General features: G+C 65.0%; 215 protein-coding genes and 2 pseudogenes (2 of these 217 running past the window's edge). 101 read left to right on the forward strand and 116 right to left on the reverse strand.

All coding sequences use genetic code 11. The annotated features are described in order from the left end of the window. The 4 genes from ACVMDN_RS14650 to ACVMDN_RS14665 all read right to left on the reverse strand — a co-directional run. Window positions 1–273 carry the 5' portion of an exodeoxyribonuclease III gene (locus ACVMDN_RS14650; protein ID WP_456835871.1) on the reverse strand. It extends 498 nt beyond the left edge of the window, so the window shows 273 of its 771 coding nt (coding positions 1–273); it begins with the start codon at window positions 271–273; the stop codon falls past the left edge of the window. A 30-nt stretch (window positions 274–303) separates the two neighbouring features. Next, on the reverse strand, window positions 304–1608 hold the full coding sequence (gene alr, locus ACVMDN_RS14655; protein ID WP_456835120.1) for an alanine racemase: 1305 nt from the start codon (window positions 1606–1608) through the stop codon (window positions 304–306). Window positions 1609–1656: 48 nt separating this feature from the next. Next, a complete protein-coding gene (locus tag ACVMDN_RS14660) occupies window positions 1657–3159 on the reverse strand; it encodes a replicative DNA helicase (RefSeq protein WP_057019871.1) in 1503 nt (500 codons plus the stop codon). A 292-nt stretch (window positions 3160–3451) separates the two neighbouring features. Next, window positions 3452–3574 carry a hypothetical protein gene (locus tag ACVMDN_RS14665; RefSeq protein WP_256520498.1) on the reverse strand — a complete coding sequence of 41 codons (123 nt, stop codon included), beginning with the start codon at window positions 3572–3574 and terminating at the stop codon, window positions 3452–3454. 184 nt (window positions 3575–3758) lie between these two features. Here ACVMDN_RS14665 and ACVMDN_RS14670 point away from each other — a divergent pair, with 184 nt between their 5' ends. Then, window positions 3759–3929, forward strand: coding sequence for a hypothetical protein (locus tag ACVMDN_RS14670; RefSeq protein WP_194295401.1), 171 nt, complete (start codon window positions 3759–3761; stop codon window positions 3927–3929). A 20-nt stretch (window positions 3930–3949) separates the two neighbouring features. Here the strand turns inward: ACVMDN_RS14670 and ACVMDN_RS14675 are convergent, their stop codons facing one another. Then, the gene (locus ACVMDN_RS14675; protein ID WP_141343105.1) at window positions 3950–5203 is read right to left on the reverse strand and encodes an SAM-dependent methyltransferase; all 1254 of its coding nucleotides are present in this window, start codon (window positions 5201–5203) and stop codon (window positions 3950–3952) included. 258 nt (window positions 5204–5461) lie between these two features. Here ACVMDN_RS14675 and ACVMDN_RS14680 point away from each other — a divergent pair, with 258 nt between their 5' ends. From ACVMDN_RS14680 to ACVMDN_RS14690, 3 genes are all read left to right on the forward strand, one after another. Beyond that, complete coding sequence (locus tag ACVMDN_RS14680) at window positions 5462–6421, forward strand: hypothetical protein (protein WP_310884764.1); 960 nt, start codon at window positions 5462–5464, stop codon at window positions 6419–6421. Window positions 6422–6510: 89 nt separating this feature from the next. Then, window positions 6511–7116, forward strand: a complete 606-nt coding sequence (locus ACVMDN_RS14685) for a TetR/AcrR family transcriptional regulator (protein WP_141343064.1) — start codon at window positions 6511–6513, stop codon at window positions 7114–7116. After that, on the forward strand, window positions 7113–7574 hold the full coding sequence (locus ACVMDN_RS14690; RefSeq protein WP_028344793.1) for a PaaI family thioesterase: 462 nt from the start codon (window positions 7113–7115) through the stop codon (window positions 7572–7574). The genes ACVMDN_RS14685 and ACVMDN_RS14690 overlap by 4 nt, the downstream gene beginning before the upstream one ends. Before the next feature lie 49 nt (window positions 7575–7623). On the opposite strand, the gene rplI is transcribed toward ACVMDN_RS14690, so the two are convergent. The 4 genes from rplI to rpsF form a co-directional block, all read right to left on the reverse strand. Beyond that, window positions 7624–8226, reverse strand: a complete 603-nt coding sequence (rplI, locus tag ACVMDN_RS14695) for a 50S ribosomal protein L9 (RefSeq protein WP_141343066.1) — start codon at window positions 8224–8226, stop codon at window positions 7624–7626. Window positions 8227–8277: 51 nt separating this feature from the next. Then, complete coding sequence (locus ACVMDN_RS14700; protein WP_141343067.1) at window positions 8278–9246, reverse strand: hypothetical protein; 969 nt, start codon at window positions 9244–9246, stop codon at window positions 8278–8280. A gap of 126 nt (window positions 9247–9372) precedes the next feature. After that, on the reverse strand, window positions 9373–9612 hold the full coding sequence (rpsR, locus tag ACVMDN_RS14705; protein ID WP_016844287.1) for a 30S ribosomal protein S18: 240 nt from the start codon (window positions 9610–9612) through the stop codon (window positions 9373–9375). A 6-nt stretch (window positions 9613–9618) separates the two neighbouring features. Beyond that, window positions 9619–10086 (reverse strand): 30S ribosomal protein S6, encoded by a 468-nt coding sequence (gene rpsF, locus ACVMDN_RS14710; protein WP_026192679.1) that lies wholly within the window; start codon window positions 10084–10086, stop codon window positions 9619–9621. Between the two features lie 338 nt (window positions 10087–10424). Between rpsF and ACVMDN_RS14715 the strand changes: the two genes are divergently transcribed. From ACVMDN_RS14715 to gmk, 9 genes are all read left to right on the forward strand, one after another. Further along, complete coding sequence (locus ACVMDN_RS14715; protein WP_141343068.1) at window positions 10425–11141, forward strand: TetR/AcrR family transcriptional regulator C-terminal domain-containing protein; 717 nt, start codon at window positions 10425–10427, stop codon at window positions 11139–11141. Then, a complete protein-coding gene (locus tag ACVMDN_RS14720; protein ID WP_076831952.1) occupies window positions 11138–12163 on the forward strand; it encodes a fatty acid desaturase family protein in 1026 nt (341 codons plus the stop codon). The genes ACVMDN_RS14715 and ACVMDN_RS14720 overlap by 4 nt, the downstream gene beginning before the upstream one ends. 441 nt (window positions 12164–12604) lie before the next feature. Then, window positions 12605–13558 carry an ACP S-malonyltransferase gene (gene fabD, locus ACVMDN_RS14725; protein WP_456835118.1) on the forward strand — a complete coding sequence of 318 codons (954 nt, stop codon included), beginning with the start codon at window positions 12605–12607 and terminating at the stop codon, window positions 13556–13558. A gap of 21 nt (window positions 13559–13579) precedes the next feature. Beyond that, window positions 13580–14317, forward strand: coding sequence for a 3-oxoacyl-[acyl-carrier-protein] reductase (gene fabG, locus ACVMDN_RS14730; protein ID WP_076831958.1), 738 nt, complete (start codon window positions 13580–13582; stop codon window positions 14315–14317). 289 nt (window positions 14318–14606) lie between these two features. After that, window positions 14607–14846: an acyl carrier protein gene (locus tag ACVMDN_RS14735; protein ID WP_002716125.1), complete on the forward strand. Its 240-nt coding sequence runs from the start codon at window positions 14607–14609 to the stop codon at window positions 14844–14846. Window positions 14847–14942: 96 nt separating this feature from the next. Further along, the gene (gene fabF / locus ACVMDN_RS14740) at window positions 14943–16208 is read left to right on the forward strand and encodes a beta-ketoacyl-ACP synthase II (protein ID WP_092088244.1); all 1266 of its coding nucleotides are present in this window, start codon (window positions 14943–14945) and stop codon (window positions 16206–16208) included. Window positions 16209–16434: 226 nt separating this feature from the next. Then, complete coding sequence (mltG, locus tag ACVMDN_RS14745; protein ID WP_076831963.1) at window positions 16435–17685, forward strand: endolytic transglycosylase MltG; 1251 nt, start codon at window positions 16435–16437, stop codon at window positions 17683–17685. 212 nt (window positions 17686–17897) lie between these two features. Next, window positions 17898–18785 carry a YicC/YloC family endoribonuclease gene (locus tag ACVMDN_RS14750; protein ID WP_141343071.1) on the forward strand — a complete coding sequence of 296 codons (888 nt, stop codon included), beginning with the start codon at window positions 17898–17900 and terminating at the stop codon, window positions 18783–18785. A 3-nt stretch (window positions 18786–18788) separates the two neighbouring features. After that, on the forward strand, window positions 18789–19442 hold the full coding sequence (gmk, locus tag ACVMDN_RS14755; protein WP_076832200.1) for a guanylate kinase: 654 nt from the start codon (window positions 18789–18791) through the stop codon (window positions 19440–19442). Window positions 19443–19501: 59 nt separating this feature from the next. On the opposite strand, the gene ACVMDN_RS14760 is transcribed toward gmk, so the two are convergent. The 8 genes from ACVMDN_RS14760 to lptF form a co-directional block, all read right to left on the reverse strand. Next, window positions 19502–20608 carry a hypothetical protein gene (locus ACVMDN_RS14760; protein ID WP_456835117.1) on the reverse strand — a complete coding sequence of 369 codons (1107 nt, stop codon included), beginning with the start codon at window positions 20606–20608 and terminating at the stop codon, window positions 19502–19504. A 291-nt stretch (window positions 20609–20899) separates the two neighbouring features. Next, a complete protein-coding gene (locus ACVMDN_RS14765; RefSeq protein ID WP_028344804.1) occupies window positions 20900–21958 on the reverse strand; it encodes an alcohol dehydrogenase in 1059 nt (352 codons plus the stop codon). Window positions 21959–21977: 19 nt separating this feature from the next. Further along, complete coding sequence (rsmA, locus tag ACVMDN_RS14770) at window positions 21978–22832, reverse strand: 16S rRNA (adenine(1518)-N(6)/adenine(1519)-N(6))-dimethyltransferase RsmA (protein WP_057019884.1); 855 nt, start codon at window positions 22830–22832, stop codon at window positions 21978–21980. Continuing rightward, window positions 22833–23834 (reverse strand): 4-hydroxythreonine-4-phosphate dehydrogenase PdxA, encoded by a 1002-nt coding sequence (pdxA, locus tag ACVMDN_RS14775; RefSeq protein ID WP_456827498.1) that lies wholly within the window; start codon window positions 23832–23834, stop codon window positions 22833–22835. A 17-nt stretch (window positions 23835–23851) separates the two neighbouring features. Next, on the reverse strand, window positions 23852–24799 hold the full coding sequence (locus ACVMDN_RS14780; protein WP_456827499.1) for a SurA N-terminal domain-containing protein: 948 nt from the start codon (window positions 24797–24799) through the stop codon (window positions 23852–23854). An 86-nt stretch (window positions 24800–24885) separates the two neighbouring features. Continuing rightward, a complete protein-coding gene (locus ACVMDN_RS14785) occupies window positions 24886–27309 on the reverse strand; it encodes an LPS-assembly protein LptD (protein ID WP_456827500.1) in 2424 nt (807 codons plus the stop codon). 77 nt (window positions 27310–27386) lie between these two features. Beyond that, window positions 27387–28484, reverse strand: coding sequence for an LPS export ABC transporter permease LptG (gene lptG, locus ACVMDN_RS14790; protein ID WP_028335173.1), 1098 nt, complete (start codon window positions 28482–28484; stop codon window positions 27387–27389). Further along, complete coding sequence (gene lptF / locus ACVMDN_RS14795) at window positions 28481–29647, reverse strand: LPS export ABC transporter permease LptF (RefSeq protein ID WP_028335174.1); 1167 nt, start codon at window positions 29645–29647, stop codon at window positions 28481–28483. Before lptF ends, lptG begins: the two co-directional genes overlap by 4 nt. A 370-nt stretch (window positions 29648–30017) precedes the next feature. On the opposite strand from lptF, the gene ACVMDN_RS14800 reads away from it, so the two are divergent. From ACVMDN_RS14800 to ACVMDN_RS14810, 3 genes are all read left to right on the forward strand, one after another. Beyond that, a complete protein-coding gene (locus tag ACVMDN_RS14800; RefSeq protein ID WP_310884763.1) occupies window positions 30018–31520 on the forward strand; it encodes a leucyl aminopeptidase in 1503 nt (500 codons plus the stop codon). Window positions 31521–31535: 15 nt separating this feature from the next. Beyond that, window positions 31536–31988 carry a DNA polymerase III subunit chi gene (locus ACVMDN_RS14805; RefSeq protein WP_456827501.1) on the forward strand — a complete coding sequence of 151 codons (453 nt, stop codon included), beginning with the start codon at window positions 31536–31538 and terminating at the stop codon, window positions 31986–31988. Window positions 31989–32088: 100 nt separating this feature from the next. Then, window positions 32089–32643, forward strand: coding sequence for a hypothetical protein (locus ACVMDN_RS14810; protein WP_083715152.1), 555 nt, complete (start codon window positions 32089–32091; stop codon window positions 32641–32643). A gap of 269 nt (window positions 32644–32912) precedes the next feature. Here the strand turns inward: ACVMDN_RS14810 and ACVMDN_RS14815 are convergent, their stop codons facing one another. The 3 genes from ACVMDN_RS14815 to ACVMDN_RS14825 form a co-directional block, all read right to left on the reverse strand. Then, window positions 32913–34775, reverse strand: coding sequence for an ABC-F family ATP-binding cassette domain-containing protein (locus tag ACVMDN_RS14815; protein WP_456827502.1), 1863 nt, complete (start codon window positions 34773–34775; stop codon window positions 32913–32915). A 107-nt stretch (window positions 34776–34882) separates the two neighbouring features. Further along, window positions 34883–35053, reverse strand: a complete 171-nt coding sequence (locus tag ACVMDN_RS14820) for a hypothetical protein (RefSeq protein WP_167350433.1) — start codon at window positions 35051–35053, stop codon at window positions 34883–34885. Between the two features lie 222 nt (window positions 35054–35275). After that, window positions 35276–35539: a hypothetical protein gene (locus ACVMDN_RS14825; RefSeq protein WP_018271306.1), complete on the reverse strand. Its 264-nt coding sequence runs from the start codon at window positions 35537–35539 to the stop codon at window positions 35276–35278. Window positions 35540–35885: 346 nt separating this feature from the next. Here ACVMDN_RS14825 and ndk point away from each other — a divergent pair, with 346 nt between their 5' ends. Beyond that, on the forward strand, window positions 35886–36308 hold the full coding sequence (gene ndk / locus ACVMDN_RS14830) for a nucleoside-diphosphate kinase (RefSeq protein ID WP_016847423.1): 423 nt from the start codon (window positions 35886–35888) through the stop codon (window positions 36306–36308). A gap of 112 nt (window positions 36309–36420) precedes the next feature. Beyond that, window positions 36421–37260 (forward strand): TerC family protein, encoded by an 840-nt coding sequence (locus tag ACVMDN_RS14835; RefSeq protein ID WP_076831988.1) that lies wholly within the window; start codon window positions 36421–36423, stop codon window positions 37258–37260. 3 nt (window positions 37261–37263) lie between these two features. Here the strand turns inward: ACVMDN_RS14835 and ppx are convergent, their stop codons facing one another. The 4 genes and pseudogenes from ppx to ACVMDN_RS14855 all read right to left on the reverse strand — a co-directional run bounded on the left by ppx (window position 37264) and on the right by ACVMDN_RS14855 (window position 42424). Beyond that, a complete protein-coding gene (gene ppx, locus ACVMDN_RS14840) occupies window positions 37264–38766 on the reverse strand; it encodes an exopolyphosphatase (protein ID WP_310884761.1) in 1503 nt (500 codons plus the stop codon). A gap of 12 nt (window positions 38767–38778) precedes the next feature. Further along, window positions 38779–40984 (reverse strand): annotated as a pseudogene (locus ACVMDN_RS14845) (RNA degradosome polyphosphate kinase). Between the two features lie 131 nt (window positions 40985–41115). After that, window positions 41116–41793, reverse strand: coding sequence for a P-loop NTPase family protein (locus ACVMDN_RS14850; RefSeq protein ID WP_168856980.1), 678 nt, complete (start codon window positions 41791–41793; stop codon window positions 41116–41118). A gap of 88 nt (window positions 41794–41881) precedes the next feature. Next, window positions 41882–42424, reverse strand: coding sequence for a CDP-alcohol phosphatidyltransferase family protein (locus ACVMDN_RS14855; RefSeq protein ID WP_028332358.1), 543 nt, complete (start codon window positions 42422–42424; stop codon window positions 41882–41884). A 160-nt stretch (window positions 42425–42584) separates the two neighbouring features. Here ACVMDN_RS14855 and purM point away from each other — a divergent pair, with 160 nt between their 5' ends. Together purM and purN are read left to right on the forward strand one after the other, a co-directional pair. Then, entirely contained in the window at window positions 42585–43658 is a 1074-nt protein-coding gene (gene purM / locus ACVMDN_RS14860) for a phosphoribosylformylglycinamidine cyclo-ligase (RefSeq protein ID WP_141340454.1), read from the forward strand. Further along, window positions 43655–44305, forward strand: coding sequence for a phosphoribosylglycinamide formyltransferase (purN, locus tag ACVMDN_RS14865; protein WP_229190833.1), 651 nt, complete (start codon window positions 43655–43657; stop codon window positions 44303–44305). Before purM ends, purN begins: the two co-directional genes overlap by 4 nt. A gap of 78 nt (window positions 44306–44383) precedes the next feature. On the opposite strand, the gene ACVMDN_RS14870 is transcribed toward purN, so the two are convergent. Next, on the reverse strand, window positions 44384–44587 hold the full coding sequence (locus ACVMDN_RS14870) for a cold-shock protein (RefSeq protein WP_016847412.1): 204 nt from the start codon (window positions 44585–44587) through the stop codon (window positions 44384–44386). A gap of 356 nt (window positions 44588–44943) precedes the next feature. Beyond that, window positions 44944–46092, reverse strand: a complete 1149-nt coding sequence (rnd, locus tag ACVMDN_RS14875; RefSeq protein WP_057019895.1) for a ribonuclease D — start codon at window positions 46090–46092, stop codon at window positions 44944–44946. Between the two features lie 745 nt (window positions 46093–46837). On the opposite strand from rnd, the gene ACVMDN_RS14880 reads away from it, so the two are divergent. Further along, window positions 46838–47560 (forward strand): hypothetical protein, encoded by a 723-nt coding sequence (locus ACVMDN_RS14880; RefSeq protein WP_456827504.1) that lies wholly within the window; start codon window positions 46838–46840, stop codon window positions 47558–47560. A 383-nt stretch (window positions 47561–47943) separates the two neighbouring features. Beyond that, complete coding sequence (locus ACVMDN_RS14885; protein WP_456827505.1) at window positions 47944–51411, forward strand: ATP-binding protein; 3468 nt, start codon at window positions 47944–47946, stop codon at window positions 51409–51411. 151 nt (window positions 51412–51562) lie between these two features. Here the strand turns inward: ACVMDN_RS14885 and ACVMDN_RS14890 are convergent, their stop codons facing one another. The 6 genes from ACVMDN_RS14890 to ACVMDN_RS14915 all read right to left on the reverse strand — a co-directional run bounded on the left by ACVMDN_RS14890 (window position 51563) and on the right by ACVMDN_RS14915 (window position 56904). Then, window positions 51563–52714, reverse strand: coding sequence for an acyltransferase family protein (locus tag ACVMDN_RS14890; RefSeq protein WP_456827506.1), 1152 nt, complete (start codon window positions 52712–52714; stop codon window positions 51563–51565). Window positions 52715–52784: 70 nt separating this feature from the next. After that, window positions 52785–54008, reverse strand: coding sequence for a chromate efflux transporter (gene chrA, locus ACVMDN_RS14895; RefSeq protein ID WP_456827507.1), 1224 nt, complete (start codon window positions 54006–54008; stop codon window positions 52785–52787). A 335-nt stretch (window positions 54009–54343) separates the two neighbouring features. Continuing rightward, window positions 54344–54865, reverse strand: coding sequence for an OsmC family protein (locus tag ACVMDN_RS14900; RefSeq protein WP_456827508.1), 522 nt, complete (start codon window positions 54863–54865; stop codon window positions 54344–54346). Window positions 54866–55146: 281 nt separating this feature from the next. Beyond that, a complete protein-coding gene (locus ACVMDN_RS14905; protein ID WP_028344824.1) occupies window positions 55147–55641 on the reverse strand; it encodes a YciE/YciF ferroxidase family protein in 495 nt (164 codons plus the stop codon). A 42-nt stretch (window positions 55642–55683) separates the two neighbouring features. Beyond that, window positions 55684–55887 (reverse strand): hypothetical protein, encoded by a 204-nt coding sequence (locus tag ACVMDN_RS14910; RefSeq protein WP_253590428.1) that lies wholly within the window; start codon window positions 55885–55887, stop codon window positions 55684–55686. Window positions 55888–56004: 117 nt separating this feature from the next. After that, window positions 56005–56904, reverse strand: coding sequence for a LysR family transcriptional regulator (locus ACVMDN_RS14915; protein ID WP_310884757.1), 900 nt, complete (start codon window positions 56902–56904; stop codon window positions 56005–56007). Window positions 56905–57005: 101 nt separating this feature from the next. Here ACVMDN_RS14915 and ACVMDN_RS14920 point away from each other — a divergent pair, with 101 nt between their 5' ends. Next, window positions 57006–57995 carry a zinc-dependent alcohol dehydrogenase family protein gene (locus ACVMDN_RS14920; protein WP_456835116.1) on the forward strand — a complete coding sequence of 330 codons (990 nt, stop codon included), beginning with the start codon at window positions 57006–57008 and terminating at the stop codon, window positions 57993–57995. 109 nt (window positions 57996–58104) lie between these two features. Here ACVMDN_RS14920 and ACVMDN_RS14925 read toward each other — a convergent pair whose 3' ends face one another. Continuing rightward, entirely contained in the window at window positions 58105–59577 is a 1473-nt protein-coding gene (locus tag ACVMDN_RS14925; RefSeq protein WP_456835115.1) for a protein adenylyltransferase SelO, read from the reverse strand. Window positions 59578–59777: 200 nt separating this feature from the next. Between ACVMDN_RS14925 and aspS the strand changes: the two genes are divergently transcribed. Next, window positions 59778–61553, forward strand: coding sequence for an aspartate--tRNA ligase (gene aspS / locus ACVMDN_RS14930; protein ID WP_456827511.1), 1776 nt, complete (start codon window positions 59778–59780; stop codon window positions 61551–61553). Window positions 61554–61730: 177 nt separating this feature from the next. On the opposite strand, the gene ACVMDN_RS14935 is transcribed toward aspS, so the two are convergent. Continuing rightward, complete coding sequence (locus tag ACVMDN_RS14935) at window positions 61731–63722, reverse strand: hypothetical protein (RefSeq protein WP_456827512.1); 1992 nt, start codon at window positions 63720–63722, stop codon at window positions 61731–61733. A 232-nt stretch (window positions 63723–63954) separates the two neighbouring features. Here ACVMDN_RS14935 and ACVMDN_RS14940 point away from each other — a divergent pair, with 232 nt between their 5' ends. Next, window positions 63955–66264, forward strand: coding sequence for an NADP-dependent malic enzyme (locus ACVMDN_RS14940; RefSeq protein WP_456827513.1), 2310 nt, complete (start codon window positions 63955–63957; stop codon window positions 66262–66264). A 156-nt stretch (window positions 66265–66420) separates the two neighbouring features. Continuing rightward, entirely contained in the window at window positions 66421–66873 is a 453-nt protein-coding gene (locus ACVMDN_RS14945) for a DoxX family protein (protein WP_057019907.1), read from the forward strand. 109 nt (window positions 66874–66982) lie between these two features. Here the strand turns inward: ACVMDN_RS14945 and ACVMDN_RS14950 are convergent, their stop codons facing one another. The 5 genes from ACVMDN_RS14950 to ACVMDN_RS14970 form a co-directional block, all read right to left on the reverse strand. Beyond that, on the reverse strand, window positions 66983–67411 hold the full coding sequence (locus tag ACVMDN_RS14950) for a hypothetical protein (RefSeq protein WP_456835114.1): 429 nt from the start codon (window positions 67409–67411) through the stop codon (window positions 66983–66985). 17 nt (window positions 67412–67428) lie between these two features. After that, window positions 67429–67986, reverse strand: coding sequence for a dihydrofolate reductase (locus ACVMDN_RS14955; RefSeq protein WP_456827514.1), 558 nt, complete (start codon window positions 67984–67986; stop codon window positions 67429–67431). A 17-nt stretch (window positions 67987–68003) separates the two neighbouring features. After that, a complete protein-coding gene (locus ACVMDN_RS14960; protein WP_076832034.1) occupies window positions 68004–69011 on the reverse strand; it encodes a polysaccharide deacetylase family protein in 1008 nt (335 codons plus the stop codon). Window positions 69012–69182: 171 nt separating this feature from the next. Continuing rightward, entirely contained in the window at window positions 69183–69752 is a 570-nt protein-coding gene (locus ACVMDN_RS14965) for a glutathione peroxidase (RefSeq protein ID WP_057019911.1), read from the reverse strand. 102 nt (window positions 69753–69854) lie between these two features. After that, entirely contained in the window at window positions 69855–71585 is a 1731-nt protein-coding gene (locus ACVMDN_RS14970; protein WP_456827515.1) for a L,D-transpeptidase family protein, read from the reverse strand. A gap of 223 nt (window positions 71586–71808) precedes the next feature. Here ACVMDN_RS14970 and ACVMDN_RS14975 point away from each other — a divergent pair, with 223 nt between their 5' ends. Next, window positions 71809–72366, forward strand: coding sequence for a CreA family protein (locus tag ACVMDN_RS14975; protein ID WP_028332339.1), 558 nt, complete (start codon window positions 71809–71811; stop codon window positions 72364–72366). A 43-nt stretch (window positions 72367–72409) separates the two neighbouring features. Here ACVMDN_RS14975 and ACVMDN_RS14980 read toward each other — a convergent pair whose 3' ends face one another. Further along, window positions 72410–72634, reverse strand: a complete 225-nt coding sequence (locus ACVMDN_RS14980) for a hypothetical protein (protein ID WP_456827516.1) — start codon at window positions 72632–72634, stop codon at window positions 72410–72412. Window positions 72635–73074: 440 nt separating this feature from the next. Between ACVMDN_RS14980 and ACVMDN_RS14985 the strand changes: the two genes are divergently transcribed. Beyond that, window positions 73075–73224, forward strand: a complete 150-nt coding sequence (locus tag ACVMDN_RS14985) for a hypothetical protein (protein ID WP_456827517.1) — start codon at window positions 73075–73077, stop codon at window positions 73222–73224. Window positions 73225–73263: 39 nt separating this feature from the next. Further along, window positions 73264–73671, forward strand: a complete 408-nt coding sequence (locus ACVMDN_RS14990) for a hypothetical protein (protein WP_057019915.1) — start codon at window positions 73264–73266, stop codon at window positions 73669–73671. A 51-nt stretch (window positions 73672–73722) separates the two neighbouring features. On the opposite strand, the gene ACVMDN_RS14995 is transcribed toward ACVMDN_RS14990, so the two are convergent. The 3 genes from ACVMDN_RS14995 to pdxR are packed head-to-tail and all read right to left on the reverse strand — an operon-like array spanning window position 73723 to window position 75690. Further along, on the reverse strand, window positions 73723–73968 hold the full coding sequence (locus ACVMDN_RS14995; protein ID WP_210262764.1) for a DUF6719 family protein: 246 nt from the start codon (window positions 73966–73968) through the stop codon (window positions 73723–73725). 11 nt (window positions 73969–73979) lie between these two features. Further along, on the reverse strand, window positions 73980–74129 hold the full coding sequence (locus tag ACVMDN_RS15000; RefSeq protein WP_167350431.1) for a hypothetical protein: 150 nt from the start codon (window positions 74127–74129) through the stop codon (window positions 73980–73982). A 46-nt stretch (window positions 74130–74175) separates the two neighbouring features. Next, window positions 74176–75690, reverse strand: a complete 1515-nt coding sequence (gene pdxR, locus ACVMDN_RS15005) for a MocR-like pyridoxine biosynthesis transcription factor PdxR (protein ID WP_456827518.1) — start codon at window positions 75688–75690, stop codon at window positions 74176–74178. A gap of 105 nt (window positions 75691–75795) precedes the next feature. Here pdxR and ACVMDN_RS15010 point away from each other — a divergent pair, with 105 nt between their 5' ends. Continuing rightward, a complete protein-coding gene (locus tag ACVMDN_RS15010; protein WP_430641972.1) occupies window positions 75796–76488 on the forward strand; it encodes a pyridoxamine 5'-phosphate oxidase family protein in 693 nt (230 codons plus the stop codon). 54 nt (window positions 76489–76542) lie between these two features. Next, complete coding sequence (locus ACVMDN_RS15015) at window positions 76543–77820, forward strand: ArgE/DapE family deacylase (protein WP_141340473.1); 1278 nt, start codon at window positions 76543–76545, stop codon at window positions 77818–77820. 193 nt (window positions 77821–78013) lie between these two features. On the opposite strand, the gene ACVMDN_RS15020 is transcribed toward ACVMDN_RS15015, so the two are convergent. Continuing rightward, window positions 78014–78799: a cobalamin-binding protein gene (locus tag ACVMDN_RS15020; protein ID WP_057019918.1), complete on the reverse strand. Its 786-nt coding sequence runs from the start codon at window positions 78797–78799 to the stop codon at window positions 78014–78016. Between the two features lie 149 nt (window positions 78800–78948). On the opposite strand from ACVMDN_RS15020, the gene ACVMDN_RS15025 reads away from it, so the two are divergent. Continuing rightward, window positions 78949–79347, forward strand: coding sequence for a PaaI family thioesterase (locus ACVMDN_RS15025; RefSeq protein ID WP_057019919.1), 399 nt, complete (start codon window positions 78949–78951; stop codon window positions 79345–79347). 140 nt (window positions 79348–79487) lie between these two features. Further along, a complete protein-coding gene (locus ACVMDN_RS15030) occupies window positions 79488–80111 on the forward strand; it encodes a GNAT family N-acetyltransferase (RefSeq protein ID WP_168856993.1) in 624 nt (207 codons plus the stop codon). 136 nt (window positions 80112–80247) lie between these two features. On the opposite strand, the gene ACVMDN_RS15035 is transcribed toward ACVMDN_RS15030, so the two are convergent. The 3 genes from ACVMDN_RS15035 to ACVMDN_RS15045 all read right to left on the reverse strand — a co-directional run bounded on the left by ACVMDN_RS15035 (window position 80248) and on the right by ACVMDN_RS15045 (window position 81736). Then, window positions 80248–80556 carry a hypothetical protein gene (locus ACVMDN_RS15035; protein ID WP_016843036.1) on the reverse strand — a complete coding sequence of 103 codons (309 nt, stop codon included), beginning with the start codon at window positions 80554–80556 and terminating at the stop codon, window positions 80248–80250. A gap of 89 nt (window positions 80557–80645) precedes the next feature. Then, on the reverse strand, window positions 80646–80945 hold the full coding sequence (locus ACVMDN_RS15040; RefSeq protein WP_076832055.1) for a putative quinol monooxygenase: 300 nt from the start codon (window positions 80943–80945) through the stop codon (window positions 80646–80648). 107 nt (window positions 80946–81052) lie between these two features. Then, complete coding sequence (locus tag ACVMDN_RS15045) at window positions 81053–81736, reverse strand: DUF2161 domain-containing phosphodiesterase (protein ID WP_057020059.1); 684 nt, start codon at window positions 81734–81736, stop codon at window positions 81053–81055. A gap of 133 nt (window positions 81737–81869) precedes the next feature. Here ACVMDN_RS15045 and ACVMDN_RS15050 point away from each other — a divergent pair, with 133 nt between their 5' ends. Then, a complete protein-coding gene (locus ACVMDN_RS15050; RefSeq protein WP_309143779.1) occupies window positions 81870–82328 on the forward strand; it encodes a GrlR family regulatory protein in 459 nt (152 codons plus the stop codon). 163 nt (window positions 82329–82491) lie between these two features. Here the strand turns inward: ACVMDN_RS15050 and ACVMDN_RS15055 are convergent, their stop codons facing one another. Next, window positions 82492–82701: a hypothetical protein gene (locus ACVMDN_RS15055; protein WP_371852171.1), complete on the reverse strand. Its 210-nt coding sequence runs from the start codon at window positions 82699–82701 to the stop codon at window positions 82492–82494. Between the two features lie 49 nt (window positions 82702–82750). Further along, on the reverse strand, window positions 82751–83431 hold the full coding sequence (fabG, locus tag ACVMDN_RS15060) for a 3-oxoacyl-ACP reductase FabG (RefSeq protein ID WP_057020061.1): 681 nt from the start codon (window positions 83429–83431) through the stop codon (window positions 82751–82753). 125 nt (window positions 83432–83556) lie between these two features. On the opposite strand from fabG (ACVMDN_RS15060), the gene ACVMDN_RS15065 reads away from it, so the two are divergent. Further along, window positions 83557–84246 carry an SGNH/GDSL hydrolase family protein gene (locus ACVMDN_RS15065; protein WP_057019924.1) on the forward strand — a complete coding sequence of 230 codons (690 nt, stop codon included), beginning with the start codon at window positions 83557–83559 and terminating at the stop codon, window positions 84244–84246. A 134-nt stretch (window positions 84247–84380) separates the two neighbouring features. Next, window positions 84381–84587: a hypothetical protein gene (locus tag ACVMDN_RS15070; RefSeq protein ID WP_035634033.1), complete on the forward strand. Its 207-nt coding sequence runs from the start codon at window positions 84381–84383 to the stop codon at window positions 84585–84587. 72 nt (window positions 84588–84659) lie between these two features. Here ACVMDN_RS15070 and ACVMDN_RS15075 read toward each other — a convergent pair whose 3' ends face one another. Next, entirely contained in the window at window positions 84660–85403 is a 744-nt protein-coding gene (locus tag ACVMDN_RS15075; RefSeq protein ID WP_076832061.1) for a tyrosine-protein phosphatase, read from the reverse strand. Between the two features lie 85 nt (window positions 85404–85488). Here ACVMDN_RS15075 and ACVMDN_RS15080 point away from each other — a divergent pair, with 85 nt between their 5' ends. After that, complete coding sequence (locus tag ACVMDN_RS15080) at window positions 85489–85800, forward strand: MliC family protein (protein ID WP_057019926.1); 312 nt, start codon at window positions 85489–85491, stop codon at window positions 85798–85800. 90 nt (window positions 85801–85890) lie between these two features. On the opposite strand, the gene ACVMDN_RS15085 is transcribed toward ACVMDN_RS15080, so the two are convergent. Then, window positions 85891–86103 carry a DUF2735 domain-containing protein gene (locus tag ACVMDN_RS15085; protein WP_050386610.1) on the reverse strand — a complete coding sequence of 71 codons (213 nt, stop codon included), beginning with the start codon at window positions 86101–86103 and terminating at the stop codon, window positions 85891–85893. 539 nt (window positions 86104–86642) lie between these two features. On the opposite strand from ACVMDN_RS15085, the gene ACVMDN_RS15090 reads away from it, so the two are divergent. The 5 genes from ACVMDN_RS15090 to ACVMDN_RS15110 all read left to right on the forward strand — a co-directional run bounded on the left by ACVMDN_RS15090 (window position 86643) and on the right by ACVMDN_RS15110 (window position 90339). Next, window positions 86643–87677 carry a glutamine synthetase beta-grasp domain-containing protein gene (locus ACVMDN_RS15090; RefSeq protein ID WP_024581543.1) on the forward strand — a complete coding sequence of 345 codons (1035 nt, stop codon included), beginning with the start codon at window positions 86643–86645 and terminating at the stop codon, window positions 87675–87677. A gap of 198 nt (window positions 87678–87875) precedes the next feature. Further along, on the forward strand, window positions 87876–88580 hold the full coding sequence (locus ACVMDN_RS15095) for a hypothetical protein (protein ID WP_057020062.1): 705 nt from the start codon (window positions 87876–87878) through the stop codon (window positions 88578–88580). Between the two features lie 5 nt (window positions 88581–88585). Continuing rightward, window positions 88586–89272: a substrate-binding domain-containing protein gene (locus tag ACVMDN_RS15100; RefSeq protein WP_456814337.1), complete on the forward strand. Its 687-nt coding sequence runs from the start codon at window positions 88586–88588 to the stop codon at window positions 89270–89272. Window positions 89273–89304: 32 nt separating this feature from the next. Further along, window positions 89305–90126, forward strand: coding sequence for a tetratricopeptide repeat protein (locus ACVMDN_RS15105; RefSeq protein WP_076832067.1), 822 nt, complete (start codon window positions 89305–89307; stop codon window positions 90124–90126). 63 nt (window positions 90127–90189) lie between these two features. Then, window positions 90190–90339, forward strand: coding sequence for an SPOR domain-containing protein (locus ACVMDN_RS15110; RefSeq protein ID WP_225163025.1), 150 nt, complete (start codon window positions 90190–90192; stop codon window positions 90337–90339). Between the two features lie 16 nt (window positions 90340–90355). Here ACVMDN_RS15110 and ACVMDN_RS15115 read toward each other — a convergent pair whose 3' ends face one another. The 4 genes from ACVMDN_RS15115 to ACVMDN_RS15130 all read right to left on the reverse strand — a co-directional run bounded on the left by ACVMDN_RS15115 (window position 90356) and on the right by ACVMDN_RS15130 (window position 95517). Beyond that, window positions 90356–90973 carry an Isoquinoline 1-oxidoreductase subunit gene (locus ACVMDN_RS15115; RefSeq protein ID WP_456814338.1) on the reverse strand — a complete coding sequence of 206 codons (618 nt, stop codon included), beginning with the start codon at window positions 90971–90973 and terminating at the stop codon, window positions 90356–90358. 11 nt (window positions 90974–90984) lie between these two features. Further along, window positions 90985–91509: a (2Fe-2S)-binding protein gene (locus ACVMDN_RS15120; RefSeq protein WP_057019931.1), complete on the reverse strand. Its 525-nt coding sequence runs from the start codon at window positions 91507–91509 to the stop codon at window positions 90985–90987. Beyond that, window positions 91506–94280: a xanthine dehydrogenase family protein molybdopterin-binding subunit gene (locus tag ACVMDN_RS15125; protein ID WP_076832216.1), complete on the reverse strand. Its 2775-nt coding sequence runs from the start codon at window positions 94278–94280 to the stop codon at window positions 91506–91508. The genes ACVMDN_RS15120 and ACVMDN_RS15125 overlap by 4 nt, the downstream gene beginning before the upstream one ends. 145 nt (window positions 94281–94425) lie before the next feature. Further along, entirely contained in the window at window positions 94426–95517 is a 1092-nt protein-coding gene (locus ACVMDN_RS15130) for a hypothetical protein (protein WP_456814339.1), read from the reverse strand. Window positions 95518–95802: 285 nt separating this feature from the next. On the opposite strand from ACVMDN_RS15130, the gene ACVMDN_RS15135 reads away from it, so the two are divergent. Then, window positions 95803–96507, forward strand: a complete 705-nt coding sequence (locus ACVMDN_RS15135; RefSeq protein WP_057019933.1) for a GrlR family regulatory protein — start codon at window positions 95803–95805, stop codon at window positions 96505–96507. A 10-nt stretch (window positions 96508–96517) separates the two neighbouring features. On the opposite strand, the gene ACVMDN_RS15140 is transcribed toward ACVMDN_RS15135, so the two are convergent. Then, the gene (locus ACVMDN_RS15140) at window positions 96518–96961 is read right to left on the reverse strand and encodes a DMT family transporter (RefSeq protein ID WP_016843015.1); all 444 of its coding nucleotides are present in this window, start codon (window positions 96959–96961) and stop codon (window positions 96518–96520) included. Window positions 96962–97120: 159 nt separating this feature from the next. On the opposite strand from ACVMDN_RS15140, the gene ACVMDN_RS15145 reads away from it, so the two are divergent. Next, the gene (locus ACVMDN_RS15145; RefSeq protein ID WP_057019934.1) at window positions 97121–98743 is read left to right on the forward strand and encodes an ABC-F family ATP-binding cassette domain-containing protein; all 1623 of its coding nucleotides are present in this window, start codon (window positions 97121–97123) and stop codon (window positions 98741–98743) included. Window position 98744: 1 nt separating this feature from the next. Here ACVMDN_RS15145 and ACVMDN_RS15150 read toward each other — a convergent pair whose 3' ends face one another. The 3 genes from ACVMDN_RS15150 to ACVMDN_RS15160 form a co-directional block, all read right to left on the reverse strand. Further along, window positions 98745–99377 carry a DapH/DapD/GlmU-related protein gene (locus ACVMDN_RS15150; protein WP_057019935.1) on the reverse strand — a complete coding sequence of 211 codons (633 nt, stop codon included), beginning with the start codon at window positions 99375–99377 and terminating at the stop codon, window positions 98745–98747. 76 nt (window positions 99378–99453) lie between these two features. Continuing rightward, a complete protein-coding gene (locus tag ACVMDN_RS15155) occupies window positions 99454–100428 on the reverse strand; it encodes a glycerophosphodiester phosphodiesterase family protein (RefSeq protein ID WP_168857004.1) in 975 nt (324 codons plus the stop codon). Between the two features lie 65 nt (window positions 100429–100493). Continuing rightward, window positions 100494–101405, reverse strand: a complete 912-nt coding sequence (locus ACVMDN_RS15160) for a dienelactone hydrolase family protein (RefSeq protein WP_082653994.1) — start codon at window positions 101403–101405, stop codon at window positions 100494–100496. Window positions 101406–101515: 110 nt separating this feature from the next. Here ACVMDN_RS15160 and ACVMDN_RS15165 point away from each other — a divergent pair, with 110 nt between their 5' ends. Further along, on the forward strand, window positions 101516–102391 hold the full coding sequence (locus ACVMDN_RS15165) for an MBL fold metallo-hydrolase (RefSeq protein ID WP_057019936.1): 876 nt from the start codon (window positions 101516–101518) through the stop codon (window positions 102389–102391). A 25-nt stretch (window positions 102392–102416) separates the two neighbouring features. On the opposite strand, the gene ACVMDN_RS15170 is transcribed toward ACVMDN_RS15165, so the two are convergent. From ACVMDN_RS15170 to ACVMDN_RS15180, 3 genes are read right to left on the reverse strand one after another with little or no spacing between them, the layout of a single operon-like run. Next, entirely contained in the window at window positions 102417–102608 is a 192-nt protein-coding gene (locus tag ACVMDN_RS15170; protein ID WP_057019937.1) for a hypothetical protein, read from the reverse strand. Window positions 102609–102658: 50 nt separating this feature from the next. Beyond that, complete coding sequence (locus ACVMDN_RS15175) at window positions 102659–102961, reverse strand: PilZ domain-containing protein (protein WP_057019938.1); 303 nt, start codon at window positions 102959–102961, stop codon at window positions 102659–102661. A 4-nt stretch (window positions 102962–102965) separates the two neighbouring features. Beyond that, a complete protein-coding gene (locus ACVMDN_RS15180) occupies window positions 102966–103679 on the reverse strand; it encodes a DUF2336 domain-containing protein (protein ID WP_159109438.1) in 714 nt (237 codons plus the stop codon). A 675-nt stretch (window positions 103680–104354) separates the two neighbouring features. Here ACVMDN_RS15180 and ACVMDN_RS15185 point away from each other — a divergent pair. Continuing rightward, complete coding sequence (locus ACVMDN_RS15185; protein ID WP_349629106.1) at window positions 104355–105041, forward strand: AraC family transcriptional regulator; 687 nt, start codon at window positions 104355–104357, stop codon at window positions 105039–105041. Between the two features lie 71 nt (window positions 105042–105112). After that, window positions 105113–105358, forward strand: coding sequence for a hypothetical protein (locus tag ACVMDN_RS15190; RefSeq protein ID WP_076832093.1), 246 nt, complete (start codon window positions 105113–105115; stop codon window positions 105356–105358). A 125-nt stretch (window positions 105359–105483) separates the two neighbouring features. Here ACVMDN_RS15190 and ACVMDN_RS15195 read toward each other — a convergent pair whose 3' ends face one another. After that, window positions 105484–105732: a hypothetical protein gene (locus tag ACVMDN_RS15195; RefSeq protein ID WP_021079659.1), complete on the reverse strand. Its 249-nt coding sequence runs from the start codon at window positions 105730–105732 to the stop codon at window positions 105484–105486. A 150-nt stretch (window positions 105733–105882) separates the two neighbouring features. On the opposite strand from ACVMDN_RS15195, the gene ACVMDN_RS15200 reads away from it, so the two are divergent. Both ACVMDN_RS15200 and ACVMDN_RS15205 read left to right on the forward strand, forming a co-directional pair. Then, entirely contained in the window at window positions 105883–106560 is a 678-nt protein-coding gene (locus tag ACVMDN_RS15200) for a nitroreductase (RefSeq protein WP_141340487.1), read from the forward strand. Between the two features lie 236 nt (window positions 106561–106796). Further along, window positions 106797–107960 (forward strand): acyl-CoA dehydrogenase family protein, encoded by a 1164-nt coding sequence (locus tag ACVMDN_RS15205; protein WP_016843936.1) that lies wholly within the window; start codon window positions 106797–106799, stop codon window positions 107958–107960. A 149-nt stretch (window positions 107961–108109) separates the two neighbouring features. Here the strand turns inward: ACVMDN_RS15205 and ACVMDN_RS15210 are convergent, their stop codons facing one another. Further along, window positions 108110–110191, reverse strand: coding sequence for a methyl-accepting chemotaxis protein (locus ACVMDN_RS15210; RefSeq protein WP_456816148.1), 2082 nt, complete (start codon window positions 110189–110191; stop codon window positions 108110–108112). Window positions 110192–110355: 164 nt separating this feature from the next. Beyond that, a complete protein-coding gene (locus tag ACVMDN_RS15215) occupies window positions 110356–110607 on the reverse strand; it encodes a hypothetical protein (protein ID WP_057019943.1) in 252 nt (83 codons plus the stop codon). A gap of 192 nt (window positions 110608–110799) precedes the next feature. Between ACVMDN_RS15215 and ACVMDN_RS15220 the strand changes: the two genes are divergently transcribed. Both ACVMDN_RS15220 and ACVMDN_RS15225 read left to right on the forward strand, forming a co-directional pair. After that, window positions 110800–111390 (forward strand): NADPH-dependent FMN reductase, encoded by a 591-nt coding sequence (locus ACVMDN_RS15220; RefSeq protein WP_057019944.1) that lies wholly within the window; start codon window positions 110800–110802, stop codon window positions 111388–111390. A 34-nt stretch (window positions 111391–111424) separates the two neighbouring features. Continuing rightward, on the forward strand, window positions 111425–112207 hold the full coding sequence (locus ACVMDN_RS15225) for an SDR family NAD(P)-dependent oxidoreductase (RefSeq protein WP_141340489.1): 783 nt from the start codon (window positions 111425–111427) through the stop codon (window positions 112205–112207). An 85-nt stretch (window positions 112208–112292) separates the two neighbouring features. On the opposite strand, the gene ACVMDN_RS15230 is transcribed toward ACVMDN_RS15225, so the two are convergent. Beyond that, window positions 112293–112676: a hypothetical protein gene (locus tag ACVMDN_RS15230; RefSeq protein WP_016843931.1), complete on the reverse strand. Its 384-nt coding sequence runs from the start codon at window positions 112674–112676 to the stop codon at window positions 112293–112295. A gap of 175 nt (window positions 112677–112851) precedes the next feature. Between ACVMDN_RS15230 and ACVMDN_RS15235 the strand changes: the two genes are divergently transcribed. Next, the gene (locus ACVMDN_RS15235) at window positions 112852–113481 is read left to right on the forward strand and encodes a L,D-transpeptidase (RefSeq protein WP_016843930.1); all 630 of its coding nucleotides are present in this window, start codon (window positions 112852–112854) and stop codon (window positions 113479–113481) included. A gap of 75 nt (window positions 113482–113556) precedes the next feature. Here the strand turns inward: ACVMDN_RS15235 and ACVMDN_RS15240 are convergent, their stop codons facing one another. Next, window positions 113557–114633 (reverse strand): hypothetical protein, encoded by a 1077-nt coding sequence (locus ACVMDN_RS15240; protein WP_310884733.1) that lies wholly within the window; start codon window positions 114631–114633, stop codon window positions 113557–113559. 381 nt (window positions 114634–115014) lie between these two features. On the opposite strand from ACVMDN_RS15240, the gene ACVMDN_RS15245 reads away from it, so the two are divergent. The 3 genes from ACVMDN_RS15245 (at window position 115015) to ACVMDN_RS15255 (ending at window position 116523) form a co-directional block, all read left to right on the forward strand. Further along, complete coding sequence (locus ACVMDN_RS15245; RefSeq protein WP_141343298.1) at window positions 115015–115596, forward strand: septal ring lytic transglycosylase RlpA family protein; 582 nt, start codon at window positions 115015–115017, stop codon at window positions 115594–115596. Between the two features lie 433 nt (window positions 115597–116029). Continuing rightward, a complete protein-coding gene (locus ACVMDN_RS15250; protein WP_141343297.1) occupies window positions 116030–116212 on the forward strand; it encodes a hypothetical protein in 183 nt (60 codons plus the stop codon). A gap of 104 nt (window positions 116213–116316) precedes the next feature. Next, entirely contained in the window at window positions 116317–116523 is a 207-nt protein-coding gene (locus ACVMDN_RS15255; protein WP_057019948.1) for a hypothetical protein, read from the forward strand. 104 nt (window positions 116524–116627) lie between these two features. Here ACVMDN_RS15255 and ACVMDN_RS15260 read toward each other — a convergent pair whose 3' ends face one another. Then, window positions 116628–117356: a class I SAM-dependent methyltransferase gene (locus ACVMDN_RS15260; protein ID WP_141343296.1), complete on the reverse strand. Its 729-nt coding sequence runs from the start codon at window positions 117354–117356 to the stop codon at window positions 116628–116630. 128 nt (window positions 117357–117484) lie between these two features. Between ACVMDN_RS15260 and ACVMDN_RS15265 the strand changes: the two genes are divergently transcribed. Next, the gene (locus ACVMDN_RS15265) at window positions 117485–117670 is read left to right on the forward strand and encodes a hypothetical protein (protein ID WP_016840754.1); all 186 of its coding nucleotides are present in this window, start codon (window positions 117485–117487) and stop codon (window positions 117668–117670) included. 89 nt (window positions 117671–117759) lie between these two features. On the opposite strand, the gene ACVMDN_RS15270 is transcribed toward ACVMDN_RS15265, so the two are convergent. From ACVMDN_RS15270 to ACVMDN_RS15300, 7 genes are all read right to left on the reverse strand, one after another. Next, entirely contained in the window at window positions 117760–117996 is a 237-nt protein-coding gene (locus ACVMDN_RS15270; RefSeq protein ID WP_016840755.1) for a hypothetical protein, read from the reverse strand. A 323-nt stretch (window positions 117997–118319) separates the two neighbouring features. Next, a complete protein-coding gene (locus tag ACVMDN_RS15275; RefSeq protein ID WP_168857013.1) occupies window positions 118320–118493 on the reverse strand; it encodes a hypothetical protein in 174 nt (57 codons plus the stop codon). A 9-nt stretch (window positions 118494–118502) separates the two neighbouring features. Then, window positions 118503–118733, reverse strand: coding sequence for a DUF6894 family protein (locus ACVMDN_RS15280; protein WP_141343295.1), 231 nt, complete (start codon window positions 118731–118733; stop codon window positions 118503–118505). Window positions 118734–118872: 139 nt separating this feature from the next. After that, window positions 118873–119217 (reverse strand): tRNA-binding protein, encoded by a 345-nt coding sequence (locus ACVMDN_RS15285; RefSeq protein WP_141343294.1) that lies wholly within the window; start codon window positions 119215–119217, stop codon window positions 118873–118875. Further along, window positions 119217–119843, reverse strand: a complete 627-nt coding sequence (locus tag ACVMDN_RS15290) for a LysE family translocator (protein WP_141343293.1) — start codon at window positions 119841–119843, stop codon at window positions 119217–119219. The genes ACVMDN_RS15285 and ACVMDN_RS15290 overlap by 1 nt, the downstream gene beginning before the upstream one ends. 18 nt (window positions 119844–119861) lie before the next feature. Beyond that, entirely contained in the window at window positions 119862–120734 is an 873-nt protein-coding gene (gene pdxY, locus ACVMDN_RS15295) for a pyridoxal kinase PdxY (RefSeq protein WP_456835113.1), read from the reverse strand. 10 nt (window positions 120735–120744) lie between these two features. Next, a complete protein-coding gene (locus tag ACVMDN_RS15300) occupies window positions 120745–120918 on the reverse strand; it encodes a hypothetical protein (RefSeq protein ID WP_016840760.1) in 174 nt (57 codons plus the stop codon). 588 nt (window positions 120919–121506) lie between these two features. Here ACVMDN_RS15300 and ACVMDN_RS15305 point away from each other — a divergent pair. Together ACVMDN_RS15305 and ACVMDN_RS15310 are read left to right on the forward strand one after the other, a co-directional pair. Then, window positions 121507–121749: a hypothetical protein gene (locus ACVMDN_RS15305; RefSeq protein WP_057019953.1), complete on the forward strand. Its 243-nt coding sequence runs from the start codon at window positions 121507–121509 to the stop codon at window positions 121747–121749. Window positions 121750–121835: 86 nt separating this feature from the next. Beyond that, the gene (locus tag ACVMDN_RS15310; protein WP_141343291.1) at window positions 121836–122504 is read left to right on the forward strand and encodes an FMN-binding negative transcriptional regulator; all 669 of its coding nucleotides are present in this window, start codon (window positions 121836–121838) and stop codon (window positions 122502–122504) included. 519 nt (window positions 122505–123023) lie between these two features. On the opposite strand, the gene ACVMDN_RS15315 is transcribed toward ACVMDN_RS15310, so the two are convergent. Further along, the gene (locus ACVMDN_RS15315; RefSeq protein WP_057016162.1) at window positions 123024–124052 is read right to left on the reverse strand and encodes an IS110 family RNA-guided transposase; all 1029 of its coding nucleotides are present in this window, start codon (window positions 124050–124052) and stop codon (window positions 123024–123026) included. A 158-nt stretch (window positions 124053–124210) separates the two neighbouring features. Beyond that, complete coding sequence (locus ACVMDN_RS15320) at window positions 124211–125014, reverse strand: alpha/beta fold hydrolase (protein ID WP_141342624.1); 804 nt, start codon at window positions 125012–125014, stop codon at window positions 124211–124213. Window positions 125015–125130: 116 nt separating this feature from the next. Between ACVMDN_RS15320 and ACVMDN_RS15325 the strand changes: the two genes are divergently transcribed. Then, a complete protein-coding gene (locus ACVMDN_RS15325; RefSeq protein ID WP_141342625.1) occupies window positions 125131–126069 on the forward strand; it encodes a LysR family transcriptional regulator in 939 nt (312 codons plus the stop codon). A 1095-nt stretch (window positions 126070–127164) separates the two neighbouring features. Here the strand turns inward: ACVMDN_RS15325 and ACVMDN_RS15330 are convergent. Further along, the gene (locus tag ACVMDN_RS15330; protein ID WP_200844517.1) at window positions 127165–127350 is read right to left on the reverse strand and encodes a hypothetical protein; all 186 of its coding nucleotides are present in this window, start codon (window positions 127348–127350) and stop codon (window positions 127165–127167) included. A 5-nt stretch (window positions 127351–127355) separates the two neighbouring features. Between ACVMDN_RS15330 and ACVMDN_RS15335 the strand changes: the two genes are divergently transcribed. From ACVMDN_RS15335 to panD, 7 genes are all read left to right on the forward strand, one after another. Continuing rightward, window positions 127356–129068 (forward strand): autotransporter domain-containing protein, encoded by a 1713-nt coding sequence (locus ACVMDN_RS15335; RefSeq protein WP_057019958.1) that lies wholly within the window; start codon window positions 127356–127358, stop codon window positions 129066–129068. 9 nt (window positions 129069–129077) lie between these two features. Next, window positions 129078–129815, forward strand: coding sequence for a DUF6065 family protein (locus ACVMDN_RS15340; RefSeq protein ID WP_141342626.1), 738 nt, complete (start codon window positions 129078–129080; stop codon window positions 129813–129815). A gap of 227 nt (window positions 129816–130042) precedes the next feature. Next, a complete protein-coding gene (locus ACVMDN_RS15345) occupies window positions 130043–130780 on the forward strand; it encodes an ROK family protein (protein ID WP_200844518.1) in 738 nt (245 codons plus the stop codon). A gap of 128 nt (window positions 130781–130908) precedes the next feature. Further along, window positions 130909–131169 carry a PepSY domain-containing protein gene (locus ACVMDN_RS15350; RefSeq protein WP_057019961.1) on the forward strand — a complete coding sequence of 87 codons (261 nt, stop codon included), beginning with the start codon at window positions 130909–130911 and terminating at the stop codon, window positions 131167–131169. A gap of 181 nt (window positions 131170–131350) precedes the next feature. Continuing rightward, on the forward strand, window positions 131351–132634 hold the full coding sequence (locus tag ACVMDN_RS15355; protein WP_141342627.1) for a cystathionine gamma-synthase family protein: 1284 nt from the start codon (window positions 131351–131353) through the stop codon (window positions 132632–132634). A 70-nt stretch (window positions 132635–132704) separates the two neighbouring features. Beyond that, on the forward strand, window positions 132705–133007 hold the full coding sequence (locus tag ACVMDN_RS15360) for a putative quinol monooxygenase (RefSeq protein ID WP_057019963.1): 303 nt from the start codon (window positions 132705–132707) through the stop codon (window positions 133005–133007). 242 nt (window positions 133008–133249) lie between these two features. After that, window positions 133250–133639 (forward strand): aspartate 1-decarboxylase, encoded by a 390-nt coding sequence (panD, locus tag ACVMDN_RS15365; protein ID WP_141342628.1) that lies wholly within the window; start codon window positions 133250–133252, stop codon window positions 133637–133639. Between the two features lie 11 nt (window positions 133640–133650). Here panD and ACVMDN_RS15370 read toward each other — a convergent pair whose 3' ends face one another. Then, on the reverse strand, window positions 133651–134001 hold the full coding sequence (locus ACVMDN_RS15370; protein ID WP_141342629.1) for a zinc ribbon domain-containing protein YjdM: 351 nt from the start codon (window positions 133999–134001) through the stop codon (window positions 133651–133653). 274 nt (window positions 134002–134275) lie between these two features. Between ACVMDN_RS15370 and ACVMDN_RS15375 the strand changes: the two genes are divergently transcribed. Then, the gene (locus ACVMDN_RS15375) at window positions 134276–135493 is read left to right on the forward strand and encodes a S1C family serine protease (RefSeq protein ID WP_141342630.1); all 1218 of its coding nucleotides are present in this window, start codon (window positions 134276–134278) and stop codon (window positions 135491–135493) included. A 38-nt stretch (window positions 135494–135531) separates the two neighbouring features. Here the strand turns inward: ACVMDN_RS15375 and ACVMDN_RS15380 are convergent, their stop codons facing one another. Next, window positions 135532–136527 (reverse strand): LLM class flavin-dependent oxidoreductase, encoded by a 996-nt coding sequence (locus ACVMDN_RS15380; RefSeq protein ID WP_141342631.1) that lies wholly within the window; start codon window positions 136525–136527, stop codon window positions 135532–135534. Window positions 136528–136612: 85 nt separating this feature from the next. Here ACVMDN_RS15380 and ACVMDN_RS15385 point away from each other — a divergent pair, with 85 nt between their 5' ends. Next, entirely contained in the window at window positions 136613–136753 is a 141-nt protein-coding gene (locus ACVMDN_RS15385) for a hypothetical protein (protein WP_159109477.1), read from the forward strand. A 13-nt stretch (window positions 136754–136766) separates the two neighbouring features. Here ACVMDN_RS15385 and ACVMDN_RS15390 read toward each other — a convergent pair whose 3' ends face one another. Continuing rightward, window positions 136767–137615 (reverse strand): alkaline phytoceramidase, encoded by an 849-nt coding sequence (locus ACVMDN_RS15390; RefSeq protein ID WP_141342632.1) that lies wholly within the window; start codon window positions 137613–137615, stop codon window positions 136767–136769. A gap of 441 nt (window positions 137616–138056) precedes the next feature. Between ACVMDN_RS15390 and ACVMDN_RS15395 the strand changes: the two genes are divergently transcribed. Continuing rightward, window positions 138057–139181: a metallophosphoesterase gene (locus ACVMDN_RS15395; RefSeq protein ID WP_141342633.1), complete on the forward strand. Its 1125-nt coding sequence runs from the start codon at window positions 138057–138059 to the stop codon at window positions 139179–139181. A 206-nt stretch (window positions 139182–139387) separates the two neighbouring features. Here ACVMDN_RS15395 and ACVMDN_RS15400 read toward each other — a convergent pair whose 3' ends face one another. Next, window positions 139388–139642: a hypothetical protein gene (locus tag ACVMDN_RS15400; protein WP_063790162.1), complete on the reverse strand. Its 255-nt coding sequence runs from the start codon at window positions 139640–139642 to the stop codon at window positions 139388–139390. A 282-nt stretch (window positions 139643–139924) separates the two neighbouring features. Then, window positions 139925–140620 carry a hypothetical protein gene (locus ACVMDN_RS15405; protein ID WP_141342634.1) on the reverse strand — a complete coding sequence of 232 codons (696 nt, stop codon included), beginning with the start codon at window positions 140618–140620 and terminating at the stop codon, window positions 139925–139927. 352 nt (window positions 140621–140972) lie between these two features. On the opposite strand from ACVMDN_RS15405, the gene ACVMDN_RS15410 reads away from it, so the two are divergent. Both ACVMDN_RS15410 and ACVMDN_RS15415 read left to right on the forward strand, forming a co-directional pair. Continuing rightward, entirely contained in the window at window positions 140973–141680 is a 708-nt protein-coding gene (locus ACVMDN_RS15410) for a L,D-transpeptidase (protein ID WP_141342643.1), read from the forward strand. A gap of 88 nt (window positions 141681–141768) precedes the next feature. Next, entirely contained in the window at window positions 141769–142164 is a 396-nt protein-coding gene (locus ACVMDN_RS15415; RefSeq protein ID WP_456816552.1) for a lysozyme inhibitor LprI family protein, read from the forward strand. 133 nt (window positions 142165–142297) lie between these two features. Here the strand turns inward: ACVMDN_RS15415 and ACVMDN_RS15420 are convergent, their stop codons facing one another. The 4 genes from ACVMDN_RS15420 to ACVMDN_RS15435 all read right to left on the reverse strand — a co-directional run bounded on the left by ACVMDN_RS15420 (window position 142298) and on the right by ACVMDN_RS15435 (window position 148413). Then, window positions 142298–143146 (reverse strand): SDR family NAD(P)-dependent oxidoreductase, encoded by an 849-nt coding sequence (locus ACVMDN_RS15420; RefSeq protein WP_141342635.1) that lies wholly within the window; start codon window positions 143144–143146, stop codon window positions 142298–142300. A gap of 201 nt (window positions 143147–143347) precedes the next feature. Next, complete coding sequence (locus ACVMDN_RS15425) at window positions 143348–143809, reverse strand: hypothetical protein (RefSeq protein WP_141342636.1); 462 nt, start codon at window positions 143807–143809, stop codon at window positions 143348–143350. Next, window positions 143806–144513: a hypothetical protein gene (locus ACVMDN_RS15430; protein WP_141342637.1), complete on the reverse strand. Its 708-nt coding sequence runs from the start codon at window positions 144511–144513 to the stop codon at window positions 143806–143808. Before ACVMDN_RS15430 ends, ACVMDN_RS15425 begins: the two co-directional genes overlap by 4 nt. A gap of 126 nt (window positions 144514–144639) precedes the next feature. Further along, entirely contained in the window at window positions 144640–148413 is a 3774-nt protein-coding gene (locus ACVMDN_RS15435) for a vitamin B12-dependent ribonucleotide reductase (protein ID WP_141342638.1), read from the reverse strand. An 819-nt stretch (window positions 148414–149232) separates the two neighbouring features. Between ACVMDN_RS15435 and ACVMDN_RS15440 the strand changes: the two genes are divergently transcribed. Next, window positions 149233–150126 (forward strand): DMT family transporter, encoded by an 894-nt coding sequence (locus ACVMDN_RS15440; RefSeq protein ID WP_141342639.1) that lies wholly within the window; start codon window positions 149233–149235, stop codon window positions 150124–150126. Between the two features lie 6 nt (window positions 150127–150132). Here the strand turns inward: ACVMDN_RS15440 and ACVMDN_RS15445 are convergent, their stop codons facing one another. Continuing rightward, window positions 150133–152370, reverse strand: coding sequence for a CHASE3 domain-containing protein (locus tag ACVMDN_RS15445; RefSeq protein WP_141342640.1), 2238 nt, complete (start codon window positions 152368–152370; stop codon window positions 150133–150135). 19 nt (window positions 152371–152389) lie between these two features. Next, entirely contained in the window at window positions 152390–152794 is a 405-nt protein-coding gene (locus ACVMDN_RS15450; protein WP_028332273.1) for a response regulator, read from the reverse strand. A gap of 240 nt (window positions 152795–153034) precedes the next feature. Between ACVMDN_RS15450 and ACVMDN_RS15455 the strand changes: the two genes are divergently transcribed. Then, window positions 153035–153871 (forward strand): DMT family transporter, encoded by an 837-nt coding sequence (locus ACVMDN_RS15455; protein WP_246786724.1) that lies wholly within the window; start codon window positions 153035–153037, stop codon window positions 153869–153871. Window positions 153872–153938: 67 nt separating this feature from the next. On the opposite strand, the gene ACVMDN_RS15460 is transcribed toward ACVMDN_RS15455, so the two are convergent. Beyond that, window positions 153939–154493: a BA14K family protein gene (locus ACVMDN_RS15460; protein ID WP_253590373.1), complete on the reverse strand. Its 555-nt coding sequence runs from the start codon at window positions 154491–154493 to the stop codon at window positions 153939–153941. 269 nt (window positions 154494–154762) lie between these two features. Between ACVMDN_RS15460 and ACVMDN_RS15465 the strand changes: the two genes are divergently transcribed. Next, complete coding sequence (locus ACVMDN_RS15465; protein ID WP_057019975.1) at window positions 154763–155173, forward strand: NADH:ubiquinone oxidoreductase subunit NDUFA12; 411 nt, start codon at window positions 154763–154765, stop codon at window positions 155171–155173. Window positions 155174–155483: 310 nt separating this feature from the next. Here ACVMDN_RS15465 and ACVMDN_RS15470 read toward each other — a convergent pair whose 3' ends face one another. Further along, window positions 155484–156233, reverse strand: a complete 750-nt coding sequence (locus ACVMDN_RS15470) for a DJ-1/PfpI family protein (RefSeq protein ID WP_456835111.1) — start codon at window positions 156231–156233, stop codon at window positions 155484–155486. Window positions 156234–156373: 140 nt separating this feature from the next. Between ACVMDN_RS15470 and ACVMDN_RS15475 the strand changes: the two genes are divergently transcribed. After that, window positions 156374–157312: a GlxA family transcriptional regulator gene (locus ACVMDN_RS15475; protein ID WP_057019977.1), complete on the forward strand. Its 939-nt coding sequence runs from the start codon at window positions 156374–156376 to the stop codon at window positions 157310–157312. A gap of 121 nt (window positions 157313–157433) precedes the next feature. Then, the gene (locus ACVMDN_RS15480; RefSeq protein ID WP_141343333.1) at window positions 157434–157652 is read left to right on the forward strand and encodes a hypothetical protein; all 219 of its coding nucleotides are present in this window, start codon (window positions 157434–157436) and stop codon (window positions 157650–157652) included. Between the two features lie 247 nt (window positions 157653–157899). Here ACVMDN_RS15480 and ACVMDN_RS15485 read toward each other — a convergent pair whose 3' ends face one another. The 4 genes from ACVMDN_RS15485 to ACVMDN_RS15500 form a co-directional block, all read right to left on the reverse strand. After that, window positions 157900–158334, reverse strand: coding sequence for a hypothetical protein (locus ACVMDN_RS15485; protein ID WP_229193149.1), 435 nt, complete (start codon window positions 158332–158334; stop codon window positions 157900–157902). A 114-nt stretch (window positions 158335–158448) separates the two neighbouring features. After that, window positions 158449–159672 carry an SLC13 family permease gene (locus tag ACVMDN_RS15490; protein ID WP_028332265.1) on the reverse strand — a complete coding sequence of 408 codons (1224 nt, stop codon included), beginning with the start codon at window positions 159670–159672 and terminating at the stop codon, window positions 158449–158451. 176 nt (window positions 159673–159848) lie between these two features. Next, window positions 159849–160790 carry an alpha/beta hydrolase gene (locus ACVMDN_RS15495; RefSeq protein ID WP_141343332.1) on the reverse strand — a complete coding sequence of 314 codons (942 nt, stop codon included), beginning with the start codon at window positions 160788–160790 and terminating at the stop codon, window positions 159849–159851. 111 nt (window positions 160791–160901) lie between these two features. Continuing rightward, complete coding sequence (locus ACVMDN_RS15500) at window positions 160902–161681, reverse strand: SDR family NAD(P)-dependent oxidoreductase (protein WP_141343331.1); 780 nt, start codon at window positions 161679–161681, stop codon at window positions 160902–160904. 246 nt (window positions 161682–161927) lie between these two features. Between ACVMDN_RS15500 and ACVMDN_RS15505 the strand changes: the two genes are divergently transcribed. Next, complete coding sequence (locus tag ACVMDN_RS15505; protein ID WP_168857922.1) at window positions 161928–162929, forward strand: DUF2155 domain-containing protein; 1002 nt, start codon at window positions 161928–161930, stop codon at window positions 162927–162929. A gap of 107 nt (window positions 162930–163036) precedes the next feature. On the opposite strand, the gene aat is transcribed toward ACVMDN_RS15505, so the two are convergent. After that, a complete protein-coding gene (gene aat / locus ACVMDN_RS15510; protein ID WP_076832236.1) occupies window positions 163037–163717 on the reverse strand; it encodes a leucyl/phenylalanyl-tRNA--protein transferase in 681 nt (226 codons plus the stop codon). 223 nt (window positions 163718–163940) lie between these two features. On the opposite strand from aat, the gene ACVMDN_RS15515 reads away from it, so the two are divergent. From ACVMDN_RS15515 to ACVMDN_RS15545, 7 genes and pseudogenes are all read left to right on the forward strand, one after another. After that, window positions 163941–165386, forward strand: coding sequence for a DASS family sodium-coupled anion symporter (locus tag ACVMDN_RS15515; RefSeq protein WP_018271403.1), 1446 nt, complete (start codon window positions 163941–163943; stop codon window positions 165384–165386). Between the two features lie 177 nt (window positions 165387–165563). Beyond that, window positions 165564–166883: an MdtA/MuxA family multidrug efflux RND transporter periplasmic adaptor subunit gene (locus ACVMDN_RS15520; RefSeq protein WP_206601537.1), complete on the forward strand. Its 1320-nt coding sequence runs from the start codon at window positions 165564–165566 to the stop codon at window positions 166881–166883. After that, window positions 166880–169987, forward strand: coding sequence for an MdtB/MuxB family multidrug efflux RND transporter permease subunit (locus ACVMDN_RS15525; protein ID WP_057019984.1), 3108 nt, complete (start codon window positions 166880–166882; stop codon window positions 169985–169987). The genes ACVMDN_RS15520 and ACVMDN_RS15525 overlap by 4 nt, the downstream gene beginning before the upstream one ends. A gap of 3 nt (window positions 169988–169990) precedes the next feature. Beyond that, window positions 169991–173276 (forward strand): annotated as a pseudogene (locus ACVMDN_RS15530) (efflux RND transporter permease subunit). Further along, window positions 173277–174749, forward strand: coding sequence for an efflux transporter outer membrane subunit (locus tag ACVMDN_RS15535; protein ID WP_076832244.1), 1473 nt, complete (start codon window positions 173277–173279; stop codon window positions 174747–174749). It begins immediately after the preceding pseudogene. An 8-nt stretch (window positions 174750–174757) separates the two neighbouring features. Beyond that, window positions 174758–175066, forward strand: coding sequence for a hypothetical protein (locus tag ACVMDN_RS15540; protein WP_141342709.1), 309 nt, complete (start codon window positions 174758–174760; stop codon window positions 175064–175066). Window positions 175067–175077: 11 nt separating this feature from the next. Next, entirely contained in the window at window positions 175078–175404 is a 327-nt protein-coding gene (locus tag ACVMDN_RS15545) for a BA14K family protein (RefSeq protein ID WP_229191252.1), read from the forward strand. 25 nt (window positions 175405–175429) lie between these two features. Here the strand turns inward: ACVMDN_RS15545 and ACVMDN_RS15550 are convergent, their stop codons facing one another. The 10 genes from ACVMDN_RS15550 to ACVMDN_RS15595 form a co-directional block, all read right to left on the reverse strand. Further along, window positions 175430–176122, reverse strand: a complete 693-nt coding sequence (locus ACVMDN_RS15550) for a hypothetical protein (RefSeq protein WP_456835110.1) — start codon at window positions 176120–176122, stop codon at window positions 175430–175432. Between the two features lie 158 nt (window positions 176123–176280). Further along, complete coding sequence (locus ACVMDN_RS15555; RefSeq protein WP_076832255.1) at window positions 176281–177372, reverse strand: sensor histidine kinase; 1092 nt, start codon at window positions 177370–177372, stop codon at window positions 176281–176283. Next, entirely contained in the window at window positions 177369–177809 is a 441-nt protein-coding gene (locus tag ACVMDN_RS15560; protein ID WP_057019991.1) for a response regulator, read from the reverse strand. The genes ACVMDN_RS15555 and ACVMDN_RS15560 overlap by 4 nt, the downstream gene beginning before the upstream one ends. Further along, the gene (locus tag ACVMDN_RS15565; RefSeq protein ID WP_246786695.1) at window positions 177806–179335 is read right to left on the reverse strand and encodes a sensor histidine kinase; all 1530 of its coding nucleotides are present in this window, start codon (window positions 179333–179335) and stop codon (window positions 177806–177808) included. The genes ACVMDN_RS15560 and ACVMDN_RS15565 overlap by 4 nt, the downstream gene beginning before the upstream one ends. Window positions 179336–179434: 99 nt before the next feature. Next, complete coding sequence (gene accC, locus ACVMDN_RS15570) at window positions 179435–180793, reverse strand: acetyl-CoA carboxylase biotin carboxylase subunit (protein ID WP_028344933.1); 1359 nt, start codon at window positions 180791–180793, stop codon at window positions 179435–179437. A gap of 24 nt (window positions 180794–180817) precedes the next feature. After that, on the reverse strand, window positions 180818–181315 hold the full coding sequence (gene accB, locus ACVMDN_RS15575; RefSeq protein ID WP_141342713.1) for an acetyl-CoA carboxylase biotin carboxyl carrier protein: 498 nt from the start codon (window positions 181313–181315) through the stop codon (window positions 180818–180820). 52 nt (window positions 181316–181367) lie between these two features. After that, window positions 181368–181841 (reverse strand): type II 3-dehydroquinate dehydratase, encoded by a 474-nt coding sequence (aroQ, locus tag ACVMDN_RS15580; protein ID WP_057019994.1) that lies wholly within the window; start codon window positions 181839–181841, stop codon window positions 181368–181370. 337 nt (window positions 181842–182178) lie between these two features. Next, window positions 182179–182997: a DUF1236 domain-containing protein gene (locus ACVMDN_RS15585; protein WP_057019995.1), complete on the reverse strand. Its 819-nt coding sequence runs from the start codon at window positions 182995–182997 to the stop codon at window positions 182179–182181. A gap of 391 nt (window positions 182998–183388) precedes the next feature. Beyond that, complete coding sequence (locus ACVMDN_RS15590; protein ID WP_057019997.1) at window positions 183389–184156, reverse strand: DsbA family protein; 768 nt, start codon at window positions 184154–184156, stop codon at window positions 183389–183391. An 87-nt stretch (window positions 184157–184243) separates the two neighbouring features. Continuing rightward, window positions 184244–185650: a M48 family metalloprotease gene (locus ACVMDN_RS15595; RefSeq protein WP_057019998.1), complete on the reverse strand. Its 1407-nt coding sequence runs from the start codon at window positions 185648–185650 to the stop codon at window positions 184244–184246. A gap of 227 nt (window positions 185651–185877) precedes the next feature. Between ACVMDN_RS15595 and ACVMDN_RS15600 the strand changes: the two genes are divergently transcribed. Together ACVMDN_RS15600 and ACVMDN_RS15605 are read left to right on the forward strand one after the other, a co-directional pair. Further along, the gene (locus ACVMDN_RS15600) at window positions 185878–187065 is read left to right on the forward strand and encodes a pyridoxal phosphate-dependent aminotransferase (RefSeq protein WP_057019999.1); all 1188 of its coding nucleotides are present in this window, start codon (window positions 185878–185880) and stop codon (window positions 187063–187065) included. A gap of 219 nt (window positions 187066–187284) precedes the next feature. Beyond that, window positions 187285–188619: a dicarboxylate/amino acid:cation symporter gene (locus ACVMDN_RS15605; RefSeq protein WP_057020000.1), complete on the forward strand. Its 1335-nt coding sequence runs from the start codon at window positions 187285–187287 to the stop codon at window positions 188617–188619. A 10-nt stretch (window positions 188620–188629) separates the two neighbouring features. Here the strand turns inward: ACVMDN_RS15605 and ACVMDN_RS15610 are convergent, their stop codons facing one another. Both ACVMDN_RS15610 and ACVMDN_RS15615 read right to left on the reverse strand, forming a co-directional pair. Then, window positions 188630–189862, reverse strand: a complete 1233-nt coding sequence (locus ACVMDN_RS15610) for an NAD(P)/FAD-dependent oxidoreductase (RefSeq protein WP_141342716.1) — start codon at window positions 189860–189862, stop codon at window positions 188630–188632. A gap of 106 nt (window positions 189863–189968) precedes the next feature. Beyond that, window positions 189969–192485: an Rne/Rng family ribonuclease gene (locus ACVMDN_RS15615; RefSeq protein ID WP_456816150.1), complete on the reverse strand. Its 2517-nt coding sequence runs from the start codon at window positions 192483–192485 to the stop codon at window positions 189969–189971. Between the two features lie 21 nt (window positions 192486–192506). Between ACVMDN_RS15615 and ACVMDN_RS15620 the strand changes: the two genes are divergently transcribed. The 6 genes from ACVMDN_RS15620 to ACVMDN_RS15645 all read left to right on the forward strand — a co-directional run bounded on the left by ACVMDN_RS15620 (window position 192507) and on the right by ACVMDN_RS15645 (window position 201033). Further along, window positions 192507–193238 carry a hypothetical protein gene (locus ACVMDN_RS15620; protein WP_283812361.1) on the forward strand — a complete coding sequence of 244 codons (732 nt, stop codon included), beginning with the start codon at window positions 192507–192509 and terminating at the stop codon, window positions 193236–193238. 615 nt (window positions 193239–193853) lie between these two features. Beyond that, the gene (locus ACVMDN_RS15625) at window positions 193854–195164 is read left to right on the forward strand and encodes an N-acetylmuramoyl-L-alanine amidase (RefSeq protein ID WP_057020002.1); all 1311 of its coding nucleotides are present in this window, start codon (window positions 193854–193856) and stop codon (window positions 195162–195164) included. 237 nt (window positions 195165–195401) lie between these two features. Continuing rightward, the gene (locus ACVMDN_RS15630) at window positions 195402–197903 is read left to right on the forward strand and encodes a penicillin-binding protein 1A (RefSeq protein WP_028332239.1); all 2502 of its coding nucleotides are present in this window, start codon (window positions 195402–195404) and stop codon (window positions 197901–197903) included. A gap of 106 nt (window positions 197904–198009) precedes the next feature. Continuing rightward, window positions 198010–199141, forward strand: a protein-coding gene (gene prfB / locus ACVMDN_RS15635) for a peptide chain release factor 2 (protein WP_141342568.1) whose coding sequence is annotated in 2 segments (ribosomal slippage) — window positions 198010–198078 and window positions 198080–199141 — 1131 coding nt in all. Because the reading frame shifts where the segments join, the coding sequence is not laid out codon by codon here. A gap of 3 nt (window positions 199142–199144) precedes the next feature. After that, complete coding sequence (locus ACVMDN_RS15640) at window positions 199145–200014, forward strand: NAD(P)-dependent oxidoreductase (protein ID WP_057020005.1); 870 nt, start codon at window positions 199145–199147, stop codon at window positions 200012–200014. An 83-nt stretch (window positions 200015–200097) separates the two neighbouring features. Then, on the forward strand, window positions 200098–201033 hold the full coding sequence (locus tag ACVMDN_RS15645; protein WP_076832278.1) for a DMT family transporter: 936 nt from the start codon (window positions 200098–200100) through the stop codon (window positions 201031–201033). Here ACVMDN_RS15645 and ACVMDN_RS15650 read toward each other — a convergent pair. Next, entirely contained in the window at window positions 200993–203146 is a 2154-nt protein-coding gene (locus tag ACVMDN_RS15650; RefSeq protein ID WP_456816151.1) for a carbamoyltransferase C-terminal domain-containing protein, read from the reverse strand. The two genes, ACVMDN_RS15645 and ACVMDN_RS15650, sit on opposite strands and share 41 nt — an antisense overlap. A gap of 160 nt (window positions 203147–203306) precedes the next feature. Between ACVMDN_RS15650 and ACVMDN_RS15655 the strand changes: the two genes are divergently transcribed. After that, window positions 203307–204542 carry an ABC transporter substrate-binding protein gene (locus ACVMDN_RS15655; RefSeq protein ID WP_057020008.1) on the forward strand — a complete coding sequence of 412 codons (1236 nt, stop codon included), beginning with the start codon at window positions 203307–203309 and terminating at the stop codon, window positions 204540–204542. A 221-nt stretch (window positions 204543–204763) separates the two neighbouring features. Here the strand turns inward: ACVMDN_RS15655 and ACVMDN_RS15660 are convergent, their stop codons facing one another. Both ACVMDN_RS15660 and ACVMDN_RS15665 read right to left on the reverse strand, forming a co-directional pair. Beyond that, window positions 204764–206083 carry an O-antigen ligase family protein gene (locus ACVMDN_RS15660; protein WP_141342566.1) on the reverse strand — a complete coding sequence of 440 codons (1320 nt, stop codon included), beginning with the start codon at window positions 206081–206083 and terminating at the stop codon, window positions 204764–204766. Between the two features lie 6 nt (window positions 206084–206089). Continuing rightward, window positions 206090–207463 (reverse strand): glycosyltransferase family 4 protein, encoded by a 1374-nt coding sequence (locus ACVMDN_RS15665; RefSeq protein ID WP_244558944.1) that lies wholly within the window; start codon window positions 207461–207463, stop codon window positions 206090–206092. A gap of 162 nt (window positions 207464–207625) precedes the next feature. Between ACVMDN_RS15665 and ACVMDN_RS15670 the strand changes: the two genes are divergently transcribed. Together ACVMDN_RS15670 and ACVMDN_RS15675 are read left to right on the forward strand one after the other, a co-directional pair. Continuing rightward, window positions 207626–208501, forward strand: a complete 876-nt coding sequence (locus ACVMDN_RS15670; RefSeq protein ID WP_076832283.1) for a DUF6502 family protein — start codon at window positions 207626–207628, stop codon at window positions 208499–208501. Beyond that, complete coding sequence (locus ACVMDN_RS15675; RefSeq protein ID WP_076832286.1) at window positions 208498–208701, forward strand: hypothetical protein; 204 nt, start codon at window positions 208498–208500, stop codon at window positions 208699–208701. Before ACVMDN_RS15670 ends, ACVMDN_RS15675 begins: the two co-directional genes overlap by 4 nt. 70 nt (window positions 208702–208771) lie before the next feature. On the opposite strand, the gene ACVMDN_RS15680 is transcribed toward ACVMDN_RS15675, so the two are convergent. Together ACVMDN_RS15680 and ACVMDN_RS15685 are read right to left on the reverse strand one after the other, a co-directional pair. Then, window positions 208772–210127 (reverse strand): M23 family metallopeptidase, encoded by a 1356-nt coding sequence (locus ACVMDN_RS15680; protein WP_076832288.1) that lies wholly within the window; start codon window positions 210125–210127, stop codon window positions 208772–208774. A gap of 100 nt (window positions 210128–210227) precedes the next feature. Then, window positions 210228–210953 (reverse strand): peroxiredoxin, encoded by a 726-nt coding sequence (locus tag ACVMDN_RS15685; RefSeq protein WP_200844516.1) that lies wholly within the window; start codon window positions 210951–210953, stop codon window positions 210228–210230. Between the two features lie 227 nt (window positions 210954–211180). On the opposite strand from ACVMDN_RS15685, the gene ACVMDN_RS15690 reads away from it, so the two are divergent. Beyond that, window positions 211181–214885, forward strand: coding sequence for a YhdP family protein (locus ACVMDN_RS15690; RefSeq protein WP_141342565.1), 3705 nt, complete (start codon window positions 211181–211183; stop codon window positions 214883–214885). Window positions 214886–215560: 675 nt separating this feature from the next. Here the strand turns inward: ACVMDN_RS15690 and ACVMDN_RS15695 are convergent. Together ACVMDN_RS15695 and tyrS are read right to left on the reverse strand one after the other, a co-directional pair. Continuing rightward, window positions 215561–216808 carry an MFS transporter gene (locus ACVMDN_RS15695; protein WP_076832296.1) on the reverse strand — a complete coding sequence of 416 codons (1248 nt, stop codon included), beginning with the start codon at window positions 216806–216808 and terminating at the stop codon, window positions 215561–215563. A gap of 56 nt (window positions 216809–216864) precedes the next feature. After that, window positions 216865–218118, reverse strand: coding sequence for a tyrosine--tRNA ligase (tyrS, locus tag ACVMDN_RS15700; protein ID WP_057020016.1), 1254 nt, complete (start codon window positions 218116–218118; stop codon window positions 216865–216867). Window positions 218119–218270: 152 nt separating this feature from the next. Here tyrS and ACVMDN_RS15705 point away from each other — a divergent pair, with 152 nt between their 5' ends. From ACVMDN_RS15705 to ACVMDN_RS15715, 3 genes are all read left to right on the forward strand, one after another. Beyond that, entirely contained in the window at window positions 218271–219374 is a 1104-nt protein-coding gene (locus ACVMDN_RS15705; RefSeq protein ID WP_057020017.1) for an anhydro-N-acetylmuramic acid kinase, read from the forward strand. 82 nt (window positions 219375–219456) lie between these two features. Further along, window positions 219457–220134 carry a glutathione S-transferase family protein gene (locus ACVMDN_RS15710; RefSeq protein ID WP_141342564.1) on the forward strand — a complete coding sequence of 226 codons (678 nt, stop codon included), beginning with the start codon at window positions 219457–219459 and terminating at the stop codon, window positions 220132–220134. Between the two features lie 3 nt (window positions 220135–220137). Continuing rightward, complete coding sequence (locus tag ACVMDN_RS15715; protein ID WP_028332217.1) at window positions 220138–220467, forward strand: DMT family transporter; 330 nt, start codon at window positions 220138–220140, stop codon at window positions 220465–220467. 98 nt (window positions 220468–220565) lie between these two features. Here the strand turns inward: ACVMDN_RS15715 and ACVMDN_RS15720 are convergent, their stop codons facing one another. After that, complete coding sequence (locus ACVMDN_RS15720; protein ID WP_016843213.1) at window positions 220566–221213, reverse strand: alpha/beta hydrolase; 648 nt, start codon at window positions 221211–221213, stop codon at window positions 220566–220568. Between the two features lie 462 nt (window positions 221214–221675). On the opposite strand from ACVMDN_RS15720, the gene ACVMDN_RS15725 reads away from it, so the two are divergent. Both ACVMDN_RS15725 and sufB read left to right on the forward strand, forming a co-directional pair. Beyond that, window positions 221676–222833: a cysteine desulfurase family protein gene (locus tag ACVMDN_RS15725; protein ID WP_253590347.1), complete on the forward strand. Its 1158-nt coding sequence runs from the start codon at window positions 221676–221678 to the stop codon at window positions 222831–222833. A gap of 94 nt (window positions 222834–222927) precedes the next feature. Further along, window positions 222928–224061 carry the 5' portion of a Fe-S cluster assembly protein SufB gene (gene sufB, locus ACVMDN_RS15730; protein WP_038380064.1) on the forward strand. 363 nt of this gene lie beyond the right edge of the window, so only the first 1134 of its 1497 coding nucleotides appear in the window; it begins with the start codon at window positions 222928–222930; its stop codon lies beyond the right edge, outside the window.

Genomic DNA, 224061 nt, shown 5'->3' on the forward strand with positions numbered 1-224061 from the left:
GCGCGCTTCGTGATCGCCGGCATCGCCGGGCAGGGCGGTGCGGATCAGCGCCGGCGCGGCCTTGCGCGCGAGGATGGCGACGCCGTTCCAGGTCTTCTGTCCCTGCCACACCGCGCCGTAGCCGGCCTGCTCGATCGCGGCCGCGGGAAACTCGGCGTCGCTGGCCTTCAGCTCCTGCAGACTGACGATGTCGGGCCTGGCCGATTGCAGCCAGCGCAACAGGTTGGGCAGGCGGCGGTTGACGTTGTTGATGTTGAAGGTCGCGATCTTCATGCGCACCGGCAATCGCGAACCTTGATCATGTCAGGTGGACGTCGCTGTTGGCTCGGCGGCCGGCAGTGGCGGCGGCGCAGCGGGCGCTGCTGTTGGCAAGGCTGGCGGTGCTGCGGGCGTGGCAGCCGGCTCGCTCGTCTCGGCGACCGCGTCGCTTCTCGCGGCGACGGCATCGCCGCCCTTGTAGATGCGCACGAAGCGGCGGCCGAGACTGGTCAACACCTCATAGCCGATGGTGCCGAAATGATGCGCGACCTCGTCGACTGTGATGCCTTCGCCGATCAGCGTCACCATGTGGCCGCGCCGCACGGCATTCTTGTCGAGGTCGGTGACATCGACCGCGATCAGGTCCATCGAGACGCGGCCGGCGATCGGGCAGCGCTTGCCGGCGACCACGACCTCGGCGCCGCGGGTGCCGTCATTGGCGCTGGCGGCGCGGAAATAGCCGTCGGCATAGCCGGCGGCGACGATCGCAAGCCGGGTCGGCCGGCGCGCGGTCCAGGTGCCGCCATAGCCGACGGTCTCGCCGCGGTCGATGTTGCGGATCTGCACGATGCGCGCCTTGAGATCGACCACCTGCTGCATCGGGTTGTCGGCCTCCGGCGTCGGATTGACGCCATAGAGCGCGCAGCCCGGCCGCACCATCTCGAACTGGAATTGCGCGCCGAGAAACACGCCGGAAGAATTCGCCAGCGAGGCCGGCACGCCGGTGAACAGGCTCGCGATCTCGCGGAAGCTCGTAAGCTGCTTGGCGTTGGCGGGATTGTTGAGCAATTCGGCGGAGGCGAGGTGGCTCATGACCAGCGTGATGCCGTGGTCGCCGGCATTGATCCGCGGGATGATGCCCTGCGCCTCGCTGACCGTGAGCCCCAGCCGGTTCATGCCGGTGTCGATATGGATGCCGGCGCCGCCGGACCAGCCGGAGCGGCGGCAGAACACGTCCCATTCGGCGAGCTCGTTGAGATCGCCGATCACCGGCTTGCAATCGATCCTGGCGTAGGCATCGCCGGTGTTCTGGAAGAACCCGCCGAGCGAATACACCGTCGCCTCGGGAGCGGCCGCGCGCACCGCGGCGGCCTCCTCGACGCTGGCGACGAAGAAGGTCTTGCAGCCGGCCTTGGCCAGCGCCCGCGCAACCTGCTCGGCGCCACAGCCATAGGCGTTGGCCTTGACCACGGCGGCGCATTCGGCCGGCACCGCGGTCTTCTCGAGCTTGCGCCAGTTGGCGATGATGGCGTCGAGGTCGATGGTGAGGATACCGCTGGCGGTCGGGTGGGCCGCCAGCAAACTGGCCTCGGATGTCAGCTGCGATTTCGCGTCAGTCACGATGTTCATGGCTCAGTTGTACGCGGGTGCCCTGCGTCGTTCAACCGAGTCCGGATCTCAGTGGCCGTGATCCGGAACCTGACCGTCGGGTGCGAGGTCGCCGAAGCGCGTGACGCTGGCCTCGAAGTGCAGATCGACCGTGCCGGTCGGGCCGTGTCGCTGCTTGCCGATGATGACTTCGGCCTTGCCGTGGGCAAGGTCCATGTCCATCTGCCACTTCTCATATTCCGGCGTGCCCGCGCGCGGCTCCTTGTTGGCGAGGTAGTATTCCTCGCGATAGACGAAGATCACGACGTCGGCGTCCTGCTCGATCGAGCCGGATTCACGCAGGTCGGACAGCTGCGGCCGCTTGTCGTCGCGGTTTTCGACCTGACGCGACAGCTGCGAGAGCGCGATGATCGGAACGTTCAGTTCCTTGGCAAGTGCCTTCAGGTTGGTGGTGATCTCGGTGATTTCCTGCACGCGGTTGTCGTTGCCGCGTTTGCCCGAGCCCTGCAGCAGCTGGATATAGTCGATCACGATCAGGTCGAGGCCCTTCTGGCGCTTGAGCCGTCGCGCCCGCGCGGTGAGCTGCGAGATCGAGAGACCGCCGGTTTCGTCGACGTAGAACGGTAGCGATTGCAGCTCGATCGAACAGTCGCGGATCTTCTCGAAATCGAGCTCGGAGATGCCGCCGCGACGGATCGAGCTCGAGGGGATGCCGGTGCGCTCGGCGAGAATACGGGTGGCGAGCTGTTCGCCGCTCATTTCGCAGGAGAAGAAGCCGACACAGCCGCCATTGACTGCCTTGGTGGTGCCGTCCGCCTGGACTTCCGGCACATAGGCTTTGGCGATGTTGTAGGCGATGTTGGTGGCGAGCGATGTCTTGCCCATGCCGGGACGGCCGGCGAGGATGATGAGGTCGGACGGCTGCAGGCCGCCCATCTTGGCGTCGAGGTCGCGCAGACCGGTCGAAATGCCCGACAGCTTGCCGTCGCGCTGGAACGCCTTCGCCGCCATGTCGACGGCGATCGTCAGTGCCTGCGCGAAGCGCTGGAAGCCGCCGTCATAGCGGCCGGTTTCAGCAAGGCCGTAGAGCTGCCGCTCGGCATCCTCGATCTGGGCGCGCGGCGCGAAGTCGACCGGCGCGTCATAGGCGACGTTGACGATGTCCTCGCCGATCTGGATCAGGTTGCGGCGCAGGCTGAGATCGTAAACGGTGCGTCCGTAGTCCTGCGCGTTGATGATGGTGGTCGCTTCGGCGGCAAGCCGGGCGAGGTACTGGCCGACCGTCATGCCGCCGATGTCGAGCTCGGCCGGCAGGAACGTCTTCAGGGTCACGGGGTTCGCGACCTTGCCCATCCGGATCAGGCTTCCGGCGGTCTCATAGATTTGCTGATGGATGGTTTCGAAGAAGTGCTTCGGCTCCAGGAAATCGGAGACCCGGTAGAAGGCGTCGTTATTGACCAGGATCGCGCCCAGCAGGCCCTGTTCCGCTTCGATGTTGTGCGGCGCACTTCGGTAGGCCGGGGATGCGGCGTCGGGCGCGAGCTTGTGGACGTTCGAATCAATCAAGGCCATGGACGAGCTTATTCTTCTGATTTCGTCGTTACTGAGATTTTCGGCTGTGGGGCGGCGATGAAGCGCCAGCCCGGCACGAAGCGAAAGGACGGATGTTTCTTATGCACGATTCACACAACGCGAGGTGTGAATCCGAAACAGCCGGATGCATTCCGCTTGACTGGGGTTTTGTCCGAAACCGGTCGGGAGCCGGCCGATCAGCACGGTCGTTGGCAAAAATTGGACGCCGCCTGAACCTTTTGCCAGGCGAGCGGACCCATGGAGAGGCGAGGCGGCTGTTGGCGTCGATTTCTCAGACCAGGATGAGGAAGGCCAGCGCGATCAAGGCGGCCACCACACCAGTGGCGATCAGGGCGTAGTCAGTCGCGATATCGCGCTGCGGGTCCAACATCGTCTGGTGTGTTTCTCGGGTCATTCCGGACCACTACGACAGTCCGGGACAGACCTCTGTGAAGCAGATCACATGCGCCGCACTTTTTTTGCGGCAGGTTCGCGGGAACGACCCGGCGGATTCCAGGTTGTCTACGCTCAGGCAAGATACGGCGGCGATGGCTCGAGAGTTTCAGACAGCGCGATCAAGGCTTGGCCGGGCAGATGGCATGGATCGCCGCTGGCTGGCGGCGCTTGTCGATGCCATGGAGCAGGCGGCGCGTCCCGAGGTTCGCAATGTTCCCTGCGATGCCAGCTTGATTTCGGCCGCCGCGGCCCATCTGGCGCGTCCGGCGCCGACCTTTGGCCATTGCGGGTCGGCCTACAGCCTGCGCAACTAGCAGGACCCGTTCCTTCAGACCTATTCGCCGGCGAGTTGCAGCCGGGGCTTGGCCGCGCCGGCCTCCTTCAGCCGCAGGCGGGCTTCTTCGCCGCCGATATAGTCGCGGGTTATCGGGACGATGCCCTGGCGCTTGGTGAGCTGGAGCTGGAAGTTCATCATGTTCTGCACGCGGAACGACATCTCCGACGCAGCCAGGTAGAATTCCCACATCCGGGCAAAGGTCTCGTCGTAGAGCCGCACGGCCTCCTCGCGCCGCGCCATGAAGCGCTCGCGCCATGCCTTCAGCGTCTCGGCATAGTGCAGGCGGAGGATCTCCATGTCGCAGATCAGCAATCCGGCCTTCTCGATCGCCGGCATGACCTCGGACAGCGCCGGAATGTAGCCGCCGGGGAAGATGTATTTCCGGATCCAGGGGCTGGTGACGTCGGGGCCGGTCGAGCGGCCGATCGAGTGCAGCACCATGACACCGTCGTCGCTCAGCAGTTCGGCGCAGCGCGCGAAGAAGGTTTCATAGTAGGCGACCCCGACATGCTCGAACATGCCGACCGAGACGATGCGGTCGAACGGCCCGGGGATGTCGCGATAGTCCTGCAGCAGGAAGCGCGCCGATTGCGCCAGGTTCCGCTCCGCCGCCCGGGCGTTGGAAATTTGCAGCTGCTCGGTCGACAGCGTGACGCCGGTGACGTCGGCGCCGCTCATCTCGGCGAGATAGAGCCCAAGGCCGCCCCAGCCGGAACCGATATCGAGGATGCGGTGCCCGGGCTTGATCAGGAGTTTTGCGGCGAGGTGACGCTTCTTGGCGAGCTGGGCATCGTCCAGCGTCGCGTCCGGCGTCTCGAAATAGGCGCAGCTGTATTGCTTGTCCGCGTCGAGGAAGAGGGAATAGAGGCGGCCGTCGAGATCGTAATGACGGGCGACATTGCTTCTGGATCGGCCGCGCACATTGATCTGCTGGGCGCGGCGTCCGAGGAAGCGTACCCAGGCCTGCAGCCTGGCAAAGTTCGGCAGCATGGCTGCCTGACCCATCAGGACCGCCAGCACGTCGGCGACGGTGCCTTGCTCCACCACGAACGTGCCGTCCATGAAGGCTTCGCCGAGATAAAGTTCGGGATCGACTAGGATGCGTAGTTCCGCCCCTCGCGTCATGAAGCGCACGGCGACCGGTACACCCGTGCCATCACCGCAGATGAACTGAGCGCCGCTCGCGGTCGTGAACGTGATCGAACCGCGGCGGATGAAGCGCCCCAAGAAGTATCGCAACAATCGGTCCATCGAAACACCAACGGAACGGCAAGCTGCACACCGACACCACCGGAGTTGATCACTCCAATGTGTCCCCAACCTCAAGATAGGCAGGGAATTAGATCGCGCTATAGCGTTGTGGTCAAAGCCGATATTCCAAAATGTGACAATTGCGTGGATGCGTCATGGGCGCGCTTCCATTCGCGCGATAATCGGCTAAAAGGTGACCGCCGCGGCCGATCCATCAGGCGCTGGCGGCGATTTTTCCGGAATCTGGAGACTTAAGGAATGTTGAGCCGAGCCCTCAGTCTGGCGACGGTGGCGCTTCTGATTGGCTGCCTGTCAGCCGTATCGGCGCAGGCGCAAAACCTCGAGGCCGGCAAGAGCCCCTCCCAGATCTTCGCAAGCACCTGCACAGCTTGCCACAAGAGCCCGCGCGGCCTGCTGAAATCGGTCCCGGCCGGTTCGCTGCCGGGCTTCCTGCGCCAGCACTACACGACGTCCAGCGACATGGCCGGCGTGCTTGCCTCCTATCTGATTTCGAATGGTGCCAACGATCCGCGCTACCAGGCCAAGGATCAGCCCAGGGGGACTAAGGGCGGTAGGGAAGGCAGGCAGGAGGCGAACCAGTCCCCGGAGCAGCCGTCCGAGCGTCCGGCCCGCCGACGGCACCAGGATGCCGCGCCGCAGGAAGGGGCCAAACCCGATGGCGATGGCTTGAATCCCGAAGGACGTCCAGCTCACCGCGGCAAGCGGATGGCCCGCCCGAGCGAGACGCCGGAAGGCGCGAAGCCGGATGACGGCCAGACGCCGCAGGCCTTGGGCGAGGGCAAGCCGTCGCGTCAGAAGCACGGCCGTCGCGGCAAGCCCGTCGAGGAGCCGAAGTCCGAGGAGACGCCCAAGGGCGCGGCGACCAGCGACGAGCCCAAGACAGACCCCAAGACATCCACCCGGCATGATGACAAGGGTGAAGCCGAGAAGCCGGCGAAGCCTGCCGCCGAGCCCGACACGGCAAAGGTCGACGCGCCCAAGAGCAATGGCGGCGGCGAGCCGGCTGCCGTGCGATCCGATCCGGTTCCGCAGGTCACACCGGCGCCTGCCGCGGCTGCGCCTGCGGCGTCCGAGCCGGCAGCCGCCGCATCTCCCGCTCCGGAGCCAGCCGCGCCGCCGGTGACTGCGACGGCGCCGCCGCCGCCACCGCCCACGACGCCAGGCTCCGGCCCGCCGGAAGCTCCGACCTCGAAGTAATCGCCAACGCCGGGCCGCAAGGTCCGGCGTATTTGTTTGATCATCATTAGAGCAGTGCTCTAGAGTGTTAATCTAGTCAGGAGGACGACTTGAGCACGGCGCGCGAAGATCTGCTGGCAGCGGGACTGGCGGTGTTCGACCGCGACGGATTTGAGGGCGCGACGGTGGCCGAGATTCGCTCCCGCGCCCGCGCGTCCAACGGCAGCTTCTTCCACTTCTTCACCTCGAAGAAGGCGCTCGCCGGCACCCTGTTCCTGGAAATCCTGCAGGCCTATCACGCCACCATCATCAGCTCGGTCGACGCCAGCTGCGGGGCGGGCGAGGGCGTTGAGCGGCTGATCCACGCCCATCTCGATTGGGTCGTGAGCAACCGGCGCGAGGCGCGCTTCCTGTTCGAGATTTCGCGCAGCGAGTGGGGCGAGGAGGTGCGCGGCGCGCAGCGCAGCGAGAATTCGCGGCTCACCGACGGCATCGAGCGCTGGCGTGCGCCGCTGCTCGCGCGCGGCGAATTGCTGCCGATGAGCGCCGTGCTGTTCTTCAGCCAGATCGTCGGGCCGGCGCAGATCTTCTGCCGCGCCTGGCTATCGGGCCGCCATACCGGCGATCCGCGCGAACAGGTCGAGACGCTGATCGCCTGCGCGGTCCGCGCGGTGGTGGCGCCGGGTGCGCCAGAACGAACAGGAGAGACTTCATGAGCGAGACCGATCCGGACTTTGCACCGATCGCGACGCGAATTCGCGACAATGTCGGCCGGCAGGGCTTCATGGGTCTTGTCGGTGCCGAGGTAGCCGAGCTGTCGCGCGGCACCTGCACGCTCGCGGTCGACCGCCGGCCGGAGCTGTTGCAGCAGCATGGCCTGTTTCACGGCGGAGTGACGGCGTTTCTGGTCGACAACGCCACCACGATCGCAGCGGCGACGTCGCGCGGCCAGCCGGCGCTGACGGCGGAATACAAGCTGAACCTGCTGTCGCCGGCCTCGGGCGATCGTCTGATCTGCCGGGCGCGCGTGATCAAGCCGGGACGTCAGGTCGCCGTCGTTGCAGCCGACGTGTTCTGCGTCATCGACGGCAAGGAGAAGCACACCGCGACCGCATTGGCGTCGATCGCCATGCTCGACGACAAGGCGGCGGCACGAATCCAAAGCCCGGCCTGATCGAGGCCGGGCTTCGTAGCGTTTAGTCGGTTGGACGATGGAGAGAAGCTTACTTCTCTTCGGCGGCCGGAGCCGGCGCGGCTTCCTCGTCGTGCTGGACTTCCGGATCGAAGAATTCGCCGGCGGCGGCGAGCGCCTCGGCGGCAGCGTCCTGGTCTTCCTGGCGGGTCGAGATGTCCTCGCCGCGCTTGATCCGCTCGGCCTCTTCGGCGGAGCGGGCGACCGTCACGGTGACGCTGGTCTCGACCTCGGGGTGGACGGCGATCGTCACCTTCTGCGCGCCGATCACCTTGATCGGCGAGTCGAGCCAGACCTGCGGGCGCGACACCGTCACGCCGTCGGCAGCCAGCGCGGCGACGATGTCGCGCACCGTCACCGAGCCGAACAGCTGGCCGGATTCGGAGGCCTGGCGGATGATGACGATGTCGCGGCCGTCGATCTTCTCGGCGACCTTGGCGGCTTCGCCCTTGGCCTGGATGTTGTTGGCCTCGAGCTCGGCCTTCATGCCATCATACTTGGCGCGGTTCGCCTCGGTGGCGCGCAGCGCCTTGCCGCGCTTCAGCAAGAAGTTGCGGGCGAACCCGTCCTTGACGCGCACGACTTCGCCCATTTGGCCAAGCTTGGCAACGCGTTCGAGCAGAATGACTTCCATTTTCGTTCTCCTTTAGATGCAAAGTACGGGTTTAAGTGGTTGGATCGAATCTCAAGCCGCGGGCAAAGGCGGCGGTCTTGTCTGCAGATAGCGCTGGCGCAGCCCGAACACGGCGTCGGCGATGCCGAGCGCGAACATCGCCACGATCGGCCAGCCGAACATGACGACGACCGCATAGATGCCACCGAGCCAGAAGCCGCGATTGGTGAGCGACAGCGTCAAGGTGTGCAGAACGGCGAAGCCGACCAGCGCATAGGCGATTACGAGTGCCGCGGTGACGATCTGCGCCAGCAGCGCAAGCATGCCGCCGATGAAGCTGACGGCGACAGCCGCCAGCAGCGCGACCAACGTCACGGCGGGAAGCGCCGTGGTGCGGAAATCCGGCCATGGCCGGTTCAACCGCCCGGAGGTTTGCGTGATCTTGCCGGCGAGCCAAAGGTTCAGCGTCAGCGTCACCATGGCGATGATGGTCGCCGCGAGCGGCGCGAAGATCACCAACGCGTCGACCAGCCGTTCGATGTCACCGCTGGGCTGCGCTTCGCCGGTGCTGAGCATCTTGAGCAGGCCGCGCCGCAACGTGCCGGTGATCGTGTCGGTATCGGTGCCGAGCGTGAGCAGCGCGGCGGTCGTGGTAACGATGGCGAAGGCTGCAATCCAGAGCAGGATGCGGCCGACGGGGTACCATTCAATCGCTGGCTGCTGCTGCTTGGTGCTGTCGCCGGCTTCGCCCGCGACCGGCCGTCCGAGCAGGGCGAGGTGGCCGAGCCACCAGCCGGGCACGGCGACCATCATGGCAAACGCGATGCTGTAGGGAAGGCCGAAGAGCGTGCCGAGCACGGATGCCGCACCCACTCCACCAATAGCGGCGGCGAGGGGGCCCCAGCCGAGCGCCGCCACCATGATCGGCAGCGGTGCGAGATAGAACAGCAATATCGAGATCGCCGCGCCCGAACTGATCGAGGCGAACATCAGCGCCGACGCGGCGCCGGCTGCGAGTGCAACGGTGAATATTCCGATCATCAGCTGTCCCGCCCCCTTCGAGCGGTTAGGGGTCCTGCATCGAGAACCCCAACCATCGGCGACCGGACGACCCGGAAGCCTTATGAGAATGAGCGGCCGGCGACGTATGCCGCCGGCCGGAAACGATTACCTGATCACGTAAGGCAGCAAGCCGAGGAAGCGCGCGCGCTTGATGGCGCGGGCGAGCTCACGCTGCTTCTTGGCGGACACGGCCGTGATGCGGCTCGGCACGATCTTGCCGCGCTCGGAGACGTAACGCATCAGCAGCTTGGAATCCTTGTAGTCGATCTTCGGCGCATTCGCGCCCGTGAACGGGCAGGACTTGCGACGACGGAAAAACGGACGGCGGGCACCAGCATCAGCCATGATTCATTACTCCTCGGTCGCAGCTTCTTCTTCGCGCGGACGGCGCGGGCCACGGTCGCCACGGAAACCGCCACCATCGCGGTCACCACGGAAGCCGCCTTCGCGGTCGCCACGGAAGCCACCACCACGGTCATCGCGCTCGCGGTCACGGTCGGCCTTGCGCATCATCGCGGACGGGCCTTCCTCGTGCTCTTCGACGCGCACGGTGAGATAGCGGATGACGTCTTCGTTGATCCGCTCCTGACGTTCGATCTCGGTGACGACAGCCGACGGTGCGTCGATGTTCATCAGCACGAAATGCGCCTTGCGGTTCTTGTTCATGCGGTAGGTGAGGGATCGCACGCCCCAGCTCTCGGTCTTGGTGACCTTGCCGCCGCCCTGTTCGACGATCCCCGTCATCTGGGCCGTCAGTTCATCCACCTGCTGGGTGCTCGCATCCTGACGCGCGAGAAAAACATGCTCATAAAGAGGCATGGTTGTCCTTTCCTGTGTTGGCGCGGTTTCCGGCGACAAGCCCTTCGAGACCTTCGGAAAGGACTCGAGCTGCTCAGAAGGCGGGAGCACGGGACGACGGGCCGACTGGCCCTGCCACATCAAAATCAACGGGTGAATTTGCTGAGACCGTCCGTTCAGCTCCCGGCCGGAGCCCACGAATGGCGCGCTTATACGGATTTTGGCCGCGAAAGCAAGGGTTCTCGGTCCCCGGATGTGCGAGGTGTCGTGGCCCTCCAGGCCGTATGACGCAACCTCGGGTGATTTCCCGTTGATTTCTTTGTTTGTATATCATACAAACATCTTTGGGAGGACGAGATATGGGTTCGGAGACCGCCAGCGGCATGTCTGCGCCCGATCCGAAGCACGCGGTCCGCGCGACGCGGTCGGCGGGGCGCAAGATGCGCTCGCTGCTGCTCGATGCCGCCAGCCGCCTGTTCAAGGAACGCGGGCTCTCGGGCACATCGATCTCCGATATCGCCGCGGCCGCGGACGCCTTTCCGAGCCAGATCACCTATTACTTCCGCACCAAGGAAGCGCTGTTCGTCGAAGCGGCCAGCCGCGACATGCTCTATCTCGCGCGCGCGACCGAGCAGGCCGCCCTGAATGCCCACACCCCGCGCGACTACACCCACGCTTTGGCCGAGACCGTGACCGCGACCGACACGGTCGCTTTCTTCGCGGAGGCCTTGACCCTCACGCGGCGCCGGCAGGACCTCGCGCCCCTTGTCGAGCGCACCATCGAACGTCTGCACAGCGAGGGCGCGCGCGCCTATGCGGGCCAGGTCGAGCGGCACGGCTGGCGCTCGCTGCGCGCGCCCGAGGAGAGCTCGCGGCGGTTCTGGGCGATCGCGATCGGCGTGATCGTCGAAGGTTTTGCGATGGGCCGCGCTGCCGACGAGATGTGCCGCGAATTGCTGCGCGCGCTCGGCGAGCAGGCGACATCAACTTCGACGTCGGCCAATGACGGGACGCGGCTGCGCCTGGTCGGCGATCACGACACTTCATCCTCAACGGACGGCGAGACAGGCACATGACCGCGCTTCGCATGCGAGCCCGCGATTTCCTCACCGAGGACGAATTGGTTGCGGTGCGCGAGCGCACGACGTGGAAGGGCGCAGCCCTGATCGTGCATGCCTGGGCGCTGATCCTGGGCGCGATCGCGCTGGTCGCGTGGTGGCCCAATCCGCTGACCTATCTGCTCGCCGTTGCGATCATCGGCTCGCGCCAGCTCGGGCTTGCGATCCTGATGCATGACGGGGCGCACGGCTGTCTGTCGGCGGACGAGAGGACCAACCTGACGCTGAGCCAGTGGTTCTGCGCCTATCCGATCTTCGCGGAGACCCGCGGCTATCGCCGCTATCATCTGCAGCATCATGCGCGGACGCAGCAGGAGGATGATCCCGATCTCGTGCTGTCGGCGCCGTTTCCGATCACGAAGCTGAGCTACCGCCGGAAGTTCTTCCGCGATATCACCGGGCAGACCGGCTACCAGCAGCGCAAGGCGCAATTGCTCAATGCGATCGGGCCGAAGGAGTGGCCGTTGTCGCGGCGCGCCGCCAACTTCTGGCAGAAGCTCGGGCCGCAATGCGTCACCAACGCCTTGCTGTTCGCGGGCCTCGCCGCCGCCGGTGTGTGGTGGGCCTATCCGCTGTTGTGGCTGGTGCCGCTGCTGACCTGGATGATGGTGATCACGCGCATCCGCAACATTGCCGAACACGCCGTCGTGCCCGACAGCTCCGATCCCCTGCGCAACACCCGCACCACGCGGGCCAATGTCCTCGAGCGTCTCTTCATCGCGCCGTACTACGTGAACTATCACCTCGAGCATCACCTGCTGTTCTACGTGCCCTGCTACAACCTGCCGCGCGTCCACCGCATCCTCAGCGAAAGCCGCTATGCCGGCCGGATGGAAGTGCAGCCGGGCTACGCCGCCGTGCTGCGGCTGGCGACCGCCAGGCCCGCCAACGAGGATCGTCCGGGCCAGCTGGTCAACAGCGCACGCCGGGCGAGGGCCGGCGCCGAGGTTAACGCCGACCAGAATGCCGGCGGGTTCTAGTGTGCTGAATGCGAAGTTCGTGCGATTTCGCGGCAGCCACTTTCACGAACTTCGCATTCATAAAGCACACTAGAATCATAAGTTTGCTAGTGTCCTTATCGAATCCGAAGTTCGCTCCGAAGGTGCGGCAAATGATGCGAACTTCGGATTCGGGACACTAGCCCGGAGCCGGGACCGGCATCCCCAGGGTTCCTCTGGCGCGGCTTGACAGCACCGCCTCCGTCAGTGTCTTACGGCCCGGTCCGGGGCCGGTTGCAAGGCTGGGCTGCCAAGCCTGGGCTGCCAAGGCTTGGTTGCCAAGGCCTGATTGCCAAGGCTTGGTTGCAAGGGATTGGCCCGGACCCGCTGTGGCGCGTTTTGCGCGACGCGGATACCGTTTTCCCCTGCGGCAGGCGTAAAGCGCCTGCGCGGAGATCACGCTCAACAAGGTAGGGATCGCCGATGACGGCAGCATTTACGTTTCCCGGGCAGGGCTCGCAGGCGGTTGGCATGGGCAAGGCCCTGGCCGACGCCTTTCCGGCGGCCAGGGCCGTGTTCGACGAGGTCGATTCCGCGCTGGGCGAGAAGCTGACCGCGATCATCTGGGATGGTCCCGGCGAGACATTGCAGCTCACCGAAAATGCCCAGCCCGCCCTGATGGCGGTGTCGATCGCCACATTGCGCGTGCTCGAGAGCGAGGCCGGCTTTTCGGTCGGCCGCAATGCGGCCTTTGTTGCCGGACACTCGCTCGGCGAGTATTCGGCGCTGGCCGCCGCCGGGAGCCTCTCCGTCCGCGACACCGCGCGGCTGCTCCGCACCCGCGGGCTCGCGATGCAGAAGGCGGTGCCGGTCGGCGTCGGTGCGATGGCCGCACTGCTCGGTCTCGACTACGAAACCGCCGTGGCGGTCGCCAACGAGGCGGCGCAGGGACAAGTCTGCCAGGCCGCCAACGACAATGGCGGCGGCCAGGTGGTGGTCTCCGGCGACAAGGCCGCCGTCGATCGCGCGGTCGAAATTGCCAAGACCAAGGGCGCCAAGCGCGCCATGCTGCTGCCGGTGTCGGCGCCGTTCCATTGCAAGCTGATGCAGCCGGCGGCCGATGCGATGGCAGAGGCGCTGTCGGGGGTGACCATCAAGGCGCCCGCGGCGCCGCTGGTCTCCAACGTGCTGGCCTCCGCCATCACCGATCCCGACGAGATCCGCCGCCGCCTGATCGAGCAGGTCACCGGGACGGTGCGCTGGCGCGAGTCGGTTGCCTATATGGCAGGGCAGGGCGTGACGCGGTTCTTCGAGATCGGCGCCGGCAAGGTGCTGAGCGGCCTCGTCAAGCGCATTGCCGACGGCGCGGTCGGCGTGTCCGTCGGCGGTCCGAACGATATCGCTGTGGCCAAGGACGCGCTCGCGGCTTCGGCTTGAAGCAGCCGGAAGGAGAATTCGATGTTTGATCTGACTGGCAAGACGGCGCTCGTCACGGGCGCAACCGGCGGCATCGGCGGCGCGATCGCGCAGGCGCTGCATGCGCAGGGCGCGACGGTAGCGATCTCGGGGACGCGGCGCGAGGTGCTGGACGGCTTCGCGGCCAAGCTCGGCGAGCGCGTGCACGTCCTGCCGTGCAATCTCTCCAGCAAGGATGATGTCGAGGCGCTGGTGCCGGCAGCGGAAGCTGCGATGGGACAGGTCGACATCCTGATCGCCAACGCCGGCATCACCCGCGACAACCTGTTCGTGCAGCTGCGCGACGAGGATTGGGACGACGTGATCGCGGTCAACCTGACCGCGACGTTCCGCCTGGCGCGCGCGGCGACCAAACTGATGATGCGCAAGCGCTTCGGCCGCATCATCGCGATCACCTCGATCGTCGGCGTCACCGGCAATCCGGGGCAGGGCAACTACACCGCGTCGAAGGCCGGCATCATCGGCCTGATCAAGACGCTGGGCGCCGAATACGCCAAGCGCGGCGTGACCGCCAATTGCATCGCGCCGGGTTTCATCAAGACGCCGATGACCGATGCGCTCAACGACAAGCAGCGCGAATCCATCCTGGCGAAGGTTCCTGCGGCGCGGCTCGGAACGCCCGAGGACATCGCCGCCGCGGCGGTCTATCTGGCCTCGAACGAGGCCGCCTACGTCACCGGACAGACGATCCACGTCAACGGCGGGATGGCTATGATTTGAGCTACTGGCCGCCTCTCGCAATGCGGCGAAAAGCCGTTTTCGGGAGCCGGTTCAGGCGTGTAGTCAAGGCTTTGGAAGTATGGTAGCTGAAGCCCCCGTGGATGGGCGAAGAACGCCATTGCAGGATTTTGAAACCCTGTATATTGGCGTGGCGACGCCTGCCGTTCGCCGGGGCTTTAATCGGCTACGACCGGGCCGAATCAAGACTATGCGCGACTGAGTAATCGAGACGACCACGATGGCTCGTATCGTCTTGGGGTCGGGTCCAATGGAACAACGAGGTTGAACGATGAGTGAGATTGGCGAGCGGGTTAAGAAGATTGTGGTCGAGCACCTTGGTGTCGAACCCGAGAAGGTGGTCGATAGCGCGAGCTTCATCGATGACCTCGGCGCCGACAGCCTCGACACCGTCGAGCTCGTGATGGCATTCGAAGAAGAATTCGGTTGCGAGATTCCCGACGACGCGGCGGAGACGATTCTGACCGTTGGCGACGCGACCAAGTTTCTCGAGAAGAACGCGAAGAGCTGACGCCGATCGCGAAGTTGACGGGGCCGGACGGACCGTGATCGAGCGGTCCCCCGGCTTCTTATTATCAGCCGCGCATTGCTGGCCGGAGAGGTGGAAATGAGACGAGTTGTCGTCACGGGGCTGGGCATGCTTACACCGCTCGGCTGCGGCGTTGACGCAACTTGGGCGCGCATCCTCGCCGGAGACAGCGGCGGCAAGAAGATCGACACGTTCGACGTGTCCGACCTGCCGAGCCAGGTCGCCTGCTACATTCCGCGCGGCGACGGCACTGGCGGCACCTTCAATCCCGATCAGTGGATGGAGCCGAAGGACCAGCGCAAGGTCGACGACTTCATCGTCTATGCGATGTGCGCGGCCAAGCAGGCGCTGGACGATGCCGACTGGCATCCGAAGTCGGATGAGGACCAGTTCGCCACCGGCACGATGATCGGCTCCGGCATCGGCGGCCTCACCGGCATTGCCGAGACTGCGGTGCTGCTGAAGGAGCGCGGACCGCGCAGGGTCTCTCCGTTCTTCATTCCGGGCCGCCTGATCAATCTGGCCTCCGGCTATGTCTCGATCGAGCACGGCCTGAAGGGGCCCAATCATGCGGTGGTCACGGCGTGCTCGACCGGCGCGCATGCGGTCGGCGACGCGGCGCGGCTGATCGCGCTCGGCGACGCCGAGGTGATGGTCGCCGGCGGCGCCGAATCGCCGATCTCGCGCATCGGCATCGCCGGCTTCTGCGCGGCGCGTGCGCTGTCCACCGGCTTCAACGAGACCCCGGAAAAGGCATCGCGGCCGTACGACAAGGATCGCGACGGCTTCGTGATGGGCGAGGGCGCCGGCGTCCTCGTGCTCGAGGAATACGAGCACGCGAAGCGCCGCGGCGCGAAGATCTATGCCGAGGTCACCGGCTATGGCCTGTCGGGCGATGCCTTCCACATCACCTCGCCGCCGCCGGACGGCAATGGCGGCTTCCGCAGCATGACCATGGCGCTGAAGCGCGCCGGCCTCGCGGCATCCGACCTCGACTACATCAATGCGCACGGCACCTCGACGCAGGTCGGCGACGAGATCGAGCTCGGCGCGGTCGAGCGTCTGCTCGGCAATGCGGCCTCGAAGGTTTCGATGTCGTCGACCAAGTCCGCGACCGGACATCTGCTCGGTGCGGCCGGCGCGATCGAGGCGATCTTCGCGATCCTGGCGATTCGCGATAACGTGGTGCCGCCGACCATCAATCTCGACAACCCATCGGTGCAAACGGCGATCGATCTTGTGCCGCATACGTCGCGCAAGCGTGACGTCAATGTGGCGCTGTCCAATTCCTTCGGTTTCGGTGGCACAAACGCTTCCGTGATCGTGCAGCGCGTGACCAATTAGTAGGTCGTTAGAGCGTTTTCGAGCGAAGTGGGTGCCGGTTCGCGTGAAGAAAACGCGTCGAAAAAGAGAATCCAAAGTCCCGTTTCGATTCGATCGGAACGGGACTTTAGAACTAGTCCACCGTTTTGCCGTATTCCGCGGTGACTCCTAATAGCGGGCGTATGCTATTGGCAGGGCAGGGGTTTGTCCGGCCACGATTCAACCGGCAGGATATTGGTTTGCATCGATGAGTGAGAGGCCGCCCATTTCACCGAGGAGTCCACGCGCCGCGCTGGAGCCCGAACAGCTTCCGCCGCCGCCCAAGCGCTCGGATCGCGCCCGCAATCCCTTCGTGATCGTCGGCAATGCCATCTTCACCATCCTGATCATCCTGATGATCGGCGCCGGCGCGACGTATTACTACGGCAAGCAGGCGCTGGAATCGCCGGGACCGCTGCAGGAAGACAAGATCGTCAACATCCCGGCGCGCGCCGGCAAGCGTGACATCGCCGACGTGCTCTCGCGTGAGGGCGTGATCAACGTCAATCCATGGGTCTTCATCGGCGGCGTGTTCGCGCTGAAGGCAAGCTCCGATCTCAAGCCCGGCGAATATTCGTTCCAGAAGAATGCCAGCCTGCGCGACGTCATCGCCACCATCGTCGACGGCAAAGTGGTGCAGCACGCCATCACGATACCGGAAGGTCTGACTTCGGAGCAGATCGTGACGCGGCTCTCCGACAACGACATCTTCACCGGCTCGGTGCGCGAGATCCCGCGCGAGGGCACGCTGCTGCCGGAGACCTACAAATTCCCGCGCGGCACCACGCGCGACCAGGTGATCCAGCGCCTGCAGCAGGCGCAGAAGCGCGTGCTCGCCGAAATCTGGGAACGCCGCAACACCGACACGCCGCTGAAATCGCCGGACCAGCTGGTCACGCTGGCCTCGATCGTCGAGAAGGAAACCGGCCGCGCCGACGAGCGCAGCCGCGTCGCCGCCGTGTTCGTGAACCGCCTGCGCCAGCGGATGAAGCTGCAGTCCGATCCGACCATCATCTACGGACTGGTGGGCGGCAAGGGAACGCTGGGCCGTCCGATCAAGCGCAGCGAAATCACGCAGCCGTCGCCCTACAACACCTATGTGATCGACGGCCTGCCGCCCGGACCGATCGCCAATCCCGGCCGCGCCTCGCTGGAGGCGACCGCCAACCCGGCGCGCACCCGCGACCTGTTCTTCGTCGCTGACGGAACCGGCGGCCACGCCTTCACCGAAACCTACGACCAGCACGCGAAGAACGTCGCCAAGCTGCGCGCGTCGGAAAAGCAGATCCAGAACGACACCGTCGAGCCCGCGGATGATCCGGCGCCCGCCGCCGCGACGCCCGGCGCCGACACCAATCCCACGGCGACGACGCCGAAGCCCACCAATCAAAAGAAGCCGCCGCGCGGTCGGCAGGGCGCAGCCCAACAGACCAATTCCCCGCCGGTGGTGCAGCGCTAAAGCGCGATCGTCATCGCGCTTTAGCTTCTTGTTTGAGCATGATCTTTCGGAAAACCGCCACACACTTTTCCGGATCATGCTGTAGCTCTGCATTTTCCGGTGGTGGAACGTAATTCCACTTTCACGGAATCCGTTTTAAGGTCGCACCGGCTCCCCACGAGTCTCGCAGGCTCCGGGTGAGTCCCATATCCTTCTGTTGGAGAGTTCACGCGATGGCGCTGTCGAGCATGACTGGCTTTGCCCGAAGCCATGGCGCAAGCGGTCCCTATACGTTCGAGTGGGAGCTGAAATCGGTCAATGCCAAGGGCTTTGACCTGCGGTTGCGGCTTCCGCCGGGCTGGGACGAACTGGAAGCGCTTGCCAAGAAGCGGGCCGGCGAGCTGCTGTCGCGCGGCACGGTCTACGCCAATCTCAGCGTCAAGCGCACCGACGCGGCGCAGACGATCCGGATCAATGAGGACGTGCTCGCCGCCGTGGTGAAGGTCGCCGGCACGCTCGCGCAGCGGATCGACGCGGTGGCGCCGAGCATCGACGGACTGCTCGGCATCAAGGGCGTCATTGAGGTGGTCGAGCCTGAGAGCAACGAGGACGAGGACAAGGCGGCGCGTGAGGCGGCGGCGATGGCCTTCGAGCAGGCGCTCGGCAGCCTTGTCGAGATGCGCCGCCGCGAGGGCGATGCGCTGGGGCAGATCCTGATGCAGCGGATGGACGAGGTCGAGCGGCTCGCCAGGCGCGCCGAGACCGCTCCCGGCCGCAAGCCCGAGGCGATCAAGGCGCGGCTGGCCGAGCAGATCGCGGCCCTGCTCGAGACGTCCGACCGCTTCGATGCCGACCGCCTGAACCAGGAGGCGATCCTGATCGCCACCAAAGCCGACATCCGCGAGGAGCTCGACCGCATCGCCTCGCACATCGCCCAGGCGCGCGAGATGATCGGCAAGGGCGGTCCGGTCGGGCGCCGGCTCGACTTCCTCGCCCAGGAATTCAATCGCGAGGTAAACACCTGCTGCTCGAAGTCGAACGACGTCGAGCTGACCAACACCGGGCTTGAAATGAAGAACGTGGTCGAGCAGTTCCGCGAACAGGTCCAGAATCTGGAGTGAATGATGACGGCGCAGGGTTTTGACGGCGTTGAGCGGCGCGGACTGATGTTCGTCCTGTCGTCGCCGTCGGGCGCCGGCAAGACGACGCTGTCTCGCATGCTGCTTGAACGCGAGCCGGGCCTGAAGATGTCGGTGTCGGCGACCACGCGGCCGATGCGGCCGGGCGAGGTCGAGGGCCGCGACTATTTCTTCGTCGACAAGAAGAAATTCGAGAAGATGGTCGAGCAGGGTGAACTGCTCGAATGGGCCACCGTATTCGACAACCGCTACGGCACGCCGAGTGCGCCGGTCGAGGCCGCCCTAGCGGTGGGGCAGGATGTTCTGTTCGATATCGACTGGCAGGGCACGCAACAGCTCCACCAGAAAGCCAGCGCCGATGTGGTGCGGGTGTTCATCCTGCCGCCGTCGGCCGCCGATCTCGAGAGGCGGCTGCATACCCGGGCGCAGGATTCGGAAGAGGTCATCCGCGGACGGATGAGCCGCGCCAGTCATGAGCTGAGCCATTGGGCGGAATACGACTACATCGTCGTCAACCACAACGTCGACGATGCCTTTGCCGAGGTGCAGTCGATCCTGAAGGCCGAGCGCCTCAAGCGCGAGCGCCGCACCGGCCTTACCGAATTCGTGCGCGGCCTGCAGCGTCAGCTCGAGAAGTAGCGCGTTGCGGACGTGATGCGAGCGCATCACGTCCGTTTGCATTTTTTCCTAAGCGGACCTTAGTTCGTCGCGCTGCGCGCAAGCCGCTGCAGCATTGCGGCGATCTGCTTGTTGTCCTGCTCCCTTTGATCCCGATCACGCGCAGTCTCGCGACGTGGAGCAGGCTTCTCGGCGCGGCGTGGAGCGGGCGTCTCCGCGCGACGTGGAGCGGGCGTCTCCGCACGGCGCGGAGCGGGCGTCTCGGCGCGGCGCGGCGCAGCCTCGGACAGCCGCAGCGGACGATCCCGGCTGACAACTGCCATCGGGGGCGCCGGCTCGGTGTGCAGCGAATCCCACGGCGCCTGCCACTCATCCTCGGTCTCGTAAGGCGGCGTACGCGTGCGGGTCAGCCGGAAAACCAGCGTGCTGACCAGGCCGGCCAGCGCCAGGGCTCCAACCATCACGATCAGCAGCATCTGCGTCGACGACGGTGACTTCTCCACGGACGCTTCGGCCGTGGCGGGGGCGGCAGGCGCCGGCGCGGCCGCCGGTTGCGGCGTCGTGTCTGCCTGCGCAACCGCGGTCGGCTGGTCTGCGGCGCGTCTGGTTCCGTTGGTTCCGGCCATGCTCGATGCATCCAGCCATCTGGCGTTCACGTCGGACGGCTGCGCGTTGGTACCGGTGGGCGTGGCTGCCGGGTCGAGCGTCGCTGCCGTTCCGCCGGCCTGGCCGGCGTCGGCGCTTGGCGCAGGTACGGCTGCGACCTGGGGCGAGGGCCATTCGGCATGGGCATCGGCGACTGATCTGCGCATCGCCGGCTGCTGCGGCGCGGGCTGGCTCTGCGGCGTCGGCTGGCTCTGTGGCGGCGTCGCGTCGGCCGTTGTGGTATCGGGCGCTGCTGCCGCTGGCGGCTGCTGCGTGCTCGTCGTCGCCGTCTTGGCGGCCTTGTTCTTGGCCTCGTTCTTGGCCTCGCCGAGATACCAGCACTTCTTCTTGCTGCGATCGAGATGGTAGAACCAGTGGCTTCCCGCAGGCGCGGTTCCCTTGGGCGCGGCCAGGCAGGTGTCCGCCGTGTTGTTGGTGCTATTGGCCGTATTGGCGGCGGTCTGGGCCATGGCGCTGCAACTGGCGCCGGCCAGGATGCTGGCGGCAAGCGCCGCAGCGAATTTCGCTGAACGATTTGACATACGCGTCCCCGGTATCTCTTTTTTAACGCAAACGCTGGAGATCCCAATCTCGGCAAAGAGTTGGGTCGCAATGCGCCGCAAATCCGGAACGGGTGGGGCTTAATTGGGGCTCGCGGCGTGCCGCAATTGCGGCGAGCCCGAGGCCGCGGAACGTGAACCGAACGATGGCTTGGTTCGACCGTCAGGTTCCATCGGAGCGGCCGCGTCCCGCTGGCGGTAGCAGCACCGGCGGGACGTCATGTCTCAGCGTGATCTTTCGGAAAACCGCGTCACGCTCTTCCGGATCATGCTCTAGTTCTTCAGGACGATGCGTCCGACGACCTTGCCGGCGCGCAGCTCGTCGATCCATTTCTGGACGTCGGCCATCGGCTCTTCCTTCATCGGCGTCGGCTTGATCTTGCCGGCGCGGGCGAGCGCCATCAATTCCTGACCTTCGGCCAGCGTGCCGACCATGAAGCCTTCGATGGTCATGCGCTTGTACACCCACTGCACCATCGGCAGCGTGAATTGGCCGCCCATCAGGCCGGACACCACGATCTTGCCGCCGCGCGCGACCGTCGACACCGCAAACGCCATCGACTTCTCGTTGCCGGCAAAGTCGACGACGCCGTCGAAGCCGCCGTCGCTCTCCTTCAGCATGCGCTTGACGACATCGGGCTCTGCCGGGTCATAGGCGGCCGCCGCGCCGTTTTTCAGCGCGGTCTCGCGCGCCGCGGGGCTGAGATCGGCAACCGTGATCGGCTGCTTGAACATCGCCTGCGCGAATGACAGGCCCATCATGCCGACGCCGCCAAGGCCGATCAGCAGCAAATTGCGTTGGCGCGGACGATCGACCAGGCGCTTCAGCGCGCCATAGGCGGTGACACCGGAGCACATCAGGGTGGCGGCCTGGTTGACCGGCAGCGGATCGTAATCGAGCAGGTATTTTGCGTCGGGCACCAGCACGTGGGTGGCGAAGCCGCCGTCGATCGAGACGCCGAGGAAGCGCTGCTTGACGCAGAGGTTCTCGTCGCCGGCGAGGCAGTCGCGGCACTGGCCGCAGCCGATCCAGGGGAAGACGGCCTTCTTCGTCCCGATCAGATCCTTCGGCGCATCGGGGCCGACCTCGTCGACCACGCCCGCGATCTCATGGCCGAGCGTGAAGGGCAGGGTCATGCCGCGGGTGGTGTCGAGCTTCTTGCCGCCGCCGAGATCGGCGTAGCCGTCCTGGATGTGGAGATCGGAATGGCACAGGCCGCAGCGCTCGATGCGCACCAGCACTTCGCGTCCCTGGGGCTTCGGCGTGTCGACGATGGTTTCGCACAGCGGTGCATCGAATTTGACGAGGGATTGGCGAACCATACGCGCCATTACGTTTTCTCCTGTTGTTCTATTTTGTGGCCCGTATATCGGCCAATTCCCGGGCCATGGCAACAAAGCCCGCGACCGGAATGGTTTCGGCGCGCCGTGTCGCGTCGATATCGGCTGCGGCAGCAAGCCGCGCCGGATCGACCGACAGCGATTTCAAACTCTGGCGCAGCATCTTGCGGCGCTGGCCGAAGGCGGCGGCTGCGACCTGCTCGAGCATGCGGCGGTCGCACGGCTCGGGCGCGGCGCGCGGTATCAATCGTACCACCGAGGACGTGACCTTCGGTTGCGGCACGAAGGCCGCGGGCGAGATGTCAAACAGGATCTTGGTCTCGGCGCGCCAGTTGGCGAGCACCGCGAGCCGGCCATACGCCTCCTCGTCCTCATGGGCGACGATGCGCTCGGCGACCTCGCGCTGGAACATCAGGACCATCATGTCGTACCAGGGCGGCCACGGCTCGATCGACAGCCAGTCGACCAGCAGCTGGGTCGCGATGTTGTAGGGCAGGTTGGCGACGATCTTGGCCTTGGCGCCATCGAGCAAGGGACGCGGGTCAAAGCGCTGCGCGTCGCCATGCACGATCTCGATGCGGCCGGGATAGCGCTTGGCGATATAGTCGAGCGCAGCCAGCGCCCGCTCGTCGCGCTCGATGGCGATCACGCGCTTGGCACCCAGCGCAAGCAGCGCGCGCGTCAAGCCGCCGGGACCGGGGCCGACCTCGATCACGGTGGAGTCTTCCAGCGGGCCCGCGGCGCGGGCAATGCGCGCGGTGAGGTTGAGATCGAGCAGAAAATTCTGGCCGAGCGATTTGCGCGCCGACAGCGAATGCTCGCGAATGACGTCGCGCAGCGGCGGCAGATCGTCGATCGTGCTCACTTAGCTTGATGCCGCGGCCATGCGCGCGGCGAGCCGGAGGGCGGCGATCAGGCTCGACGGATTGGCCTTGCCGGTGCCGGCGATATCGAATGCGGTGCCGTGATCGGGCGAGGTCCGGATGAAGGGCAGCCCCAGCGTGACGTTGACGGCGTCCTCGAACGCGACGGTCTTGATCGGGATCAGCGCCTGGTCGTGATACATGCAGATCGCGCAGTCGTAGGTCTTGCGCGCGGCTGCGTGGAACATGGTGTCGGCCGGCAGCGGGCCTCGGACGGCAATGCCGTCGCGGCGCAGGATCTCGACCGCGGGCGCGACGATCTCGACGTCTTCCATGCCGAGCGTGCCGTCTTCGCCGGCATGCGGATTGAGGCCGGCAATGGCGAGCCGCGGCGCTGCGAGGCCGAACCGCGCCTTCATGTCCGCGACCACGATCCGCGCGGTCGACACGATCAGGTCGGTCGTCAATTGCGCCAGCGCCTCGCGGACCGACACATGGATCGTCACCGGGACAACGGCGAGCGCCGGTGACCACAGCATCATCACCGGCTGCGGCGCGCGCCCGCCGCTTGCGGCAAGCTCGGCCAAGAACTCTGTATGGCCGGGATGTCGGAAGCCGGCGCGGTACAGCACGTTCTTGGCGATCGGATTGGTGACGACGGCGCTGGCCTTGCCGGCGGCGACATCGGCGACGGCCTGCCGGATCGATGCCAGCGCCGCATCGGCACTCGTGCCGTCGGGCTGGCCCGGTCGCGCCGTCGCTGTCTTGCCGGTCGCAACCACGGGGAGGGCGCGTGCGAACGTCGCGGATGCCTCCGCGGCGCTGACCTCGGCCAACTCGACGGCAAGCCCGAGCGCCTTGGCGCGTTCGGCAAGCGCGGCGCGGTCGCCGAGCAGATAGAACGGCGGGAGATCGAGTTCGCGGCGGCGCAGCCATGCGGCGAGCGTGATGTCGGGGCCGATGCCTGCGGGCTCGCCGGATGTCAGTGCGAGAGGTTGAGCCATGCGTCAACGATAGTCGATCATCGCCCGCCTGGATATTCGATCATCGCGGCTTTTCGGACTTCCTGCAGGTAGGCCTTCGACTTCGCCTCGTACTTCTGCACGTACATCTTGTCGCGCATCTCGCGCTTCTTCGGCGTGTCGACGGTGGTTGCCTTCCTGCCGCAGAGGGCGACCATTTCGACGCCCTGCTTGGTGACCTCGGGAGGGGTGAGGTGGCCGACCGGGGTCTTGTCCAGGATGTCGCGCAGCGACTGCGGCAGGTCAGCCGAGGTCTTCACGACGATCTCGCGGATCGCGGCGTTGCGCATCGACTTGAAGAAGGTGTTGGCTTCCTCGCAACTGGTGACGCGCTCGCGCAGGCTGTCCGCTTCCTTGCGGCGCCCCTCGAACTCCGACTGCGGCGCGCCGCGGGGCACGATCAGAACGACCGGCTGCATCCTGTATTCGAACGCCTCGGCCTCAGCCGCCCCTCCGGTCTCCTTGACCGCGTTGGCCACGTCCTTTTCGCCAACCTGCAGGCTTTCCTTGAAGCGGCCGCGGACCAGGCTGGTCCAGACCATGTCGGCCCTGATGCGTTGCTTCAGCGTATCCGGGCGGATGCCCTTGCCCTCGAGCACCTTGGTGAGCTGGTCGCCGGAAAGCCGCATCCGCTGCGCCATGCCGCCGAAGGACTGTTCGATATCGCCGGCGGAGGGGTCGACGCCGAACTTCTTGGCTTCCTTGATCTTCAGCTTCTCGTCGATCAGCTCGTCGAGGACGGTCTTCCGATCAGGCGTCTTGCCGCCGGTCAGAGCGTTCAGCTTGGCGCGCTGCTCGATGTCGTAATTGGTGATGGGCTCGCCATTGACCATCACGGCGATGGTCTGGGCATGCAGTCGCACACTGCCTCCCAGCAGAAGGAAAAGAGCCAGCAGGGAACTCAACACTAGCTGATAGCGGCGCGTTGGCAGGCTAGCGGTCGTCATTATCGTCATGTCAGCCGTTTAAACCAATTCAAGCCGGAGCCACAGGCCCGCAGGCAATCCAAGCCCCCCGCCAGACCGCTCGCTCGCTACTGCATGCCAGCCGAACTGCTGGACGTGGAGGTCTGCGCGATCGTCCGCAGCCCGATCTGGAACATGAACGCGTGGCTGAGGACGGGCGGCGTCGAGCCGGCCTGATAGGTATAGGACGTGACATAGTTGGCGGCCAGCACGAAGCAGTCGTCCACATAGCCCGCGCCGAACGCGTACTGGTTGATTTTGTTCGCTTCAAGGTCCCAGCGCGCCGCGCCCTGAACCACCCAGTTCGCCGCCACCTTGACCGATCCGCTGGCGAGGATGCCTTCGCGGCGCGTCAAATAGCCAAGCTCCGGCTGCGCGGCATAGTCGCCGTACATCAGGCTGACCGACCAGCGGTCGAAGTTCGCGCTGGCCTGGGCCTCGAACCGGTTGATGTTCCAGGTCGCCTCGTCCATCCGCGAGCGGACGCTGAACGTGTAGGTGCGGTTCGGCGAGTAGGCGAGGCTTGCGACATAATCCGAACGCGGGTTCTGCAGGCCGGAATCTATGCCGGTGTTGGTGACGTCCGCGACCGCGAACGAGTTCAACCCGAACATCTGGTAGGACTGTCCGAACATCGCCTTGACGCTGCCGCCGCGATCGAACTGCGTGGTGGCCTGCACGCCGACATTGGCGCGGCTGCCGCCCTCAACGCGGTCGTAGCCGGAGAACTTGTCGACCGCGAACAGGTTCGAGGTATCGAACACCAGGCTCTGCGCGTCCTCGTTCGGAAGCTTGCCGGCGTCGGGTTCGTTGGGCCGGATGATGACCTGCGCGATCGGCTCGACGGTCGTCGTGCCCCACGGCTGCACGTTGATGAACGGGTAGCGGTATTCGAAGCCGACGGTCGGCATCAGGCGGACCGTCTGAGTGTCGCCGACCGGCAGGAAGTTGGAAACGCCCGGCTGGTTCGAGATGTCGGCGTTGATGGCGTCGGCGCGGACGCCGACGAACGGCGTCCAGATCTGGCCGAGCGGGTCGGTATAGGATTTACGCCACTGCGCCTCGGCGGTCAGCCTCGTGTAGGTGCCCGGCATGCCGCGCAGCAGGCACTGCGACGGCGTCCGCGCCATCGGATCAGCGGACGTGGTCGTGCACAACGGGTTAAGTGGGTTGGCGGCCTGTGCCGTGATCGGGTCGAACACCGCGGTTTCGCGGGTCAGGTTGGTGAAGTTCACCTTGTAGCTGAACTCGCCACCGAAGATCGGGCTGTTGATCACGTTGTTGTAGTCGATAACGGGCGCGACCACCGGAACCTGGTTCTGGTTGCCCGAGTAGCTGAGATAATAGATCGCGCGTGCGTCGAAGAAGCTGCGGTTGCCGACGCCGGTCAGATAGAGCTGCGAGATCGCCTCGGTCGGCAGCGACAGGAACGACCCGAACGGGTCCTTGTACTGGGCCAGCCGGTAATCGGACATGAAGTAGTAGTCGGACAGCAGCACGCCGTCCCAGCCCCAGGTCCACTTGTCGTTCAGCGCGAACTGACCCTTGGTCTCGATGCCGCCGCGGAACTGGCGGTCACCGGGCTGGCCCTTGAAAGCGTCCTGATCGAGTTGGTCGATGCCGTAGAGCCGGATCTGGTAAGCGCCGTTCGACAGACGCTGGCGGAATTCGCCTTGGAACAGCACGCCCTGCTTCGACGTGATGCGCGGATTGAACGTCGCGTCGAAGTCCGGCGCGAGCGCGAAGTAATAGGGGATTTCGACGCCGACGCCGAACGCCGAATAGGTGGTGAAGCCCGGCATCAGGAAGCCGCTCTTGCGCTTCACGGTCGGATCGGGCGTCGAGAAATAGGGCAGATACGCCATCGGAACGCCGAAGAATTCGAGCTGGGCGTTCTCGAAATAGAGCATCTTCTCGGTCTGGTTATGGATGATGCGCGCGCCCTTGACCTGCCAGAGCGGCGGCTTCTTCGGATCATCCTTACAGGGCGCGCAGGCGGTATAAACGCCGTTGTCGAACACCGTGTAATTGCCGCTGGACCGATCGGCGCGGGTCGCCGCCATGCGGGTCTGGTCTTCGGTGTCGACGCGCAGCGAATCGACGAACCCGTCGCGGTAGTCGTCGCTGAGATCAAGGATGTTGGCGTAGGTGATCTTGCCTTCCGCATCGGTCATGCGGATGTTGCCTTCGGCATGAAGACGCTTGGTCTTCTGATCGTAGATGACCTTGTCGGCCTCGACGCTGGTGCCGTTGTAGAACATCTGGACGTTGCCGACGGCCGAGATGCGCTGGTTGTTGTAGTCGTAATCGACCTCGGTCGCCTGAACCAGCATCTGCCCGTCATTCTTGGCCGGCGGGCGGGGCGGCTTCGGCGGACGCGGATTGTAGGTGAAGGCCTGCGCGGCAGCCGGCGTCGACGCGACAACGTCGAGCGCGCTGACCACGACGAACGCGGCGAGGAGAGCTGAGATCGAAACGCCAAACGCGGCCATGCGGCTCCGTTGACGGCGCAGGACACTGCGCCGCCCGAGAGCAGGCGACCTCAACTGGCGGGCGGCGACGATAGCCACTACCCGTCCTCCTGGTACAGCAAGGCTAAGAAACCGGTGAGGCTGCCCACAACGACAGGCAACCACGCCGCAGCGATGGGATGCATCAACTCAGCCTTGCTCAAATCTTCAGTTACTTTCGACAGCACGTAGAGCAGAAAGCCTGCGCCCACGCCACTCAAAACCATCTTCTGCACGCCGCCCATCCGAAAGAAGCGGAGGCTCACAGAAGCCGCCAACATCACCATCGCAGCCAGCAAAAACGGCTGTGCGATGAGCTTGTGATACTGCAAGCGATAGCCGGCCGTCGCGAACCCTGAGCTCTCCGACGAACGGATGTAGTTCGGCAGTTGCCAAAAGGACACAGTTTCCGGGGTGGAGAAACTGTTGCGCACCTGTGCCGGGGTAAGGGTGGTGGTCAGGTAGAAGGTGTCCTGATCCACCGGAGGCTTATCGAGGGTGAATCGGCGCACGCCCTTGAACACCCAACGGCCGTCTTCGAGCGCCGCTTCGCGCGCTTCGATTCGCTCCTTGAACTGGAGCGCCGTATCGAATCGAAACACGGTGAGGCCGGTCAGCCGCACGCCCTGCTGCTCGCTGCGCGCCGCATTGATGATCGCCTGACCCTCGTCGTTGATCTGGTTCAGCCAGAAGCCGGACGCGTCCTGAATGCCGCCGCCGGGCGCCGAGCCGAACAGCTCGGCTTCCATCCGTTTGGACAGCTCGCGCAGATTGGCCGATACTGGATTGTAGGCGGTGGTCGCGAAGATGCCGAGCATGATCGCACTGGCCAGCGCCGGCGAGATGAATTGCCAGGCCGAGACGCCGGCGGCGCGGGCCACGACGAGCTCCAGCCGACGCGACAAGGCGAGGTAGCAGGTCATGGCGCCGATCAGCACGCAGAACGGCATCAGCTTCTCGAGCAGCTGCGGCACCCGGAATAGCGAAGTTTCCGCGACCGTGATCGCGGAGGCCGAGACGAGGCCCGACGTCTTGCGCACCATCTCGATGTAGTCGACCAGCACGAGCAGCACGAAGATGCCCGCGAACACGCCCACCGCCGCGACCACGAAGCGGCCGGCGAAATAACGCCCGAGCGTGTTTGTGACCATGCTCATGCGGTTGCCGGCCTCCGGAAGAGGCGCGCAATGCGCTCGTTGTTCCTGTTGATCGCTTCCATCAGCCGCGGCGGCGGTTCGACGACCACGCCTCCGACGATCATCCAGATGCCGACGCCGATGCCGCCGAACAGCATCAGATACTGCACCAGCGCCGCGAGCGGCGTCTTCACCGCCATGACAGAGCAGGCGAACCCGACCATGCGCAGGCCGAACACCGCGAATACCGAGCCGCCGATCGAGAAATTGCGGCTCTGGCGCGTGGTGCGCGGCGCGCCGAGGAAGGCGAAGGTGAGGGCAGCGAACGCAAATGGATAGATCGGCGCCATGAAGCGATCATGCAGCTCCGCGAAGAACTGGCCCGACAGCTGCTGATAGGTCTTGTCTTCCTCGTCCGGCCACATCAGCTCCCAGAGATAGCGCTCGCGAATCCCGAGCGTGACGTCGCGGCCCTGCGAGAATTTCGACATGTCAAAGGCGTAACGGGCGAACGCGACCAGCGCCGGATCACGCTTGCCAACCTCGAACCGTTGCAGATTGCCATCATAGAGCACGAGGTACGAGCCTCGGTCGGTCTTCTGCACGGTGCCGTGGTCGGCGATGATGGTGACGCGCTCCTGCGGATCGCGGCGATCGTCGACGAAGACGCCGCCGAGCACGCCGCCGGGCAGGCGCTCGCGGATCCGGATCGTCAAGTTCTGGTCGAGCTGGGCGAAGCGGCCGGGCTGCAGGATGTTGGTCAGCACGTCGGCGGTGATCTCGGCGTCCCACTGCTTGATTCGGCGCATGCCGTCGGGGGCGAGATAGGCGCCGATGAAGGCGACCAGCGCCGCCACCACGCAGGTGGCAAGGAAGAACGGCCGGAACAGCCGGATCGGCGAGAAGCCCGCCGCGTTCATGACGATGATTTCGGAATCGGTCGCGAGCTTGTTCAGCGTATGGGAGATCGCAATCATCAGCGCGATCGGGGCGATGATCAGCACCAGGGCGGGAATCACGAGACCGGTGATGCCAAGGAAGGTGAGGATGGTCTGACCCTGGCTGGTCATCAGGTCGATGCCGCGCAGCGCCTGCGTAATCCAGATCACGCCGGTGAGGCTGACCAGGACAAGCGCAAACGACGCCAGCGTCGTCTTAAAGATGTACTTGTCGATCGACCCCATCGCTACCGCACGACCCCCAAGGCCCCCTGCACGCAACCAAACGCACGGCTCTCGACCATCCCCGTCAACCCGGGTTCCCCTATGGTCGAGCCGCGGACCCGTCCGGCTCACTCTCTAGTCACTCTCTCACTACCATCCCTTTGATCCGTCAACAAAATGGCCGGGCCAAGGCACGCTTAATTTATGGTTAATTAATCGCTTTTGTGGCCTTCCGGCCACTCCGGCGCTTGGCAGCGGCGCAGCCGGCAGGTCATAGTGTATGACAAGCCCGGTCCGGACTGGTTCCGGACCGCCATCGCAATGCTCACCCCGCGTGCCGGAAGGACCGCCTCAGGTCCGAGCAACACCCTGAGTTCTGGAGGATTTTCCTATGTCCGACGCCGTCAAGGTCGGCTTTGTTCCGATCTCCGCGTCCGCTCGCGGTATTCTGGTGGTCTTTTGCGACGACCAATTGAAGCTGGGAGCCGCCACCCGGAAGGCGCTGGGAGTTGCCGCCGAGACGGTCAAGCGGGCCGCGGCCGCCAACCAGTTCAAGGGCAAGAGTGGGGCGGTCCTCGACATCCTGGCGCCGGAGGGAATCAAGGTCGAGCGGCTGATCGTGATCGGCACCGGCAAGGCGGCCGACCTCAAGGAGAAGGATTTTCTCAAGTTTGGCGGCGTGGCGGCCGGCAAGCTCAATGCCGGCAGCGGTTCGATGACCGTGGTCGCGGAACTGCCCGAAGCCGCGATGGCCGCCGGCCAGGCCGCCGCGATCGCCACCGGCATCCGTCTGCGCGCCTACAAGTTCGACCGCTACAAGACCAAGAAGAAAGACGGCGAGGACGGCGCCCTGCGGGCCGACGTCTCGATCGCCGTCGACGATGTTGCCGCCGCCAGGAAGGCCTACGCGCCTGAAGCGTCCGTCGTCGACGGTGTGTATTTGGCGCGTGAGCTCGTCAACGAGCCGCCGAACGTGCTGTATCCCGAGGAATTCGCACGCCGCGCCAGCCAGCTTCGCAAGCTCGGCGTCAGCGTCGAGGTGCTCGACGTCAAGGCGATGACCAAGCTCGGCATGGGCGCGCTGCTCGGCGTCGCGCAGGGATCGGCGCGACCCGGCCGCACCGTGATCATGCGCTGGAACGGCGGCAAGAAGAGCGAGGCGCCGGTCGCGTTCGTCGGCAAGGGCGTCTGCTTCGACACCGGCGGTATCTCCATCAAGTCGGCCGGCGGCATGGAGGATATGAAGGGTGACATGGGCGGTGCGGCCTGCGTGGTCGGGCTGATGCACGCGCTGGCGGCGCGCAAGGCCCGCGTCAATGCGGTCGGTGCCATCGGCCTTGTCGAGAACATGCCCGACGGCAATGCGCAGCGTCCGGGAGACATCGTCACCTCAATGTCCGGCCAGACCATCGAAATCATCAACACCGACGCCGAGGGACGCCTCGTGCTCGCCGACGTGCTCTGGTACGTCGCCAAGAAGTTCAAGCCGAAATTCATGGTCGATCTGGCCACGCTGACCGGCGCGATCATGGTCGCGCTCGGCACCGATCACGCCGGCATGTTCTCCAACAATGACGAGCTCGCCGAGCGGCTGGCCAAGGTCGGGCTCGAGACCGGCGAGAAGGTGTGGCGCATGCCGCTCGGTCCCGAATACGACAAGCAGATCGATTCGCAATTCGCCGACATGAAGAACACCGGCGGGCGCAACGGCGGCTCGATCACAGCAGCGCAATTCCTGCAGCGTTTCGTCGACGGCACGCCGTGGGCGCATCTCGACATCGCCGGCACCGCGATGGGCGCGCCGAAGACCGAGATCAATCAGAGCTGGGGTTCGGGTTATGGCGTCCGGCTGCTCGAGCGGCTGGTCTCCGACTATTATGAAGCCAGGAAATAGAGTGTCGGCCAGCGCATGACCGAGGTTCTGTTCTACCACCTGCAGAACATCACGCTGGAGAGCGTGCTGCCGCCGCTGCTCGAGAAGTCGCTCGAGCGCGGCTGGCGCGTGGTCGTGCAATCGACGTCACAGGACCGTGCCGAGACGCTCGACGCGCATCTGTGGACCTACAGTGACGATTCGTTCCTGCCGCACGCGACCTCGCGCGTCGCCGACGCGCAGGACCAGCCGATCATCCTGTCGATCGAGGAGAGCAATCCGAATCGGGCCAATGTCCGCTTCCTGGTCGATAATGCGGCGCTGCCGGCCGACTGCGACAGCTACGAGCGGGTGGTCCTCGTGTTCAACGGCGACGACCCCGACGCGGTGGCCTCGGCCAGGGAAAGCTGGACCGCTTGCAAGGCGCGCGGCTTCGAGGTCACCTATTGGCAGACCGACGAGCGGGGACGCTGGCAGCGGCGCCAATAGCGATAGCTACTAATTAATGATAATTCGACGTTTCTTGGGGCGGGCCACTGTCATGCCGCAAAGTGATGTTCGGACAAGCCCTTAGGTAAGGGTAGGAGCTTTGTCGATCGTGCGGGACGGAACATTCAGTCGGAAGTCGCTGCTGGCGTTGCTGGTGCTTGCACCGGGACTTGCCGGCTGTTCGGGCGCCGGATCCGACTTGTTTTCGCGCGATGCGGAATGGTTCTCGCGTCCCGGGCGGGTGTTCATCCGCAACATCTCGATCGAATCGCCGCCACTGACGCCGGACAAGCCGGTGACGAACGACGATCTCGTCAGTGCCGACGGCAGCTGTCCAGGCATGGCACCGCCGCCGGGCGCCACCGATGCCAACGCACAGGCCGGCGGTGCACCACCGCCGCAGCCAACGGGCGGCAGCGTTGCACTCGGCCACACTGAATGCGACGTCGTGCGCGGCATCGGCGCGCCCGACAGCGTCAACCTGTCCAGCGCTCCGGGCGGCGGGCGCGTTGCGGTCGTGACCTGGTCGCGCGGCGCGCGCGCCGGCATCTACACCTTTACCTCGGGGCGCCTGTCGTCCGTCGAGCGCGGCCCGGATCCCGTGCCCGAGCCGAAGCAGGCGAAGCCGAAGAAGAAAAAGACCTCGCACGGCTAGAGTGTTTTCGCCGCAGCGGCAGATCGATGCCTGTATGCGCGGGCATGACACCGGACGCGCGGACATCACACCGGACAGAATGAGAGCCTCGGCTCCCTCCACGGGTCGTCCCTGCCTAGTGCGCAATTGCGCACGGGAGCAGGGACCCATACGCCGCGGCGGATGTGGTTATGGGGACTCGTCGTTCGACGATCGTGCAGCAACGACCATCTGTGGTTATGGGTCCCTGCTTTCGCAGGGACGACATCGGATATGTGGCTCCGCCCGGTCTAACTCGCCGCTTCGTCGAGTTCGGCGCTGGCTTCCAGCCAGTCTTCCTCGGCGCGCTGTAGCGCGCTCTCGGCGCCGGCGCGCGCCTTGGTCAGTTGCGCGGCCTGCTTGGGGTCGCGGGTAAAAATATCGGGCAATGCGAGTGCGGTATCGATCTTGGCGATGATGGCGTTGATGCGCTCGATCTCGGCCTCAGCTTGCGCGACCCGCTGCCTGGGTGAAGCACGCTTCTCGTTGCGGATGCGCTCCGGCTTCGCGGCCTCCTTGACGCGCTCGCGCGAGGCCGGCCGGCCGTCATTGGCCGACAGGATCATGCGTCGATATTCGTCGAGATCGCCGTCATAGGCCGTGACGGTCTGGTTGGCCACGACCCACAGGCGGTCGGCGCAGGCCTCGATCAGATAGCGATCATGCGAGACCATGATGATGGCGCCGGGGAATTCGTTGATCGCCTCCGCGAGCGCCGCACGGCTGTCGATATCGAGGTGGTTGGTCGGCTCGTCCAGGATGATCATGTTCGGGCCGTAGAACGTGGCAAGCCCCAGCAGCAGCCGCGCCTTCTCGCCACCCGACAGGCTCCTCACCAGCGTGTCGCCGGCCTTGCCGGAGAAGCCGATCGCACCGACGCGGCCGCGCACCTTGCTCTCCGGCGCCTCCGGCATCAGCTTGCGGATGTGATCATAGGGCGAGCCGTCGAGATTGAGCTCGTCGACCTGGTGTTGGGCGAAATAGCCGACCGACAGCTTGTCGGCCCTCGTGATCCGGCCGGCAAACGGCGCGAGCTTGCCCGCCAGCAGCTTGACCAGCGTCGACTTGCCGTTGCCGTTGGCCCCTAACAGCGCGATGCGGTCGTCGGTATCGACGCGCAGCGTCACGCGATTGAGCACCGGCTTGCCGGGCTCGTAGCCGACCGAGACGTCATCGACCGCGATGATCGGCGGCGACAGCAGCTTCTCCGGCGCCGGGAACGAGATCTCATGAACATCCTGGGTCACCAGCGCGGTGATCGGCTTCATCCGCTCCAGCATCTTCACGCGCGACTGCGCCTGCCGCGCCTTCGAGGCCTTGGCCTTGAAGCGGTCGACGAAGTCCTGCAAGCGCTTGCGCTCATCGGCCTGCCGCTTGGCGTGCTTGGCGTCGAGCAATTCGCGCGCGGCGCGCTGGTCCTCGAACGAGGAATAGGTGCCCTTGTAGAGCGTCAGCCGGCCGCGATCGAGGTGCAGGATCTGATCGACCGAGGTGTCCAGCAGGTCGCGGTCGTGGCTGATCACGATCACGGTGCGCGGATAGTTGGCGAGGTGGTTCTCGAGCCACAAGGTGCCTTCGAGATCGAGATAGTTGGTCGGCTCGTCCAGCAGCAGGAGGTCGGGCGCGGAGAACAGCGTCGCCGCCAGCGCCACGCGCATGCGCCAGCCGCCGGAAAATTCCGCGCACGGCCGCGCCTGGTCTGATGTCGAGAAGCCGAGGCCGGAGAGGATCGCCGCGGCACGGGCGGGCGCGGAATGGGCGTCGATGTCGACCAGCCGGGTCTGGATTTCGGCAATCCGGTGCGGATCGTGCGCCGTCTCGGCCTCGCGCAGCAGCGCGTCGCGCTCGAGATCGGCCTTCAGCACGACGTTGATCAGGCTTTCGGGCCCGTCGGGCGCTTCTTGCGCGAGGCTGCCGATACGCCAGCGCGGCGGCAGCGCGATGCTGCCGCTCTCGGTCGGGATGTCGCCCCGGATGGCGTGAAACAGCGTCGATTTGCCGACGCCGTTGCGGCCGACAAATCCGACGCGGGCTCCGGGTACAATTTGCACCGAACTGTGATCGATCAACAGACGTCCGGCGATCCGGACCGAGATGTCAGTGATGGAGAGCATGCAGCGTTGTCACCGGACCCGCCGCCAAACGCAACCCCGTCTGTTCGTAAAATCTCTCCCGGAGCTGTTGCAAAAACGCAATTGGGCTGCTGGTCAGCCCTCAACATCTAATGGCGATCGCCTTCCCGTCGTTGCATCTCGTCGAGGAGTTGCTGCAGGCGAGACGAAAGTGCGGGCTCTGGCCGCATGCTTTGCTGAAGCCGTTCGCCTACGGCATCGCAGATGTAACGGCAGGTCTTGTGATCAATCTGATCGGCGTCCTTGTCGATCTTGCTCATTGTCATCGTCATGGCATGTCTCTTGGCGAGTTCCACCTCGCATGTTCGAGTAGCTCCTCGCCATGACAAGTCGCGACCCCGAATTTGGTTTCCGCGCCTTGCTCTCGCCTTGAGGTAGTGGGTCCCATATATGCCCGGGTTCCCCCGGCGGACCCGAAAAAAGCCCCGGCGCGAGGGCCGGGGCGAGAAGCAAGTCAGGGGAGCAGTCGTAGATTCGATGGATCAGTAGCAGCGGTTGACCAGGCGCCAGCGGGGCCCCCACGGGGTCGGCACCACGCGGCGCACGTAGCAGCCGCCGCCGTAGCCATAACCGCCGTAATAGGCCGGGCCGCCGACGATGACGCGCGGACCGCCCCACCAGCCGTGGTGCCATCCACCGTGCCAGCCGCCATGCCAACCACCCCACGCAGAAGCGGAGGTCGGGGCGAGCGCGGCGGCACCGAGCGAAACCGCGGCGACGGCGGCAAGCGAGAGTTTGCGTAACATGATCGTCTCCTCGAGGTATGGGCGCGCGCGACGCGCCCGCGGTGACATTTCCCGAGACGTCCTGTGAGGCTTGCGGATGGGGGGCCAGCAAGGCGTCCGATCGCTGCAGAGCCTATGTGACTTGAGCTGAACGGCAGCGGCACGGCGCTGACAGAATGGGTTCACCTAGGTGAAATCGCGGTAAGTTGGCCGAGCCGGCCGCTGTCCGGAGGGCGCCCTAACGACGGTTTTCGTCGTGAAAATGCGTCAAAACTAAAGGCTAACGCGTCACAGGGTCGCTTGCCGTTATCCCGTCGCGCCGATATAAGCCCCGGCAACTCCCAGCCAAGTTTACAAGGACGAAATCATGGCGATTGAACGCACCTTTTCGATCATCAAACCCGACGCCACCGAGCGCAACCTGACCGGCGCGGTCAATGCGGTGATCGAGAAGGCGGGCCTGCGGGTCGTGGCGCAGAAGCGCATCCGCATGACCCGCGGCCAGGCCGAGACCTTCTACGCCGTCCACAAGGCGCGTCCGTTCTTCGGCGAGCTGGTCGACTTCATGACTTCGGGCCCGGTTGTGGTCCAGGTGCTGGAAGGCGAGGGCGCTATCCTGAAATATCGCGACGTGATGGGCGCGACCGACCCGTCGAAGGCCGCTGAAGGCACCATCCGCAAGCTCTATGCGAAGTCGATCGGCGAGAACTCGGTGCACGGTTCGGATGCGCCGGAGACCGCGGTGATCGAGATCGCGCAGTTCTTCGCCGGCAACGAGATCGTCGGCTGACACCGTATTGCTGAAAGTGGCGCGGTCTCCCGAGGAGACCGCGTCGAAGTAGAACCGGGGAGCGGCGGACGACCGCCGCCAGGGGCGGCCGCAAGGCCGAATAGGACTCGCTGTGGACTGGCTGTGGCAGATCTTTGATCCGGCGTACATCGGCGCGTTCTTCACCGAATTCAAGAACGAGATGGCGACGCCGACGTTCTGGGTCGCCGTCGGCAAGATCATCTGGATCAACGTCCTGCTGTCGGGCGACAACGCGCTCGTGATCGCGCTCGCCTGCCGCGGGCTCGCGCCGCGCCAGCGCCTGTGGGGCATGATTCTCGGCGCCGCCGCGGCAGTGCTGCTGCGCGTCATCTTTACCGGCATCGTCGCCAGCCTGATGGAGCTTCCCTATTTGAAGCTGGTCGGCGGGCTGGCGCTGATCGTGATTGCCGCCAAGCTGCTGGTGCCGGAGCAGGAGGACGAGGACAGCGTGCACGCGGCCGCGCATCTGTGGGCCGCGGTTCAGATCGTCGTCGTCGCCGACATCGTGATGAGCCTCGACAATGTGATCGCGGTGGCCGCCGCCGCCAACGGCAGCGTGCCGCTGCTGGTGCTCGGACTTGCGATCAGCGTTCCCCTGATCGTTGCCGGCGCGGCGCTGATCATGGCGCTGCTCACCAAGCTGCCGGTCCTGGTCTGGGCCGGCGCCGCGCTGCTCGGCTGGATCGCGGGCGACGTCATCGCGACCGATCCCGCCGTGCATCCGAAGCTGGACGCGCTGTTCGCCGGACCGCTCGGTACCAAGCTCGATTCCTGGCTGACGTCGGTCGGGATGTCGCCGCAATTCGCCCATGGCGGCAATGGCGGCGAGATCGCGCTCGCGGTGCTCGGCATCATCGTGGTGCTGGTCGTGGGGTCGATCTGGCGCCGCCACGCACTCCGCAAGGCCAAGCACGCCGCCAAGGCGGCGTGAGGTCTAGCGCCGCACGATCGAGCCGGCGCGCCCGACCAGCCGCGCCAATTGCTTGAAGCGGCTGCCGACGCGGTCGGCGACCAGATCCACCATCCGGTGCTCGAACACCAGCATCAGCTTGCGGCCCTGGGTGCGGAAATGGGTTGCCGGCAGCACGCCGGTGCGCGCCGCCGTGATCAGATGCGCGACGCGGAATGCGGCGCCGAGCACGCGGGCGCGCTCGTCCATCGCCGGCGTCACCAGCGCGCGGATCTGCGGCGGCGGCTCGTTTTCCTCGCTGAGCCCGGCGTAGCGATAGAACACCGAGAGCGCGACGAAGGCGCGGCCCTGATGCGTGATCGAGCCGAAATTGCCGTTCATGATCAGGCTGAGGGTTTCCTCGCCGCGATGATCGGGATGCACCCGCCAGCCGATGTCGGAGAGCAGGCAGGCGACGTGCCGCAGCCTGCGGTCTTCCTCGGTCTCGCGTAGCCTGACGACGCGCACCAGCCGGTCGGTCCACGCCGTCAGCTCCTGGGCGTGGCGGGCCGAGCGCGACAGCAATTCGTTGAGATTCTGCGCGGCGCAGAGCAGTCCGTCCTTGGCGCGTTCGGCCTGCGGCAGCATCTCGTAGAGCAGGCCCTCGCGTACGCCGAAGGTCGAGAACACGATGGTCTTCGGCTGGGCCACGCGGATGATGTATTCGAGCACGAGCGCGGCATAGGCCAATAGCGGCCGCCGCGCGTCGGCGACCGACTCGATATTGGCCAGCATGTTGGTGGCCGCCAGCCGTCGCAGCCGCTGCGCGAAGTCGAGTGCGTCGGCCGCCGGGATCGAATAGCCGTGCATCACCTTGAGCGGGTAGCCGCTCTGGATGATGTGAATGCGCGCCAGCGCACGCCAGGTGCCGCCGACGGCATAGAAGGTGCGGCCGCGGCCGGTCTTGAGCTGGGCGACGCCGAGCAGCTCGTTCTTGACGATGCGTTCGGCGCGCTTGAGCGATTTGTTGGAGAGGTCCTGCAGCGCGAGGCTGCCGAGCGGCAGCGTCACGCCGCTGCGCACGCGGCTGCCCTTGACATCGATCAGTTCAAGCGAGCCGCCGCCGAGATCGCCGACGATGCCGTTCGGATTGTGCACGCCCGAGACGACGCCGAGCGCGGATAGCTTCGCTTCACGCGGCCCGGTGAGGATCTCGATCTTGGCGCCGCAGATGCGCTCGGCCTTGGCGATGAAGTCCGGACCGTTCTTGGCGTCGCGGCAGGCCGCGGTCGCGATCGCGTAGACGCGGCCGACTTGCTGGATCTTGCACAGCGCACGAAAACGGCGCAGCGCGGTGAGCGCCTTGTTGACGGCATCGGTTGCGAGCAGGCCGGTGCTCTGCACCTCGCGCCCGAGCCCGCACAGCGCCTTCTCGTTGAAGATTGTGATGAGGCTGCGCGCCATCGCCTCGTAGACCACGAGACGAACCGAGTTCGAGCCGATATCGATGACAGCGACGCTGGAAGCGCGATTCCGCGGCCGCTTCACCGTAAGGCCCCCTTAAGACGATGGCTGCTGACGCTCGTTGCGACGCGTGAGACGGCGCGGTGAAGATTCCTTGAGAGACTTACCACGGCCGGACAGACTCGGATTTGTCATAAAGTAGTCATGCAGATTGAAGGGCTCTTCGCCTTTCGCGGCCTTCATACGCGTTGACGACCCATCCGGCAACAATTGCCAGCTTTGCTCGGTGTCCTTCAGGTTCGCGACCATGATCTGTTCGAGAACCTGCTGATGCACCGTGGGATTTTGCAGCGGACAGAGAACCTCGACGCGGCGGTCGAGGTTTCGCGGCATCATGTCAGCGGACGAGATATACACAGCAGCTTTTGTGCTCGGCAGGCCCTGACCCATGCCGAAGCAATAGATTCGGCCGTGTTCCAGGAACCGGCCGATCACCGATTTGACGCGGATGTTCTCCGACAGTCCCGGCAGCCCCGGCCGCAGGCAGCAGATGCCGCGCACCACGAGCTCGACCGAGACGCCGGCCTGCGAGGCCTCGTACAGCGCGTCGATGATATCAGGGTCGACCAGCGCATTCATCTTCATCCAGACCGCGCCGGGCCGGCCGTGCTTGACGTGGGCGATCTCGCCGTGGATGTGCTCGATGATCCGCTTGCGCAGCGTCAGCGGCGACACCGCCATCTTCTCGATGTCGCTCGGCTCGGCATAGCCGGTGATGTAGTTGAAGACCCGCGCGACGTCGCGGCCGATGATCGGATCCGAAGTGAAGTAGGAGAGGTCGGTGTAGATGCGCGCGGTGACCGGGTGATAGTTGCCGGTGCCGGTGTGCACATAGGTCGTGAGATTGCCGCCCTCGCGGCGCACCACCATCGACAGCTTGGCATGCGTCTTCAATTCGATGAAGCCGTAGACCACCTGCACGCCGGCGCGTTCGAGGTCGCGGGCCCAGCGGATATTGGCTTCCTCGTCGAAGCGCGCCTTCAGCTCGATCAGCGCGGTCACCGACTTGCCGGCCTCGGCGGCTTCCGCCAGCGCGCGCACGATCGGCGAATTGTTCGAGGTGCGATAGAGCGTCTGCTTGATCGCGACCACGTCGGGATCGCGTGCCGCCTGCTGCAGGAACTGCACCACGACGTCGAAGGATTCGTAGGGGTGATGGACCACGAGGTCCTTCTGGCGGATGGCGGCGAAGATATCGCCGCCATGATCGCGCACCCGCTCGGGGTGGCGCGGCACATAGGGCGGGAATTCGAGGTCGGGGCGATTGAGGCGGGTGAGCTGCGACAGCTCGTTCATCGCCAGCACGCCGTCGACCAGGATCACTTCGTCGTCTGCGGCCGACAAGGCGTGCTGCACGAAGATGCGCAGCTCCTCTGGCATCGTGGCCTCGATCTCGAGCCGGATCACCGACCCGCGGCGTCGCCGCTTGAGCGCGGTCTCGAACAGGCGAACGAGGTCTTCGGCCTCTTCCTCGATTTCGAGTTCGGAGTCTCTGATGATGCGGAATGCGCCTTGGCCCTTGACGGTGTAGCCGGGGAACAGGCGGCCGATGAAGAGACCGGTGGCCTGCTCCAGCGTGATCAGCCGCGCCGGGCGCGCCTTCCTTGGTGGAGGGGATGCGGATGAAGCGGTCGATCTTGCCGGGCATGCGGATCAGCGCGTTCATCGCCTTGCCGTCGGAGATCCGCGACAATTGCAGCGCCACCGTGAATCCGAGATTCGGGATGAACGGGAAGGGATGCGCCGGGTCGATCGCCAGCGGCGTCAGCAGCGGGAAGATGCTGTGGAGGAAGTGATCCTCGATCCAGCTGCGCTCGGACTTGGTGACGTCGCGGCCGTCGACCAGCTGGATGCCGACCTTGGCCAGGATATCCCGCAGGTCGCTCCAGATCGCCTGCTGGTCGGAGGCGAGCTGCGAGACGGTCTTGTTGATCATCACGAGCTGATCGGCCGGCAGCAGGCCGTCCGGGCTGCGCTCGGTAATGCCCTCGCGGACCTGCGCCTTGATGCCGGCGACACGGACCATGAAGAACTCGTCGAGGTTATTCGCCGAAATCGACAGGAAGCGGACCCGCTCCAGCACGGGATGGCCGAGATTGACCGATTCCTCGAGCACCCGCCGGTTGAAGTGCAGCCAAGAGAGCTCCCGGTTGATGAAGCGTTCGGGGCTGGTCGCGATTGCGGGAATGGCGGGAAACTCCGCCTCTTTTTCTTTGATTTCAGTAGCTTGTGCCGAGTCCATAAAGTGCTGGTCCAATTCAGGGCAGGGGCCGGGGCGGTGTAGCCGAGAGCCGCAGAGACCATGTGATATTGCGATGACGTTTCGATGACATTGATGTTCCGCTCGCCTGCGCCGTCAAGCCGCGGGATGGATCAGGCGTCGCGCAACAGCTCCGCCGCCAGCGCCCGCGTGACGGGACGGCCGAGCCGGAGTGCCTCGGTATCCAGGAGCTCGACCGCCTGCCGGACGGCAACGTAGGAACGCTCGATCCGGTTGCTCAGATAGCTGACCAGCGGTTCGTCCACGCTCATCTGGCGGTCGGCGCAGAACTTGACGATCAGGCCGCGGAACAGCTGGTCGTCCGGCGGCAGCAGCGTCACGGTCGGCACCGCGCGGAGCCGCGACCGCAGGTCGCGCAATTCGATCTCGAACGCCGAGGGCGGAATGCGCGCCGTGATCAGCACGTAGGCATCGTCCTGGCGCGCCAGATTTAAAAGATGAAACATCGCGCGCTCGTCGAAATCCGCCGGCCTCAGGTCTTCGACGACGAGCGCACCGGTCGCAAGCGCGGTCGGCACCGTGTCGGCGGTCAGCGCATGCGCCGCGGTCGAGCGCGCGCCGGCGCTCTCGGCCCAGATCGCGGCGAGGTGGCTTTTGCCGGAGCCGTCAGGCCCGACCAGCAGCATGATTCGGTTTGGCCAGTCCGGCCAGCCGTCGATCAGCGCCAGCGCCGCCTCATTGGCAGGGCCCTCAAGGAAATCGTCGCGGGTCAGCTTCTCCTCGTGCGGCAGGGCCAAGGCCAATTGACGAGGTTGAACGCTACTGGCCACGCAAGTCTCCAAACAACTTCATTTTAGCCATGCGCAAACGCGTCGCGTTTGTCGCGGGAAAACCGGCTTCCACTTTTCCGGATCCCGCCTACCGAGCTTCGATCGTGCTCATGTGCCGCACCCACTCCACGAGATAGAGGGACACCGAACCCAAAGTAAAGATCGTGACCAGGCCCATCAGGATCAGGTCGTAAGGGTGTGGCTGAAAGCCGAAGCCGAGCGAGGCCAGCACCAGCGCTGCGAACGCGACCTGCGCCACCGTGTTCAGCTTCGACACCATCAGCGGCTTCATCTCGACCGGCTTGTCGAACAACCATGACACAATCACGGCGGAGACGATCATGATGTCGCGTGACACCACCAGAATCACGATCCAGCGCGGCACCGCGCCCCAGATTCCGAGCGCGACATAGATCGACACCAGGAGCGCCTTGTCGGCGAGCGGATCGAGCAGGGCGCCGAGCTCGCTCGTCATGTTGAAGCGCTTGGCGAGGAAACCGTCGACCGCGTCCGAGACGCCGGCGATCACGAAGATCGCGAACGCAATCTCCATCTGGCTGGACACGATGGCCCAGACGATCACCGGCACCAGGATGATGCGGCCGAGGGTGATGATGTTCGGAATGCTCAACTTGGATCGCTTCCCGGCTAGAAGCCTGATTTTACTCGATATCCGGCTCTTTTGCGCAGCCGCCTTGTGTTATCTACATAGTATCGCGGCAGCAGCGCCGCGAGCCATTGCGCGGGGGCGGAATTCCTCGTAACCAGCCCCTGATCATCTGGAATTGGGCATGACCGAGCGCAAAAACGGGCTCACTTACGCGGATTCGGGTGTCGATATCGACGCCGGCAATCGACTGGTCGATCTGATCAAGCCGATGGTGCGGGCCACCGCGCGGCCTGGCGCGGACGCCGAGATCGGTGGTTTCGGCGGGCTGTTCGACCTCAAGGCCGCCGGCTTCAAGGATCCGGTCCTGGTGGCCGCGACCGATGGCGTCGGCACCAAGCTGAAGATCGCGATCGAGACCGGCATTCATGGCGGCATCGGCATCGATCTGGTCGCGATGTCGGTCAACGACCTCGTCGTGCAGGGCGCGGAACCGCTGTTCTTCCTCGACTATTTCGCCTGCGGCAAGCTGCACCCGGAGGCCACCGCGCAGATCGTCGCTGGTATCGCCGAGGGTTGCCGCGAATCCGGCTGCGCGCTGATCGGCGGCGAAACCGCCGAGATGCCCGGCCTCTACAAGGATGGCGATTACGACCTCGGCGGCTTTGCGGTCGGCGCGGCCGAGCGCGGCACGCTGCTGCCGACCGCGGATATCGCGGCGGGCGATGCCGTGATCGGGCTGGCTTCCTCCGGCGTGCACTCCAACGGCTATTCGCTGGTGCGCAAGATCGTCGAGCAGTCCGGCGTTGCCTATGACGCGCCGGCGCCGTTCGCGCCGGTCATGACGCTTGGCGCCGCGCTGCTGACGCCGACCCGGCTCTATGTGAAATCCTGCCTGCGCGCGATCCGCGACACCGGCGCGGTGAAAGGCCTCGCCCACATCACCGGCGGCGGCTTCACCGACAACATTCCGCGCGTGCTGCCGAAGCATCTCGGCGTCGGCATCGATCTGGCGCGGCTGCCGGTGCTGCCGGTGTTCAAATGGCTGGCCGAGCAGGGCGGCATCGCCGAGCTCGAGCTGCTGCGCACCTTCAACTGCGGCATCGGCATGATCGCGATCGTCAAGGCTGATGCGGTCGACGCCGTGACCGAGGCGTTTACCGCCGGCGGCGAGACGGTGACACTGCTCGGCGAGGTGATCGAGGCCAAAGGCGAGCATCGCGTGGTCTATAACGGTCATCTCGATCTCTCGCGATGAAGCGCCGCGTCGCCATCCTGATCTCCGGCCGCGGCTCCAACATGGCCGCGCTGATCGAGGCTGCGAAGGCTGAGGATTTCCCGGCCGAGATCGTGGCCGTGATCTCGAACCGTGCCGATGCCGCCGGGCTCGAGAAGGCGGCCGCGAGCGGCATTGCGACCATCGTCATCGAGAGCAAGCCGTTCGGCAAGGACCGCGCCGGCTTCGAGGCCGTGCTGCAGCGGGCGCTCGACGACAGGCAGGTCGAGTTGATCTGCCTCGGCGGCTTCATGCGGCTGTTCACCGCCGAGTTCGCGCGGCACTGGTACGGGCGGATGCTCAACATCCATCCCTCGCTGCTGCCTTGCTTTCCGGGTCTCGATCCGCACGGCCAGGCGTTGCGTGCAGGGGTCAAGCTGTCCGGAGCGACGGTGCATTTCGTGATCCCGGAGACCGACGCCGGACCGATCGTGATGCAGGGCGCGGTCACGGTCGCTGACGACGACACGGCCGAGACGCTCGCCGCGCGCGTGATCACCATCGAGCATCGCATCTATCCGGAGGCGCTGCGGCTGCTGGCGAGCGGCCGGCTCGAGCTGGAAGGCGATCTCTGCAAGACCCTGGGCAGCGGCGCAACCGACCATACCCTGATCGCGCCGGCGCCTTAGCGCGCGGTTGCAGGAGACATCCCCCGGGGTTGATGCGGCCGGGGGAGGCATCAGGATGAATTCCGCTGGCAGCGGCGTTCAGTGAACCTTGAGGTTCTCTGCCGACGCCTTGCCGCGGTTCTCCACCAGCTCGTACTCGACGGACTGGTTCTCGTTCAATGTGCTGAGGCCCGCGCGCTCGACCGCCGAGATGTGGACGAACACGTCCTTGTCGCCGACGGCTGGCTTGATGAACCCGTAACCTTTGGTCGGGTTGAACCATTTGACGGTACCCTTCGGCATCGTCTCTCTCCCAGTTTAGACATAAAAAAGACGCGGCCACGTTTTCCACGTGCCACGCCACAAGCGGACTTTGCGCTGTCTGTTCACTTCCCGGGTCGTCAGATCCAAAGTCTTCAAGTCCGAAGTTTCGCCTCTCGAGGCCCTGTACATCGAAGCCTTGGATATCAACGTCGCGAAACGCACAGTCGAACGGCCGCAAATCCGATTGTGAACGGATTGCAACACGAAAATTGCGCCTTAGCAAGCGCGGTGGTTTTGCGTGACGCAACCTCAGCCTGTGCCGGTCGAACTCCGGGGCAACACGTTCGGCCACTGGCCGACTGCCGGTGGAACCTGGCGGGCACCAGGCGGACGCGCTAACCCCGGTCCACCCGCACCACGCGGCCCTTGTCGATCGCCAGCGCAAGCTGGCCGTGCTTGAGCTTGAGCGCGGCCTCGCCGAACAGTTCGCGGCGCCAGCCGTGCAGGGCGCCGACCTCGGCCTGATCGCTGGCCGCGATCTGCTCGAGGTCGTCGACGGTGGCGATCACCTTGCTGGCGACGCCGTGGCGCTCCGAGGTCATGCGCAGCAGCACCTTCAACAGCTCGACGGTCGCCGCGCCGTTGGAATTGTTTCTCGGCTTCTCCAGCTTGGGCAGCATGGCCTGGTCGCGGGCGAGCCCGCGCTGCACGGCGGCAATGATGTCAGCGCCCCATTTCGAGCGCTCAAAGCCCTTCGGCAGCGAGCGCAGATTGCCGAGCTTCTCCAGCGAGGTCGGCGCATGGGTGGCGATATCGCCGACCGCATCGTCCTTGAGCACGCGCGAACGCGGCACGTCGCGGCTCTGCGCCTCCTGCTCGCGCCAGGCCGCGACCTCGATCAGCACCGCGAGCTCGCGCGGCTTACGCACGCGGGTCTTGAGCCGCTCCCAGGCGCGCTCGGGATGGAAGTCGTAGGTCTTCGGCGAGGTCAGGACCTCCATCTCCTCGCTGACCCAGTCACTACGGTCGCGCTTCTTCAGATCGGCATCGAGGGCTGCGAACACTTCGCGCAGATGCGTCACGTCGGAGACGGCGTAGTGGAGCTGCTCGTCGGTCAGCGGGCGGCGCGACCAGTCGGTGAAGCGGTGGGTCTTGTCGGGGCGGTGGCCGGTGACGCGGTCGACGAGCTGGTCGTAGGCGATGCTGTCGCCATAGCCGAGCACCATGGCGGCGACCTGGGTGTCGAAGATCGGATGCGGGATCGTGCCGGACAGGTGCCAGACGATTTCGATGTCCTGCCGCGCGGCGTGGAATACCTTGAGCACGGCCTCGTTCGACATCAGGTCGAAGAACGGCTTGAGGTCGATGCCGGGTGCCAGCGCGTCGACCACGACGGCTTCGTCCGCGCTCGCCATCTGCACGACGCAGAGCAGCGGATAGTAGGTCGTCTCCCGCAGGAACTCGGTGTCGACAGTGATGACCTTGTGTTTGGCGAGCCGGTCGCAGGCGGCGGCGAGGTCGGAGGTCGTGCTAATCAAATCCATGAAGTGTCCATAACGGCTTGACCACACGCGTTCTGCCGAAAGGGCAGCTATGTCAAGGGTCTTGCAGGGATTTTGGCCCTGCGCGGGGTGAGGGACGGGCCATTTTTGAATTGATTGGGCGTGATTCGAGGGTGTTTTCGGCCCGGTCGTGCCGGCAGTTCGTCGGTCGTCCGCCACCTTCGGTGTCACCGCCCGGCTTGACCGGGCATGACGATCGGGGGCTGAGCGCCACAGGCGATAGCCCGCTGGCGCCGGGGCGCACGACCAAAATATCGAAAACAACCCCATGCAAAGGAGCCGACAGCTAGCGTGTTCGACACGGCAACTTGACACGTCGGGCAAATCAGCGATATTTTTCCATTATTCCGAAGTCATGCGTCGCCACGCTTGGGGCTGTGACATTTGCGGACTTCTGCAACCGACCCGTCATGGTGACGAGGCGCACCGCGCCGTCATTGCGTCCCCACTTGCAGCTTTGATCGCCCGGCTCGACCGGTTGAATCCGCCCAGTATTCCAGAGACAGTTGTGCTCGAACCGAGAGGCCGCGGCGTACTGGATCGCCCGCTTTCGCGGACGATGACAGTCGTAGTGGGGGCGCGCCGCTGCGGGAGCTTGCGCCGTCGGGATGGCGATTTGGGTCAACCGGAGTGCTGAGCTTTCTCGGGGCCGGCTTGCCTGGCCGATCATGGGTGCCGTATTCTGCCAAAGCAACCTGAAGTCGATGACCAACGAGGAGCCGCTATCGTGATCGCGACGCAGCCCGGGGCTGTCACCAGCGAGCTGTTTCAAATCGCCTCTGAAGTCCCGGAACAACGCCGCGATGCAGTGCTCGAGAGCATCAACAGCATCATCGACACGAATTGGTTGACGAAGGAAAAGTTCTGGTCCCGCGAACACTCTCCGTTCAAGCCCGACCACGGCATTGTCCTGCTCCATCACGGCGGTGAATGCGTGGCTTACCTCATCATTCAGCGCCTCGCCCTTGCCAGCACGTCGGTGATCTATCTCTCGGGTACCGCCGTCAGAGACACGCATCGTGGTCGCGGCTCTTTCAAGCGGATGTTCGATACCGCTATGACGGCGGAGTTCGGTCACCCGGCGGCGCCGGCTGAATTCTGCTTGTGCTGGCGAACGAGAAATCCCGTCATCTACGTGCTGGGTCGCGCGCAGTGCCGCAGCGTCGTGCCGGCTATCTCGGACGACACGCACGCGGATGATCTCGACGATCTCTGTCTCAAACTGGCTGCAACCCTGTACCCTCGTCAAACCGTCGAGAAGACGACGATGGTGATGCGGAGGGCCTATGGCCGGCTTCGCTATCGCGATGAGCCGACGACCCAAACCTCGCCGGATGTCGACCGATGGTTCGCGCAGACCATCCCCAACAGCGCTGACGCGGTGTTCTGTGCCGGATTGGCGAGCAATCGCTGGTCACGGCACCGGGCAGCGTTGCCAAGGACTGGATAGCCCCAGACGGGCAACTCGGTGGCAGGGGCTGCCTGTCATAGCGCGCAAAATCGAATGGCTCCGCGCGCAAATTCGTGAGTCACGCCGTCGTTCGCCGAGCGCCTTTGTCGCGCCGAGTACCGAACATGCCGGAGGTTGGATGATGGCGCCCGAGGGGGCGACTCTGGTTTCGCCTACAGCGCCATCGCAGTCGGCGAAGGGGCCAAAATACCAGCGCGTGCGCTATCTCGAATATCCGAGTGACCGAGGGCAGAGTGCGTCTTCGATCGGTCTGCTCCTTGTTTTCGCACTTTGTGAACGCGTCCAGTCTGGGGTAAACAGGTCCCTTGGCATCGTCGAACGAGGCCCATTGTCGCCAATGGCCCGCAGTCGGACGGATCACAATGCCGGAGAAACAGCCAAGCGCCGATATGGAGGCTGCTCTCAAGCACTGGCTCGAAACCGTTGATCTCGGCCAGTATAGCGACCTCTTTGTCCTGCATCGCATCGGTTTGGACATCCTGCCCGATTTGACCGAGCAGGATCTGGTCGAACTTGGACTTCCGCTGGGAGACCGCAAGCGCTTGCAGCGCGCGGTTGCTTCCCTGACCCGTTCGGCAAAAGGTCCCGCCGGCGGTAGGAGCGTCGCGGAAAGCGCGGCGGTGAGCGCCGAGCGGCGCCAGCTGACCGTGATGTTCTGCGACATGGTCGGTTCGACCTCGCTGTCCGAGCAGTTCGATCCCGAAGACGTCCGCGACGTGATCGCGAGCTTCAGGGAAAAGTGCGTCAGCGTGGTCAAGCGGTACGAAGGCTTCGCGGCCCGCTACCTCGGGGACGGCATTCTGGTCTATTTCGGCTATCCGAATGCGCATGAGGATGACGCCGAGCGGTCGGTGCGCGCGGCGCTCGAAATTGTACGGAGCCTGTCGTCGGCGAGAGCGAGTGACGCCCGCGACGTTGCAAGTCATGAGCCCAGTGTGCGCATCGGGATTGCGACCGGCCTTGTTGTCGTCGGAGACCTGGTTGGACAGGACACCGAGGAGCACGATTCCGCAGTCGGCGAGACGCCAAATCTGGCTGCCCGTCTGCAGGCCTTGGCGCCTCCGGACGGCGTCGTGATTGCGTCTTCGACGCAATCCCTGCTGAGAGGAAAGTTCGACTACCAGGACTTCGGATTTCACGCGCTGAAGGGGATATCCGCGAAGGCCCAGGCCTGGCTCGTGGTTCGGCCCTGCCGCGCCGAGACGCGATTTGCCGCAGCCATGGGCTCCCGATTGACGCCGCTGGTCAACCGCACCGAAGAGGTTGCGCTGCTGCTCACGCGTTGGCAGCAAGCGAAAGCCCATGAGGGGCAGGTCGTGCTGCTGACCGGCGAGCCGGGAATTGGAAAGTCCAGGATCGTTCAGGAATTGCGGGAGCGGATCGCAGGTGATCAGCACGGACAAGTTTCGTTCCAGTGCTCTCCCTATTACAGCAGCACCGCTTTTCACCCCTTCATCGAGCATCTCAAATTCGCGCTCGGCCTTGACGGCGAGAACGCGTCTGCGCTTTGGCTGACAAAGCTTGAAGCTGGTGTCGCCGCCTCGAACGGCGAGGCGGACACAGTGGTGCCGATCCTTGCGGCGTTGCTTTCAATTCCCACCGGGGACCGCTACGCGGCCCTGGATCTCTCGCCGCAACAGCTGAAGGATGCGACGATCGCCACGCTCGTCAACCATCTGCTCGCGCAAGCGCGCGGGCAGACGCTCCTGATCGATTTTGAGGACGCACATTGGATCGATCCCACCTCGCGGGCCGTACTCGATCTGCTGGTGGAGAACGTTCGCACCACGTCGATCCTTGTCGTGATCACCGGTCGTCCGGAGTTTCAGCCGGGTTGGAAGGATCACGCGCACACCATCAGTGCGAACCTCAAGCGTCTCGGCCGACAGGTCCGCACGTTATTGGTCGAACGTGTGGCTGGAGAAAAGGAGCTTCCCCGAGAGGTGATTGAGGACATCATTGTCAAAACCGATGGTGTGCCGCTCTTCCTTGAAGAGCTGACCAAGGCCGTTCTCGAATCCGACGTCTTGACTGAGCAGCATGGACGTTACGTCTTGTCCGGTCCGTGGCATCAGCTCGCTATTCCCGCGACATTGAACGATTCCCTGATGGCCCGCCTCGACCGGATGGGATCATTCAAGAAAATCGCGCAGATCGGCGCCACCATCGGCCGCGAGTTTTCTTATGAGATCCTTCGCGAGGTTGCCGAAGCGCCGGCGGACCAGATCGAAGCCGCCCTGAACCATCTGGAGGCAGCCGGATTAATCGTCCGCTTCGGCTTTCTGCCGGAGGCGCTGTACTCGTTCAAGCACGTGATGATCCAGAATGCGGCGCATGAAAGCTTGTTGCACAGGGAAAGACGGACGCTGCACGCCAAGATCGGACGCGTGCTCGCCGAAAAATATCCGGAAAAGATCGAGCGCGAACCGGAGCTTCTCGCCTACCACCTGACCGAATCTGGACAAAGCGAGCCGGCCGCGGGTTTCTGGCTCAAGGCCGGAAAGCAGGCCGCAATGAAGGGTGCGACTCTGGAGGCGATCGGTCATTTGCGTCGTGGGCTCGGGGTTCTGCAAGCCTCACCCGGCATGCAGGGCCGAAACGAGTCCGAGCTTGAGCTTCGCATCGCCCTGGGCACTGCCCTGATCGCGGCAAAGGGATACGCCGTGCAGGAAGTCGAGGAGAACTATGTTCGCGCGCTCGAACTCGGCCGGAATCTTGGCAACATGGCGAAGGTCTTTGCGGCGACGCGCGGACTTTGGGTGTGCCACTTCATCCGCGGCGATCTCGCACGGGCGCATGAGCTGAGCGCGGAGCTCCTGCAGTTCGCAAGGCGCGAGGCGTCGAACCAAAGTTCGTCCGCGACGCAACAGACGGGATATCTGATCGAGGCGCATCGGGCCATCGCGATGACGATGCTGTACCGCGGGCGGTTTGTCGCTGCCGAACATCACCTTCATCGCTTCAGGAATCTGTACAGTCCTGATCTACACGGCGCCCTGACGGCAACGCATGGCATCCATCCTGGCATCGTCTCGCTCTCGTATCTCGGGTACGTGTCGTGGTTTCTGGGCCGTCCTGACGCGGCGCGCCGATATAGCCAGCAGGCTATTTCGGAAGCGGAAGACCTTCGCCACCCCTTCACGTTATCATTTGCGCTGACATTCGGCGCTTACGTTTGCCAGCATCTCCGCGATGTCGAAGGGACCCACGACTACACCAACAGGGCACTGGCTCTCTCATCGGAACACGGCTTCCTGCACTGGAAGCATCAGACAACCATCCTGCGAGGATGGGCGATGACCGAGCTCGGGAATGTCGATGAGGGATTGAACCAGATGCGAATGGCTATCGACGCCTACGAGGGCATGAGCGCCCGGCTAGCCAGTTGCTGGTTCAGAAGCCTGCTCGCGAAGGCTTATGCAAGTGCCGGCTTGCCGGATGCTGCCTTGCACGAACTCGACAGCGCACTGGCGATCGGGAGAAGAACGGGAGAGCATTTTTACGAAGCTGAGATCTATCGTCTGCAAGGTGAGATGACGCTCAATGATTCGAGATCATCGTCCGTTGAATCCGCCGAGCGAATGTTCCTCGCCTCGATCGAGCTGGCGCGCAGGCAAAGCGCGCGGTCCTTTGAATTACGGTCAGCTGTCAGCCTGGCGCGCTTATGGCGACATTCCGGCAAACAGGCGCGAGCAGCCGAGCTGTTGCTACCCGTCGTTCGAACGTTCACGGAAGGTCTAGGTACGCCTGACGTCAAGGAAGCGCTCGAGCTGGCGAATGAACTGGCAATGGAAATGCCCGGAGATCAAGAATGGAGCGGGCGGGTCTAAGGATACAGAGGCGCCCCGGGGCCCGTCCGCCCGCTTGCGCCTGACCGTCGTCTCCACGCATCGCAGATGAATGATGGTGCTCGCTTCGGCCCAAGTTCGCGGCGGCGGCAACGTTGGGTGGATGCTGTTCCGGCGATGTGCGCCGAACTGATCAGCGGTTGGCGATGCTGGCCTCGATTGGCGAGGCAACGTCGTCCCGATCGATCCGGGCTTCGTTCGCGCGAACGCGTGACGGCCATCCGTGCCGCGAGGCCAGCGTCGTCAGCCTGTCCCTGACGAGATAATGCGCGGGGCCTTCGAGGAAGCGCCAGACGAGCCATGCCAGCACCACCATGCCCGTCACGACCAGCGCGGTCGACAGCGCGTCCGGCGTTGGTGTGATCAAGAGCAGGATGACGTAGCCGAGCTGCAGATGCAGCAGATAGAGCGGATAGGTGATGCCGCCGACGGCCCTGACGAGGCCTGCAGGCAGGGCTACCGACTTGATGCGAGTGGCGGCGAACACGATGCCGAGCGAGACGATGCAGATCACCGTCACGACGCGGGGATCGAAGCTGCCATGGGTGTGGACGCCGAGCCGCTCCAGCTTGTGCACGGCCTGGAACGTCGCCGTGCCGATCGCCAGCGTCAGCAGGCTGTACAGCCTGGTGTCGCGCCGTCCCCGGTAATGCTCATAGATCAGGAGCCCGACGGCGAAGAAGCCGCTGTCGTCGGCCATGAACAGCTTTTCGAACAGCGGAACGTCGAGGGTCAGCTCGTTGGCGAAGGTGATTGCGATCCACGCCACGATGATCGTGTCGATGCGCCGCGGAAAGACGCCCCAGGTCAGGAACAGCGCGATCCAGACGTAGAACACGACCTCGATCACCAGCGACCAGTAGGCATCGTCCATGTAGGGCTGACCGAGCATCGGGGCCGCGATGAACAGGTTTGTCAGCCATTGCCCCCACGTCACGTGGAAGTACGCGTGGCCCAACAGCAGCGTCGCGAGGAAGGTCAGCGTCATGCAGATGACGAAGGTCGGATAGATCCGGCTGAAGCGGGCGATCGCGAAACCGACCGGCGTGCGGCCTTCGGCGGAATAGGCGATGACGAAGCCAGAGATCGCGAAGAACACGGGGACGCCGAGGAAGCCGTATTGCGCGACCGGGGCGAGGTACGGCATCGCCACCTTTTGCACGCCGTTCGATGCCACGCCCCAGAAGCCGTAATGGTACAGGATCACGGCCCCGACCGCGGCGAGCCGCAGCAGGTCCAGCACGGGAACCCGGGTCGGATCCGGTTGTTTAGAAACGCTCGGCATATATCCGCTATCGTGGCGGCGAGGCATGAAGGCGTTCTTAATCCACCCGGCGAAACGACCGCGCGATCGTTCACGATTGCAGGAGCCCCGTGGCGATGCCGGCGGCCGCGCTGAGCACGACCACCACGAGCGGCGGCGCGCGCCATGCCGTGAGCAGGACGAAGCCGGCCAGCGCGATGCCGAAATCGAGCGGACGGTGCACGCTGCTGGTCCACACCGGATTGTAGAGCGCGGCCCCCAGAAGGCCGACGACGGCGGCGTTGACGCCGCGCATCATCGCCTGCGCCGCCGGCCGTTTGCGAAAGCTATCCCAGAACGGCAGCGCCGCGAGCAGCACGAGAAGTCCCGGCAGGAAGACGCCGACGAGGCCGACGATCGCGCCCGGCAGGCCGCCGATCACGGCGCCGAGATAGGCGGCAAAGGTGAACAGCGGGCCCGGCACCGCCTGCGCGGCGCCGTAGCCGGTCAGGAACGCATCGTCGCCGATAAAGCCCGGCGTCACCACGGCTTCGCGCAGCAGCGGCAACACGACGTGGCCGCCGCCGAACACCAATGCGCCCGAGCGGTAGAAGGCCTCGAACAGGCCGAGGCCGGGCCATGTCCGCGACAGCAGCGGCAGTCCGACCAACAGCGCGACAAACAGGATCAGCGCCGCGACGCCAACGCGGCGCGATACCGGCATCGCGATATGGGTGACTCCGTTGGCCTGGTGCGCCCGGCAGAACCAAAGCCCGGCGATGGCGCCGAGAATGATCGCGCCGATCTGCGCGATCGACGACGAACTGGCGAGGATGACGAGTGCTGCGACCGTCGCGATCGAGGCGCGTTCGCGATCGGAGCAAAGCGAGCGCGCCATGCCCCAGACGGCCTGGGCGACGATCGCCACCGCAACCAGCTTGAGGCCATGCACCAGGCCGCTACCCACCGGGCCACTCAATCCGCTGGCGCCGAAGGCAAACAGCACGAGCGCGATCGCCGAGGGCAGCGTGAATCCGGTCCAGGCGGCCAGCGCCCCCAGGTACCCGGCGCGCATCAGGCCGAGCGAAAAGCCGACCTGGCTGCTCGCAGGGCCCGGCAGGAATTGGCAGAGCGCGACCAGATCCGCATAGGCCTGTTCGTCAAGCCAGCGCCTGCGGGTGACGAACTCGTCGCGGAAATAGCCGATATGGGCGATCGGGCCGCCGAAGCAGCTGACGCCGAGCTTGAAGAAGATGAGCAGCACCTCGAGCGGCGAGTGCGTCGAGCTCGCGGTGGCGGGCGCTGGGCCTGGCTGCGGGACGTCGGTGTCGTTCAAGCGTCGTCAATTCCGGCAATTTGCGTCCCAGGTCGGGACTCGTCAGCGCGAGCATATCGCCATTCGATGACGTTTGAGCGCGTTATTTCTCGCGGCTCTCACTCGTAGCGGATGTTCTTCGACGGCCGGCGCGCGGCGGGCATCGCCAGCACGACGAGACAGAGCGCGATCATCGCCAATCCCATAAATTCGAATGCAAATGCGTCCACGGGCCATTCTCCCCATCAGAAACAGTTAGACTTGTTGGGGGAGCGTTGACGCGCTGTTAAGCCTTATGGTTACCGCTGCCGGCCTCGGCGCATGGTGGAGAGTGAGTTAACGCTCACATCGCGAAGCTAGACGGCTACGCTGAGCGGTCCGGTGCGCAGCTTCAGATCCACCGGCGTCGGGTTGCGCAGGATGTCCAGCACGGGGCAATGACGGTCGACGGTTTCCTTCAGCCGGGCGATGTCGGCCGCGGAGGCCGGGCTGTCGATGGCGACCTCGGCCTCGATCTGCTGGAAACCGGCTCGCACGTCTGGATCGACGCTGAAGAAGCCGCGCAGATCGATGGCGCCCGACAGCTTGACGGACACGCCGTTGAGGGGAATGCCGAGCGCGTCGGCATAGAGCCGATAGGTGATCTCCTGGCACGAGCCGAGCGCGGCGAGAATGTACTCGACCGGGTTCGGTGCGGTGTCCTCGCCGCCCAGCGCCGGTGGCTCGTCGACGCTGACGTTGAATTGCCGCACGGCAACGCGGCTATTGACGCCGTCGCCGAGTTGCGAAGTCGCCTGGAACACGGCCTGCGCCTGCGCCGGTTCGGCGCCGAGCGCCTGTTGGGTGTCTGCGAAAACCTGCTTGAACCTGAAGCTCATCGTTCGTCTTCCCCATGGCATCAATCACGAGAGGCTGATCGAACGGCCCATGCAGGGCAATAGTCGCGAGATAAAAACGACAGCAGCTCCGCGAAGCGCGAAATTTGCAGCAGCATTTTTCCCGCGCGCGTCGATGCGTAGGATGAGTAGAGCCAACGGGGCCGCGCAAGGCGCGGCCCCGTTGATAGAACTCCGCGAAACCCATAGTGGTGCCGCTCGCGAGATGAGCTGATGGGTTTCGCTGCGCTCTACCCATCCTACGGGCCACCCATCCTGCCGTGTCACGCGGCGAGGGCGTCCTGGTTGATCTCGCCCTTGGCGAGCGCCGTCAGCAGCGTGTCGACGTGCCGCTCTTCGTCGAGACTGTCGTGCAGGAGCCGCTGGTCGTCGCGCAGATTGAGCTGACCGGCGAGGGCGGCCGCGCTGCCATAGGCGGCGATCTCGTAATGCGCGAGCTTCTGCGCCGACGCGACGAGGCCGGCATCGCGCAGATTGTCGTCGGGCAGCAGCGAGACCATCTTGGCGGTCTCGTGGATCAGCGCCTGCATGGCCTGGTCGGTGTGCTCCAGCGGATCGGCCCCGTGCATCCGCAGCAGCGACTTCAACCGCTCGCCCTGCACGATGGTCTCGCGGTGATGGCGGCTGAACGCATCCTTGAGCGACGGATGCGAGGCGATCTCCGCCATCCGCGCCAGCGCCACGGCGAGCTGCTCCTCGACGCTTGCGAGTTCCTGAAGCTCGGCGACATACATGTCCTTGAAGCTGGTGATCCTCATCGTGAAACCCTTCTTGTTTCGGCGTTCAGGTTGTTTCGGCGTTCAGGCGGTGTGGCCGCCGGAACCGGAATCGACCGGCGTCTTCTTGGCGCGTTGTGGCGTCATCTTCGCCGGGTCCGGTTGCCCGGGCACGCCGCGCGGCCCGAGTTGCTGTCGCTGCAGATCGTCCTCGGAGAAGGGCGGCTCGACGCCGTTCGGGTTGCTGCGCTCGATCGCGGTTTTCAGGTCGTCATCGCGCTGGTTCATGCTGGCGCTCCATCATCACGGCGGCACGGAACCTGGATCGGACGAGGCGGCACGTTCCGCGCTGCACGGCCAACGATGCGCGCGCGAAATCGTTGCAAACAAATCGGGGGCGCGGCGCTACGCCACGAGCTTCGGCAGCGCGGCCGCGAGCGCATCCACCGCAAAGCGGATCTTGAGTGGCAGTCGCGGCGTCGGCAGCCACAGCGCGTGGCAATCGTAGGGAAATTCCCCGCTGTCGCCGAGAACGCGGACCAGCGCGCCGGTGTCGAGGCGTTCGCGCACCAGCCAGGAGGGCAGCCACGCCAGCCCCATGCCGCGCGCTGCGGCATCCGCGATGGCTTCGAGGTCGTCGAGCCTGAGCCGCCCGGCCGGCCAGACCTCGTGCGGCGCAAGACCGGCGCGCGGGAACAGCCAGGGGCGAACGCGGCCCGAGCGGCGGTAGACGATCGCCTGGTGCCGGCCGAGCTCGTCGAGCGTGCGCGGCCTGCCATGGGCCTTCAGATAGGCGCGCGAGCCGCACACCACCATGCGCTGGCGCGCGATGCGCCGCGCGATCACGCCGGATTGCTCGTTGAGCTCGCCGGTCCTGATCGCAAGGTCGTGACCGCCCTCCATCAGATCGGCGATCGGATCGCCGAACGAAAGATCGAGCTCGAGCGCGGGATATTTCTGCGCGAGCTTCAGCAGCGTGGGGACGATGCAGTAGCGGCCGAGCAGCGCCGGCATCGTCACCCGCAGCCGCCCGCGCGGCTGCGACGATTGATCGGAGGCGAGCGCGTCGGCCGCCTCGGCCTCGCCGAGCACGATGCGGCAGCGCTCGTAATAGGCTTGCCCTGAATCGGTCAGGCTCTGCCGCCGCGTGGTGCGATGGAGCAGGCGGACGCCGAGCCGTTGTTCGAGGAAGCGCACATGCTTGCCGACCATCGGGGCCGACATCTCGAGCGCATCGGCGGCGGCCGCGAACGAGCCGAGATCGACCGCCCTGACGAAGACGGCCATGCTGGTGAGGCGATCCAATTCAAAACTCCTGGTTTCGATTGTCGGAGCTACCGGGTGATTTATCCGGCGATCGCCGCCGGGCATAGCGGCATTCCATTCAATTGTTTTGGAGTTCGCCCATGGCCCGCGGCGTCCGCTTTCACCAGCATGGTGGTCCCGAGGTGCTGCGTATCGAGGAGATCGCGGTTGCGCCGCCGGCGCCCCGCGAGGTTCAGATCCGAGTCAAGGCGCTCGGGCTCAACCGCGCCGAGGCCTCGCTGCGCCGGGGCAGCTATATCGAGACCGCGACGCTGCCGTCCGGCCTCGGGCTGGAAGCCGCCGGGATTGTCGCGGCGATCGGCGAAGGCGTCGAAGAATTTGCGCCGGGCGATGCCGTGAGCATCGTGCCGCCGGTCTCGATGGTGCGCTGGCCGGCCCATGCCGAGCTCGCGACCTTTCCGGCGGAGCTTGTCGTCAAGCATCCGCCCGCGCTCGGTTTTGAAACGGCCGCTGCGGTGTGGATGCAGTATCTCACCGCGTTCGGTGCGCTGGTCGATCTTGCAAGGCTCGGGCGAGGCGAGTTCGTCGTCATCACAGCGGCGTCGAGCAGCGTCGGGCTCGCGGCGATCCAGATCGCCAACCGGATCGGCGCGGTCCCGATAGCGGTGACGCGGACATCGGCCAAGGCGCAGGCGCTGCGCGAGGCCGGCGCGGCGCACGTGATCGCGTCGGCGGAGCAGGATCTGCAATCAAGGCTGGAGCAGATCGCGGGACCGAACGGCGTGCGCGTGGTGCTCGATGCCGTCGGTGGCCCCGCCTTCGTGCCGCTGACGGCGGCGATGGCACCCGGCGGCATCCTGATCGAATATGGTGGACTCAGTCCTGAGCCGACGCCGTTTCCGCTCGCCAACGTGCTCGGCAAGAGCCTGACCCTGCGCGGCTACCTCGTGCACGAGATCGTGCGCGATCCCGCGCGGCTTACCGCGGCGAAGGCGTTCATCCTCGACGGGCTTGCCGATGGCACCTTGAGGCCGATCATCGCCAGGACGTTTGCGTTCGAGGAGATCGTCGAGGCGCACCGGTACCTGGAGTCGAACACGCAGTTCGGCAAGATCGTGGTGACGGTGTGAGGGTCGCACCAACGTCATTGCAAGCGAAGCGAAGCAATCCATCGGCTCGCATGCACGGAGGTATGGATTGCTTCGTCGCTGCGCTCCTCGCAATGACGGCGGAAAGACCTCACGTCCCGCAGAACGTCTGCGTCACGCGCTGCTCGGGGAGCGGCGGATCGGCGTAGGCCGCGAACTGCGGCTGGTCCTCATAGGGTTTTGCCAGCACCGTCAGCAATTCCTCGAACGGCGCGTAGTCATCCGAGTTCACCGCAGCCGCAATCACCGCCTCGATCCGGTGGTTGCGCGGGATGAAGGCCGGATTGACCGCCTGCATCGCGGCCTTGCGCTCGGCCGGCGCTTGCGGCTCCAGCGCGAGGCGGGTGCGCCAGCGGGCGGCCCATTCGTCGAACGCCGCGGGATCGGTGAACTGCGCGCGGACGTCCGCGGCGTCATCGCTTGCGGCCTCGCCGAGATGGCGGAAGGTCAGCGTGAAGTCGGCCGCGTTCTTGGCCATCGCGTCGAGCAGGTCCTGGATCAGCGCCTCGTCACCGTCGCGCGCGGTGAACAGGCCGACCTTGGCGCGCAGCCCGGCGTTGTAGGCCGCGGTGAACTTTTCGGGGAATTCGCCGAGGATCACTTGCGCCTGCTCGATGGCCTTCTCCTGCTCGTCTGCGAACAGCGGCAGCAGGCATTCGGCGAGCCGGGTCAGATTCCACAACGCGATGCGCGGCTGGTTGGCATAGGCGTAGCGGCCCATCTCGTCGATCGATGAGAACACCTGCGCCGGGTTGTAGGCATCAAGGAAGGCACAGGGACCGTAATCGATGGTTTCGCCCGAGATCGAGGTGTTGTCGGTGTTCATCACGCCGTGGATGAAGCCGACCAGGAGCCAGCGCGCGACCAGCGCGGCCTGCCGCGCCACGACGCCGGCGAGCAGCGCGTGATAGGGCTGGGCGGCGTCCGTCAGCTCGGGATAGTGCCTGGCGATGACATGGTCGGCGAGCGCGCGCACGCCGTCGGTGTCGCCGCGGGCGGCGAAGAACTGGAAGGTGCCGACGCGGATGTGGCTCGCGGCGACGCGGGTCAGCACCGCACCGGGCAGCGCGGTCTCGCGCATCACGGGCTCGCCGGTGACGACGGCGGCGAGCGAGCGGGTGGTCGGGATGCCCAAAGCGAACATCGCCTCGCTGACGATGTATTCGCGCAAGACCGGACCGAGCGCAGCTCGGCCGTCGCCGCGGCGGGAGAACGGGGTCGGGCCGGATCCCTTGAGCTGGATGTCGCGGCGGACGCCGTCCTTGTCGATGACCTCGCCGAGCAGGATGGCGCGGCCGTCGCCGAGCTGCGGAACAAAGTGCCCGAATTGATGGCCGGCATAGGCCATGGCGATCGGGTCGGCGCCGTCAGGCAGCCGCTTTCCGGCAAGGATCTCGGCGCCCTCCGGCGCCGACAGCAGGTCCGGGTCCAGCCCGAGCTGGACCGCGAGCGGCCGGTTCAGCTTGATCAGCCGGGGGGCGGCCACCGGGGTCGGCGCGACGCGGGCGAAAAAGTTCGCCGGCAGCGCCGAATAGGTGTTCTGGAACGGGAAATGAATGGTCATATCCCGAAGATAGGCCTGCGGGCCGAATAGGCAAACGATTGGCGCCCATCTGGCGCCGGATCGCAGCAAAATCTGCAGTTTCGGGCCAAAAGCGGGCGTTCCCTTGGTTGCCGCCCCGAGCGGGCTCGGGTAAACCCAGCGCCTTCGGATAGGAAGTTTCCTATCGCGATTCTCCTCCGACATCAGTTTTTGGAACGACTATGCATCGCTACCGGTCACACACATGCGGCGCGCTCCGAGAGGGCGATATCGACCAGACGGTCCGGCTTTCGGGTTGGGTTCACCGGGTCCGCGACCATGGCGGCGTGCTGTTCGTCGATCTGCGCGACCATTACGGCATCACCCAATGCGTGGCAGATCCGGACTCGCCGGCATTCGTCGAGGTCGAGAAGTTCCGCTCCGAATGGGTGGTGCGGATCGACGGCAAGGTGCGCCGCCGTCCCGCCGGCACCGACAATCCGGAGCTGCCGACCGGCATGGTCGAGATCTACATCAAGGAGATCGAGGTGCTGGGCCCGGCGGCCGAGCTGCCGCTGCCGGTGTTCGGCGAGCAGGAATATCCCGAAGATATCAGGCTGAAATATCGCTTCCTCGACCTGCGTCGCGAGAAGCTGCACCAGAACATCATGACCCGCGGCGCGGTGGTCGATTCCATGCGCAAGCGGATGAAGGAGCAGGGCTTCTTCGAATTCCAGACCCCGATCCTGACGGCATCCTCGCCGGAAGGCGCGCGCGACTTCCTGGTGCCGTCGCGCATCCATCCCGGCAAGTTCTACGCGCTGCCGCAGGCGCCGCAGCAGTACAAGCAGCTGTTGATGATGTCGGGCTTCGACCGCTACTTCCAGATCGCGCCGTGCTTCCGCGACGAGGACCCGCGCGCCGACCGTCTGCCGGGCGAGTTCTATCAGCTCGACGTCGAGATGAGCTTCGTCACCCAGGACGACGTGTTCGCGGCGATGGAGCCTGTCATCACCGGCGTGTTCGAGGACTTTGCCAAGGGCAAGCCGGTCACGAGGAACTGGCCGCGGATTCCGTTTGCGGAGGCCGTGCGCAAATACGGCTCCGACAAGCCCGATTTGCGCAACAAGATCGTGATGCAGGAAGTCTCCGAGCACTTCCGCGGCTCCGGCTTCAAGGTGTTCGCGCGCATGCTCGAAGACCCGAAGAACCAGGTCTGGGCGATCCCGGGCACCGGCGGCGGCAGCCGCGCGTTCTGCGACCGCATGAACTCGTGGGCGCAGGGCGAAGGCCAGCCGGGTCTCGGCTACATCATGTGGCGCGAGGGCGGCGAGGGCGCAGGCCCCTTGGCGAACAACATCGGCCCCGAGCGCACCGCTGCGATCCGCGATCAACTCGGCCTCAAGGAGGGCGATGCTGCGTTCTTCGTCGCCGGCGATCCCGAGAAATTCTGGAAGTTTGCGGGTCTCGCGCGCACCAAGCTCGGCGAGGAATTGAACCTGATCGACAAGGACCGGTTCGAGCTCGCCTGGATCGTCGACTTCCCGATGTACGAGTATGACGAGGAGAACAAGAAGGTCGACTTCTCGCACAACCCGTTCTCGATGCCGCAGGGTGGCCTCGACGCGCTGACGACGCAGGACCCGCTGACCATTAAGGCGTTCCAGTACGACATCGCCTGCAACGGCTACGAGATCGCCTCCGGCGGCATCCGCAACCACAAGCCGGAAGCGATGGTGAAGGCGTTCGAGATCGCAGGCTATGGCGAGCAGGAGGTCATCGACCGCTTCGGCGGCATGTACCGTGCGTTCCAGTACGGCGCCCCGCCGCATGGCGGCATGGCGGCCGGCCTCGACCGTATCGTGATGCTGCTCTGCGGCACCAACAATCTGCGCGAGATCTCGCTGTTCCCGATGAACCAGCAGGCCATGGACCTGCTGATGGGCGCGCCGTCGGAAGCAACGCCGAAGCAGCTTAAGGAGCTGCACATCCGCACCAACCTGCCGGCGAAGGGTTAGGCGGGCCTTCACCTCGCCCCGCCTGCGGGGAGAGGTCGGATTGCATCGTTAGATGCAATCCGGGTGAGGGGGAGCCTCCGCGAGTCCGTTCGACAGCAATTTTGCAGAAGCAGCCCCTCACCCTGACCCTCTCCCCGTAAGAACGGGGAGAGGGAAAAGCAGGTAAGGGCCCAGCAATCACAACCCCGTCGAGGCCTCGATCCGGAACTGCGCCAGCGCCGATTGCGGATCGGTCTTGAGGAGCTGCATCAGCTGAAGCGCCGGCGCCTTCGCGCGCGGAGTGAGCTTGATGACCAGCGTCTGTCCCGGCGTCTCGATGAACTGGCCGATCGCGGTGACGAGCGCGGTGGCGTCGGGATTACCCCCGCCGATCTCGCCGCCCTGCGCCTTGATGGCGTCGAGGATGACCTTGCGCGCCTCGTCGCGGCTGACGTTCCGGGTGCGCGCAAATTGAGCGACGGCGAGATCGATGACGCCGAGGTCGTGGACCGCGAGCTCGATCGTGCCGGTTTCGATCTGCGCGGCCGCGCCCATTGCTTCCGCGGCGCTGGTCGAGAATGCCTCACGCGGCACGTTGCCGAGCGTGACCTTCGCCGACGCGCTCAGCAGGCCCGCGATGTCGAGCTTGACCGGCTCGAGCGCGAACGCGCGTGAGGTCTCGGTCCAGACGGCGCCGAGATCGGCGTCGACGGCCATCCGGTCGATCCCGGCAGCGACGAGCGGTTGCTGCCGCGGATCGGCCGCATCGAGCGGCGCCGCCAGCTTCGCGGTCAGCCGCAGCTTGCTCGGGATCGATCCGACGAACTGACCCCAGTCGAGGCTGAGGACGTCGATGTTGACCGGCTTGCCGGTGGCCTTGTAGGGCGACGCGACGCCCTTGACCTCGACGCCTTCGATCAGCGGGAATAGCGCCAGCGCCTGTTCGGCCGACGGCTTCTGCGCGGCGAACTGCGCCGAGAGCCGCATGAAGTTGGCGACGTCGAGCGACTTCAGCGCAAAGCGTCCGACCTTGATGGGACCGTTCGGCGCACGGGTATCGAGTCCCTCGACCGCAAGCTCGCCGATCTTGCCGTGTTCGAAGTTGAACCGCATCGAGGCGAGCTTGAGCGGGCCCTGCGGCGTCTCGACCGAGAGCCCATGCATCTCGGCATCTGCGATTCCGATGCCCGAATAGAGGCCGGCGACCTTGTCCAGCAGTTCGCGTGCCTGGGCGGCAGACGGCGGCGGACTCCCTTGCGGCGGGATCATTGCCAGCAGCGCCGGCAGTTGCATCCGTGACGGATTGATCCTGGTGTCGTCGACGGTCACTCCCTCGATCCGCATGTTCACACCGGGCCCGGCGGTAATGACATAAGGACCGGCCGAAACGTGTCCCTGGATCCGATACTCCCTGTCATCGTTGGCCTTGCCTGGATCGAATATCGCAGCCATCGCGCCGACGTCGATATCGGTCGCGGCGATGTTGGCGAGCTCGCCGGTCATTTTGATCGGCTTGCCGGCCGCCTGCTGGTTGATCGTGAACACAACCTTGTCGGTTTTGCTGGACGCGATTTTTCCGTCCTTCATGTTTTCGATGGCGATGCCCGAATAGGCGAATTCGCCGCCGGCGCCGTCGCCGGCTTTTGCGGCGGCGCTGAAGGTCATCGTTCCGGTCAGGCTAGGCGCAGCGACCGATGATGCGTTGATGCTCGCGAGCAGTCCGAACGCGGACCGGTACAGCTCGAAGATCGACGACGACGCCGGAAGCTGGGGCAGGCTGGCGGGGCCGGAATAATCCTTCACCGTGATCCGCGGCGCCTTGTAGGTCAGTGAGGCGATCGTCGGGGTCGGTCCCGACATGCCGATCTCGACATCGCTGAACTCGACATTGCCGGCGGAGACCCGTGCCGCGTCGGTTTGACCGAGGCCGGTCATCGTGAGACTGGCAATCTTGACGCTGACCGGGGATTGCGTCCCCGACTCGGTGGCGACGTCCGCGATCGTCAGGGTGCGGCTCTTGACGTCGAACGTGATCTTGCCGTGGCTCGCCTTGGCGCCAGTGGCACGGACCTGCTCGAAGGCGGCCTCGACGTCGCGCGTGACCCGGCGCTGGGCGTAGAAGTCGAAACCGAAGAAGCCGGCGGCCGCGATCACAACCACGGCGATCAGGCCGAGCAGAATTTTCTTCATTCGGTCAACTCCGGATCATCAAGGGAAAAAAATTGCCAATCCCGGCCGAATGGCGCGGGGAGGGGCAGGCGTCGATGAACGGCCGGCCCGGACCTATTGACGGGGATATTATCGGATGTTGCATCCAAGTGGTTGGACATGCTTCACATCCGGCTCGATTTGCCGGACAACTGACTTTTGCCTGGATTAGCACAGAAACAAGAAATTTGGGCCGGAAACGCGGGGAGCACGCATGTCGTCATCGTCTGAAGAACTCCACAACGCGGCGCTCGCCTATCACCGGCTGCCGCGGCCGGGCAAGCTCGAGATCCAGGCGATCAAGCCGCTTGCCAACCAGCGTGACCTGGCGCTGGCCTATTCGCCGGGCGTGGCCGCCGCCTGCACCGAGATCGCCAAGAACCCGGCCGAGGCGGCGACGCTGACCGCGCGCGCCAATCTGGTCGCCGTGGTCTCGAACGGCACCGCGGTGCTCGGTCTCGGCAATATCGGTCCGCTGGCCTCGAAGCCCGTCATGGAAGGCAAGGCGGTGCTGTTCAAGAAATTCGCCGGCATCGACGTGTTCGACATCGAGATCAAGGCCGACACGATCGAGCGCGTAGTCGAGACCGTTGCCGCGCTGGAGCCGACCTTCGGCGGCATCAATCTCGAGGACATCCGCGGACCTGAGTGCTTCGAGATCGAGGCGCAGCTCAAGGAGCGCATGAAGATCCCGGTCTTCCACGACGACCAGCACGGCACCGCCATCATCGTCGCCGCGGCGATCGTCAACGGGCTGTTGTTGAACGGCAAGCAACTGTCTGACGTGAAGATCGTCTGCTCGGGCGCCGGCGCCGCCGCGATCGCAACCCTCAATCTGCTGGTCTCGATGGGGGCGCAGCGCAAGAACATCTGGGTCTGCGACATCGACGGTGTGGTCTATGAGGGCCGCAACACCACGATGGATCGCTGGAAGGCGGTCTATACCCAGAAGACCGACGCACGCGTGCTCGCCGACGTCATTCCCGGCGCGGACATCTTCATCGGACTGTCTGCACCGGGTGTGCTGAAGCCCGAAATGGTCAAGCAGATGGGCGACAAGCCGCTGGTGATGGCGCTGGCCAATCCAGTGCCGGAGATCATGCCGGATGAGGCGCGTCTGGCGCGTCCCGACGCGATGATCTGCACCGGGCGGTCGGACTTTCCGAACCAGGTCAACAACGTGCTCTGCTTCCCCTTCATCTTCCGCGGCGCGCTCGACGTCGGCGCCACCGCGATCAACGAGGCGATGAAGCATGCCGCGGTGGACGCGATCGCGCAGCTCGCGCGCGATCCGCCGTCGGATGCGGTGGCCCATGGTTTCGAGAGCGGCGAGACCCAGGGGTTCGGCCCCGGTTCGCTGATCCCGAGCCCGTTCGATCCGCGCCTGATCCTGCGCATCGCGCCGGCGGTGGCCAGGGCCGCGATCGAGTCCGGCGTCGCGACCCGGCCGATCACCAATTTCGACGAATACGCCGCCAATCTCGGACGCTTCGCCTTCCGCTCCGGCCTCACCATGAAGCCGGTGTTCGCCAAGGCGAAGACCCAGCCGGTGCGCGTGATCTACGCCGAAGGCGAGGACGAGCGTGTGCTGCGCGCGACGCAGGTGGTGCTCGAGGAAAAGCTGGCGCGGCCGATCCTGGTCGGCCGGCCGTCGGTGGTCGAGACCAGGATCAAGCGCTTCGGCCTGTCGATCAAGGCCGGCCGCGATTTCGACCTGATCAATCCCGAGGACGATCCGCGCTACCGTTCCTATGTGCAGTCCTATATCGACGTCGCCGGCCGGCGCGGCGTGACACCGGAGGCCGCGCGGACCGTGGTCCGCACCAACAATACCGTGATCGCGGCGCTTGCCGTGTCGCGTGGCGAGGCCGACGCGATGCTGTGCGGCGTCGAGGGCCGCTACATGAGCCATCTGCGCCATGTCCGCGAGATCATCGGCTTCCTGCCGGGGGTCAGCGACTATGCCGCGCTGGCGCTGATGATCACCTCCACCGGCGCCCATTTCCTCGCCGATACCCAGGTGCGGCCGAACCCGAGCGCGGAGGAACTCGCTGAAGTGGCATCGCTCGCGGCGATCCACGTCCAGCGCTTCGCCTTCAAGCCGAGGGTCGCCTTCGTGTCACATTCCGACTTCGGCAGCTATGACACGGATTCCTCGCGCAAGATGCGGCGGGCGACCCAGCTCTTGAAGGACAAGCATCCGGAGATCGAGGCCGACGGCGAGATGCAGGGCGACACCGCGCTGTCGGCGGCGGCGCGGCGCCTGGTGCTGCCGCAGTCGCGGCTGGAAGGCGAGGCCAACATCCTGATCATGCCGAACCTCGATGCCGCCAACATCGCCTACCAGATGATCAAATCGCTCGCCAACGCGTTGCCGGTGGGGCCGATCCTGATCGGTCCGGCGCGCCCGGCGCACATCCTCACCCCCGGCGTGACGGCGCGCGGCATCCTCAACATGACGGCGGTTGCCGCCGTCGAAGCCCAGGAGCGCGCCGGCCGCGCGCAGCCGACGCTGTTCGGCTGACGGCCGTTGTTTGAGCACGTTATGTTCGGAAAACCGCAGCGCGGTTTTCCGCATCGTGTTTGAACCGAGATGGATTCGATTTGATCGAGGCAGGCGGAGCGACCATAATCGCTTCGCCTGCTTCGTCCGATTTCCGCCATCCAGTGAGGCCGACCCATGCCAGCGTTCATCACCTTCGGGCGGATCCTGTTCGCCGTGCTGTTCCTCTATTCGGGAGCGAGCAAGCTGTTCGGCATCCAGGCGACGGCGGATCTGCTGGCGGCCAAGGTGACGATCCCGGCCGTGGTCGCGCCCTATACGCAGCAGATCGAAACCGCCGTCGGCATGCCCTTCATGCAGCTGCTGGCGGTCACGATCGGCGGCTTCGAGATCGTCGCGGGGCTGATGATCGCGGTGAACGTGCTGGCGCGGTTCTTCGCGATTCTCCTGATCATCTTCGTGTGCTTCGCCACCTTCTACTTCCATGACTTCTGGAATCAGCCGGCGCCCGACAACCTCAGGACGCTGATCGATGCGCTGAAGAACCTGTCGCTGATCGGCGCGCTGTTCATCATCGCCGGCTACGGCCGCGGCCCGCGCCGCGACGACCCGGCCTATGGGGACGTGTAGGACGATACGCAGCTGTGGAGGGCGGGTTAGCCGAAGGCGTAACCCGCCGACCTGCGCATTCGGCAAGAGGGGTGGCGGGTTACGCTGGCGCTAACCCCCTCTGCGACGTTCAGAAAGATGGTCCCCACATAGGTACGCTTTCAAACCTCTCGAGGCGGACCGTTTTCCTGCCAGCCGACGACGCATCCGTGCCAAGTCGCATGATGTCTCGGTCTTTGGTATCGACGCGCAGCTCGAGTTTGCCTGGGCAGTCTTTGGCCTGTTCGATCTCCAGGGCGAACGGAATTGGAAGTGTCTTGCTCATGTTGGGAACCACGAAGGACTGGAAGAGCTTCTCCGAGCCCGTCGGGCTCTCCGGCGTCATTTCGACGAGATAGAAGTACAGGAATTCCCCGACAGAGGCCTTGCGGTCGCCGGGCGCTTGCACGAGTTCGCCGCGCAGGGTGGTTTTGCAGGCGCCGACTGCGCTGGTTGCGACCAGCGACGCCATCGCCACAAGAGCTACGGCCTTCGCCACGGAGGTCATGCCGTTGTTCATCGCAAGCTGCTCGGGATCTATGCGCTTCGCCGCCACGGCGTCACGCTGACATCCTGCGCGGCATCGATCAGCTGCGGCGCGCCGGCGTGCAGGCCGTGCGCTGATAGCACCTGTTGCGGGGTGTGGGCAGGGACGCCCGGAAAGCACGGCTCGCCGTCGGGGATGCGCACCTTCGGGGCGACCGAGAGCCAGAACGTGTCGTAGCGGTCCATGAACATGTCGAACACGCCGGGGCCGCCGATGATCGCGACCATGCCCGAGGTCACGCCGGCCTCGCGGCTCGCCGTCTCGAACGGACAGCCGGCGGGATTCCACAACAGCGCCTTCGGATTGTCGGGGTCGGGCGCGGTGGCCGCGACCTTGCTGGTCAGGATCAGCCGCCGCCGCTTCGGCGCGTTTGGCTGCTCTTCCTGGGAGTGACGGCCATGCACGACGAGGTCGGCGCGGTCGAGGGCCGCGGTGAAGAACCGCTTGTCGCCCTCGATCTTGAGGTCGTCGGGCATCACATTCCGCGCATTCGCCAGCCGGCCATCGGCGGAGACGATGACGAAGCCTTCGATACGCAGCGCCGGCACCAGGATTGTCGCCGGCGTTATTGCTGATCGACGGTGGTGACGACGCTGTTCACCGGGCGCGAGCTTACGGTCGGCAGCTTGACGTCCTTGGCGAGCTCCTGCTCGTATTGCGGCAGCACCGTTACCGGAAACTTGGCGCGCATCGCGACCACCTTGTAGCCGCCGGCCTTGAGCTGCGTCAGCAGCGTGGGCAGCGCTTCCGCGGTGTGCTTCTGGAAGTCGTGCATCAGGATGATGCCCTTGCCGAGCTTGTTCAGCTTCTTCATCACGGTGTCGATCACCTGCTGCGGCTTGCTCGCCTTGAAGTCGAAGGAGTCGAGGTCGCAGGAGAAGATCGCGATGTTGCGGTTGCCGAGATAGGTCACCATCTCCGGCGGATGCTGCAGCGCCGGGAAGCGGAAGAACGGCGAGGGTGAGGTCTCGAGCGCCCACTTGACCGCAGCGTAGCCGCGCTCGATCTCGTCCTTCTTCTGATCCTCGGTCAGCTTCTTGTTGTTCAGATTGGCGTGCGACCAGGTGTGGGCGCCGACCGTGTGGCCGGCGGCATAGACCTGCCGCAGGATTTCGGGGTGATAGGTCGCGTGCTTGCCGATCGGGAAGAAGATGCCCGTGGTGCATTCATCCGCGAGCGCCTTCAGCACCGCCGGCGTGTTGCCCGGCCACGGGCCGTCGTCGAAGGTCAGCACCACCTCATGGTCGCGCAGGAAGTCGAGCTGCTTGAAATGCTCGAAGCCGAAGCCCGGACCGCCGGTGGTGTCGATCTCGACCGTGCGGCCGACGCCGAGCGCGTTCGGATTGTTGCAGGCGGCGCGCGCCGGCTGTGGCGGTTGCTTCGGCGGAACCGGGGCTGCGGTTGCAGTGGCCGCTGCCGGGGCTGCGGCGGCGGGCGCGGGAGCCGCGGCCGCTGGTGCTGGTGCTGTCGGTGCCGCAGTAGCGCCCTTGGGGGGCGACGTCTGCGACCAAGCTGCGCTCGACGCGAGCAACGATACGGTCCCCGCAAAAATCAGACCTGTCGCAATGCGCATGGCGTGTTCCCTGCTGCTCGCGCTCCCGACGCCGGCATTGCCGCGACCGGGTCGCTTCGCCCCCAACCGATCGTACCCTAGTCGCAGTGGCGACGCCAAGGCAATGAACGTGGCGAGCGCGTGTCCAAAATCCTCGTCGGATCAGTTAATTCCGGGGATTATCGTCATATCTCAGGCGGCCGCCAATGCCCGTGCGATCCCGGTCTTGATGCGCGTGTCGTCGGGCGCAACCGACTCAGCGAAAACGTCGGCGATGTAGCCATCGCGGCCGATCAGGTATTTGTGAAAATTCCAGCGCGGCACGTCCTTCGGCCGGGCCTCCGCCGCCCAGCGGTAGAACGGATGCGCGCTCGCGCCGCGGACGATTGCTTTCGCCGCGATCGGGAAGGTGACGCCATATTGATGCTGCGCAGTCTCGGCGATCTCGGTCGGGCCGCCGGGCTCCTGGCCGCCGAAATCATTGGAGGGGACGCCAATGATGACGAAGCCGCGATCGCGGAATTCGGTCCAGAGTTGCTGCAGGCCGGCATATTGCGGCGTGAAGCCGCAAAGCGAGGCCGTGTTCACGATCATCAGCGGACGGCCGGCATAGTCGGCAAGTCTGATATCGCCGCCGCCGAGTGCCGGAAATGAGAAGGCGTAGGCGGTGATCCGGCTTATCGCGGGCTGCTCGGCATGCAGCGGGCGGGATGCCGCGGCTGCGGCGATCGCGGTCACGATCAGGGTCCTGCGGTCCATCATGGTCTCGTCCCCGGAACAGATGTTCGTCCGGATCATAATCCGGAGGGGACGCGCAGGCTTTCAAGAAGGCGTTATTGCCGGAAGCGGGTCGCCCGGATGGCCTCAGCGCAAAGGCAGGATGAAGTCAGTGCCTTCGCCGGTCTCGCCTTGGTTCACACCGAGGTCGGAGACGATGATCGATCCGCCGGTGCCGAGAGCTTCGCTGATCCGCGCCATCACGTCGGCCGGAATGGAGATGCGGTCGAGCGCCTCGGCCGGAGTGTTGGTCACCGGCTGCGGCTTGGCCTCGGCCACTGCTGCGGCCGCGACCTTGCGGCGATGCGAGGTACGCTCTTCGACGTCGATGCGGGCGACGTTGCGGGTCGGCAGCGTCACCACCGACCAGCGCAGCAGGTTCGTATCGGTCTTGTCGGCTTGTGCGGTGAACACATGGGTGCCGAGCGGCCGGTCGCTTGCCGCGATCGTCACCGGCACCTCGAACAGAGGTGCAAAATTCTGCCGCACGTAGAGCTTGGAATCCTTGCGGCTGATGAACACCGCAATCTGGCCGGCGCGCTTCGGCACGTCGATCCTGGCGGTGCCCGGCAGCCGCGCCGGATCCTTCTTGGCGTCGGGCGCATCGGCTGCAGTCGCTGCCTCGGCGGGCTTGTCAGCGGCCTTCGAGGCATCGGCCTTCGGTGCGTCGGTCTTCGGTGCATCGATCTTGGGCGCCTCGGCAACACCAGGCTTGGCGGCGTCCGCCTTCGGCTCGTCGGCCTTGGCTTCCGCCTTCACCGGATCGCTTGCGGAGACCTCGCTCTTTGGCGTGTCGGTGCTGGCGGTGGTTTCGCCGACCGTCTTGTCATCTGTGGTCGCGTTGCTGTCGTGGCCGGCGGAATTGGTCTCGGCCGGCTTGTCGGCGGCGGCCGTCTCGGGCTTCACGGTCTCGGACTTGTCCGCTGCGATCTTCTCCGCGATGGCGTCGCGCGCCGTGGAAGAGGATGCATCGGACATTGTCACTGACGCACTCGCTGCCGGCATCGCGCTGCTGGCGTCGGCGGTGTGGGTGTTGTCGCGCAGCGACGCGGCGGCATGGCCGACGCTGCTGCGCAAATCGAGACTAGACTGCTTGTCGGCGCCCTTGTCGCTCTTCACGCCGAGCGGCGCATCCATCTTCAGAATGTCGTCGGCGACCGGCTGCTGCGGCGCCACCTTTTGCGTGACCAGCAGCGGGTGCGAGAAACTTTCCGGCGAGATCGTGCCCGGCGTGACGAAGACGCGGGCGCCCATCCGCGTCCAATTGTACATCTTGACCGCGAACGACATCGGCATGCGGATGCAGCCGTGGGACGCCGGATAGCCGGGCAGCACGCCGGCGTGCATGGCGATGCCCGACCAGGTGATGCGTTGCATATACGGCATCGGCGCGCCGCTGTAGATGTTGGACTGGTGATACTTCTGCTTCTGGATGACGCTGAAGACACCCATCGGGGTCGAATGCCCCTTCATGCCAGTCGACACCGGGCTCTCGGCATAGAGGCCGTTGGCGTCGTAGAGGCTGACCCGCTGCTGGTCGATCGAGACCGAGATGATCAGGGGACCTTGCGGCTTGCTGCCGGCCTCCTTCTCGATCGCCGGATTCTTCTTGGCTGTGTTGCGCTTCGGCTTTTGCCGGTGCGGCTGCGGCATCGGCTCGTAGTCGCCGTAGAAGGCGGAGTCGCGGTTCCAGTAATAGAGCGCTGCATCGGCCTGCGTGGAGGCGGCGACGGTGCCGGCGGTCGTCAGAATTGCCAGCTGCCAGAACCGCTCATTCGCGAAGTCAAAAACCGAAATCCGCCGTCCACCTGCGCGCATATTCCGAATCCCAGTCCAAACTACATGTTGGTTGTCGCAGACGCACAAAGCGTTCACCAGCGCAAGCGATCTAACCCTTCCGTGAGGGCGGTATTTTCGACGAAAGAGTAACAAAAAAGCCTCACAAGAGGTTAAAGCGCCGCGTTCGATCACCGAACTGTCAGCGCCTTCCTGTGCGGCGTTTGCGCACTACATAGGCGGGACCCACCCCGCGGAGACCTCAATGACATCGAGAACTGTGAGCTTGTGTGACCTGCGACGGTTGTCTCGATGGGGATGCGCGGTGCTGCTGATGTTGCTGGCTTTGGGGCAGGCGGGTCCTGCGGTCGCGGCCGACGAGCCGGACCTGATCTTTCGCCGCTCCACCGTGTTCAAATGGGTGAGCCCCAACGACAAGCTCGCGACCTATGGCGTCGACGATCCCGAGGTCGAGGGCGTCGCCTGTCACTTCACGGTGCCGGAGAGGGGCGGCTTCAAGGGCTGGCTTGGCCTTGCCGAGGAAGTCTCCGATATCTCGCTGGCTTGCCGGCAGATCGGGCCGATCCGCTTCAAGACCAAGCTCGGGCAGGGCGATGACATGTTCAGCAAGCGCCGGTCGCTGTTCTTCAAGAAGATGCAGATCGTGCGCGGCTGCGACGCCAAGCGCAACGTGCTGGTCTACATGGTCTATTCGGACCGCCTGATCGAGGGCTCGCCAAAGAACTCGACGTCGTCGGTGCCGATCATGCCGTGGGGCGCGGCCGATGCTGCCGTGCAGAAGTGCGGCGAGTTCATTCAATAGCTGGAGCAGGGGCTTGGCCCAGGCGGCTGAGGCGGTGGGCGAGCTAGCGCTCGGTTTGCCCGAACTGCTTCGCGCTGATGCCAAGGCCCGATTTGACCTTCGAGTCGCGGCAGCCGACGAGGCGGACCAGCTTCTGCGGCGCGCACTCATTGTCGCCCATCACGTAGGCGCCTTGCTGCGGCATCGCGGCCGTCATCTGCTGCTGGCCGGATTTGCTCGCCGCGGATTCATTGCCAACACCGATGTTGCCATTGCCCACGACTGACATCCTTCGTTGGATCGGGAGGGATTACGACAACGTGCCACCGCGAAGATGGTTGCACGGCGCCCAGACATGAGTCGACGAAACCGCCGCCCGGTTCACCGCCGCCCTTGCTGTGCTGCTTCTCCTCTCAGCAAAGGAAAGTTAACAAAGCGCGCTAGCTCGTTCAGTTTGCACGCATAATTGGCCGTCGCTCCGGCAGTGGCCGGGGTCCGGCATTGTCGTGCGAAGTTTTCAACAGCCTTTCAGCCACGCTCCTGCCGATGAAATCATTGGTGTTTTCCGCCGAATGTTTCGTGGACCGCTGGTCGACGAAACAATTCGAGTTCCGACGAAACCATTTTCGGCTTGTTCCGCAGAACTCCGGAAACGGCAGATCGTTATCAGACCGTCACATAACGGCGCCGGATGCCGAGCGGAATAACGGAGACTGTCAGATGCGAACCATGAGCCTGATCCTCACCTTCGCCTTTGTGATGGCCGGTTCGTCGATGGCAGGCTCCCCGGACAGCGGTTTGCCCGGTATCGGCACCTTCTCCTATAACGGCTCGCCGGTGGTCACCCCGGCCCCGATGGTGCTGGCGCAGGCAAACTGAGCGCGACGCAAAAAATAGAACTGCCGGTAAAGGCTCCCCATGCTGCTCCGTATCTGTTCCGCCGCGATGTTGGCATCGCTCGTCCTGATGGGGCCTTTGGCGGGCGCCGCGCAGGCCCAATCCCAGCTCCCCCTCGAATCGATGCAGATCCGCTCACTGTACCGCGTGCCTGAACCGCGCGACGAGTTCGTGCGGCAATGCGCGCCGCATATGCTCGGCCGCTGGGCGCATCCCGAGGCGGTGTGCGGCTGCCTGCACGACCACGCCGCCGCGACCGTGGACGATCCCGACCTGCGCCAGGCGCTGCTGCGCGGTATCAGCGAGACCGGCGTGCCGACCATCGAGACCGATTGGGTGCCGCCGTCCAAGCAGGGTGAGATCGGCCCGACCTTCACCAAGATCGCCAAGCCGACCCTGCAATGCATGTTCGAGCCGGTCTCGAACTGAGCCGCGCATCAAAGCAATGAGGACCGCAGCGCCTCGCGACAGCGGGGCGTTTTACTTTTTGGCGAGGCGGGGCACGCAGCTGCTGGTCCGCACCACGCCGTTCTGGCTCAGCCTGGAGCCGACCACCTGCTTGATCTGCCCGGCCGGGCACGAGCCGTCATCGACAAGGACGCGCTGGCCGACCCGCAGATCGACGATGTCGCCCTCGCGCATGTAGGACTGCTCTGCTGCGGCGGATTGAGTCATCGCGCCAAGAGCTGCGACGCTGACCAGCGCGACGAATCCCAAGCGCAGCATCGCAGCCTCCTTTACTTGTTCTGGATCTTGAGCCCGTCGGGGCCGACATTGATCTGAAGGCCTTCGGGCTGCTTGTTCGCCTGATAAAGATTGTAGCCGAGCATGCCTGCGATCACGACCAGCGCGGCGATCACGAGATACAGGACGTTGCGATTTGGCATCCGGTATCTCCGTAAGCGGACACTGACTGAACGCGGGCGACCTTAGTCAGGTGACTGCGATTCTCCTAGAGCGCTGCGGCTTGGCGGATGGCTTGACCGATGTCTTGCGCGTCGCGCGCAGCGCGGCGAGCGTTGTCTTCGCCAATCGTTCCGCCGATGCAACGAGTTGCGGAACCGGATGGCCGGAAAATCCCAGCACGAAGCCGGGCAGAGGCGGCGCGCGATGATAGGTCTCGGCGAGCAGCCAGCCGCCGACGCCGGCATTAGCCTTTGCCTGCGCGGCAATCAGCGGATCGGTCGCGGGATCGAGCCGCGCCACGAGGTGCAGGCCCTGCGAGGGCACGGGAACTGTGAGCTCGCCTTCGGATGCGCTCACAAGCGTCGACGCCAGGATGTCGCGCGCCTCGCGATAGAGTTTGCGCGATTTGCGTAAGTTAGCCGCAAAGGCGCCGGAGTTCAGCATGTCGGCGACCGCGCCTTCCATCAACGTGGCGGGAAAGCGGTCGAGCGCGGCGCGCGCCGCCGTCACCGGGCCGATCAAGGCTTCGGGCAGGGCGCAATAGCCGATCCGCAATCCGGGAAACAGCGTCTTCGCGAACGTGCCCATGTAGATCACGCGGCGGAGATGATCGATGCCGGCCAGCGACAACAGCGGCGCGCCGTCGTAGCGGAACTCGCTGTCGTAGTCGTCCTCGAACACGAAGGCGCCGGCATCCCGTGCCCAGTCGAGCAGCTCGAGCCGGCGCGGCATCGACATCTGCACGCCGAGCGGAAACTGGTGCGAGGGCGTGACATAGGCAGCGCGCGCTTGCGGCGCGGACGCGCGCCCCTTGTCGATGCGCATGCCCGACATGTCGACCGGCACCGACACCGGACGATAGCCGCAATGCTCGATCGCGCGCCGCGCCGCCGGATAGCCAGGGTCTTCGCACCAGACCTGGTCGCCGGGCTTGAGGATCGCCCCGAGCACGATGCGCAGGGCATGCAGCGTGCCGGACGCCAGCATGATTTGGTCGGGGTCGCAGCGCAGCCCGCGCGCCGACAGCAGATGGTCCGATATCGCCGCGCGCAGCTCGCTGCTGCCGCGGGGATCACCGTAATGCAGATGCTCGGACCCGAAGGCGCGCAGCCTGCGGCCGGCGAAGGCGCGGAAGCGCTGCAATGCGCGCTCGTCGATATGGGTGCAGCCGAGCGACAGCGCATTGTGCTGCGGCGGCTCGATCGCGATCCTTGCGCGGCGCGGTGCGGCGGCCTGCGCCGGAATGCGCGCCGCGACGAAAGTTCCGGAGCCCGTGGTTGCCACCGCAAAGCCGTCGGCGATCAGCCGCTCATAGGCCGTGGTGACCGCGTTGCGGCGGAAGCCGGTCTGCTTGGCGAGCGCGCGCGACGGCGGCAGCGGCTCGCCCGGCTTGACGAGGCCGCCGACGATCGCGTGGCACAGCGCCTGATAGAGCCGCTGCTGCGAGGCCGCGCCGGGGGTGACGTGCGGGCCGGCGAGATCGAGCGGCAGCTCGGCCTTGCGCGCCGCGGGCTCCCGAGAATTGGTCGGAATTTTTCGCATGGAATTGGCACTATCGCAGACCAAATGAGCCGCTACAACTCTGGACAGATTCCAGATTTCGAAAGGCTCACCGTGACCGAAGGCGCATCCGCTCCGTCCTATCCCATGTCGTCCCGCAGCCGCGTGAAGCGCCGCCACGACCGCGGCTTCTACGACCACGCCACCGTGCACAAGATCCTCGACGCCTCGATGCTGTGCCACGTCTCCTACGTGATCGACGGCCAGCCCTATTGCACGCCGACCTTCTTCTGGCGCGAGGGCACCAGGCTCTACTGGCACGGCTCGAGCGCGAGCCGGATGCTGGAGAACCAGTCCGAAGGGCAACGCGTGTGCCTGACGGTCGCCCATCTCGACAGCCTGGTGCTGGCGCGCTGCGGCTTCAACCACTCGGCCGACTATCGCGCGGTGATGGCGTTCGGGTCGGCCTATCTCGTCACCGACCCCGCAGAGAAGGAACGCGCGATCGTCGCGATGGTCGACCGCTTCTTTCCCGAGCGCACCGCGAGCCTGCGTGCCAGCAACAAGCAGGAGATCAAGGCGACCTCGTTCATCGCGATGGAGATCGAGGAGGCCTCGGCAAAAATTCGCGCCAAGGGCGTCGCCGACGATGACGAGGATTACGAGTTGCCGATCTATGCCGAGCGCATTCCGGTGCGCACCGTGCTCGGCGCGCCGGAGCCGTGTCCGCGGCTGCTCGACGGCGTGACGCGGCCGAAGACGCTCGATGGTTATTCGGAGGGCCGGCTGCTCGAAGATGCATTGCGGGATGCCTATTTTGCGCAATACAAGGCGGAGTGAAATCGGGCTACGCTGCGGCTCCCGCCTGATCTGTTTTCCCGATGGAGCCAAAGCATGACTGCCGAGACGCAACAACGAATCCTTGCCGCTGTTGATGAGGGATTCGATGCGCAGCTTGCGACGACGCAGGCCTTTGTCGCGATCCCCTCGACCCGCGGCGCCGAGGGGCCGTGCCAGGACATGATCGGCGATCTCCTGCGCGAGCGCGGCTACGAGGTCGACGACTGGCACATCAATCTCGACGAGCTGAAGGATTTGCGCGGCTTCGGCTCGATCGAGCATGATTTCTCGAAGGCACGCACGGTGGTCGGCACCTACCGCCCGGCCAGCAATACCGGCAAATCGCTGATCCTGCAGGGCCACTGCGACGTCGTGCCGACCGGTCCGCTCGAGATGTGGGAGACGCCGCCGTTCTCGCCCGTCATCAAGGACGGCAGGATGTATGGCCGCGGCGCCTGCGACATGAAGTCCGGCACCATCGCCGCGCTCTATGCGCTGGATGCGATCAGGAAGGCCGGCCTGAAGCCGACGGCGCGGATTCACTTCCAGTCCGTGATCGAGGAGGAGAGCACCGGCGTCGGCGCGCTCTCGACCTTGCAGCGCGGCTATCGCGCCGATGCCTGCTTCATCCCGGAGCCGACCAACGGCAAGATGATCCGCTCGCAGGTCGGCGTGATCTGGTTCCGCCTGAAGGTGCGCGGTTTCCCGGTGCATGTGTTCGAGGCCGGCGCGGGCTCGAACGCGATCATGGCGGCGTATCATCTGGTGCATGCGCTGGAGAAGCTCGAGATCGCCTGGAACGAGCGCGCCAAGGCCGACCGCCATTTCAAGGGCGTCAATCACCCGATCAACTTCAATCCGGGCATCATCAAGGGAGGCGACTGGGCCTCCAGCGTGCCGGCCTGGTGCGACGTCGACTGCCGCATCGCGGTCTTGCCGGGCTGGTCGATCGCCGAGTGCCAGAAGGAGATTCTGGCCTGCGTGTCGGCGGCGGCGCGCGATCATCGCTTCCTCTCCAACAATCCGCCGCAGGTCGAATGGTCGGGCTTCCTGTCGGAAGGCTACGAGTTGGTGAACTCCGAGGCACCGGAAGCTGCCTTCGCCAAGGCGCACTCGGTCGTCTATGGCGGCGCTGTGGAAGACCGCGCCTTCACCGCGTTGACCGACACGCGCTTCTACGGTTTGAACCACAACATCCCGAGCCTCTGCTTCGGCGCCACCGGCGCGGCGATGCACGGCTTCAACGAATATGTCGAACTGGAGTCGCTGCGGAAAGCGACCAAGGCGATGGCGCTGTTCATCGCGGAATGGTGCGGCGTAGAGAAGGCGTAGCTTCGTTCTCCCTATGCCATTGCAATCATAGTCTTGTGCGTGATTGCGCAACAAATTCGCTGTCGTCCTGGCGAAGGCCGGGACCCATAACCACAAATCTTGCTTGTTGTGCAGCGCTGCGAGGACGAGTCCCGATCACAACATTAGCCGCGGAGTATGGGTCCCGGCCTGCGCCGGGACGACGCTGGAGGTTTCAGCGCTCCGCCCACAACGCCTTCACGATCGCATCGAGCCCATCGGTCAGCGCGGCGGGGCCGGGCTGCAGGATGATGGGCGACTTGATCTCGACGATGCGGTCGTTGCGCACCGCCGGGATTTCGCTCCAGCCCTCACGCTTGCGGATGCGGTCGGGCACGACCTTCTTGCCGCACCAGGACGCCAGGATCACGTCGGGCATCGCCGCGCGCACCGCGTCAGGCGTGACGATGCGATCCCTGGCCGCCTTGTGAACGCGCAAATGCGGCAGCGCGTCCTCGCCGCCGGCGATCTCGGTCAGTTCGGACACCCAGCCGATGCCGCTGATCAGCGGATCGTCCCATTCCTCGAAATAGACCTTTGGCCGCGGTGCCGGACGCGGCGTTGCCGCGATCGTCGCCAGCCGTTGTTCGAGGTTTTGCGCGAGCCGATCGGCGCGGTCGGCGGCACCGACCATTGCGCCCAGACTGCGGATCATCGCGAGGATGCCGGCGACGTCGCGCTGGTTGAAGACGTGGACGGCGACGCCGGCGCGCACGAGATCGGCGACGATGTCGGCCTGCAGATCGGAGAAGGCGAGCACCAGATCGGGGTCGAGCGCCAGGATCTTTGGCATGTCGGCGGAGATGAACGCCGACACGCGCGGCTTCTCGCGGCGGACCTGCGGCGGCCGCACCGCGTAGCCGGAGACGCCCACGATGCGGTCCTGCTCGCCGAGCAGATAGAGCGTCTCGACCGTCTCTTCGGTCAGGCAGACGATCCGACGGGGAGGGAAGTCGCGCATGGCAGGCGGTATGCAGGCTCCGAGGCACATTGTCACTGATGTCATGACGTCATTCGCGCCATTACCTCAGACGTCATTGCCGGGCCCGCTCTGGCAATCCATCATGCCCGATATCAACCTCGAAGAAGGCCACAAAGCAGGGAGTGCCCATGACGCCGCTCGAAAAGATCCAGTCGATGAAGATGCCGTTTGCGGAACTGAAGGGCGTTACGTTCATCGAGGCCGATCAGGACCGGGTGGTCGCGAAAATGGTGGTGCGGCCGGACCTCTGCACCCTCCGCAACACGATCCATGGCGGCGCGGTGATGGCCCTTGCGGACTCGGTCGGCGCCGCCGCGACCGTGATCAACCTGCCTGGGGACGCCAAGGGCACCACGACGCTGGAGAGCAAGACCAACTTCATCGGCGGCGCCAAGGAGGGGACGACCGTGATTGCGACCGCAACACCGGTTCACCGCGGGCGCCGGACCCAGGTGTGGCAGACCAGGCTGGAGACCGAAGACGGCAAGCTGGTCGCGGTGGTGACCCAGACACAGCTGGTACTATGATGGGGCGATAATGTGATTTACCAATCACCACATGCCTTAATTGAATGAATCTCGGCGCTTGAATTTTATGGTGCGTCGCACAATATAGGGGTTGCTAGGGACTCGACGCCTCCTCGAGGGCTACCAAGAGGAGTTATGAAATGAACTATGATTCCATTCGTTCGACGGCCGCCAAGGGCACCGTGCGGACGTTGAGCCAGCAGGAAGAGCTTCCGCTGCTGCGCGATCACCTGCTGCGGCTGGATCGCACCAGCCGTCATGATCGTTTTCATGGCTTCATCGACGACAGTTTCATCCGCCGCTACGCCGAGCGCTGCGCCAATGACGGCACGGTCATCATCGCCTATTTCGAGGACGGCGTGGTCCGCGGCGCGGCCGAGTTGCATCCGCCGGAGCAGTCACCGGATGCCCAGCCCGAGATCGCTTTCAGCGTCGAGCGGTCGGCGCGGCGGAAGGGCGTCGGCAGCACCCTGTTCCGCAAGCTGATCGCCGAGGCGCACGCCAAGGGCTACGGCAGCCTGCGCATCACCACTGGCGCACAGAACGATGCGATGCGGGCGCTCGCCACCAAGTTCGGTGCCCAGCTGACCTTCCGTCATGGCGAGTCGACCGGCAGCATCGACCTGAGCGAGCAGCAGCAGCCCGAAGCGGCGCCGGCTGTCACCGCGGTGACGCCGGTCGAGGCTGCGCACGCGATCGTCGAAATGAACCGCGCGTATTGGCGCATGGTGATGCAGATCTCCGGCTGGGGCCGGGCGGCCTGAATCGGCAGCGTTTCCAAGCGAAGTGGATACCGGTTCGCGTGAAGGACACGCGCCCAACAAGAATCTCGGATCAAACGAAAAAGGGCAATCCACTCAATGGATTGCCCTCTTTCTTTCAGCAATTGGATGGTGCGTCTCAGGTGCCGGTGCGCTTGTCGGTCGCAAAGCGGCGGACCACGCGGCGCTCAACCACGACGGAGCGCTGAGCGCCCTGTTCGCCGGCGATGACACGGGTTGCCGTGCCGGTGCGGGCACTGACGCGCGCGGTCTTCTTCACCTCGGCGAGCACGTCGTCATAGGGCAGCCCCATGAGGGCCGACGCGATCTCGGCCTGGGCCTCCACGTCATCGGTGATGCCGATGGCAGCGAAGATTGCTTCTTCCAGCGTCGGCGGATCATGCCGCACGCGCCGGGTGCCATACTTGGTGTTCCAGTCTCCGCTCATCGCCGCCTCATCATTGAATCGCGAGAGATACGTAAGGTCCCCAATGTTGCATTGCAATATGAATGTGAGATGGCAATCCAGCCATGCAGCTAGAGTCTCTCAATCTTGTGAGCGTCATAAAGTTCGATGGTGGTCGCCGCGGCCGCGAGAGATTGCAGCGAGCGGACGAAATCGCGTGACGCAGGGACCGCGAAATGCGCCGCCAGCGCGGCGCGGTCGGCCCATTGCTCGAAGAACACCAGTCTGAGCGAATTCTCGCAGTCGACATGGACCGCGTGGGAGATACAGCCGGGCTCGGTGCGCGAGCGATGAACATGTTCAAGGCTCAGCCGCCGCACCTCGTCGAACGAGTCGGGGCGGGCGGTGACGCTGCCGGTGACGACGATCATGATTTCCCCCTCCAATGCGCGATGAAGCCAAGTCATCATCGCACTTTAGGTTCTTGTTTGAGCATGATCTTTTCGGAAAACCGCTTCGCACTTTTCCGGATCATGCTCTACGGGATGGCTTCTGCCCCGGATGCACTCATCTGTTGCTGCGGCCAGCGCTTCAGCGCGGCGCGACCGGCATCGGTCAGCACATAGATGCCGCGCTCGGCGCGATCGAACCAGCCATAGACATTATGCAGCAGGATCTTGCCGGCGTCGGGAATATCCGCGCGGAGGTCGCGCACCCGCCGCGGCCCATCCGAAAGCGCACAGGCGCAGGCCAGCGCCTGCTGCCGGTAGGCGGTCATGATCGGCGCCCGCGTCGATCCGCCCATTGCGGGATCGCCCTTGCGCTTCTGGTGCTCGGTGATCAGCCGTGAACGTTTCTTCGGATTGCGGCGGGGCGCCGCGGTCGGCGGCGGCACCAGCACCTCGACGTCGCCGCGGTCGGTGACACCGAGCATGCCGAAGCCGAGCCGCCGGCACAGATTACGATAGCGCGCGTCGCTCTCGCGGCCCTTGCCGCGGGCCGACACCTTGGCCGCGATCCACACCTCGTCAGCGGCGCCGGCGCGATCGACCGCCTGCAGGATCAGTTCGAGATTGAAGGCGAGCTTGAGTTCACCGACCACGACGACCGGTGGATCATCGCCGCTCAGCGCCACGAGGTCGCAGCCGCCGATCTCGCCCTTCACCGTGAAGCCGAGCTTTTCCAGGAAGCGTTTGACGGGCAGATAAAGCGCGGTTTCCAACAGGCAGGCTCCTGCGGCATCGGCCGCGACTCGGTGCGCCAGCATAGCGCGGAATTGCGCCCGCCGATGCGATTGGAATTTGCCCAAGACACGGCCGAGCGGCTATTGTCGGAACCGGGACCAGGCGCAGCTCATGATCCGGAACGGGCTCGATCACATCACCGTCGAATTTCTCGACGGCGTCTCTGGCAGCAACCAGGGCGTCATGGTGCTGCGCGACGGACAGATGCGCGGCGGCGACTCGTTTTTCTTTGCCTACGGCAGCTACACCGCAGCCGATGGCAAGTGGAAGGGCGAGGTCACCAACGAGGAGCATTCGCCGACCTATGGCGAGCGCCCGGTGTGGGAACGCAAGGTGGTCACGATCGGATTTACCGGCACCTACACCGACCAGACAGCCGAAGGTGACGGCATGCCGCTCGCCGGCAAGCAGAGCTCCGCTTCCGGTCGAAGCTGCGGCTGCTGGTTGCGGACTGAACTGCCGATGCTAGTCGCGCTCGCGGCCTCAGCTGATCAGGCGATCATATTCTGCGTGCGAGCCGATCCAGAACCAGAGGTATCCTCGTTTGTTTCGACGGCAAGCGCGCGATAGCGCAAGCCAGCCCGAACGGACCAAAATCGCCCGATCTTCTTGAATTGTAGAGATGGATGACGTGAATTGCGCTTCAACAGCGCAAAGTTCGCGTCGGCGAGCTCACGGATTGGAACGGGTAGTTATTCGTAGGCAGTCCAAAATTTGGGGGAGGCCGAGTGCTTCACAAGTCGCGCGACTGTCCGGCGCGATAAGCTGCCAAGGCCTCGTCCGCCAAGGCGTCGAGTTTCCCGGCCTTTGCGTCCCGTTCGATCGCTGCATCGAAACGCTCGGCATCGAACGTTTCAAACCAGGCGCGAAAGCGGGCCAGCTCACGAGGAGGCAGCCGTTCGACGGCCTTTTCGATGTCTTCTGCAGTAGTCATCACGAGCATATGGCATCGGCCAGATCGACCCGAAAGGCATCCGGGAGAGGGAGCACATCTAAACCCGCCCGTTCACCGGCAGCAGCGCGCCGGTGACGGCGCTCGCGGCATCGCTGGCGAGGAACAGGATCACCTGGGCGAGCTCTTTCGGCGTCACCCATTTGGAGATGTCGGCCTGCGGCATCGCAGCGCGATTGGCGGCGGTGTCGATGATCGAGGGCAACACCGCGTTGACCGTGACCTTGCCCTTCAGTTCCGCAGCGAGCGACTCGGTAAGGCGGTGCACGCCGGCCTTCGAGGCGGCATAGGGACCCATGCCGGAGGCCGCCTGCAAGGCGCCGAGTGCGCCGATATTGATGATCCGTCCGGCGCCCGATTTGGTGAGATGCGGGATAGCGGCGCGCGAGGTGTTGAGCGCCGTCATCACGTTCATCGCATACATGCGCTGCCAGGTCGCCGGGTCGCCGTCGCCGACCGCCTCGAAGGTAAAGCCGCCGGCGATGTTGATCAGCCCGTCGAGCCGGCCGAAATGCGCGGCCGCCTTGTCGATCGCGGCGGTCGCCTGCGCCGTGTCGGTGAGGTCGACACCGCCCAGCTCCATATGGTCGGCCGTCGCCGCAAGCGTTGACGCGGCATGATCGATGCCGGCGACGCGCGCGCCGCGCGCCAGCGCCTCTGTGGCGACCACTTTGCCAAGCGCGCCAAGGGCGCCCGTGATGACGATGGCTTTTCCGTGCATGGCGGTCTCCGCATTCGCGAGCAAACGAATGCCCACTATGATCAGGCGGAATTCATTTGCAATGCCGCCAATTTCGCCGCCTACTGCGCGCATTCATCAATTCATTCACCTCAAGGATGTTTGCGATGCCGACACCCAGACCGTGCGAAACCCATCCCGATCTCGTCAGGTTCGGACATAAGCTGCCGCACTTCGCGGATGCGCTCCGGCATCAGCGCAAGATCAAGCTGGTGGCGCTCGGATCGTCCTCGACCGCGGGCGCTGACAACATCCTGCCGTTCCCGCCGCGGCTCGAGATGCTGCTGCGGCAACGCTTCTTCGGCCGGATGATCGACGTGATCAATCGCGGGATCGGCGGGCAGGAGGCGCCGGAGGAGTATTCGCGCATCGAGTCCGACGTGACGGCTGAGGCGCCGGTGCTGGTGATCTGGCAGGTCGGCACCAACGCCGTCTACAAGAGCTACAATCCGGCCGAGGTGCGTGCGGCGCTGGAGGCCGGGCTCGACGTGCTCGCTGCGCTTCCGCTTGACGTGGTCGTGATGGATTCCCAGTACACGCAGGCGATCGTCGGTACGGAAGCTGCGCTCAATCTCGCCAACGTGATCATGCCGATGATCGCCGAAGTGACTGCAAGCAAGAAGGTGAATCTGTTCAGCCGCTTCGCGCTGATGAAGCGCTGGACCGATGACGGGATTCCACTCGCCGAGCTCGACGATGGCGGGCAGCTTCATACCAGCGAATGGGCGACCAATTGCGTAACCCAGTCGCTGTTCGGCGCGATCGACGACGCCTTGAAGCCGGAGGCGATCACGTAAGCCCAATGACGTCGGCCCGACTACGTAAGACTACGGGGTAGGGCCTGTTGGATAAAATTTGCAGCAGTTCTGTAAGTCGTTTGCAGAACCCTTTCCTTAGAAGCGGAACTCCAGCCAAGGTAGGGGTTATGCGAATGGGAAATCTTCCGGATCACGGTTTACCGCTGGTTCAGCTTAAGGAGCAGCGGCGCGATCTCGTGGTGGCGCTGCAAAACCGCAAGGGACCAGTGGGCAGCTGGGAATTGATGCAGATCGCCGCGATCCAGCAGGCGATCTCGGCGTTCGAGGATGTGATTGCCGACCTCGATGCGGAACTCGAGCTCGAGGCCGCAGCGGCCTGAGCTTTTTTGGTTCAGCCGCGTTTTCTTCACGCGAACCGGTGTGCACGTCGCTCGAAAAGTCGGGCGAACTGATCAGGCCTGCAGATAGCGGCCTTCAAGCGCCTTGCGCTCGGCCTGGCCGAGCCCGAGGCCTTCGCGGAAATAACCGTCGAGGCTGCCATAGTCGGCATCGATCGCCTCGAATGCAGCCTCCAGAAATGCCGCGCGCACGGTGCCGAGCACCTGCTTGACGTCGTCAGGCAGCTCGGTGCTGTGGGCCGGGTCGCGTTTGTAGAACCGGTTGGTCAGGAGATAGTCGTCCGCGATCACCTGATCGGATACGCCGAGTGCGTGCAGGATCAGCGCGCAGGCAAAGCCGGTGCGATCCTTGCCGGCGGTGCAGTGGATCACCAGCGGCGCGCGGTCTTCCAATAGATGGGCAAACAGCGTGCGGTAGCGCGCGGTGTTGTCCTGCACATAGCCCCGGTAGGAGTCCCGCATCACGTCGATCGCATCGGCTTCCGAGAGCTGACGGTTGCTGGCGATCTCGCGCAGCGAAGCCACCACGGTCGGCTCGACGGGAAGCGAATGCACGGTGACGTCGCTCATGCCGCATAGCGCCTCGGCGCGCTCGGCGACGCCGCGAAAATCGAACGCGCTTCTGACCCCGAGCGAGCGCACCACGGCGACGTCCTGCTCGGTAAGATGCGCAAGATGGTTGGAGCGGAAGATCTGGCGCCAGCGCACCGTCCGCCCGTCGCGCGTCTGGTAGCCGCCGAGGTCGCGAAAATTGCTGGCGCCGGCGAGATTGAGATGACGGGCTGGGGCTTCGGACATCGGGCGGGCCTGTTGCAGCTGATGAGGTCTTGGCGCAGGAATAGCGGCGCAGACAGGTCTATAACCGGCCCGTTGGGGGGAGAATATGACTTATCGCGGGGGCGCCATTGTCATCGGCGCAATTCTTTTCGAGCTCTTTGGTTCCTCGAACGTGTCGGCGCAGTCCGCCTTTCGGAATTATCGCTGCGCCGACGGCACGCAATTCATTGCCGGGTTCTTCAACGGGGATACGCGCGCGCATCTGCAACTCGACGGCAAGGCGGTGACGCTGAAGAAGCGCCTGTCGCTGACGGGCACGCGCTACAAGGGCGGCGGAGTCACGCTCGAGATCAGCCGGGCCGGGCTTGCCAGGCTCCGGCATGCAAGGCGGCCGGCGACGGCCTGCGAGCTGGCATGAAAAAAGGGCCGAAACGCTCGCGTTCCGACCCTTGTTATTGTTCTGCTGCTGTCTGACGTTTTTGCGTCGCGCCCCTCGATCGCATCGGCATCAGTGATCGCGGCCCGGCTTGGCGTCGTCGATGGCCGCCTGATGGTACCAGCTCTCGCTGCAGGCCGAGGTCTCGACTTCAGCGGCGAGTTCGAGCGCGGTCCGCGCCTCGCCGTAGCGGCGTCCGCCGAGAGCCGCGCGGCCCCCTGCCGGGAATTGATAGATTGTTGCCGATCCCTGGATCGGTCCTTGGTTTTGGCCCGTGGTGATCATGTCAAAGTCTCCTTTGGCCGGAGCGAGCCTCCATGGTGCGCCCGACTCATTCGCGTGTGGTTACCGTGTTTTCGATATCGGCCCGGGCTGGGCGGGGTGCAAGTGAACAAGAAATAGTCATGGTTTGGCTAATTCGTGGGCAGATTCGGGTTTGCTTCCTGTGAGGCAGGATGTAGCTGACCAACGCTTGAGCCGCGACGATGGTTGCGGGGCACCCGATCGTTGGACACGAACTGTCACATGGCGCTGCCGCCGCATTAAGCGGCAGGCGATGCCGTAGCCGAATTTGCTGCAGAAACGGGCGGCGGAGGGCGCTGGGAGAAGATTTTGACTGACCGCGGCGCATGCCAGCCGCGCTGCTATGTCGCAGAAAAAAATGCGATCTCCGCTGTGGACATCCGCGGCCGGGCGGGCACCGCAGTGCAGCGACTGGCATTTTAATTGCTTAGTAAGAGCCGGCCGATGGTGGCCGGGTACGCGTGCGGCGGCCGACTGGCTTTCGGTTCCTCACGGTTTTGCATCATCAACAGAGAGGTTCAATGACCAAGTACAAGCTCGAGTATATCTGGCTCGACGGATATACGCCGACGCCGAGCCTGCGCGGTAAGACGCAGATCAAGGAATTCGCGTCGTTCCCGACCCTCGAACAGCTTCCGCTGTGGGGCTTTGACGGTTCGTCCACCCAGCAGGCTGAAGGCCACAGCTCTGACTGCGTGCTGAAGCCGGTCGCCTGCTATCCCGACGCCGCGCGCGAGAACGGCGTGCTGGTGATGTGCGAAGTCATGATGCCCGACGGCAAGACGCCGCATGTCTCGAACAAGCGCGCCACCGTTCTGGATGACGAAGGCGCCTGGTTCGGCTTCGAGCAGGAATACTTCTTCTACAAGGACGGCCGTCCGCTCGGCTTTCCGGAAGAGGGTTATCCGGCGCCGCAGGGCCCGTACTACACCGGCGTCGGCTACAAGAACGTCGGCAGCGTCGCCCGCAAGATCGTCGAAGAGCATCTCAATCTCTGCCTCGCCGCCGGCATCAACCACGAAGGCATCAACGCCGAAGTGGCGAAGGGCCAGTGGGAATTCCAGATCTTCGGCAAGGGCTCCAAGACCGCCGCTGACCAGATGTGGATGGCCCGCTACCTGATGCTGCGCCTCACCGAGAGCTACGGCATCGATATCGAATTCCATTGCAAGCCGCTCGGCGACACCGACTGGAACGGCTCGGGCATGCACGCCAACTTCTCGACCAAGTACATGCGCGAAGTCGGCGGCAAGGAGTACTTCGAGAGCCTGATGAAGGCCTTCGACAAGAACCTGATGGATCACATCGCCGTCTACGGCCCGGACAACGACAAGCGCCTGACCGGCAAGCACGAGACCGCGCCCTGGAACAAGTTCAGCTACGGCGTGGCTGACCGTGGTGCCTCGATCCGCGTTCCGCACTCCTTCGTCAACAACGGCTACAAGGGCTATCTGGAAGACCGTCGTCCGAACTCGCAAGGCGACCCCTACCAGATCGCTTCGCAGATCCTGAAGACGATCTCCGAGGTGCCGACCGGCGCCAAGGCTGCGGCTTAAGTGGCTGCGGCCTAAGCTGCTATCGGACCCGGATGGAGCCATCCGGTACCGCAAATCGGGTCCGCCAGGGCGACAGCCTTGGCGGACCTTCGCTATTTAGCGATACCCTTTGCAGGCGGCGTTCCGCCGAAACCGGTTTCGCTGCGTTATGAACCGCGCTAGATAACGGGTGCATCTTGGCTGCCGGGGATGCGGCGCTTGTTTGAGGGGTTTTACAAGGTCCGGTTCGAACTCGGCGGCGCCGTCGGCCGCGGCGTGATGTATGTCGGCGATGGCAAGATGCTGGGCGGCAATTCGGCGTTCGCCCATATCGGCACCTACGAGAAAGCCGGCGACGAGGTCGCAGTCGAGATCCAGACCGTCCGCCATAACCCCGATCCGAACTACCGCGCGATGGCCGGTACCGATGACGCCACGCTGATTGCCAAAGGCCGGCCGGACGGCGACCTCTACCGCTTCAAGGGCGAGCTGAAGGAGTTGCCCGGCGTGCCGTTCCAGTCGGTGATGACGCCGATCACCGAGGGGGACATCCCGCTCGCCGGCGGGGTCGGCGAGGGCGGCGTCATCAACGGGCTCTATTCGATCCACATCCGCGTGCTCGACGGGGTCGACGGCGGCCTCACCGGCGTGATGCTGCTGAACAATGGCCGCATCCTTGGCGGCGACGCTTTCTTCTACTATCTCGGCACCTACACCTCCGAGAAAGGCCGCTGGAAGGGCCAGATCCTCAATCAGGAGCACACTTCGGCGATGGGCGAGAACCCGATCTTTGGCGGCCACGAGGTCGGCATCGGCTTTGCCGGCACCTGCGACGCCGAGGGCGCCGTGCTGGAGGCGACCGCGCTTGCCGGCAAGCGCAGCCTGCGCCTCACGGCCGCGCTCAAGCTGATGCGGCGGGCATAGGCCATATGGGCAATTCGGTTCGCGTTCTTTCGACACTGGCGCTGAAGGGCGCGGTCGCGCGGCTCGCCGCTGCCTATCAGGTGGCAAGCAGCGTTGCGATCGATGCCGATTTCGCCCCGACGCTGGCGCTGCTCGAACGCCTGCGCGGTGGCGAGGGAGCCGACCTCGTGATCCTGACCCGCCAGGGCCTCGACGAGATGATCGGCGAGGGCCGCGTTGCGCGGGAAAGTGCCGTTGATCTCGCGCGCTCCTATGTCGGCGTCGCGGTGAAGGCGGGGGCGGCTCATCCCGACATCGCGACTGAAGCCGCGCTGCGTGCGGCGCTGCTCGGTGCGCGGGCGGTGGCCTATTCGCGGCTCGGCGCCAGCGGCATCCTGTTCGCGCAGCTGATCGAGCGTCTCGGCATTGTGGAGGCGATCAACGCGCGGGCGGTGATCATTCCGAGCGGCTTCACCGCGGAGAAGCTCGTCAGCGGCGAGGCCGACCTCGCGATCCAGCAGATCAGTGAGTTGAAGCAGATCGAGGGCATCGAGGTCGTCGGGCCGATTCCGCTGGATTTGCAGACCCCGGCGGTGTTCTCCGCCGGCCGCATGGCAGCGTCGCAGCGCGCGGCGGCCGCCGATCATCTGCTGCGCTATCTGTCGTCGGCTGACGTCGCGCCAGTGCTGCGCGAGACCGGGCTCGAGCCTTGAATTCGCCCGCACCGCGACGCAACCTGCTGGTCATGTTCAAACCACTTCACGCGATTGTCTTCGCTGTGGCGCTGGCCGCGCCCGTGCTTGCCCATGCGCAATCGGCCGACCTCGTGCTGTGCGACCGGCTTGCCGCCGATCCCACCGATCCCGACAAGCCGGCCGACGTGAAGGGCGTGCCCGACATCGCGTCGGCCGACATCGCGACCGCGATCAAGTACTGCGCGGTGGCCGCAAGATCGTCGCGCCGCGCGATGTACCAGCTCGGCCGGGCCTATGCCGCCAACCGGCAGACGGCGGAAGCCGCAAGCGCTTGGCGCAAGGCCGCCGACAAGGGCTCGACCTCGGCGATGGTCGAGCTCGGCGTGCTCTACGGCAACGGCACCGGCGTTGCCAAAGACGAGGCGCAGGCCCGCAAATTGTTCGAGCGCGCGGCGCAGGCCGGCAACGCGCGCGGCGTCAGCAATCTCGCCGCGCTCGGCGGCGGCGGCGCGGCAGCTGATCCGGCACGCGCGCGCGAATTGCTCGCCAAATCCGCCGAGACCAATGCCGAAGCGCAGTACCAGCTCGGCATGATGCTGGCCGAAGGCCAGGGCGGCGCGCAGGACGATGTCGGCGCGCGGGCGCTGTTCGAGAAGGCCGCTGCGCAGAACCATCCGGGCGCGCTGGAGCGGATGGGCGCCTTCGCGCAGGCCGGTCGCGGCGGGCCGAAGGACAGCGATGCCGCGAAAGCTTATTACGAGCGGGCGGCGGCGCTCGGCGACGAGGATGCCAAGAAGGCGCTGGAGCGGGCCCGCTGTCCCTATGTCATCAAGGACAAGCGCGGCAATGCCGTGACCAATCTCTGCTTCTGACCGAACTGGAACGCTCTCCGCGGCATGTCGTTGACATGCGAAAGGCATTGGCGAGGCGTTGCGATGATCCGCAAACTAAGTTCCGGCGGGTACCGGCTCTATTCCCGCAAGGTCAATCCGAAGACCGGCAAGCGCCGCAATCTCGGCACCTTCAAGTCGCGCGCGGCGGCGGAGAAGCACGAGCGCGACGTGCAGTATTTCAAGCGCCACTAGTTCGGAGTTGCGCGACTTAAGGCACTGGGCAGGCCGCGCCGGTCTTCACCCAGGCCTCGACCAGCGCGCCGGCCTGCGCCTGCGTGCCCGGTGCCGGTGCGCGGCCGAAGCCGGGATGCCAGGCCCAGCCCACCAGCGTGTCCTTGCCGATATGCTCGACCAGCTCCTCGACCTTGCGGCCGCCATTGCGCTCGGGGTCGCGGATTTGCGCGCAAATCTCGCCGACGGTCTTGCCGGCCCATGCCATCTCGCGCGGCGCAAGGTGCCATTCCGGGTGTCCCGGCACCCGACCGGGGTCGAAATTGGCGTGCTGGTGACAGATCGAGCAGCGCATGGCGTCCTTGCCGTGGCCGTCGGCACCGCGTGTCACCGGTGGCTGATGCTTGCGGCTGATGTCGCCCTGCCGCGGGCTGTCGCCGGCAGGATGGCAGTTCGTGCAGCGCGGATGCGTCAACACCTTGCCGAGCTCGGTGAAGATCGCCGCCGAGCGCTGCTCGACATTCTCGATGCCGGCAAAGCTTTCCGGCGAGGCGAGGGCGTGGCTCGCGCTTTCCGACGCCGCGTAGCCCGCGCACAGGCTGGTCGCGAGCGCCGTCAGCACCGCAACGATCCGAAACCGCGTTTGCGATGGCATTGCTCGCGCACTCACTTGCTGGCGGTCAGATAGCGTTTGGAATCGGCGAGGATCACGTCGCGCACCGCCTGATGATACTTGATGTAGCCGGTGCAGCGGCACAGATGGCCGTCGAGCGCATCCGCAATCACGCTCTCGAGCTGGTCCCGCGCCACCGGCGTCTTCGCCAGCCGTTCGAGCAGCACCTGGCCTTCGTTGAGGAAACCGGCGGTGCAATAGCCGCACTGGAACGCGAAGTGGTCGATGAAGGCGCGCTGCAACGGCGAGAGTTCGCCGTCCCTGGCGTGGCCCTCGACGGTGCGGATCGCCTTGCCGTCGAAATTGGCCGCCGGCACCACGCAGGTCGGGGTGGTGTAGCTCGTGCCGTCGGGATTATCGATGATAACGGCACAGCTCAGGCATTGCGCGGCGCCGCAGCCGAACTTGGTGCCGGTCATCCCGAGCATTTCCCGAAGGAAATCGTTCATCGAGAGGTCGTCTCGGACCTCGATCGGACCGTGCTTCTGGCCGTTGATGGTGAGGTTGAGCGTCGTCACGCCAGCGCTCCCTTGAGCAGGCTCGTTGTCACCGGCAGTGAGCGGAAGCGGTGGCCGGTCGCGTCGTTGATGGCGTTGAGCAGCGCCGGCACGATCGGGATCATCACCACCTCGGCCATGCCCTTCGGCGGCTCGTCCGGCGTCAGCGGCGGCAGCATCTCGATCTCGAGATCGTGCAGCGGCAGGTCGGAGCCGCGCGCGATCAGGTACTGGCCGAGATTCCACTGCCCGTTGCCGGGCCCGCCCTCGAACGGCGGCAGGGTTTCCAGCAAGGCGTAGCCGACGCCCATCGCGAACCCGCCATGCGACTGGCCGAGCACCACTTCAGGCACCAGCGCCTGGCCGCATTCGAACACGCTGTAGGCCTTGGCGATGCGCAAGCTGCCGGTCGCGCGCTCGATCTCGACGCGGACCAGCGTGCCGCACATCGAGGTGTAGGCGGTGCCGATCCGGTTGTTGTCGGTCGGTGGAAATTTCACGCTTGTTCGGTCGATCCGCTCGAACTGGCTCCGGCCGCGACGAATAGCGAGCGCGTCGATCTCGGCGCGATACTGCTCGCCGAACAGCGGGAAGCGGGCGCGCGACCAGGCCCAGCGCGAGAAGCTGTGCGCGATGGCGCCGGTGACGAAGCCGCGCGCATGCGCGGTCGCGGCAAGCTTTGGCAAGGGTAGCGGCGCGAGATCGTCGAGCACCAGCTGGCCATCCTTCCAGTGCGCCTTGTCCCATTGGCGGGTGCGGGGATCGGCCTTGGCGATGTGCCAGAGCTCGAGCGCCGCCGGCCACAGGCCGAAGCGGAAGATGACGCGGGCCGCCTCGGCCGACGAGTGCGTGCCGACATGGGCGCCGATCGACGCGCTGGTTGCCGAACTGATCGCCGGCACCCAGCGCGGGTTCTTCTCGGCGAGATCCTGGGTCTTCTGATCCATCGTGTAGGGATCGCCCGAGGTGACGAGCCCGAGCGCGTCGTAGCTGTCGACCCGGGAGACCGCGACCTCGTCGGCGACGGCGCCGAGATGGCTCGCGACCCGGTTGGCGAGCGCGGTGCCGACGCCGTTGCCCATCTCGACGTGGTCGCAGTGGATCGCGATCCGTCCCTCGGGGTCGATCTCGACCCGGCCGAGCGAGCAATCCGCGCCCGAGCCGTAATCCTTGGTGACGCAGGCGACGCCGGTGCCGACCAGGCGTCCCTCCGGCGCCTTCTGCTTGAAGCCAGCGCGCTGTTGCCAGATCGGATGCTTCTCGAGCTTGTCGAGGATGTCTGGCGTGCGCACCGACACGATGTAGGGATTGCCGGTCATGGTCCGGCCGTTCTGCTTCAGCGCATTGTTGCGCCGGAATGCGATCGGATCGACCTTGAGCTCGCTCGCCGCCTCGTCGATCAGGACTTCGAGCGCGGTCATGGTCTGCAGCGTGCCGTAGCCGCGCATCGAGCCTGCGGTGACGCCGCGCGAGTGCAGCGCCACGGTGGTGACGTCGACTTTCGGGATGTCGTAGATGCCGATCGCGGCGGTCGCGGCAACGACCGCGACATTGGCCGAGAAGTTGGCGAGCCCGCCGCCGTCGAGCACATGATCGGCGGCAAATGCCGTGATCCTGCCGCTGGCGCGATCGATGCCGATCCGCGAGCGCATCTTGATCGGGTGGCGTTTGATGCCGCCCTGGAATTGCTGGTAGCGGTCCTGCGCCAGCCGCACCGGCCGGCCCGGGAAGAACATCGCCGCCAGCGCCACGTAAAGCACGAACGGGGTATGGTCGCGGCCGCCGAAGCCGCCGCCGACATGGGCGAACTGCGCGTTGATGTGCGAGGGCCGCAACGGCGGACGAGCCTTGCCGAGCATGAAGGCGATCGACTCGGTCGCCTCATAGGGCGACTGCACGCCGAGCACCAGTTCGAGATTGCCGCTGTTGTCGCTGTACCAGGCGAGCCCGCTCTCCGGTTCGAGGAACATCGGATCGACCGACTGGGTCTCGAACTCGCGGTCGAGCACGAGCTGTGTCGGATCGTCCTTGGCGAGTTGGGCGCGGATCGCTTCGCCATGGGTTGCGGCCTTGGCGTAGTCGGCCTTGGTCTCCTTGGCGAGCGGCAGCCAGACCGGCAGCGCCGCGTTCTGGATGCGGCTCGGCGAAACCCAACCGGCTTGGATCGGCGAATAGACGTCGGGCGCGTCAGGCGAGGCGCCCGCCACGCGCGTGAAGCGATACGCGCCGTAGTTCGGCAGGATGACCGGCCCGGTCTCGTCGCCGAATTTGACGAAGCCGCCGTCGCGCAGCGCGAGGCGCGCGCGGTCGAAGGCGTCGAACTGCTCGAAGATCAACAGCGCGACCGGTTGTCCGAGATAGAGCGGCGTCTTGCCGACCGGGCAGAACAGATCGCCGGTGTAGAACTCCGGGACCCGCGTGCCGATCCGGTCGAGATCGGCAGCGGTTACGATAACCGACGGCTTTGCCGGACCATCGAGACGGGCGAGGTCCATGCCGGCATAGACATGCGTCGCGTCATCGGCGCGGACCAGGATGGCGTGCGCGGTGGTCGCGGGCCAGCCCGGCATGTCGGCGGCGCGGAAGTCGGACGCGTAGAGTTTTGCGCCGGTGACCTTGGCGACGCCGTCGACACGGCCGGCGCCCTTTTCCGCCGGGTTGAAATGGCCGCGGCCGGGCAGCGTCTCGCGGGTCGCGAAAGCCGGTTCCTTCGCCAGCGCCAGATGCGACAGGCTGACCGAGATGCCGCCTGCCGACAACCACTTCACGAAATCGCGTCGCGAAGGCCGCATGGTCTGATCTTTCATCGACACCTCGACGACGGCATATCGCGCCGGGATTTAACAATTGGTGCAATACACGCGAAAGTATTGCGGCAAGGCGAGCGCAACCGCAACGCCGCAATAGGTCGTAGCTGCCTCACTCGTAGCTTTGGGCTCACTTCAGGTCGGCGATGGTGGCCGGTCCCGGACCCGGCGTGATCAGCGTCGGCCACTGCTTGGAACCGAACGGCACCAGCGGCGGCAGGAAGGCGGTCATGCCGCGCTTCTTGGTCTCGGCAATGATCGCCTCGCGCGCGTCGCCCCCCATCAGCTCATAGTCCATCAGGTGATAGCTGCCGAAGAACAGCGCGCCGACCGAGCGGTCCGCGATGATCCGGATCAGCGATTCCAGCATGTCCGACGGCGTGGTGGTGAAGGAGATCGTCTCGATCAGCATCAGGCGGCTGTTGATGGCGTCGGGCCCGAAGAACTGCGCCAGCACGCTGAAGATCACGTTGTTCTGCCGCGCCACATAGATCGTGTTGCTCGCGCCGTAGGTCTTGTCCCAGTCGGCGCCGAGTTGCGACTTCCAGTCGGCCATGACCGTCATCCAGTGCGCAACCTGGGTCTGCGCAGCCCAGGCGACGTTCTTGGCGAGCAGCGGCGCCTGCTTCTTGCCGAACGCCTCGAGCGTCGCGAAGGGGATCGCGCCGGCGGTGAGGCATTCATCCATGAAGGCGATGTTGTTCTTGAGGATGGCACGGTTGTTGTCGCGCCAGTCCGCCTGCATCGGCGTGGCATCGAGCCCGTCGAGCGCCGACTGCATCCGGCTGCGATAGGCCTGCATCGACCCGCGCCATGCCTTGTCGTCGGGATTGTTGACATAGGGGCCGACCACCTCGGCCAGCGCCATCGTGCTGTGGCCGACCGATTTGAGCAGCTGATAGACGATCGGCACCTGCGGCGCCTCGGTCGGCGGCTTGCCCGGCCGGTACAGGATCAGGCGGCCGCCGGCGCCGGAGAACAGGCCGAGGATCACCGGGTGTTTGTCGAGGATGTTCTTCTGGAAGATCCGCGCCGCATCGCCGTAGAGCTCGAACATGCCGGTGTTGAGCGCGAGCACGTCCTTGGTCGCGACGTCGGCCGGCGTTGATGAGGTCTTACCGGAGATCGGCCCCATATAGTCGGGAAGTGACTGGGCCAGGGCTGTGCCGTCGCCGCCGAGCAGCAGCGCCAGCGCGGCGGCCAGGCCAAAGCGATTGATCATGTGATGCTCCTCGAAGCCTCGCCTGTGTCGAGGCCGGGTGCGGCCGCGCGACCATTGGCGGAATGCGCAAATGCTTGGACACAATGAACTGGGAGATCAGAGAACCGGCAGACCGGATCCCGCGTGACGCAGCACGACGCGGGCGGTGCCTACAGCTAAGCGACGAATCGGCTGCTGTCCACACCCGGACATTGCGGGCGTGCCTGCGCCAAAAGACGCAATGGTGCGGCGCTCGGCCTGGTGCTATGGGGCGAATAGAATCAATTTTATTTTTTGGATTTTTGCGTGCTCAACGGACTTTACAAGGTCGAGTACGGCATCAACGGCGCATTCGGCCGCAGCATCATGTGCATGCATGACGGCAGGATGCTGGGCGGCAATTCGGCCTTTGCCCATCTCGGCACCTATCAGGTGACGGAAGGCGAGATCGCCGCCGAGGTGATCACCGAGCGCCACAATGACGATCCGAACTTCAAGCCGCTGATGGGCGCCGACGTCACCGTCATCAAGGTGCGCGGCAGGAGCGAGGGGTCCACCATCCTGCTCGAGGGCAAGGCCGACGCCATGCCGGACGGCGTGTTCTGGGCGAATTTGGCGCCGCTCGACGACGAGGCCTTGCCGCCGCGCGGGGCGGTCGGTCCCGGCGGCATCGTCAACGGACTGTACTCGATCCATCTGCGCGCGCTCGACGGTGTCGATGCCGGGCTCACCGGGGTCATGCTGCTGATGGACGGCCGCATCCTCGGCGGCGATGCGTTCTTCTACTATCTCGGTTCGTATTCGTCGGCCGATGGCCGCTGGCGAGGCGAGATCGTCAACCAGGAGCATACGCCGGCGAAGGGCGAGTACCCGGTGTTCGGCGGTTATGAAGTCGGCATCGGTTTTGCCGGTTCGTGCCGTGCGGACGGTGCCGAGCTCGAAGGCATCGCGCTGGCTGGCAAGCGCAGCCTTCGCCTGTCCGCCGAATTGCGCCTGATGCGCCGCGCCTGACGAGAGCCCGTCAATCCTTGATCAGAAGCACGCCGCCGATGATCAGCGCGATGCCGGCCAGCCGTGAAACCGACACCGGGTGCTGCGCCAGTCCGAACAGGCCAAAATGGTCCATCGCGATGCCCGCGAGCATTTGACCCGCAACCACCAGTGCCAGCAGGGTCGCGGCGCCGAGCGGCGGCAGCAGCAGGATCATCAGCAGGATAAAGATGCCGCCGAGGACGCCGCCGCTCCAGGCCCACCACGGCACAGCCGTCACCAGCTTCCAGGACGGCACGGGCTCGCGGGTCGCGACCAGCACGACCGCCATCGTCACGAGCCCGCCGAGATAGCTGACGAGCCCGGCCCAGGCCGGCGAGTTGAGGGCGGACCTGAGATTGCCGTTCAGGACCTGCTGAACGGCGACGCAGATGCCGGCGCCGAGCGCGAGCAGATAGAGAAACCAGACTTGCATAAGATGCCCCAAAACCGATCGTCGAACCGCTTCATGTCATATTCGATTGGCAACGATCGTGGCATGCACGAAACGCGGCACGAACCTGCGGAATGGGCTTCCACCCACGTCCCAGATCGAATAAGAGGCCGCAAACCCTCAGTTCCCCAGTATTAGAGCATGATCCGCCTCGATAACGTCTCCAAGCAAGTCGGCCACCAGATCCTCTTCATCGAAGCCTCCGCGGCGCTCCAGAAGGGCGAGAAGATCGGCCTCGTCGGGCCGAACGGCGCCGGCAAGACCACGCTGTTCCGGATGATCTCGGGCCGGGAAATCCCGGACGAGGGCCAGGTCTCGCTCGATCGCGGCATCTCGATCGGCTATTTCAGCCAGGATGTCGGCGAGATGTCCGGCCGCAGCGCGGTCGCCGAGGTGATGGATGGGGCAGGGCCCGTCAGCGTGGTCGCGGCCGAGCTCAGGGAACTCGAGGCCGCGATGGCTGACCCCGACAAGGCCGACGAGATGGACGACATCATCGCGCGCTATGGCGAAGTGCAGCACCAATTCGAGGAACTCGACGGCTACGCGCTCGACGGCCGCGCGCGCGAGGCGCTGGCGGGTCTCGGCTTCAGCCAGGAGATGATGGACGGCGACGTCGGCAAACTATCCGGCGGCTGGAAGATGCGCGTCGCGCTTGCGCGTATTCTTCTGATGCGTCCGGACGTCATGCTGCTCGACGAGCCGAGCAACCATCTCGATCTCGAAAGCCTGATCTGGCTCGAGCAGTTCCTGAAGGGTTATGAGGGCGCGCTGCTGATGACCTCGCATGACCGCGAGTTCATCAACCGGATCATCAACAAGGTGGTCGAGATCGACGCCGGCCAGCTCACCACCTATTCCGGCAATTACGAGTTCTACGAACAGCAGCGCGCGCTCTCCGACAAGCAGCAGCAGGCGCAGTTCGAGCGGCAGCAGGCGATGCTCGCCAAGGAGATCAAGTTCATCGAGCGCTTCAAGGCGCGCGCCTCGCACGCAGCCCAGGTGCAGAGCCGGGTGAAGAAGCTCGACAAGATCGAGCGGGTCGAGCCGCCGCGGCGACGGCAGACCGTGGCGTTCGAGTTCCAGCCGGCACCGCGCTCCGGCGAGGACGTCGTCAGCCTGAAGAACGTCCACAAGGCCTATGGCAGCAGGCGCATCTATGACGGCCTCGATTTCATGATCCGCCGCAAGGAGCGTTGGTGCGTGATGGGCATCAACGGTGCCGGCAAGTCGACGCTCCTGAAGCTGGTCGCCGGTTCAACCGAGCCCGACGACGGCGCGGTCGCGGTCGGCGGCAGCGTCAAGATGGGCTATTTCGCCCAGCATGCGATGGACCTGCTCGACGGCGAGCGCACCGTGTTCCAGTCGCTGGAGGACGCGTTTCCGCAGGCCGGCCAGGGCAGCCTTCGCGCGCTGGCCGGCTGCTTCGGCTTCTCCGGCGACGACGTCGAGAAGAAGTGCCGGGTGCTCTCGGGCGGCGAGAAGGCGCGGCTGGTGATGGCCAAGATGCTGTTCGATCCGCCGAACTTCCTGGTGCTCGACGAGCCGACCAACCATCTCGATCTCGCCACGAAGGAAATGCTGATATCAGCGCTCTCCGAGTTCGAGGGCACGATGCTGTTCGTCTCGCACGACCGGCACTTCCTCGCCGCGCTGTCCAACCGCGTGCTCGAGCTGACCCCTGACGGCATCCACCAATATGGCGGCGGCTACACTGAGTATGTCGCGCGGACCGGCCAGGAAGCGCCGGGACTGCGGAGCTAGCTCAAGTCCGCCATCGCGCGCAAAACGCCTCGACGTCGCCGGACTGGAATTCCGGCAGGCGCTCCCAGAGGGTTTCAGCCGGCCAGTTCCACCAGGCGATCTGCGACAGCTCGGCGGCGATCTTGCGGTTGAACCGCTCCTTGATCGGCCGGGCCGGCACGCCGCCGACGATGGTGTAGGGCGCGACATCGCGCGAGACCACGGCGCCGGCCGCCAGCACCGCGCCGTCTCCGACAGTGACGCCGGGCAGCACGATCACGCCGTGGCCGATCCAGACGTCGTTACCGATCACGACGCGATCCGCGCGTCGGTTCCTGAAGAAGTCATGATCGCGCTCGGCTGAGGCGGTGTAATATTCCGGACAATAGGTGAAGCGATGCTGGGAGGGGCGCTCGAGCGGATGATTGGGCGCGCCGATCCGGACCTGCGCCGCGATCGCGCAGAAGCGGCCGATCACGGCGTCGGCGACGATGCAGCCGCTGCCGAGATAGGAGTAGTCGCCAAGCTCGGTGTATTCGATCGCGGTGTCGCCGAGAACCTCACAGCAACGTCCGACCCTGACCTCGCGCAGCTTGACCGTCGGCTCGATGACGGTTTCGGCGATCTTGGGGCAGGTCAGGCTCGGTGCGTTCATAGCGTTGTCCTCGATGCGACGAGCCGCTTCAGTCGCACAATTTCTATGACGGAGAGATGACAGGAGGAGGCCGGATCTAACGCCCGGCGAGGCGGGCGATGGTCTCGATTTCGTTGGTCCAGATCCCGCCGGAATAGCTTTCGGGCAGGCGCCGGAACAGGTCGGCATCGTCGACCCCGGTCGAGAATTCGCCGCCCTGATAAGGCCCGAGCACGAAGACCGCGCTGTTGGCCGCGGCCATGCGGTTGAGGAAGCGGTCCGGCCATCCCCATAGCCAGGGCGCGTAGTTGATCGGCACCAGCACGATGGCGTTGCGGCAGGCATCAGGCACGATGCCGGTCCAGCCATAGCCGATATAGCGGACGAGGCATCTCTTGAGCGTCGCGCGCGAAATGGTTCGGGTCTCCGGCGCAAGCCGCCGGATCGTCTCGATCGGCTCGTCGCCGCCATAAACCATGATCAGCTTGCGCCGTTCGGCGGCGAGCCGGTTCAAGACCGTTGCGAGCTTCTCGCCTTCGGAGGGATCGCGGCTCTTGACGTTGATCAGGAGCCGGCGATCCGGAAAGGTCTTAAGCACCTCGTCCAGCGACGGCATCAGGCCGATGCCCTTGCCGCGGAACGGGAAGGTCTTGCCGTCATCGGCCGTGTAGCCATAGCCGATATCGAGCATCTTCAGCCGCGCCATCGGCTGTTCGCGGGTGACGCCCTGGCCATCGGTGCGGCAATCGACGGTCCAGTCGTGAAACACCGCGAACTCGCCGTCGGTCGTCGGATGGACGTCGAGCTCGACGATATCGGCGCCGCGCTCGAAGCTCGCCCGCATCGAGCGGATCGTGTTCTCGAGATAGTCATGGGTCGGCGGCAGCATGCGCGCCGCGGTGCAGGTGTCGTTCTTGAGGTCGCGCTCGTCGAAGCGCTGCGCCATGCCGCGATGGGCGAGCAGCACCGGCTTGCCGCCGGCATGCGTTGCGAGAAGGCTCGTGTTGTTGAGGTAGATTGCGGCGGCGACGGCAACGATCGCCGCTGCCGCGTATTTCAGTTTCCTGCCCAAGCGACTCGGTTCCTTGCTGGATCGCCGGCCCGGGTAGGGGTGCTTTCTGGTCGATTTGCGGCGGCCTAATCCTTCAAGCCGTCGATTGCGGCAATCGCCCGCACCATCGCGTCCTGGAGCGCCGCGCTGTTGGCGGGATTCGACTGGCGGCGACGGCCGGGATCGTCGAAATCGTGGGTGGCACCCGGATAAACCACGACGTCGATCTTGCTGCCGGCAGCAACGGAGCGGCTGGCGACGTCCCGGCAGCGGTCGGGCGATACTTCCTCGTCGTCCGTGCCGAGCAACATCGTGATCGGTGCTGCCGACCCGAGCGTCTGCGCCAGCAGCGCGGCCGGCCCGCAGCCCGGATAGAACACGAGCGCGGCGCGATACCCCGACGTCGTCGCGCCTTGCCGCTGCATCACGTTCAGCGCGGTGCTGCCGCCATTCGACCATCCCTGCAGGAAGATGCGGTTGCTGCTGATCTCCTTCTGGCTGCGCAGCCAGCTCAGCGCGCCCTCGGCGTCTAGCGGCCGCACAGTCTTTTCATTGACGTCGCTGCGATCAGGATCGTCATGCGTGTAGCGGCCGAAGCCGTGCGCCTTGCCGCGCGGACCAAAACTGTCCGGCAGCAGCGCGAAATAGCCGTGGTCGGCCCAATACTGTCCCCACATCGCGTGGCGCTTGGACAGGCTGCCGGCATTGCAGGCCGCCGACGGATTGGTTCGCGACACCAGCGTGCAGTCCTTGTTGACGTTGGTCGAATAGGGGCCGCCGCGGCCGTGCAGCAGCACGATGGCAGGGTACGGGCCCGGCGTTTGCGGCCTGAACAGGTAGCCGACGATCTCGGTCTTGCCGTCGGCGCTCGGAAAGAAAACGGTGTCGGGCGCGGCTGCCGCCACTGTCGGCAATGTCGTGAGCATCAGGAGGACGATCGGAATCGCGCAATGGGTCATTCCCGCAGCATGAGCAGGATTTCGGATGAATTGCGGCATGGTTGTTTCCCTCCAGCAATGCAAAGCCGCATGGCGTGCTGCACGGCGCTCGGCTTGTGAGGCGAGGTGCCGCCCGCTACGCTTTACAAAAAACCGGGAGCGAAACAACCATGAAGCAGATCAGGATCGGCGACATCACGATCGACGCGGTGATCGAGCGCGAAGGACCGTGGCGGCGGCCGCAGGATTTCTTCCCGACCTACAACGACGATGTGTTCAAGCATCATCTGAAGACGATGGAGCCGGAGGTCTTCGATGCCGCGCGCGGCATGATGGTGATCACCTATCAGACCTTCGTGGTGCGGACGCCGCGCTACACCATCCTGGTCGATACCTGCACCGGCGAGGACAAGGGACACCCGCCGCCGTTCGACTTCCCGGGCAAGGAGCGCTGGCGCAACGAGCTGTTCGCGCTCGGCATCTCCTATGAGCAGATCGATTATGTGTTCTGCACCCATCTGCACATCGACCACACCGGCTGGAATACGACGCTGCGCGACGGGCGCTGGGTGCCGACCTTCCCGAACGCGAAATACGTCTTCCACAAGGGCGAGTATGCGGCCTGGGAGGCCGAGAACGCCAAGGGCGCCAATCCGCCCGGTACGGTGTTCCGCGACAATTGCCTGCCGATCGTCGAGGCCGGGCAGGCGCTCCTGGTCGACGACGACTACGCGCTCGACGACACCGTGACGCTGACGCCGACCCCGGGCCATTCGCCCTGCCATTGCTGCATCAACATCTTCTCGAAGGGGCAGCGCGCGGTGGTCGCCGGAGACCTGATGCACCATGCAATCCAGTGCCGCGAACCGGAATGGTCGGCCAAGCCCGATTGGGATCCGAAGCAGTCGGCGATATCGCGGCGGAAATTCTTTGCCTCCGTTGCCGAGACCGACACGCTGATCCTGCCGATCCATTTTCCGGCCCCGACGGTCGGCCTGATCAAGGCAGATGGCGATCGCTTCGACTATCGCTTCAAGCGGGAGTAGGCGCGCGACAGTCGGCAGCTCAAGGTCACCGCGCTGCGCGGGTCCGGCGCGGGACCTGGGTCAGAAACCGTTCCAGATCGGCGCACAGGCGATGCGCCATTTCCTCGTCGATCGCAAACGTCGCGACGCTGCCGGCGCAGTCGATCTCGATGGTCCCGCGCAACGGTGCGGCGGAGGCGGTCGATACCCTGATGTTGGTCGCTCTCTGTACGGTCATGTCGTCAACTTCCCTTCGGGCCGGTTGCGCCAATCCTCATTTTGCAATCCTCACCTTGGAATGACGGGGCGTCCCTTTCGCCGTCTCTCTTCGATGAACCTCACGCCGATCTCGGCACCGTCGACGCGAACGAGCTCGCAGCGGCGGAAGGCCAGTCCACGCGAGGACAGCACCAGGAAGAACTCCTGGGCCTTCAGCACATCGAGCGATCCGTCGACCTCGAGCCGGGCCCCGCTCTGCGAGACGTCGAGCAGGATGCAACTCCGCCGCCACGTGCCGTCGACACCCATGAGATTGACGGGATAGCGCGTCTCGAGCCTGACGCGTTCCGCCCTGCGGTCACCATACGTCATTGCATCACTCGCACGACCTGAGAGCGCTTCCTGCCCGGGAGCGCTTCGTCGTTACCGTGGCCCGCGCCTCCGCATCGTCGATTGTGGCTGGTGGGGTCGCGGAGGCGCGGGCTGCGCTGGCATCGATTGCAGCGCGGATCGTGTCCTGAAGATCGGGCCGCGCAAGCTTGAGCAGCCGGGCCTGCTGGCGCGGCGTGGACCGCATAACGAGGTCGGCAAGAACGCGGCGAGGTAGATCCTTGCGCGAGATCAATCCGTCGGCGATGTCGTCGTCGCGCTCGGCAGCATCGATCATCATGGCGAGGCCCGCGCCGGTCAGTTCAGCGCCGGGATTGCGCGCGAGGACCCGAAGCACGCTGCTGTCGCCTCGCATCAGGAGAATGTCCGTGAGCTCCGCATTGACGGCCTTGCGTCCTGCGATCGCGCAGAGGTGTCCCTCGGCCCGCATCCAGGCGATGTCGATCAGGTCGGCATCGGGGAGGCATTCGCATTTGCGCAGGATCGGAGCGGCGACATCGGCGTCGTCATGGTTGGCCAGACGGCGCGCGAGTTCCCGCGGCACCAAGCGCAAATCGGCAAACGAGCGGCTGAGCGTGGTCAGGGTCCGTAGTTCGACGTTCTCGGTCAGGCGGACCAGGATGCCGTCGAACATCTCGACGTGGTGCGCGCTGAGGCGGTGAGCGTCTTCGAGAAACAACCCGGCCACCTCCTGCAGCATGCGCGTGCGGAGGTCGGGCGAGCCAGCTTTCAAGACATGGTCGAGTTTGGCAATAAGATCGGGCGAGGCAATAACTGTCATTGCGGTCTCTAAAATGGTCCGCGACGAGGAACATCATCGTTCCCGATGCCAATTTGCTCCTCGAATCTTTAATAGGGGTATAGAAATTGATGGGGAGGGCCGATTGCGGCGGTGGATATCCCGCTAAAGACTATCGAAATTCGGCAGCCGCGTTACATTGGCGGATTGTCCGGTTCGACGAACGGACCGCATTTTTCCTGATTGAACCTATTGGACGATTCGCATTTTGTGCATGGAATTTATTGATGCGGCCGGCGCGCAAGGCGCCGCGTCGCGCGCAATTTTTCAAGAGCATTTCACGGGAGCGGTCATTTGACGGCGCCATTACCGGTGCCGAGAGTCTTTCGTTTTGACGATGTTGATGCATTCCGGAGTTCGATCCGAAATCTGGATGTTGATTTCACGCCACTTGCGCGGAAGATTTCGGCCGAGCAGGTCATCCTGAGTTTGCCGGGATGCGAGCTCAACTACACGCAGTCCTTTCCGCGGATCGTCGACGCACAGCTTGCGCCGCACACCACTGCGGCCGGCTTCACGATGGATGACGGGGTCCCGATCCGCTTCAACGGCGTCGAGCGCGATCGCGCGGTCATCGTGCTCGGTGGCGGCGGCGCGTTCTACTCGTCGGTGGAGGAGACGCCCCGCCAATATGCCTCGGTGATGTTTACGCCGGAGATTGTCGATCGTGGCTGGCCGCAGGCGGGTCTCCATTTCAGCATTCACGAAATTTCTCAACGCGCGCAGGATCGGCTGCGCGAAGTGGTGAGGCACATCCTGCTCGTGACCTCGCAGCCGACCGATGATGCCCCGTTCGCCAGCGGCGAGTCGATCAAGGAGACGCTGCTTGCCGCGATCGACAACGCCTTCGCCGAGATTGTGCCGGCCAAGTGGACGACGCGGGCCAACACGACGCGCCAGTTCAAGGTCTTCAACGACGCGCGCGCAATTCTGGCAGGCGACGTGGCGCACCCGATCTACAGCGGCGAACTCGCCAGGCAGATCGGCGTGTCGGTGCGCACGCTGCATGACGCCATCCAGCGCTACCGGGGCGTCAGCCTGCATCGCTATTTGCGGTTGCGCCGGCTCTGGCTGGTGCGCCAGCAACTGCTGGCCGGTGCGCCCAGCGTCAAGATGTGCGCGCTGGCCTACGGATTTTGGCACTTGAGCGATTTTTCGCGCAGCTATCGGTCGCAATTCGGGGAAGCGCCATCCGAAACATTGGCCGCCTCGCGCCGTCCGGGCGCCACCCGCGCCGATCCGTCCCGCGGACACGGTTCGTAACCATCGATCTGAACGGAATCTTAACGGCCGCCGACGAGCCTGTGGGTACGATTTCACCAGAGGCGACGGCAATGCATCCCCGGAGATTTGCGCGTGTTCGTCCGAGCGGATGCGTGTCCAGTGTGGTCAAGCTCCAGCTTGAACCGAAGGCGCCGCTGATCGAGTGCCGGCTGGTGGACTATTCCGCCGGCGGGGCCTGCCTGGAATTTGCCAAGCCGACCCAATTGCCGGAGCGTTTCGAAATGTTTCATGGCAACACCCGGAAGCGTTGCCGGCGGGTTTGGAGCAGGGGTGTGCGGGTCGGCGTATCGTTCTGAGGGCGCCCGCCGATCAGGGGCGATCCACCGGCCAATAGCCGTTCGGGCCGCGCCCTGCGCGACCCGATGGTTTGTCCCGATTGAAGTCTGTCCCGATGAGGGGTGAAAAGGCGTCGGCGAGAGGCTCAGGCGCCGCTCTGGCACTTCTTCATGAACGAGGTCTTGGCCGCGCCGGCGAGCTTCTTGCCGTCGGAGCCGACTGCCTTGGTCTCGCAGGCGTCCGTCGTGCACTTCTTCATGAACGAGGTCTTGGCCGCGCCGGCCAGCGGCTTGCCGTCCTTGCCGACGGCTTTCGTCTCGCAGGAGGCGTCCTGTGCAAATGCCGAACCGGCGGCAAAGGTCGCGATCACGGCCGCCAAGAAAATCCGCTTCATCTGGGTTCTCCCTAAACCAAACCAGTGGCCGGATTGGATACGGGATTCTTGGCCCGATCAAGTTCCCATGGCCGATTTTGTCGATAAAATAACCCGATCAGATCAAGGAAATTCCGCGCGCAGCGCGGAACAAAATCGGGGAAGCGCGGAATGGAATTCGAGACGCTGGTACAGTCACGCAAAAGCGTGCGCGGGTTCAAGAAGCAGCCGGTGTCGCGGGCGACCGTCGAGGAGATCATCGAGGTGGCCAAGCGCGCGCCGTCCTCGATGAACACCCAGCCCTGGCACGTTCACGTCCTGACCGGGGCGCCGCTGGAGGAAGTGCGCCGCCGCAACATGGAAGAGATGGTCGCCGGTGCCAAGGTGAAGCGCGACATCGTCAGCCATGGCGAATACCAGGGCGTGCACCGCGGCCGCCAGGTCGACATCGCCAAGAAGCTGTTCGGGGCGATGGGGATCGCCCGCGACGACAAGCCGATGCGGCAGGACTGGGTGCTGCGCGGCTTCCGCCAGTTCGACGCCCCGGTGTCGCTGGTCCTGACCTACGACCGGATCCTCGATCCGGGCGCGGTCTGCCATTTCGATCTCGGCGCGCTCTGCTACGGCATCGTGCTGGCAGCCTGGGATCGCGGCCTTGGCAGCGTGATCAACGGCCAGGGCATCATGCGCTCCGACATCGTGCGCGAGGTCGCCGACATCCCGGAAGATGAGGTGATCATGACCTGCGTCGCGATGGGCTATCCCGACGACAGCTTTGCCGCCAATGCGGTGCGCTCCGACCGCGAGGCCAACAACGATTTTGTCCGCTACGTCGGCTTTGCCGATTAGCGCCGCGTCGATCGCTTGCTCAGGGGATAACAACCTCGTGCGTCGCGATCGGCTGCGCGATGCACGGGCGTGTCCGGCGCATTGGCGTACGCGCCGACCACGCCGCGGGATATTGAATTCCGCGCCGTGAAACCATCGCGCGAGCGTGAGCGTGGCTGCGCGTTTCCGCTATTCTCGCCGGTAAAAAATGCGCTACTGGTTTTTTGAAGCACAACAGCGCGGGCGAGGAATCCCAGATGAGCGACGATGAACAGACAGCTATGATCCGCGAGACCGTCGCGAGATTCGTCGATCGCGAACTGATCCCGCTCGAGCCGCACTATCTGAAATCGAAGCTGCCCGGCAGCGATCACCCCGAGCTCACGTCGGAACAGCGCAAGCGGCTACGCGACGTCTCGAAGGAGCTCGGCCTCTGGGGCCTCGATGCGCCCGAGGATCTCGGTGGCCACGACCTGCCGACGCGCACGATGGCTGCGGTGCACGAAGAACTCGGCCGCAGTTGCGTGCCGTTCGTGCTGCCGCCGGACTCGCCGAACCTGCGCATGCTGCAGGCGGTCGGTACCGACGCGCAGAAGAAGAAATATCTGCAGCCCTATATCGAAGGCCGGATGGCCTCGGCGATCGCGATCTCCGAGCCCGGAGCCGGCGGCGATCCCGCGGGCATGAAGACGCGCGCGGTGCTCGAAGGCGAACAGTGGGTGCTCAACGGCCGCAAGATCTGGATCAGCAATGCGCGCGCCGCCGACTTCATCATCGTGATGGCGCGGGTCGGCAACGATCAGCGCCAGGGCGGCATCACCTCCTTCATCGTCGAGAAGGGCACGGCGGGCTTCATCATCGAGCGCGAGATTCCGATGGTCGGCGGCGGCTCGACCTATGAGATCGTGTTCGAGGACTGCCGCATCCCGAAGGACTCCGTGCTGGGCGAGGTCGGCAAGGGCTACGCGCCGATGCAGCTGCGGCTGCGCACGCGGCGGCTCGAGATGGGATCGACCTGCGTCGGCATCACCAAGCGTGCGCTCGACATGATGTGCGAGCACGCCAAACAGCGCGAGACGTTCGGCGTCAAGCTCGCCGAGCGCCAGGCGATCCAGTGGTGGATCGCCGATATCTCCACGCGCATGCATGCGTGCCGGCTGATGGTGCGCGAGGCCGCCGACAAGACCGACCGCGGCGAGGACATCCGCCACGAGGCCTCGATGATCAAGGTGTTCGCGACCGAGATGGCCTATGACGCCTGCGACCACGCCATGCAGACGCTCGGCGCGCTCGGCGTGACGCTGGAATTGCCGCTGAACGCGCTGTGGCAGAAGGCCCGCCTGATGCGGGTCTACGAAGGCCCGAGCGAGGTGCATCGCCAGGCGATCGCCCGCCGCGTGCTCGGCCTGCGCGGCGGCTAGCAGGGCGCGCGGCCCTCAAGCAAACCCGTCATTGCGAGCGCAAGCGAAGCAATCCATCGTGCCGCAGTGGAGACATGGATTGCTTCGTCGCTGTCGCTCCTCGCAATGACGAGGAGAAAACCTGCCACGTGGTCGCCACGTGGTCTCGATTACGCGGCCCGCACGTCGGACAGGAAGCGGTTGACCTGGCCGGCGAGGTCCTTGGACTGCGTCGAGAGCTGTTCGGCCGCGCCCAGCACCTGGTTCGCGGCGCCGCCGGTGTCGTCCGCGGCGCGCTGCACGCCGGAGATGTTGGAATTGACCTCCTGGGTACCGCGCGCGGCTTCCTGAACGCTGCGCGAGATCTCCTTGGTCGCCGAGCCCTGTTCCTCGATCGCGGCGGCAATCGCGGTGCCGATCTGGTCGATCTCGGTGATGACGTCGATGACGCTGCGGATCGCCGTCACGGTCTCGTCGCTCGCGGTCTGGATCGCGGTGATCTGCTCGGAGATCTCCGTGGTTGCCTTCGCGGTCTGGCCGGCCAGCGACTTCACCTCGGACGCGACCACGGCAAAGCCGCGGCCGGCCTCGCCGGCGCGGGCCGCCTCGATGGTGGCGTTGAGCGCCAGCAGATTGGTCTGTGCCGCGATGCTCTGGATCAGCGTCACGACGTCGCCGATCTTCTGCGCGCCCTCGGCCAGCGAGCGCGCGGTGTCGCCGGTACGCCGGGCATGATCGACCGCGCGCGCGGCGATCTCGGTCGAGGTCGCGACCTGGCGGGCGATCTCCGAAATCGAGGAGGTCAGCTCCTCGGTGGCGCTCGCCACCGTCTGCACGTTGGTCGAGGTCTGATCGGACGCCGCGGCGACGATTGCGGCTTGGCGGTTGGTGTCGGCGGCGGTTGCCGACATCGATTGCGCCGTGTCCTCCATCACCGAGGATGCCGCGGACAATCCGCCGACCAGTTCGGTGACCTTGGCTTCGAAGGCGCGGGTCAGATCGTCGAGCACGCGGGCGCGGCGCATCTTGACGTCGTTCTCGGCTTCCTTCTCGGCAGCGAGGCGATCGGCTTCGATCTTGTTGTCCTTGAACACCTGCACGGCGGCGGCCATCGCGCCGATCTCGTCCTTGCGCGCGGCGCCCGGGATCGTCTCGGCAACTTCGCCCGCGGCAAGACGCGACATCCGGCCGGTGAGGGCCGCGATCGGGTTGAGGATGCGGCGGCGGACCATGACGATCAGGCCGGCACTGACGGCAACGACCGCGAGCAGCCCGATCAGCGCCACCACGAAGCTGAAGCGCGCCGACGAATAGGCGCCCGCAAGGCCTTGCTCGGCGTTCTCGTAGAATGCGTCGCGCACGGTGATGATGGAGGCGAGGCCGATCTGGGATTCGGCGTAATAGGTCTCGACGTCTTGCTCATACTTGCCGGAGATCGCGCCTTCCTTGGCGAGCTTCAGCGCCTTGCCGAAACGCTCGACGTAGTCGGCCTGCATCTTGCCCAGCGCCGTCAGGACATTGGCTGATGTCGCCGGATTGTTGCGCAACTCCTGCAGCGTCGAGAGGATCTGCTCGGTGCGGCCGGTGCTGCGGAACAGCTCCAGCTTTTCCTGTTCGGTCGCGACGCGCTTGGCGCCGACCAGCGCCTTGTGCAGGCTGGCATTGAGGCCGCCGGTGTCGCGCAGCGTCCAGGCGACATTGGCGTAGCTGGCCTGGCGGTAGGCGTTGCCGTCAAGGCCGGCGAGGCGGCGCACCTGCTCGTCGAGCAGCACGGTGACGCCGGCGTTGAAGACGGAGTTGTCGGCGACGATCTTGGTTGCCGCCGGACGGCGGGCATCGACCGGACCTGCGATCGCCTTCTCGATCGCGTCGCGGAGCGCGACGAACTTGGCCTTCAGCGCATCGATCGCGCTCGCAACCGCTTCGCCGTCGTCGAGCGAGCCGGGCAGCGTGGCGCGGACCTGATTGACCTTGGCGAGGGCGCCGTCGGTCAGCTTGCGCAGCTTGTCGAGATCGGTGATCTGCTTCTGGTCGATCGCACCGGTGCTGAACAAGAGGTTGGTGGACATGCCGCGTTCGGAGTTCATGTAGCGCGGGATGTCGCCGACGGCGCGGACGATTTCGAGCCGGCTCTGCGCGGTCGAGATCTTGTCCATGGTCTGGTACTTGGTCACCGCGACATAGGCCGCCAGTCCGCCGCCGACCGCGGACAATGAGACGATCGCGGCCGTCAGGAGAGTACCGATTTTCATGGGATGCGCGCCATTCTTGACGAGAGAGGGGTGGCCTCAACCGTAGCGGGCGTGCATTAAGCTTGGGTTTATGATGCGGGAGCCGCCGCAACGGCCCCGGCCGTTTGGTCCGAAAGTCGAAGGCGCCGCGTCGCCCGGCCGCGCGTGGCGGCGGGCGTGACACGTCAGTGCTCGTCGTCGTCAGCGCCCTTGGCCGCGGGGCGGTGCTGGGTGGCGCCGTTCGAGCCCGCTTCGCCGCAGGGGAGTTGGTTCCAGGTGCCATCGGCGGCCTGCTGATAGGCCTGGCAGCCGGACGAGGTGGTGGTCGTGGATTTGTCGTCGGCCTTCTGCCGCTCGGTACTCTTGCCCAGCGCGGGCGTGGCAACGGCAGCGATGGCTGCGAGCGAGCCTGCGAAAACCAGCTTTGCGATCCGCATGTCGGTTCCTCCTTCTCGAAGCGAAAACATATCCAGAAAACAAATCTGGCGATTTTTGGCCACGGCGAAGGGCCTGCGACGAATTGCTTAATGCTGGCGGAACGAGCCGGCATGCCGGTTAACACTTGTGCGCGGCGGCTCACCGCGCCCGCGCCGCAGGACGCTGTTGCCGCACCGTGCTAGGATCGCCCCATGACCCACCGCATACTCGTGTTCTACGGCTCCTATCGCTCGGATCGCATGGGCATCCGGCTGGCACATTTCGTCGTCGACGGCCTTCGTGCCCGCGGCAACGATGTCGAGTTGATCGATGCCAAGGAGGTCGGCCTGCCGATGCTCGACCGGATGTACAAGGAACATCCCAAGGGGCAGGCGCCGGCCGTGCTCGAAACGCTCGCCGGAAAAATCCGCGACGCCGACGGCTTCCTGTTCGTCACCGGCGAATACAATTGGGGCATTCAGCCCGGGCTCAAGAACCTGACCGACCATTTCCTCGAGGAATGGTTCTGGCGTCCCGCGGCGATCGCAAGCTATTCGGCCGGGCGGTTCGCCGGCGTGCGTGCCGCGACCGCCTGGCACGGTACGCTGTCCGAGATGGGCATGGTGGTGGTATCGAGCACGATCGGTGCGGGGCCGATCGCGCAGACGCTATCGGCCGAGGGCAAGCCGATCGGCGAGGGCGGCAAGGCGCTCGAACGCGCCTTTCCGCGCTTTGCCGAGGATTTTTCCTGGTGGATCGAAGCCGCCAAGGCACAGCGGGCGCGCAAGGCGCCGCCCTACTGAGCGCAGGTCTGCCAATCCCGGGAGTTTCGCGATCATGAGCCTCTTCACATCGCCGTTCGATCCCGCACGCGAGACAGCCCTGGTCACCGGCGCGGGCAACGGCATCGGCCGCGCCATTGCGCAGGCCCTGGTCGGCGAAGGTGTGCGGACGGTGTTTGCCGATCTGTATGAGGACAGGGTACTGGCGGCGATCAAGGCCGCGCCGCGTCCCGAACTCGCGGTCGCGTGGGCCGGCGATCTCGCGCAGCACGCGGCGTGCGACGCCCTGTTGGCGCATGCGCAAGCCTCGCTCGGGCAGGTGACCCATTTCGTCCACAGTGCTTCGCCGCCGCGCCGCGAAGCCGATCATGCGATGGCCGTCGATCAAGAGATCTGGCGGCAGATGCATGCGGTCAATCTCGATGCCGGCTTTCATTTGTCGCGCGAACTGGCGCGCAGGCTGATCGCGGCGAAGACGCCGGGCTCGTTCCTGCTGCTCACCTCGCTGCATGCCGGCACGCCGCGCAACCTGCCGCATTACTCGACCACGAAGGCCGGCATGGCGATGCTGGTGAAGGAGCTTGCCAAGAGCTGGGGCCGCTATGGCATCCGCGTCAATGCGCTGGTGCCCGGCGCGATCGCGGCCGGCGGCTTCGTCGCCGATCCCGCGCTGGCAAAGCACATTCCGCTCGGGCGGCTTGGCCAGGCGGACGATCTGGCGCCGATGGCGCTTGCCGTGCTCTCGCACAAGCTCTCGGGTTACGTCACCGGGGCGTCGATCGTGGTCGACGGCGGCCTGTCGCTGACCAACTGGTTCGCGCCGCCGGAGCTCGATTGAGGATTCTTGTCTGACGCGTTTTCTTCACGCGAACCGGTGCCCATCCCGCATCAAGTGCGGGACAGGCTTCGCTCGAAAACGCGTTCTATTCCTTCGTCCTGATGTAACCCGCGAGCCGCGTCTTCTGGTCCTGGCACCAGGTCGTCATGCTGCCGGCGCGGCGCTGATCGAGGTCGGTGGTCTGGGTTGCGATCGCGACTTCCGTCATCAGGTCGTCGGCCTGCTTCTCGCCCATCTTGCCGCCGGTATGCATGAAGGCGATCGCCTTGCGCACCTTCTCGGTGGTGCCGTCGGGCAGATGCATGTCCTGCGCCCGCTGCACGAGGTCCTGATAGACCAGATCGGTGCCGGGGCACTCGACCTTGGCGGCGAAGGCCTGCAGCACCATCGTGACATAGGCCGCGCGCGGATCGGCATGGGCAGGGGTTGCTGCGACAATCAGGCCGCCGATCAGCAGGGCGTAACGCATGAATTTCCTCCGGAGGTTTTGGACGTTTTTTGTGAAGCTAGCGTCCAAGGGAACCGAGTGCAACCGCCAGGACACACTCACGGAAAGAACCGATCAAACGGACGTGTTCCAACCTGCGCTGCCACGATTTGAGCACGATTTCGGCAGCATGTGGCACAAGTTGACGCAGGGGAGAATGATCGTGTCAAAGTTGGGGCTTGCTGCGGTGCTGGTGGGATCGCTTGCGCTTGGCGGCTGCATGCAGGCGACGCTGTCGCCGGCGACGGATGTCGCGATGACGTCGCGCGATCGGCAATTGCTGGCGCATCCGCCCTATGCGGATGCCAAGATCCCGCAGCAGTTCCAGCGGCACATTGTCGAGTACACCCGTCGGGAGCAGCCGGGCTCGATCCTGGTCGATACCGACGCGCGCTACCTCTATTACGTGCTGCCCGGCGGCAAGGCGATCCGTTACGGCGTCGCCGTCGGCGAGGAGGCGATGGCCTTCTCCGGCGTCGCCACCGTCGGCCGCCTGGCCGAATGGCCGGATTGGGTTCCGACCCAGGATATCCAGGAGCGGCTCGGGCCGTATCCGAAGCGTGTCGCCGGTGGACCGGCCAATCCGCTCGGCGCCCGCGGCATCTACCTCTACCAGGGCAACAAGGACACGCTGTATCGCATCCATGGCACCAACCAGCCCGAATATATCGGGCAGGCGATCTCGTCGGGCTGCATTCGCATGACCAATGGCGACGTGATCGACCTTTATCAGCGGGTCAAGCCGGGCGCGACCGTGGTCGTTCTGCCGCCGGGACAGAGCGCGTAATTCGAATACAAAGTGTATTGCGGCCGATCGCGTCATCGCGATCGGCCGCAAGCTTTTTTAAAGGTCGGTCGGGCTTCAGCGCAGCGGCATCGGCGGCCGAACCACCGGGCCGCCATCATCCGCGTCAACAACCGAGGACTGCTGCTGCACCGGCCGCGGTGCCGCAACCGCCTGCGGGGCGGCGGCGGGAGCCGGCAGCGGTGCTGCTGAAGCGGGCGGTGGAGGCGGCGGGATATAGGCCTGCGCCGGCCGGCGCACCGGCGGCGGCGCAACGGCGGCATGCGGCGCCGCCTGCGGCGTGACCGCGGCGCGCGGGCGCGGCGGAGCGACCGGCCGCGGCTCGACGGCCCTGGTCTCGGTCGTCTTAGCGACGCGCTGTGCCAACTGATCCTGGCCGGCCTTGAGCTGATCGATGCTGGTCTTCAACTGCTCGATCTGCTGTCCCATCGACGCGAGATCGCGCGCCATCGATTGCAGCAATTGCGTCTGGTCGGGTGCCGCTGCGGCTGGTGCCGCCGCGGTAGCGGGCGCAACCGGCGCTCCTGCGGCAGCCGGTGCCGCGGCAGGGGCGGGCGCCGGCGCGGCCGTGGCGGGCACGGCCGTGGCGACGTCCTGTGGCGGAGTGGCCGGTGCAGCTTCAGCTGCCGCCTGATCGGTTGTCGCCGCCGGTGCTGGCGGCGCACTCACCTGATCCGAGGCGGAGGCTGCCTTGCCTGGGATCAGCGAAGTCAGTGCAGCGATCTGAGGCGCCCACTCGGCGGCGATCTGCTTGGCGCGATCGCCGTAGTGCTGCCACGCCGCGGTGCCCATGGCGCCAGCGATCGCGAAGCAGAACCAGAAGGCGCGGATCGCCCATTTGCTGGTGGGGCGCGGCGCGCGGTCCAATCTGATGTCGTCCAGTCGGCCGTCATGGCTTGGCGCGCTATAGGCCGGCTCGGCCGCCACTGACATTGGCGTGACCGGCGGCACCGAGGCGACGGCCGCGACCGGGGGTGTGGACGAAGGCGCGAGGCTCGAGCCGAAATAGGGCTCGCGCTGCCCCGGCGCTGTCCTTCCGGCAGGCGCGGCGGCGTTGTCCGGGCGTACCGGAGCGAAGCTCGGTTCGATCGCGAAAATATCGTGTGGATCTGCGTCTTTCAGTGTCGATTGCATGGCGGTCCCCGTTTCATTCCAAGGTCAACCGCAAATGGGCGGCCGGCAAATTTACGCTCTGTATTGACCCCTGACCCTGTCCCCACGACTCCAGCCCGGTTTGACCAAAGCAAGGCGAGAGGGTGGAGAGGTTGGGGAGTTTGGGGAACCGAAACCCGGGGGCGAGGGGGCGTGGCCATCCACGGCCCGAGTGCGGCGCTTCAAGCCGGTATTTCCGGGTGAAGCGTCCGGGTTGTGTGGCGCATCCACCACATCCGAGGGGAAATCGCATCGCGTGCGGCAGGTCTGACCGCGCTCCGCCACCGTTCCGCCCCGATTGGATTCGGCTGATAGGCCGTTGGATTTTCGGCTTGGGCTGGGGGCGCAAGTTGGGGGTGCAACATGTCACGCGACGATGCAGTCAACTCGTACGTCGGCGTCAAATGCAGCGCGCATGGTGCTGCGGCCCCGATCCTGTTTGCGCATGCCCGAAAGCCGCTCCGGCTGCTCGCCGTGATGATCGGCGCGGCGTCGCTCGCGGCGTGCGCGCAGTCCTCCGTTGTCAGCCAGCGCTCACAGGCGCTAGCGAGCCGGCCTGCGTCGATCGAGCCGACGCGGGCTGCGTCATCTGCGACACGCACACGTGTCGCCACGGCGCGCAAGCATACGCCGTATGCCTCGCGCAGGACCGGCCACACCAAGATTGCGTCGCAGGGCGTCGCGAGCTTCTACAGCGAGGAGCAGCCGACCGCGAGCGGCGAGAAGTTCGACGGGCGCGAGTTGACCGCCGCGCATCCGACATTGCCATTCGGCACCAAGCTGCGCGTGACCGACGTCAAGAGCGGTCGTTCGGTCACCGTGCGCGTCAATGACCGCGGACCCTACGTCCCCGGGCGCATCGTCGACGTCTCGCATTCTGCGGCGCAATCGCTCGGCATGATCGGCAAGGGCATCACGAATGTCAGGCTCGACGTGGTGCAGTAAATAGCGTGGCGCAAGCCAGGTTCGGGATTTTTGCCAGCTCGATCGGGAAAAAGTCCCGGCGTTGCGCGCGCTTTAATCCTGTTGTCCGAATGACGGCGGCAAATAGAATTGTTGCCGCTACTTCCCCGCGCTCTCCATTTCCAGGCGCGTGGATTTCTACCCAATGAACCTTCCCCGCCTTGGTGTCCCTCCAGGGCGGGGTTTTTCTTGTGGCCGCCATGCGCGCCGCATGCGTCGACAGGGCGAGCCGGCGCCATAACCTCCGTCCTGCTTTGGAGGGCGGCCATGCCAAACAACAATCAAGAAACTGACGGCTTCGCACGCTCGATGACGGCAGAGGCACGCACCGGATCGAGGTCGGCCTCGATGCGCCGCGCGAGGGCACCGCGACGATGACCGGCAACAAGCTGCATTCGAGTACCAGCCCGACCTGATGCGCGTGGTCGCGAGCGGCAGCTGGCGCGACCTGCGCACGTTCGTGATGACCTGGACCTGCGTGGAATCGGCGTTTCGCGACACCGTGACCTGCACCTTCGAGGGGCCGCAGATGCGATTCGCGCGCAGCGTCAACTCATTGGCGCTGGATATGCCGACCTTGATGGGAAAGCTCGCATAGGCGCGACCGAACGTTGCGCGCTGGCGGATCCTGCGCCGGCGGTTCCACCAAATTGTCACAGTCCCAGCGAAATCCGGCCCAAAGCCGCTGCCAACAAACGCCGGATGGACCAAGTCGGCGAGGGACAAGCGTTGGCCTACAAGATGATCGCAGAACGCGAGAACGAAACGGTCAGGATCGAGCGCGAGAGCACCTTCATCATCATCGCCAAGGCCAAGGTCTGGGCGAGCGAAGGGTGGCAGGTGGTGATCACCGACAAGGACGGGAAATCATACCCGCCCGAGGAGTTCGACAAGCTGCTCGCGGCTTGACGCCAAAGCGCGATGAGTTCGGGTTGAAGCTTCATCGCGCTTTAGCTCTTCAGTTAGAGCATGATCTCCTCGGAAAACCGCTTCGCACTTTTCCGGATCATGCTTTAGCGTTGCGCTGACACCAGCAGCATCATCGGCCGTTCGAGCTCGTCGGCCAGTTCGGGCGCGGCCTTGACCTGCTCCCGCGTCGGGCAGAATTCCTCGACATGGCGCAGCGTGAAGCCGGCGGCGATCAACGCGTTGAGCGTGGTGCCGATGGTGCGGTGATATTTCACCACGCCCTTCACATACCAGTCGGTCCGGCGTTCGCCTTCGATGAAGTAGCGGTTGACCGGCCAGGTCTTGTGGCCGTCTTCGTCCTGCCCCCAGTCCGGATGGACGGCCGCCATGTAGACCGGATGCTCGACGGTGAAGACCAGATGCCCCTCCGGGACCAGCGCGCGATACAGCATGCGCGCCAGGCGATCGAAATCCCTGATGTAGTGGAAGGCGAGGGCGGAGTAGGCGAGATCGAATGTCGATTTCGGCAGCTCGAGCGTCTCGAGGTCGGCGATCTCGTAGGTGATCGCCGCATCCTGCGTCATGGCCGCGGCGCGGGCGATCATGTTCTGCGAGAGGTCGATGCCGAGCACGTCGGATGCGCCTTGCTCGCGCATCCAGCGCGACACCCAGCCGAAGCCGCAGCCGAGATCGACCACGCGCTTGCCCGCGACATCGGGCAGCATGGCGCGGATCGCCGGCCATTCGGGCGCGCCGAGCAGTCCGCGGACCTGCCGCGGCAGCTGGCTGTAGCCGGCGAAGAAGCCGGGATCGTCGTAGATGTTCTGCGCCATGGCTCTCTCTGTAGCCGCCGCCGCGCCGGGTGGGAACCGCTGATTGTGTCGCGCCCGGCGCGCTGCTGGAACCAGACGCGGCGCTCGGTGGTTTCTGATGTCAGCAGTCGACAGCCGAGGAGAGCGCCATGTTAGCCGAGATGCAAATCCACACCATCGCGCGGCAGATGCTGTTGAAGCACGGTCCGGAGGCGATCGCCCAGGCCGCGCAGAACGCCGTGGCTTGCGAGAGCAAGGGCGAGACCGACGACGCGCGCGACTGGCGCCATATCGAGGACGCGCTGAAGATGATGCGCGGACCGCATCAGAGCTGACGGCGGGCGGGGCAGCGACCCCGCCGTCGCGCAACAACACTGGGACCGCGCGAGGCGAGCGCGGTCGCCGCAGATCTAACCGACGGACGCTAGCCCGCCCTGCGCCACCGCGGCACGGGATCGAGCGGCGTGCGGTAGAGCTCGCGCCGGTCGATGTCGGTGACGCGCACCGCGCAGCCGCGCGCCTTCAGCTCCGGCTTGACCTGCGACAGCTCGTTGGCGAGCTGGTCGGCGCGGTCGGAGGCGAGGCTGATGTCTTCGAGGATGATGGTTCCTTGATTGCGGAACTCGTCCCCCACCACGAGATCGAAGGTGTAGTACGGCATTCCGAAGTCTCCGTTTCGGTTTGCATCACAGGGTAACACTGAGTCGAGCATTCCCTAAGATGCGTGGCGCACAATCAACGTGCGATCGGCGCAAAAACGATGTGCAGCGCATCAAGCACGACGAACGAACAAGCCACGCCGCACGGCGAAGGAGTCCTTTGAACCAGCTCACCGCCATGCCGTTAAGATTTGATTAAAACAGTCGTCGCAAGCTCAGGACCAAGTGGAATCGCAGCGGAACCGGACTCCGGGAACCGGCAGCTGCAGGAGAAGGCCGGTGGCGTAACGCCCGCCGGCCTTTTCTCGTTGTGGATGCCGCGAAGCTAGTCGCGCAGCGCGGCTTGCCGCCGGGCGCGGCATTTCGGGCCAGGCCCGCGCATGTAATACAGTTCGGGGCGATAGGGATTGATGACGCCATCGATCAGCGCGACGCAGCGCGCGACGAGGCGGGCGAGGTGGCGCCGCAACGGCTGCAGGGCAAGTTCCATCGCATTCATGGCACGCCCTCAGTGCAGCTCGCCGAGGATGGCGGTGAACGGCAGCTCGAAGATCTCGGTTCCGATGTCGTCGGTGACGTGGACTGCCCAGTTGCGCCAGTCCTCCACGCTCGATGTCATGACAAAGCTGCGCGCCAGTTGCTCCGCATACACGCGCGCCTCCGCCAGATCCATGGCGGCGCCGGTGCGATCCAGGATGACGTGCTTGTCGTCGGAGCAGTGAAAGAAAACTGCAGACATCTTCCGATTCCCATGCCGAAGCGATTCTCGCGCGTTGCAATAGCAGCGCGCGCGGGCACGGAGAATCCGGGTGATCCCCCATCGGTAAACTACGGGGAATCCAGACGATTTGAATCACGCGGCCGTGATCAGCCCGACGTCAGAAGATCGGCTCGCCGATCGCAACCTCGCTGCGCGGGCCGAGCACGATCACCTCGCCGCTGGCGTCCTTGGCGCCGAGGATCAGGAGTTCCGAGGTGAAACCCGCGATGTTCTTCGGCCCGAGATTGCAGATGCACACGACCAGCGCGCCGACCAGCGCCGCCGGCTCGTAATTCGTGATCTGCGCGCTCGACCACATGATTCGCCCGGCGCCGATGTCGACGCCGACCCTGTAAGACGGATTGCGGGCGCGCGGAAACGGCTGCACCTCGACGACCTTGCCGATCCGGATATCGAGGCGGGCGAAGTCGTCGTAGCTGGCCTGCGGCTTGAGCGGAGACATCAGCGCTCCTGGAACGCGAGGCGGACGCCGAGCGCGATATAGATCGTGCCGACCACGCGGTCCTGCCACTGCCCGATGCGGCGATGCCGACTGATCCACGGGCTGATCTGGCCGGCGGCGAGCGCCAGCAGCGAGGTGTAGACCGCGCTCATCACGACGAAGATCAGGCCGAGGGTCGCGAACTGCGCCACCGCCGAGCCGTGGCCGGGGTGCACGAACTGCGGCAGGAAGGCGAGGAAGAACAGCGCGGTCTTCGGATTGAGCATTTCCGCCCAGATTGCCTGCCGGAACGCGCGGCGCGGATCGACCGGCTGCGCCGCCGGCAAATCCAGCTCGTCGTTCTTCTCGAACAGGGCGCGGACGCCGAGCACGATCAGGTAGATCACGCCGGCATATTTCACGACCGAGAACGCCAGCGCCGAGGTCATCAGCACGGCCGAGAGGCCGAATGTCGCCATCGCGGTGTGGACGAGATCGCCGAGCGCGATACCGAACCCGGTCGCGACGCCGACGCGCGCTCCGCCGGTGACCGAGCGCGCCAGCACCAGCAGCACCGCCGGCCCGGGAATCAGGAACAGACCGAGCACGACGGCGGCGTAGGTGAGGAGGGTGGTGATGTCGATCATGAAGACCTGTCCCGGATGTCAGGATACGGCGATGGCGACCGCCGCGAAGCGTGGCTTCGGATCAAGCATCACGCCGGCGCTTTCGACAATGCGCATTTCCTCGGTTCCGCTCTGCGCCGTGCGCTCCAGCACGCCGTGGATGCCTGACCCAGCGTGGCTGAGCGCATCCGGCGTCGCCAGGCCGCGCGCGCGGGCGGCGACGAACAGCGCGGCGAACAGGTCTCCGGTGCCGGACGGGCTGATCGGAACCCGCGGCGTGCGCAGGCGCCAGGCGCAAGTCTTGTCGGATTGAGTGCGCTCGATCGCCAGCGTCTCGATCTCGCTGTGCGGCGTGCCGGCCAGCTCGGCGCTGGTGACGACGATGGTCGCAGGTCCCCGCGCCATCAGCGCGCTCGCCTGCGCGACGACGGCGTCGATCGTCGTCGCGCGTGCGCCGCAGAGGAATTCGAACTCGAAATGATTGGGCGTGATGATGTCGGCGAGCGGGCAGAGCTGGTCGCGCACCAGCGGCGGGATGTCCGACCGCACGAACATGCCGCGGTCGCGGTCGCCGAGCACGGGATCGCAGCAATAGAGCAGGGCCGGGTTCGCCGCCTTCGCGCGCTCGACGAAGTCGGCAACGTCCATCGCGATGTCGGCCGAGCCGAGATAGCCCGACAGGATCAGCCGCGCGGCCTCGACCGCGCCGCGCTCCTCGATGCCGCGCAGCAGGTCAGCGACCAGCTGCACGTCGAGCACCCGGCCGCGGATGGTCGGATAGCCCGGCCGATTGCTGAGCAGCGTGGTCGGCACGGCGACGACATCGATGCCGTGCAGCTGGATCGGAAAGCTGGCGGCGCTGTTGCCGACATGGCCCCAGGCGACCTGTGACTGGATTGAGATGATCGTCATCTTGTGCGCATCACCCGAACAGTGCGGCGTAGATGACGTAGAGCCAGCCCAGGATACCGTGGATGATGGCCCACAGGATCGAATGGTTCTTGGTGTAGGAGATCGCGATCGCCAGCGCCGAGCCGAACCCCACGCCGTATTTCGCGCCCTCGACGCGGACGCCATAATATCGATTGCCGTTCATGGGGAATCCTTCCAGCGGGAGGGCGTGAGCGTGGAGACAGCGTAACCTGCCAGTTGCCGTCAGTTCAACGGCGGATTGGGATTCCGCGGCATTGCTAAGCTCGATCATTCCTGGGCAAAGCCCTCGCCTTTACTGCCGGCATGACGGTGATGGAGTCGGCGCGCGCATCTTTCTCCATTCGCCGGGACGACATCGAACGTGTGGTGCGCTGCGAGTCATACATCCGCATTCTCGCGACATGTTTTGTCTGATCGCACCCATGGGCCGCGAGCAAAGGGCAGTAAGCGGAATATTTTCTTATTCTGATATCGACAGGTTTTGCTGAGTTGCCCGTGGGGCTGTTTTGTCGCAGGCGGCGCAGCCGGGTTTGATTTGCGGGTTCGCGTCGGGACCTCGTCTGTCACGCTGCGATCAACCGATCGTGTCGGATCGACGTGGAAGAAGATGCACGGGTGGACTGTCCTGCATCCAAACGCTTGCCTCATGGCGTCGGAACAAGACGGCAGAGCGATCGATCATGATGTGAGCGCGAACCGATCGGCGGCGGCGAACAACGCGCCGGCGCGCCGTATCCAACAGGAGCAACTGATGTCAGGGATCAAACAGATTGCGGCCGCGCTGACCGCGCTCGCCATGCTGACGGCGTCGGCCATGGCACACGAAGTGCCGGCGGCGGGCCCATCCGCGCTCGTGAAGAGCCATGCCGCCGCCGGCCGCTGGAGCGGCGGTCCGCCGCGCATGGCGGTCCCGCATTTCGGCGAGTCCGAGGCGCTGCCGCGCGACCAGCCCGGCGGCGTCTGCGATCACGGCGACAATGCCATGATCTGCTGAGCCGGATCGTGCATGGCGGTGATCTCCGGCGAAAGTTGCGCTAGCCTTGCTGGGACGTCTCCCTCCAGCTCGCGAGCGCCGCCGCCATGCACATCCTCCGTCCCCAGTTTCGCATTGAGCAAGACCGCGCGCTCGCCTTTGCGGCGGCGCGCGGCTTCGGCGCCATCGTCGCCGCCGATGCACGCGGCCCGCGCGCGTCCCACGTGCCGTTCGTGATCGAGCGGCGCGACGATCGCGTGATCGTGCAGATCCATCTCACCGCGAAGAATCCGCTGGTCGAGCTCGCCGACGGTGTCAGGCGCTTCCTCCTGATCGTCTCCGGCGATGACGCCTACATCTCGAACGACTGGTATGTCTCACCCGACAACGTCTCGACCTGGCTCTACGAGGCGGTGCATTTGTCCGGCGTCGCGCATCTGCGCGATCACGGCGAGAACCGCGGCCATGGCGATGCGCTGCTCGCGGTCTCCGAGGCGCGGCTGCAAAAGCAACCCTGGGACCTGACGCAGATGGAGCCCAGCAAGCGCGAAGCGATGCTGGCGGGGATCAGGGTGATCGACATCGTCGTCGACGAGATCGAGGGCCAGTCAAAGCTGAACCAGCACAAGAGCGATGCGGATTATGTCGCGCTGGTCAATCGCCTCGCGCGCGCGGAGGAGACGACAAGCCAAAGGCTGGCGGAGAAGATGCGCGCGCTGCGGCCGGAGCTTGAATACGACATTGGACCGTGCGGAAGGCGGGTCAGCTCCGTGTAACCCGGCGCTGTCTCTACGCGACAGAGGGCGGATTACGCTTGCGCTAATCCGCGCCATAGAGCCGATCGGCATCGAATCCGCAAACGTGTTGTTAAGAATCGCTCCGCGCTGATTTGTTCGATTCCGATTCGTTCTTTGCGAACAAAATGGAGTCGAATGGGGAACATATGGTGCGTGATCCATGTAGCCCGCACGAGCGAAGCGATATGCGGGCCTGATCACGTATTCTTGGAGCGGTCCTGGATGTCGCTTCGCTCATCCGGGCTTCTGTAACGGGCCTTGGTTAGTCAATCCCTTTTCGCGTCATCCACTCGCCGGGCACTTGCTTCTGTACGGGATCGGCGCGAAGGCCGTCGCCTGATGGGGTGCATTGAGGAGCCGGCCGGCCAATCTACGGATTGCGTGGTCGTGAGCCACTTCCCGGATGGCGGCCTGACCGGATCCATCGTCCCAGCGGAGGGACTTCGCTCGGGGAGAGCCTGGTGTCGTGGCCCGCCCGGAACCGATTGCTGCTCCTGGCTAGATGGCCTTGGTCATCGGGTTGAACGGTTTGGTGTCGGCGAGCATGCGATGCAGGATCACGGCGAGCTTGCGAGCCAGCGCTACCTTGGCCTTGCGCATGCCTGCGCGCCGGGCGATCCGCATCGCCCAGCTCTTCAATGCCGAGCAATTCTTGACCGGCTTGGTCAGCATGACGTGAGCTGCCTGGTAGAGTGCCTCGCGCACGGAGGCATCCCCGATCTTGCTGATGCGGCCGGTGTAGTCGGTCTCACCGGACTGGTACTTCTTCGGGGTGAGCCCAAAGTGGGCTCCCGTGGCCTTCGAGGAGCGGAAGCGCTTCGGGTCGTCGATCGCCGCGGCATAGGTGAGCGCCACGATCGGACCAACGGACGGCGTTGTCATCAGGAGCTTGGCGGATGGATGCGTCCTGGCGAGCTTCTGGGTGTGCTTGTCCAGGCTCTTGAACTCCCGCAGCAGCACCGCATGGGCTTGGAGCAGCGCCGCCGCGACCAACTCCAGTCCGGGATGGCCGGTCACGAGCTCGCGGATGCGTCCGGCGAACGTGCGCTCGGTGGTCGCACCGACCTTCAGGCCAAAACCGCGAAGTATGCCGCGCAGGCTGTTCTCGACATCGCGAAGCTTGGATTGCAGCAGCTTGCGCGCCGTCAGGATGGCGCGGGTCTCCTGCGCCGCGACCGACTTGCAGTGCACCGGCCGGAACCAGCCGAGCCGCATCAACTGCGCGATCCGGCGGGCATCGTTGCGGTCCGTCTTCACCGGCATCGACTTGAAGGCTTCGCGAACGTGCCGCGTTTCCAGCAGCTCGACCGCAAGCCCTGCGTCTCGCAGACCCGCATACAGCCATTGCGACAAGGGGCCTGCCTCCAGCCCGATCCGTTCCAGTACCAGACCCAGCGACCGGAACCAGGCGATCAGCGCCGCCGGCTCGCTCGCAACCTTCGTCTCGCGCAAAATCTTGCCTGTCCCATCGACAAGGCAAACGCTCGAGCATTCCAAAGACACGTCAATTCCTGCATAGTGGTACATGGTCGTCCCTTAATGATGCTTGGAGCGGGCTTGCCCGACTCCGTTGAACACCATCAGTTTGAGGGACGACCGCCTTCCAACCAACAGGCCGCTCGCGAGCGCGCTTCCAAATTGCGCCGTAGCGAGCGGGCGGCCGGCCCGTTACCCCATCTACGCAGTCATGTGGTGGAGAGCGCCAGGAAGCTCACGACCTCGCTGTTGAATCGATCCGGCTGCTCGATATTGAGGATGTGAACGCCGGGCAGGAGGACAAGCTTTGCATCGGTGATTGTCGCGGCGATATCAGCGCTGTGGCTGGCCCGCGTGACCGTGTCGCTCTCGCCGCCGATGACGAGGGTCGGCGCCGCAATCAGCGAGATGGCGCGGCGGAGATCGACGTCGCGCAGTGCGGCGTAACATCCGGCGAGACCGCGCGGCGGCGTGGTCAGCACCATGTTGCGGAATTCGTCGACGACCTCGTTCGGCGCGGCCAGCATCGTCGCCGGAAACCAGTTGCGCATGAAGCCGTCTGCGATTCCATTCATGTCCTTGGCCGCAAGCACCGCGCGGATCTGCTCGTCGAACGGCAGTTCGGACGCCAGATAGGACGAGGTGTTCGAGAGGATCAGGCGGTCGATGCGGTCAGGCGCGAAGATGCCGAGCCATTGCCCGACGAACCCGCCGAGCGACAGACCGAGGAAATGTGCGCGATCGATGCCGAGGGCGTCGAGCAGTTCGACCACGTCGCGGCCGAGCCGGTCGATCGAGTAGGCGCTCGTGGGCGCGTCCGAACCGCCGTGACCGCGGGTGTCGTAGCGGAGCACCCGAAACGACCGGCTGAGGGCCGGCATCGAACGATCCCACATGTGCAGGTTGGTGGCGATCGAGTTCGACAGCGCGAGCGCCGGCCGATCGTCGGGACCGTCGATGCGGTACGCAATCCGGCAGCCATCCGCCGTGGTGAAGTGTCGATCGCCGCTCATCTCGTCAGTCCTTTGTGCTGGTGGAAGCCGGCAGGCTTCGCGTCGACCCAGGCTAGGACTCGCGCCTTCGAAGAAAAATTACTAAGATTGATCAATCTCTGTAGATTTTATGGACAATGGATCGGATCAAGCTGCACGATTTGCGCTGCTTTGACGCTGTCGCGACCGAGGGAAGCTTTCAGGCCGCCGGCACGGCGCTGAACCGGTCGCACCCGTCGGTGTTTGCGGCTGTCGCCCGGCTCGAGCAGCAACTCGGCCTTACGCTGTTCGATCGCAGCGGATACCGTATCGGGCTGACGGACGCCGGCCGGACTTTTCACGCACGCGCGCAGGTGACGCTGCGCGAGCTCGATCTGCTGCGGGGCTATGCGGAGCAGCTTGCAGGCGGAGAAGAAGTCGTCCTGCGCATCGTCATCGGCGACCTGTGTCCGCGGCCGCCGGTGCTGCAGATGCTCTCGGCGTTCTTTGCCCGCTATCCCAACACGCGCCTGCACCTGGAATATGAGGCGGTCGGCGGACCGCTCGAGCGCCTGATCGATGATAACGCCGATCTGGTGTTTCATCGCGCGGAGCCCTCCGATCCGCGCTTCGAACAGATCAGGCTCTCGCGCACGACCATGGTGCCGGTCGTCGCTCCCGGCTTTCTGCCGTTTGCGTGGACGAAGAAAGTCACGCCGGAGCAGATGCGCCCCTTCGCGCAGTGCGTCATCCGCGACACGGCGCGGCGAGCGTCGCCGGAAAACTTCTTCCTGATCGAAGGTGCGCATCAGTGTAGCGTGCCGGACCAGATGATGAAGAAGGAGCTGATCCTGCATCGTCTTGCCTGGGGCCATCTGCGCGCATGGCTGATCGAGGACGAGCTGCGGGACGGCAGGCTGATCAGCATCGCCGGACCGAATTTTCCGGGCCGCGAGGAAAATCTTGCGGCAGTCCGTCATCGCCAGCATTCGCACGGACCGGTCGCCGAAGCGCTCTGGCTTCACCTCAAAGGCTGGCGGCTCGCTCAGCGTGCAGGGCGGGCGACCCGACCGGTCCGCGCGAAGCGCGGCCGATAATGGGCGCGGAGTAACCCGACGCGGTGATGTCGTCGGTGGATGTCCGATTACTCTTGCGCTCATCCGCCGTACGAAGCGCCGCGGCATCGAATCGCGCAAACCTCTTGTTAAGTATCGTTTTGCGTCGATTTTTCGATTCCGATTCGTTCCTCGCGAACAAACTGGAGTCGGATCGGGAACGTGGCCGTGGTGCGACTCATCGATCGATCAGTGATGCGGGAGAACGCAGTGTGCCTGAGATGCGCCGCGGTGTTGCACGCCGAGAGCAATAATCCCATCATGATACAACATCGATTGTTCGGATGCGGTCGATGTATGTGCGTTGTTAACATCTGGATCGCGCCGATTTTCCTGATTCCGATTCGTTCTGCGCGAACAAACTGGAGTCGGATCGCGAACGCGATCGTTGTGCGGCCCACGGGAGCAAGGTGCAGTTTATGCCATAGCTTGCGCGACGATGCGGAGAGTTCGGCGCCGATCGCGCGAGGTTGCGAGGAACTATCGTGGAAATTGTAGTGAATCGTTGCCACGCGGCAACATCAAGGAACTATTTCAGGTAGCAATTCATCACGCCGCAATTATGTGACTGAATATTTCATCCCCAAGCGTTAGCGTGCAGTGGGGCCGATTTGTGGAGACCGCGGATGGATGCACCGCGAACTCGTTCGGCCTTGATTCCATCAACGATGCCAACCGAAGCCTCGGTAGGATCCAACCGACAGCACGCATGTTCCGCTCCGACGGAGCGATACTGGCAGACGCGAGTTCGTCCCTTCTTATTGGGGACCGCGGCGTCGCTCGTTTCCGGCAACGTCGCGGTCGCCGCGGACCGAATCCATCTGGGCTTCGACGGCTATCGCTCCGCGACCAATGACTATTGCATCAATGCGAGCAGCGTGCAGGGCGATCCGCAGACTGGATTCATGTGGCGCTTCAGCAAGAGCGGAACGCTTACCGGAGGACCTACCTTCCTCGATCTGCGAACGGACACTGCAACCGAGGTGTTTCCGCCATCGTTCGACGATCATGAGAAGTTCAGGGCCTGGGGCAGCGTCCTAGGACCTCTGATCGGCGAAAGATCCATATCAAACGATGTCAATGCGTTCCGTGACCAGGTCTGTTCGATATCGCCGCCGCCACCGCCACCAGGGCCGCCGGGGCCACCTCCGCCTCCGCCTCCACCTCCACCCACTCCGGTGCCACCGTCACCGCCGCCACCGCCTCCGCCGGGGCCACCGCCGCCACCACCACCACCGGCGCCGCCACCACCTCCGCCGCCATCGCCAATGCCGGTGCCGCATGCGAACCTCGCACGCGCGTTGGGGACGAACTTTGCGCGCAGCTACTTCATCTCGGACGCGATCCTTGCGGGGTTCAACCAGTACGCAAGCATCGCCACCAATCCTTCCTATGCGTCGATCGGCCACGGTTGGCATGCTTGGGTAACACCGCGCCAGGTCAATTTCACCGACCGCATCGTCGGACTCACGTCGTACGGCACGCTGTCTGAACTCACATACGGGCTCGACTACCGTGTCAGCCCGGATCTCGTTGCCGGCTTTGCGTTCAATCCTGAAAGCACCAAAGTCACCTACGACGGACTGAATGCATCGATTTACCAGTCGGGAATCGGCGGCGGACCCTACCTGGGATGGCTCGTCAGCCCGACGACACTGTTTGATGCCTGGCTCGGTTACGCACGGCTTGATCGTGCCTTCGACGTTTTCGGCCATGGTGCCAATATGCCTGTCGACCGCGTGTTTCTATCGGCGAGCCTGACCCAGATTGTCGATACGCCATGGGCGCGCGTCGTGCCCCGGTTCACGTTTTTTCATGCTCACGACGACGTCGGGGGCGTTACAAGCGGCCAGGGATTTCCCATCCCCGGCCAAGCCTACAGCTGGGGCCACGTCGAAGGTTCTGTGGAGGTCAATCGAGATTTCGTGGTCGACCAGCGTTTCCTACTGCAGCCGTTCGTCCAGGCAACGTTGCGATACGACACGCAACAGCTTGTCGATACCGTTACCACGATCGACGGCACCGACATTGGGCTCACGCGCTGGCATGGACAGCTGCGTGGCGGCGTTCGCGCCCAACTTGGATCGCAAGCCGAACTGTGGCTATCGGGCGGCTATTTGTCATTCTTCACACCCGGAATCGATGCCTGGGAGGCGAAAGCGCATTTCCGGATGCGCTTCGACGAGACGAACTCGGCGTTGGCCGCTTATATGCCGGTCAAGGCGCCGCCGCCAGTCGCCCCGTTCAGCTGGACTGGCTGCAGTGTCGGCGTGAATGCGGGGTATGGTTCAGCCAAGGCGCAATTCTCTTCCGATCCAAATGGCGCCATCATCGATTTCGCGCAACGTAACGGCGTCCTTCCCGAAATCGCCGCTCAACAGGCGGGCTCGATCAGTACCCGGAACGCGGGAGGGCTGACTGCCGGCGGCGGCCTTTCCTGCAACGTGCAGTATGACAAGACGGTCATCGGACTAGAAACCGACATCAACTACACAGATCTGCAATCGTCCCAGCTGCGCGGGCCGTTTCCGCTCGCGGCCGGCGTATCAACCACCTGGGAAAACAGTTTTCGCTCGAATTACCTCGGCACGGTCCGTGGGCGTCTGGGAATCCTGGCCAATCAATCGAACATGCTGTACGTGACCGCGGGCCTCGCCTATGCGGATTATGCATTTTCGACGGCAACAGATTTTCCCGGCTTCAGTGGCTTTCGATTTGCGGGCTCCGACTCCCGTGTGAAGCCGGGCTGGACGGCGGGCGTCGGCTGGGAGGCCGTCGTGAGCGGCCCTTGGACCGCGAAGTTCGAATATCTCTATGTCGATCTCGGTGATCGGACGGCCCCGGCACCGCAGAACATCGGTGGGCTCAGCGCGTACGCTTGGGACCACTCGGCGAAATTGACTGAAAACATTGTTCGCGTAGGGTTGAGCTATAAGTTGACTGGTCCGCCAAGCAGCGGCAGCAGCTGGTTCTCGCGATAAGGCTGGGTGATGCCAAAGCTCATTGCCTATACGATGGACGGCCATGCGGTTCACATCCGGCCTGCATCGCCCGAGCGCGATTGGATGGATGCTTCCGACCAGCGCTATGCGTACCGCTGCCTGCCACTCAACATTGCAAACGCCCATGGCTGGGAACTGCTCTGTCCGTCAGGCTTCTCGGCTCGTTGGGACGGGCTCAATCATAAGGAGACCATTCGGGTCAAGGCTGATCTCGGCACCGACGCGCCGGCTGTGAGTCACTTCGGACATGGTGTATTGACCTTCCACGTCCCGTGCCTGTTCCGCACCGACCCTGGTTTCGACCTTTTTGTCACCGGACCCATCAACAGGCCGAAAGACGCCATTGCGCCGTTGAGCGGGGTCATCGAGACGGATTGGTCACCGTACACCTTCACGATGAACTGGCGATTCACGCGTTCAAACACAAAGATACGATTTGAGCGGGGGGAGCCCTATTGCCATCTTTTTCCGATTGAGCGTGGCAGTCTTGAGCGGATCGAGCCGGAGACGTTGCCACTATCGAAGGCGCCCGACATCGAGCGCGAGCACAGACTGTGGTCCGAAGGCCGCAACGCCTTCAATACCGACTTGCAGGACCCGGGATCGGGGGCAACGCAGCAGCGGTGGCAAAAGACCTATTTTCGGGGCCTCAATCCCTCGGGCGAGGAAACGCATGCGGATCACCGGAGCCGGCTTCGCTTGAAGGATTTCGTGTCAAAGGATTAGTCCGGCCGACGGGCCGAATTTGTGCGGACAGCGCACGGCCCCACATCGCCCCGCAGCGCAATCGCTACGCGCCGTTGATGATGCACACGACTTCTTAATGTTTGGACTCTCCTGACTGTTCGATTCCGATTCGTTCTTGGCGAACAAATTGGAGTCAGATGCAGAACGTCGCTGTGGTGCGCGATGCGTTTCTCTGCTCCACTCGGCGCGCATAGGAGAGCGGATTGATGGCCAAGAAGGCAGGCAACAAGACTAGCAAGAAGACGAACGGGCCCGCGTCGCGCCGCGCTGTGCTAGCGATCGACGTCGGCGGCACGCATGTGAAGGTCATGACCGACAAGGAGCGCATCAAGCGCGAATTCGAGTCAGGTCCAACTCTGTCCGCGACCGAGATGGTGCGGCAGGTCAAGCTGCTCACAAAGGACTGGTCCTATGATGTGATCTCGGTCGGTTATCCGGGACCCGTCGTTCACAACCGTCCGCTGACCGAACCACACAATCTCGGCCGCGGCTGGGCCGGCTTCGATTTTCACCACGCGTTCGGCCGCCCGACCAGGGTCGTCAACGATGCGCTGATGCAGGCGATCGGCAGCTATCAGGGCGGGCGGATGCTGTTTCTCGGCCTCGGCACCGGCCTCGGCTCCGCGATGATCGTCGACGGTGTTTACGAGCCGATGGAGCTTGGTCATTTGCCGTACCGCAAGGGCGCGACGTTCGAGGATTATGTCGGCGCCGCGGGTCTCGAGCGGCGCGGCCGGAAGAAATGGCGCAAGAGCGTCGACGACGTCATCGCGCGGCTGTCCGCCGCGCTGGAGCCCGAGTACATCGTGCTCGGCGGCGGCAATGCCGACAAGGTCGACAACCCGCCGCCCAAGGTGAGGTTCGGCGACAACGCCAACGCATTCGAAGGCGGATTTCGAATGTGGAAGAAGAGAGCGCGCAAGGCGAACGGCGTGCGTCGATGAAACCGGAACCGCCACCAAATCGCCGCAACTGCTGAAGTTTCGCGCTGCTTCGCACTCCTGTTGTCGGAACTGATGGGTGCGCCGCTCGTTTTATGCGGCATAACATCCTGTTCCATGAGGAGTGAGCCATGCGAAGTTTCATTATTCCCGCGATCGCGGCCCTGGCGATCGGCGCAGCGACGCCGGCGATGGCCTACGATTCCGGCAGCCAGGTCTCGATGGAGGCCGCGCTCGATGTCGCGACCGGTCTCGGCATCGTGACGGTGTCCAATACCCAGTTCCTCGGCGACGAGTGGGAGGTCGAGGGGCGTGACCGCCTCGGCCGCTGGATGAAGGTCGATGTCGACGCGCGGACCGGCGAGGTGCGCAACGTGGATCGCGGCTGGTAGCCCGCGTCTTCACACTGCCTGACATTCGGAACGGCCGGCGGAGCAAGGCGCACGCCGGCCGTTCGTTATCCAGAACTGTCTGATGCCGTGCTTTGGCTGAATGGCATAAAGCTGGGGTATGCTGGTCCCATCATTCCGGGAATCGCCGCCAGCGCGGCGGCCCGTGAACAGGAGACCGGCCATGACAAAACCGTTTCCGTCCAAAACCCATATCGGCAATCACCTGCTGCATCCGGAAACCCAGATGCTGAACTACGGCTACGATCCGCAGCTGTCGGAGGGGGCCGTCAAGCCGCCCGTGTTCCTGACCTCGACCTTCGTGTTCCGCACCGCCGAGGACGGCAAGGACTTCTTCGACTTTGTCGCGGGCCGGCGCGAGCCTCCGGAGGGCATGGGGGCGGGGCTGGTCTATTCGCGCTTCAACCATCCGAACAGCGAGATCGTCGAGGACCGGCTTGCGATCTATGAGCGCACCGAGAGCTGCGCGCTGTTCTCCTCCGGCATGTCGGCGATCTCGACCACGGTGCTGGCCTTCGCGCGGCCCGGCGACGTGATCCTGCATTCGCAGCCGCTCTATGGCGGCACCGAGACGCTGTTCACCAGGACACTGGCGGGCTTCTCGATTCACGCCGTGGGCTTTGCCGACGGCCTCGACGAGAGTGTCATCCGCGCCGCTGCCGACGAGGCGATGAAGAAGGGCCGTGTCGCGATGATCTTCATCGAGACGCCGGCCAATCCGACCAACGGCCTGGTCGATATCGCGCTGACGCGGCGCATCGCCGATGCGATCGGCAAGGCACAGGGCCATACGCCGATCATCGCCTGCGACAACACGCTGCTCGGGCCGGTATTTCAGCGGCCGATCGAGCACGGCGCCGATCTCTCGCTGTACTCGCTGACGAAATATGTCGGCGGCCATTCCGACCTGATCGCGGGCGCGGCGCTCGGCTCGAAGAAGCTGATGAAGGACATCAAGGCGCTGCGCGGCGCGATCGGCACCCAGCTCGATCCGCATTCCTGCTGGATGATCAGCCGTTCGCTGGAAACGCTCAGTCTGCGCATGGAAAAGGCCGACCGCAACGCGCGGATCGTCGCCGACTATCTGCGCGACCATCCCAAGGTGGCGCAGGTGCATTATCTCGGCCATCACGATCCGGCGTCGCCTGCGGGGCGCGTGTTCGCGAGCCAAAGCAGCGGCGCCGGTTCGACCTTCTCGTTCGACATCGTCGGCGGGCAGGAGGCGGCGGAGAAATTCCTCAACTCGCTGCAGATCTTCAAGCTCGCAGTCAGCCTCGGCGGCACCGAGTCGCTCGCGAGCCTGCCGGCCACCATGACGCATTCCGGCGTGCCAGCCGATATCCGCAAGCGGATCGGCGTGCTGGATTCGACAATCCGGCTCTCGATCGGGATCGAGCATCCGTCCGACCTGGTGGCCGACATCGCGCAGGCGTTGAGCCGGGTGTGAGCCAGTCAAAAGCGTGTAGGATGGGTCGACGAAACCCGTCCTACGGGCTACCAACCTCCGGAGAGAGTGCATGCTGGCAATCACGGCGATCATCCGCGCGAAGAAGGGCCATGAGGCGGCGATGCGTCAGGCGTTGCTCGACGTCGTCGAGCATGTCCGCGCCAACGAGCCGTCCACCGTCGGCTACTACGTCTCGCAGGATGTCGACAGTCCGCGGATATTTTCGACGTATGAGCGATACCTGGATCAGGCGGCGATGGACCGGCACAACAATTCGCCGGCTGTGGCGCGCTTCTTTGAGGTCGCGAAGCCGATCCTCGACGGCGAGGTGATAGTGGTCTTGGCGAACGAGATTGCGAGCAAGCGAGAGTAGGGCGTTCGCTACCGGGTCACAAATAATAGCCTGCTCCGGAAAGGCTCCGCCGCAGCGCATTCATTCTCCGATTTCGGTGGCGCGGAGCATTGCAGCCCGGCGCGGTCAACGATTTCAGGACAAACCCATCGTCGCGGAACTGCGCTCGAAGCGAGCGTACACCCGGACAACGTTGACGCGGAGGCGGCGCGCCGTTATTGGCGGCGCGGAAAATTCCGACGCAACGATACGGGATGGTCTCGATGCAAGTGACTTTGATGAAGGGCAAGATTCATCGCGCGCACGTCACCGAAGCGGACTTGCATTACGAGGGATCGATTTCGATCGACCGCAATTTGATCGAGGCCGCCGGTTTCCTCATCAATGAACGCGTCGACATCTATAACATCGACACCGGCGCGCGCTTCTCGACCTACGTGATCGAGGCGCCGGCGGGATCGGGCACCATCGGCCTCAACGGCGCGGCCGCACGGCTCGCCATGGCCGGCGACAAGGTCATCATCGTCGCCTATGCCAGCTTCGACGCCGACGAGGCGCGCAAGTTTCATCCGCGGGTCGTGCTGGTCGACGACAAGAACCGGCACGTCGCGAAGGCTGCCGCCGCACCGGCGAAAGCATTGGCGGATGCGTAAGCTGGGCTACGCTAGGCCTTCTTGACGAACTCCGATTTCAGATTCATCGCGCCGATGCCGTCGATCTTGCAGGCGATGTTGTGTCCGTCGCTGGCCTCGGTGAGGCGGATGTTCCTGACCTTGGTGCCGCCCTTGACCACCGACGACGAGCCCTTGACCTTGAGGTCCTTGATCACGATGACGCTGTCGCCGTCCGTCAGCGGGTTGCCGTGCGCGTCGCGCACGCCCGCTTGCTGGGCGGTCTCGGCGGCCGCGGCCGCATCGCTGCTCCACTCATGGGCACATTCCGGGCAAACCCAGAGAACGCCGTCCTGATAGGCATGCTCGGAATTGCATTTCGGGCAGTTCATTGCGGCGTCCATAGTCGAGATCGTCTCCGTCGTTGCGGGCGCACCGTAGAGGCACAGGCGGCCAAAGCAAGCAAAAACCCGGCGATTTGATGCGCAAAGCGGCGCAAAGGTGGCGAGCCACTCGTCCACCCGCGGATGCCGGTGGAACGGTCTGCGCCTCTATCCGTTGCCGTCCGTCGCTCGGGATTGCGCCCCTGTGCTTGCGGGGAACGGTTCACTGATCGTCGCGTCCGGGCCGGCAATTCATCCAGGAGCAATCGGCTGATCCCAAACATGGACGCGGAAGATGAATCAGAGAAATTCGGCCTTCGTCTGCCTTCGCACGTCGCTCGTCACCGCCGCCTTCACGTCGGCGTTGCTGGTGGGCGCTAGTCTTGTGAGCGCAAGTCTTGCCCACGCACAGCCAGTGAATTCGCGCGCGGATCATGGCAATGGTGGTCCTGGCGAGTTCGCCGACCTTGCCGAGAAGGTCGGGCCGGCCGTGATTGGCGTCAACGCCAAGGTGGCGGCAGCGGCGGATGACGACGACTCGTCTCCCGGTGACTCCCCCGGCGGTTCTCTCGGGCCGGACGGCTCTCCCGATCAGGACACGCCGGGAAGGGCCGTTCCGGATCCCGGCAGGCGCGGACCGGGCAATCTGCCGAAGTTGGGTGAGATGACCTCGATCGGTTCGGGCTTCTTCATCTCGGCGGACGGCTATGCGGTGACGAACAATCATGTCCTCGGCGGCAGCGACCGCGCCGATGTCCGCACCAGCGACAACAAGGTCTACAAGGCGAAAGTCCTGGGCAAGGATCCGGTCAGCGACCTGGCCCTGCTCAAGGTCGATGGGCGGACCGACTTCAGCTATGTCAAGCTCGCGGATCAAGCGCCGCGCACCGGCGATTGGGTGCTCGCGGCCGGCAATTCATTCGGTCTCGGAAACACCGTCACCGCGGGGATCGTCTCGGCGCGTGCACGCGACCTGGAAACGGGGTCGTCGGAAGATTTCGTCCAGATCGACGCGCGGATCAACCGCGGCGATTCCGGCGGGCCGAGCTTCAACACGCATGGCGAGGTGATCGGCGTGAACAGCCTGATCTTCTCGCCCTCCGGCGGCTCGGTCGGTGTCGCGTTTGCGATACCCGCCGATACCGTGAAGACGGTGATCCCGCAGCTGAAGGACAAGGGCTCGGTCACGCGCGGCTGGATGGGCGCCCAGATTCAATCGATCACCCCCGGCATTGCCGAAAGCTTGGGTGCGAACAATCTGCACGGCGCGGTCGTGGTCGGCGTGCAGACCGGCGGTCCGGCAGCGAAGGCCGGATTGAGGCGGGGCGACGTGATCACCTCGGTCAATGACGAGCCGATCAAGAGCGCCAACGAGCTGACCAAGAAGGTCTATGCGGGCGCGCCGGGCAGCTCGGTCAAGCTTTCGATGCTGCGGGACAACGCGCCGAATTCGCTGAGCGTGACGCTCGGCCAGCTCGCGCAGTCGCAGGCGCCCGCCGGCGCGCCGAAGTGAGGCTGCCTTAGTGTGTCGGCTACTGCCCATCCTGCAGGCTACGTCTGCGGTGTGATCCCGCCGGCCTTGGCGATCAGCTCGAACGATCGCAGCCGCTTCTGGTGATCGTAGACGTCGGACACGATCATCAGCTCGTCGGCGCCGGTCTCGGCGACCAGCGCGTCGATGCCGGCGCGCACCGTCGCGGGCGAGCCGATGATGGAACGCGCGAGCATCCGCATCGCCTGCACCTTCTCCGCCGGCGACCAGTAGCTCTCGATGTCGTCGATCGGCGGCTGGCTGAGGCCGCGCGCGCCGCGGAAGATGTTGGTGAACGACATCTGCTGCGTGGTCGCCAGCCGCCGCGCCTCCTCGTCGGTGTCGGCGGCGATGATGTTGACGCCGACCATGGTGTAGGGGCGATCGAGCTGCTCCGACGGCTTGAAGCGGGCGCGATAGATCTGCAGCGCCTGGATCAGCAGCTCGGGGGCAAAGTGCGAGGCGAAGGCGTAGGGCAGGCCGAGCTCGCCGGCCAGCATCGCGCCGAAATTGCTCGAGCCGAGAATCCACAGCGGCACGTCGGTGCCCGCGGCCGGCACCGCCTGGATGCGCTGGTTGGGACCGGCCGCCGCGAGGAAGGCCTGCACCTCGAGCACGTCCTGCGGAAAGTTCTCGGCGGATTCCGGCGTGCGGCGCAGCGCGCGCAGCGTGAGCTGGTCGGTGCCCGGGGCGCGGCCGAGGCCGAGGTCGATGCGGTCCGGAAACAGCCGCGCCAGCGTGCCGAACTGCTCGGCGATGACATAGGGCGCGTGATTAGGCAGCATGATGCCGCCGGCGCCGACCCGGATGGTCTTGGTGCCAGCCGCGATGTGCCCGATCACGACCGACGTCGCGGCGCTGGCGATGCCCGCCATGTTGTGATGCTCCGCCACCCAGATGCGGCGATAGCCGAGAGCCTCCGCATGCACGGCGACATCGCGCGCGTTATAGAGCGCGGCGCGCGCGTCGGTTTCCTCGGTGACGCGGACGAGATCGAGAATGGAGAGGGCGGCCACGGCGACTCCGGAGCGTTAGGGACGGGGAGCCGATGGTATTTGGCTGTGTCCAGGTGGATGCGAAACGGCGGGGGGCAGCCGGTTCATGCAGGTGGATATGGATGCGGTCGCCATGCCGGTCAATCCGCCCGATGCGATCGAGGAAGCAGAGCTGCCCATCCAAAATATCGAAAACAACCCCATGCAAAGGTGCAGGTTGCTGCCGGCACTCGGAAAAGCGACTTGACGCGTCGGGCAAATCAGCGATACTTTTCCATTATTCCGAAATGACCCCGTCGCCCGCCGCCATCGGAGATTCGTCGCGTCAGTCCCCAGACGATTGCGGCCGTGGCTGAAGTCGCGAGCAGATGCTTCAAGGTGTGCCCGCTGACGAAATGGAGCGTGTTTGCGATCTCGTGGTCGAGCACCTCGCTGATCTTGGCCAGCATGTACAACATCATCGCGGCGGCGAATGCGATGCGGTCGGCACGCGGCGCGCGATAGATCGACTGCCATAGCGGGATCAGGATGAGCGGGAGGACCTGCAGCAGCAGATAGGGCCGCAGGTCGCCCGCACCATGCCGGTCGGTATGGACCCACCACGCGACGCTGGCGGTGGCGTAAAGCCCGAGAACGATCGCTTCGATGTTCGTCTTCGATCCCGGCCGGGTGTCGCCGCGGACGCCGACCAGCAGGCCCGCGCCGGCAAGCGCGATCGGCAGCATGTCCCAGGTCAGTCGGCCATTGTCGGGAGCGAGGTGAAAGAAGGCGGACCCGAAGGCGGTCAGGAACAGTCCGATCAGGAACAGGCGGTAGCCGGGCCATCCGGCGCGCAGCCGATCGCTGTTGCGGTGAGGGCGCAGCGCCAGCCAGCCCCAGATCGCGACCAGGGCGAAGCCGATGTTCGACAAGACATCGCCTGCGTGGGGAATGCCTGACAGGGCCGAGTGGTCGGCGAAATCGTTATAGCCCGCCGGCTGCGCGATGCGCCCGTGCACCGCGAATGCCGCGATGATGCCGATCGTGATGATCGTCGGGGCGACTTTCATCCGCGGTTTCACCGGCCGTTCGGACCCGGTCAATCCGTCCATCCGGAAGGTCGTTTGCATCGTCGGCTCCCACAAAAATGAACGATGTTCAAATACCTGACATGAAATTGAGCGATGTTCAAGTTCGTTTTCGGGAGGGGCCGATAATGCTGATGGGGAAGGTGCCAGGAGACCTCCGCCGAGGCGTCAACGCGGCCTCCGGCTTGCGCTCCACAGCAACGCGCGCAGCCCGTAGCCCGCATGAGCGAGGCGATATGCGGGGGCCGGTGGCGTGTTCTTGCGAGGCGGATCCCGGATGTCGTGGAGCCTGTCATCGGGCGCGCGTTCGCGCGACCCGTTGGCTCATCCCGGCTACTGGGACAAAAGCGCAGAGCGTTTCGGCGACGCGCGACTTGCCGAAAATGTGCTGACGATGGCGGCTTACACCTGCGGCCGATCCACCCTACCTTCGCTGGGCGCCGACCCGCACAGCCTTAACCGATCCGATCCGGAGCGAGACCTATTCCCCAGCTCATATTCGGCCTGACCAGCCTGCTGATCCTGGCCCGCTTCATCTGGCCACTCGACTGGCCGCTCCCGGCAAAGATCGTCGCCGCGTTGCTGGTGCTGGTCGCCTTGCAGTTTCACCGCTGGAACAGACTGTCGTCGGGATCGGAATTCTCGCCGGAGTTTCCGCGTCCGGTGGTCGTCCTGTTCAACTGGGCGTTCGGTGCGATCATGCTGCTGGCGCTGCTGCAACTGGCGCTCGATGCCGGGCTGCTGGTGGCCGCGCTGATCCACGGCGGCTTCGTCGGCGCGCCCGACGGCGTCCGCTACGCACTTGCTGCGCTCGCGGCCGCAGCCGCCGCGATCGGCGTGCATCAGGCGATGCGCATTCCGCCGCTCAGGGATGTCGAGGTCGGCATCCGCGGACTTCCGCTACAGTTCGACGGCTACACCATGCTGCAACTGACGGATCTGCACATCAGCCGGCTATTTCCTGCGCCGTGGGCGCGCGCCGTGGTCGAGCGATCGAACAAGCTCGGCGCCGACCTGATCGCGATTACGGGCGACCTGATCGACGGCACCATCGATGCGCGGCGCAACGACATCGCGCCGTTGCGCGACCTGATGGCGGCCGATGGCGTCTACGTGATCTCGGGCAATCACGAATATATCTTCGGCTATGACGGGTGGATGGCGCACTACGAAGCGCTCGGCCTGCGCTCGCTCGAGAACCGGCACATCGTGCTCGAACGCGGCGGCGGCCGCCTGGTGATCGCGGGGATCACCGACCGCGCGTCGCGCCACCGGGGGCATTCCATCCGCGACCTTGCCACGGTTCTCGACGGCGCCCCGAAAGGCGCGCCCGTCGTCCTGCTCGACCACCAGCCGAGCGACGCACGAAAGGCAGCCCGGCTCGGCGTCGCCCTGCAGCTCTCCGGACACACCCATGGCGGATTGATCCTGGGCATCGATCGCCTCGCCGCGCGCGCCAATGCCGGCTTCGTCTCCGGCCGCTACGACGTCGACGGGATGACGCTCTACGTCAACAACGGCACCGCGCTCTGGCCGGGCTTTGCCTTGCGGCTCGGCCGCCCGTCCGAATTGACCCGGATCACGTTGCGTGTGGCTGACGGCGTCTGATCGATTTGTTGCGCATGCGATGCGCGGTGTCCGGTCTGTTTCTCGGCCAGGGCGGCAGCGGTAGCCCGCATGAGCGAAGCGACATGCGGGGTCGGTCGTGCGTATGGCGATGCCGGTCCCGGATATCGCTTCGCTCATCCGGGCTACGAGGCTTCCGATTCGTGCACGAGCAAACGTTCCGAAGGTCGCAGGAGGGTGAGAATCGGTCACTCACGTTCCAAGGCCGGCGGCTGCCATGCGTCGATCGCCGTCTCCGGGTAAATCTGCACCGAGCCGGGCTCGAAGTAGCTCTCGATCGCATATCCGAGCCTTGTCAAATCCGTACGATACCAACCAACGATTCGACCGCGCCATGATGCTCGCCCTTTCTTGGCGGCATAGTCACCCATTTGAAACTTTGCATCTGCGGGCCACGGATCGACCATCTCGCCTCCGACCGAATTGCCTTGAAAAGAAGACATTATGGCCGACCCATCTACGTCCGCAACGGGTCGATTTCGTCCCGCCGATCTCGGTCTGACAGCGGCAATGATCTTGCCAGCTTCACACCAATCTCTTCGCGATCGAGGTGCAGCGAAGGCGGCCTGAGAAAACGAACAAGCACGTAACGAGTAGGGTGGGTTCGCCAACGGATCGCGCGGAGCGCGTGTCCGATGATAGACTCCTCGTAACCCGCCGCTCGGCGTTACCGCGACGAAGGGCGGATTACGCTGCGCTAATCCGCCCTACGAGCCGCGAGATGCTCATGGCGTCGGTCTCTTTTGGTAGACACCTGAAAATGAGACGTTTGTCCCGCCGCAATGGAGGTTGTCGCCGACAACCAGTAACTTGCCGACGAGCTGCATCGTGACCTGACAGTCGAGTTCGTCCGTCCCGTCACCGAATTTCATCTTATCGCCTGAAGGTTTTGCTTCGTAATCAAGCTCGCCGGAATGGGTGCGGCTGCCCGAACCCCAAATGGCCTCGCCCTTGATGGCCAGCTGACCTGCCTCTTTCGATTTCGAGATGCGAATGACGTTGTCGTAGGCACGCCATTCGCCGAGCCAATCCCGTTCTGCCGGTCGTCGTATGTCCTCCTGCCACGCAAGCCTTTCGATCTCGATCCAGCCGACCGTCTCAGTGCCCTTGCGAGGTTGAAACCAACTGCATGCGAACTTGCCTGACGTCCGGGAAACAATGACTTCATCGTTGCGAACGACATAAGTTTTCAGACGACAGGCTTGGTCGTCGGGGCAACGCTCGTTGCCGTCGCCGCGGAAATAGATCCTGTCGCCGGCTGCGCCTTTGATCTTCGCCAGCCTGTAGTCGGTGCTCTCGCGCGGGAAATATCCGTTCCGACAAATGTTGTCGGCGTTGCCCTTGAGCTGGCCGGATGCGGGCGAGGTTTGGAGAATGCTCCATGCGAGGAGTCCGAGCGAAGCCTGGACAACGCGTCTCATTGGGTTTTCACCTTCGATTCATTTTCCGCATGGAATGCGGCAGGGTGGCGGGGCGGTGATTCCATACCAATTTGGTCCGACAAAGCGCCGCAGATCAATCGCATGAAAACGTGATCAATCAGTTGTTGCCATCGCGTAGGGCGGATTAGCCGAAGGCGTAACCCGCCGACCTTTAGCTCATTGAGCGAAGGCGGAAGCGCAATCCGCCGAAGTTCTCGCATTGTTCTCGGGAGGATTCACAAGACCATCTGTTGGTCAACCTTAGACAATGACGAAGAACTTTTCTTTTCCCTTCTACTGTATGCCAAAGTCTGCTTCGGCCGCGCAACGGGACAAGGGAAAATCAGAAATCATGATCATGGACCGTGGAATTGCCGACGCTGGTGCGATGGGCGAGCGCGCTCCGCCTGGGCCTCGGTCGCGGCTTCTCAACCGCCGGGCGTTTCTGGTCGGTTCTGCTGCTGGTCTCGCCGCACTGAGCCTGGCCGGTTGTGCGTCCGACTACATGACCCTGGCCGAGGCGGAGAAGGTCTACGGGCCCGTGCCCGACGAGAAATTCCCGATCCCCGCGGTCGACGTCAGTAAGGTCGATCCGAAATATTTTCGCAAGACCGTGAAGTACCACAGCGATGAGGCGCCCGGTACGATCATCGTCGATCCGAGCAAATACTATGTCTACCGCATCGAAGGCGAAGGAAACGCGACCCGCTATGGCGCCAATGTCGGCCGCGATGGGTTCCGGTGGAGCGGGGAGGCTTATGTCGGGCGCAAAGCCGAATGGCCGACCTGGACGCCGCCCAAGGAGATGATCGCGCGCCAGCCGGAGGCGGGCAAATATGCTCGCGGCATGGCGGGGGGCCTCGACAATCCACTTGGCGCGCGCGTGCTCTACCTCTACCAAAATGGGGTGTACACGCTTTACACGATCTATAGCACCAGCGCCCCCGAAACGATCGGGAACGGTATTACGAGCGGCTGTACCGGCCTCCTCAGTCAGGACATGATCGACCTCTATTCGCGAACGCCCCTCAAAACGAAGGTGATCGTGCTGCCGGCGTAGACGGCGTCGACCGCAGGCTCCAGGCGCTGCCAGGGACGCCTTTGTGCGGCGATGGTTGTCGAAAGACGTTAGGCAGGGTGATTTGGACGTGGTGATGCTTTCGCGAAGACTAGTCATTGTTGCGGCGATGCTCGTGCTCGGGACTTTATCGGTGCGCGCGCAGCAAAGCACCGAGTATGATGCGTGCATGGACAAGGCCGCAGGGGTGTCGACGAAGATGCTCGATTGCGGCAAGACCGAAATCGATAAGTGGGACATCAGGCTCAATACCGCTTATCAAGCGCTTCTCGCAAGGTCGAAGGGCGAGGCGCACGCGCAATTGCAGACCGAGCAGCGGGCCTGGCTGAAGCATCATCTGGGTGAAACCCATCGCCTCGCCGCGGACCCCGACAACGGGTCCGTCGCATTCCTCGACTCCCAGGCGTTCGAATTGAAGGACATCGCCGACCGCACGCTGCTTCTTGAAAAGCGTGCCAGCCGGTAGTCCGCATGAGCGAAGCGACATGCGGTATCGGGTGGTAACGCCCTGTGACGCTGGTCCCGGATGTCGCGGAGCCTGTCATCGGGCGCGCATTCGCGCGACCCGTTGGCTCCTCCGGGCTACGCTTGCTGCGCGCTCATCGCTTCGGGGTGCGCCCGCGGATCCGGTCGAAGCCTTGCTTGATTGCGGCGAAGCGTGCGTCGACAATCGGCTCGAATTCGAGGTCGGTGAAGATATAGGGCCAGTCGTTTTCGATGCCTTCGCGGACGAGTTCACCGACATAGTTGGGATCGATGCCCTCGGAGACGCGTTGGCGGATCAGATTGATCTGCTCGGCAATCGGGCCCGACGTCGGCAGGGTACGGACCGCCCCCTCGAAGCGCTCGGGAAGGTTGCGCCTCGAGTTCACGATTTGCGTGCGGATGAACCCGGGACACAGCACCGATACACCGATCCCTCGCGGCGCGAGTTCAAGGCGCAGTCCCTCGGACAGCGCGACAACGCCGTATTTCGAAACATTGTATGCGTTGCTCGCCCCTGAAATAAGACCGGCGATCGAGGCAGTGGAGACAATGTGTCCACCCTCGCCATGCTGCTCTATCAACGGTCCGAAAATCTCGATTCCCCAAATGGTCGCCATCAGGTTGACGCCCAGGGTCCAATCCCACGACGCGTCGGTCCAGGTGCCATAGGGCCCACCGCCACCAACGCCCGCGTTGTTGACGAGGATGTGCACCTTGCCGTAGCGGGCAGTCGCGGCTTCGGCGGCCGCCACGAGTTCGGTCTTGAGCGAGACGTCCGCTTTCACGCCGTCGACATCGACATTGGTGCGCCTCAATTGCTCGAGCGCCGCGGACAAAGCCGCTTCTTCAATATCGCAAAGCATGACCTTCGCCCCCGCCTGGGCCAAAGCCGTCGCGATCCCCAGTCCGATGCCCGACGCTGCACCGGTCACGAACGCGGTCTTTCCAGCGAGTTCTTTCACGCGCATTCTCCCCCCGCAAACCGGGACCCTTGCCCCAAACGCCAAGTGTCTCCGGGGAAGGCATATGACCGTACTTTCGAGCGATTGGGAAGCGTGCCGGACGTCTGCTTCTGCGGCGGGCCGCTCTGGGTTCAGCGCCTAGGGCGGGTTAGCGGAGCTTAACCCACCACGACTGTTGCTAGCGAAAGCGGCGAATTAGGCCTACGGCTTATCCGCCCTACGCTTGCTAATCTGCCCTACGTTTTCTGAGCGAGGGTGCGCGTTCGAGTTGAACCGAAAGGGACGACTGGGTTTGCTACTTGAGAGCCATTCTTCTTTTCTCACATGGCCAACGCTACTGCCGTTGCTAAAGGTCTTTATTTTCGATCGAAAACTTAACTGTGATGGCCATAGTCGCGGCTTCCGAGACAACAATTCTGTATGAGTGAGATTTGCCGCGCCCTGTTCGTCAGGCTTGGCGACTCGATAAGTTTTGCCGCTTTCATTTTCTCTATGCAGAATCAGCATTGTATTGCGGAAAGTGGCTTCCTGCCGCTCACCTGTAGTGGCGTTTAGCAATTCACCAATCTCATCTGAGGAGCTCCGCTGCGAAAAATAAACATTCTCAGTTGCGGAGAGGACCTGAAGCTCGTTCAATGCCGATACGTCGGATCCTTTTTTCATCTCCACGAAACTCGAGGAGCCTGACATCGTATAATCGCGTTGAGCTTTTCATCGGCGGACGCTTTGGCGGCGTCAAGCTCGGTCCGTAACTCCTTTGTCTTAGAAATCATCCGCTCGCGATCTTCGGTAATCATGCCGTACGTTCGGCGAAGCCGTAGCGAGAAGTAGATGAGGATGGCCGCCATCGGAATGTAAACGAAGATAATATAGACGAGCAGATCAGAAATTAGTGGAGATGTCAGTTGATCGGATCGCGCAATAGTTACGCCGATTGGTCCAGCAATCTTGCGTATCTTGCTTTGATCCAATGGAGCGTTCGTCGTGAGCACGACTGAAAAGCGCCTCAGAGGAAAAACCTTCGCGATTGTCATTGATTGCTCAATGGATGAAGCCTTCTCAACTGTGATCTGAGTATCCTGACTTTGCGAGCCTGCTATAATTGATTGAGCTTCAAAGCCAAGTTGAATGCCTTCGAGAGCCGTGAACGAATAGTTGTCTATCATTAATACGTTAGTGTAGCGCCCGTTTGAGGCACCGAGATCTGCAAAGCTTACCTGGGCGCGTTGCAGAAACAGGCTTTGGAGGATGAATCCAGCGATACCTATCGCCAAGGTGGTAGCCAGATTCTTCGCCAGCGACGCTATGAAATCGTTGGCAAACGATCTGTCTGAGGCTTTTCGATCGTTGCTGGGCTCTTCTGGCATCAAAACCCACCCTAGTTAGCGCGCAAGCTGAGACTTGTGCGTCAGCGGCGCTCTGAACGTTCCAGAAAAAACGGCGGCTATTGCCGCCGTTCCGATTCTGCAAATTTGTTATCATAATACTTTCGGTTAGCTGCACCCCGTCGTGGACCCGCACGTATCGCACTTCATGCAGGTGCCATTCCGCACCAACGTGAAGTTGCCGCACTCCGAGCACATCTCGCCTTCGTAGCCCTTGGCCTTGGCTTCGGCGCGACGCTCCGCCTTGGACGGGGCGGCGGCTGCGGCGGTGCCGGGCTTGCTCCAGTTCAGGGCCTCGAGCTTCTCGGTCGGCGAGAGGTCGTGGCTGACTTCCTGCTTCAGGGCGACCGCGCCTTCGACGGTGTCGGAGGCGCCGCGCGAGGTTGCGCCGTGGGAGGCGAGCGCGGTGACGCGGTTGCCGGCGGGCGCGTTGTCGGCGCCCTGGCTCGCCGCGGCCGAGCCGCCGCGCATGACGACGAGGTTGTCGGTGCGCGACCGGGTCAGGCCCTTCGACAGATACTTGGTCGCCTGGTGCTGGGCGGGGGCCTCATCCGGCTCCTTGCCTTCCTCGACGCCCTTGCCGAGCGCGTCGAAGCCAGACTCGTTCGGATCGACATGGGCGAGGTCGAAGCGCGCCATGTAGCTGACCGCGAGCTCGCGGAACACATAGTCGAGGATCGAGGTCGCGTACTTGATGGAGTCGTTGCCCTGCACGGGGCCCGCGGGCTCGAAGCGGGTGAAGGTGAAGGCGTCGACATATTCCTCGAGCGGCACGCCGTATTGCAGACCCAGAGATACTGCGATCGCAAAATTGTTGATGAAGGAGCGCAGCGCCGCGCCTTCCTTGTGCATGTCGATGAAGATCTCGCCGAGCCTGCCGTCGTCATATTCGCCGGTGCGCAGGTACACCTTGTGGCCGCCGACAACGGCCTTCTGGGTGTAACCCTTGCGGCGGTCCGGCATCTTCTCGCGCTCGCGCATCACGACGATGCGCTCGACCAGCTTCTCGACGATCTTCTCCGAGACCTGGGCGGCACGCGCCGCCATCGGCTTCTCGTAGAGCGCCTCGACCGCATCGTCCTCGTCCTCATCGTCGGCGATGAGCTGCGAGTTCAGCGGCTGCGACAGCTTCGAGCCGTCGCGGTACAGCGCGTTGGCCTTCAGCGCCAGCTTCCACGACAACAGGTAGGCGGACTTGCAGTCCTCAACCGTGGCGTCGTTCGGCATGTTGATGGTCTTGGAGATCGCGCCCGAGATGAACGGCTGCGAGGCCGCCATCATCCGGATGTGGCTCTCGACCGAGAGGTAGCGTTTTCCAATTTTGCCGCAGGGATTGGCGCAGTCGAACACGGGATAGTGCTCCGCCTTCAAATGAGGCGCGCCTTCCACCGTCATCGCGCCGCAGATGTGCACGTTGGCGGCCTCGATCTCGCGCTTGGTGAAGCCGACGGCCTGGAGCAGGTCGAAGCCGGGGGCTGCGATCGCTTCCGCGCCGATGCCGAGCTGGTCGCGGATGAAGTCCTCGCCGAAGGTCCACTTGTTGAAGGCGAACTTGATGTCGAACGCGGTCGGCAGCGCTTTTTCCACCTTGGCAATGGCTTCATCGGTGAAGCCTTTTGCCTTGAGGGTGGAGGCGTTGATGCCGGGCGCATTCGACAGCGAGCCGTGGCCGACGGCGTAGGCCTCGATCTCCGCGATCTCGCTCTCGCGATAGCCGAGCGCGCGCAGCGCCGACGGCACCGCCTGGTTGATGATCTTGAAGTAGCCGCCGCCGGCGAGCTTCTTGAACTTCACCAGCGCGAAGTCGGGCTCGATGCCGGTGGTGTCGCAATCCATCACCAGGCCAATGGTGCCGGTCGGCGCCACCACGGTGGTCTGGGCGTTGCGGTAGCCGTTGACCTCGCCGAGCGCCAGCGCGTCGTCCCAGGCCAGCCTGGCATGGGTGACGATGTCCGCCTGCGGGCAGGAGGCGTGATCGAGCGGCACCGGGTTGACCGACAGCGCCTCGTAACCGGTGGCGTTGCCGTGGGCGGCGCGGCGGTGGTTGCGGATCACGCGCAGCATGTGCGCCGCGTTCTTCTTGTAGCCCGGGAAGGTGCCGAGCTCGGCCGCCATCTCGGCCGAGGTCTTGTAGGCGATGCCGGTCATCACAGCGGTCAGCGCGCCGCACAGCGAACGGCCTTCCTTGCTGTCATAGGGCAGGCCCATGGTCATCAAGAGGCCGCCGATGTTTGCGAAGCCGAGGCCGAGCGTGCGGAATTCGTAGGACAGTTCGGCGATCGCCTTCGACGGGAACTGGGCCATCATGACGGAGATTTCGAGCACGATGGTCCAGAGCCGGCAGAGGTGCTCGTAGGACTCGATGTCGAACCGCTTGGTGGTCGTGCTGTAGAACGTCAGCAGGTTGGCCGAGGCGAGGTTGCACGCCGTGTCGTCCAAGAACATGTATTCCGAGCACGGATTGGAGGCGCGGATGTCGCCGGACGCCTTGCAGGTGTGCCAGTCGTTCATCGTGGTGTTGAAGTGCAGGCCGGGATCGGCGCTCGCCCAGGCGGCGTAGCCGATCTTCTCCCAGAGGTCGCGGGCCTTCAGCGTCTTCGTCACCTTTTTGGTGGTGCGGCCGACCAGGTTCCAGTCGCCGTCCGTTTCCACCGCGCGCAGAAAATCGTCCTTCAGCGACACCGAGTTGTTGGAGTTCTGGCCGGAGACGGTGAGATACGCCTCGGAATCCCAGTCGGTGTCGTAGGTGTCGAACGAGATGTCCTTGTAGCCTTGCTTGGCGAACTGGATGACGCGCTTGATGTAGTTGTCCGGCACCAGCGCGCGGCGCGCGAGCTTGATCTCGCGGCGGAGCGCAGGGTTCTTCTCCGGATCGAAGCAGTCGTCGCCGCTGCCTTCGCAGTTGACGCAGGCCTTCATCACGGCCTTGAGGTGCTTCTGGTTGATCTTGGAGCCGGTGACGAGCGCGGCGACCTTCTGCTCCTCCTTCACCTTCCAGTCGATATAGGTCTCGATATCGGGGTGATCGGCGTCGACCACGACCATCTTGGCGGCGCGGCGCGTGGTGCCGCCCGACTTGATCGCGCCCGCGGCGCGGTCGCCGATCTTGAGGAAGCTCATCAGGCCGCTTGAGCGGCCGCCGCCGGACAGCTTCTCGCCTTCGCCGCGCAGGCTCGAGAAGTTGGAGCCGGTGCCGGAGCCATACTTGAACAGGCGCGCCTCGCGCACCCAGAGGTCCATGATGCCGCCCTCGTTGACGAGGTCGTCGCCGACGCCCTGGATGAAGCAGGCATGTGGCTGCGGATGCTCATAGGCCGACTTCGACTTGGTCAGCTTGCCGGTCTTCCAGTCGACGTAATAGTGGCCCTGGCCGGGACCATCGACGCCATAGGCCCAATGCAGCCCGGTGTTGAACCATTGCGGCGAGTTCGGCGCGACCATCTGCTTTGCCAGCTGGAAGCGGAGCTCGTCGAAGAAGGCGAGGGCGTCTTCTTCCGTGGAGAAGTAGCCGCCCTTCCAGCCCCAATAGGTCCAGCAGCCGGCGAGGCGATCGAACACCTGCTTGGCCGAGGTTTCGCCGACGATGCGCTCGTTCTCCGGCAGGAGGCCAAGCGCCTCGGTGTCGGGCACCGAACGCCACAGCCACGACGGCACGGTCTCTTCCTCGACCTTCTTCAGGCGCGCGGCGACGCCGGCCTTGCGGAAATACTTCTGCGCCAGCACGTCGGAGGCGACCTGCGACCAGAACTCCGGAACCTCGACGTTCTCGGCGCGGAACACGACCGAGCCGTCCGGATTGCGGATCTCTGAGGTGGTCAGGCGGAAATTGATCCCGGCATAGGGAGATTGTCCGCTGGTGGTGTTGCGTCGTTCGATTCGCATGGTCGAGCCCCGTCTCTTCTTCTGCCCGGCCCCACGTTTCCCCGCAGGTGCCGGAATGTTGTCTGTTCGCGGACTCCGGGAACACGCGTCAGCACGCCTCCCGTCATCCGCAGCTCAGCCGGTGGATCCGGCCTGTTTTCTCTCATCCGCTGGGCACCGGTATGACCGGTCCTGCGGCGGCATCGTCCCGGCGCGGCGCCCGACTGGTCGGGTGCTCCGGGTCATGCATTCAACGCCCCAAAACGCTTCACGCGACACGTCACGCGTACGCTTCTTGCGGGCCGGTTACGGCCTCTGTTTCCGGGTCCTTCGCGGCCCGTTTGTCGTCCCCGACGGCGACCCCAAAATCAGGGCAGAAAAGCCCTTCACCCGCGGCCCGAAGGCCTGGCGGAGTGGTCATTTTGGAACCCTTGTGGGAGCGACCGGCGGGGACCCAAACACACTCGCGCCGAACAGGTTGAAAGCTAGGCCATGTCCGTCACGCCCGTCAAGGACTAGTACGAGTTTCTGAATCAAACACTAAATATGGTGGAAAGAGGGGGATAACAGGGGTCGGTGCCGCGCCTGTGATCGAGCCAACTATCGGTGAGTCCTCAGGGATTCCCAAGCCAAAAAAATTCCTATCGCCTGTGGATCGGAGCTTCGCCCCGCTGTTCACAGGCGAAGTTTTTATTCGCTGTCCCGGATTGAATTTTGGGGACTCACGTAGGCCTACGGGCAAAGTACGGATCAGGCATGTCAGAGCCGTGATGGTCGGGCGACAAAATCGCGGGCAAGGTGAGGCCGACTCACATCCTTTTCACACCCTTGCCGGGTTCCATGACAGTCCAGAAGCCTCAAGCGCGGCCGCGCCTTGCGCCCGCCGGCCTGATGTTCCTCGCCATCACCTCGGTGGGTTGGGGGTTCAACTGGCCGTCCACCAAGTTCCTGCTCGGCGAGCTGCCGCCGCTGACCTTGCGCGGCACCACCGGGGTGATCGGCGCCGTGCTGCTCGCGGCGCTGGCGCTGATCCGCGCCCAGAGCCTGCATGTCGAGAGCCGGCTGTGGCCGCGGCTCGTGCTCTATGCGGCGCTCAACGTCACCGGCTGGATGGTGCTGATGGGGCTGGCGCTGCTCTGGCTGCCGGCGAGCGAGGCCGCGCTGATCGCCTACACGATGCCGGTATGGGCCTCGCTGCTGGCCTGGCCGGTGCTCGGCGAACGGCCGACGCTGCTGCGGACCATCGCGCTGGTGATGGCCTTTGCAGGCCTCGCCGCGATCATGGGCGGCAGCGGCATCACCGCAAGCAAGGAGAAGCTGCCGGGAATCATCATGGCGCTCGGCGGCGCCTTCGGCTTTGCGCTCGGCACGGTGCTGGCGAAGAAATATCCGCTGGTGATGCCGCCGATCCCGGCCGCGGCCTGGCAGATCGGCCTCGGCTGCGTGCCGATCGCGATCGTCGGCATGATGATCGAGACCACGCATGTCGACCGCATCACGACCGTCGGCTGGTGGCTGCTGGTCTATTCGACGCTGATCCAGTTCTGCGTCGCCTATGTCGCGTGGTTCGCCGCGCTCGCCCGCCTGCCGGCCTCGGTCGCGGCGATCGGCACCATGGCGGTGCCTGTCATCGGCGTGGTGGCGTCCGCGGTCGCATTGCACGAGCCGCTGGGGCCAAGCCAGATCGTCGCGCTGCTGTTCACCCTCGCCGGCGTCGCGCTCGCGACGAGGTAGCTCACATCACTCGCCGAGCGCCTGCTGCAGCATGCTGGCGAGCTGCGCCTTGCGGTAGGGCTTGGCCAGCAGCAGCACGCCCTCGTCGAGGCGGCCGTGATGCACGATCGCGTTCTCGGTATAGCCCGAGGTGTAGAGCACCTTGATGCCGGGGCGGCGTTTTTGCACCTCGTCGGCGAGCTGGCGGCCGTTCATGCCGCCGGGCATGATCACGTCGGTGAACAGGAGGTCGAACTTCTCGCCCTTGTCGACCAGCGCCAGCGCGGCGCGGGCGTCGGGCACGGCGATGGTCTTGTAGCCGAGCGCGCCTAGCTGCGTGACGACGTAGTTGCGCACCAGCTGGTCGTCTTCCACCACCAGGATGACTTCGCTGCCGCGCCGCACCGGCTCCGGCGGGGGCGCCTCGACCTCGACCTGGCCGCGGGCAGGGGGCAGATAGAGCTTGATCGTGGTGCCGTGGCCTTCCTCGCTGTAGATCTTGATATGTCCGCCGGACTGCTTGACGAAGCCGTAGACCATGCTCATGCCGAGGCCGGAGCCCTTGCCGACTTCCTTGGTGGTGAAGAACGGCTCGAATACCTTGTCCTGCACCGCGTGCGACATGCCGGTGCCGGTGTCGCTGACCGCGAGCAGCACGTAGCGGCCCGGCGTGATGTCGGGATTGACAGCCGCATAGGCGTCGTCGAGCACGATGTTGCTGGTCTCGAACAGCAGCTTGCCGCCGTTCGGCATCGCGTCGCGGGCGTTGATCGCCATGTTGAGCAGCGAGTTGGCAAGCTGCGACGGATCGATATGGACGCTGGCGACATCGGGCGCCAGCACCGAACTGATCTCGATCTGCTCGCCGAGCGTCGGCCGCAGCAGCTTGGCGATGTCGACCACGGTGCCGTTGATGTCGACGGTGCGCGGCTCCAGCGGCTGGCGGCGCGCGAAGGCGAGCAGGTGCTGGATCAGCTCGCGGCAGCGCTCGGCGGCGCGGTCGATCAGCTCGGCGGTTTTCGCGAGCTGCGGCTGGGCGCGCAGGCTGTCGACCAGCGTCTCGGTGGTGCCGGTGATGACCGTCAGCATGTTGTTGAAGTCGTGCGCGACGCCGCCGGTCAGCTTGCCGATGGCGTCGAGCTTCTGTGCCTGCTGCAGCTTGTGCTCGGTTTCGCGCGAGGCGGTGATGTCGTGATAGATCAGCGCCGCGCCGGTGACGGTGTCGTCGCCATCGCGCAGCGGCCGGCCCGACACCACGAGGTGAATCTCCGGCGCGCCGCGCACCGGCTTGGCGACGAATTCCAGCCCGTCGAATTCCTCGCCGCGCAGCGTCCTGGCCGACGGCATGTCGTCGGCCTGCATCGGCGTGACGCCGTCGGACTGGAACACGTTGCTCATGGCGCGCAGCTGCCGGACTGTCATGCCCGGCTTGTAGCGCAGCATCTTCTCGGCGGCCGGGTTCGACAGCAGCACGGTGCCGGCGCTGTCGATCACCAGCACCGCCTCCGCCATGGTGCGGAAGGTGGTTTCCATCACCGAGGTGGAACGGCGGAGCTCTTCGAGCGCGGCACCGAGATCCTTGGTGCGATCGGCGACCTTGCCCTCGAGCGACAGATTGGTCGCCTTGGTCGCGCTGAGCGCGCCCTGCAGTTCGCGGCTGGCGCGCCGGGCCGTCACCGTTAGCGCGATCGCGAGCAGCAGGATCATCGCCACGCCGGCGAGATCGATCATTAGCAGCAGCCGTCCATTGGTCTTGGACTGGTCGGTGCGAATCCGGAGCAGGCGGCGCTCTTCGGTGACCAGGCGGTCGAGCGCCGCGCCGACCTTGTCGGTCAGCGCGCGGCTCTCGCCGGCGGAGACCAGCGCCGCGGCGCCGGCCGTGTCGCCCGCGCTGCGCAACCTGATCAGCTCGGCGCCGAGCGCAATGGCACGCTGGACCTCGACCCTGGTGCCCGTGATCAGCTGCGCCTCCTCGGGGGCCGACGTCACCGCCGCCATCAGATCGTCGAAGGCCGCGGTGAGGGCTGCGCTCTGCTCGCGAAACTCGTCGGCAAAGGACGCATCGCCGGTCAGCGCGAAACCGCGCGCCGCGCTCTCGACGCTGCGCGGCAGCTGACGCGCGTCCGAAATGCGCTTCAGGATGCTGAGCGTGCGGTCGACCGAATCAATCTCGCTGCGCGACTTGACGTCCAACCCGATCGACGCCGCGCTGATGACGAGGAGGATCGCAAGGCCGCTGCCGAGAATGAGACGCTGGGAAGCCATCGACGATTAGTACGAGCAATTATTTCGAAAGACGAGCGGAAGGTGCATACTTCGCAAGACATTCGTTAACGGCGGCAATCAGCGCCTGCGGGGTGAACGGCTTGCGCAGGCAGGCGGACGCGCCGAGCTCGATCGTCATCCGCAGGAAGTCCGGCGCGCGGTCGGCATTGGCGAAGGCATAGCCCGACATCGCGATGACGGGAATTTCGGGGGCGCGCTCGTGGAAGACGCGGATCGCCTCGAAACCGCGCATATGCGGCATGAAGACGTCGACCAGCATGACGTCGAAGGTGGCCTGCTCGAGCGCGCGCATGCCGGCTTCGCCGCCATCGGCGACGGTGACCTCGAAGCCCTGGCGTTGCAGACACACCTCGATGGCAACGCACACCATCGGGTCGTCATCAACCACGAGAACGCTCGGCACGATGCATCCTCTTTCTAACGGCCTCGCGTGCCGGCGACTCGCTTGGCCTGTTCGTCAATTAAGGCGGAACCTAGACGGTAAGTCTGTATCATAGAATGCATATGCTGTTTGCTGACAAGCAGATTTCCAGCTAGCCGTGACACATCACCTGTATTTGTCCATCCCCCTTTACGACAGGTCCATGACCGCAGTTCCCATCGCCGGCCGCGCCCCGCTGTCACCGCTTGCGTCGCATTCCTGGTGGTCGCCTCGATCGGCTGGGGACTCAACTTCCCGATCATGAAGTTCCTGCTCACGGAGTGGCCGCCGCTGTCCGCGCGCGGGCTGTGCGGCGTGGTCGGCGCGGTTGCGCTCGGCCTGGTCGCGCTGGTGCGGGGACAGACGCTGCGCGTGCCCGACGGCATGTGGTTGCGGCTTGCTTTGGTGTCGACACTGTCGATCGGCGGCTGGGTCGCGTCCATGGGCCTCGCGCTGATCTGGCTGCGGGCCAGCGAGGCGGCCGTGCTCGGAATATCGATTCCGGTGTGGGTCGCGCTGGTGGCCTGGCCGGTGCTCGGCGAGCGTGTGTCGCTGCCGCGTGCGCTTGCGCTTGCGGTGGCGCTCGCCGGGATCGCGGTGCTGATCGGCGGCGGCGGCATCGACGCAAGCCTCGGCAAGCTGCCGGGGATTCTGTTCGCGCTCGCCGGCGCGGTCTGCGTCGGGCTCGGCACGGTGCTGACCAAATCGTTCAAGCTCGCGATGCCGCCGCTGTCGCTCGCGGCCTGGCAGCTTGCGATCGGCTGCGTGCCGATCGCAATCATCGGCATCATGATCGAGCAGCCGCAGCTCGCCGCGCTGTCGCAGTTCGGCTGGGCGTCGATGATCTACATGACGCTGATCCAGTTCTGCCTTTGCTATGTCTGCTGGTTTGCGGCGCTCGAGCGATTGCCGGCGGCGACCGCGTCGATCGGCACGCTGCTGGTCCCCGTCGTCGGCGTGCTTGCGGCAGCGGCGATGCTGCGCGAGCCGCTCAGCACGAGCGACATCGCAGCGCTCGTGGTGACGTTCGCGGCCGTCGCGGTCGCCTTGCGCACATAAGACTTGCGTACATGAAAAAAGGGCGGCGCTGGCGCCGCCCTTTTGCAATCAAGAATTCAGGCCTTCATTACGGGCAGGGATGCCGCCGGCCGTCATAGCCGAGATAGGTGCCCGAGGCAGGATCGTAGGACCTGTAGCGCTGCGCGCAGTAGCTGGCGCCGCCGCCACTCGGCACCTCCACGGCGACAGACGGTTCATCGTAATAGCCGTAGCTGTCGTCATAATAGCCGGGGCCGTAGCCATAGCCGGAGCCGTAATAAGCGCCCGAGGCGAGGGCGCCGCCGACGACCGCACCGGCCACCGCGCCGGGCCAGAATCCGCCGCCACGATGATACCCGCCGTGCCAGCCGCCACCGCCGCGCCAACCGCCGCCGCCACCACCGGCCCAGTGACCACCGCCACCGCCGCCGTGCCAGCCGCCGCCACCGCCGCCGCCCATGGCACCTCCGCCTCCGCGGCCGCCGCCAAAGCCGCCACCACCGCCGCCGCCAACGTGGCCGCCGCCGCCGCCCATCGCACCCATCTGTGCGGCAGACTGGGCGAACGAAACGGTCGGCGCCACAGCCAACGGCAGCGCAAGCGCCAGAGCCGCGGCGGTGCTCAGAACCTTCATATTAATCATTTTGGACTCCATCAAAACGGTGAATGTCTAACCATCTCTGTGGTCGGACGTTCCCGTGCTCCACATTGATTGTGGGTCATCTTCGCGTAGCCGGCGGCTCATGTATGGCAGCTGAACAAAACTCCTCGTGAGCGCGTCATTTGGTCGCCAAACGGGTGCATAAACCGGGGGCTGTCCGAGGGGTGCGGGGCTACCTTGGCGGCGGCTGGACATTTGGGGAATGAGGTGGCATCAGAGCCGCATAGTCTCGAACCGACGACCGGCCACGCATGAAACAATTCCTGCTGAAATTCTTCACCTGGTGGAATGGCCAGACCTTTGGCACGCAATTGTGGACCTCGCGATTCGGCGAACTGGTCGGCGAGGACGAGCAGGGCAACCGCTATTACCGCACCAAGGGCGGTGAGATCGACCCGACGCTGCATTTCGAGCGCCGCTGGGTGGTCTACAACGGCTACGCCGAAGCCTCCCGCATTCCGGCCGGCTGGCACGGCTGGCTGCATCACACGGTTGATGTGCCGCCGACCGAGGAGAGCTACCAGGCGCGCGAATGGGAGAAGCCGCATCTGCCGAACCTGACCGGCACCGCGCAGGCTTACCGCCCGTCCGGCTCGACGCTGGCGAGCGGCCGCCGCCCCAAGGCGACCGGCGACTATCACGCCTGGACGCCGGGAAGCTGACTTTCACGCATTGTTGTTCTGACGTGCACGTGCGTAACGACGAGCGTGCATCGCACACGCGCCCGGCAGCGCAAGCGCGCGCCTGTGAACAACGGTAACAGCGGGGACAGGTGGGCTGCAGCCGATGCTGCCCGCTTGCGCCGGGCGCGGGTTCGCGGCTCAATAGGGCCATCTTACGGAGATGGGAAACCATCGCGTCGGATCGGGCTCCAGATCGCGACTGTCCCGATGTGCAGCGGCCTCCGAGTTGGATGCGGCCGGGAGATAGGCCCCCGGTACAGACGTCCTGAAATCGCCCGCAAATGTGAGGCTACCGTGAGACAGGAAGGGCCGCTCGGGAAACCGGGCGGCCTTTTTCTTTGCGGCAATCAGGCCAGGACAGCCGTGCCGCGGCACGGCCCATCAAGTCGGCGCGGCGCGCCTGCGACGGCGCGATCCGCTCTTTCATGAAAGCGAGGATCTCGGCCGGTGCGGTCTCCGGCGAGCCCGCGTTGAACGGCGGGGCCGGGTTGTATTCGAGCCTGAGCTGGATCGCTTCCGCGGTCTTGCGGTCGACGAGCTCCGACACCAGCGTCAGCGCGAAGTCGATGCCCGCGGTGACGCCGCCGCCGGTGAAGCGGTTGCGGTCGACGCAGACGCGCGTCCTGGTCGGAATGGCCCCGAAGCCCGACAGGAAATCAATCGAGCTCCAATGCGTGGTGGCGCGATAGCCCTTGAGCAGGCCGGCCGCGCCGAGCACCAGCGATCCCGTGCAGACCGACGTGACGTATTTCGCACCCTCGGCCTGCTTGCGCAGGAAGGCCAGCATCTCCTCGTCGCCGACCATGTCGTCGGTGCCGAAGCCGCCGGGCACGCAGATCACGTCGAGCTGCGGGCAATCGGCAAAGGTCGTGGTCGGCGTCAGGACCATGACGGAATCAGTCGGAACGGGTTCGATGCGCTTCCAGATCAGATGGACCTTGGCGCCGGGGACCGAGGAAAACACCTGCAGCGGACCGGTCAGGTCGAGCTGGGTCACCTTCGGGAAGACGAGCAATCCAATCTGCAGGGGTTCGGTCATCGGGGGCTCCAAATAGCGCTTGACGGAACCACGATGTCATGATGGCCTCTCGTCCAAAATGGCGTATTTCCCTCATTTTCGGACGAAGGCTCCTGAGAGAGGGCTGCCAGGAAAGTAACGTCACCCGCGAGGATTTGGCGATGATCGGCATCCTGATCTTTCCCGACTTCCAGCTGCTCGACGCGGCCGGGCCGATCGCGGCCTTCGAGATCGCGGCGCGCTTCGCCAACAACGCGCCGGCGATCAGGACGCTTGCGGTGAAGGCAGGACCGGTGCGCTCTTCGTCCGGTGTCGAGATGCTCGCACGCGGCTTCAAGCCATCGACGGCGATCACGACGTTGATCATTGCCGGCGGCAACGGTGTGCGCACGCCGGCGACCTGTCCAGCCACGCTGTCATTCGTGCGGCGGATGGCCGGCCGCGGCATTCGCGTCGCCAGCGTCTGCTCGGGCGCCTATGTGCTGGCCGAGGCGGGCCTGCTCGACGGCCGCCGCGCCACTACGCATTGGCAGCGCACGCCGCATTTCGTGAAGACCTATCCGAAGATCAAGCTCGAGCCGGACCAGATCTTCGTCCGCGACGGCAATATCTGGAGTTCGGCCGGCATCACCGCCGGCATCGACCTCGCGCTCGCGATGATCACCGAGGACTATGGCGACGAGGTCGCGCAGAACACCGCGCGGCAACTCGTGCTGTATCATCGGCGCAGCGGCGGGCAGTCGCAGTTTTCCTCGCTGCTGGAATTGAAGACGCCGAACGGCCGGTTCGGGCCGCTGCTCGCCTGGGCGCGCGAGCATCTCGATGCGCCGCTGACGGTCGAGAACCTCGCCGACAAGGCCGGGATGAGTTCGCGGCATTTCACCCGCGCCTTCATCGCGGAGACCGGCACGACGCCGTCGAAAGCGGTCGAGCGGCTCAGGATCGAAGTCGCGCGGCAGCGCGTGCAGTCGTCGGGCGAGGCGATCGAGCGCGTCGCCGAGATCACCGGCTTCCGCGATCCTGAGCGGATGCGCCGCGCCTTCATCCGCGCCTTCGGCCAGCCGCCGCAATCGCTACGGCGTGCGGCGCGGGCCGGGTAGGCGCGTTTGGGACAAGCTCGTTGTCCGATTTCACGCGATCCATGTGTCTTTGCAGTGATGAACCTGACGAGGGTTCCCGTGACCCACGTTAAGTGGGCATTGGGGACCCGAGGAGGTTCTAATGACAAAGCATCGAACGATTACCGGGTTCGTGGCTGTCGCCCTGCTGGCTGTCACCGCAACCGCCGCGACCATCAAGTCGCACGCGCCCCGGACCGACGGCATCGCCGTCGCCAGCACGGACGCGCTCCCGGCCAAGGATTTCAGCGATCGCTGGTCCGCGATATCCGATTTGCCTCCGGCAACGGACATGACCGGGCGTGCAACTGACGCACGTTAAGGGCATGGACGGAGGTCCGGCCGGTTCGAGGACGCAGCCCGTGCAGAGATCACTCGTCTCGCAACAAAAAATGCCCCGCCGAAGCGGGGCAAGATGTTGAACGACTTAGTCTTGAGCGACTTGGTCTTGAATAGAACTAACGGTTCCGCCGCGCCGGAATAGCGCAGTCATTCACCAACACAGGATCAGCCCACGATCGCAGATATCCACGGATGCTCTGATCGCGAACCGTGCTTCAACCGAAAGATCACTGGCCCAATGTATCGGTTGCGATCTTCTTCTTGAGTGCTTCGCAGGTATCCCTGACCTCCGCGGTCATCAGCGAGACGGCTTCGATCTGCAGGAAGAAGCGCTTGCCCTGATCGCGGTAACCGGCAGCGAACTCCTTGATCTCCGCGATCATGTCATGAACGCCTGCGACCATGACCTCGCAGTTCTTGGCGGCCAGTTGCAGTTCCGATCCAAGGGCCTCGATCTCTTTCACCGCCGCTTCATATTCGCGCACGACCGCCTCGGCCGACAGCTTGCCCACCTCGTTGACGCCGTTGCGATGCTCGACATAGTCCGGCATCGGCGAGAGGGGCCGGATGTTGCTGCGTGGTCGATGCGAAGTCACCGTGTTGATTTCGTCCTCCATCTGCTCCGACGGAGCGCGGGCGAGGACTTCTGCACTAACACTCATGCGAACTCTCCATAACTTGTTACGGCGAATGGAGTTTAGCAATGTCAACGGAATTGTCTCGATTTTCCACAGTTTTGAGGTAAGCGCAATTGTGCATTGCAGCATTGTGTTGCGTCAATGTGGCGCGTCGGGATGCCAGCCAAGCAGTGCGAGCATCACAAAGAAGCCGACGACATAGGCCGCCATGATCGGCCAGCCCTGGGTGATCCAGCGGACCACCGATTTGGCTTCCGGGTACATGTTGGACACTGCAACGCCCGCCGACGAGCCGAACCAGACCATCGACCCGCCAAATCCGACCGCGTAGGCGAGGAAGCCCCAGTCATAGCCGCCTTGCTTCAGCGCCAGCGCGGTCAGGGGAATATTGTCGAACACTGCCGAGACGAAGCCGAGCCCGAGCGCGGTCTGCCACGATGCGGCGGGCAATTTCTCCACCGGCATCATCGAGGCCGCCGTCACCAGCGCGAGCAGGAAGACGGTGCCCTTCAGCGTCTCGGGCATCACCGACCAGTCCGGCCGCCGCAGCACCGAGGTGACCAGGATCGCGGCCCAGACCGCGAGTCCGAGCACGGGCAGCGTATCGAGCAGCGCGGGGAACTTCAGATTGGCCGTCACATTGGCCGTCAGCGCGGCGAGCAGGATCACGGCCACGATCGCAACCCGCGCCCAGTCGATTCTGAGGCCGGACGGTGCATCCTTCACGATCGGCGAAAAGCGGTGCTGTTGCAGCGAGGCCGGCACCGCAAACACCAGCATCGCGACGATGGCTGCGACATATGCCTCCACGACCGTGAGCGGGCTGATGCCGTCGATCCACATCATCGTCGTCGTGGTGTCGCCGACGACGCTGCCGGCGCCGCCGGCATTCGATGCGGCGACGATGGCCGCGAGATAGCCGATATGGACGCGGCCACGGAACACGTGGCGGGCCACGGTGCCGCCGATCAGCGCGGCCGCGATATTGTCGAGGAAGCCCGACAGCACGAACACGATCACCAGCAGGATCAGTCCGCCCTTCCAGTCATCGGGCAGCAGCGCCGGCATCTCGTCGGGAATGCGGCTCTCCTCGAAATGGCGCGACAGCAGCGCAAAGCCCATCAGGAGCAGGAACAGGTTGGCGAGCGTGACCCACTCATGCTCCATGTGATGCGCGAGACCGGGCAGGCCCGCGCCGAATTTCGCAAAGCCCGCGAACAGCAGCTTGTAGGCGACGATCGCGGCAAGGCCCGTCAGCGCCACCGCGAGCGTGTGGTGATGGAAGATCGCGACGCCGAGCAGCGTCAGCGCGAACAGGATGAAATCGAGCGGGATACCGTAGACGAGGAGTGGCGTGAGCAAGACGATCTCGATGGCTGGAGTGCCCGGCGGCGTGAAGCGCTGACGGCGGCACTATCGCGCGGCGTGGGGAACTTCAAGGCGCACTAACGCCGCAACAGGAACGCCGCAACAGGCTCGCGATGCGCTCGCGAGCCCGATCGGGACGACGCTAGGCACGTCGCCGCTGATCTGATTGCTTAGCCCAGCGTCTTCAGCCAGGCGCTGATCTCGGTCACCGCGATATTGGCCTGATTGAGCAGCTTGCCCATGGTGAAGAAGCCGTGGAACTGGCCGGGGAAATGCCGGTAGGTCACCGGCACGCCGGCGTCCTTGAGGAATTTCGCATACTCGTCGCCTTCGTCGCGGAGCGGATCGGCGCCGGCGGTCAGCACATAGGCCGGCGGCAAGCCGGCAAAGTCCTTCGCGCGCGCCGGCGAGGCATGCCAGTCGTTGTTGTCGGCGTCACCGAGATAATGGTTGGCGAACCAGCCGATCACCGAATGCGTCAGGAGGATGCTGGTCTCGGGCTCGCGATGCGAGGGATGCTTCCGCGAGAAATCGGTCGCGGGATAGATCAGCAGCTGGGCCGCGAGCTTCGGCCCGCCGTCGCGGGCGGTCAGGGCAACCACCGCCGCGAGGTTGCCGCCGGCGCTGTCGCCGCCGACGATCAGGCGCGCGACGTCGATGCCGAGATCCCCGGCATTGGCGGCGACCCATCGGGTCGCGGTGACGGCGTCATCGACCGCGGCAGGGAAACGATGCTCGGGCGCGAGGCGGTAATCGATCGAGATCACGATCAGCTCGCCCTCATGGGCAAGCTTCTGGCAAACCACCTCATGGGTATCGAGGTCGCCGATCACCCAGCCGCCGCCGTGGAAGAACACCAGGCAGGGCGCGAGCCCGTCTTTCTTGCGCAGCGTGTACGGCGTGTAGATGCGGGCAGGGATCGTGCCGTGCGGCGCCGGGATCGCGAGCGGCTTGCTCGATTCCAACGCGGGAGGCTCGGGATTGGAGACGACGCGGGCGGCTCGGTAATAGTCGCGCGCTTCCGGCGCGGTCAGCGTCTCATAGGCGGGACGGCCGGACTCCTGGAACGCCTTGTAGACGGCAGCGGCATCGGGATCGAGAACGACGGGCATTGGGAGGACCTTCTTTTGGTGATGTCGTTCCGGGGCGATGCGAAGCATCGAACCCGGAATCTCGAGATTCCGGGTCTGGTGCTTGCGCACCATCCCGGAATGACGGTCGTGTCAGGCGGCGGTGCGGCCGCCGTCGACGGTGTAGGCGGAGCCGGAGACGTAGCTCGCCTCGTCGGAGGCAAGAAAAGCGACGATGGAGGCGACCTCGCTTGCGAGGCCGAGCCGGCGCGCCGGGATGCGGTCGACGATCTTCTCGATCGGCGGCGGCGCGTTGCCGCCGGAGCGGCCCTGCAGGATCGTGCTCAGCATCCGGCTCTCGATCATGCCGGGGCAGACGCAATTGACCCGCACGCTGGTGCCGGTGCATTCCCAGGCCGCGCTCTTGGTCAGCCCGATCACCGCGTGCTTGCTCGCGCTGTAGACCGCGATCATCGGTGATCCCATCAGGCCCGCGATCGAGGCGGTGTTGATGATGCTGCCCTGGTTCTGCTTCAGCATGACCGGCAGCACATGCTTCATGCCGAGGAAGACGCCGACCACATTGACGTCGAGCACCCGGCGAAAGCTCTCCAGCGAATATTCGGGGATCGGCCTGATGTCGCCCTCGACGCCGGCGTTGTTGTAGAAGGCATCGATGGTGCCGAAGCGGTCGACGGCGGCGCGGACATAGTCCTTGACCTCGTCCTCGTCGGTAACGTCGGCTTCGATTGCGAGGGCCTCGGCCGAGGCGGGCAGGTCCTTGATGGCGGCCTTGAGATCGGCGCCCTTGCGGTCGACTGCGACAATCCGCGCACCCCGTTCGGCGAGCAGTTGAAGCGAGGCGGTTCCGATGACGCCGGCAGCCCCGGTGACGACGGCGACCCGGCCGTCGAGCCTGATGCGATCGGGCATGGTGGGTTTCCTCTGGCTGGTCCGGTTCGATCCGGATTTTCCTGGTTTTCACGCGCGGCGGCGTGCCTTCAGCGTGAGGACTATCACACGTGTTCCCAGGAGTGACCAGAGGCTGCCCAGTGGACCGGGGAGAGGTGGCCGGGTGCCCTTTCCCCGCCGTATTCGGCGTGTTAACCGGTGGCCTGCGAGCGGCCGATATCAAGGTAGACTGTCGCGAGCCCGATTCGCCCTTTAAAGCCGCGCGAGATGCTTCGAACCGTTGCCCTGACTGGCTTTGCGGCCCTGGTTGCCGCCTCAACCATCTCGCTTGCGCCGCCCGCGCGCGCGCAGATCGGAACGATTTTCTCCGATCCCGCGCCGCGTCCGCCCGGCTCGATCCCGCGTGGTCAGCCGGCTCCTCCCAGCGACGACGACGAGGAAGTGCCGGAATTGCCGCGCGGCCGTCTGCTGCCGACACAGCCGCGGGCGCTGCCGCCAGGCCAGGCGGTGCCGCCGCCCGGCAGCGTGCAGTCGCAGCCGCTGGCGCCGCCGCCGGGCTCGACGGTGGCTCCGCAGGGCACCCAGCCCGGTGTCGCTGTGCAGCCGCCGCAACCCGGCGGTCCCGCCGTCGCCAATACGCCGCCCGGCGCCAACCCGCTGCCGCCGGGGCAGCGTCCCAAGGGCACGCCCCCAGGCACCCCGCCGCAGACGCCTGCCACGTTGCAGCCGGGCGACGAGGTCGTGCAGGAGCCGCCGTCGACCAAGATTACCAACAAGAAGGCGAGCTTCTCCGGTCTCGACAAGATCACCGGACGCATCATCAATTTTGACGAGGATATCGGCGAGACCGTGCAGTTCGGCGCGCTGCGGGTGAAGACCGATGCCTGTTACACGAGGCCATCGACGGAAGCCGCCAACACCGACGCCTTTGTCGAGGTCGACGAGATCACGCTGCAGGGCGAGGTGAAGCGGATCTTCTCGGGCTGGATGTTCGCGGCAAGCCCCGGCCTGCACGGCGTCGAGCATCCGATCTACGACATCTGGCTGACCGACTGCAAAGGGCCGGACCAGACCATCGTGACCGCTGCGCCCGACCCGCCGAAGGCGCCGACGCCTCCGCCACCGCCGGCCCAGAAGCGCGCGCCGCCGAAGCAGGCCGCGCCGCGTCCGCCGCCACAGCCGCAATACCAGCAGCAGCAGCCGCCACCTCCGCCGCCCCAGCAACAGCAGCGGCCGGGCGGGTTGTTCGGCGGATTGTTTGGGAACTAGCAAGCACGGCGTAGCCCGGATGGAGCGCAGCGAAATCCGGGTTTCTCTCCGCGGAGAGACTTGTCCCGGATTGCGCTTCGCTTCATCCGGGCTACGCGATCAACCGTTCAATTGCGCTCGGCAATGATTGCCAGCGCGTCGGCACCTTTGACCGGCTGGGTGGCGTCGAGCTTGCGGAAATCCGCCGGCGCGCCCGTGATCGCCTTGTCGAGCAGCGCGCGATAGCGGCGCCGCGAGATCTCGATCGCGCCGAACGTCCTCAGGTGCTCCGTCACATATTGCGTGTCGAGCAGTTCGAACCCGCCCGCGATCAGCCGCGCCACCAGATGCACCAGCGCGACCTTCGATGCATCGCGCGTGGTGTGAAACATGCTTTCGCCGAAGAAGGCGCGGCCGAGGCTGACGCCGTAGAGCCCGCCGACCAGATTGTCGTCCTGCCAGACCTCGACGCTATGGCAATGGCCCGACGCGTACAGCCCGACATAGAGATCGCGGATGCGCCTGTTGATCCAGGTGTCGTCGCGGCCGGGCTGCGGCGCCGCGCAGCCGGCGATCACGGCCTTGAACGCGGTATCGACGGTGACCGTGAAGGCATCCGAGCGCACGGTGCGCGCCAGGCGGGAGGCGACACGGAAGCCGTCGAACGGAATCACGCCGCGCAATTCCGGCTCGACCCAGAACAGGGTCGGATCGTCGGCACTCTCCGCCATCGGGAAGATGCCGCAGGCATAGGCGCGCAGCAGCACCTCGGGCGTGATCTCGGAGGAGGCGGAGTCGCGTGACGTCATACCGCCAAGGATAGCAAAGCGCGGGCGGTCTTGCGATGGGGGCTGCCACCGGGACGCTACGTGTTGACGAAACGCGCTGGTTCCTCCACAAGCCGCGCCGTTCCGCAGCAGTTTCCCGAGACGGACTGCGCGGTCGTGCTAGATTGCAACAAAAAGATGGCGGCGCTGCCGGGACACGGCGGCTTGCGCGCCCGACAATCGACACAGGTGAGGGGGACGCTGCATGAAATGGTCATGGCGGACGTTTGCGCCGTTGCTGGTTTGGCTTGTGATCTATCTGGTCCCGGTGCCTTCGGGGCTGAACGCCAATCAGTGGCACTATTTCGCGGTGTTCGCCGCCGTGATCACCGGGCTGATCCTTGAATCGATGCCGGTCGGCGCGGTCGGTCTGATCGGCCTGACGGTCGCCGGCATCGGCGGCTATGTCGAGCACGACCCGAACAAATCGCTGCGCTGGATGCTCGGCGGCTTTTCCGAGAGCACGGTGTGGCTGATCGTCGGCGCCTTCGTGTTCTCGATCGGCTATCGCAAGAGCGGGCTCGGCCGCCGGCTGGCGCTGCTCTTGGTGCGCGGCCTCGGCCGCCGCACCATCGGGCTCGGCTATGCGGTGGCGTTTTCCGATCTCGTGCTGGCGCCGGCGACGCCGTCCAACACCGCGCGCTCCGGCGGCACCATCTATCCGATCGTCAGCAACATCCCGCGCATCTACGGCTCCGAGCCCGGCCCGACCGCGGGCAAGATCGGCACCTTCGTGATGTGGACCGCGTTCGCGACCACGGCCGTCACCAGCTCGCTGTTCCTGACCGCGCTGGCGCCGAACGCCGCCGCGCTCTCGATCGCCAAGAAGCTCGTCAACATCGAGGTCGGCTGGTCGCAATGGTTCATAGGCTTCGCGCCGCTCGGGATCCTCTTGCTGCTGCTGGTGCCGCTGCTCAGCTATCTGGTCTGCCGGCCCGAGATCAAGGAGAGCCCCGAGATCGTGACCTGGAGCGAGGGCGAGCTCGCCAAGATGGGGCCGCCGTCGCGGCACGAATGGATCATGGCGGTGCTGGTGGTGCTCGCGATGTTCCTGTGGATCTGCGGCTCCAATCCCAACATCAGCGTGCCGCTGCTCGGCTCGAATTTCATCAACGCGACCACGGTCGTGTTCGTCGTGATCTCGCTGATGCTGCTGACCGGCGTGATCGCGTTCGAGGACATCGTCGCGGAGAAGAGTGCGTGGGAGGTATTTTTCTATTTCACCTCGCTGCTCACGCTGTCGTCCGGCCTCAACGAGATCGGCTTCATCAAATGGGTCGCCGAGGGCTATGCCAAGCCGCTTTCCGGCACGTCGCCGCTGGTCGGGATGATCCTGCTCGTCACCTTCTTCTTCTGGATCCACTATTTCTTCTCGAGCATCACCTCGCATACCGCCGCGGTGCTGCCGGTGGTGCTCGCCGTCGGCTCCAGCATTCCCGGCCTGTCGGTGCAGACCTTGATGCTGCTCTGCGTCTATTCGCTGGGCCTGATGGGCGTGATTTCGCCCTATGCCACGGGACCGGCGCCGATGTATTACGGCAGCGGCTATATCGGCAAAGGCGACTTCTGGAAATTCGGGCTGATCTTCGGCCTGATCTACTTTGCCGGATTGTTGCTGATCGTGTTGCCCTGGTTACAAATGATCGGGTAAAATAGCCACAATCCAGCGAGAAACAGCGGCCGACCGGGAAGAGCCGCTATCCTTACAATTCTTAACGCGCTTTGTCCGGCAGAAGCCTTCAAAATGCTTCGTCGGATGTGGCGCGCGCGGAGTTCAGGGGACACATAGAGCCGCGCGAGCTCATTCGTGTTTCTTCGTGGGCAGGTTATGGACCAGCAGATCAAAGACCCGTCGATTGTGGCGCCCGAGCGAACCAGGCGAGGATCGCGTTGGCGGGGGTTTCTGACGGGATGTCTCGTATTGGCGGTGCTTGCCGGCATCGTCTGGTGGACGCGGCAGCAGGCCGCGCCGCCGCAGGCCGGTGGCGGGCGCAACGCCGGGCCGATGTCGATCGTACCGGAGACGATCGGCAAGGGCGATATCGGCGTCAGCCTGAATGCGCTCGGCACCGTGACGTCGCTCGCGACCGTGACGATCAGGAGCCAGATCAGCGGCTATCTGATGAAGATCGATTTCAAGGAGGGCGATGAGGTCAAGAAGGGCGACCTGATCGCCGAGATCGATTCGCGCCCCTACGAGGCGACGCTGGCGCAGGCCAAGGGCCAGCTCGCCCGCGACGAGGCGCAGCTGAAGGGCGCCCAGGTCGATCTCACCCGCTACCAGAACCTCGCCGCGCAGAACGCCGTGCCGCATCAGACGCTCGATACCCAGGTCGCGCTGGTCGCGCAGTACCAGGGCACGGTGGAGGCCGATCGCGCCTCGGTGAAGTCGGCCGAGGTGAATTTGCAATATTGTCACATCGTGTCGCCGATCAACGGGCGCGTCGGACTGCGCCAGGTCGATCTCGGCAACTATGTGACGCCCGGCGATACCAACGGCCTCGTCGTGATCACGCAGCTCGAGCCGATCAGCGTGCTGTTCACGCTGCCGGAGGACAATCTGCAGGCGGTCTCGAAGCGGTTGAGGGAGGGCGCGGTGCTGCCGACGGCGGCCTATGACCGCAGCGGCGCCAACAAGCTCGCCGAGGGATCGTTGCAGACCTTCGACAGCCAGATCGATGCGACCACCGGCACCATCAAGCTGCGGGCGCAGTTCGAGAACGACAAGCGCACGCTGTTTCCGAACCAGTTCGTCAACGTCCGCCTGCTGCTCGATACCCACAAGGATGCGACGACGATGTCGACCGCCGGCATCCAGCGCGGTGTCCCCGGCACCTTCGTCTATCTCGTCAACGCCGACAGCACGGTCTCGGTTCGGCCGGTCAAGCTCGGCGTCACCGACGGCGACCGGGTCGAGGTGCTGTCCGGGCTCGTGGCCGGCGATCGCATCGTGATCGACGGCGCCGACAAGCTGCGCGAGGGTGCGAAGGTGGTGGTGCGCTCCGCCGCCGATGCCGCGAACCCTGCCGCTGCGGCCAAGGGGGCGGCGAACGGGGCCGCGAAGGGAGACGGCAAGGGAGATAGTAAGGACGGCGCTGATCCCGGAGGCGGCCACCACAAGCGGTCCGAGGACGGGCAGAAGAAATGAACCCGTCGCGGCCATTCATCCTGCGGCCGGTAGCGACGACCCTGATGATGATCGCCATCATGCTGTCGGGCATGCTGGCATTCAGATTTCTCCCGGTCGCGGCACTGCCGGAGGTCGACTACCCGACCATCCAGGTGCAGACCTTCTATCCGGGCGCGAGCCCCGACGTGATGACCTCGTCGGTGACGGCGCCGCTCGAGGTGCAGTTCGGCCAGATGCCGAATCTGACCCAGATGAGCTCGGTGAGCTCGGCGGGCTCGTCCGTGATCACGCTGCAATTCGGCCTGTCGATCTCGCTCGACGTCGCCGAGCAGGAGGTGCAGGCCGCGATCAATGCCGCGGGCAATCTGTTGCCGTCGGACCTGCCGGCGCCGCCGATCTACGCCAAGGTCAATCCGGCCGATGCGCCGATCCTGACCCTCGGCCTGACCTCGAAGACCATGCCGCTGACCCAGGTACAGGATTTCGTCGACACGCGGCTGGCGCAGAAGATCTCGCAGCTGCCGGGCGTCGGCCTCGTCAGCATCAGCGGCGGCCAGCGGCCCGCGGTGCGCATCCAGGCTGATATCCGCAAGCTCGCGGCCTATGGCCTCAACATCGACGATCTCCGCACCACGCTCGGCAACGCCAACGTCAACACGCCGAAGGGCAACTTCGACGGCGCGATGCGCGCCTACACCATCAATGCCAACGACCAGATCCGCAATGCCAGCGACTACCGCTCGCTGATCATCGCCTACAAGAACGGCTCGCCGGTCCGCCTCAGCGATGTCGGCAACGTCGTCGACGGCGCGCAGAACGACAAGCTCGGCGCCTGGATGAACGAGACGCCGGCGATCATCCTCAACATCCAGCGCCAACCCGGCGCCAACGTCATCTCGGTGGTGCAGGGCATCAAGGACCTGCTGCCGCAGCTGCAGGCCACGCTGCCGGCCGCGATCGACCTCAATATCCTGACCGACCGCACCGTCACGATCCGGGCCTCGGTGCGCGACGTCGAATACGAGCTGTCGCTCGCCGTGATTCTGGTCGTGCTTGTGATCTTCGTGTTCCTGCGCTCGACCCGCGCCACGCTGATCCCGAGCCTGTCGGTGCCGCTCTCGCTGGTCGGCACGCTGGGCGCGATGTATCTGTTCGGCTTCAGCCTGAACAATCTGTCGCTGATGGCGCTGACGATCGCGACCGGCTTCGTGGTCGACGACGCCATCGTCGTGATCGAGAACATCTCGCGCTACATCGAGGAGGGCGAGTCGCCGCTCGAGGCGTCGCTGCGAGGGTCGGAGCAGATCGGCTTCACCATCATCTCGCTGACGGTATCGCTGATCGCGGTCCTGATCCCGCTGCTGTTCATGGGCGACGTCGTCGGCCGCCTGTTCCGCGAATTCGCCATCACGCTGTCGGTCACGATCCTGATCTCGGCCGTGGTGTCGCTGACCCTGGTGCCGATGGCCTGCGCCAAGCTACTGAAGCCGGAGGCCATGGCGCGGGAAAACACCTTCCAGCGGCTCAGCCGCGAAGGCTTCGATGCCGTCATTGCGATCTACGCCCGGATGCTCAATTGGGTGCTGGATCGCCAGACCTTCGTGCTGCTGATCGCGCTCGCCACCTTTGGTCTGACGGCGCTGCTCTACGTCGTTATCCCCAAGGGCTTCTTTCCGGTGCAGGACACCGGCGTGATCCAGGCGATCTCCGAGGCGCCGCAATCGGTGTCCTATGCGGCGATGGCCGAGCGGCAGCAGCGGCTCGCCAGCGCGATCCTGAAGGATCCGGACGTGCAGAGCCTGTCGTCGTTCATCGGCGTCGACGGCACCAACACCACGCTGAACAGCGGCCGCATCCTGATCAATCTGAAGCCGCATGAGCAGCGCAAGGCCAATGTCTCGACGATCATGGACCGGATCAAGGCGAGCACGGCGGCGCTGACCGGCATCACGCTCTACATGCAGCCGGTCCAGGACCTCACCATCGAAGGCACGGTGAGCCGGACGCAGTACCAGTTCATCCTGCAGGATGCCGATCCGAACGAGCTTGCGGAATGGACGCCGAAGCTGGTCGACAAGCTCCGGGAATTGCCCCAGCTCAGCGATGTCACGAGCGATATTTCGGCGCAGGGGCTTTCGGTGTTCGTCGACATCGACCGCGACCAGGCGGCGCGATTCGGCATCACGCCGGCGACGATCGACAACGCACTGTACGATTCCTACGGCCAGCGCATCGTCTCGACCGTCTTCACCAATTCGAACCAGTACCGCGTGATCCTCGAGGCCGATCCGTCGCTGCAGACTTCGCTGGACTCTCTGTCGTCGATCTACCTGCCGTCATCGGTGGGCTCGACGCCGGTGCCGCTGTCGGTGATGGCCAAGATGCGGGTGGAGACCGCGCCGCTGCAGATCTCGCATCTCGGCCAGTTCCCGTCGGCGACCGTCTCGTTCAACCTGGCGCCCGGCGCCTCGCTCGGCGGGGCGGTGACGGCGATCAAGCAGGCGCAGGCCGACATCAACCAGCCGCTCGGCATGATCACGAGCTTCCAGGGCGCGGCGCTGGCGTTCCAGTCCTCGCTGTCCAACCAGCTGTTCCTGATCCTCGCCGCGATCATCACGGTCTATATCGTGCTCGGCGTGCTCTATGAGAGCTTCATCCATCCTTTAACCATCCTCTCGACGCTGCCCTCGGCCGGGATCGGCGCGCTGCTGGCGCTGATGATGGCCGGACAGGATCTCACGATCATCGCGATCATCGGCATCATCCTCCTGATCGGCATCGTGAAGAAGAACGCGATCATGATGATCGACTTCGCGCTCGATGCCGAGCGCAACGAGGGCAAGCCGCCGCGGGAGGCGATCTATCAGGCCTGCCTGCTGCGGTTCCGGCCGATCATCATGACGACGATGGCAGCTGTGCTCGGCGCGCTGCCGCTGATGCTCGGCAGCGGCGCGGGGTCCGAGCTGCGGAATCCGCTCGGCATTTCGATCGTCGGCGGCCTCCTGGTGAGCCAGCTGCTGACCCTGTTCACGACACCGGTGATCTACCTCTGGTTCGATCGCCTCGCGCTGCGGTTTGCCGGGCGGGCGGACGAGATCGGCGAGGCGAGCGGGTCGCGTTGAGCCATGGATCCGTCAACGCCCTTCATCCGTAGGCCGGTGGCAACGACGCTGTTGACGTTCGGGCTTGCGGCGGCCGGCATTGTCGCGTTCTTCAAGCTGCCGGTGTCGCCGCTGCCGCAGGTGGATTTCCCGACCATCTCGGTGCAGGCGACGCTGCCCGGCGCCAGCCCGCAGGATGTCGCGACCACGGTCGCAAGTCCGCTCGAGCGACATCTCGGCCAGATCGCCGACGTCACCGAGATGACGTCGTCGAGCTCGGTGGGCGCGACCCGCATCACGCTGCAGTTCGGGCTGAACCGCGACATCAACGGCGCGGCGCGCGACGTGCAGGCCGCGATCAATGCGGCGCGGGCCGACCTGCCGACCAGCCTGCGCAGCAATCCGACCTACCGCAAGGTCAACCCGGCCGACGCGCCGATCCTGATCCTGACGCTGACGTCGGATACGCTGACGCGCGGCGATCTCTACGACGCCGCCTCCACGGTGCTGGCGCAGAAGCTGTCGCAGGTCGAGGGCATCGGCGAGGTCGTGGTCGGCGGCAGCTCGCTGCCGGCCGTGCGCGTCGATCTGATCCCGCAGGCGCTCTACAAATACGGCATCGGTCTGGAAGACGTCCGCGCGGCGCTGTCGAGCGCCAACGCCCACAGCCCGAAGGGCGGCATCGACGTCGGCGACCAGCGCTACCAGGTCTACGCCAACGACCAGGCCAACAAGGCCGGCGACTACAAGTCGCTGATCGTGGCCTACCGCAATGGCGCGCCGGTTCATCTCTCCGACGTTGGCGAGGTGGCCGACGGCGTCGAGAATTTGCGCAATGCCGGTCTCGCGAACGGCAAGCCGGCGGTGCTGATCATCCTCTACCGGCAGCCGAACGCCAACATCATCAGTACCGTCGACCTCGTGAAGGGGGTGATGCCGCAGCTGCAGGCGTCAGTCTCGCCGGCGATCGATATAGGCTTTGCGGTCGACCGTTCGACCACCATCCGCACCTCGCTCCGGGACGTCGAACGAACCCTGGTTCTGGCGGTGCTGCTGGTCATCATCGTGGTGTTCGCCTTCCTGCGCAATGCGCGGGCCACCTTCATTCCGGTGGTGGCGGTCTCGGTGTCGCTGGTTGCGACCTTCGGGGCGATGTACCTGTTCGGCTACAGCCTCGACAACCTCTCCCTGATGGCGCTGACGGTCGCGACCGGCTTCGTGGTCGACGACGCCATCGTGGTGCTGGAGAACGTCACCCGCTACATCGAGCAGGGGCTGAGCCCGCTCGAGGCGGCGCTGAAGGGCGCCAACGAGGTCGGCTTCACCGTGCTGTCGATGAGCATCTCGCTGATCGCGGTGTTCATTCCCGATCCTGCTGATGGCCGGCATCGTCGGGCGGCTGTTCCGCGAGTTCGCGATGGTGATCTCGATCTCGATCCTTATCTCGCTCGCGGTCTCGCTGGCGACCACGCCGATGATGTGCGCCGTGCTGCTCAAGCCCGACGCCGGCAGCCATGGCCGGCTCTATTGGGCGAGCGAGCGCTTCTTCGAGGCGATGCTAAATTTCTACCGCAGAACGCTGACCGCGGCGTTGGCGCATCCGCTGTCGGTGATGCTGATCCTGGCGGCGGTGTTCGGCCTCAACTTCTATCTCTACGACGTGATCCCGAAGGGCTTCTTCCCGCAGCAGGACACTGGCCGGCTGGTCGGCTCGATCCAGGCTGACCAGAGCGTGTCGTTCCAGCTGATGCAGCAGAAGCTCGCGCGGTTCGTCGGCATCATCAAGCGCGATCCGGCGGTTGAGACGGCGGTCGGCTTCACCGGCGGCGGGCAGACCAATTCCGGCTTCGTGTTCGTCTCGCTTCGTCCGCTTGATGAGCGCAAGATCGGCGCCGACGGCGTGATCGCGCGGCTGCGCCGCGAGATGTCGGTGGTGCCGGGCGCGAGCCTGTTCCTGCAGGCGGTGCAGGACATCCGGGTCGGGGGCAGGGCCTCGAACGCGCAGTATCAGTACACGCTGCAGGGATCGACGCTGGAGGAGCTCAATGAATGGACGCCGAAGATCGCGGCGGCCCTGCAGCGCGATCCTGATCTCGCCGACGTCAACAGCGACCAGCAGAACAAGGGCCTGGAATCCGATCTCGTGATCGACCGCGACGCCGCGGCCCGGCTCGGCATCACGGTGAGCCAGATCGACAACACCCTCTACGACGCCTTCGGCCAGCGGCAGGTGTCGACGATCTATGTCGCGCGCAACCAGTATCACGTCATCATGGAGGTCGCGCCGCGCTACTGGCAGAACCCGGAGACGCTGAAGGACGTCTATATCAGCACGTCCGGCGGATCGGTCGGCGGCTCGCAATCGACCAACGCGGTGGCAGGCACGGTCGTCGCCCCAGGCAACTCCAGCGCGGCCAGTGCAGCCAACGCCCAGGCCGCGCGCAACCAGGCCACCAACTCGATCGGTTCGACCGGGAAGGGCGTTGCCTCGACCGGATCGGCCGTCTCCACCAGCAGCGAGACCATGATCCCGCTGTCGGAAGTTGCAGCATTCAAGCAGGGCGCGACGCCGCTTGCGGTCAATCACCAGGGTCTGTTGGTCGCCAACACCATCTCGTTCAACCTGCCGCCGAACGTGTCGCTGAGCACGGCGGTCGGCAGCATCGAGGCGACCATGAACCGGATTGGGGTCCCGGCCACGATCCGCGGCACCTTCCAGGGTACCGCCAAGGCGTTCCAGGACTCGCTGAGCAACCAGCCGTTCCTGATCCTGGCCGCGCTGGTGGCGATCTACATCGTGCTGGGCGTGCTCTACGAGAGCTACATCCATCCGCTGACCATCTTGTCCACATTGCCCTCGGCGGGTGTGGGCGCCTTGCTGGCGCTGATGGCATTCAAGACCGAGTTCAGTATCATGGCGCTGATCGGCGTCATCCTGCTGATCGGCATTGTGAAGAAGAACGCCATCATGATGATCGACTTTGCGCTGGAAGCGGAACGCAGGCGCGGGCTGGAGCCGCTCGAGGCGATCCGGGAGGCCTGCCTGCTGCGCTTCCGCCCCATCATGATGACGACGATGGCCGCGCTGCTCGGGGCGGTGCCGCTGGCGATCGGCATGGGCGACGGCGGCGAGCTGCGGCAGCCGCTCGGCATCGCCATCGTCGGTGGCCTGATCCTGAGCCAGGTCCTCACGCTCTACACGACGCCGGTTATCTACCTCTATCTCGACCGGTTCCGCCTGTGGGCCCAGCGCGCGCGCCGTGGCGGCGCGATGCGGACGCCGGGCTCCTCACTTCAACCGGGCGAGTAAATGCCGACAGGTACAGCGTTGCGAAATCTTCAGTTGATGCGCAAGCCGATCCGGTTTCTGCGCGTGGCGGCGTTCGGCGGCCTCAGCCTCGGTCTGTCCGGCTGTATTCCCGGGGCGGAGAAGCCGGAGCTCAGCCTCGAAGTGCCGGCGAGCTACAAGACTGCGGCCAAAGGCGATGCCGACGCGGCTGTTCCGGCGCTCGCCTGGTGGCGCGGCTTCCGCTCGCCCGAACTGACCGGGCTGATGGAGTCCGCGCAGCTCTACAATCTCGACATCGCGGTGGCGATCGCCCAGATCGTGCAGGCCGACGCCCAGGTCGGCGTGTCCGGCGCCGCGCTGCTGCCGTCCATCTCCGGATCGGCGAATGCCGAGCGTCAGCGCGTGGCAACGGGATCCAGTTCGTCGTTCGGCACCAGCGGCACCTTCTCGCAGTACAGCCTGGGGCTGAGCGCAAGCTACATCGTCGATTTCTGGGGCAAGAACCGCGCGACGCTGTCGGCCTCCGAGGAGAGCGCGACCGTCGCGCGCTACAATCGCGAGGTGGTCGCGCTGACCACGATGGCGACGGTCGCCAACACCTATTTCCAGCTGCTGGCGGCGCAGGACCAGATCAAGGTCACCCGCCGCAACCTCGCGGCGGCCGAGCGCATCCTTGCGCTGATCAAGTCGCAATTTGCGGGCGGCACCGCTTCGCAGCTGGATCTGTCGCAGCAGGAGGCGCTGGTCGCCACGCAGCGCGCGGCGATCCCGCCGCTCGAGGTAACGGTCGGGCAGAACACCGCGGCGCTCGCCGTGCTGGTGGCGCGCGCGCCGGCCGATTTCAAGGTGCGCGGCGGGTCCACCACGCAGATCGCGGTGCCGCGCGTCACGCCGGGACTGCCGTCGGAATTGCTCTACCAGCGGCCTGACGTCCGCGAGGCCGAGGCGCAGCTGGCGTCGTCCAATTTCAGCGTCGACGCGGCGCGCGCGGCATTCTTTCCGCAGATCCAGCTGACCGGCACTACCGGCTTCCAGAGCGCGGCGCTCGCCGCGCTGTTCGCGCCCGGCGCCTGGTACTACACGCTCGCCGCCGGGCTGACCCAGCCGCTGTTCGACGGCTTCCTGCTGGAGAGCCAGCTCAAGCTCGCCAAGGGGCAGCAGCTGCAAAACCTGCAGGCCTATCGCAAGGCGGTGCTGTCGGCCTTCGCCGATGTCGAGAAGGCGCTGATCGCGTTGCAGAAGTACACATTGCAGGAGCGCCTGCAGTCCGACGTCGTCGCCGCCTCGCGCAAGGCGTTCGAGGTCGCCGAGACGCAGCTGCGCGGCGGCACGGTCAACCTGATCACGGTGCTGCAGGCGCAGCAGACGCTGTTCACCGCCGAGAACAATCTGGTCACGGTCAGGCTCAACAAGCTGCTCGCGGCGAGCAGCCTGTTCCAGGCGCTCGGCGGCGGCTGGACGCCCGCCGGTACGCTGGCGGCGGCAGTGCCATGAGGTCAGCCATGCAGCGTTTCGCGGCACTCCTCGTTGCCCTCGTCATCGGGCTCGGCGCATCGACCGGCGCGTCCCGCGCGCAGCAGCGGCCACCGAACAGCGTTCCGCTCGCCTTCGGCATGAGCGCCGACCAGGCCAGCCGGTCGCTCGGCGTTCCCCTGAATTACGTGCGCGGCACGCCGGGCAATGAATTGTTCGTCGCGCTGCCCAATGTCAGGGGCAGCGTGCTGTCGAGGCGCAGCGACGGGCTCTATCTGCAATTCGGCAAGGGACGCCTGATCGCCTGGAAGGGCGACTGGGGCACCCTTCCGCAATGAGGGTTCTGGCCATGATCGCCATGAGAGGATTGATCGCCTGCGCCGCCATCGCGCTCAGCGTAGCCGCGGCATCGGCCCAGCAGCGGCCGTTGCGCTACGGCAGCGCCGGCGGCGCGTATTTCGACGGCAGGGACGACGACCGGGATTTTCGCAGCAACGGCTATTTCCCCGGCAATTTCGCGGCCGATCCCTTCAGCGCGGGGTTCGGTGCGGCCGGCCTGTTCGGCTCGACGCCGTGGCATTCCGCGCGACCCTATCCGTCGCAGGTTGTGTTTGGCGCGCCGTGCCAGGACTGCCGTCCGCACCGCGCACGCCGGCACCGCGGCAGGCACGAGTGAGGCGCTTCGCAAAGGCTTGATGCCTCTAGGCCTTGCGCAAGAGCTTGTCGATGATGCGCAGCTTCATCCAGCCGGCCTTGTCGATGATTTCGTTGCGCAAGGTGTCCTTTTCCATCTCGTATTGTTCGTGCGAGATATCCCGGCCACCGGTCGTGGTGATTCCGTACGTCTCGAGCAGAGCGTTGTGCCGCGCCTTCCACGTGATCACATGCTCGGTCATGACTTGCGTCACGGATGGAAGGAAGCCGGGATGGCCTGCGAGGCCGCATGACGCCGTGGTCTGCGGATCTCCTGCCAGCATGATCACGTTCCACTCGTCGTAGCCGATCAGCCCCATCTGCGCGTAGAGAAACGCGCCATGCGGTCCATCCCAGATCTTCTGGTCGATGACCAGGAACGGCACCGCGTGGCAGTGGCCGTGCCGCGCCGTCATGTCGCGGTTGAAGGTCTCGGTGCGGTCTTGCAATCGCTTGTTGGCCGCCGCGAACACGGCAAGGCGATTGTCTGCCGTCGGCACGATGCTGGCTTCGTCAGCAGGCGCGAAGCCTGCATCGCGCAGCATCGACCCGATCAGCGGGTGATCCCACTGCTGCTTGTGAAAAGCCGGCGTCGCGCCCTCGGCGCCCGGCGCCGGACGCACGGTCTCCTTGAGCTCGCCCGAGTTTGTCTCTTGGGTCGTCTCTTGCTTCTTTCCAAAAATTGGCCTGCGCCCGAACATCGCGTGCCGCTCCTGCCAAGCAGTCGGCACAAGCATCGCAAGGGACGCCCAGAACTTCCTTAATCGGTCAGGCTTGGCGCGCCGCGATTCATCAACAGCATGACGCAGTCGTTAAAGCGAACCGGACAAATCAATCGAATTTGCTGAAATTGGCGGCATTAGCTGGCGGCGGCGCTTGTCGATTTGTCGAGCGCCGGGCTGACGCGGGCGAACCGCACCACGAAGCGGGTGCCCTTGTGGCCGGGGTCGCGCTCGACGCTGGCATCGAGCTTGGCTGCCATCGCGCTGACGATCCGCTGGCCCATGCCGGTGCCGCGCGGATCGGCCTTATCGGAAAAGCCGACCCCGTCGTCGCTGATCGCGAGCTGCAGATCGTCGCCTTGCGGCTTCAGCTCGACATGGATCGGGCCGGCGCCGTCGGGATAGGCGTATTTCACGGCGTTCATGACCAGCTCGTTGACGATGATGCCAATCGCTACCGCGCGGTCGGGATCGATCTCGATCGGGTCGGCCTTCAAGGTCAGCCGCGACATCTTGTTGCCTTCGGCCGATCGCCGGAGATCCTCGAGCAGCGCCTCGAGATACTGGTTGAGCATCACCGTCTTGAAGTCGTGCGAGGTGTAGAGGCGGCGGTGCACCTGTGCGACGGCCGCGACGCGCCCCATCGCGTTGGTGAGCGCGGCCTTCACATCCTGCTGGCTTGCGGAGTTGGCCTGCAGATGCAGCAACGAGGCGATGATCTGCAGCGAATTGCCGACGCGATGGTTGACCTCGCGGAGCAGAACCTCACGCTCCGCGGCGAGCGCGGCATAGCGGTCGCGCGAGGCGTGCACCTCGGCCTCGGCTTCGTCGCGCGCCTTCTGGAGCGCGGCCTGCCGGATCGCGCCGTTCACCGCGACCTGGAGCAGGGGAATGAATTCGCCCCTGACGTCCTTGACCAGATAGTCCGCCGCGCCGGCCTTCAGTGCGGTGACGGCGATCGCCGAATCCTGCGACGCGGTGACGAACACCACCGGCGGAGCGTCCGGTATCTTGAGGATCTGCTCCAGCGTCTCCAGCCCGTCGAGGCCGGGCATATACTGATCGAGCGCGACGACGTCGATGCCGCCCTGGGCGAGCCGATCGAGGCCTTCCTGGCCGCTTGCGGCGTGCACGACCTTGTAGCCTGCGCGCGTCAGCCCGCGTTCGACGAGGCGCGCCAGCGCCGCGTCGTCGTCGATGTAGAGCAGTGTCGGCGTTGCGCTGGTCATACGGCAGCCGGCGGCACCTGAATCACGGAAAAGAACAGGCCAAGCTGACGAATGGCGTTGGCGAAGCTTTCGTAGTTCACCGGCTTGGTGATGTAGACGTTGCAACCCAGCTCGTAGCAACGCTTGATCTCCTGGGAGTCGTCGGTCGTGGTCAGCACGACCACCGGCGTCGACTTGAGATATTTGTTCTCCTTGACCCGCCTCAGAATATCGATGCCGGTCATGTCGGGCAGATTGAGATCGAGCAGGATCAGCAGGGCCTGGCCCTTGCGCTCGACGGCGCTGCCATCCTTGCCGAACAGGTAGTTGACCGCCTCTGTACCGTTGGTGAACGGGATGATCTCATTGTTGACACCCGAGCGCCGGATATTCCGCTCAATCAGGCGGGCATGGCCCTCGTCGTCTTCGATCATGATGATGGTGACTGGATCACTCATGTCACTTTGTCCCGGTTCTTGCCTGACCAATTGATGGGCAGCGTGATCGTGAAGGTGCTGCCGTTGTGAAGTTCCGATGCTACCGACATGGTGCCGCCCAGTCTGCGCACAAGTGCGCGGACATGGGCAAGCCCGATGCCCTGACCGGGCTTGTCCTGGGTTCCGGCCCGACGGAACAAATCGAAGATGCGCTGGTGGTCCTTCGGATCGATGCCGCGGCCGTTGTCGGTGACCTCGAAGATCGCGAAGCCGAGCTTGGTGCGGCCCTCGATCGAAATCTCGCCGGGAACGCCGTTCCTGAGGTACTTGAGGGCGTTGTCGATCAGATTGGAGAAGATCTGCTCCAGCGCGAGGCGGTCGCTGACGATATTGGGCAGCGCGCCGACCTCGACGGTCGCGTTGGCCTCGACGGCCTGGTGAGCCATCGTCTTGACGATGCCGTCGATCAGCTCATACAGATCGATGCGTTCGGGCTTGAACTCGCGGCGGCCCTCGCGGGTGAGATTGAGGATCGCACTGATCAGGCGATCCATCTTGGCGATCGACGATTTGATGAAGCCGAGCGATTCATTGAAGTCGTCGGATAGCTGCTTGTCGGAGCCTTCGAGCTCTGGCTCGGCCACATCGGTCGCGTCTTCCGGCATCGCCGGCGCCAGCGAGGCGGCGCGATTGAGCGTGGCGATCCGCTTGAAGATGTCGCCGCGCAGTTCCTCGAGCTCGCTGGTGAAGCCCATGATGTTGACCAGCGGCGAGCGCAGATCGTGGCTGACGATATAGGCGAAGCGCTGGATTTCCTCGTTGGCCTCGCGCAGGTCGGAGGTGCGCTCGTCAACGATGGTTTCGAGATTGACGTTGCTGTCGCGCAACCTGGCCTCGGCCTCGTCGCGCGCCCGCGACGATCGCCGCAGCAGCACCACCGAGAGAGCGGCGAGCGCCAGCACCATGCAGGAGCCGGCGATCGTGACGGAGGAGGCCAGCACCTGGGTCTTGTCCGCCGTCGCGGTGCGCAGCACCAGCAGACGATCCTCCTCGGTGCGGATGTCGCGGGCGATCCGGACGATCGCCTCGACCGCATCGGTCGATGTGGTCTTGCGCAGGACGTCGATGCTGGTCGCCGTGTCGTTGTTCTTGACGCGCTCGATGCTGAGCGCGAACTCGGCCAGCCGTTGCTCGACGGCGGCCTTGAGCTTCGCGGCATTGGCAACCTGCGCCGGATTATCCACGGTCATCATCTGGAGATGGTTGAGCGCGGCCGGGACTCCTGCTGCCGCGGACTGGTACTCGGACAGGTATTGTGGTGCTGATGTCAGCAGATACGCCCTGGTCGCGCTTTCGGCGCGCCTGATGTCGAGCAGCAGGTTGGCAATCTGGCTGTCGGTCTCGACGGTGTGAATCACCCAGGCGTTGTCCTCGCGCGCCTTGTTGACCAGCAGGACGGACGCCACGCTGACCGCGACCAGCACGAAAAATCCCGCCGATAGCAGGAGGATCTGTAACGTCGACCGGCGTCGTGAAACGAGCGTCACGACGATCTCGCTATGGGAGTGGGATTCAACGCGTCCCCGTGGAAAGCCAATAACCCTATAGTACGTTTGAGGAAGGGCTGGGTTCCACGGAGTTCCGAACTATTTTGCGGCGTCGGATGGCTGGCCGGCGAGGTACTGCTCCAGCCAGTGAATGTGGTAGTCGCCCTCGATGATGTCGGGCTCGCGCACCAGCGCGCGGAACAGCGGCAGCGTCGTCTCGATCCCGTCGACCACCATCTCGTCCAGCGCCCGGCGCAGCCGCATCAGGCATTCGCCGCGGGTCTTGCCGTGCACGATCAGCTTGCCGACCAGCGAGTCGTAATAGGGCGGGATCACATAGCCCTGATAGACGGCGGAATCGATCCGCACGCCGAGGCCGCCAGGCGGATGGAATTGCGTGATCCGTCCGGGCGAGGGACGGAAGGTCTGCGGGTTCTCCGCATTGATGCGGCACTCGATGGCGTGGCCGATGATCGCGATGTCGTCCTGTTTGGCCGGAAGGTCGCCGCCGGCGGCGATCCGGATCTGCTCCAGCACGAGATCGATATCGGTGATGCTTTCGGTGACGGGATGCTCGACCTGGATGCGCGTGTTCATTTCGATGAAATAGAACTCGCCGTCCTCGTAGAGGAATTCGATGGTGCCGACGCCGAGATATTTCATGTCCCGCATCGCCTTGGCGCAGGTCTCGCCGATCCTGGCGCGCGCCGCCGCCGCGAGCACGGGCGAGGGGCCTTCCTCCCAGACCTTCTGGTGACGGCGTTGCAGCGAGCAGTCGCGCTCGCCGAGATGGATGGCGCCGCCGCGGCCGTCGCCGAGAATCTGGATCTCGATGTGGCGCGGCTTCTGCAGGTATTTCTCCAGGTAGACCGAGGCGTCGCCGAACGCCGACTTGGCCTCGTTGGCCGCGGTCGAGAGCGCGAGCGCGAGGTCAGCCTCGGTATGGGCGACCTTCATGCCGCGGCCGCCGCCGCCGGCCGCCGCCTTGACCAGCACCGGGAATCCGATGTCTCTGCCGATCGCGAGCGCGTCGGCCTCCGAGGTCACCGCGCCGTCCGAGCCGGGCACCACGGGAATGCCGAGGCGCTTGGCGGTCTTCTTGGCTTCGATCTTGTCGCCCATCAGGCGGATGTGCTCGGCCTTCGGTCCGATGAAGCCCAGATTGTGGTCGGCGAGGATCTCGGCGAAGCGCGCGTTCTCAGACAGGAAGCCGTAGCCGGGATGCACGGCGTCGGCGCCGGTGATCTCGCAGGCCGCGAGCAGCGCCGGCACGTTGAGATAGGAATCCTTCGACGGCGGCGGGCCAATGCACACGCTCTCGTCGGCGAGCCGCACATGCATGGCGTCGGCGTCGGCGGTGGAATGCACCGCGACGGTCGAGATGCCGAGCTCCTTGCAGGCGCGCAGCACGCGAAGCGCGATCTCGCCGCGATTGGCTATGAGGATCTTGTCGAACATCGCAGCGCCTGGTGTTGACGGAAGCTATTCAATGATGACGAGCGGCTCGCCGAATTCGACCGGCTGGCCGTCCTCGACGAGAATCTGCGTCACGGTGCCCGCGCGCGGCGACGGGATCTGGTTCATCGTCTTCATCGCCTCGATGATCAGAAGCGTCTGGCCGGCGGAGACCTTGGTGCCGACTTCAATGAACGGCTTGGCGCCCGGCTCGGGCGCCCAATAGGCGGTGCCGACCATCGGCGACGGCACGGCGCCCGGGTGCTTGGCGAGATCGGTCGCAGCCGCAGCCACCGGGACGGCAATGGCGGCCGGTGCGGCAACGCCCGTCACGGAGGCGGCGGGCACCGAGGCCGCGATGCTGATGTTGCGCGCGACGCGGACACGCAGGCCGGCACGCTCGATCTCGATCTCGGTCAGATTGGTTTCCGCAAGCAGCAGCGCGAGTTCGCGAATGAGGGCGCTGTCGTCGCTCTTGGAGTCGTTCTTTTTTGCGGTTGATTTGTCGTCTGGCTGGCGCGCCATGCTCTGTGATCCAAAATCTTTGTCTGGTGACGGGGAACGTCAGGATTGACGATTAAGTCTTTGGCTTGGCGTCGATCTTGACGCCGATCCTGGTGGCGAGGCCGATGATCGCAAGCCGGTAGCCGTCGATGCCGAAGCCGCAAAGTGACGCGAAGGCGGCTTTAGCAGTGAACGAGTGGTGTCGGAAGCTTTCGCGGGCGTGGATGTTGCTGACGTGAACTTCGACCGCGGGGATCTTGACCGCGATCAGCGCGTCATGCAGCGCGATCGAGGTATGAGAGTAGCCACCGGCGTTGATGATGATGCCGACCGCCTTCTTGGCGTGGGCCTCATGGATGAAGTCGATCAGTTCGCCCTCGCGGTTGGACTGCCGGCAGTCGGCGCTCAGCCCGAACTGGCGCGCGGTGTCCGCGCACAGCTTCTCGACATCGGCGAGGGTGGCATGGCCGTAGGTCTCCGGCTCGCGCGTCCCCAGCAGATTGAGGTTCGGGCCGTTCAGCACATAGATCGTTCCGGCAGCAGCCATTCCAGAGTTTCCTGCCAAGAGTTCCGGCCAAAGGTTCCGAGAGGGGGTCCGACAAGGGGTGGAGTGGGCCGGGTTATAGGTAACAACCGGCCGAAGGGGAAGTCTTTAGGTGAAATCAGAACGTCTTCAACAACTTCCTCCACCCTGTTAGATGACTGTCCTAACCTGCGGAAAATGCTGATTAACCAAATCTTGCGGAAGCTGCCCTTGGCGGGCGCTCCGGCCCGCCATCCACTGCGTGATGCGGGGTGCGGCCGAAAGCAAGACCCCGCCCCGAAGGGGGCGGGGTCGAGATGAAGGCGAGGGCCCGTTTGGGCGCCCTCGCACCGAGGCCGGTTTAGCCCTCGATGATGTAGACGATCTCATGGGTCTCAGGCTGCACGATCACGTAGCGGCCCTTGACCAGGATGAACTGATAGCCGCGCCACTGCGGGTAGATCGTCACGACCCGCTCCGGCACCGGGTAGAAGTGAACGTCAGCCGGAACGCGGGTGCCGACCGACACGTTAAAGTTGACGTTGGTGGCTTCGGTCACGTGCTCCGACTTGATCGCGGTCGTGATCTGGCTGCGCTTCTCGGCCGGCGGAGCCGCGGTGGCCGACGTTGCCGCGTTACCGGTCGTGGTCTGCGTGCGGCTCGTGTCGTTGGTCTGCGCGCGGTTGGGGTCGGCCGGGCTCTTGGTCTGAGCGTTCTGGTTGGTCGTGGCACCGGCACCGCTCTTGTCGCGGCCCTCGGCGTTCATCTTGCCGCTCTTGTCACGCTCCTCGGCTTTCATGTTGCCGCTCTTGTCGCGACCTTCGGCCTTCATGTCCTTCGAGCCCTCCTTGGAGCCCTTGGTCGCTTCGTTCTCCGAGCTCATGCCCTTCGACTTTTGGGTACTGTCCTGCGCGCCCTTGGTGGCCGTGCCGGACTTGTCGGACTCCGCACCCTTGGTGCTCGACTCACCGGTCGTCGAATGCTCGGAACCCTTCATGCCGCTCTTGTCATGCTGCATGGTGCCCGATGACGCACCACCGGACGGTGCAGACTGCTGCGTGGTCGCACCACCACCGGCCCCGGTTTCCTTGTTGGCGCCGCCGGCGCCCTGTGCGTTCGCGAAACCGGTGCCGGCGATCAAAGCCGCCGCCGCGACCGAAATCAGAAAGCGGTTAGACATCGCAATTCCTCCTCGTTTTTCAGCATTGCCCGCGCCGACAACGGGAGAGCATGTGCGATGTTCCTGTTGATTTGCGGTTCCTTGCGGTTTGTTCTTGAGGTGAATGCGCGATGAACGCGCGAGATGAATGCGCGGCTGCTTCAACCGCAGGCCCAGTCGAACTCCGCGCCCGCATGATCGAGCTGGCCGTTGCCGCCGCCGAAATTGAAGCCGCCGAAATGCTCTTCGATCTCGAGATTAGGTCGCGCTATATTTTCGGCCTCGCGCGACTTGCGTCGTTGGTGACGGCCCTTGGTTGCGACCCGCGCGGAATCGGTTCGGTGGCGGCCACAAAAAATCCGGCTGCATCGCAGCCGGATCTTGTACGCGATGAGCGCTGTCGGAGCGGCGATCAGCAGGTCGCCTTGCCGCAGCGGGCGATGCCGATCTTTTCCTTGAGGTTGTCGACGCCGACGGCGCCGATCACGACCTGCTTGCCGATCACGTAGCTCGGCGTGCCGTTCATGCCCATGGATTCGGCAAGGCGGAAGTTCTCCTCGATGGTCGCCTTCACCTCGGGGCTCGCCATATCCTTCTCGAGTTTCGCCATGTCGAGACCGACCTCCTTGGCGACCGCCAGCGCGCGCGCCTTGTCGGCGGCGCCGCGGCCGCCGAGCAGCTTCTGGTGGAAATCGAGATACTTCTTGCCGGTCGGATCCTGCATGCGCACGGCGACCGCGACCTGCGCGGCCTCGACCGAGCCTTGGCTCAGCACCGGGAATTCCTTCAGCACGACCTTCAGCTTCGAATCCGCCTTCATCAAATCGAGCATGTCGGACATCGCGCGCTTGCAGTAGCCGCAATTGTAGTCGAAGAACTCGACGAAGGTGACGTCGCCGTCCTTGTTGCCGAGCATGACGCCGCGCGGCGAATTGAAGATGGTGTCGGCGTTCTTGGCGACGCTCTGCTCATGCTTCTCGGCTTCGGCGGCGGCCTGCCGCTTGCTCAGCTCGTTCATCGCCTCCTCGAGCACCTCCGGGTGCGCGATCAGATAGTTGCGCACGATGGTCTCGATGTCGCCGCGCTGGGTGTCGGTGAAGCTCTGCGCGGACGCCGGAAGCGGCGCGGCGCAAACGCCGAGCGCGAGCAGGGCAGGGGCAAGAAAACGAAGCGCTGGCATGACAAAATCCTTGTTCGCGGTGGCTCAAAAAAACGGCGGGGCCGTGAGCCGGTTTAGGTGATCGTTGTATGGAACTACGGTTTATTTCTAGTTGTTTTTCTGACCCGGCATGGGCTTGGCGCTCACAATGTCGTCAGCTTTGACCCAGCCGGGCGTGCCGATCGCGAACCGCGTCTTGGCGCGTGACGCAAGATCGCGGGCGGTCTTGGTGTCGCCGCGGAGATAGGCGGCCTGCGCCGAGGCGAGGTCGGCCTGGGCATAGTCGCCCTTGCGGCCATAGGCCATCGCGAGCTGGGTATAGCCGAGCGGCGCCTCTGGCTCGCGCGCCACCGCGGCACGCAGCATGTTGATCGCCTCGTCGGTGTAGGCCTTGTTGTCCGAGGCGACCAGCGCCTGGCCGAGCAGCATCTCGATCAACGGCGAATTGCTGGAGAGCTGCACTGCGCGGCGCAGCGGCGCGATGGCTTCGGCCGGCCGGCCGCCTTCGAGCAGCGCCTGGCCGCGCAATTCATGGAAATAGGGATTGTTGGGCTGCACCTGGATCAAGCCGTCGATCTGCGCGATCGCCGAGCGCAGATCGCCGTGCAGATAGGTCGTGATCGCGCGTGCATAGCGCGCCGGCAGGCTGGTGTTGGACAGCGGATAGCGGCGGTAGACCGTGTCCTGCCGCTCCATGAAGCCCGAGATCTTGGCGCGCATCATGTCGTGGCGCAGCTGCAGCGCCGGATCGTCCTTCTTGTCCCAATAGGGGCTGGAGCGCGCCAGTTCCTGTAGCGCGGAGACGCGATCGACCGGCATCGGATGCGACTGCAGATAAGGGTCAGCCCCGCGCGAGGCGAACAGGCTCTCGTCGGTGAAGCGCTTGAACGTCTCGTACATGCCCTTGGCGGATTGTCCGGTCGCATTCAGGAACTTGACGCCGGCGCGGTCGGCGTTCTCTTCCTGCTGGCGTTGATAGGACAATAGCGTGCGCTGAATGACCGCTTGCGGCGCCGAGATCGCCGCGGCGCCGGCGCTGGAGAGACCATTGCCGCCGCCGCGGCCGCCCGCACCCGCGGCAAGCGCGCCGACGCCGAGCAGCATCGCGATGATCATCTGGGTCTGGGCCTGCGCCAGCTGCTCGCGCATCTTGGCGAGATGGCCGCCGGCGAGGTGGCCGGTCTCGTGCGCCAGCACGCCGATGATCTGGTTCGGCGTCTCCGATTGCAGCAGCGCGCCGTAATTGACGAAGATGCGCCGGCCGTCGGCGACGAAGGCGTTGAACGAGCCGTCGTTGATGATCACGATCTGGATGTTCTGCTTCTCCAGACCGGCGGCGCGCAGGATCGGCCTTGTGTATTCGCGCAACAGCTGCTCGGACTCGGTGTCGCGCAGCACCGGCGGGCCTTTTTGCTGGGCTCGCGCAGGGACCACGGGGCCGACCGCGAGCGCAACCGCGGTCATGAGCGCGGTCAGCTTGAAGGTCCTGGTGCGAAGCGCGAGGCGGAACAGCATGGGCGATCTATCGGCGATGACTGGACGCGCCGGCACAAGTCCGTGTTCCGGGCCCGACCGGATCAGGCGCGTGGCGCAGTCTGTTGTTTTTGCAGTTCTTCTTCACGCGAACCGGGTATTCACTAGGCCTGAAAGCGTTATAAGGAGCCACCGAATGCGGCCAGTCTGGGGCGGCAGCCGGTAACGGGAACCCGAATTCGGCAGCGGCCGTGCAATAGCAGAAATCCATGCGTGAAGCGACACCGAGAGACCGTGTAGGCAGCCTGTTGACAGCGTCCGGACGGAGCGATGTTCCGCCGTTCATGGTGATGGACGTGATGGCGGCGGCCGCGCGAATCGAGGCCGCCGGCGGCCATGTCATCCATATGGAGGTGGGGCAGCCTGCCGCAGGCGCGCCGAAGCCGGCGATCGCGGCCGCGCAGGCCGCGCTTGCGGACGGGCGGATCGACTACACCTCGGCACTCGGCGTTCCCTCGCTGCGCGCACGCATCGCCCGGCACTACAGCGACACGTATGGTTGCGCGGTAGACGCTGAGCGCATCATCGTCACGACCGGCTCGTCGGGTGGATTCATCCTGGCGTTTCTTGCGATGTTCGAGCCGGGCGACCGGGTCGCCGTGACCGTGCCGGGCTATCCGCCGTACCGGCATATCCTGACCGCGCTGGGCTGCGAGCCGGTGCTGATCGAAACCTCCGGCGACACCCGCCATGCCCTGACCGGCGAGGCGCTGCTCGCCGCCCATCGCAAGGCGCCGCTGAAGGGCGTGCTGGTCGGCAGCCCCGCCAACCCGACCGGCACCATGATGTCGCGCGAGGCGCTGTCGACCCTGATGGCGGCCGCCGACAGCGCGGGCATCCGCTTCATCTCCGACGAGATCTATCACGGGCTCGACTATGCGTTTCCTGCGGTGACGGCCGCAGAGCTGTCGCCGAACGCGCTCGTGATCAACTCGTTCTCGAAGTACTTCTGCATGACCGGCTGGCGTGTCGGCTGGATGGTGGTGCCCGACGTGCTGGTGCGGCCGATCGAGCGGCTGCAGCAGAACCTGTCGATCTCGGTGCCGACCCTGTCGCAGATCGCGGCCGAAGCGGCGTTCGAAGGCCGCGAGGAGATGGAGGCGATCAAGCGCGGCTATCAGGAGAACCGCCGCATCCTGATCGAAGGGCTGCCGAAGGCCGGCCTGACCAAATTCCTTCCCGCTGACGGCGCGTTCTACCTCTATGCCGACGTCTCCGACTTCACCTCCGACAGCTTCGCCTTCGCCAGCGAGATGCTCGAGAAGGCGCATGTCGCGGCGACCCCCGGCGTCGATTTCGATCCGATCCACGGCCGCGCCTTCATCCGTTTTTCCTATGCACGCTCGGCCGCGGAGATGCAGGAAGCAGTTGCACGGATCGCGCATTGGCTTAAATAGCCCGCGAACTCCAGGAGCCTTCAAACTCCAAGAGCCATCAAGAGCCTTCCGGCGTTCGCTTTGCCTTTCGGATCGGTTTCGCAGCGCAGTGCCGTGGTTTCGCCGGCACTGTGGCGGGCGGATCATCGCGGATAAGCGGCAGGGCCCACACAGTTCCATTTGACTTGAACCGCCAAGTTGATCTTGGCTGTTTCCGCCATTTCTGAGGGGGAGTGACACATGGCAACGGCAACCGTTGTCACGGCTGCGCCGGCGAGCGCCGGCAGCAAGCCGTGGTATAAAGTTCTCTATGTCCAGGTCCTGATCGCGATCGTGCTCGGCGCATTGGTCGGCTGGTTGTGGCCGGGCCTTGCCACCAACGAGTGGATCAAGGCGCTCGGTGACGGCTTCATCAAGCTGATCAAGATGGTGATCGCGCCGATCATCTTCTGCACCGTGGTATCGGGCATCGCCCATATACAAGATGCCAAGAAGGTCGGCCGCATCGGTGTCAAGGCGCTGGTGTATTTCGAGGTCGTCTCGACCTTCGCGCTGGTGATCGGATTGCTCGTCGGCAATCTGGTCAGGCCCGGTGCCGGCTTCGGCAATGCGGCGGCGAACGCGCAGGCGGTTGCCGGCTATGCCAAGCAGGCGGAGGCGCAGAAGAGCGTCGACTTCGTGCTGCACATCATTCCGGACACCGTGGTCGGTGCATTCGCGCAGGGCGAGATCCTGCAGGTGCTGCTGTTCTCGGTGCTGTTCGGCTTCGCGATCATGGGCCTCGGCGAGCGCGGCCACACCATCCGCTCGTTCATCGACGACGCCGCGCACGCCGTGTTCGGCGTCATCTCGATCGTGATGCGGGCGGCGCCGATCGGCGCGTTCGGCGCGATGGCCTTCACCATCGGCAAGTTCGGCACCGGCGCGATCCTCAACCTGATGGGGCTGATCGCGACATTCTATCTGACCGCCGCGCTGTTCGTGTTCGTGGTGCTCGGCATCATCGCGCGGATCGCGGGGTTCTCGATCTTCAAGTTCCTGGCCTACATCAAGGACGAGCTATTGATCGTGCTCGGCACCTCGTCCTCCGAGAGCGCGCTGCCGTCATTGATGGAGAAGCTCGAACGGCTCGGCTGCTCGAAATCGGTGGTCGGCCTCGTGGTGCCCACGGGCTATTCGTTCAACCTCGACGGCACCAACATCTACATGACGCTGGCGACCCTGTTCATCGCACAGGCGCTGGGCTTCGATCTCACCTTCAGCCAGCAGATCACCATCCTGATCGTGGCGATGCTGACCTCGAAGGGCGCCTCCGGCATCACCGGCGCCGGCTTCATCACCTTGGCGGCGACGCTTGCGGTGGTCGATCCGCGGCTGGTGCCGGGCATGGCGATCGTGCTCGGCATCGACAAGTTCATGAGCGAGTGCCGCGCGCTGACCAATCTGTGCGGCAACGGCGTGGCTTGCGTGATCGTCGCCTGGTGGGAGGGTGAGCTCGACCGCGACAAGCTCAATGCCAATCTCGCCAAACAGGTCGACCCAACCGACATGGAGACCGCGTTGACGACGGACTAGTTCTCCTTAGTTAGAACCGGTCCAGCCGATACGGCGAGGTGTCCACCGCGGATGCCTCGCCGTTCATCGTTTCGGCCAGCACCCGCGCGGTCGCGGGGCCGAGCGTGAAGCCCTGATGGCCGTGGCCGAAATTCACCCACAGCCCGCGATGCCGCGGCACCGGCCCGAGCACCGGCAGCATGTCGGTTGTGCAGGGGCGGGTGCCGAACCACGGTTCGGGCTCGACGCGGCTGCCGATCTCGATCAGCTCGCGCGCCGCCGCTTCGGCGTAGCCGAGCTGGATCGGCGTCGCCGGTGCGTCGGGACTGGTCAGCTCCGCGCCGGTGGTGATGCGGATGCCCTTGGCCATCGGCGCCATCGCGTAGCCATTTGCAGTGTCGACCAGCGGCAGGTCGAGCGAGCGGCCGCCCTGGTAGTGCATGTGGTAGCCGCGCTTGCGTACTAGCGGGATCCGGTAGCCGAACTTGCGCAGCAATTGCGGTGACCACGGGCCGAGCGTGACCACAACGTGGGCGGCATCGATCCGGCCGCCACTGGTGTCGACCGACCAGCCGGACGTCGTCTGCGTCAGCGTCTGCGCATCGCCGCGCAGCAGCGTGCCGCCGAGACGTTCGAACAGTCCGGCATAGGCGGAAACAAGTCCGCCGGGGTCCGACACGGTCCAGGGCCCAAGCCAGTGAATGGCGCCGGGCAGGTCGTCGCGCAGCAACGGTTCCGCCTCGGCGAGCTCGCGGCCATCAAGCACGCGAAACGTCACGCCGAAGTCGCGCTGGTTCTCCTCGGCGATTGCAATGGCCTGCTCCAGCGCGGCCGGGTCGCGATGCAGCAGGCGATAGCCGGCGCGGCGGATCAGATTGTCGGCATGGGCGTCGCGGATCAGCGTGTCGTGCTCCGCGGTGGCGTAGGCGATCAGGCGCGCCCACGCGATGGTGGCTTCGCGGTGCCGCTCGGGCGTCGAGTTCCACCAATAGCGCAGCAGCGGGCCGGCATGCTGCGGCAGCGACGCCAGGCGGTAGCGCACGTCGTTGGTGCGCCCCATCGCGATCCGGGCGAGGATGGCGGGATCGCGCGGCATCGGGTAGGGCCGAACCGCTTCGCTCTGAATGATGCCGGCATTGCCGTAGCTGGTTTCGCGGCCCGGTTCCTTGCGGTCGACGAGCGTCACCGACCAGCCGCGGCGCTGCAGATGCAGCGCCGTGCTGACACCCACCATGCCGCCGCCAAGAACGATCGCGCTTTGCATTGGGATCCGTCTCCGTCAGGCTCCGTTGCGCCGGCATCTGACGAACGGATTGCCTGTTCAATAAAAACGCCCGGCGCGAGCCGGGCGTTTTGACTTGCAGGTGGTGCTAGTTGCCGCCGCCGAAGCGGCGCGACCACCAGCCCTTGCGGGCCGGAGCCTCGGCCGCAGCCGGCTCTGGAGCAGCCGCGGCCGGCTCAGGGGCAGCTTCCTCCGCCGGGCTTTGAACCAGCGCCGCTGATGCCTCGGGCTGCGGGCTCGATGCGAAGTTGACCTTTTCGCGCACCGTCGAGCGGCGACGCTGCGCGCGGTCGCCTTCGGCAGTGTCCTCGGCGGCAGACGCCGCGGCAGTTTCGGGCTCGGGTGCCGCGACCGGCTCGACGGGGGCGACCTCGGTCGGCTGCCACTCCGGCGGCTCGGCGACCAATTCGGGCTGCGCCAGCGAGGGAGCCGGCTCCGCGTCATGACTATCGAAATCGGCGACTGCGTCGGAGGCCTCCGACGTCGCCGCCGGGCTCAACTCATCGGAGATCGATCCGGCGAGACCGTCATCCGGTCCGCCACTGCCGCGCCGGCGGCGGCCGCCACGGCGTCCGCGGCGCCGCGGACGGCGATCGCCATTGCCGGCCTGGTCGTCGCGGGCAGCGCTCTGCTGCTCGTCGCCTTCGTCCTCATCACCTTCGGCATCGGCGGCGGCAACCGCCTCGGTGCCTTCGGGCAGGACATGCATGAGATCGCCGTCCTCGCGCGGCTGCTGGGCGCCTTCACGCGCCTCGCTGCCGCCACCGCGGCCGCGGCGCCGGCGGCGCCGCTTGCGGCGCTGACCGTCGCCTTCGCCCTCGGCGGAGCCCGATTCATCGCCGGCCGCCCGCTCGTCGGCGAGGCCCTCGGTCTCGTCGGTTTCGAGCTCGGCCTCGTATTCGAACAGTTCTTCCTCGTCATCGGCCTCTTCGGCCTGGGCCGGCGCAGCGGCAGCCTGCGCAGCGAGCAGCGCCTTGGCGGCTTCGAGCGTATGCACCTGCTCGCCGCGGTCGATAATGTAGGACTGCTGGCCATGCACCGTGGCGTCCGCGACGATCGACAGCGAAACCCGGAAGGAGTCTTCGAGGTCGCGCAGATGGCCGCGCTTGTGGTTGAGCACGTAGAGCGCGACGTCGGTGCGGGTGCGGACTACCAGATTGTGGGTCGCGCCCTTCATCAGGATTTCCTCGATGCCGCGCAACAGCTGCAGCGCCACCGACGAGACCGAACGGACGTGACCGCTTCCGCCGCATTGCGGGCAGGGCTCCGTCGAACTTTCGAGCACGCTGGCGCGGATGCGCTGGCGCGACATTTCCAAGAGGCCGAAATGCGAGATGCGGCCGACCTGGATCCGCGCACGGTCCTGGCGCAGGCAGTCGGACAGCTTGCGCTCGACCGCGCGGTTGTTGCGCTTCTCGTCCATGTCGATGAAGTCGATGACGATCAGGCCGGCGAGGTCACGCAGGCGCAATTGGCGCGCGACTTCTTCCGCCGCTTCCAGATTGGTCTTGAGCGCGGTGTCCTCGATATGGTGCTCGCGCGTGGCGCGGCCGGAGTTGACGTCGATCGAGACCAGCGCCTCGGTCTGGTTGATCACGATGTAGCCGCCGGAGCGCAATTGCACGGTCGGCGAGAACATTGCGTCGAGCTGGCTTTCGACGCCCATGCGCGAGAACAGCGGCTGACCGTCGCGATACTGCTTCACCGCGCGCACATTGGCCGGCATCAGCATCTTCATGAAGTCGCGCGCTTCACGGTAGCCGGCTTCGCCGGCCACCTGGATCTCGTCGATCTCCTTGTTGTAGAGGTCGCGGAGCGAGCGCTTGATCAGCGAACCTTCCTCGTAGACCAGCGTCGGCGCCTGCGACTTCAGCGTCAGGTCGCGCACCGTTTCCCACATCCGGATCAGATATTCGAAGTCGCGCTTGATCTCCGGCTTGCTGCGGGAGGCGCCGGCGGTGCGCAGGATGATCCCCATGCCCTCGGGCACGTCGAGATCCTGCACCACTTCCTTCAGCCGCGAACGGTCCTGGGCGGAGGTGATCTTGCGGCTGATGCCGCCGCCGCGCGCGGTGTTGGGCATCAGCACGGCGTAGCGGCCGGCGAGCGACAGATAGGTGGTCAGCGCGGCGCCCTTGTTGCCGCGCTCTTCCTTGACGACCTGCACCAGCATCACCTGCCGGCGCTTGATCACTTCCTGGATCTTGTACTGGCGGCGCGGACGGAACGGGCGCTCCGGAACCTCCTCGAGCACGTCGTCGCCGCCGACCGACTCGACGACGTCCTCTTCCTCGCCTTCCTCGCCGTCATCCTCTTCGTCATCTTCGCCGGCCTCGTCGCCAGGCCCGGTCTCGGGCGCGACCACCTCGGCGAGCGCGCCATATTCGGCGACCGCGTGCTCATCGGCGTGAACCTCGTCGGAAGCCACATGCGGCGCGTCGTCGGCATGCGCGGCGTTTTCCTCGATCTGCTCCTCATGGGCGCGCTCGGGCTCATGATTGACCTCGACCGTCTCGACGGTCTCGGGCGCGGCCGACGCGGCGGAGGCTTCGACCACCGCAACGACGGGGTCGGAGGGGGCGTCGGCAACCGCCGCCTCGCTCACCTCGGGGGCGTGGTCGTGATCATGGGCATGATCGTGGTCGTGATGGTCGTCGTGACCATGATCGTGGTCGCCATGATCGTCGTGGTCATGATCATGGTGATGCTCATGGTCCTCGTGATGCGCATGATCATGCGCCTCATGCTCGTGGCCTTCGTGGGCGACCACGCCGTGATCCTGGTGCCCGGCATCATGTTCATGATGCTCGGCATCGACGGGATGTTCGTGGGCCTCGATGGTGGGCAGCGCCTGGGTGTCGTTCGCGCCCTCGATCACCTCGCTCTGGACGCGCTCGCCATGGCCGCGGCGACGGGCATTGCGATGGCGCGACCGGCGGCGATGGCCGCGGTTCTCGTGCTCTTCCTCGGCCTCGCGATGGGCGCGCTCGTCGGCCTCGATCAGCGCCTGACGGTCGGCGACCGGGATCTGGTAATAGTCGGGATGGATTTCGCTGAAGGCCAGGAAGCCATGCCGGTTGCCGCCATACTCGATGAAGGCGGCCTGCAGCGACGGCTCTACGCGCGTAACCTTGGCGAGATAAATGTTGCCGCGCAGCTGTTTGCGCTGGGCGGTCTCGAAATCAAACTCTTCGACGCGATTGCCACGGACCACGACGACCCGGGTCTCTTCCGGGTGGGTGGCATCGATCAACATCTTGTTGGGCATTTTGGAGCTCTTGACGGCGGCGGGCGCGGATCATGGCGCGCGCAAACTGCGCCGCCCGGTGACGCGACGGTCCACCTGATTCGGGGGTGAGGGGAAGGCCGAAACGCATCTCGCGGCGCAGCGCCGGACGGGAACTCACCGGGATGATGCGACGGGCGAAGTTTTCACCTCGCGTCAGCGCGATCATTCGGGGGATCCTGGTCGGCAATGCAGTCTGGCGCATTAAGCGTCGGCCCGTCTAAACATGTTGGCGGCGAAAAATACCGCCGTATCTTTTGCTGAAAGCCCCGTCTGGCGCCGAAGCGCCTGCCGGCCATCGCATATCGAGGCCCCAAGGGACCGGATAATCGGTTATGCCTTGTCTCAAACCGTCCCTCTGGCGAGGGAGTGTGCCTGGGACCGGACGCCGCTCGGGCTTGAATCCGCCACTCCGTGTCAGCCGCGCGCGGCGCTGGCTGGGGAGGGACCGGAAAAACACGGCGGGATCTTCGATCAGGAAGGTTCCACCGCTGCACCGGGAGGCTGAACGCGACACAACCGGGAGTACTAGCCGTCAGCACCTCGTACATACGTGGATTGACCGCCGCGTGCAAGGGAAGCGTCACGCCGCCGCAACACTCGGTTCTTTTCGCCGGAGCGTCATTAGGGGGCGATTAACCGTGTGGTTCTAATGCGGTAAGAAGCAGCTGGGAGGCTACGAATCGGGTGGCGAACCGCGCAAAACACCTTGTTTTTCTGGGATGCGGGCTATTTTGCGCCGCAACATCGGTGTTTGCCATTGCCGGCGCCCCGAGCGCCGCTGAGGGCCCGCAGAACAGCCCGCCTGCGCCGGCCGCGAGCTCCCCGAATTTCCCGGTCGCATCCGGCGCCAGGCTCGCCGGCGACGCCAAGCAGACCCGATTCATCCTCGACCTCGACCGCAAGATCGAATTTCGCGCCTTCCCGCTGGCTGACCCCTACCGCGTCGTGGTCGATATCCCGCAGGTCGATTTTCAGCTCGCGGCCGGCACCGGCTCGGCGGGGCGGGGCCTGGTGAAGGCGTTCCGCTATGGCCTCGTGATGCCCGGCGGCTCGCGGATCGTGTTCGACCTGACCGGACCGGTGAAGATCGCGAATTCCTACGTGCTCGACGCCGCCAACGGCCAGCCGCCGCGGCTTGTGCTGGACTTCGAGGAGGTCGACCGCACCAGCTTCGTGCAGTCGCTGGCGCCCGCGAGCCGGCCCGAATCGAAACCGGCGATTTCCGAATCCACCACCGCCACCATTCCGGCCGTCACCTCGGCGGCGCTGCCGCCGGTCGCGGTCACCGACGCGCGCCCGCTGATCGTGATCGATCCCGGTCACGGCGGCATCGACAACGGCACGCAATCCGGCGACCAGACCGAGAAGAACCTGGTGCTCGGCTTTGGCCTTGCCCTGCGCGACCGGATCGAGAAGTCGGGCAAGTATCGGGTGGTCATGACGCGGTCCGACGACACCTTCATCCCGCTCAACGATCGGGTGAAGATCGCGCGCTCCCAGTCCGCGGCGCTGTTCGTCTCGATCCACGCCGACGCCCTGCCGCGCCGCGAGGGCGATGCCCAGGGCGCCACGATCTACACGGTGTCGGACAAGGCCTCCGACGCCGAGGCCGAACGGCTGGCGGAGGCGGAAAACAAGGCCGACGCCATCGGCGGGGTGAACCTGACCGACGAACCGACCGAGGTCGCCGACATCCTGATCGACCTCGCGCAGCGTGAAACCAAGACGTTTTCCAATCGCTTCGCCCGTCTTCTGATGGACGAGATGAAGACCACGGTGCGGATGCACAAGCATCCGCTCAAATCGGCCGGCTTCCGGGTGCTGAAGGCGCCCGACGTGCCGTCCGTGCTGGTCGAGATCGGCTACGTCTCCAACAAGGGGGACCTCGAGCACCTGGTCTCGGAGAGCTGGCGGAACAAGGCGGTCGGCTCGATGGTGCAGGCGATCGACACGTTCTTCGCCAAACGGCTGGCAACTGCCGGGTCGGCAAAGTGAAATCGGCTCGCTGAAAAGCCGGGGCCGTTGCGCCGAAGCCCTAGTTTGGCCACAGCCGCGACGGTATAGACAATGGACCGCAGGTCCGCAGAATCGACCATATTGTCCGGCGGCTCTTGTATACTCGCGTGCGCAAGGTGGCTCGCTGGGCCAAAGCTTCGTTGTGTGAGGCTTTCGCACTTTTGGACAGGCGCTTCTGACGACTGAGCGCCGGAGGGTAGGAACGGAACGTCGATAATGCGCCTGCTCGTGCGGTTTATGGGTTTCTTGTTCGCCGCCGGAACCGTCGTGTTCCTGGTCGGTGTCGCCGCCGTCGCTGGCGCCATCTGGCATTTCTCCAAGGATCTGCCCGACTACTCGCAGCTGCAGGACTATGAGCCGCCGGTGATGACCCGCGTGCATGCCGCCGACGGCGCGCTGCTTGGCGAATACTCCAAGGAGCGCCGGCTCTATCTGCCGATCCAGGCGGTGCCGAAGCTCGTGATCAACGCCTTCCTCGCCGCCGAAGACAAGAACTTCTACGAGCACGGCGGCATCGACTATCAGGGCATGGCGCGCGCTGCGATCCTTTATGCGCAGAACTACGGCTCGAACCGTCGCCCGCAGGGCGCCTCGACCATCACCCAGCAGGTCGCGAAGAACTTCCTGCTCACTAACGAGGTCTCGTTCAGCCGCAAGATCAAGGAAGCCTTGCTGGCGATGCGCATCGAGCGCGCCTATTCCAAGGACCGCATCCTCGAGCTCTATCTGAACGAAATCTATCTCGGCCTCGGTGCCTACGGCATCGCGGCGGCGTCGCTGGTCTATTTCGACAAGTCGGTCAACGAGCTGACGATTGCGGAGGCGTCCTATCTCGCCGCGCTGCCGAAAGCGCCGGCGGCGCTGCATCCGGTGCGCAACCGCGACCGCGCGATCGAGCGCCGCAATTATGTGATCGATCGTCTGCTGGAGAACGGCTGGATCAAGCAGGCCGACGCCGACAAGGCGCGCAAGGACCCGCTCAACGTCACCAGCCGCTCGAACGGCGCGCATATCTTCGCCGGCGAATATTTCGCCGAGGAGGTCCGCCGCGACATCTTCGAGCGCTACGGCGAAAAGAAGCTCTACGAGGGTGGTCTGTCGGTGCGCACCACGCTCGATCCCAAGATCCAGGTGATGGCGCGCAAGACCATGGTCGCGGGGCTCGTCAATTACGACGAGGCGCAGGGTTGGCGCGGGGCGCTGCACAAGCTCGACATTTCCGGTGACTGGGGCGTCAAGCTTGCCGACGTGAAGTCGCTCTCCGACATCTCGCCGTGGCGGATGGCTGTCGTGCTCGAGACCAGCGATCAGTCGGCGCGGATCGGCTTCCAGCCGGGCCGCGAACTCGGCGGCGCGGTCAGCAAGGAGCGGCAGACCGGCATCATCACGATGGACGGCGTACGTTGGGCCAAGACCAAGGGCAAGGCGCCGAGCGCCGTTTCGCAGGTGCTGCAGCCGGGCGACGTGATCTACGCCGATCCGCTGGTGACCAAGGACGGCAACGCGGTCGAAGGCCAGTATCGCCTGCGGCAATTGCCTGAAGTGTCCGGCGCCATGGTGGCGATGGATCCGTGGACCGGCCGCGTGCTCGCGATGGTCGGCGGCTTCTCGTTCGACCAGAGCCAGTTCAACCGCGCGACGCAAGCCTACCGGCAGCCGGGTTCGTCGTTCAAGCCGATCGTGTACTCGTCGGCGCTGGACAATGGCTATACGCCGTCGACCACCGTGATCGACGCGCCGATCGAGATCGATCAGGGGCAGGGCGCCGGCGTGTGGCGTCCGGAAAACTATTCGACCGGCAAATATTACGGCCCGACCACGCTGCGCAACGCGTTGCAGCGCTCGCTCAACACCGTGACGGTGCGGCTCGCGCAGGACATCGGCATGCCGCTGGTCGGCGAATACGCCAAGCGCTTTGGCGTCTATGACGAATTGCCGAACTATCTGTCGTATGCGCTGGGTGCCGGCGAGACGACCGTGATGCGCATGGTCACGGCCTATTCGATGTTCGCCAATGGCGGCCGCCGGGTGAAGCCGACGCTGATCGATCGCATCCAGGATCGCTACGGGCATACCATTTTCAAGCACGACACCCGCGAATGCCGCGGCTGCGACGCGCCCGGGGGCTGGAAGAGCCAGCCGGAGCCGCAGCTGGTCGACCGCCGCGAGCAGGTGCTCGACCCGATGACCGCCTACCAGATCACCGAGATGATGGAAGGTGTGGTCCAGCGCGGCACCGCGACCGTCGTGAAGGAGGTCGGCAAGCCGATCGCCGGCAAGACCGGCACCACCAACGACGAGAAGGACGTCTGGTTCGTCGGCTTCTCGCCGGATCTCGCAGTCGGCGTTTACATGGGCTACGACAAGCCGCGCAATCTCGGCCGCGCCGCCACCGGCGGCCACGTCGCAGCGCCGATCGCCCGCGACTTCCTCAAGCTTGCGCTCGCCGACAAGCCGCCGACGCCGTTCAAGGTTCCGGCCGGCATCAAGCTGATCCGCGTCGACGCCAAGACCGGCATGCGCGCCGGTCCCGGCGACGGCGGCAACACCATCCTCGAAGCCTTCAAGCCGGGCACCGCGCCGCCGGAGAACTATTCGGTCATCGGCGTCGCCGATGCCGATGGGCGCGGCCCTGCGCCTGGCCCGCAGCCGTCGCAGAATGGGGCGCAGCCGGATGGCGGCTTCTTCATGCGTCCGGGAACCGGGGGGCTTTACTAGCGGCCTGTCCGGCCAAATCGCCGGGATAGTGCGGCCAAGTCGATTGCGCTTTGCCGCGCCGGTCGCTACATCCCCCGGAACCTTTTTAGCCAACACCTGAAAGACCATGCGCGCGGAAATCGAACGCCTTGTTGAAGAGATCAAGCAGTCAGTCGGGCTGCTGAGGAGGCATCTTTGACGTCGAACAATCGACGGCACGCCTCGCTGAGCTGAACAAGCTCGCAGAAGACCCCAATCTCTGGAACGATCCCCAGAAGGCCCAGCGGCTGATGCAGGAGCGTACCTCACTGGAGGACGCGCTCTCAGGCATCGGCAAGGTCGAGCGCGAGCTCGAGGACAATATCGGCATGATCGAGCTCGGCGAGGCCGAGAACGATGAGGGCGTGGTCGCCGAGGCCGAGAAGGCGCTCAAGGATCTCAAGAAGGAGGTCGCCCGGCGCGAGCTGGAGGCGCTGCTGTCGGGCGAGGCCGACAAGTTCGATTCCTATCTCGAAGTCCATGCCGGCGCCGGCGGCACCGAGAGCCAGGACTGGGCGCAGATGCTGCTGCGCATGTACACGCGCTGGGCGGAGAAGCACGGCTTCAAGATCGAGTTCCTCGAAGAATCCCAGGGTGAAGAGGCCGGCATCAAGTCCGCCACCATCCAGATCAGCGGCCACAACGCCTATGGCTGGCTGAAGACCGAGGCCGGCGTGCATCGCCTGGTGCGCATCTCGCCGTTCGATTCCAACGCGCGGCGGCACACCTCGTTCTCGTCGGTGCAGATCTTCCCGGTGATCGACGACTCCATCAAGATCGAGATCAAGGAGTCCGATGTCCGCACCGACACCATGCGGTCGGGCGGCGCCGGCGGTCAGCACGTCAACAAGACCGAGTCGGCGGTGCGCCTGACGCACATCCCGACCGGCATCGCGGTGGTCTGCCAGGCCGGCCGCTCCCAGCACAAGAACCGGGCGCAGGCCTGGGACATGCTGCGCGCGCGGCTCTACGAGATCGAGCTGAAGAAGCGCGAGGAGCAGGCTGCCGCCGATCAGGCCGCCAAGACCGACATCGGCTGGGGTCACCAGATCCGCTCCTATGTGTTGCAGCCCTATCAGATGGTGAAGGACCTGCGCACCGGTGTGCAGACCTCCGACACGTCGGGGGTGCTCGATGGCGACCTCGATGAATTCATGGCGGCGACCTTGGCGCAGCGTGCCTTCGGCACCGGGCCCGGTTCCGTTGAGGATGTGGATTAGCCCATGCCGCGCGTCGCTTTCATCGGATTGGGACGCATGGGCCACGGCATGGCCGGCCGTTACCTCGATGCCGGCTTCACGGTCGCCGTGTGGAACCGCAGCAAGGCCAAGGCCGCGGACCTGATCGCTCGCGGCGCGCTGTGGGCGACCTCGCCGGAGGATGCCGCAATCGACGCCGATGCTGTCGTGACCATGGTCGCCGACGACGAAGCCTCGCGCGCGGTCTGGCTGACCAGAGACGGCGCCGCCGCCAACATGAAGGCCGGCACGCTCGCGATCGAATGCTCCACGGTCTCGTACCAGCACACGGTCGAGATGGCGCGCGAACTGCAGAGCCGTGGCTTGGTCTACATCGATTGCCCGGTCACCGGCCTGCCGGAGGCGGCGGCGGCCGGCAAGCTGACGCTGCTGGTGGGCGCTGATCCCGCCGATCTCGATCGGGCGCGGCCGTTCCTAGCGCCGATCGGCAGCACGATCCGCCATTTCGGCGCGGTTGGCACCGGCACTGTGTTCAAGTTGATCAACAACCTGATCGGCGCGGTGCAGATCGCAAGCCTCGCCGAGGGCGTGGCGATCGCCGAGCAGGCGGGCCTCGACATGCAATTGGTGGCCGAGGCGCTGGCGACCGGCGCGGTGGCGAGCCCGCAGGTGATCCGCCACTCCAAGCGGATGATCGACCGCAACTTCTCCGGCGCATCGTTCACCGCGGCGCTGCGCCACAAGGATGCCGACTACGCCGTGCGGCTCGCCGAGACCTTGCTGCCCGGCGTGCCCGTGAGCCGCGCCGCGCTCGCCGCCTACGACAAGGCGAAGGCCCATGCGCCCGACGCCGACGAGGGCCAGATGATCGAGATCGTGTCGCGGCCGAAATAGGCGGGCCGCCATTGTCGGAAATCGGGTGGGAATATTCGCGGCGCTGCCCTAGTCACCTGTCCGACTGCAGGTGAGTGCCCGACATGCCTTCCGCCGACAACTGGATCGATCGCCGCGACTGGGGGCTGCTTGTCCTGCTGTCGGTACTCTGGGGCGGCTCGTTCTTCTTCAACGGCGTGATCCTGCGCGAATTGCCGCCGCTGACCCTGGTGCTGTTGCGCGTCGTGCTCGGCACGATCATCCTGCTGCCGCTGCTGCGGGCCGCCGGAATCGAATTCCCGCGCAGCCTGTCCGGCTGGGCGCCGTTCGTTGCGATGGGGCTGTTCAACAATGTGCTGCCGTTCGCGCTGATCGTGTTCGGGCAGACCTATATTCCGAGCGGGCTGGCCTCGATCCTCAACGCGACGACGCCGCTGTTCGCGGTGGTCGTGATGGCGGCGGCCGGCGAGGAACGGTTGCAAGCGCGCCGCGTGGCGGGCGTTCTGGTCGGGCTGATCGGGGTTGCGATCCTGCATGGCGATGCGCTCGGCTTCGAGAGCCGGCAGGGCATCGGCATCCTGCTGTGCCTCGCGGGCGCCTTCAGCTACGGCATCGCGGCGCTGGTCGGACGGCGGCTGCCGCAGCGCGTGCCGCCCTTGGGCACCGCGACGTTCCAGATGATGGCCTCGGCGGTGCTGATGGCGCCCATCGCCGCCGTCGTCGATCGGCCGTGGCTGTTGCCGATGCCGCATCCCGCGACATGGCTCGCCGTGCTCGGGCTCGCGGCGCTGTCGACGGCGCTGGCCTATATCGTGTTCTTTCAGATCCTGCAGCGCTCCGGAGCGACCAATGTGATGCTGGTGACGCTGCTGATTCCGGTCACCGCGATGCTGCTCGGCTATCTCGTGCTCGGCGAGCCGATCGCACTGCGCGAGGTGATCGGCGCGCTGGTGATCGCGAGCGCGCTGCTCTTGATCGACGGCCGCGTGCTGGTTTGGTTCAGCCGCGCGCCTGCTTCCACGCCGCATACCATCCGCTGAAGCGGCCGCTGTCGCGCTCGCCGCCGTGCCAGGCGGCGTAGGCGGTGCCGTCGTCGGCGACCAACACCACGGCATCGAGCCCCTTGGAGCGGCGCAGCGTGTTCATCGCCTGCGCCGGCGTCTGCGCGATCGGACCTGCGACGTTGAACGAGGTGTTGACCGACATCTCGACGCCGATATGACGGCCGAGCGCCTTCAGATAGGCATAGGTGAGGGGATCGTCGGCCTCGCGCACGATCTGGACGCGGCCGGTGCCGTCGGCATGCACCACCGCCGGAATCTTCGCGCGCGCCTCGGGCTTCGAATGCGCCGTGAGCACCATGTAGTTATAGGCGTTGTAGTCAGCGTCGGAGGCGCCGTCTTCCAGCTCGAAATAATCGCGCGCAGCTTGCAGCGTCGCCATCGGCGCCAGCGGCCGGATCGCCTCGCGATACTTGACGCGCTCGTTGAGCCGCTCGCGCACCTCGGGATCGCAGGGATTGGCGAGGATCGAGCGATGGCCGAGCGCGCGCGGGCCGGTTTCGGCGGCGCCCTGATAGATCGCGATCACGCCGCCTTGCGCGACCATGGATGCCATCAGGTCGGCAACCGCATCGCGCCCTTCTGACGTCGCCACATTGCCGATCTCGGTCGAGGCGATGTCGTCGGCTTGCAGCGCCGCGGTGATGCCGGCGTTCGAGGGCGGCAGGCCGCAATAGAATGCGTGCGACAGCGGCGCGCCGCGCGGCGCGCCCGCCATATGCGCGAACAGCCAGGCGGCGCCGATCGGCACGCCGGGATCGCCGGGCACCGGCGGCACCCACATATGCAGTCGCGTCTTGCGCTGCTGCGCCCGCTCGAACCACGCCTCGTCGAAATGCTCGAGCAGCCGCATGTTGCCGAGCGCGTTCAGCGCGACGCCCCCGGTCAGCACCAGGCGGTCGGTGCCGGTGGTGCGCAGGAGATGGTCGATGACATGGATCATCGCGTCCTCGAACACCAGTTGCGTCGCGGCTGCCTTATCAACGCGGTCCTTGGTGTCGGGGCGGTGATTGATGTCCTCGACGCGCAGCACGGCGTCTGGATTCCAGAGCTGGTCCGGGCGCAGCGGCGGGCCGAGAATGTCGATCAGCGGCTGACGATAGGGATTGTCGGCGGGATCGGCGTACCAATTGGCCATCGCGCGATTGAGCTGCACGCTGCCGTTGGGCCCGAGCTGCAGCACCGCCTTCAAGCGCTGATAATACGGATTGGTGGCGCGGTTCATGTCGCCCCAGGCGGCGGCGCCCATGTAGCGTCCCTCGCTGGACAGCCAAGTCCAGCCGCCCTGGCTGGATGAGATCACGGTGTAGAAAGCACCGAGCGAGTCGAACAGGCTCTCGTTGCAATAGAGCTGCTTCATCTCGCCGTTCTCGGCGACATAGAGCGAGATCGAGCCGACGTCGCCGGTACCGTCGAGCACCGCGATCGCGACACGCTCGCGCGCATCGGCGAATGGCGAGGCCGTGAACGAGTACCAGGCGTGATTGTCGTGATGCGGCATGCAGATCAGCGGCAATTGCTTGTCGAGCCCGTACATCCCGCCGAGCCGGTGCGACAGCCGCCGCACCTGATCCAGCTGGCGCAGATTGATCGCCGGTGCGATCGGGGCGCGCAGCAGTTTGAGGCTGGCCGGCGCTTCCTCGAGCGAGGTGCGGATCAGCATCGCCAGCAGCGCCGGATAGTCCCATGTCGTGACGAAGGCGGCGATATCGCCGATGTCGCGGCCCATCCGCTGCAACACCTTGCGCATGTCGTCGAGCGCGTGTTGCGGGAACTCGTTGGTGTGCTTGTTACCGGAGAAGCGCTCTTCCTCGTTGTTGACGATCAGGCGCGGTCCGTCCTTCTGGGTGATCTCGACCAGCGCGACGCCGGTATTGTGCGTGCCGGGGCAGGCGAGGCCTGCGATATAGACGGTCTCGCCGCGCTGCAGCTTTTCGCGGATCGAGGCGATCGTGCGCTGCGCGAACGCGCCATTGGCCTTGTGCAGGCCACGCTTCGCCAGCGCAGACTCGCTGAGGCGGCGCGTGATCTCATAGCCCGCGGCCGCAAGATGCGGATGCCGCGGACCGGTACGGATGTCCGGTTTACGCAATCAGAACGCCTCGACTCGTGATCCCCAGATCGACCTTCAATCATAAATAGCGCCAGGCAACAATGCCGTTTCGCCCAGCGGAAAAACCCAGCGCTTGCCAGCACATGCGTCTCTTGCGAGACTTGCCGCCAAAACCAACGACAAAAATCGGGAGAAAACGATGCCGGCTCGTTTCGGATATATTGGCGCAATCGCGGCGTTCGCAAGTGCCGCACTGATCGCGACCTCGGCCACCGCGCAGAAGAAATACGATCCCGGCGCGAGTGATGGCGAAATCAAGATCGGCAACATCATGCCATACAGCGGCCCGGCGTCGTCCTATGGGGTGATCGGCAAGACCGAGGCCGCGTTCTTCAAGATGACCAACGAGCAGGGTGGCATCAACGGCCGCAAGATCAACTTCATCAGCTACGACGACGCCTATTCGCCGCCGAAGGCGATCGAGCAGGCGCGCAAGCTGGTCGAGAGCGACGAGGTGCTGCTGATCTTCCAGCCGCTCGGCACGCCGTCCAATTCGGCAATCATGAAATACATGAATGCCAAGAAGGTGCCGCAATTGTTCGTCGCCTCCGGCGGCACCAAGTTCGGTGATCCCAAGAACTTTCCCTGGACGATGGGCTTCCAGCCCAACTACCAGAGCGAGGGCCGCATCTACGCAAAGTACATTCGCGACAAATTCCCCGACAGCAAGATCGCGGTGTTCTGGCAGAATGACGATGCCGGCAAGGATCAGTTCAAGGGCCTGAAGGACGGGCTCGGCGACAAGGTCGGCATGATCATCGCCGACAAGTCGTACGAGGTCTCCGATCCCTCGATCGATTCGCAGATCGTCGCGCTGCACGATTCCGGCGCCGACATCTTCTTCTCCTGGGCGGCGCCGAAGGGCTCGGCGCAGGCGATCCGGAAGGTGGGCGAGCTCGGCTGGAAGCCGAAATTCTTCCTCGCCAACACCGCGACCTCGGTTGCCTCGGTGCTGAAGCCGGCCGGGCTCGAGTTCTCCAAGGGCATCATCTCGACCGCCTATCTGAAGGACCCGACCGATCCGACCTGGGACAAGGATCCGGCGGTGCAGAGCTGGCGTGCCTTCATGGACAAGTATTACCCCGACGGCGACAAGGCCAATGCCAACAACCTCTATGGCTATGTCCAGGCCGAGGCGATGATGCAGGTATTGAAGCAATGCGGCGACAATCTCACGCGCGAGAACGTGATGAAGCAGGCCGCCAACCTGAAGAACTTCCACTCCGACCTGATGCTGCCGGGCGTCATGGTCAACACCTCTCCCGACGACTACTTCCCGATCGAGCAGATGCAGTTGATGCGCTTCAACGGCGATGCGTGGGAGCTGTTCGGTGACGTCATCACCGGCGAGGTCGGGCACGAAGCGTCGCGGTAGGCGGGGAGTGATGAAGCCGATGCTCGCTCGGCAAACACCACCGTCGTCCCGGCGTAGGCCGGGACCCATAACCACAGGATTGGGTTGGTGAGGAAGCTGTGGCCCTAGCGTCGCGCAACAATCGTCTTCGGTGGTAATGGGTCCCGGCCTACGCCGGGACGACGCTGAATTTGTTGCGCCACCCGTGAGTCACACACGGCGCGAGCAGATGCAGCTCCGGATTATACAAGCCGCTTCAACCCGCCTGCCGCGGCATTGTCCGCCAAAATCTTCTCCGGCCGGCGGGCGCGGAGCGCCATGCCGCCGGCGACGCCGACGCCGATCACGTACATCCAGCCCTCGTGAAAATCGGACAGATGCGAATTGAGCAGCGAGCTTGTGATGTTCTGCACGACCACGGCGAGTCCGATCCAGCTCACGAGATCGCGGCCGGCGAACAGCCTGACGTGGCTGATCCACATCGCGTAGAGCAGCAGGATGCCGATCAACCCCCACTGGACCCCGACATTGAGGGTCTGGTTGTGCGGGTTGTTGATCACCTCGGCCTCAAGGCCGGCTTGTCCGACGGCATCCTGCGTGAACATGCGCCTGATCGCGCCGGTGCCGTGCCCGAGCGGCGCCTCGCCGATGAACTTCACCGACTTCCGCCAATAGGTCAGGCGCTGCGCCGTGGAAGCGATGCCTGACGTATCGTGGGCCCGATACTCGATGCCGACGTCGGCGATGCGCTGGCGGAGGTAGGGAGACGTGGTCCAGACCACGAGGCTGGTGACCGCGACGCCGGCGAACAGCAGCCGCGTGGCGCGCCGCGACAGATGCAGCGACGCGAACAGGATCAACAGCACCGGCATGTAGCCCAGCGCGGCCCGCGCCGAGACGACATAAAGCATGTTGGCGACGAACAGCAGCATCAGCGCGATGGCGCCGGCAGCGAAGCGCCATTGCCGGGCCCGCAGCGTCGTCAATGCCGGCAGTGCCAGCGCGAACGCACAGAGCGCGAACTCCTGACTCTGGTCGAGGTAGTTCTTGACCGGCACGCCGTCGGATGCGGTGTGCGCGAGCTTGAGCTGCGGCAGCGCCAGCACGATCCAGGACAGGATCATCAGCACCGTGCAGGACACCAGGAAGGCCAGGAACACCCAGAGCCCGCGTTGCGAGCGCTGGAAGTAGCCGAGCAGGAACGGCAGCAGCAGCAGCTTGCCGAGCGGCTTGATGCCCTGCAGCCGCTCGGCCCAACTCGTCTCCGACCACGCCACACCGATCACGGCGAGTGCGACCAGCGCGATCGGCAACGCAAAGGAAGGCCGCGCGAGGTCGAGCACGAACTGCTCCCAGTCGATGGTCGGGATCACGGCGACAAGCCAGAGCAGCATGAAGACGGCGAGTGCCGTGGTCGACCAGGGTAGCGACGCCGTGGCCAAGGCGATCAGGGTATCGGTGGCGCGGACATAGGCGACTGAGGCGGACCAGGTGCGGACGCGATCGCGCCATCGTGCTGGCGGTTCGATTGCGAGACCAATGGCGTCGGAATCGGTGCTCATGACCGGTTACACGCCGTGCGCGGTTGCACCGTTGAAGGTCGCCATCGCGGCGGTGAGCGCCGCAGCAGCGGCCGCGACGTCCGGGGCAGCACGATGCGACAGCAGGTCGCGCGCCTGGGTGTGGTGGCCGAAGCGCTCGGCCAGCTCGGCCCGCCGCGCGCGGATCCGGTCGCGCCATTGCTCTTGCTGCGCCAGCACGCGTCGCACCGAGGCGCAGATCGAGTCGGTCGAGAACGGATCGAAATAGTCGGCAAGCTCGCCCGCGACCTCACGGAACACGGCAATATCGGAGCACAGCACAGGAGTGTTGGCCGCGAATGCCTCGATGATCGGGACGCCAAAGCCTTCGGCGAGGCTCGGCATGATCAGGCCATGCGCGTCCGCGATCAGTGCCGCCTTCTCGTGCTCGTCGACATAGCCGGAGAAGCGGACGTTCTTCGGCAGGTTGCGCGCCTGGTTGGCGCCGCCGGCATAGCCGATCACGACGAGATCGGCCTCCGGCAACTTGCGGAAGGCGTGGATGACGGCGGCGAGGTTCTTGCGGGGCTCGTTCGAGACGATGACGACGAAGCTCGGCCGTGCCGGGACCGCGGTTGGCGCCGGTACAAGCGGCGCTTCCGCGACGTCGAAACGGGTTCGCGGATAGACCACTCGCGCCGGAATGTGCGCATATTGCGGGAGCAGGGCGCGGAAGCGGTTCATGCTGTAGTTCGAGACGAAGGCGAGCTCGTCAGCCTGATTCACGCTGGTGAAAAAGCGCGACAGGAACAGGCGTGTTGCGATGTCATCCAGCTTGAGATCGGTGATCGGTAACAGGTCATGCACGACGCAAATCACCTTTGCGCCCGGGCGGCGCTGGATCGCAACCCGCGTCGGGGTGTCGACGAGAATGACGTCGTAGTCGCGCGCATCGACCCGCGGTGGCGGCAACCGGGTCAGGGCCGAGGTGTCCTGATAGCTGTAGAAGCCGGGCTCGAGCAGGAAATCGCCGAACAATTCGAGATCGCGCAAATCGGTCGGAATGTATTCGAGGCCCTCGGTCCGGTTCTCGATCAGCTTGACGCTGGTCGGCAGCAGATGAATCGAGCGCAGGAAGGCGATGATGAATTCGAGCGAGGTCGCCGCGTCGAGCTTGTGCTTGAACCAGCTGACGGTGCGGCGCAGGCCGCCGCGCATGATCGGCGAGTTCATGTCGGTTTCATCGAGGTAACGATAGAGCGCGAGCAGGTCGGTTTCGTCGAAGCGGCGCGGCGTTCCGGGCGCAACGCCCGGCAGGCAGGGATAGCCGCCCGCCATCACCGTCGACACGAACTCCTCAAACGGAACCTGGGCGATCCGGCAGGCTTCCGCGATCGCAAGGTCGAATCGGGCAGACGTCATGGAGCGGTCCGTGGCGATGGCGGCAGTGCCGGACTCCGTGACACCCGCTGGCGAGCGCGCGAACCTTGTCCGGAGATGATTTTGTTTCCCACAAGTGGGAAAATATCACACGTCAAGTGAGGTGGGATTGTGTCCCACGGCGCGGACGGCTAAAAGTTAGGCATGAATGCCAAGGCCCCGAAGTCGAAGGTGGGATCGTTCGCGCCGATCGCCGCAGCGAAGCTGCACACGCCGCTGGCGCGGATGTTCCGCCCGCTGGTGCGGCTTTGCATCCGCGGCGGCATGACGTTTCCGGCGCTGACCCAGCTGCTGCGCGAGCTCTATGTCAACGTCGCCGAGCACGACTTCGCGCTCGAGGGCAAGGAGCAGACCGACAGCCGCGTCAGCCTGCTGACCGGCATCCACCGCAAGGAGGTGGCGCGGCTGCGCGGCGCCGGCGCGCCGGTCAATGCAGTGCCGGCGACGCTGTCGCGCACCAGCGCGATCATCGCGCGCTGGCTGGCCGGGCCCGAGTTCACCGATGCCAAGGGCGATCCGCTGCCGCTGCCGCGCACCGCGGACGGAGGCGCGCCGTCGTTCGAGACGCTGGTCGAATCGATCACCAAGGATGTGCGGCCGCGCGCCGTGCTGGACGAATGGCTCGACCGCAAGCTCGTCACCATCAATGACGACGACGAGATCATGCTGGTCGAGGAGGCCTTCGTGCCGCATGGCGACGACGACCGCAAATGGCACTATCTCGGCCGCAACCTGCATGATCACGTGGCGGCCGCCGAGATGAACGTGTCGTCGGCCGCGCCGCGCTTCCTCGAACGCGCGGTGCATTACGACGGCCTGTCGGCGAAGCTGGCGAAACGGCTCGAGGGCCGCTCGCGCGAGCTGGCGATGGAGGCGCTCAAGGTCGCCAACCGCGAGGCCAACCGCGCGCTCGCAAAAGACAAGGGCGGCGACTATCGCTTGAATTTCGGCATCTACATCTACCGCGAGGGGCCGGATGGTCCGGTCGATGACGATGCCGACGAAGGCGGTGCAGCGTGAAGCGCCCGCCGGTCATTTCGCGCCGCGCGCTGTTGGCAGCGTTCTGGCTTGCCGGAACGTCGCTCGCGGGCGCGCAGGTCAAGAAGCGCGGCAACGACCAGGGCAACGGCCCTGGCGGCGGTGGCGGTGGTCCGTTCGGGCCCGGCGGCGGATTCGGTGGCGGCGGACCGCCCGGCGGCATGGGCGGCGGCCGCCGCTGAAACCACAAACAAGATCGGCGCAAGCGAGACCGCTTGCGCCGATCTTCAGATCGATCGTCGTGAGATTGAGCTAGCCCGCGCTGAGCCGGACGCCGGCGCGGAGGAATTTCTGCGGATCGACCGCTTCGCCGTCGATGCGGGTTTCATAGTGCAGATGCGGACCGGTGGAGCGGCCGGTCGAGCCGACGGCGCCGATCACCTGGCCGATCTTGACGTATTCACCGACCTTGACGCCGATCTCGGAGAGATGGCCGTAGCGGGTCGAGAGCCCGTTGCCGTGATCGACCTCGACCATGCGGCCATAGCCGCCGGCCCAGCCCGCCGACACCACCTTGCCATTGGCGGTGACACGCACCGGATCGCCTTGCGCGGCGCGGAAGTCGAGGCCGGTATGCATTGCCGGCCGGCCGAGGAAGGGGTCGGAGCGCACGCCGAAGCCGCTGGTGAATTCGACTTCACCGACCACGGGCTTGCGGTAAGGCACCAGCGCCAGCGTCTGGTTCAGTCGCTGCATCTGTGCCCGGTTGATGTTGATGCGATAGAGCTGGCGTTCGAACGCGCCGGCGTCGGCAGAGAGTTTCACAGGGACAAAGGGCCCGCCCATGCCGGAGCGCGGCGTCGCCGCCTCGAGCTGCGCCATGTTGAGGCCGAGATCGGAGATCACGCCGCGCATCCGGCGCACCCTGGAATCGATGCTATCCTCGACCGAGGCGAGCGCGGCAACCTGGCGCCGCTCGACCTGGTCAAGCGAGGTCTGCAGGCGGACCAGCACGTTGTCGACGCCCTGGGCCTTGGCGAACTGGTTCGGCTGCATCTTGGCGATCAGTGGCGCGCGCGATTCCAGTCGTGCCTCGCGATCCGGCGGCGCCACGAAGATCACGGTGTCGCTGATCGGGGAGGGTTTCAGGGTGCCCGAGGACGGCGCCGCCTCGGCGCGGCCCTGCGGCTTGATCGATCCGGTGCTGGTGACGTCAGGCATCGCGCCGAGCGCGGTGGCGCGCGATTCCAGCGTCGACTGCCGCTTCATGATCTGGTCGAGCTTCTGGTCGAACTGCTCCTGGTCGAGCAGCTGGCGGCTGGTGGTGCGGTCGACCTTGGCGCGCAGCTCCGAGATGCGGTCCTCATAGGCGTATTGCATCTCGGCCTGGCGCGCGATCAGCCGGGTCAGCACGTCGTCGCGGAACGCGAAATAGGTCGCGGTCGCCGCCGACCACATGCCGAGCAGCACCACGGTGCCGACGATGATCCAGAACACCACCGGCCCGAACCGGACCTGCTTGCCGGCATGGACCAGTGTATAGCCCTCGCCGGAGGCCGCCACCGCCGCGGCGGCAGGTGCGGGGTGATGGGCTGCCGGACGGCGTACCGGCGTCCGGCCATGGTCCTGCGGATGATGGTGTTTGTGGTGTCCGGACCGGCTCGACATCGGTACTCCCGCGGCCGGTCGGACCAAGCTCCGTACGGCTAATTTGCGGGGCCGATTTGAGCTCGTCATGGTTAATTTTCTGGAAACGGAACCCGTCCCGTCAGAGCGCCCGGGCGGCCTCCAATACCGTTTCGGCGTGGCCGTCGACCTTCACATGACGCCAGATGCGGGCGACCTTTCCACCGGAATCGACCAGAACCGTCGTGCGAATAATTCCCATGAAGGTCCTGCCATACATGGATTTTTCGCCCCAGGCGCCATAGGCCTCCAGCATCTGGTGGGCCGGATCGGAGACCAGCGGCACCGACAGCTGGTGTTTGTTTCGAAATGACTCCTGCGCCTTAACCGTGTCGGCGGAAATGCCGACCACTTCGGTCCCTGCCGCTACGAACTCGCTTTTGAGCCGGGTGAAATCGATCGCCTCCCGGGTGCAGCCGGGGGTGTCGGCGCGGGGGTAGAAGAACAGCACCAGCTTCTTGCCGGCAAAATCCTTCAGCGAAACGCTGTCCCCGCCGTCGCGCGGCAGGTTGAAGCCAGGCGCCGCGGCGCCCTCGGCAAGTGTGACGGCGGACGAACTGGTCACGGTCGCGGCCGGCTCTCGCTTTAACGGTTTCGATGCCGCCTTGTGCGAGGCTTTGCTTCGAACACCCGCTGCGGTCGCCTTGGTCGTTTTCTTAGTTGTTTTCTTGGCCGCTGCCTTCTTCGCAACCGCTGTGCGGGTTTTCGTCGCGGACTTCCCAGTGCTTGCGCTTGCGGCGCGCGCAACCTTTGTTGCGACCCGCTTCCCGGTTGTGTTGGAGGATTTCTTGCGCGTTTTCTTGGACATACGCCTTCCTTTCGTCGCTTTCCGAAGCTCAACCATTGGGGTATTGCGGTCTTATTGGCGGCGGCCGGATTCGCACCGGCCGCTGGGCAAGTTTGATGGCCACGGAGTATGGTGACAAGGAATTCGACGCGTGACCCGTCCGCTTGCTGAATTGGCTTTTGATTGGTTGGTTTGGTCCGCTCTGGGGGCCATCGGCGAGTAACATGATTAGGCGAGGATAGGCGGCGATGCCGGCACAGGAGCGCTCGATACGGATCGACGGGCGCCCCGATGGCGGCGATCAGCTTCGCCGTCAGCACCGAGAGGCAATGGCAAGGAACACGTCGCCGCAGGGTCCAAATCCGCGCGCCGGGGCTGACCTCTCGCAATGGGAGGACGACGCTGCGTGGGACGAGCAGGATGAGGCGGCGGGCAACCGTGCGCGGCAATTGCTGGCGCGTTCCCACACCAACCTGCATCGCTTCACCGATTTCTGCTCCGGCATGCGGCGCTGGTTGAACGGCGAGCGCTGGATCCGTCGCATCGGACTGGTCCTCGTGGTGCTGGTCGCGATGTTCGCGACCTGCTTCGGCGGGCTGTGGTGGCGGCTCGGCGCCGGCCCGATCAATCTCGACATGGCGACGCCGTGGCTCGCCGCGGCGATCGAGGAGAACATCGGCCACGGCAACACGGTCGAGGTCGGCGGAACGCAGATCGAGCGCGCCGGCCGCGTCAGGATCGCGGTGCGCATCCGCGACATCATCGTCCGCGACCGCGACCATGCGGTGGTTGCGAGCGCGCCCAAGGCCGAAGTGCGCCTGTCGGGAACCGCGCTCTTGATGGGCCAGTTGCGGGCGGAGAGCCTCAATCTGGTCGACGCGGAGCTGTCGGTGCGCATCACGCCAGACGGCAATGTCACCGTGTCCGCCGGTGACACCGCAAAACCGCTGGCCACCGGCGTTGCCTCCAAGCGGGAGGCGGGGATGCCGCCGACATTCCCGCGTCCGACACCCGCAGCCCCGCCGCCGCCGGTTGCCTCGCCGCCAGCTGCCGCCGAGCCCTCCGCGGGCGCGTCCGATTCGGCTCAGAGCGGGCTGCTCGCCGGTCTCGATTGGCTCGACAGCCTCAGCATGACCGGCCTCGACGGGCAGAACCTCAACGAGATCGGCCTGAAGAACGGCAATCTCGTCGTCGACGATCAGCAGCGCGGCAACAAATGGAGCTTCGAGAACATCAGCCTCAGCCTGCGGCGCCCGAGCGGCGGCGGCGTCGCGCTCAGCTTCGGCGAGGAGGGCGCAAAGCCCTGGTCGGTGCGCGTGCTGGTCGGACCGCAGCAGAACGGCGTGCGCTCGGTCGACATCAAAGCCGACAAGGTTTCCACCCGGAACATCTTGCTCGCGCTCCGGACCAAGGATCTGACCTACACCGCCGACCTGCCGCTGTCGGGCGAGATGAAGGGCGAACTCGGCCGCGACGGCCTGCCGACATACTTCCGCGGCAAGATCAATGTCGGCGCCGGCAACATCATCGACACCGACACGCCCGACTATCCGATGCCGATCGATGCGGCCGAGATGAGCGTGGAATGGGATTCGGGTCGGCGCGTACTGCTGGCGCCGATCAAGGTCGTCTCGGGCGCCAACCGCATCACGCTGCTCGGCCATCTCGAGCCGCCGAACGACAACGTCACCGACTGGCAGGCCGGCCTGTCGGGCGGCACCATCGTGCTGGCCGGCGCCGACAAGAACGAACCACCGTTGATCTTCAATCGCATCAACATCGGCTTCCGGTTCGACACTGACAAGAAGCGCGTGCTGCTGACCCAGGCCGACATCTCCAATGGCGAGATCGGCGTCGCCGGAACCGGCAGCATCGACTATTCCGGCGAGCCGCGGCTGCAGCTCGGATTCGCCGGCACGCCGATGTCGGCCTCGGCCCTGAAACGGATGTGGCCGGTCATCATCGTGCCCGAGGTTCGCGAATGGGTGCTCGAGCGCATCGACCGCGGCACGCTCCAGCGTATCGATGTAGGCGTCAATTCGCCGGTGCACAACCTGTCGCGCAAGGGACCGCCGATTCCGGATGACGGCCTCTCGGTCAACATTGTCGCCTCGGGTGTCACGGTGCGTCCGGTGGATCAGATGCCCGCGGTGCATGACGCGGATCTGAAGGCCAGGGTGACCGGCCGCAGCGCGACCGTGACCATCAACCAGGGCATTGCCGACACGCCGGCGGGCCGCAAGATCACGCTGTCGGACTTCACCTTCGAGGTGCCGGACATGGCGCCGAAGCCGTCGCCGTCGAAGGTCAAGTTCCGGGTCGACTGTCCGGTGCCGGCTGCCGCCGAAATCCTCGCCTCCGACCGGCTCAGCGATCTCTCCGGTCCGCCGATCGATCCCAACGCCAGCAAGGGCAACGTCACCGCGACGATCAATCTCGGCATGCCCGTGAAGGGCGAGCTGACCAAGGCCGATACGCTCTACTCGGTCACCGCCGACATCGCCGGCGTTGCCGTCGACAAGCTGGTGATGAACCAGAAGCTCGAAGCCAACGCGCTGAAAGTGATTGCCAGCAATGCCGGCTTCCAGGTCAAGGGCGACGTCAAGATCAACGGGCAGGCGGCCTCGCTCGACTACCGCAAGCCGGCTGAGGGCGACGCCGACGTCAAGCTGCAGGCGACGCTGGACGATGCGAGCCGCGCGCGCCTCGGGCTCGACCTCGGTCCCGCGGTCTCGGGCGCGATCCCGATCAAGCTGAGCGGCAAGATCGGCAGCGGCGACAATCCCACCACCAAGATGGGCGTCGAGGCCGACCTGACCCAGCTCAAGCTCGACAACATCCTGCCGGGCTGGGTCAAGGCGCAGGGCCGGGCCGGCAAGGCGACCTTCAACGTGGTGCCGAAGGGGCAATCGACCCGGTTCGAGGATATCTCGATCGACGGCGCCGGCGTGTCGATCAAGGGGGCGCTCGAGGTCGACCAGAACGGCGATCTCATGAATGCGTACTTCCCGACCTACGCGCCGTCGGAAGGCGACAAGACCTCGCTGCGGGCCGATCGCGGTCCCGACGGCGTGATCAAGGTGACGATGCGCGGCGACGTGTTCGACGGCCGCGGCTTCCTGAAGTCGGCGATCTCCGGCCGCGATAGCGATCCCAAGAGCAAGACCAGGACCACCGATTTCGATGTCGACCTGAAACTCGGCGCGGTCGCAGGATTCAACGGCGAAGCGCTGCGCAGCGTCGACGCCAAGGTCTCGCGCCGCAACGGGTTCTTCAAGGCGTTCACGCTGAGCGGCAAGGTCGGTCGCGACACCCCCGTCACGGTCGATATGCGCGGACGCCAGCAGGGCCGCGAGGTGATCTATCTGCAGACCAGCGACGCCGGTGCGTTCCTGCGCTTCATCGACACCTATTCGAAGGTGGTCGGCGGCCAGCTTACGCTCGCGATGGAGCCGCCGATCCCTGAGCCGAGCCCCAGGGAAGGGCTCATCAATATCACCGGATTCTCGGTGAAGGGCGAAACCCAGCTCGATCGGGCCGTTGCCGGCGGGCCGGTCAGCACCCAGAACGGCATCGGGTTCGACGCGCTACGCGCCGAATTCACGCGCCAGAGCGGCCAGCTTTCGATCCGCAATGGTGTGGTCAAGGGACCGACCATCGGCGCGACCATCGAAGGCAGCATCGACTATATCGGCAACCAGGTGCGGATGAACGGCACCTTCATTCCGATGTACGGGTTGAACAACATGTTCGGCCAGATCCCGTTCTTCGGGATTTTCCTCGGCGCCGGCAGCAATGAAGGCCTGATCGGCGTGACCTACGAAGTGGTGGGAACGCCGAGCGCACCGGTGCTGCGCGTCAATCCGATCTCTGCGCTGGCGCCCGGCCTGACGCGCAAGATCTTCGAGTTCAAGCAGTACGGCCCGAACGATCTGCCGACGACGAACAACTAGAACGCTCGCTCATCGACGCCTGCTTTCAAGGTCGGTCGAGCTCGCGCGCTGACGCGCAGCGGCGGGTTCCTGTCCGCATTCATCCGAGGCTGCGACCAAGTCCGAGCGGCCCGCCGCCCGGATGACGTTCGCGCAGGAACCTTGCCCTGTCTGGGATGTTGGAGAGCAATTCAACAACTCAGGAGGAACTCTCATGAGAGCCCTGTTATTGGCTGGTGTACTGGCGGTCGCCGGTTTCGCTATGGCCACGCCGATCTCCATTGCACCCGCGTCAGCTCAGGTTGCCGTTGATACTCCGCTCGGCGGCGTGAGAGTGGGCCCGGAGCCCCGTTACTACCGAGACTACGATCGACCCGCTTATCGCGCCTACGGGTATGATCGCGGATATCGCGGATGCCGCACCGTCACGATCGAGCGTGACGACGGATCGGTCCGGAGAGTTCGTCGCTGCGGCTAGCAGTACCGGACCAGAGGATCGACTTCCGGGCTTACAAGCCTGCTCGAGTCGGTTCTCGCAATCAAGGAATTGGAGCCATCGACTAGGGCCGCTGCTGTTGGCGGCCTGTTTCATTTCGCGAATGCCGCCTGTCGGCCCAAAGGCGTTGGCCCAAGGCCGGCATGCGTTCGTGTCGGATTCCACATCGCCTCCGCAGGGGCAAGCGGACGCGTCCGAACTCACCGTCGCAGCGCCGGCACCACCAGGAATGGGATCAGGCCGAGCACCACATTGACCAGCGCGAAGACGATCAGCGGATTGTAGCTGTGGGTCCAGTCGTGGATCAGGCCGCCGCCCCATGAGCCTAGCCCTGATCCAAGACCGCTGCCGATCATGATCGTGCCGTAGATCGTACCGACGCGCTCGCCGCGAAAAATCTTCAGCGCGGTCGCGGTGATCAACGGGCCGCGCGAGCCGATCATGCTGCCGAAGCAGATGATGAAGCCGGTCAGCAGCCAGTAGTTCGGATACCACTGCAGCAGCCAGAGCAGAATGATGCCGAGGATCGAGACGCCGTAGCTGAACAGCACCGAGGGCCGGCGGCCGATGATGCCGTCGAGGGTGGACACGCCGAGCATGCCGACGAACAGGGCTACGCCGGAGAAGCCCCAGGCGGTTGCCGCCTGTAGCGGCGGGAAGCCGACATCGATCAGATAGGCGACGATCTGCGCGGTCAGCGCATACATTGCGATCGCGGTGAAGAAGAAGGTGGAGAACAGCGCCCAGAAGGCGTGGTGGCGCATCGCGCTGAGCAGCGTCCAGCCTTCGTCGGCCAGACTAGCCTCTGCCTTTCTGACGATATGCGGCGATCCGCCGGCGAGCAGCCGCCACGGCAGAAAGACCAGAGGAACAAGCAGGCAGAGCGCGCCGACGCCGAACGCCTGATAGGCCTCGCGCCAGCCGATCCGGTCGATCAGAACCTGCGACAGCGGCAACAGCAGCAACAGGCCCGCGCCGGTCGCCGAATACATCACGGCCATCGCGGTCGGCAGGCGTGGTCCGAACCAGCGGCCGAGCAGGATCGAATTCGACACATTGCCGATCAGCGCGGTGCCGAAACCGACGCAGAGGCCGACGCTGAGCTGGAATTGCCAGAGCGCTTGCGCGCGCGAGGCGACGAGGAAGGCGCAACCGAGCAGCGAGAGGCCGAGCGCATAGACCAGGCGCGGACCCGAGCGGTCGAACAGGCGTCCGACCAGTGGCGCGGTCAGGCCGCTGGCGAGCCAGGTCAGCGAGTAGACCGACACCACAGAGGCGCGGTCCCAGCCGAAATTTTCCGAGATCGGTTTCAGGAAAACGGTGAAGCTGTCGCTAAGGCCGCGCCCAAGCACCGACAGCACGAAGCAGAGCGCGAGCACGTTCAGCGCGACGCGGGACTGCTTCGCCGGCGTTGCAAGCGTGACGTTCGGAGGCGTGGTCTGGTCCATCGGAAAGATGGGAGCGCGCTTTCCGCGCTCCCGACAACCGACAAATGCGAATGCGCCTATGCAGGCTTCAGCAGGACGTGGCGCTTCTTGCCGAGCGACAGTTTCACCACGCCTTCCGGCGTGAGATTGGCCGAAGTCAGCAGCATCTTCTCATCGGTCACGGCTGCATCGTTGACGCGCAGGCCGCCGCCCTTGATCTGCCGGCGCGCTTCGCCGTTGGAAGCGACGAGCTCGGCCTTGACGAAGGCGACCAGCACGCCGACGCCGGCTTCAAATTCGCCGCGCGGAATTTCCACCGTCGGCAAGGTTTCGGCCAGCGCACCTTCCTCGAAGGTGCGGCGCGCGGTCTCGGCGGCTTCGTTCGCTGCATCGCGGCCATGAAGCAGGGCGGTCGCTTCGGTCGCCAGCACCTTCTTGGCCTCGTTGATCTCGCCGCCGGCCAGCGCCGCAAGCTTGCTGATCTCGCTCATCGGCAGGATGGTGAACAGCTTGAGGAACTTGACGACGTCGGCGTCCTCGACATTGCGCCAGTACTGCCAGAAATCGTAGGGCGAGAACTGGTCGGCGTTGAGCCACACCGCGCCCTTGGCGGTCTTGCCCATCTTGTCGCCGGAGGCGGTGGTGAGCAGCGGCGTGGTCAGCGCGAACAGCTGCGGCGTGCCCATGCGGCGGCCGAGATCGACGCCGTTGACGATATTGCCCCACTGGTCGGAGCCGCCCATCTGCAGCCGGCAGCCCGCGCGGCGCGACAGCTCGACGAAGTCGTAGGCCTGGCAGACCATGTAGTTGAATTCGATGAAGCTCATCTCCTGCTCGCGCTCGAGCCGGAGCCGCACCGAGTCCATGGTCAGCATGCGGTTGACCGAGAAGTGCCGGCCGATGTCGCGCAGCATCTCGATCCAGTTCAATTTGGTCAGCCACTCGGCATTGTCGAGCATGATGGCGTCGGAAGGCCCGTTGCCATAGCGCAGCACCTTGGCGAACACGCCGCGGATCGAGACCTTGTTGGCTTCGATCTCCGCAACCGTGCGCATTGCGCGCGTCTCGTCCTTGCCCGAGGGGTCGCCGACCATCGTGGTGCCGCCGCCCATCAGCGTGATCGGCTTGTTGCCGCTCTGCTGCAGCCAGTACAGCATCATCATGGTGAGGAAGTTGCCGATGTGCAGCGACGGCGCGGTGCAGTCATAGCCGACATAGGCGGTCGCCTGGCCCTTCGCGGCAAGCGCGTCGAGGCCCTCGAAATCGGAGCACTGGTGGACGAAGCCGCGTTCCTGTAAAGTGTTCAGGAAATCCGATTTAAATGCAGTCATTTGTCGGCGAGCCAGATCATTCTTGTTTTACGGTTTTTGCATCTATTTGCGGAACCTTGATGCTTGAGGCTGCCGCAGGCGGACGCGCAGTGGCATTATAGGATGTACTTGTTTGAGACAAGCCGGGGGTTCCCGGCTGGGGCGCTTCCAGCATGATGTTAACGGCACTCGGTCTGATGAGCGGCACCTCGCTCGACGGGGTCGACGTGGCATTGATCGAGACCGACGGCCGCCAGATCAAGGCCTTCGGCCCCTCGGGCTATCGGCCTTATACCGAAGGCGAGCGCAGCCTGCTGCGCCAGGCGCTGACGGAGGCGGTCCATCTGTCGCGGCGCGACGCCCGGCCGGGGATTTTGCGGCAGGCCGAGCAGGCCGTCACCACGGCCCATGCCGAGGCGGTCGCCAGCTTCACAGCACAGCACCGGATCTCGGCCCAGGATATCGACATCGTCGGGTTCCATGGCCAGACCGTGCTGCATCGCCCCGAGCGGAGGTTGACGGTGCAGATCGGCGATGCCCTGGCGCTCGCCAAGGTGATCCACATTCCGGTGATGCACGATTTCCGTGCCGCCGACGTCGAGGCCGGCGGGCAGGGCGCGCCGTTCGTGCCGGTCTACCACCGCGCGCTGGCGCAATCGCTAAACCGCGAGGGGCCGATCGTCGTGGTCAATATCGGCGGCGTCTCCAACATCACGTATATCGACGGCACGGACACGCTGATCGCCTGCGACACCGGGCCGGGCAATGCGCTGCTCGACGACTTCATGTTCCGTCAGATGCATCAGCCGTTCGACACCGCCGGCAAGTTCGCCGCAATGGGCAAGCCCGACGACGCCTGGATCGCACAGGCGCTGAAGCTGCCGTTCTTTGCGCTGCCGCCGCCGAAATCGCTCGACCGCAACGACTTCGCCAGTCTCAAGCTCGGCGCCGTGGCGCCGGCCGATGGCGCCGCGACGTTGACCGCCTTCACGGCCGCGGCCATCGCCCGCGTCGTGCCGCTGCTGCCGAAACAGCCGAAAAGCTGGATCATCTGTGGCGGCGGCGCCTCCAACCTCACGATGCTGCGGATGCTGCGCGAGCGCCTCGCGCCGGCGACCGTCGAGCCGGCCGAGGCGCTCGGCTGGGCGGCGGATGCGATCGAGGCGCAGGCGTTCGGCTTCCTTGCCGCGCGCGGCATGAAGGGCCTGCCTCTGAGCTACCCTGCCACAACGGGGGTGCCGATCCCGATGACCGGGGGCATTATCGCGCGACCGTGATTTAGATGCAAATGCATCTACCTTGACAGTTCCATGCCGCTGCATTTAATTCGATGCAGTTGCATTGAACGCGAGGTTCGTCATGGCCGCCCTGAAACTGATCAGCCACAAGCTCTGCCCCTATGTGCAACGCGCGGTGATCGCGCTGCGTGAGAAGGGCGTGCCGTTCGAGCGGATCGACATCGATCTCGCCAGGAAGCCGGACTGGTTCCTGAAGATCTCGCCGCTCGGCAAGGTGCCGGTGCTGGTGGTGACGCGCGACGACGGCAAGGAGGTCGCGCTGTTCGAGAGCAACGTGATCTGCGAGTACATCGAGGAGACGCAGGCGGGGGCGAAGCTGCACCCACAGGATCCTCTTGTCCGCGCCGAGCATCGCGCCTGGATGGAGTTCGGCTCGGCCATTCTCGGCGATCTCTGGGGGCTCGAGACTGCCACCGATGCCGCGGCCTTCGAGAGCAAGCGGCAGGCGGTCGTGGCAAAATTCGCGCGCGTCGAGGCCGCACTCGGCGCTGGTCCGTTCTTCGCTGGCCAGAATTTCAGTCTGGTGGATGCGGTGTTCGCGCCGATCTTCCGCTATTTCGATCTGTTCGACCAGCTGACCGATCTCGCTGTTTTCACGCACACGCCAAAACTTCGCGCCTGGCGCAGCGCGCTGGCACAGCGGCCGAGCGTACGCAGTGCGGTGTCGCCTGACTATCCGGCGCTGCTGCATGCGTTCCTGGTCGGCCACCGCGCGCATATGCTGAAGCTCGCCGCGTAAGCCATGTCGCATTCGGTTGCCTGGATCGCGCTCGTCGTCGCCGGCCTGCTGGACGTCGGCTGGGCGATTTCGATGAAATATGCCGAAGGCTATACGCGGCTCGGCTGGACGCTGGTCTCGCTGCTGCTGCTCGCCGCGTTCGTGTTCCTGCTCGGACGCGCGCTGCAGGTGCTCGGTGTCGGCGTCGCCTACACGGTGTGGACCGGCATCGGCGCGGCCGGCACGCTGGCCATGGGCGTGCTGCTGTTCAACGAGGCGCTCAATCCGATGAAGGTCGCAGGGATTGCGCTGGTGCTGGTCGGGATTGCGGCGCTGAAGCTGGCGCCGGAATAGGTCAGTGCCGTAGCCCGGATGAGCGCAGCGATATCCGGGGTCTTGTCGGCCGCGACCCGCACGTCGCTTCGCTCATGCGGGCTACAAGGTCGGCGTCGTCAGCGCACGTTGGCGAGACGCATGTCGAGATAGCCGGTCACCGTCTCCATCAGCGGCTCGAGCTTGCCGTCGAAGAAGTGGTTGGCGCCGGGGATGACCTGCTGGTCGATCACGATGCCCTTCTGCGTCTTCAGCTTCTCGACGAGCGTGTTGACGTCCTTGGGCGGCACCACGGCATCCTTGTCGCCGTGCACGATCAGGCCCGACGACGGGCAGGGCGCGAGGAACGAGAAGTCGTAGAGATTGGCGGGCGGCGCGATCGAGATGAATCCCTCGACCTCCGGCCGGCGCATCAGAAGCTGCATGCCGATCCAAGCGCCGAACGAGAAGCCCGCAACCCAGCAGGCACGGGCCTCCGGATTGATCGCCTGCGCCCAGTCGAGCGCGCTCGCGGCGTCGGACAATTCGCCGGTGCCGTGATCGAACGAGCCCTGGCTGCGGCCGACGCCACGGAAGTTGAAGCGCAGCACCGAGAAGCCGCGATGCGCGAACGCGTAGTAGCACTGATAGACGATCTGGTGGTTCATCGTGCCGTGGAACTGCGGATGCGGATGCAGGATCATCGCAATCGGCGCGTTCTTCTGCTTGGCCGGGTGGTAGCGGCCCTCGAGGCGGCCAGCAGGGCCGGTGAAAATGACTTCAGGCATTGTGTTCCCTTGATTGCCGCGTTCCCTTGATTGACGTCGATCAATCAACCGGTTGGAGCCATCTTCAGCGACGGTTCGCGAACAGAGCAGCTCGTGATGAAATCGGCGCAGGCACCGCCGCGCGGCACGCTGGAGGCCTTCTAGCATGACGCAAGGGGCAAAAATCAAGGAAATTGTGCCGCTTGGCGGTCGCGAATCCGCGTCGCGACGCGCACGTTGCCGACGCGGCGACGGCGATCCGGATCGACACGGCCGGATTGCTTCGGAGGCTACCTGAAGTTTCAGTCTGTCAAAATGCGATCGCGCTTGGGGGACCGCGAACGCCGTGTCTGGCTGCAGCGCGAGGCTCCCGCCGCGCGGGAAAAATCTCCCGTGCCGGTGACGTCTGATCTGGTCTCGGTCGTTAACTGTCGTTATCTCGCAGTGAAGGCCGCAACCATGGTGGTTGCCGCGGATAGCTCCATGGACGATCGCGTCTATCTCGACTGGAATGCCACCACGCCGCTTCGCCAGGAGGCGAAGGCGGCGATGGCTGCGGCGTGGGAATTGATCGGCAACCCGTCCTCGGTGCACAGCGAGGGACGGCGGGCGCGACGGCTGCTTGAGGATGCCCGCAATGCCGTGGCGAAGGCGGTCGGCGGCCGGCCGCGGGACGTGGTGTTTCTCTCCGGTGGGACCGAAGCCAATGCGCTCGCACTGACGCCGGGATTGCGCCGCGCTGCGGGCGCGCCGGTGCAGCGGCTCCTGGTGTCGGCGATCGAGCACGCGTCCGTGCTCGCGGGCGGTCGGTTTGCGACGGAGGCGACCTCCGCAATCCATGTCACGCGGGCCGGTGTGATCGATCTCAACCATCTGCGCGCACTGCTGGCCGATGGTCCGCCGGCTCTGGTCTCGGTGATGCTGGCGAACAACGAGACCGGTGCCATTCAGCCGGTGGCTGATGTCGCCGAAATCGTCCATGCGGCTGGCGGGCTGCTGCATGTCGATGCGATCCAGGCGTTCGGCAAGATCCCGTTCGATCTGGCCTCGACGCAGGCCGACCTGGTGACGCTGTCGGCGCACAAGATCGGCGGACCGAAGGGCGCAGGCGCGCTGGTGCTCGCCGAGGGCGTCGAGGGCCTTGAGGCGTTTCTGCGCGGCGGCGGGCAGGAGCTCGGGCGGCGGGCAGGGACCGAGAATATCGCCGGCATCGCCGGGTTCGGTGCGGCCGCCAAGGCCGCGATGGCGGCGCTGAAGGCCGATGCAGCCCGCGTCAGGGGACTGCGCGACCGGCTCGAGCACGGGCTGCGGCAGACGCCGGACGTGCTGGTGTTCTCCGATGACGTCAAGCGGTTGCCTAATACCGTTCTGTTCACGGCGCCCGGAATGAAGGCCGAGACGGCGGTCATCGGGTTCGACCTTGGGGGAATCGCGGTCTCGTCCGGTTCCGCCTGCTCCTCGGGCAAGGTCCAGCCGTCCCACGTGCTGGAGGCAATGGGATACCGTTCGGAGGTGTCCCAGGGAGCGGTGCGGCTTAGTCTTGGCTGGTCTACCACGGAGACAGACGTGGATTTGACCCTCAAGGCTTGGCGAAAGCTCGCCGATACCTTAGTTAAGGGGGGACGACGAAACACAGCTTGAACTGTTCTAAGCGGATTTCGTCATCAAAGCATCGTAAGAGATTTTCGGAACTTGAGATCCACCGCGGTCCTTGAAACCGCGAGCGGAGGATTGAATGCCTGCTGTACAAGAGACGGTCGAGCGCGTCCGGCGCATCGACGTCGACCAGTATCGATATGGGTTTGAGACGCTGATCGAGTCCGACAAGGCCCCGAAGGGGCTGTCGGAAGACACCGTCCGCTTCATCTCCGCAAAGAAGAACGAACCGGCCTGGATGCTGGAATGGCGCCTGGAGGCGTATCGCCGCTGGCTGACCATGACCGAGCCGACCTGGGCGCGCGTCGACTATCCGAAGATCGACTACCAGGACATCTACTACTACGCGGCGCCGAAGCCGAAGAAGACGCTGTCCTCGATCGACGAGATCGATCCGGAAATCCTCAAGACCTACGAGAAGCTCGGTATCCCCTTGCGCGAGGTCGCGATCCTCGAGGGCGTCGAGCCGCCGCCCGGTGGCGAGCAGACGCCGAACCGCAAGATCGCGGTCGACGCCGTGTTCGATTCGGTTTCTGTTGCGACCACCTTCCAGAAGGAGCTGAAGGCGGCCGGCGTGATCTTCATGCCGATCTCGGAGGCGATCCGCGAGCATCCCGAGCTGGTGCAGAAATATCTCGGCACCGTGGTGCCGACCTCGGACAATTACTTCGCGACATTGAATTCGGCTGTGTTCTCCGACGGCTCGTTCGTCTACGTGCCGCCGGGCGTGCGCTGCCCGATGGAGCTGTCGACCTATTTCCGCATCAACGAGCGCAACACCGGCCAGTTCGAGCGCACGCTGATCATCGCCGACAAGGGCTCCTACGTCTCCTATCTCGAGGGCTGCACCGCGCCGCAGCGCGACGAGAACCAGCTGCACGCCGCCGTGGTCGAGCTCGTCACGCTCGACGATGCCGAGATCAAATATTCGACGGTGCAGAACTGGTATCCGGGCAATTCGGAAGGCAAGGGCGGCATCTACAATTTCGTCACCAAGCGTGGCGACTGCCGTGGTCGCAATTCGAAGATCTCCTGGACCCAGGTCGAGACCGGTTCGGCGATCACCTGGAAATATCCGAGCTGCATCCTGCGCGGCGACAATTCGAGCGGCGAGTTCTACTCGATCGCGATCTCGAACGGCTTCCAGCAGGTCGACAGCGGCACCAAGATGATCCATCTCGGCAAGAACACGTCGAGCCGGATCATCTCCAAG

It is taken from the genome of Bradyrhizobium sp. USDA 4510 (genome assembly GCF_054059095.1).

Excerpts from the sequence above, each read along its gene's own strand:
- ACVMDN_RS15180 (WP_159109438.1), bottom strand. The coding sequence starts at position 103,679 with ATGCTGCAGGAGGTGGCCGGGTTGTTTCTCGAAGACGCTCACCGCCTC.
- ACVMDN_RS15335 (WP_057019958.1), top strand. The coding sequence starts at position 127,356 with ATGCCGGTGCCGCATGCGAACCTCGCACGCGCGTTGGGGACGAACTTT.
- ACVMDN_RS15430 (WP_141342637.1), bottom strand. The coding sequence starts at position 144,513 with ATGCCAGAAGAGCCCAGCAACGATCGAAAAGCCTCAGACAGATCGTTT.
- ACVMDN_RS15595 (WP_057019998.1), bottom strand. The coding sequence starts at position 185,650 with ATGCTGTTCCGCCTCGCGCTTCGCACCAGGACCTTCAAGCTGACCGCG.
- ACVMDN_RS14970 (WP_456827515.1), bottom strand. The coding sequence starts at position 71,585 with ATGCGCGCAGGTGGACGGCGGATTTCGGTTTTTGACTTCGCGAATGAG.
- ACVMDN_RS15660 (WP_141342566.1), bottom strand. The coding sequence starts at position 206,083 with ATGAGCACCGATTCCGACGCCATTGGTCTCGCAATCGAACCGCCAGCA.
- ACVMDN_RS15485 (WP_229193149.1), bottom strand. The coding sequence starts at position 158,334 with ATGAGTGTTAGTGCAGAAGTCCTCGCCCGCGCTCCGTCGGAGCAGATG.
- ACVMDN_RS15600 (WP_057019999.1), top strand. The coding sequence starts at position 185,878 with ATGCGTGAAGCGACACCGAGAGACCGTGTAGGCAGCCTGTTGACAGCG.
- ACVMDN_RS14805 (WP_456827501.1), top strand. The coding sequence starts at position 31,536 with ATGACCGAGGTTCTGTTCTACCACCTGCAGAACATCACGCTGGAGAGC.
- aat (WP_076832236.1), bottom strand. The coding sequence starts at position 163,717 with ATGACGTCACGCGACTCCGCCTCCTCCGAGATCACGCCCGAGGTGCTG.
- ACVMDN_RS14675 (WP_141343105.1), bottom strand. The coding sequence starts at position 5,203 with ATGGACCGATTGTTGCGATACTTCTTGGGGCGCTTCATCCGCCGCGGT.
- ACVMDN_RS15070 (WP_035634033.1), top strand. The coding sequence starts at position 84,381 with ATGGGAAATCTTCCGGATCACGGTTTACCGCTGGTTCAGCTTAAGGAG.
- ACVMDN_RS14900 (WP_456827508.1), bottom strand. The coding sequence starts at position 54,865 with ATGAGCTTCAGGTTCAAGCAGGTTTTCGCAGACACCCAACAGGCGCTC.
- ACVMDN_RS14760 (WP_456835117.1), bottom strand. The coding sequence starts at position 20,608 with ATGTCAAATCGTTCAGCGAAATTCGCTGCGGCGCTTGCCGCCAGCATC.
- ndk (WP_016847423.1), top strand. The coding sequence starts at position 35,886 with ATGGCGATTGAACGCACCTTTTCGATCATCAAACCCGACGCCACCGAG.
- ACVMDN_RS15590 (WP_057019997.1), bottom strand. The coding sequence starts at position 184,156 with ATGCCAGCGCTTCGTTTTCTTGCCCCTGCCCTGCTCGCGCTCGGCGTT.
- ACVMDN_RS15125 (WP_076832216.1), bottom strand. The coding sequence starts at position 94,280 with ATGCGGCCTTCGCGACGCGATTTCGTGAAGTGGTTGTCGGCAGGCGGC.
- ACVMDN_RS15205 (WP_016843936.1), top strand. The coding sequence starts at position 106,797 with ATGAGCGACGATGAACAGACAGCTATGATCCGCGAGACCGTCGCGAGA.
- ACVMDN_RS15710 (WP_141342564.1), top strand. The coding sequence starts at position 219,457 with ATGGCCGCCCTGAAACTGATCAGCCACAAGCTCTGCCCCTATGTGCAA.
- accC (WP_028344933.1), bottom strand. The coding sequence starts at position 180,793 with ATGTTCGACAAGATCCTCATAGCCAATCGCGGCGAGATCGCGCTTCGC.
- ACVMDN_RS15405 (WP_141342634.1), bottom strand. The coding sequence starts at position 140,620 with ATGAGACGCGTTGTCCAGGCTTCGCTCGGACTCCTCGCATGGAGCATT.
- ACVMDN_RS15250 (WP_141343297.1), top strand. The coding sequence starts at position 116,030 with ATGCGCGTGGTCGCGAGCGGCAGCTGGCGCGACCTGCGCACGTTCGTG.
- ACVMDN_RS14690 (WP_028344793.1), top strand. The coding sequence starts at position 7,113 with ATGAGCGAGACCGATCCGGACTTTGCACCGATCGCGACGCGAATTCGC.
- tyrS (WP_057020016.1), bottom strand. The coding sequence starts at position 218,118 with ATGACTGCATTTAAATCGGATTTCCTGAACACTTTACAGGAACGCGGC.
- ACVMDN_RS15280 (WP_141343295.1), bottom strand. The coding sequence starts at position 118,733 with ATGTCTGCAGTTTTCTTTCACTGCTCCGACGACAAGCACGTCATCCTG.
- ACVMDN_RS14870 (WP_016847412.1), bottom strand. The coding sequence starts at position 44,587 with ATGCCGAAGGGTACCGTCAAATGGTTCAACCCGACCAAAGGTTACGGG.
- gmk (WP_076832200.1), top strand. The coding sequence starts at position 18,789 with ATGACGGCGCAGGGTTTTGACGGCGTTGAGCGGCGCGGACTGATGTTC.
- ACVMDN_RS15260 (WP_141343296.1), bottom strand. The coding sequence starts at position 117,356 with ATGGCGCAGAACATCTACGACGATCCCGGCTTCTTCGCCGGCTACAGC.
- ACVMDN_RS15270 (WP_016840755.1), bottom strand. The coding sequence starts at position 117,996 with ATGCCGTACTACACCTTCGATCTCGTGGTGGGGGACGAGTTCCGCAAT.
- ACVMDN_RS15235 (WP_016843930.1), top strand. The coding sequence starts at position 112,852 with ATGATCGTGTCAAAGTTGGGGCTTGCTGCGGTGCTGGTGGGATCGCTT.
- ACVMDN_RS14925 (WP_456835115.1), bottom strand. The coding sequence starts at position 59,577 with ATGACCATTCATTTCCCGTTCCAGAACACCTATTCGGCGCTGCCGGCG.
- ACVMDN_RS14735 (WP_002716125.1), top strand. The coding sequence starts at position 14,607 with ATGAGTGAGATTGGCGAGCGGGTTAAGAAGATTGTGGTCGAGCACCTT.
- ACVMDN_RS15620 (WP_283812361.1), top strand. The coding sequence starts at position 192,507 with ATGGGCATGATCGTGGTCGTGATGGTCGTCGTGACCATGATCGTGGTC.
- ACVMDN_RS15065 (WP_057019924.1), top strand. The coding sequence starts at position 83,557 with ATGCCGACACCCAGACCGTGCGAAACCCATCCCGATCTCGTCAGGTTC.
- ACVMDN_RS15535 (WP_076832244.1), top strand. The coding sequence starts at position 173,277 with ATGCCGACAGGTACAGCGTTGCGAAATCTTCAGTTGATGCGCAAGCCG.
- ACVMDN_RS15175 (WP_057019938.1), bottom strand. The coding sequence starts at position 102,961 with ATGACGTATGGTGACCGCAGGGCGGAACGCGTCAGGCTCGAGACGCGC.
- ACVMDN_RS15075 (WP_076832061.1), bottom strand. The coding sequence starts at position 85,403 with ATGTCCGAAGCCCCAGCCCGTCATCTCAATCTCGCCGGCGCCAGCAAT.
- ACVMDN_RS15375 (WP_141342630.1), top strand. The coding sequence starts at position 134,276 with ATGAATCAGAGAAATTCGGCCTTCGTCTGCCTTCGCACGTCGCTCGTC.
- ACVMDN_RS14920 (WP_456835116.1), top strand. The coding sequence starts at position 57,006 with ATGGCCCGCGGCGTCCGCTTTCACCAGCATGGTGGTCCCGAGGTGCTG.
- ACVMDN_RS15385 (WP_159109477.1), top strand. The coding sequence starts at position 136,613 with ATGCAGGTGGATATGGATGCGGTCGCCATGCCGGTCAATCCGCCCGAT.
- ACVMDN_RS15285 (WP_141343294.1), bottom strand. The coding sequence starts at position 119,217 with ATGTCTCCGCTCAAGCCGCAGGCCAGCTACGACGACTTCGCCCGCCTC.
- ACVMDN_RS15130 (WP_456814339.1), bottom strand. The coding sequence starts at position 95,517 with ATGATCAATCGCTTTGGCCTGGCCGCCGCGCTGGCGCTGCTGCTCGGC.
- rpsF (WP_026192679.1), bottom strand. The coding sequence starts at position 10,086 with ATGCCTCTTTATGAGCATGTTTTTCTCGCGCGTCAGGATGCGAGCACC.
- accB (WP_141342713.1), bottom strand. The coding sequence starts at position 181,315 with ATGGCGCGCCAGCCAGACGACAAATCAACCGCAAAAAAGAACGACTCC.
- ACVMDN_RS15255 (WP_057019948.1), top strand. The coding sequence starts at position 116,317 with ATGGACCAAGTCGGCGAGGGACAAGCGTTGGCCTACAAGATGATCGCA.
- ACVMDN_RS15390 (WP_141342632.1), bottom strand. The coding sequence starts at position 137,615 with ATGCAAACGACCTTCCGGATGGACGGATTGACCGGGTCCGAACGGCCG.
- rnd (WP_057019895.1), bottom strand. The coding sequence starts at position 46,092 with ATGGATTTGATTAGCACGACCTCCGACCTCGCCGCCGCCTGCGACCGG.
- ACVMDN_RS15230 (WP_016843931.1), bottom strand. The coding sequence starts at position 112,676 with ATGCGTTACGCCCTGCTGATCGGCGGCCTGATTGTCGCAGCAACCCCT.
- ACVMDN_RS14980 (WP_456827516.1), bottom strand. The coding sequence starts at position 72,634 with ATGTCAGTCGTGGGCAATGGCAACATCGGTGTTGGCAATGAATCCGCG.
- ACVMDN_RS15345 (WP_200844518.1), top strand. The coding sequence starts at position 130,043 with ATGGCCAAGAAGGCAGGCAACAAGACTAGCAAGAAGACGAACGGGCCC.
- ACVMDN_RS15105 (WP_076832067.1), top strand. The coding sequence starts at position 89,305 with ATGTTCAAACCACTTCACGCGATTGTCTTCGCTGTGGCGCTGGCCGCG.
- ACVMDN_RS14715 (WP_141343068.1), top strand. The coding sequence starts at position 10,425 with ATGGGTTCGGAGACCGCCAGCGGCATGTCTGCGCCCGATCCGAAGCAC.
- ACVMDN_RS14905 (WP_028344824.1), bottom strand. The coding sequence starts at position 55,641 with ATGAGGATCACCAGCTTCAAGGACATGTATGTCGCCGAGCTTCAGGAA.
- rplI (WP_141343066.1), bottom strand. The coding sequence starts at position 8,226 with ATGGAAGTCATTCTGCTCGAACGCGTTGCCAAGCTTGGCCAAATGGGC.
- ACVMDN_RS15425 (WP_141342636.1), bottom strand. The coding sequence starts at position 143,809 with ATGAAAAAAGGATCCGACGTATCGGCATTGAACGAGCTTCAGGTCCTC.
- ACVMDN_RS15240 (WP_310884733.1), bottom strand. The coding sequence starts at position 114,633 with ATGCAATCGACACTGAAAGACGCAGATCCACACGATATTTTCGCGATC.
- ACVMDN_RS14965 (WP_057019911.1), bottom strand. The coding sequence starts at position 69,752 with ATGATGGACCGCAGGACCCTGATCGTGACCGCGATCGCCGCAGCCGCG.
- ACVMDN_RS15315 (WP_057016162.1), bottom strand. The coding sequence starts at position 124,052 with ATGTACCACTATGCAGGAATTGACGTGTCTTTGGAATGCTCGAGCGTT.
- ACVMDN_RS15220 (WP_057019944.1), top strand. The coding sequence starts at position 110,800 with ATGACCCACCGCATACTCGTGTTCTACGGCTCCTATCGCTCGGATCGC.
- ACVMDN_RS15725 (WP_253590347.1), top strand. The coding sequence starts at position 221,676 with ATGGACGATCGCGTCTATCTCGACTGGAATGCCACCACGCCGCTTCGC.
- ACVMDN_RS15400 (WP_063790162.1), bottom strand. The coding sequence starts at position 139,642 with ATGTCTTCTTTTCAAGGCAATTCGGTCGGAGGCGAGATGGTCGATCCG.
- lptG (WP_028335173.1), bottom strand. The coding sequence starts at position 28,484 with ATGAGCATGGTCACAAACACGCTCGGGCGTTATTTCGCCGGCCGCTTC.
- ACVMDN_RS15630 (WP_028332239.1), top strand. The coding sequence starts at position 195,402 with ATGCGCCTGCTCGTGCGGTTTATGGGTTTCTTGTTCGCCGCCGGAACC.
- ACVMDN_RS15515 (WP_018271403.1), top strand. The coding sequence starts at position 163,941 with ATGAAATGGTCATGGCGGACGTTTGCGCCGTTGCTGGTTTGGCTTGTG.
- ACVMDN_RS14935 (WP_456827512.1), bottom strand. The coding sequence starts at position 63,722 with ATGAAGAAAATTCTGCTCGGCCTGATCGCCGTGGTTGTGATCGCGGCC.
- ACVMDN_RS15520 (WP_206601537.1), top strand. The coding sequence starts at position 165,564 with ATGGACCAGCAGATCAAAGACCCGTCGATTGTGGCGCCCGAGCGAACC.
- ACVMDN_RS15330 (WP_200844517.1), bottom strand. The coding sequence starts at position 127,350 with ATGGCGGCGGAGGTGGTGGCGGCGCCGGTGGTGGTGGTGGCGGCGGTG.
- ACVMDN_RS15275 (WP_168857013.1), bottom strand. The coding sequence starts at position 118,493 with ATGAATGCGATGGAACTTGCCCTGCAGCCGTTGCGGCGCCACCTCGCC.
- ACVMDN_RS14885 (WP_456827505.1), top strand. The coding sequence starts at position 47,944 with ATGCCGGAGAAACAGCCAAGCGCCGATATGGAGGCTGCTCTCAAGCAC.
- ACVMDN_RS15115 (WP_456814338.1), bottom strand. The coding sequence starts at position 90,973 with ATGCCATCGCAAACGCGGTTTCGGATCGTTGCGGTGCTGACGGCGCTC.
- ACVMDN_RS15680 (WP_076832288.1), bottom strand. The coding sequence starts at position 210,127 with ATGTCGAGCCGGTCCGGACACCACAAACACCATCATCCGCAGGACCAT.
- panD (WP_141342628.1), top strand. The coding sequence starts at position 133,250 with ATGCAAGTGACTTTGATGAAGGGCAAGATTCATCGCGCGCACGTCACC.
- rpsR (WP_016844287.1), bottom strand. The coding sequence starts at position 9,612 with ATGGCTGATGCTGGTGCCCGCCGTCCGTTTTTCCGTCGTCGCAAGTCC.
- mltG (WP_076831963.1), top strand. The coding sequence starts at position 16,435 with ATGAGTGAGAGGCCGCCCATTTCACCGAGGAGTCCACGCGCCGCGCTG.
- lptF (WP_028335174.1), bottom strand. The coding sequence starts at position 29,647 with ATGGGGTCGATCGACAAGTACATCTTTAAGACGACGCTGGCGTCGTTT.
- ACVMDN_RS15090 (WP_024581543.1), top strand. The coding sequence starts at position 86,643 with ATGACCAAGTACAAGCTCGAGTATATCTGGCTCGACGGATATACGCCG.
- ACVMDN_RS15000 (WP_167350431.1), bottom strand. The coding sequence starts at position 74,129 with ATGCCAAATCGCAACGTCCTGTATCTCGTGATCGCCGCGCTGGTCGTG.
- ACVMDN_RS15290 (WP_141343293.1), bottom strand. The coding sequence starts at position 119,843 with ATGATCGACATCACCACCCTCCTCACCTACGCCGCCGTCGTGCTCGGT.
- ACVMDN_RS15665 (WP_244558944.1), bottom strand. The coding sequence starts at position 207,463 with ATGACGTCTGCCCGATTCGACCTTGCGATCGCGGAAGCCTGCCGGATC.
- ACVMDN_RS14765 (WP_028344804.1), bottom strand. The coding sequence starts at position 21,958 with ATGGCGCGTATGGTTCGCCAATCCCTCGTCAAATTCGATGCACCGCTG.
- ACVMDN_RS15050 (WP_309143779.1), top strand. The coding sequence starts at position 81,870 with ATGATCCGGAACGGGCTCGATCACATCACCGTCGAATTTCTCGACGGC.
- ACVMDN_RS15165 (WP_057019936.1), top strand. The coding sequence starts at position 101,516 with ATGAAGCAGATCAGGATCGGCGACATCACGATCGACGCGGTGATCGAG.
- ACVMDN_RS15110 (WP_225163025.1), top strand. The coding sequence starts at position 90,190 with ATGATCCGCAAACTAAGTTCCGGCGGGTACCGGCTCTATTCCCGCAAG.
- ACVMDN_RS15190 (WP_076832093.1), top strand. The coding sequence starts at position 105,113 with ATGCATCCCCGGAGATTTGCGCGTGTTCGTCCGAGCGGATGCGTGTCC.
- ACVMDN_RS15605 (WP_057020000.1), top strand. The coding sequence starts at position 187,285 with ATGGCAACGGCAACCGTTGTCACGGCTGCGCCGGCGAGCGCCGGCAGC.
- ACVMDN_RS14680 (WP_310884764.1), top strand. The coding sequence starts at position 5,462 with ATGTTGAGCCGAGCCCTCAGTCTGGCGACGGTGGCGCTTCTGATTGGC.
- ACVMDN_RS15040 (WP_076832055.1), bottom strand. The coding sequence starts at position 80,945 with ATGATCGTCGTCACCGGCAGCGTCACCGCCCGCCCCGACTCGTTCGAC.
- ACVMDN_RS15310 (WP_141343291.1), top strand. The coding sequence starts at position 121,836 with ATGCACATCCTCCGTCCCCAGTTTCGCATTGAGCAAGACCGCGCGCTC.
- ACVMDN_RS15340 (WP_141342626.1), top strand. The coding sequence starts at position 129,078 with ATGCCAAAGCTCATTGCCTATACGATGGACGGCCATGCGGTTCACATC.
- ACVMDN_RS14950 (WP_456835114.1), bottom strand. The coding sequence starts at position 67,411 with ATGAACAACGGCATGACCTCCGTGGCGAAGGCCGTAGCTCTTGTGGCG.
- ACVMDN_RS14780 (WP_456827499.1), bottom strand. The coding sequence starts at position 24,799 with ATGACGACCGCTAGCCTGCCAACGCGCCGCTATCAGCTAGTGTTGAGT.
- ACVMDN_RS14995 (WP_210262764.1), bottom strand. The coding sequence starts at position 73,968 with ATGCTGCGCTTGGGATTCGTCGCGCTGGTCAGCGTCGCAGCTCTTGGC.
- alr (WP_456835120.1), bottom strand. The coding sequence starts at position 1,608 with ATGAACATCGTGACTGACGCGAAATCGCAGCTGACATCCGAGGCCAGT.
- ACVMDN_RS15140 (WP_016843015.1), bottom strand. The coding sequence starts at position 96,961 with ATGCAAGTCTGGTTTCTCTATCTGCTCGCGCTCGGCGCCGGCATCTGC.
- ACVMDN_RS15245 (WP_141343298.1), top strand. The coding sequence starts at position 115,015 with ATGTCACGCGACGATGCAGTCAACTCGTACGTCGGCGTCAAATGCAGC.
- ACVMDN_RS15265 (WP_016840754.1), top strand. The coding sequence starts at position 117,485 with ATGTTAGCCGAGATGCAAATCCACACCATCGCGCGGCAGATGCTGTTG.
- ACVMDN_RS14670 (WP_194295401.1), top strand. The coding sequence starts at position 3,759 with ATGGATCGCCGCTGGCTGGCGGCGCTTGTCGATGCCATGGAGCAGGCG.
- ACVMDN_RS15200 (WP_141340487.1), top strand. The coding sequence starts at position 105,883 with ATGGAATTCGAGACGCTGGTACAGTCACGCAAAAGCGTGCGCGGGTTC.
- ACVMDN_RS15435 (WP_141342638.1), bottom strand. The coding sequence starts at position 148,413 with ATGCGAATCGAACGACGCAACACCACCAGCGGACAATCTCCCTATGCC.
- purN (WP_229190833.1), top strand. The coding sequence starts at position 43,655 with ATGAAGCGCCGCGTCGCCATCCTGATCTCCGGCCGCGGCTCCAACATG.
- fabG (WP_057020061.1), bottom strand. The coding sequence starts at position 83,431 with ATGCACGGAAAAGCCATCGTCATCACGGGCGCCCTTGGCGCGCTTGGC.
- ACVMDN_RS14990 (WP_057019915.1), top strand. The coding sequence starts at position 73,264 with ATGCTGCTCCGTATCTGTTCCGCCGCGATGTTGGCATCGCTCGTCCTG.
- ACVMDN_RS15495 (WP_141343332.1), bottom strand. The coding sequence starts at position 160,790 with ATGCCCGTCGTTCTCGATCCCGATGCCGCTGCCGTCTACAAGGCGTTC.
- ACVMDN_RS14720 (WP_076831952.1), top strand. The coding sequence starts at position 11,138 with ATGACCGCGCTTCGCATGCGAGCCCGCGATTTCCTCACCGAGGACGAA.
- ACVMDN_RS15655 (WP_057020008.1), top strand. The coding sequence starts at position 203,307 with ATGCCGGCTCGTTTCGGATATATTGGCGCAATCGCGGCGTTCGCAAGT.
- ACVMDN_RS15020 (WP_057019918.1), bottom strand. The coding sequence starts at position 78,799 with ATGCGCGACTTCCCTCCCCGTCGGATCGTCTGCCTGACCGAAGAGACG.
- ACVMDN_RS15325 (WP_141342625.1), top strand. The coding sequence starts at position 125,131 with ATGGATCGGATCAAGCTGCACGATTTGCGCTGCTTTGACGCTGTCGCG.
- ACVMDN_RS15150 (WP_057019935.1), bottom strand. The coding sequence starts at position 99,377 with ATGAACGCACCGAGCCTGACCTGCCCCAAGATCGCCGAAACCGTCATC.
- aroQ (WP_057019994.1), bottom strand. The coding sequence starts at position 181,841 with ATGGCTGCTGCCGGAACGATCTATGTGCTGAACGGCCCGAACCTCAAT.
- ACVMDN_RS15085 (WP_050386610.1), bottom strand. The coding sequence starts at position 86,103 with ATGATCACCACGGGCCAAAACCAAGGACCGATCCAGGGATCGGCAACA.
- ACVMDN_RS15225 (WP_141340489.1), top strand. The coding sequence starts at position 111,425 with ATGAGCCTCTTCACATCGCCGTTCGATCCCGCACGCGAGACAGCCCTG.
- ACVMDN_RS15350 (WP_057019961.1), top strand. The coding sequence starts at position 130,909 with ATGCGAAGTTTCATTATTCCCGCGATCGCGGCCCTGGCGATCGGCGCA.
- ACVMDN_RS15560 (WP_057019991.1), bottom strand. The coding sequence starts at position 177,809 with ATGAGTGATCCAGTCACCATCATCATGATCGAAGACGACGAGGGCCAT.
- ACVMDN_RS14815 (WP_456827502.1), bottom strand. The coding sequence starts at position 34,775 with ATGCTCTCCATCACTGACATCTCGGTCCGGATCGCCGGACGTCTGTTG.
- ACVMDN_RS15465 (WP_057019975.1), top strand. The coding sequence starts at position 154,763 with ATGAAACAATTCCTGCTGAAATTCTTCACCTGGTGGAATGGCCAGACC.
- ACVMDN_RS14785 (WP_456827500.1), bottom strand. The coding sequence starts at position 27,309 with ATGGCCGCGTTTGGCGTTTCGATCTCAGCTCTCCTCGCCGCGTTCGTC.
- ACVMDN_RS14750 (WP_141343071.1), top strand. The coding sequence starts at position 17,898 with ATGGCGCTGTCGAGCATGACTGGCTTTGCCCGAAGCCATGGCGCAAGC.
- ACVMDN_RS15195 (WP_021079659.1), bottom strand. The coding sequence starts at position 105,732 with ATGAAGCGGATTTTCTTGGCGGCCGTGATCGCGACCTTTGCCGCCGGT.
- ACVMDN_RS15035 (WP_016843036.1), bottom strand. The coding sequence starts at position 80,556 with ATGAGCGGAGACTGGAACACCAAGTATGGCACCCGGCGCGTGCGGCAT.
- ACVMDN_RS15445 (WP_141342640.1), bottom strand. The coding sequence starts at position 152,370 with ATGGCTTCCCAGCGTCTCATTCTCGGCAGCGGCCTTGCGATCCTCCTC.
- ACVMDN_RS15690 (WP_141342565.1), top strand. The coding sequence starts at position 211,181 with ATGCCGGCACAGGAGCGCTCGATACGGATCGACGGGCGCCCCGATGGC.
- ACVMDN_RS14820 (WP_167350433.1), bottom strand. The coding sequence starts at position 35,053 with ATGAGCAAGATCGACAAGGACGCCGATCAGATTGATCACAAGACCTGC.
- ACVMDN_RS15610 (WP_141342716.1), bottom strand. The coding sequence starts at position 189,862 with ATGCAAAGCGCGATCGTTCTTGGCGGCGGCATGGTGGGTGTCAGCACG.
- ACVMDN_RS15145 (WP_057019934.1), top strand. The coding sequence starts at position 97,121 with ATGATCCGCCTCGATAACGTCTCCAAGCAAGTCGGCCACCAGATCCTC.
- ACVMDN_RS15720 (WP_016843213.1), bottom strand. The coding sequence starts at position 221,213 with ATGCCTGAAGTCATTTTCACCGGCCCTGCTGGCCGCCTCGAGGGCCGC.
- ACVMDN_RS14660 (WP_057019871.1), bottom strand. The coding sequence starts at position 3,159 with ATGGCCTTGATTGATTCGAACGTCCACAAGCTCGCGCCCGACGCCGCA.
- ACVMDN_RS14890 (WP_456827506.1), bottom strand. The coding sequence starts at position 52,714 with ATGCCGAGCGTTTCTAAACAACCGGATCCGACCCGGGTTCCCGTGCTG.
- ACVMDN_RS15715 (WP_028332217.1), top strand. The coding sequence starts at position 220,138 with ATGTCGCATTCGGTTGCCTGGATCGCGCTCGTCGTCGCCGGCCTGCTG.
- ACVMDN_RS14665 (WP_256520498.1), bottom strand. The coding sequence starts at position 3,574 with ATGACCCGAGAAACACACCAGACGATGTTGGACCCGCAGCGCGATATC.
- ACVMDN_RS15670 (WP_076832283.1), top strand. The coding sequence starts at position 207,626 with ATGAATGCCAAGGCCCCGAAGTCGAAGGTGGGATCGTTCGCGCCGATC.
- ACVMDN_RS15685 (WP_200844516.1), bottom strand. The coding sequence starts at position 210,953 with ATGTCCAAGAAAACGCGCAAGAAATCCTCCAACACAACCGGGAAGCGG.
- ACVMDN_RS15585 (WP_057019995.1), bottom strand. The coding sequence starts at position 182,997 with ATGTCTAACCGCTTTCTGATTTCGGTCGCGGCGGCGGCTTTGATCGCC.
- pdxR (WP_456827518.1), bottom strand. The coding sequence starts at position 75,690 with ATGCGAAAAATTCCGACCAATTCTCGGGAGCCCGCGGCGCGCAAGGCC.
- ACVMDN_RS14975 (WP_028332339.1), top strand. The coding sequence starts at position 71,809 with ATGACATCGAGAACTGTGAGCTTGTGTGACCTGCGACGGTTGTCTCGA.
- fabF (WP_092088244.1), top strand. The coding sequence starts at position 14,943 with ATGAGACGAGTTGTCGTCACGGGGCTGGGCATGCTTACACCGCTCGGC.
- ACVMDN_RS14800 (WP_310884763.1), top strand. The coding sequence starts at position 30,018 with ATGTCCGACGCCGTCAAGGTCGGCTTTGTTCCGATCTCCGCGTCCGCT.
- purM (WP_141340454.1), top strand. The coding sequence starts at position 42,585 with ATGACCGAGCGCAAAAACGGGCTCACTTACGCGGATTCGGGTGTCGAT.
- ACVMDN_RS15645 (WP_076832278.1), top strand. The coding sequence starts at position 200,098 with ATGCCTTCCGCCGACAACTGGATCGATCGCCGCGACTGGGGGCTGCTT.
- ACVMDN_RS15555 (WP_076832255.1), bottom strand. The coding sequence starts at position 177,372 with ATGACCAGCGCAACGCCGACACTGCTCTACATCGACGACGACGCGGCG.
- ACVMDN_RS15550 (WP_456835110.1), bottom strand. The coding sequence starts at position 176,122 with ATGTTCGGGCGCAGGCCAATTTTTGGAAAGAAGCAAGAGACGACCCAA.
- ACVMDN_RS14940 (WP_456827513.1), top strand. The coding sequence starts at position 63,955 with ATGTCGTCATCGTCTGAAGAACTCCACAACGCGGCGCTCGCCTATCAC.
- fabG (WP_076831958.1), top strand. The coding sequence starts at position 13,580 with ATGTTTGATCTGACTGGCAAGACGGCGCTCGTCACGGGCGCAACCGGC.
- ACVMDN_RS15500 (WP_141343331.1), bottom strand. The coding sequence starts at position 161,681 with ATGCCCGATCGCATCAGGCTCGACGGCCGGGTCGCCGTCGTCACCGGG.
- ACVMDN_RS15640 (WP_057020005.1), top strand. The coding sequence starts at position 199,145 with ATGCCGCGCGTCGCTTTCATCGGATTGGGACGCATGGGCCACGGCATG.
- ACVMDN_RS15320 (WP_141342624.1), bottom strand. The coding sequence starts at position 125,014 with ATGAGCGGCGATCGACACTTCACCACGGCGGATGGCTGCCGGATTGCG.
- ACVMDN_RS15470 (WP_456835111.1), bottom strand. The coding sequence starts at position 156,233 with ATGACCGAACCCCTGCAGATTGGATTGCTCGTCTTCCCGAAGGTGACC.
- ACVMDN_RS15055 (WP_371852171.1), bottom strand. The coding sequence starts at position 82,701 with ATGCTCGTGATGACTACTGCAGAAGACATCGAAAAGGCCGTCGAACGG.
- ACVMDN_RS15030 (WP_168856993.1), top strand. The coding sequence starts at position 79,488 with ATGAACTATGATTCCATTCGTTCGACGGCCGCCAAGGGCACCGTGCGG.
- ACVMDN_RS15370 (WP_141342629.1), bottom strand. The coding sequence starts at position 134,001 with ATGGACGCCGCAATGAACTGCCCGAAATGCAATTCCGAGCATGCCTAT.
- ACVMDN_RS15215 (WP_057019943.1), bottom strand. The coding sequence starts at position 110,607 with ATGCGGATCGCAAAGCTGGTTTTCGCAGGCTCGCTCGCAGCCATCGCT.
- ACVMDN_RS15080 (WP_057019926.1), top strand. The coding sequence starts at position 85,489 with ATGACTTATCGCGGGGGCGCCATTGTCATCGGCGCAATTCTTTTCGAG.
- ACVMDN_RS15695 (WP_076832296.1), bottom strand. The coding sequence starts at position 216,808 with ATGGACCAGACCACGCCTCCGAACGTCACGCTTGCAACGCCGGCGAAG.
- ACVMDN_RS15355 (WP_141342627.1), top strand. The coding sequence starts at position 131,351 with ATGACAAAACCGTTTCCGTCCAAAACCCATATCGGCAATCACCTGCTG.
- ACVMDN_RS15010 (WP_430641972.1), top strand. The coding sequence starts at position 75,796 with ATGTCGTCCCGCAGCCGCGTGAAGCGCCGCCACGACCGCGGCTTCTAC.
- ACVMDN_RS15025 (WP_057019919.1), top strand. The coding sequence starts at position 78,949 with ATGACGCCGCTCGAAAAGATCCAGTCGATGAAGATGCCGTTTGCGGAA.
- ACVMDN_RS15475 (WP_057019977.1), top strand. The coding sequence starts at position 156,374 with ATGATCGGCATCCTGATCTTTCCCGACTTCCAGCTGCTCGACGCGGCC.
- ACVMDN_RS15300 (WP_016840760.1), bottom strand. The coding sequence starts at position 120,918 with ATGAACGGCAATCGATATTATGGCGTCCGCGTCGAGGGCGCGAAATAC.
- ACVMDN_RS15305 (WP_057019953.1), top strand. The coding sequence starts at position 121,507 with ATGTCAGGGATCAAACAGATTGCGGCCGCGCTGACCGCGCTCGCCATG.
- ACVMDN_RS15100 (WP_456814337.1), top strand. The coding sequence starts at position 88,586 with ATGGGCAATTCGGTTCGCGTTCTTTCGACACTGGCGCTGAAGGGCGCG.
- ACVMDN_RS14825 (WP_018271306.1), bottom strand. The coding sequence starts at position 35,539 with ATGTTACGCAAACTCTCGCTTGCCGCCGTCGCCGCGGTTTCGCTCGGT.
- fabD (WP_456835118.1), top strand. The coding sequence starts at position 12,605 with ATGACGGCAGCATTTACGTTTCCCGGGCAGGGCTCGCAGGCGGTTGGC.
- ACVMDN_RS15360 (WP_057019963.1), top strand. The coding sequence starts at position 132,705 with ATGCTGGCAATCACGGCGATCATCCGCGCGAAGAAGGGCCATGAGGCG.
- pdxY (WP_456835113.1), bottom strand. The coding sequence starts at position 120,734 with ATGACGATCATCTCAATCCAGTCACAGGTCGCCTGGGGCCATGTCGGC.
- pdxA (WP_456827498.1), bottom strand. The coding sequence starts at position 23,834 with ATGGCTCAACCTCTCGCACTGACATCCGGCGAGCCCGCAGGCATCGGC.
- ACVMDN_RS15170 (WP_057019937.1), bottom strand. The coding sequence starts at position 102,608 with ATGACCGTACAGAGAGCGACCAACATCAGGGTATCGACCGCCTCCGCC.
- ACVMDN_RS14985 (WP_456827517.1), top strand. The coding sequence starts at position 73,075 with ATGAGCCTGATCCTCACCTTCGCCTTTGTGATGGCCGGTTCGTCGATG.
- ACVMDN_RS15410 (WP_141342643.1), top strand. The coding sequence starts at position 140,973 with ATGATCATGGACCGTGGAATTGCCGACGCTGGTGCGATGGGCGAGCGC.
- ACVMDN_RS14945 (WP_057019907.1), top strand. The coding sequence starts at position 66,421 with ATGCCAGCGTTCATCACCTTCGGGCGGATCCTGTTCGCCGTGCTGTTC.
- ACVMDN_RS15440 (WP_141342639.1), top strand. The coding sequence starts at position 149,233 with ATGACAGTCCAGAAGCCTCAAGCGCGGCCGCGCCTTGCGCCCGCCGGC.
- ACVMDN_RS15505 (WP_168857922.1), top strand. The coding sequence starts at position 161,928 with ATGCTTCGAACCGTTGCCCTGACTGGCTTTGCGGCCCTGGTTGCCGCC.
- ACVMDN_RS15160 (WP_082653994.1), bottom strand. The coding sequence starts at position 101,405 with ATGCCGCAATTCATCCGAAATCCTGCTCATGCTGCGGGAATGACCCAT.
- ACVMDN_RS15705 (WP_057020017.1), top strand. The coding sequence starts at position 218,271 with ATGATGTTAACGGCACTCGGTCTGATGAGCGGCACCTCGCTCGACGGG.
- ACVMDN_RS15210 (WP_456816148.1), bottom strand. The coding sequence starts at position 110,191 with ATGAAAATCGGTACTCTCCTGACGGCCGCGATCGTCTCATTGTCCGCG.
- ACVMDN_RS15015 (WP_141340473.1), top strand. The coding sequence starts at position 76,543 with ATGACTGCCGAGACGCAACAACGAATCCTTGCCGCTGTTGATGAGGGA.
- ACVMDN_RS15480 (WP_141343333.1), top strand. The coding sequence starts at position 157,434 with ATGACAAAGCATCGAACGATTACCGGGTTCGTGGCTGTCGCCCTGCTG.
- ACVMDN_RS14960 (WP_076832034.1), bottom strand. The coding sequence starts at position 69,011 with ATGCGCATTGCGACAGGTCTGATTTTTGCGGGGACCGTATCGTTGCTC.
- aspS (WP_456827511.1), top strand. The coding sequence starts at position 59,778 with ATGCATCGCTACCGGTCACACACATGCGGCGCGCTCCGAGAGGGCGAT.
- ACVMDN_RS14910 (WP_253590428.1), bottom strand. The coding sequence starts at position 55,887 with ATGAACCAGCGCGATGACGACCTGAAAACCGCGATCGAGCGCAGCAAC.
- ACVMDN_RS15460 (WP_253590373.1), bottom strand. The coding sequence starts at position 154,493 with ATGATTAATATGAAGGTTCTGAGCACCGCCGCGGCTCTGGCGCTTGCG.
- ACVMDN_RS14700 (WP_141343067.1), bottom strand. The coding sequence starts at position 9,246 with ATGATCGGAATATTCACCGTTGCACTCGCAGCCGGCGCCGCGTCGGCG.
- ACVMDN_RS15545 (WP_229191252.1), top strand. The coding sequence starts at position 175,078 with ATGATCGCCATGAGAGGATTGATCGCCTGCGCCGCCATCGCGCTCAGC.
- ACVMDN_RS15540 (WP_141342709.1), top strand. The coding sequence starts at position 174,758 with ATGCAGCGTTTCGCGGCACTCCTCGTTGCCCTCGTCATCGGGCTCGGC.
- ACVMDN_RS15525 (WP_057019984.1), top strand. The coding sequence starts at position 166,880 with ATGAACCCGTCGCGGCCATTCATCCTGCGGCCGGTAGCGACGACCCTG.